This is a genomic window from Palaeococcus pacificus DY20341, from assembly GCF_000725425.1.
GTDB lineage: Archaea > Methanobacteriota_B > Thermococci > Thermococcales > Thermococcaceae > Palaeococcus > Palaeococcus pacificus.
The window spans coordinates 1,516,287-1,740,864 of the sequence record NZ_CP006019.1 but is presented as its reverse complement, the minus strand read 5'-3'; the positions used below and the strand labels follow the sequence as shown (position 1 = coordinate 1,740,864).

Below are 224,578 nucleotides of genomic sequence, written 5' to 3'. Positions count from 1 at the left end.
GCCCAGATATTGGTTGATGTCTCCAAAGTCCGCCCTGAGATCAGGAGCGTGATAAACATAAAGTTCGACGATGAGATCGAGAGAGCATTGAAAGAGGCGGGATTTTCATTTGAAGACATAGAAGAAGGGGAGAGGGACGAGGAAAAAACTGTAGAGCTCATAAGAATGCTGTTTGAAAATGCTAAAGAACCTCTGGATGCTGTTGTTGACAGGGGAGCTTTTGGAATTGAGCCTTGCGTCTATATTTTTGGCAGAAATCCCTTAGAAGTTGTGGAGAAGATTAAGAAGTTGGAGAGCTGTCTATGAAGCGTAGGTTCCTTTTCTTCTACGTTCTGCTTTTATTTGTTTTAAATCTCTCTCCAAAAGTCCCTACATCGCCAATACCCAATGGGGATAAACTTGTCCATTTCTTAGAGTTTGCCCTTTTGGGCGTTTTGGCTGATGGAAGTGCCAAGTATTTGCTCGGACTTCCTTTTCTCCTAGAGTTCCTCCAGTTATTCGTGCCGGGAAGGGTGTTTTCTACTGGAGACATGATGGCAAACTTAATAGGCTTCACCTGTGGTTATTTAGCTTGGAGGGTTTGGAATGAAGGTGGTAACTGAGGAGTTTCACTTCTCCACGAGGGGCGAGATTGACCTGGTCAACTTAACAGAAGAGATTGAGCGCTTCGTTGAGAGGGCTGGAGTTAAAAACGGCCAGCTCTTGGTTTTTGTTCCTGGTGCAACAGGTGCTGTTGTGGCGATAGAGGACGAAGATGGTCTCCTGGAAGACTTCAAACGAATCCTTGAGGAGCTTGTACCTAAAGGCGGGGGCTACAATCATGATATGATTGATAGCAACGCTCACTCTCACCTTAGGGCTACACTTTTAGGCCCGTCATTAGTGCTGCCCATTGCGAATGGAAAGCTCATTAGAGGAATCTGGCAGCAGATATTCTTCGTTGAGCTCGACGTAAGGCCTAGGAGGAGGAAAGTAATCCTCCAAGCGATTGGCTACGGGGATATTGTGGATGTTTAGATTTCGAGATGCATAAAGTCTCTCGCTATTAAGTACTCCTTTGCTTTTTCTTCCAGCTCTTCGTGCGTGTAGTTTGTGTGGCTTATGTGAACAAAAACTGTTTTCTTTGCCCTGACTTTTTGAGCGAGCTTTATTGCGTCTTCAACTCCGAGATGTGTCTTCGGAATTGAGTGTTTGTGTGTCATCTCAGCAACGAGCAGGTCGGCGTTGCTAATCTCTTCCAGAGTCTTTTTATCTTCAAGTATTTCTGGGCCAGTATCTCCGGTAATCACTATTTTTTTGTTTCCAATTTGAATTATAAATCCTCCTGCAACTTCTATTGGTTGATGGGCAACTTTAAAGTGATAAACCTTAAAACCAAAGTCGTACCACCTGTTGAATTCTAAAGGGAAATATTCCCAGTTCCATCTGCTCTCTCCTACAAACCGCTTTTGTAGGTATTCCGCCACTTCGAGAGTCTTAGCGTGCGCGTAAAGCTTGATGTGCTTAAAAATCTGGAGTTCGGGTAAACCGCCTATATGGTCGAAGTGAGCATGAGTGATAAAAACATGTTTAACGGGCATGTTGAGGCGCTCAAGGTGGTAGTGCAAATCTGGAGATGGATCTATAAGAGCTTTGATTTTAGGGATATACATTGAAAACCTTGTTCGCTTATATTGAGGATATTTTCTAGCTCTTGAGCAGTTCTCACAGTCGCATAGAGGTTTGGGAGTACCGCTATATATACCAGAGCCGAGAATTATAATCTTCACCTCTTTCCCTCCAAGAGATCCTTCCAAATTTGATTGTTGTGAACTATAAGCCACCAGTCCTTTAACTCTTTTCGCTTTTTCTTCCAGTCCGGGTGGAATCTTGATACTAAGCTCCAAAAGTCCTTTGAATGGTTCATTTTTCTCAGGTGGGCTACCTCATGAGTCACGACGTAGTCTATGAGGCTCTTTGGAAGCGCCATTAATGCTAGGTTGAAGCTGAGGTTGCCTTTGGCAGAACAGCTTCCCCATCTTGTCTTCTGCTTTCTCACGAAGAGTTTATTTGGCTCAACACCTAACACTTTTGCCCTCTCTTCTATAAGAGGTTCAATTGTGCTCTTAAGCTCTTTTCTAAGATTCCTTTCCAGCTGTTTTCTGGTGGGAATGAAAATTTTATCTTCAAGAATATTAAAACTTTCACCCTCTTCAACATCATAGAACCGCCCCAAATATGGAAATTTTGAGCTGAGCTCTTTTATTTTTTCTATCCTGTTAATTTTGTTTAAAATCCACGCTTTCTTTGCTTTTAAAATAGGTTCAACATTCCTTGTAGGAGAGACTACGATTAGCCTCCCATCCGGGGCGAGATAAACCCTAAGGTACTTAACCCTCTTTAGTATAAGCTCATAGTGGATTCTCTTTCCTCCCAGCTCTATCTCGGGCATAAAATAGTATTGGGCTTAAGTTTTTAAGATGTTTTCCCTACTTCATAGTGACCGATGATGAGTGTCATCCCAGCGGACTGGTGAAGACGTTTTATCCCCACCTGAGGTGATCATTATGTTTAGCTTTTTAAGGCGAAAAAAGGAGGAAGAGAAAGCAGGAATAACTGTTTACATGAGTGAGCCTACCCTCTTATACAACACGAAGACTGAGAAGGACTGCATTGGAATCATTGAAAAACATTTAGCTCCGGGTAAAATCATAGTTCCCTCTAAGTATGGGCTCAGGCCGACGGAGCACCTCATCGATGAGTCAGATGTGTTCGTTGCCATTGCCATAGTTGGAAAGCTTACTTCTGGCGTTGTTAGAGAAATTGAAAGGGCTCAGAGCTTAAAGAAGAAAATCTATACTCTTGAGATAGCTAGAAAAGGAGATCATCTCGAGTACGCTCTCATCGAAGATGTTCCGGATGAGCTTGAAAAACTAAGTCCTGAACAAACTAAAGAGTTTTACGACGAATTTAGAGTAGAAGACCTTCCAAAGCTTTCAGACTTATTCTTTGGGAGCAGAAAAAGCGGTTGGTAAACCTTATTTAGTTTGAGCGAGTAATATCTCTGGTGATGAGGATGAGATGGCTAGCCCTTTTGTTCATGCTAATTTTAGTGCCCTTTGCAAGTGCTTATGAAGTCGATTACACTTCTTGGGGAGGAGAGAGGTACGATGGTGCTGTAGCACTTTTCCCAATGGAAGATTTTACTATTTTAGTCGGCCCAACAGAGAGCTTTTCAGAATATAGGGGGCTATTTCTAACGCACTTAACCGGTGATGCTCAGGAATTCTCTAAGGTTATTTACGGTGATGTGATTATATGGCCCAAGGATGCCGCTCTCTACAATGGGTACATCTATGTGGTGGGCCAGATGGGAGATACGGTATTTGAAAAAGGAGATGCTTTCTTAGCAAAACTCTCGCTTGATGGGGATGTGATATACTTCAAATCGATAGGAAGAGCGTTCAACGATGGTGCAAACGCTATAAAAATTGCTGATGATGCCATTTACATAGCAGGATATACTAAGCCAACGGGCAACATCAAGAGAGCATTTTTGGCAAAGCTCGATTTGGAGGGCAATCTTATATGGATTAAAGAGTTTGGAGAGAACCTTTTTGAAGCTAAAGCTTTGGACGTGGGCGATTCTATCTATGTAGCATGCTCGGATGGAGATGACGTTTACATTGTAATGTTTGATAAGGCGGGGGAGTTTATCTCCGCTGAAAAGTGGGAAAACCCTGGAAGAGATGAAGTTGAGTACGTGACCATTAACAATGGCTTTGTTTATCTCTCTGGAAGCGTTGAGAACATAGGATTTGGGAATGCCTTTTTGATGAAGCTCGATAAAAACTTGACTCTAGAGTGGGCAGTATCATTTGGGCTTGGCTTTGGAGATAGCATAAACGCTGTTTTGTTCAACAACTCGAAAATTTTAGCGGTAGGAAAGTGGGGCAACTTTGAGATGAAGAGCTTCAACACGTTCATAGCTAGATTCAATGAGGATGAGTTCGAGTGGGTGGGCACTTTTGTGAGCAGTGGAGTTACCATACCAATGAGCGCTTTCTTGGAGGATGGAGTCCTTTACATAGCTGGCTACACAGAGACTTCCGCAGTGGAGTTCTCTATTCCGAACTTTTCGGATGTCACTAAAGAAACACTAACAAAGAAGCTTGACATAACCCTTTCCAAGGTCTCTCACAATGATATAGCTCCTATTTCACTGTCATTTACAGTGAAACCGGTTAAAGTATATGTTAAAAACGTTGAAGGGTACATCAATGCCCCAATAAAAGGTGACGCAATGCTCATAACTTTTGGAAAAAAGGAGGAAGCAACCGTAACTCCTACCACTACAACCACAACTCAAACGACTTCAACCACCACTACGACCACAACAACCACGACCTCGCCCTCAGAAACATCATCCACTACAACTACCTCAACTCCTTTGAGTACGACTACAACAACCACTACAACCGTTACAACAACTACAGTCTATACCTCTCAAGAGTCAACGACAACGCCAACAACTACTCCAAGTGAGGAAGGAGGAATATGTGGGCCCGCCCTAATTTTAACCCTCACTCTAATTCCAGCGACACTGAAGAAAAAGAGGTGGTAAAATGGCAGAGTTTAAAGTTCCAAAGTCCCATCCTCGCTATTGGAGCTTATACTACAGACATAAAATAGAGGAAGCTTTGGAGAAGGGTATTTTGGCAAAAGCAGGGACTATTGCCCACGGCCGTGGGGAGGCCTTTGACTACCTCATAGGTGAAAAAACCATAGAGCCTGCTGAAAGAGCGATGAGGACGGCTGTTGCAAAGCTCCTCTTAGCTGAACATCCCGTGGTTTCCGTCAACGGTAATGTGGCCGCTTTAGTCCCTAAAGAAACCATAGAGTTGGCCAAATCTCTTGGGGCTAAGCTTGAGATAAACCTCTTCTACCGCACGGAGGAGAGGGTTAAAGCTATTGAAAAGGCGCTGAGGGAGTTTGATCCTGATGTTGAAATTTTGGGAATAAACCCCACAAAGAGAATCCCAAACCTCGAGAGCGAGAGAGGCAAAGTTGATGAGGAGGGCATTTGGAAGGCCGACGTCATTGTCGTTCCTTTAGAGGACGGCGACAGGACGGAGGCATTAGTTGCAATGGGCAAGTTTGTGATAACTGTTGACCTCAATCCGCTTTCTAGGAGTGCTAGGATGGCCGACATCACTATAGTGGACAACATAGTCAGGGCATATCCAAAAATGATAGAGATAGCGGAGGAGCTCAAAGGAAAGCCGAAAGAAGAGCTTGAGGCAATAGTGAAAGGTTATGACAATGCCAAAACTTTGAGTGATGTTTTAATTCACATGAGAAACAGGCTGGATGCATTATCTAAAGAAGGAATTTGGAGAAGAAGGGAAATTTAAACCTCTTTTTCCTTCTTTTCTACAAGCCGCCTTAGGGAGCTTATGAGTGCGTCTTCGTTTTCAATATGAGAAACTATTAGGGGAACTCTTTCCCTTTCGGATATCTTTACGGCAAGCTCGTCGAGCTTTTTAACCCCGTGGAGCACTACAACGGCAGGCTTCATGCCTTGAACTCTAATCGCTATCATTGGACTCCTCCCGGTGGTGACTTTTGTGAAGATTAAAGCTCTCTCCGTTGTCCAGCCGTAGAGCTTTAGGAAGTCTTCGCTGCTCATCTCTAAAATGGCGTGGATGCTGTCCACAACTGTGTAGCCGTAGAGCTTTCTATCCATGAGGTCAAGATTAGCTACGATTTCCCCTTTTATGGCATCTACGAGCTCTTTAATAGTGACTGGAAGGGCAAATTCTCTCATATCCAAAATAGCATCTGTGGGCAGATCGCTTCCTATAGTCTTGCTAAATGCCCTAATTACATTTCCTCCCCTCTTTTCGTCTATGTGTATCAATGCTTCAACAAACTTCCTAATCGTAGAAGCACCTGGGCTCTTTCTTCTCCCACCTTCATAATCGCTGATAACTGAAGAAGAAACACCCAAATAATCGGCCAGTTCAGTTTGGCTAACCCCAAAAATCTCTCTCCATTTTCTCATGGTTTTCCCGGGGTCTGCTGAGAGGGTTATTTCTCCGGCAATCCTTTTTGCTAGGGCTTCCTTCTCCTTTTCCAACATGAATTAGTATTTGCAATAAATGCATATAAATCTTTCGGCAATTGCCTAACTTTTGTGTCTCCTTAAGAACTCCCCTACATCGGTTATGTTCCTAATGAAGGGTTTTTTGGTAGGCTGGATAAGCCCTAACCCTAATATGGTTCCATTTTCATCTAGAATCACGAGCTTTTTGCTTCCCTGCCAGTTATACTCTTTTACACCTTCTTTATGGATGCCTTTTCCAGTCGTAAATCTAAACGCAGAGCGGTGCTTTAAGATAGCATAGTTCTTCTCGATATCAACGAAGTAGAAGAACTCTATATTTGGGTAGAACTTCTCAACGAGGTTTTTATCCACTTTTATAGTCCCTACAAAAGTCCCAAAAGAGTGGGGCTTAATCTTCAATGATTCAATTTTCCTCCAAACTTCTTCATTCACGGCATAGACATCCCTAAACTTTCCCTCAACTATTCCAAAAAATTCGTGCCTAAGCTTTCCGTACTTCTCAGCTTCCTTTATTATGAGATCAAACTCCCATGATGAGGCCCTTCTATACCTTAGCTCCATTTAGGTCACCTATAGTAAACTATTAAACCCTTCTAAATCTGTTTTATCGAGCTCTTCCTTGAACTTAACTCCTAAAGCGGCTATCTCTTTCATGTTAATAATTTCTTCGCCTTCTCCAACGCCAGGACAGCTCTCATCGTAGTAGAGCCAGAGCTTTTCCCCTCTATACTCAAATGCCTCTTCACCTTCAATGCCTAAGGGTTTATGAGAGACCATGAACGGGTAAAGCTGGCATACTAGGGGATTGTAATCGTGGATTTTACATTTCCCGGTCTCCAAATCTTGGAAAATGCATCCTAGGTCCCATTCTCTATAGGAGAGCACGAACCGTATTTTTCCACTGTCCATGCTGAGCATAATAAAATCTTCTACATCGTGCCCGTTTTTGGCTATGCGCTTTATATCGTATAGAGTGAGATAGATAAAGCGCCCTCGGCAGCAGTCTAAACAAAATTTGCACTCAAAGTGAACATCTTTTTTTAGGGGTTTGGGTTTGAATCGCATATTTTAAACTTTCTTTTAGAGCTTAAAAAAGTAGAGGTGTAGCTATTCCTTGTATGTTAGTGTTAAAGAACCTTTTTTGGTTTCACCTTCAACCGTGGTGTTTATGTAAACACGCTCATATTTCGCAATAGGAGAGCTATCTTTCTTGTGGAGAACTAAATGGTAGCCGCGTTCCATGTACCAGTAATAGTGTTGTGTCACGTAAAAGGCATTCATGCTGAGCTTAACAGAGCTAGCACACTTTTCTTTGACTTCATACTTTTTTCCGTCCCAAACAACCAAGTCGACGCACCAGCCCTCCTGTACACCTATTTCGACTTCTTTTCCAAAGAGGGTGTTCCCCTTTAGAACTAGTATTCCTTGTAAATCCACGGCGTTTTCTTGAGTGTAATCCCCAAGGCTCACATTTCCTACAAAATATATTGCTCCCTTGGGAGCCACAAGGTCATAGGGAACGGTCTGATGTGAGAGTATCCTGTACCAGAGGCCGCCTATGATGGCAGCAGATAGGATGATGAGGGGGAGCACGATTTTTAAAAGCATTTCCTGTTCTTGAGTAAGCTTCATGTCTATCACCGGTTATTTTTAGGTATAGTGAAACCTTCTTTTAAACTTTTTGAGGTATGAATTTCTTTGCTAATTAGGAATTTTAATCTCAGTTAAAAAGTTAAAGTTGTTGCCGTTAACTCCAGCATTGAGCTAAGCTCTCTTTGTAGCCATTGCAATGAATAATGATGCCGCCAAAGCTAGGCATCCTGCAATGATATAGAGCGTTTTCAAGCTCATTGCATCTGCTATGGCACCTACGGCAATGTTAGCGATCATTGCAAAGAGGCTCGTTATGGTGCTTAGTGCTGACGTTATCGTGGAGCGCCCTTCTGAGGGTATTATCTCGTTTCTTAATGTGAGCATTGCGGGTCCTCTAACGCTCATTACAACTTCTATCGCAACTAGGAGGACTAAGAGCTGGTAAATACTATGGGTAAAACCCATTAGCGCCAAAACTATCCCAAAAGCAACAGTGCCAGCGACGGCCACTTTTTTGTAGTCTATCATCTTTGAAAGCTTCACTGATATTGCCCCGCCTAACGAAGTGGAAAGTATCAATAGGGTGTAGACATAACCGAGGTATTCTCCTTTTAAGCCAATGTTTTTAGCCAACAGCATCCAGAACATAAAGAATGTGCGAGCCGAAAAAGTCAGGAGCAGACTTGAAGCTAAGAGGAGGTGAAGGGTTCTATTCTCCAAAATGTGCTTTGCACCGCCTTTTAATATTGCCCAATAGCCCTTATCTCCATGATGACCATAGTTCTCTTCGAGAAGGAGAACAGCCAAGACTGCTGTTAGCAGTCCAAAAGCACCAGATAGGATTAATGGAAGGTTTAAATAATATCTAGAAAGCAAACTTGCTGTCGCTCCAGCTACAGCACCTAAAATGCCGTTTATAGTTTTCATCTTGCTGAAGACATTGTAGGCTTTCCTTTTGTCATCTAAGGAATCATAGAGCCAAGGCACTAAAGTACCGCTCATAAACGCCTGCCCAAGACCGCCAAGCGTCATGCCAAGCAAAACGAGAGTGAAGCTTTTGAAAAGCGCTATGATGAGCAACCCTATGCTAAATAGGAACAGTCCAAAGGCATAGTTGAGCCTTCTTCCATAGCGATCCGCCAGACCTCCGGTGGGAAAGTCCGTTATGAACGAGGTAAATGATGAGACTGATTGAGCAAGGCCTATTTGAGTATAAGAAAGCCCTATGTTCTTGAGCCAGAGTGTCAAGTATGGGCCCATTAGGTGTGTTACCCAGGAGCCTAAGCCTTTTATGGTGAGGTAACCCTTCTCTGGCTGGAGCTTCCTCATTTTACCCCCTCGCTTAAAGCTTATCCAAGAAATTAAAGCATTTTAACTTTTAAAACTTTTTGAAGTATTAATTCGATTGGCTGAACGAGTAGCGACATGGCGATAAGAAAGAATAGAAGGTCAAGTGTTCAAGTGTGCATCAAAGCTCCCGCTCTTTCCAAAATTGGCGTAACCCTTCTTATCAAGTCTTTTACTCACGTAGGGTCCGTCTTTTCTATATCCGAACTTCCTGTAATAGTTCCTAACACCGACACCGCTTATAATGAGCATCTTCTTGACATCAAATTCCTCTCTCGCTATCCTCTCTGCCTCAGCTAAAAGCTCCTTTCCGTAGCCGCGGTGCTGCCACTCATACTTGGGCTTCCCCCCTATAGGCACTAAGGGACCATAAACGTGGAGCTCCCTAACAATGGCGGAGGGAACGCGGTTAATTTCCTTCCTATGGGCTTTCTCACTCGGTATTCTAACCCTAATGAAACCTATCAAAATGTCGTTCTTAACGTCCTCGAAGCTTAAGAATATCTCATGACCCTCACTCGCCTCATAGTCCTCTCTTAAGAGTTTGATGTGCTCAATCTCTGGCTCCACTCCAAACTTCTGCATTATATGGCCAACTTCTCTAAAGCGTATCTCCTTTGGCCTAATACCGCGCTTCACGAGTTCATTAAACACGAGCTGGCCGAGGTTGGAGTGCTTAACACCATCAACGACTAAGCCAACGGGGATGTCCCTTTGAATCCTCATAACGCGAACCCATTTGGGAAGGAACTTGTAGACCTCGACAAGCAGTTCTATAGCCTCCTCCGTGTGATATGGGGCATATTCTCCTTGCTTCCACCATTTATAGAGCGTTGTGTCACTCGTTACCAGCGTAGGGTAAACTTTGAGCATATCCGGCCTAAACCTCGAATCCTCAAATATAATTCTAAATGACTCTAAATCTCTCTCAAAGTTGCTCCCCGGAAGACCGGGCATCATGTGGTAGTTTATCTTTAAGCCAGCGTCCTTTAAGAGCTGTGTAGCCTTAACGGTGTCTTCCACGGTGTGGCCCCTTTTGGTGCGCTCGTATATAAAGTTGAAAACCGTTTGGACACCGAGCTCGACCCTCGTTGTCCCGAGCTTAAGCATCCTGTCTATGTGCTTCTCAAATGCCCAGTCCGGCCTCGTCTCTATCGTTAGGCCGACCATCCTAACCGCTGCCCTCTCGTTTTTGCGCTGCTCTTCCTCTAGATAATAGTAGGGCTTTCTGTGGGTTTTTTCCCACGCCTCTTTGAATGCCTTGTTCTCAAAAACTCTCTCGTCTTTATGGATAATCCAGCGTCGGAGTTTTTCTTCGAGGCCCTCTATATCCCTGAAGTGCGGAAAGTCGTTCATGGCTTTGAAGGCCTCTTTTATGAACCACTCCTGATAGTCCAAGTCCACAGCCGGGAAAGTTCCTCCTTGAATGATTACCTCAACTTTGTCTATGTCGTGCCCTATATCGTAGAGCTGCTTTAGGCGGTTCATCATGATTAAATAAGGGTGATAAACATTTTGGACAGCTCTAAGGGCAGAGGGCTCTTTTCCAGTGTAGCTTTGGGGAGAGCCTTCGCTCGGTCCGCCAGGGCAGTAGATGCAACGTCCGTGGGGGCATGGGAAGGGCTTCGTCATCATTGCAACAACGGCTACACCGCTTATAGTACGGGTGGGCTTCTTCTTGAGGAAGTCTTTAAAGCGCTCTCTATCCTCCTTACTCATTACTCTAAGGATGTCCGAATTAGCGGGAATTTTGCTTAGATGATACTTTCTCGCTACCTTAATTTTAAGCGTGTTCAGTTTTTTCCTATCCTCAATCTCACCAGTGATTACGGCCTTTGCAATCTCCTCACAGGCTTTCCAATAATCTTCCATTTCTCTCACCTTTGGTTTAACAAAAGCCGGGATGTTTAAAAATGTTGCTTGCGGAGTATGTTCACTGAGTGGATAATTCAGTTGGCGAATACATCTTGAGGTGAGCACGATGACAGACCTTTATGAAATCGTAAGCTTTCTCGATGAGTACCTGAGGATTAACGAATTCCCAGATAAATCGAGGAACGGTCTCCAAGTTGAGGGAAAGAGCGAAGTGGAAAGGATAGCTTTTGCTGTAGATGCTTCAATGGAGACTTTTGAACGTGCTAACAAGTGGGGTGCGGACTTGCTCATAGTTCACCACGGCCTCATATGGGGCGGCATAGAGTACGTGAGAGGGCTTATCCAGAGGAGGTTAAAGTTCCTCCTTCAAAACGAACTTAATCTCTACGCGGCTCATCTTCCCTTGGACGCTCATCCTGAGGTAGGGAATAACGCTCAGCTTTTAAAGCTCCTCGGGCTTGAGCCAAAAGAGCCTTTTGGCAGCTATGGTGGCATTTCCGTAGGCTATGTGGCAGAATTTGAAGAGCCAAAGCACATGTCATTTATAGCCCAAACCCTTGCCGAAAAGCTGGACACAAATGTTAAGGCTTTTGAGTTCGGCAGAGAGGAAGTTAAAAGCGTAGCAGTTGTTAGCGGTGGGGGAGGGTTTGCTACTGTTGAAGCCATAGAAAAAGGCATTGATCTCTTCATAACGGGTGAGTTTCTGCACCAGAACTTCCACATGGCAAAAGAGGGGGGCTTAAACGTAATTGCTGCTGGACATTATGCCACTGAAACTTTGGGTGTCAAATCTTTGATGCCTCTCTTAAAAGAAAAGTTTGGAGTTGAAGTGCTCTTCATAGATGCCCCAACGGGTCTCTGAACAAATGAGACAATGACGGTTAAGTATAAGAAAAGGGAAGGGGGTTAAAGCCTCTTCTTTAATTCTTCAAGGGCTTCTCTTGCCTTCAGGACATTCTTTATTTTTCCTTGGGCCAAGTCCTTCTTTCCGCCACCGCCACCGCCGGCTATTGAGGTTATCACCCTTATGAGCTCGCCTGCCTTATGCTCTATCTCATCCCCAACGGCCACAACTACTGCTCCAGTATCTTCACTTATCACTGCTATTACCCTATTGGGCCTCTTTAGCTTGAGCGCTGCTTCTCTTAGGTGATCAATGTCTCCTTCAACGACGTCTCCTATGAACTCAATCTCTCCAATTTTCTCCACTTTGGCTTCGAGCTCGTAAATGAGGAGCTTTGCGAGCTCTTTCTTGAGCTTCTCAACCTCTTTTCTAGCTTTCTTCCACTCATCAAAGAACTTTTGCGCCGTCTCTGGGAGCTTCTCTGGGGGAACTCTAAAGATTTCGCTCGTCTTCTTTATTATTGCCTCACTCTCTTGCATCCATTTAATAGCTGCTTCACCAGCGGCGAAGATTATACGCTCAACACCGTCTTGTATCCTTTCTGTCCTCAGGATTTTAATTGGTCCTATTAAGCCTGTGTGTGGCAAGTGAGTTCCACCACATGCTTGGACGTCCCACTCTTCAATATTCAGCACTCTAATGACTTTACCTGGCACAACTCCACCTTGGTAGAGCCTAAAGCCATACCTTTGTTCTGCCTCTGTTCTTGGAAGCCACTCCCAAGTGACTTTGCGGTTCTCCATAACTATCTTATTGGCTAACTTTTCAATTTCCCTAAGCTCCTCTTGGCTTATGCGCTTGTAGTGAGCTATATCAAGCCTAGCCCAATCTGTGTTCAATTGAGAACCTGCCTGCCAAACGTGCTTTCCTAAAACCCTAACTAGGGCTCCCATGAGGACGTGAGTTCCCGTGTGGTGCCTCATGTGCTGGATTCTCCTCTCCCAGTCAATTCTACCGTGCACTTCTTGACCTTCCTTAAACCTGCTCGCATCTTTCACCTTATGGAGGATTACCTTTCCTATCTTCTGCACATCGAGGACTTCAACTCCTTCTAATTCGCCTAAGTCGCATGGCTGTCCTCCACCCTCAGGATAAAAGGCCGTTTGGTCTAAAATTACCCAATCCTCGATTACCTTCAGGACTTTAGCGTCAAATTCTTTCATGAATGGGTCTTCGTAGTAGAGCGTCCTCGTGTCGGGCAGGCCTTGGACAAGCTCAAAGTCTACTAAAGCTTTTTCTTTCTCCTCTTCTTCAGTCCTTTCAGCTTCCTTTGCCACTAATGTATAGAAATTGTCTGGGACATGGACTTTTATTCCTTCACTTTCAGCAACCTCTTTGACGATTTCGGGAGTTAGTCCGTGGCTCTCGTAGTAGAGTATGAGGTTCTCAAGGGGTATCTCCTTCTTACCCTGCTTCTTGAGCTTAGCAATCTCACGTTTAACGAGGCCGCTTCCTCTCTTGAGCGTCTCTTTATAGCGCTTCTCTTCGACGTTTACTATGTCTAAAATAACATCCTCCATCTCCTTGAACTCTGGGTACGTCCTGTGGAGCTCTTTTATGTGCATGGCCATTATCTCGCTGAGTGGAACCTCAATGCCGAGCTCCCTCATGTGTCTTATGCTCTTCCTAATGAGGAGTCTCGCCAAATAGCCGGCCTTCACGTTTGATGGAATAACACCATCCGCCAGCATGAAGGTTAGAGCCTTAGTGTGGTCCGCTATGGCATAGATAAGCTCATATGGCCTAACAGCTTTTTCGAGCTCCTCAACGCTTATTCCCACTTTGTTTGCCACTTCTCTCCTTAGAACCTTGAGGTCTCCCATATCCTCGATGTCGAACATTCCAGCTAAGCGGGAGTTTTCCATTAAAATTCTCTCGTCTATTTTCTCTACACCTGCCATTCTCTTTAAGGGATCTACAACGTAGCCTAAAACAGCATCATAAGCCGTTGGTGTTCCTTGGCTCATCCAAACTAATCTCTCTAAACCGTAGCCTGTATCAACAACCCTAGTTTCCATTGGAACGTACTTGTCGCCTTTGATCTCGACAATTTGCTCTTTTGGTGCGTTTTCAGGGGCTTTCTTGTACTGCATGAAAACGAGCGTAGCGACCTCCAACCCCTTGTAGAGCACTTCAAATGCAGGTCCAGCGTTTCCTCCGCCTGCCCATGGGTTCTCCTTGAAAGTTATATCTTCCCCTTTCATGCCCAAATCTTTTGTAAAGAACTCGTAGGCATACTCTACGGTTTCATCCATCCAGTATATTGGCTTTCCGGGATAGTTGAAAGCATGGTGTGCCATCATTTCAAATATGGTGAAGTGTCTTCCGGTTATTCCAACGTTGTCTATATCAGTGAACCTAATTGATGGTTGGGAGATGGTTAAGGGGTTCGCTGGAGGCTCAGCCTCTCCGCTAATAACCCATGGTTGGAAGTCCATTATTGAAGCTCCTACAAGTAAAACATCGTCTCTCCATCTTGGTAGGACAGGATAGCGTTTTACTCTACCGTGACCATTGCGCTCGAAGAAGCCTAAGAACGCCTCACGCATCTCTTCGAGTGTATACTTCTTCGGTATTCCCGGCTTTCCTATGAACTCGTACTCATCACAGGGAGGATCTCCACAGGTCTCTCTATTTGGGTCGAGCGTCCAAAACGGCTTCCCACACACCTTACAGGTCTTCCTTATCCATCCTTCCTCCTTGAACATTCTTGTGCCCATGTCCATTGACATTTTAATCACCTTTCTCTAAAACTCTGCCTACTAATTAAAAGGTCTTCTCTCTTAAAAGTTCTTTTGCTTTTTAGCTATGTGAAAAGTTGATAGAAAAAGGATTTTGAGAATTTGAAATTTTTATTTGGCTGCTATCCGTAATATAACTATGAATTAATGGTAGTAAGAGCAATATTATACGGTTTACGACTATTTGAGCCATATTTAGTGTGTTTCTCAATAACAAATCTACTACAGAATTTAGAACACGTAGAAAGCTTAACTATTTCTCGCTTTCGCTATCCTCGTCTAGCAGAATTATAGGGAACTTAATTTTTTTGAGTATCTCAACCATCTGGCTGTAAGTTTTTTGCAGTCGTTCTAACTTGTACCTTAAGTTTGCATTTTCTATTGCTAGGCTATTTACTTCCTCAGTCTTTGCTTTTAGCTGGGCTTTGAGTATAATTATCTCATCCTCTAATTCAATAATTGACTTTTCAAGCCGTTCAATTTCTTCATAGAGGTCTTTGCAAACTCTTTTCTTGAGCATCTTTAACACCGGTCAGCCCCGCGAAACCTCATCATCAATCAGGGGGCTCCAGACTCATCATTCCATAGGGTATAAGTTTTGCGCATTATATATACCTTCTCCTAAAATTTTTTCAGAGGCCTATAATGAAAATTCGAATTCTATCAAATACAGTCCACAAATTTTAAATAAGTGGAGGGGGTTTAGAATATATTTGTAAAGTACATTGATGTCAATAATATCGCTGTAATGACTTACAAAAATCTTCAAAGTACATAAAATGACTTGGAGGTGTTTTAGATGGGTGCCATAATGGACTTTATTAATTGGCTTGATGGCGTGGTTTGGGGTCCCCCTATGATGGTTTTGCTTGTTGGTACGGGACTATTCCTAACAATAGCTCTCGGGGGAATACAGTTCAGGAGGCTTGGATGGTCGATTAAATTTACCCTCTTTGAAGGTAGGAAAAAGACCGGTGAGGGAGATATTACTCCATTCCAGGCTTTAATGGCTACTATCGCAGGAACGGTTGGTATTGGAAATATCGCTGGTGTTGCAACGGCAATTCACCTCGGTGGTCCCGGAGCACTGTTCTGGATGTGGGTCACCGCTTTAGTTGGAATGGCAACGAGGTATTCAGAAGGATTGCTTGGTGTTGCATTCAGAGACAAACTACCCGATGGAACCATGATTGGTGGAACTTTCAACTTCCTCGAAAAGGGCGTAGGAGGTAGTTTAGGAAAGACCATGGGAATTCTCTTTGCAATATTTGCGGCAATTTCAGCATTTGGAATTGGAAACATGACACAAGCCAACTCCCTCGCTTTAGGAATGGATGTTGCGTTTGGCGTTCCTAACTGGGCTACAGGAGCACTATTTGCATTTTTGACATTCGTGGTTATTGTTGGAGGAATCAAAAGAATTGGTGAAGTCACAGAGGCACTGGTTCCATTTATGGCAATAATTTACTTTATATTCGCTGTTGGAGTATGGATAAAGTTTGCTGGACAGTTACCAAGTGCAATCTCATTGGTATTTAGGGATGCTTTTACTGGAAGTGCAGTAGCTGGTGGAGCAGTAGGAACGACGATAAGATGGGGTGTTGCTAGAGGTCTCTTCTCAAACGAAGCTGGTCTTGGAACTGCAACTTTAGCCCACGCCGCAGCAAGAACCGACCACCCATCAAGACAAGCTCACGTTGCAATGCTTGGCCCACTTATAGACACACTCATAATTTGTTCATTAACCGGAATCTCAATTGTTGCAACTGGAGCTTGGCAAACTGACAAAACGAGCACTGCATTAACACAAGAGGCATTTGCAAGAGCTTTTGGACACGCTGGAGAAGTGATGGTCATAATAGGTGTTATATTCTTTGCATATTCGACCGTCTTGGCGTGGTCATTCTATGGAAGGCAAAATGTGCTTTACTTGGCTAAATGGATTGAAAAAGACCCTGAAAAGTTCGCTAAGCTGTATCCAAAGCTTCACTTACTTTACAACTTGCTCTTCGTTATCTTCATCTACATTGGTGCAACAACAGTCTTGGAAAACGTTTGGACATTCTCAGATATGATGAATGGACTTATGGCAATACCCAACCTATTGGGACTATTAATACTGTACAAGGTAGTTAAGGAGTACACCAATGAATTTATTGCGGCAAATCCATGAACTCTCCTCTCTACTTTTTTATTAACTGTTGGAGGAAATAAACATGTCTTTTGATGAGTTTCCAAAGATAGTTGTTACTCCCCCAGGGCCAAAAGCAAAAGGATTAATTGAAAGAGAGAAAAAAGTAGTCTCTCAAGGACTTGGAGTTAAACTCTTTCCCGTCGTTCCGGAAAGAGGCTATGGAGCGTTAATAGAGGATGTTGATGGGAACGTTTTCATAGATTTCTTAGCCGGCGCTGCCGCGGCTTCAACGGGTTATGCCCACCCAAAGCTCGTAAAGGAGGTTCAAGAACAGGTCTCTAAGATACAGCACTCGATGATAGGCTACACCTACAGCAAGAGAGCTATAGAGGTTGCGGAGATTTTAGCGGAAAAATCTCCACTTGAAGGCCCCAAAATCCTCTTCGGCCTCAGCGGGAGCGATGCAATGGACTTACTCCTAAAGATAGCGCGTTTTTCAACGAGGAAGCCTTGGGTGATAGCGTTTATAGGAGCATATCACGGTCAGACCTATGGGGCAACATCGATAGCTGCCTTTCAAAGCTCCCAAAAAAGAGGCTTCTCCCCATTAGTGCCCAATGTCGTTTGGATTCCATATCCCAACCCTTACCGCAACCCTTGGCGGATAGACGGCTATGAAAACCCCGATGAGCTGATAAACGCTTTCTTAGACTATCTCGAGTACTACATCTTAGCCCACGTCGTTCCCCCTGATGAAGTGAGCGTTTTAATAGCTGAGCCAATCCAAGGCGATGCTGGAATAGTTGTTCCCCCAGAAGGCTTTTTCAAAGAGCTGAAGAAAGTTCTAGATGAGCATAGCATTCTTTTTGCCATGGATGAAGTGCAAACGGGAATCGGGAGGACAGGTAAGTGGTTTGCTAGCGAGCACTTTAAAGTTGAGCCTGACTTTTTGGCCTTTGGAAAAGGGGTTGCAAGTGGGATGGGGCTTAGCGGCGTCATAGGAAAAGCTGAACTGATGGATATGACAAGCGGGAGTGCTCTATTGACGCCAGCGGCTAACCCTGTGATTTCAGCGGCAGCTTATGCTACGCTTAAGATAATCGAGGAGGAAAAACTGCTCGAAAATGCTCAGAAAGTAGGCTCATTCATAATGAAGCGCCTCAAGGAGATGCAGGAGGAGTATGAGGTTATAGGCGATGTTAGAGGGAAAGGCTTAATGATAGGCGTTGAAATAGTAAAAGAGAACAAAAAACCTGATCCAGAGCTTACGGGCAAGATATGCTGGAGAGCGTTTGAGCTCGGCCTAATACTCCCAAGCTATGGTATGTTTGGGAACGTAGTGAGGATCACACCGCCTTTGGTCATAACGCAGGAAATTGCTGAGAAGGGCTTGGAAATAATGGAGCAGGCGTTAAAAGATGCTTTAGCTGGAAAGGTGATGCATAAGACGGTGACATGGCATTAATGAAAGTTTTTTCATAATTTTATTTATAAATCCTTTTTCTATAATTTATTTTGGTGATACTATGGGACTTCGAAGTTTATTTGAGGAGTGGCGTAGAAGGTGTCCCTTTGTAAGGGCTATAGAAAAGTGGCGCTTTGAGAGAAAAAAGAACAAATTTGAGGTAAAAAGCATAAGCAAAAAGGATTAAGCTTTTTCTTCACGTTCTTCCTTGTTTTCCTCAATTCCCTGCATTATCCTCTTCCTGTATTCCTCATATTTTGCCCAAGCTTCTTTAGCTTTCTCCTCTTCCCCTAGGAGTTCATATGTCTCTGCAACATGCTTCCACCAAGCCTCGTCTTCCTCCGCTTCCTTGAGGCAGTATTCGAGGAACTTCTCGTATGCTTCCGTTGCTTTCTCCTCATCGCCAAGGCGCTTGTAAATATTTCCAACGTCCTCCCAGAAGACACCTTCCTCTTGAGCCTCGCTAATGTAGTACTCCAAAGCTTTCTTCCAAGCCTCAACAGCTTTTTCCTCGTTCTTTAACTCCTCGTAGAGCTTTGCAACATCCTCCCAGAACCATGGTTCTTCTTTGGCATACTTTTCCAAAGCTTTAGCGGCTCTGTCCATGTTTCCAGCCTTTTTCCAATATTCATGAGCCTCCTTTAGATAGTAGGTGTCTTTCTCTTTCTCATAAAGCTGTTCGTAGATTTCCGCAGCTTTGTCATATTTCTCGGCTTTTTCATATGCCCACGCTGCACTTTCCATCCATCCGAGCTTTTCGTACATCTCGGCGGCCTTTAAATAGTTGCCCTTCTTTTCGTACTTCCTTGCGGCAGCTTTGTAATTCCCTGCTCGCTCCAAGCTCTCTGCGCTCTTAAAGCGATCCATTAAGCCAAGATCAGGCTCGCTGATGTACCAGATCCCAAAGGCCAAACCGAGAATGAAGAGCACTATTATCCCGCCGACGATGTTAAGCTTTTGCCATGTGACACTTAAGTATGTAGCATAGCCGCTCAGGGCTGTTGGCACCACTAGATAGAGGGCGTACTTCCAGCTTTCAGCGTAGAGCGTTAACGCCAAGAAAAATGCCATCGTTAAGGTTAATCCCAAAAAGCCAAGGCTCAAGACGATGCGCACGAGCATCCAAAAGCCCCACTTGTAAATTATTCCCACTGTTATTGCCACGATCGCTAAGATGAAACCAATTAGGTAAGCTTTCAGCTTGTCCACTTTTTCACCCCCTCTATTTCGAGCAAAAACTTTTTGTACTCGACTTTTGGTGTGTAAAAGCCGATTCCATTACTTGAAATTACACGGTGGCATGGAACGATTATTGGGTATGGATTCCTTTTCATCGCTCCTCCAATTGCCCTTGGTGAACTTCCCACAATATGGGCTAGCTCTTTGTAACTTATTACCTGTCCGCGTTTAACTTTTTTTGTTAATACCTCATAAACTTTCCGCTCAAATAGTGTTGTTCCTTCGAAACTCAGGATATTGAGAACTTCCTCGTTGTCTAATTTGCCTTTTAAAACATCAAAAACAAGTTGTGGATATGTGCTTTTTTCTTCCTCTAATCTAACATCAGCACCGCGCTTTCTTAGAAACCTTGTTAGCTCTTCTATCCTTTCTTTTAGAAAGCCTTCTCCTTCGAGAGAATAGACCACACCTTGGATCTTATCTCCGTAAATAACGCCTATCCAAATACTCCTGTTCTCAACCTTAAACTGCTCAACGCTAATCATATAAACATCCCTTCTCTTTGCACTTCTTTAAACTCCTTACTGCCCTTCTAAGGGGCCCGATAATTGCGTAAATTTCTTTTTCATAGATGAACGCCCGTCCCAAAACGCGGCGCATCATTATTTCGGTGTACTTCTTCCTATATGGGTCTTTCGGAGTGTTTAGGACATTCATGAGCTCGCGCCACTGTTGGATGAAGACCTCTCTTTCAAGCCTTCCTGCAGGTTTTGGGCGTTCTACTTCTTCGGTTTTTATCCTTTGTTTGTAGACTTCGTAAAGAATAACTGCTACAGCATGACTTAGGTTCATTATTGGATAAGCACCGCTTGTGGGTATCGTAACTGTGAAGTCGAGCTTCTCTAGCTCATCGTTATCTAAACCCCTACTCTCGCGTCCAAAGACAATTCCAACCTTTCCGCCTGTTAGAAAAATCCTTCTTGCAAACTCCTCGGGCGTTATGGGTGTTCTCTCAGGGATGTAATCCTTTCCCCCTACACCACTCGTCCCGACAGCAAAGTTGACCATTCCTAGCGCTTCATCTAGGCTTTTTGTAATTTTAGCGTTCTCTAAAATATCAACTGCATGAACCGCAAACTTTCTAGCGAGCTCATCCTCTGGCCTCGCTTTAGGGTTGACTAGGATAAGCTCATCAACACCAAAGTTCTTCATTACGCGTGCTATTGAGCCGAGGTTTATGGGGTACTCTGGTTCTACAAGTATTACCGCTACTTCCATTTCCATCGGAAAGGCTTTTAATCTCTGCTTTAAAAACTCTTTTGGTGAGAAAAGTGAAAATATACATCCTCGGCGCCGGCTCAATTGGCTCACTTTTTGGTGCTCTGCTGGCGAGAGTTGAGGAAGATGTAACGCTAATTGGGAGAGAAGAGCATGTTAACGCCATAAATGAGGAGGGACTCAAAGTTACGGGCGTTGAGGAATTCACGGTTTATCCTAACGCTATCACTCATGCACCTAACGAAAATCCTGACCTGCTGATATTGGCCACCAAGTCTTATTCTACAAAAGCTGCTTTGGAGTGTGTTAAAGGAATTATAGGAGATAAAACTTGGGTTTTAAGCATTCAAAACGGTCTCGGAAATGAGGATTTGGCTTTAAAATATACAAAGAATGTCCTCGGGGGTATAACCACAAATGGAGCAATGCTTGAAAAGTGGGGCGTCATCAGGTGGACTGGGAAGGGCATTACGCGCATTGGTGTTTATCCCAAAGGAAATAGCAGATTTGCCGAGGAAATTGCAATGCTCTTCAATGCTGCGGGGATAAAGACTAAAGTTAGCGACAATATAATTGGGTGGAAGTGGCTCAAGGCCATAGTTAACTCGGCTATAAACCCATTAGGTGCTCTCCTTGAAGTTAAGAACGGCTATCTCCTTGAGAACGATTATCTCCAAGACATTTTAGTAAGTATAGCTCGTGAAGGATGCATGGTGGCACAGCAGTGGGGTATTAGCTTTGAGGAACATCCAATAGAGGTTATTATAGATACGCTGAAGCGTACGAGTGATAACTACAACTCGATGCTTCAGGATTTGAAGAGGGGCAAGAAGACGGAGATAGACTACATAAACGGCAAAATTGTAGAGTATGCAGAAGCAATTGGACTTAAAGCTCCTATGAACGAGCTTTTAGTGGCTCTCATTAAGGCGAAAGAGGCTTTAGTAAGGTGAAGGTTTATATTCTTTCTTGCCCTATGCTTTATGGTGGTAAAAAGTGGGAGTGTACATATTCACACCAGATGACCTCTTAAGATACGGGAGCATTAGTAGAGAGCAGCTGGAGGTTTTAAGGGATGCCCTCTTGAAGAAAAGCGATATCTTAATTGTGGGGAAGAGCAGGAGCGGTAAAACGAAGCTCGTCGAGGCTTTGATTCACTTAATCCCCGATGATTGGAAAATAGCTGTTGTAACTGCCTACGGAGAGTTTAAGCCATTTAAAGAGAACATAAACGTGATTGATACTCAATTCGATTCTCAAAGCCTTAAAAGCAGGACTAATGATGTTATAGAACAGATAAGGAAAATAAACCCGGACTACGTTGTTATAGATACGCTCCACACTGTCAGCGTGCCTTTAATTCTTCAGGAACTCATAGATGACTATCCATTCATAATTACTTCCCTCGTGCTCTCAAATGATCTGGTGGGGGAGATAAAGCACTGGCTCAAAATAGATGACGAAACCCTAAAGCGCTTTGAGTTCATAGTTAAGCTCGCCTTTGACTTCAGGACGCATTCGAGAAGCGTCGACGTGATTTACAGGGTCAAAGAAGATGAAGGAAAAATAAAGCTTGAAAAAGCTGTTTAATCCTTTAATTCTTCTATTACTTCTCTTAAGTTGCTGAGCATCTCTTGGATGTCTTCGAAAGTCATGTAGCCCATGTTTCCAATTCTGAAGGTCTTCTCCTTTATGCCGGCTCCATAGCCCTTAGCGAGCTCAAAGCCCCTCTCACGCATCGTGTTGTATACGTCCTCGCCCTTCATGCCCTCTGGGACGACAACTGCTGTAATGGTTGGGCTCTCATATCCGGGCTCGGCCAACACACTAAGACCCATCTCCTTGACGCCTTCCCTAATCATTTGGGAGCGCTTTGCGTACATGCCGAGCCACTCTTCTTTGCCGCCCATCTTCTCTATGATGCGGAGCACGACGTTTAAGCCAAATATCTGGGGCATTGGAGGCGTTGAGGGTGTTCCCTTCTTCGTGGCGTTGAACTTCTTGTAGAGGGGTAAATCGAGGTACCAGCCTTTCTCCTCCATCTTCTCAGCTATCTCAAAAACACGCTCACTCACAGCAGCAACCGCTAACCCTGGAGGAACTCCAAAGGCCTTTTGGGAGCTTCCAAAGACTAAATCAATACCCCACTCATCGAACTTGATATCAGCTCCACCCATAGCACTAACAGCATCTACAAAGAGAAGCTTATCGTGCTCCTTAACAACCTTAGCTAACTCTGGGAGTGGGTTCAAAACACCTGTGGATGTCTCGTTGTATGTGATTGTAACAGCCTCAACGTCGGGGTTCTTCTTTAAAGCCTCGTCCAAGTCCTCGGGCTTAACGGCTTTCCCGGGTTCGTACTCCAAAGTTATGGCCTTCCTTCCGTTGGCCTCGACGACTTCCTTAAAGCGCTTTCCAAAAGCACCTATTATCGTTACGAGGACTTTCCCACCTCTCGGGATGGTGTTCCTAACGGCAGCTTCCATAAAAGCTGTTCCTGAGCTTGGGAAGAGAATTATTTCTCCATTTTTGGCCTCTAAAAAGTCGCTCAAGCGCTTGAGCGTATCAACGTGGATTTCCTTATACTCCTTTGCTCTGTGGCTAAACATTTGGACTTTCATTATCTCCAAAACCTCTGGAAAACAAGCTACTGGACCGGCTGTAAAGAGCTTGTACTTTGGCTTGACTATCTCATAAACCTCTTTATAAGCATCTTCAAACTGCATGAGACCACCCCAAGAGAAAGTTGCTTCATGGGTATAAAAGGATTAAGGAAAAGGGATAAGAAAAAAGTTCAGCTAATTACACATTTGCTCCATCCGCAGGCCTTACACACTTCACAACCGCTTTCAAAGACGGTTGGAGCACCGCACACTGGACAAACACCTTTCTTTGCTTCTTCTTTTGCTTTTTGGGGCACACTGAGGCTTATATTTAAAGTTAAGCTTTGTTTGTTATTTTTCTCCGCAGCGTTGCCGTTTTTACCGTTGGTGCCGTTTATTATTGCATTGACGTTGATGAAGCGCTCAAGCCAGGGCTCGTTTTCAACAACTTTCTTCAATATTTCAACCGCGTATTTGCTTGGTTTCGCCTTAACTCTCTGCTTCTTCTCTCCTTCGACGCTGTAAACTTGAACACTCAGCGAGCCGTCCCTATAAACGGTGACTCCCTTACAACCGAGCTTATACGCTAAGAGGTATGCCGCTTTAACATCCTCAACAGTGGCATCGTTTGGCATGTTTATGGTCTTACTTGCTGAATCAGTGAGCCAAAGTTGTATCTCAGCTTGGGCTAATATGTGGTCGAGCCAGTGGATATCCATTGAAGTGACGAAGACCCTTTGCATATCCTCGGGTATCTCCTCGAGACCTTGAACAGAGCCATAGTTGTCGCTGATTTTTTGGAGTATTTCATCGGTATAGAGGCCGCGCTTTTTAAGTTCAGCCTCAAAGACTGGGTCGACGTAATAAAATTCGCCAACGGTGACGCTCTTTTTGTACACCAGGGCGAATATTGGCTCTATGCCGCTCGAAGTGTCTGCAATCATTGAAACACTTCCCGTTGGTGGGCATGTCGTTACCATGGCGTTCCTAACTCCGTACTTCTTGATTTCCTCAACGAGCTCATCCCATGGGAGGTTCCATATTTCTTTGTGATAGAAGCCCTCTATTGGGAGCTCACCCTTTGGATAGGCACTCTTCTCATAGAGCGGGAACGTGCCGCGCTTTTTAGCAGCTTCAACTGAGTACTTGTAGGCGTAGAAAGTGAGATATTCGGTGGCTTTGCGCATGAAGTCGTAACCCTCTTTGCTGTTGTATGCTATTCCGAGCTTGAAGAGCGCATCCGCTAAACCCATCATTCCAACGCCTATTCTCCTCGTGAGCTTTGTGCTGTAGTCAATCTCCGGGAGCGGGAACTTATTGACATCTATTGCGTTGTCGAGGTACTTGGCAACCTTTTGGATAACTTCGGCGTACTCGTCCCAGTCGAAGTAAGCTCCATTTTCATTGTATTTCACAAACTTTGCAAGGTTTATGCTCGCTAAATTACAAGATTCGTAGTCGTAGAGAGGCTCTTCTCCGCAGGGGTTTGTTGCCCTAATCTTCCCGCCTTTAGCTTCTTCGAGAACGTTCCTCCTGTTTATGATGTCAAAGAATATAACACCTGGATCTGCCTTGGACCATGCCATGAATGCGAGCTCTTCAAAAAGGGTCTTTGGATTTATTTCCTTCTTCTTTTTACCTGTCCTTGGATTTACCAGAGGATATTTTTTCCCTTCTTTTATGGCCTCCCAAAAGTCCTCCCAAAGCCCAACACTAATGTTAAAGTTGCTTAAAACATTCGTTCCTGTGTTCTTCTCCTTAGCATGGATGAATTTCTCTATATCGGGGTGCCAGACCTCAAGAATTCCCATGTTTGCTCCTCTTCTCACGCCACCTTGCTTTATTACATCACTAACAGCATCTATGAGATGCATAAATGAGATAGGACCGCTAGCAGCACCAGTTGTCGTTCCAACTAAATCTCCCTCTGGCCGAAGCTTTGAGAAATTAAGGCCTGTACCACCACCCATTTTTTGAATAATTGCCACATCGTGTGCTGCTTTCATAATGCTCTCCATATCATCTTCGATAGGCACTACAAAGCACGCTGACAGCATTCCTAGTGGCCTACCGGAGTTTATGAGGGCCGGGCTGTTTGGCATAAAGACTTGGGAGGTCATTAGTCTGAAGTATTCCTCGACCTCATCTTCATAGTTGTCGAACTCTCCGCTCTCAATCATTTTCACGAACTCGTCTATACTTACTTTCATGTGACCTTTCTGTGCAAGTTCCTCATAAAGGTTCAAAAGTCTCTCAAAGTGATATTTATTAAGCTTAAACCTTCCTATGCTCAGCTTTTTGTCGTATTCATCCAAAAGCTCGCGGTAGTACACCAAATTGCTCAAATCCTGCTCGAAGCCACCTTCTTTGGAGAAGACTCTCTCATCATAGAGCAAATCTGGGATAACTGATAGAAGTGCAACCCTCTCAAAGAGCTCTTTTGGGCTCTCAATTATTTTCCCTTCTTCATTTTTTATTAGATACCTGCTCGCGAGGACTCTTAAGGCATTTATGGAGAAGCGCTTATCAATATCATCAAGCTTTTCTTTGTTAAGTATCTTCCTCTTCTCTTCTCTAATCTCTGCTTTCTTCTTTCTGTAAATTATGTATGCCTTTGCAACATCAAAAAGACCGTTGCGCATTAATTCGAGCTCAACTATATCCTGGATGTTTTCAATATTTGGGACTTGCCCATCATAGAGCTCATTAATCCTATCGACGACATCTTTGACAACTTTGTCAAGAAGCTCCTCATCCCTTACGCCCACTTCGAGCATTGCCCTTTTTATAGCCCACTTTATACGACCTTCATCGAAAGGTACTATTCTACCATCTCTTTTCATCACTTTTTCAACTACCATAGAGACACCTCGTCATTTTATCGGAACATATCTGCATAGTTGTTAGAATGATAGGTAGTATAATGAAGGCTCTCCAACGCTAAAAACTTATCTCTCAGAGAATTGGCATCATGTCAAAAATGCAAGAAGTTTGTAGACACCCAATTAAAAAGTGTAAAACTAAAGGTTGTCGGATAATTTATCCAACATCACTCCCTAGCGACCACAGGGAATTCTTCCCATGGGAAGACTATCCACTTGTCAGTTCTGAATACATAAAAATCTGGCACAACTGAAGTCCAAGGCTTGGTTGAGAGGCAGACTACCTTTACTTCCTCCGCTCCAAGTTTTTTGACCTCTTCAATGGCCACTTCTAACGTTTTTCCTGTATCACTGACATCATCCACTATTGCTACTTTCTTTCCCTTCAGGTCGCCGTGGATTGGGATTTTTATAACTGGCTTTTCGCCATGAGTACCTATATCAGTATAGAATTTTATATCCATCACTTTGAGTTCAATGTCCCCTAATATATGGCTGAGTCTAACAGCTGGAATCAGCCCTCCCCTTGCTATTCCCACTATAACATCCGGCATGAACTTTTGTCTGAGCTCTTCAGCGAGAGAGAACAAAGCTCTGTCTATTTGCCACCAAGTTAGATAAACCTTGTCCATATGACCCCCTCCTTTGACATGATTGTGATAACATAAACATAGCGTCAAAGGTTTAAAAATCTACTCCTCAAGGTTTTCCAGTATTCTAGCTCCTTTTCCAGTGAGTGTGTAGTAAATCCTCCTACCCCGTTTATAGGCCTCTTTGATGAGCCCTAAGCTCTCAAGCTCCTTTATGTGTTGGTAAACAGCTTGATATTTCATGGGTTTGGATATGTTCTCCCAGATCTCATAGCCATAGCTGGGCTTATCCCTAAGGAGCCTTAAAATCTCGAGTTTTGTTCCTGTCATGATTGAGCGCTCTTTTTCTTCATAAAAACTCTTTAACCCTGAGCCTGTAATTACTAAGGCTATTTTATCATCCTTTTCGAAGTAGTTCTCCTCCTTTAGCTTTAACAGGGCAGGAACAACAACTGCCGAGGCATACTCAGCAAAAACGCCCTCTTTAGTTAACAGCCTCTCTCCCATGTCTAGCTCCTCTTCCCTAACAAGGACAGCTGTTCCTCCGCTCTCTTTTACAGCTCTAACAGCCTTCTCTTTGTTGAGGGGGTCTTTGACATAGAGCGCCAGGGCCTTCGTAAACTCCTTCTTCCCTTTAATGTTTAGTATCTCACTTGCTATGGGGGAGCACTTTTCAGTTTGCACTGCTATCAGCTTTGGAATTTCTTCCACAGCACCAATCTCTAAGAGCTCCTTAAATCCCTTGTAAATACTGTATATATTGCTCCCGCTTCCGGTGGGGACTAAAATGTGTGTGGGCTTTAGCTCCTCCCAGAGTTCAAAAGCAAGCGTCTTCTGTCCTTCTATGCCTATTAAATTGCTTGCAGAGGTTACATCATAGAGCCCATTGAGCTTTGCAAGCTCTTTAGCGTAGGGAATAGCCTCGTCAACGCTCTCTCCATAACGGATTATCTTAGCTCCAAAGGCTATCATTTGGATCAGCTTTCCTTTATCCACCCTCCTAGGAATAACTACAAATGCCTCTTTGTTTGCTCTTGCTGCATAAGCTGCTAGCGAAGCAGCGCTGTTTCCATCACTTGCCACTATAAATCCATTTTCGGCAAAAGGCAGTCCATAAGAAACCGCAACGGTTGCAAATCTATCTTTAAAAGAGCCCGTTGGGTTTCTCGTCTCGTCCTTTATGAAGACTTCTAATCCCAACTCTTTACTAAGCTTGGCTTTAAAAAGAGGGCTTCCTCCTTCATTTAAGCTCACTATCTTCTTGACTTCCGGTAGAAGTTCTTTATAGCGCCAGACACCTCTGTTTCTCATTCTCCACTTTTTAACGTCCACTTTAGAATAGTCATATGTAATCTCAAGCCCCTCCCCACAGATGCAGCTGGGAGGAATGATTGATGAGTAGGCCCTACCGCATTTATGACATCTAACCTCCATGCTTTCACCATACAGGGATTAGTAATTAAAAGTTAAAATAGTTTGGGAAGCCTTCAGTCTTTTTCTAAAAGCTCCCTGACATACTTGGGCATTTGGAATAGTGTTTCGTGTTTTTCAGGATCATAGTAGATTAACTCGAGCTCTTTAGCCCTCTCTAAGTCGATCTTAGTGAAATCAATCTCGCCTTTGACGCCAACTAAAAAGCTCCAAGGTGATGCGTATCCTATAACCGGGAAGCTGAAGTAGTAAACGCGGTCAAAGACCTTCTTCATATTCTTGTAAGCATCCAAAAGCTCATTTGTAAAGAGGTAGACGCTTCCTGCTTGGGTTATATAGAGCCCTTTTTCGCCTAGTGCATCATATGCATTTCTATAGAATTCCTCGCTGAAGAGGAGCTTTGCGGGACCAACGGGATCTGTTGAGTCGACTATTATCACATCGAACTTCTCTCCTGAGTTCTTCATGTATTCAACGCCATCTCCAATAATGAGCTCTCCCCTAGGCTCTTCCTTTTTCATCAGCCGCTCTAAGAGTCCTCTATCTATCCCCAAATAAAGCATTGAAATCTCGACAACCATGTCGTCTATCTCTACTAGAGTTGCTTTCTTGACGGTTTTATGTTTAAGCACTTCCCTAAGAGTCCCACCATCTCCTCCGCCAATCACCAAAACTCTGCGCGGATTTGGATGTGCGAGCATCACGGGATGAACCAAAGGCTCATGATAGCTTTCTTCTCCATGTTCAACTAGTTGGACAGTCCCATCTAGGACGAGGAGCTTTCCAAATCCCTCAGTTTCGTAAAGCTCAATTCTCTGGAATTTGCTTTGAGTTTCCAAAAGCTTGCTTTTGATCTTAAACCCAACACCATAACCTCTCGGATACCATTCAATGAAATGCATCGCACTCACCTCTCTCGAAATAAATATCAAAGGAAGGATTTAAAAAGATGATTAAGAAGAATCAGTCCTTTCTGAAGAGAATCCCCCTATCGATTTTAACAACTGTGGGGTTTTTACATTTGAGTGCCTTTATGATGTATTCCCCCGCTTTCACAGGCATTGTGTGATCCCCACAGGTATAAACATCAACGCTTGCATAGCCATGCTCTGGCCAAGTGTGAATTGTGATATGACTCTCAGAAACAACAACAGCACCAGAAACGCCTTGAGGAGAGAACTTATGAAATCTCTTGTCAATAACAGTCGCGTTGGCTATTTCTGCTGCCTTAGTGAGGATTTCTTCTATTTTTTCGATATCGTCTAATATTTTGGGATCGCATTCGTATAAGTCCAAAATCACATGCATACCTAATGGGTTTTCGACACCCATCATCGCACTCACCCCCATCCATCTTGACCACCTCTTCCATTGTTCAAAATATTGAAAGTGTTAGTATGGGAGCATAACTACTGCGGCTAAAGCTGCCGCGGGTTTATCCTTAACAGTAATCTCTGAAACTACAACCTTAAACTCCTTAAGCTTCCATCCTCTAACTCTAAAGCCCTCTTCAACCATTTTCTTTACCATCTCTATGGCTTCTTCTTTTGTGCAGTATCCGCTGTATTCGTAAATTAGTCCTCCATTATTGTCTTCACTTATACCAACACCCAAAGCGGCGCTTATTGTTGAACCGGGCTCATCGCTCTCTATATGGGCGTAAACTGTTGGAAGGAGCATTCCTATTGGAACTTCGGGCATCTTCTCAATCCACTCTATGTGAGCAGGAATAACACTGCTCAGCTTAACTAAATTGACGTTCCCAATGCCCATTTTTAGGAGAGCGTTATCAAATGCATTTAACTTGGTTCCACCTTCTGCACTCGCAGCAACCATAATTGCTTTTTTTGGGGTTATCCAGCTCATATCTCTCCACCACCTTTTTTTTCGAATAATATTCGTTTGTTCGTGATTTGGATAATAATCCACTACTTATTTCACGCTCTACTAATTATGGCTCAACCGTTAGCTTATAAATATTTCGTTTTCGGCCCAAAAGCGAAACTGTCCGTAAATTTTTGAGAACTCTTAAAATGGCTAAATAAGAACCGATAGAACTAAAAACTAACGGATAAAAACTGCGTTTTAGATTAAATAAAAATACGGGGTAAAGATTGAAAAAGGATTTATTCAGGAATTTCATGTTGTAGAGCTCTCATCGTCATCGTAAAGCTCTTGACCGAGAGTTATTTCGTCTTCAAAGCCTTTTGAACCTTCTAGTGTCTGTATCCTGAACATGTAGCTCTTGTACCAGTTGTGCCCTGGCTTCACCTTTATTGGAACTAAGCGCCAAGCTCTTGTCTCCTCTTCGTAGCCCCAGTTCACGTACTCATTGAAGTTCCTAATGAGGTCTGTTATGACAACACCAAACTCGTTTAAGAGGAGCTTTTGAATCTCGCGCCACTTGTCTAATGAGCTTTCTCTTCTAGTTATTCCAAAGTAGCCTGCGCATCCAGGGCCCTTGAGTGTTGCAATTCCTCTTCCAACGAAGGCTCTAACTGCATCCACGGTCTCAGGTGGGTCGGTAATGAATGTATCAAACTTCTTAAGGGCGTAGTCTGGCAGAGGTTTCCTCAAATCGAAAGTGAATATATCTATGTTGCTGTAACCAATCTCATCCGCTGCCTTCTCGATGAACTTGATTAAGCGCTCATCAATGTCTAAAACAGCTATTCTCTTTGGAAGACCGGAGAGCATTAAAGCTATGCTCGTTAAGTCATCATCACCTAAGACAAAGACCTCTTTATTAGCTAAGTCTCCTCTCGTGTGCATGAGAGCTACTCTAGCCACTGTAGTCTCTGGTGTGACGTATGCCTGATCAAAGTCGTGCTTTGGTTGTGGCCTGTCCTTGACTATCTCTTTGAACTGCTCCAAGAGGTCGTTAAAGGCATTGAGTTCAACTGTTTTACCCTCACAGTGTTTGCAGGTGTAATCCTCTCTTTTGGCGATTCCATACTTTTCCACCAACTCCTTGCCTTTTTGTGTCAAAATTATCTCTTTGTTGAACTCAATATACCCAAGTTTGCTTAAAACGCCCAAAACTTCCGTTACCAATGGAAGGGGCTCTTCACTTAAATCAATAATTCTCCACAAATCACCGCTCGCAAGAACAGCGCTCAAAACATTCTCCACTGTTCTCTCGTAGACTGGAATTGGAGTTTTCTCCTTTACTTTGGTCACTATTTCCCTCATGCTCTCACCTCCAAAAGCTCACCACAAGAGGAAAAAGGCTGCAGTAAGATTTTAAAGGGCATCTATTTTAAGCTTTTTGGAGATAATAATGATATGGATAATTGAAAATGACTTCGTGAAAAAGTATCGCCTCAAAGGCTCTCTAAAAGCCCTTGAAAGAGTTAGGGAGCAAATAAGCGAGGAAGCTTATAGTAGGCTTAAGGAATTGGTTCGATACAGGCTCTACGGTGAAGAATTTAGGCGTACTAAGCTTAACGAGGAGATTGTAGTTGCCTTTTCGGGTGGAAGTGATAGTACAGCAACGGTTTTAGGCCTAAGGTGGGCAGGATTTAAAGTAACTCCTGTGACTGTAAAGCTCCCTCAAATGAAAGAGGCGAAAATAAAGCGTCTAAAGAAATTCGGAGCGGTGTTTATAGAAGTAGAGGATTACGGACAGATAATGCTTGATAGGGTTAAAAAGAGGGCGACGCTGTGTGGTGTTTGTCATTCATTAATCATGGAAAGCGTTGAGCGCTATGCACGTGAGAATGGTGTTAAAATCGTTGCGAGTGGGGATATGCTCAGTGTCGGGAACCTCTCGATATATCCAAAAAATGATGTTGTGATGCTGAACTTCCCGGCTTTTTTAGCTATGGATAAAGGAGAGCTCATCGACATCATAGGCGGCGTTTACACGTTCCATTTTGGGTGTCCCGTCTTGAGGAACGCGTATAAGTCAAACCGCTCGCTAAAGCTGTTCTCAATCCAGAGGGTTATGAGGGAGCTGAGAGCGGGTGTATTAACGGAAGACATGGCAAAGGAGCTTATTCTTGATATACTCTCGTAGTTTCCCAAGTTTGTTCCATAAGGTTTAAATTTGATAACTTAGACTCCCTTTCAGGTGAGGAAAAATGGCGGATGAAAAGACCAACGCTCAAACTTCAAAAGATGTTGAGCTTACGAAAGAGGCGATTTTGGAAAAGCTCAAGGAAGTTATTGACCCTGAAATTGGTGTTGATGTCGTTAATTTGGGTCTCATTTATGAGCTTGAGGTTAGGGAAGATAAGACCGTTTATGTTAAGATGACAATGACTACTCCTGGATGCCCCCTAACAATGTGGCTCTTAAAAGCAGTTGAGGAGAAGGTCTTGGAGATTCCTGGTGTTAAAGATGCAGAAATTGAGCTAACTTTTGACCCTCCGTGGACTCCAGAGAGAATTAGCGAGGACTTTAAGAGAAAACTCGGCTTAATGTAGCCTCTTTTCTCTACACAATTTTTACCCACACTTGCCCACTTCTGCAATTTTTTATTCACTAGGGAGGCTTTTTATGCGGTATAACGTCTCACAGCGTCTCGAGACGTGGAAAATCTTTTAAATAAAGAATACACAGATTATTTCGAAAACCTTGGAGGTGTTTAGGATGAAGGTTGTTGTTGATAAGGACGCATGCATTGGATGTGGAGTTTGTGCAAGCATCTGCCCAGACGTTTTTGAGATGGACGACGATGGAAAGGCTAAGGTCTTGACCCCAGAAACAGACCTCGAGTGCGCTCAAGAAGCCGCTGAGAGCTGCCCAACCTCAGCTATCACAGTTGAGTGAGGCCATTTTCTTTTCATTCCTTTTGTCCATTATCCTGTAAATTAAACAAAAAAATAAAAGGTCACTCTAAGTTTAGATTAAACTTCTCCGCCTGTTCTAAAACATATTCCCTAATTTCTCTAGCCTTTGGCAGCTCCGCAACGATTTCTCCATTTTCAATGAGCGGCTTTAATAGGGGCTCAACTTTTGCTCCGCAGACTGGGCACTTCTCAAGCTTTTTATTGGCAGGGACTCTATGGTAGTGCCCTTTTTCACACCTATAAATCTGCTTCCTTCCGCTCAGCTTTCCACGCTTGGTTATTGGCTTTCCTTCTATCTCGACTATATCGAGGGAGAAGTCTATTGGTTTAGCGCTCGCTATGCTCCCTCCAACGCCAAAAGCATCTGCGACGTCTACTAGCTCCTTGAGGCTCTCCTCATCCAGCCCTCCGCTTAGGAAGATTTTAACATGATCGTAACCTCTTAAATCAAGCTCCCAGCGTACTTCCTCTATTATGCGCTTAAAATTCCCTCTCCTTGAGCTTGGTGTGTCTAAACGAATTGCTGTCAGCCTCTCACCTAAAGCCTCGGCCGCCATTAGAGCTTCAAATTTCTCATCGCACAGCGTATCAACTAGGGCAGTTCTCGGGACTTTTTCATCCATGACTTCATCGAAATACTTCCAAGCTTTAACCTGATCTCCAATCACTAGAATTAGAGCGTGGGGCATAGTCCCAATAGGCTTTTCACCCATCATCTCTGCTCCTAAAACTCCGCTAACTCCATCGCAGCCGCCTATGAATGCTGAGCGGTCAACCATTGGGGCAATGGCAGGGTGCATGTGCCTTATTCCAAAGCTGTAAACTGGTTTGAACTTGGCGGCTATTTTTGTCCTCAGCGCAGCGGTTGCAATTCCGCTCGCTTGGCTCAACATTCCGATTAAAGCGGTCTCATAAATCCCAAATTCTTTGTAATACCCCTCAATCTGCATCACAGGCTCATAGGAGTGGAATATCGTCCCTTCGGGCATTGCGTAAACGTTAACTGGCATTCCTTCCAAGAGCTTTGCTACTTCCTCAACACCAGCTAAGACACCCCACTTCCACCCTTTAGGTAGGGATGTAGTTGAAACGTCAGCAAAAACCTTTTTATGAATCCCTTTTGCTTCAAGAATTGTTTTGGTCCTTACGAAGTAAACATCCGTGGTTTTACCGGATTTAATATCCTCTTCATGGGCTATATAGAAGTCCTTCATCACCACCACCTAACTATTAACTTGACTTTCCTTTGATTTAAGCTTTTCACATTGCGGCTTCTCTTTTACATGGTTAAGGTTAACACAAAGCTTAAAAGCCGCACAAACAAATTACAAACCGACCGGTCGGTAGGTAAGAGGTGGTTGAAATGCAGAAAATAGCTAAATGGGTTGCTTTTCATCCAAAGAGTGCCATAGCTCTGGTTCTCGTTATTACGCTCATCTTCACGTCTTTTACCGTTAATCTGCAGCAGGAGACGAGCCTTGAAGGTCTCTTCCCAAACTATCCGGAAGTCGGGATAATGGACGACATCCAGAAGGACTTTGGAAACACTGAGCCTGTTATGGTGCTCCTACAGGGTGATGACGTCCTAACACCACAATACTTCAAAAAAGCGGCGGATATCACGGAGAAGGTCTGGAATGATAATCTCGTCAGCTCCGCACTGAGGAAGCCCAAGGACGAAAGCATAACCTCGCTCCCCGAATTTTTGGCGATCTACCGGCTCTCCCTGAAGGGGAACTTTAATCCGTCCAAGGAGCAGATTCTGGAGGAGATGCGCTCCTTCACGTCAAAGGATGAGATTGTGGAGACTTTCAACGCCTTCATGGGAGATCCTAACGTCCCTCAGGTTATGAAGGACTACGCCCTCGTTTTCCTACCGAAGGACTTCGATAGGGGGGCCGTAAAAAGCAGCAAGATGGTTATCTATATCTCTCTGGACGGCACGATTCCCAGCGACGAGCTTGAGAGGGTCGAGCTGAGGATTGAGGGAATTGCCAAGGGGGTTGACCAAGAGACATTAACTTACGGCATTCAACTCCTGAACTACTACTATGTGAAAACGGAGGAGCGCTTAATTCCCGCATTTTTAATTGCGCTGGTTTTAATCCTCGCGTTGATGATGCTCAACTTTAGGCGCTTAAGCGACGTTGCGATTTCTCTAATAACGCTCTTTCTCGCGATGCTCTGGACTTTCGGCCTTGCCGGAATTCTAGGGTGGAAAGTGGACTTCATGGCGGGCATGGTGCCGGTGCTTATTCTCGGTCTTGGGATAGACTTCTCCTTCCACGTGCTCATGAATTACAGAGAGGAGCTTGAGGAAACATCTGACCCCAAGAAAGCCACATACCTCGTGCTCTCCACTGTCGGGATTGCCCTTCTCTTGGCGATGATTACGACCGTTGTTGGCTTTTCTTCAAACGGAATCTCCAAGATTCCAAGCATGAGGCATTTTGGCTTCCTGTCCGCCTTCTCGATTCTTGCAATTTTTATACTCAACTTAACATTCGTTCCCGCGGTGAGGGAGCTTCTAGACTTGAGAGGAGGTGTGGGGAAGGTTAAAACCGGCAAAGGAAAGAGAATGGCAAGGAACGGCATGATCAAAAGACTCCTCTGGCTCATCAACAGGCCCTCCATTGTACTCGTCCTCCTCCTCGTAATATTCGGCGTGGCCTTGCCCGGCTGGGTCATGGGGCTCGGGATGAAAGCTTCCTACGACCCAACGGGAGAGCTCGCCACCGACCTGGACATAACAAAGGCCTACGGAATCCTGAACGAGGAGTTCGACGTGGGCACCGAGACCGTTTTCATAAGGGTTGATGGGGACTTAACGAACCCTGAGCTGTGGGGGCAGCTTCAAAATGCGCTGGAAAACATGAACGATGATAGATATGTTGTCGTTTATGAGAAAAAGGCCCGTGCCGAGTGGATTTTAAGCCTGCTCCCACTCTTCGCAATGGAGGATCAAAAGGTCATTAGGGCATATCTTATGGTGGATAGGGACATGGACGGCAGGATTGATGACGATGCAGCCCCTGAGCAGCTGAAGGCTTTCTTAAACGCCCTCTATGAGACCCCTATGGGAGACCAATATATCCACAGGGACGAAAAGGGGAACTTTGATGGTTTGATAATCAGGGTCGCGACGAGGACAAAGCTCGGCTACCACGGTAAAAAGCTCATGGAGGAGCTTAGAGAGGACTTTGAGGGGGTTAACGCAGAGGTGAGCTTCACGGGGATGCCTATAGTCTGGGCCAAAGGTCTTGACGACATCAGAGACTCAATGACGAACTCCATCTTTCTGTGCCTAGCATTTGCCTTTATAGTGCTTCCTGTGGCTTTTGGCATCTCCCACCGCTCTCCGCTTCTAGGACTTTTAACTGCCATCCCACCCTTCATAACCCTCGGGTGGCTCTTTATGACAATGAAGCTCATTGGAATACCCCTCAACATGATGACCGCGATGGTGGGGGCGGTGATAGTTGGGATAGGCATAGACTACCCGATCCATATAGCGAACCGCTGGGCGCTTGAGAGAAAGGAAGGCAAAGGCCTTGAGGAGTGCTACGCAATCTCGCTGTCGAGCACTGGAAGAGAAGTGCTTTACTCTGCCATAACGACCTTAATTGCTTTTGGAGTCTTTGTGCTGATACCGATACCTGTGATTGCCCAGTTCGCCACCACAACACTTTTCGGGCTTATTTACAGCTTCATTGGGGCAGTGCTAACTTTGCCGCTCCTCTTGAGACTATTTTGGCACAGAGGTGATTGAATGTCAAATCGCATCTGCATAGTTTACGACACTAAGAGGGGCTCAACGGAGATGATAGTTAAGTGGATGGAGGAAGCCATAAAGGGAAAAGCTGAGGTTAAAGTAATGCGTGTGAGTGAAGTGGATAGCTTGAGGGGCTGTAACTTAGTTGTAATTGGAAGTCCCATCTACTACGAAAGGCCATTGAAGAGTGTCCTCAAGTTTTTGGAGGAACACAGGGATGAGTTGAGGGATAAGAAAGTGGCAGTTTTTGTCGTATGCCTTGCCGAGCTCTTTGGGCACTTCACTAAAGGCTACATTGAGAAGTACTACCTCGGGCCAATCTTAAAAAAGGTGCCGGCAAAAGTTGTGAAAGCTGGGATCATGAGGGGGTGGCTTGCAAAGCCAGATTTTAATCAAAAGGAAAATATCCAAAAATGGATTAATGACGTTCTATCCGCTAGCTTTTATTCGAACGGAGTGGGGTGCTAAAAAATGGGGAGGAAAGAAACCAGGGAGAGAATTTTAGAGGTTGCCCTTGAACTCTTCAGCGAGAGAGCTTACGATGACGTTTCAATGGAGGAGATTGCGAAGAAAGTTGGCATCTCAAAAGGAGGACTCTTCTATCACTTTTCCTCAAAGTATGAGCTTGCTAAAGAAGCGCTGTTTTACGGATTTGAGCAGTGGGCTAAGACGATATTTCCTAAAATTCTAAGTGCAGAGTCACCGGAGGATAAGTTTAAAGCGCTGATTGAGTACTCATTTGAGTTCATCTTAAACAACCCGAAGCTCTCTCGCTTCTTCTTGGAGGTTTATGAGGAGAGTATCAAGCATGGAAACGGCCTAGGACAGTGGGATGCATTTTATGAGGAATACTTGGAGCTTTTTGGTGGTATCTTTGAGGAGCTTGGTGTCCCCAATCCAAGGCTCAGGGCCATGCTCTTCGGTGCGCTCTTAGATGGTTTGGCGCTCCACTATTTAGTAGCGGGAGATGAGGGAAGGGGATACTTTGATATTGAGGCGTTGAAAAGGGAAATTTTTGAGATGTTCAGGTACAGAGAAAGAGAAATTAAAGGCTAAAAGGAATCTCTGCATTTTCTCCTTTTTCTATTTTGTGAAGCTCCTTTCTATAAGCTTCGAGGGGTTTATCCTCATTCTTGAGGAAGCGCGCAAATGTTAAGGGCTCTTTTTCAAGCTCCTCAAAGAACGTGGGATAGCGCTTGTCTCTAATCAAATGGTGGTCGAGAATTATTTGAGCATTGGTTTCTTTTATTATTTCGTTTAAATTCTTCACTCCTACCCTCCAAGCATCTTTAACCCTGTATTCCAAGTACGTCGGAGGGCCACCTGCTATCAAAATATCTGGTACTTCCTTTATGATCCACTCCTTCGCTCTATCATTCAATAGCTGGGTGTCGCTTGCGTGGATTAGCCTTTTAGTGCCGTCATCTACGAGCACCATCACAACGAAGCCGAGTTTTGAGCCTTCACTTCCATGGGGAACAGCGGGAGAGAACTCGACTATGAAATCGCCGAAATCAAAGAGCTTAGCATCAGCATATTTAATTTTCCGGGCAATCCTTTCGACCTCTTTCAAGAAGGCCCAAGAGCGTTTTCTCTGGCTGAAATTTATGTTCTCCTTTGGGTGTTTGATGAGGAGGGTTTTGCTTTCATAAATCTCCTTCGCCCTTTCGGGAGATGAGCTTTCATAAAGTCCTTCAAAGAAAGGTGTGTGATGGTCGTAGTGGTAATGAGAAATCGTTATTATGTCTGCTTTTTTAGCGTAAGCCTGGATTTTTTCCCTACCTTTGGCTAAGGCTTCAAGCTCTGCCTTTGCTGGGGGCAGCGAATAGCGTTTAGGCCCTAACGCTACACCAGGGTCTATGAGAATTCCCATCTTATCTATTTCAGCATAAATCGCTAAGCTCCTAACACCTAAGCTCTCCGATGCTAGGGGTATTACCTTCATAAGCTCACCAAAATAAGTTCTCTAAACTTGCTAAAAATATTGTGTGGAAAAGTTAGGCGAGAGGGCTATAGCCCGCCTTCTGTATTCAGGGGCATTCGACTAAGCGGCCTACCACGGGGCTCGCACCGGGACTTCATTGCCCCTTTCTCGGCCTTGCACCCCACGGGACGGCCGTTTCACCGATCCCCCACAAATCGTCTGCGGGTTAGCTCGGCCTTCGTTGCCGAAGGCCTTCGCCGCCTTCATTCACATTTTTGTGGGGACGTGTCGTTTCTGCTCCGTTGCCCTCCCTCTCGGGAGGTGCCTTGCGGCACCGCGGCCCCGGTGAGGTGGGCGGAACTTCCTCCTTGCGGAAAGCCCCAGCCCTCTCGCCAATTATAACTCAACCTTGGAGGTTAAAAACCTTAGCTCTTTTTCTTTGGAATGTTCTTAAACTCCCTAAATTTGGGTATCTTTGGCCTCTTAAACCTTCCTAAAGGTGATTTCCTCTTCGGTTTCGGCCTCTTCCTCTTCTTACTCTCTTTAGGGGAGTACATAATATATGCCGCAATTAAAACGATTGTGATGAGCAGCACCACAAGTACGGCTTTTCCGGTGTTATTTTCCTCATTATCTCCAATGTGTGTTGTTGTAGTGTTTGCTGCTGTGCTCGATGTAGTGGGCTCTACTGTGGTTGTGGTAGTCGTGCTCGGGGGGAGTTCAATCTTAAAGCTTCCGGTTTTTTGTGTTCTCTTCCCGAGTTCTTCAAGGTAAATCTCGTAGTTAATTACCTCACCCAGAGGCACTTTGAGAATTATTTCAATCTCATTTGTGCCTTTTTTTAACTGTAACTCCAGTTTTTCCCTCTTTAAAACGCTGTCCCCAACGTAGAACGAGTACATAACTTTTGATGCTATCTCAAAATTGTTCGGGTTAACTATTTCAAGCTTAGCTATAGCAACATCATCGTGGGTTACTATTGTGATATTTTCGATGCTTGGGAAGGCTATGGAGAGAAATTCATCCTCCGCTTCTCCTAAAACAACATCGCCATAACTTAAAGTTGCCTTAACTTTTATTTTTCCGGGGATTGGGGCGGGAACATTGAATGTGAACCTGTTGCTCCCCTGAGCTATTTTTACGTTGTTTTTAATAGATGTCAGCAGGCTTTCATTGCTGTCAAAGAGCTCCAATGCTATCTCCGCGTTGAGGTTTCTATCGGAGATTACGTCGATGTAAACTTCGTTATTCTCTCCTTCAAGAATGTTCTTAGCCTCTAGGGATATGGAAGAGATCTTAACTCCAAATGTTACGAAATAGTCCTTTGAAAAAGTGAATGTCTCTTCGGGGTATGAGAGAATATACCTGACCTTGTATTCTCCTTCGGGGAGATTATATGGGATTTTTAGCTCATTTTTCACCAGGTAGTTGTTTCCGCTTACGTTAAACGTTTTTTTGTTCTCCATTATAATTTTGTCTCCCTTTAGCAGCTGAGCTGTAGCGTTTATCATTACTGGGGAGCTCTTGAAGTTTTTGATGTGGGCATAGGCAACTATAGTTTCCCCGTTTAGGACGTAGCTTATATTTTGTGGCTTTCCTTCAACATAAGATCCTATGTCTAAAAGCTTCAGCGGCTTTTCTATAACTTCTACGGGAATTCTTGAGGTGATTATATAGAGGTCTCCCGTTTGGGTAAAGCCCCACAAAGTCAGTTCCAGCGTGTAGCTCCCGCCATTCACGCTTTCGTTCGTGGTTAATTTGTAGTAGAAGGTTTTGTTCTCTTTTCTTCTCCATTCACCCGTTTTGTCGGGTATGAGCTCAAAAGAAAATCCTTGGACTTCTTTGTTGTTATCATCGAGAGCTATGAACTTTATAAATGAAACAACTTTGAAATCGCTGTTTAATGCGTTTGTTAAGATTATGGAACCTTCGCTGGAATCTCCAGCTACAACGATTATCTTGTTTTCGGTTGTGAACTCTCCAAATTGGGCCGATGCTAGGGGCATCATTATCATAAATAGCACTATCAGCAATGCCTTCTTCAATTTCCCCCACCAATATTCTTTCTCGCTGATTAACTATAAATCGTTTGCTAAAAGCAAATTCAAATGTATGGAAGGAGCAAGAACAGACCCATAACAATGAGGGATATAAATGCAAAGAGGCTTAAGCGATAAAGGGTTAGCTTTCCAAACTGCTCCCGCACTATAATTCCAATTATCGTTAGAAAAATTCCGTAAAGGAGCGTAAAAATCCCCAGTGCAAGCTTTACCTCAATCCTCATTAGAAGGAGGAGGCCTAGGATAGCACCGGCTAAGACCGTAACATGGGGAATTGTCATCATGAAGTAGTTGAGTAGGATTTTCTCATCTTCCATTTCCATCACTCCATGATGAAGGCATAAGTGGTTGTGGTCGGGAGTTTGCGCCTAATCTTTGGGAGCATATACCTTGGAAGCGTGAGCTCGTTTTTCTCTTCCAAAATATCATACGTACCGAGGAGCTTTTCGATTACCTTAACAGCTAAAGCTCCCCTAACCTTGAAGTAACCATGCCAAGTTGTGGTTATCTCAAGCACTATAGGGATGTATAGCTTATCGACCTCCCACTCATCCAGCAGTGAGGCCAAAAATTCGAGCTCTTTTCTTTTGAAATAGTGCTCACTTCCATCTTTGAGCTTTACTTTTGGTTCTTCTTCCTTTAAAAGCTGAGCTAAGCTCTTGCGCTGCCTTGGAAGATGAAGATTTATCCTTGAGAGCTCTTTGTTCAGCACTTCGTCAGGTTTCATGAGCATCAAAATTAGTAGGCGTGAGGTTTCATAAAGTTTGCCCAGAATAATATTAAAACAAAAAGGCTAATCCTCTTGCCTTGCCTCCAAAAGGGCTTTAACCCTCTTGAGCCTGAAGAAGTTTTCCCTCTCCATCTCATCCAAGCGCTGCTCGATGAACTTAACAGTAGCTTCCATCCTTGGGATTATGATGTACTCTAAAGCGTTTACTCTGCGCTTAGTCTTCTCAATTTCCCTTGCGAGCCTTTGCAGAGTTTCTTCAACCTCAGCCAAGCGGACTGCTAACTCTAAAACTTCCTCAAACTTTTGAGCAACGATGTCAACTCTTGGAGAAGTGGACACGAAGGAATATCCTCTTTCCTCGGGGGTTCTCTTAAATGATTCGGCTTCTATTAGTGGAACAGGAACACCCATGATGTTTCTCCTTTTTATTTCGACTTCTTTATTTGGTCTAACACCCAAAGCAATCTCTTTGAGCTTTGTAACGCTCACTTCTATTTCAGCCATTCTGAGGGACTCGAAAGCTTCTTCCATCTTCTGGTTTAGCTCTCTCCTCAAGCTTAGGGCTTCATCGTAAATAGTGAAGAACTCCATGATCAGTGCATCCTGCTTTTCTTTGAGAAGCTTGTGTCCTTTGGCAGCTAACTTAATCCTCTTTTTGAGCTTCAGCAGCTCCATCCTCGTTGGCTTCACTTTGAGTATCTCTGGCATTTTAATCACCTCAAAATGTTAAAGGAGGGCTAAGCGCCCTTCTTGTACTTGGGGTGGTACTTCTGGATGTACTTTGGTTCAACTCTCTTGAGCTCGGCCTCTGGAAGCATTGCCAAGAGCTCCCAACCGAGGTCGAGCGTTTCGAAGATGCTTCTGTCTTCATCGTATCCTTGAGCTATAAACTCCCTCTCAAAGCGGTCGGCGAACTTGAGGTAGAGCCTATCTGTCTCTGAAAGTGCCTCCTCACCAACGACAGCAACTAAGTCTCTCAAGCTTCTACCTTCGGCGTAGGCTGCATATAACTGTTGGCTCCATTGTGGGTGATCGTCTCTAGTCATTCCCTTACCAATACCGTCCTTCATCAATCTTGAGAGTGAAGGCAACACATCAATTGGTGGGTAAATTCCTTTTCTGTGCAAATCTCTGCTCAAAACTATCTGTCCCTCTGTAATGTAACCTGTCAAGTCTGGAATTGGGTGAGTAATATCGTCGTCGGGCATCGTTAGGATGGGCATTTGGGTAATGCTTCCTTTCTTCCCCTTAACTCTACCTGCCCTCTCATAGATTGTGGCCAAGTCGGTGTAGAGGTAACCTGGATAACCTCTCCTACCGGGAACCTCTTCTCTAGCTGCTGAAATTTCACGCAAAGCCTCACAGTAGTTGGTCATATCCGTTAGGATAACTAAGACTTGCATGTCGTGATCAAAAGCCAAGTATTCAGCAACTGTGAGGGCCATTCTTGGAGTAATTATACGCTCGATAGCTGGGTCATCAGCTAAGTTGAGGAACAACACAGCTCTTTCAATAGCTCCTGTCTCTTCGAAGCTCTTTTTGAAGAAGTTTGCCTCTTCATATGTGATACCCATTGCTGCGAAGACGACAGCGAACTGCTCTTCCTCACCTAAAACTTTAGCCTGCCTAGCTATTTGAGCTGCGAGCATGTTGTGGGGCAAACCTGAACCGCTGAATATTGGGAGCTTTTGGCCTCTAATTAGAGTGTTCATTCCATCTATAGCTGAGACACCTGTTTGGATAAAGTCCCTTGGATAAGCCCTTGCAACTGGGTTTAATGGAGCACCGTGGATGTCTCTCCTATCCTCGGGGATAATCTCTGGGCCACCGTCTATTGGCTTTCCAATACCGTTGAATATCCTTCCAAGCATGTCCAAAGAGACTGGGACTTTAAGGGTCTCACCGGTGAACCTTACTCTTGTGGTCTTAACGTCCAAATCTCTTGTTCCTTCGAAAACCTGCACGATAGCGAGGTCTTCCCTTGCTTCGAGTACCTGTCCCTTTCTCTTTTCTCCACCTTCCACTTCTATCTCTACGACCTCACCATAAGCTACTCCTTTAACACCTTGGACGATCATAAGGGGACCGTAAATCTTGCTAATTGTGGAGTATTCCTTTCCGACCATCTTTCTCACGCTCCATACTTCTTAAAGAGCTCTTCAAACTGCTCTCTTGTTTCATCTATGAGCTTTGCAATGTTCTCTACTTTTGCCTCATACTTCATTCTACCTATCTTCTCCCTTACAGGAAGCTTTGCAATCTCTTCAACTGGGACTCCGCTATTAACAGCCTGCATTGTGTAGTCGTAGAAGTTCAAGAGTGTTCTAAGCATTGTCACTTGCTTTTGAGGTGAGCAGTATGTGTCAACTTCGTGGAAGGCATCTTGCTGTAGGTAGTCTTCCCTAATCATTCTTGCAACTAGGAGAACCGCCTTCTCCCTATCGGGCAGAGCATCTGGACCTACGATTCTAACAATTTCTTGTAGTTCGGATTCTTTTTGGAGCAACTCCATAGTCCTGTTCCTCATTTCCCTCCACTCTGGGTCAACGTTGTTGTGCCACCAATTTTTGACAGCATCTGCATAAAGGGAGTAGCTTGTAAGCCAGTTGATAGCTGGGAAGTGCCTCCTCCTTGCTAAGTCAGCATCAAGGGCCCAAAAGACTTTGACTACTCTAAGCGTGTTTTGGACAACTGGTTCTGAGAAATCTCCACCCGGTGGTGAGACTGCACCTATAACGCTTACACTTCCAATTCTATCGTCGCTTCCCAATGTCTTTACTCTTCCAGCTCTCTCATAGAACTCAGCGACTTTTGAGGCCAGATAGGCGGGATAACCTTCCTCACCAGGCATCTCCTCGAGACGACCGGAAATTTCTCTCAAAGCTTCGGCCCATCTTGAAGTTGAGTCGGCCATCAAAGCGACGTCGTATCCCATATCCCTAAAGTATTCGGCTATAGTAATTCCAGTGTAAATTGAAGCCTCTCTTGCAGCAACAGGCATGTTTGATGTGTTTGCTATAAGTACGGTTCTCTCCATCAAGGGCTTTCCACTTCTTGGATCCTTGAGTTTGGGGAACTCTTCAAGAACGTCGGTCATCTCGTTACCGCGCTCACCACAACCGATGTAAACGACAACTTGAGCGTCACTCCACTTAGCCAATTGGTGCTGTGTAACTGTCTTTCCACTTCCGAATGGTCCTGGAATTGCAGCTGTTCCACCTTTTGCTTGTGGGAAGAACGTGTCAACTATTCTCTGCCCTGTGATGAGTGGAACCTCTGGTGGAAGCTTTTCTTTGTATGGCCTCTTTTGCCTAACGGGCCACTTTTGATACATCTTGATTTCTTTTATTTCCCCGCTTGGAGTCTTTACCTTTGCAATGACCTCTTCGATGGTGTACTCTCCCTCTTCCACGATCTCGACTATTTCTCCCTCGACATGGGGAGGAACCATAATCTTGTGCTCTATTAAGCTCGTCTCTGGAACAACACCCAATATATCACCGCTAACAACTTTATCTCCAACTTTAGCTTTTGGAGTGAAATGCCACTTCTTATCTCTCGGCAAAGCTGGGGCGGTTAGACCTCTGGCTATGAAGTCTCCACTTTGCTCCCTAAGCGCCTCTAATGGCCTTTGGATACCATCGTAAATTGAAGTTAGCAGACCTGGGCCCAGCTCTACGCTGAGTGATGCTTGAGTTCCAATAACGGGCTCTCCTGGCCTAAGACCTGCAGTTTCCTCATAAACTTGAATAACTGCCTTATCTCCTTCTAAACGAATGATTTCTCCAATGAGCCCCATTTCACCTACTCTAACAACTTCATACATCCTTGAGCCTCTCATTTCGTCGGCAACTACCAGTGGACCGGTAACCCTAATTATCTTTCCCATTTCCTTCACCTCTTTATCTCAACACCTATTGCTCTTCTAACGATTTCCTTAAGTTGATCTTCACCAAATAAGGAGCCAAACTTGTCGGGAATTTGAAGGATGATTGGAAACGTGACTTCTGGGACACCAACTCTCTCAGCCAATCTCTCGGTTATCAATATAATCCCAACGTCACCCCTCTCGATGAGTTCTTTCAACTTATTTTTTGCCCTTTCCGTCTCTAATGAGGTCTCTTCAAAGGAGTAAGCTTCATGAACTCCTGCGAGCTTAAAGCCTAAAACCGTGTCGCTATCGCCCATTAGGACTATCTTCATAGCGCCTCACCCACGATAGCTTTTATCTTCTCTGGCTTGACTTTATCCTCAATTAGCTTTGCTATTGCTTTGAGCTTTCTGATTTCCCTCTCCTTTAGCAGTATGTAGTTCAAAGGAATTGCAACGCTCAGTGGATAGAAGCGTGTCATTTCGGCAGTCTTCTCTTGGATGAACTTATCAAAGGCTCTTTCTAAGCTGCTTAGGTCTCCTTTTTCTAAAGCCTCCCTTTGTTCCCTAATTACAGCTGAATACTTCGTAGAGTCGAGCTCCGCTAACGCCATGCTAACGTCTTCAACGTTTAGGAGTGTTTCGATAACCCTCTGGTTCAAGCTTCCTCCGGGAATTATCATTGGTCTAATCTTCTCCGCGCTCATCTTGTGGAGCTTAGCCCTTAGTATGGTGAGCAAGTTGAGCTTGTCTATCTTGAGCTTAAGGAACTCTTCTATGATTTTCTTCTCTTCTCCTTTTTTGCTCTTTGCGTAGTTTAGGAGCTTGGCATAGTAGATCTTGTAGAGTTCAGTTTCGAACTCCTCTAAGCTTATCTCATTTAAGAGAAGCCTTTGGTAGACCTCTTCATACTCGGTACCCTCAAGGATTACCAGTATTTCTTCCATTGTCTTTGCTTCGGCTATTGCTTTTACTTTTTCCACAATTGTTCCGATCTCGATTATATAGTCCCTAGCAACCTCTCCACTCAGCTTTGCCTTAACGACAGCGGATACATTTCTAACGTCCCACTCTTCTAATAGGAGCTTAAACAACCCGTTAACCCTTTTTGGGAGGATTTTGGTCATTAGCGTATAAATATCAGCTAAAGCTTCGTTGAGGGCTCTATCTATAGCTTCAGCGCTGTAATTTTCAATTTTGCCCAAGTAAGGCTTGTAATCGCTGTCTTCGAGGCTCATGACGAAGTTGTTTAAGGTTTTTGCTTCGGCAAGCTCTGAGAACTTCTGCTCATTAAAGAGCCTAGCTTCCATAGCTTGGATTCTTGCGTTTGGATAGGAATATGGAGTATACTTCCAGAGTATGGAGCCCGTTTTATAGCCTACCCAAGTGAATATAACAGCAAGGGTTGTGTCTAAGAGTGCTGTTATAGTGTTTACTTCCACTCCCATCACCCAAAGATGGCTTTTGCAATTTTAGCCCTAAGCTCACTTTTCATTCTCTCGATTCTTGCCTCAAAGGTGTTGTCAACTCTGACGCTTCCATCTTCGCTCTTCACCAGTACTCCACCGATGGTGTTTATTGGCTCGCCAAATTCAATGTTCACTTTCTTGCCCAGATTTTTGGTTATGAATGTCTTAACAGCTCTGCTCTTTGATTTTAGGAGCTCAAGTGTCTTTTCATTTGAGCTTATTTTTACACTCTCCACTTCGAGCTCTCTGAGGGAGTCTAAAATCAGCAGCTTCAGGGTCTCAAGGTATTCGTCCTCAGGCATTGAGGCAAGCTTTTCTTTTAGGCTCTCAAATACTTCGTTTATGAGTTTTTCTTGCTCTTGGAGCTTCTTTTTTCTTGCTTCGAGCTTGGCATTGGCTATTATTCTCTGCTTCTCGATTTCTGCTTGGGTTTGGGCCTTTCTTATGATCCACTCTGCTTTTGATTTGGCCCTCTCTTCGGCTTCTTTTTTTATCTGCTCTGCTTGAGCATTTGCTTCGTTTAATAGATACTTGATCTTTTGCTCTGCTTCTCTGTTAATCTCTTCAATGATTAGTTTTGCTCCTTCCATTGCCCTTCCTCCTAAAAATTAATTAAAGTCTAAGGAGTGGCTTCAGAAGCCTACTCCTGTGATTATCATAATCAATGCTCCAACGAGACCGAAGATAGCCATTGTCTCTGCCATAGCGGCGAAGATGATTCCTTGTGTGAATGTCTTGGGGTTCTTTGAAACTGCGCCAATACCTGCTGAGGCTATGATACCCTGTGGAATTGCCGAAAGGCCTGTTAAACCAACGGTTAAACCAGCGCCTAAAAGGATTGCAGACTTAATCATGTTGCTTTGGGTAGCTTCGGCAAACTTGAATCCTCCACCGAGTATTCCTGAGACTAGCAATATTAGGAATAGGGTGATCAAACCATAGATACTTTGGGTCATTGGGAGACCCTCTAATATCAAAGCGTTTCTAAAGTTCTTCTCATCCTCTGCAACTGCTCCAGCTGCGGCTGCACCTGCTACACCAACACCAAATGAGGATGCAGCTCCAGCAATACCGGCCGCAAGCGCGGCACCTAAAGACACGTAAACTATTGGGTCCATTTCCTAACACCTCCTCTTTTAAAGTTCTAACTCGAGTTTTGACACTTCCCTCTTAGATTTGAAAGGCTCAAACTTTTTGCCTTCTCCGGAGTAAAACGTTCCGAAAAATTCAACATAGTGTAAACGGAGAGCGTGAACGAAAGCACCTAATGCGTTTATTGCTGTTGAGAATATGTGCCCTCCTATGAAGAGCACGAGGCCTATGAGTATCCCTAGGGGTACTGGGCCAAGCTTAACTCCCCATATCATTCCGACGAGTATGTTAATGACCATGGCTATTCCTGAGGTTGCCAAAGCTAGGGCCATCAAACGAGCGTAGCTGAGCCAGTTTCCTATGAAGCCGAAGAAGTCTGAGATTATCATTAGAGCTGCTAGTCCTCCATTTGAGAGCTCTGCTATTATGAATAGTATGAATCCTACTCCAAACACCGCCTTGGCTGGGAGTGCTAATGCAGGATTGTTCAAGCTAATGGCGAAGAGAGATACACCGATTATGATGAGCATCCATGACAGCTGTTCCGTCAAAGCGGATTTTACTTCTCCGTTTCTCAGCTTGACTATGAAACCCATGGTGTATCCTATGAAAAGGTGGATTAAACCGATTACGAGAGCTATTATGAGGACTGTGAGTGCCCCTCTCATCGCGTCTATTGCCATTGGGACATTAAAGCCAAGCACGTTGCCAACTTTTTGGAGGGCATCTCCAAAGTAGCTCCCGAACACCACACCCATGATCATTGTGAACACTGCACTCCAAAGGAGGATTTTTGAGAATTGGTATGTACCATCTTCGAGATGCTTGTGGCCTTTAACCAGTAAGGCAGCTATTACACCTATTAGCAGTCCGTACATGAAGTCCGTTAGCATGAAGCCGAAGAAGAATGAGTATGTGAATGCTAATATTGGTGTAGGATCGAACTCGTTGTATTTGGGTACACCAAACATCTCTGTTAACAGCTCAAAGGGCTTTGCCCATCCCGGGTTTTTAAGCTTGATTGGAATATCATCGAGTTCTTTCTCTGTAGGCTCTTTGATGTTTATGTGGACTTTGCCTTCTGTGACCTCTTTAATGCCCTTAATCAGCTTATCCACGTTTTCCTTCGGTGTCCATCCAAACAGAGCGAAAGTCATGTTCGTTCTAGCTAAATTGCTTAGTGTGTTTGCTTTCTCCCTCTCGTTCTCCATCAGCTCTTGGTAAAAAACGAGCTTATCGTAGTATTTTTCAGAGATGGCCTGTGCTTCTTTCTTTATATCCTCAAGCTCTCTCTCCTTTTCGCTGAGCTTTGATTGATATTCCTTTATTAACTCTCTTGGTGTTCCTTTGCCCTCTGGGACTTCTATCCTTCCAAAGGAATACTTTGCCAAAATTGGATTAGCTTTATCATAATCTTGCTTTAAGACCACAACAACAACCAGATATTGTCCTTTTAGTTCTTTGGATACATAGGCTATCCTTTTTTCGAGGGTTTTGGTGAGCTCTTCGATCATTGGGGAGAACTTCTCCCTATCCACAGTTCCTGCAACAATCTCTAGAAACTTTGTTCCCCTCATATAGGCGACATCAATTTCGAGGGCTGAGAGGAGCTCTAAAATGTTTATGTCAGTCTTTATTCTCTCAATCTCGGTTGTGGTTGAGTTTAATTTCTGCTCGACTTTCTTTATCTCAGGTTCAGCTTTCTCTAAGAAGTTCTCCACTTCTTTTACGAGGTCTTCAATGCTTGTGTATTTGAATGGATTCTTTGGGAGTGGCTCCGGGAATATGAAGCTTTTTATGCCCCCTTTACCCTCTTTTTTAAACGCTCCCAAGAACTCTACGAGCCTTGATATGCCTATGCTGTATGATGCTGCCTTTCGATAGAACTCATTTGGAGTGTCTTTTTGAGCTATATCAACTTTAACTTCCCTTATTTCAACTACGCCCTCTTCATGGAGATACGTAAGAAGCTTGTCCTTATACCTGTTAAGGCTGATGACCTCGAGCTTGACCATCTCGTGGGGCTTAAACATCTCAAATCCCTCTGACGAGCTTTAACGCTTCATCAACGGCCTTCTCAAAATTCTCTATCGCTCTTGCCTTAAGCTCCTCAAGTTCTTTTTCATTCTCTTCTAAAATCTTTTCAGCTTCTTGCTCGCCTTCCTTCTTTTTTGCCTCAACAATCTTTTTGGACTCTTCCTGAGCCTTTTGTATTATGGAATTCTCAATGTTTTTTGCATCTTCTCTTGCTTTTTGAATAATAAGCTTTGCATCTTGCTTGGCTTTTTCAATCCTCTCCTCTGCTTCCTTTTCGGCCTCAACGATTTGCTTAATAACGTCCTCCATAAGCATCATCTCCTGTGAACGTGAAAATTAGGCACATTTTTGGCTACTCTGGTTGCTTTAAATACTTTATGCTTATGATATGTTATTTTTTACAATTTCATACGCATTCATGAAAAAATTTTCATCATAATGTCAATGATTTGAACCCTGAACCAGTTAAGGGCATTAGTGTTTTGGAGTTTTCTTTTAATAATTCTTTCTTTAGGAGTAGTTTAAATCCTGCGTAGCCCACTGCAGACGTTGCTTCTACAATAAAGCCCATTGATCTGAGTTCTTCCAGAGCTTTCTTTGTCTCTTCTTCACTTACGGAAATGTGCACTCCTTTAGATTCTTTGAGAGCACTTTTTATCTGCTCCTTTCTTGGCGGCTCTGGAATTGCTATTCCCTCTCCGAGCATGTTTTTTTCTTTGCTCCTCTTTCCCAAGCTTTCAAATCCCTTTGCTTGGACTGCGATTAGTTTGGGGATCTTCTTTATTTTTCCAAATCTTTCGAGCTCCTTGAACCCCTTGTATAGGCCTAAAAATAAACTACCGCTGCCTGTGGGTATTATTACATATTCAACTTCTCCAATCTGTTCAAAAGCTTCATAAGCTGTTAATTTAGTCCCTTCCAAAAAATAGGGGTTATACCAGTGGGAAACGTATGTGGCTCCTTTAAACTCTTGGGCCTTCTCATGAACTTCCATTCTTGAGCCGTCTATCTCATGAATCTCTGCCTTTAAAAGCCTTAAGAGCTTCTTTTTGCCTTCACTTGTATGTTTTGGAATAAAGACGTGAACTCTAATGTTTTCAGCCTTTCCAAAGAGAGCAAAGCTTATTGCAGCGTTTCCCGAAGAATCGAGGCTTATCTCTTTTATACCCTCCTCTTTAAGCTTTGCAACGGTGACGTAGGTTCCTCTATCTTTAAAGGAACCGCTCGGCATTAAGTATTCGAGCTTGAATAAAACTTTCATCCCTTCGATTTTTCTCTCGATAACTGGGGTTATTGGGGGAGTTAGTGAGGGGAGAGTTTTTTGGTTCACAGGTAAAAGGTTTAGATATCTTCTAATGTCTAAATAATCACTGTTTAAGAGGTCCTCGAGGGGTTTTTCAAACTCATTCACAACGTCTAAGAGGCCACCACAGTCACACTTTAAGCGAAAAACATCTGGATATGTGGCCTTACAAATTTGGCACTTCAACATAAGGCATCAAAGAAGGAATCGCTCTCAGAATATTTAAAATTAAAGGGGAGAAAGCTACTCTCTCTTTTTCTCGAATATCTTTTTTATCTCTTCGAGAGCTTTGTCCCTTGCGAATATTATGACTTGGCCCTTCTTTGGGAGTTTTGTCTCTCCAGAGGGTATTATTAGATTTCCTTTTTCGTCATAAACTGCCACTATTAAGGAATCTCTTGGCAATCCAAGTTCTTTTACGAGCTTTTCCGAAATATCGTTTTCGCTGTTTATGCTGAACTGAACTATCTCCGCGCCTTCCTTTGGCAGCATGACTCTATCAAAGCCGGGAGTTACGATAGTTCTAAATATGTAGTTAGCTGCCATTTCTTCTGGACTTACGACGTAGTCAAAGTACTTCTTTAAGTCCTCAACTTGCTCAAAGACTTGCTTGTTCTTAATGTTGCTGACCCTTAGGATGGTGGTTATGTTTGGGTTTAGGTGCTTTGCAAGTATGCATGCCAATAAGTTAGCATCGTCCTGTCCTGTCAGAGCAGCAAATGCATCTGCCTGCTTTATATTTGCCTCCTCGAGCACGCTTTGGTTTGTTGCATCTCCGTTTATCACTAAACCGTTTATCAAGTTGGCAAGCTCCTTTGCCTTCTCTTTATTGCTTTCTATTATGGTTACATCATGTCCCTCACTTTCGAGCATCTTCGAGACTAAAAATCCAACTCTGCCCGCACCCATTACTACAACAAACATTCCATCACCTCTTCTTCTCGCTCAAAAGCATCTTCGCTATCTCTGCATATGCTGGTCTCGTTATGCTTATACCTATCAGCACGCCCAATATTGTTGTGAATGCAAATCCTCTAAGACCTCCTACGAAGAACTTGAATAGGAAGCTCATTGCCACAACGGTTGTTGTTGCCGACGCTAAGATAACGAAGAAAGCCCTTCCCATTCTCTTTAGGACGCCGCTTCTCTTAGTTATTCTCTCCTTCCTTTGAGAGCCTAACAACTCGTCCGTGATGACTATTTGCTGGTCTACACCTGTTCCAATTGCCGCAATAATACCAGCTATACTTGGTAAGTCCAAGTTCCACTTAATCAGTGCCGCAACGCCTAGGATTATAATTACTTCGCTCAAGCTTGTGCTTACGACTGGTATTGCTATCCTAAGCTTCCTATAGTGAGCGTAAACCACTGCACCAACTACCAATAGAGCAGCTATACCTGCTATGAGCACTTGGTTCTTGAAGTCTCTTCCAAGCTCGGCGGAGATGTATTGTGTTCCCTCTACATAAACTTTAATGGGTAGTGAACCACTTGCAAGGACGACGGAGATTATGCTTGCCTCCTGTTGAGCTAGGTATGGATTTGAAGAAGAGCCTGTAATCTCTACGTTTGTCGCAGCTTGGCCGTGAGTTAATCCTTCACCAACGCTGTATGGACCGTATAGACCTAGGGCTTTTGTTATCAAATCGTATGTTGTCTCGTCCTTTCCTCTCTCTATAACCCTAACTCTAACCCCTCTGCTCTCAAGTTCATCCTTTAGGTTCCCGTTGACCCCGATCAGCACCACCAAGTCTTTATCTTTAGCTAAATCAACTATTTCATCAATGCTTTGGTTAGCGTATACCACAGTATCTATGTTGAATGCCTTCTTAATGCGCTCAGGAAGTGACATAGCTTGGGGAGCTTGGGCATTGAACTCATCCTTCATTACATTGTAAGTTTCTTGGGACACTAAAAGGAGGGAGTTAACGGGTGGGTCTAAAAACATATCAACAGGATACCCCGGCTTGTTTAAAGCTAGTTGAGCAAATCTCTCGGCTGCTTTTTGGGAGATTTGGAATGGAACGTGCCATCTATAAGTGCTTGGTTCAATTCTATACTCAAACACTTGGACTATATCCTCTCCAGTAGCAAAGATCTCTCCCTCAAATTCAGCGTAGAAGACACCTTGCTTTTCAATAGTCTCTTTAATTCCCCTCACAGTATCTTCACTAACGTTTGCTACTTTTACAATTATGTACTGGTCTCCCCAAGGCTCCACTTTGACATCTGCTATACCTAAACGGTTAATTCTGTTAGTAAGTGAAGTAACAACTTTATCCATAGTGTTCTGGTCGACTGGCTTTTCAAGTCTAACTGTTATTGCAGTACCCCCGCTTATGTCGAGACCAAATGTTAGTCCATACGCAATTATAGAAGCAAATGAGCCTATTACAAAGATGAGCAACAATAAAACGCGCCAATTTAGCAGGAGATTTTTCCACTTCATTGCTTTTCACCCCTTGAGAGATACCACTTTAAAACTCCAGCGTTGAGAACCCAAGTGTTCATGAAATCCGCTAGGAGACCGAATACCAAAACTACGGCAATTTGGTCGATTACTGGGGCTGTTGAGATGAGCCAAAGTGATGCTAAAGCGCCTAGAGTTGTAGTACTCATGGTGAAACCTGTAGACACAGCGGAAAAGTAGGCTTCCTTTATCGTGTCTTCTTTCTTCTTGAGGAGCTTTGTTGTCAAGAGGATGTTGCTGTCAACTGAATAACCTATCAACATCAGCAGAGCCGCTATTGTGGCTTGGCTCAGCTCTATTCCTACTAGACTCATTAAAGCTACCGCTATTATCATGTCTGATATTGCGGAGAATATGACCGTGAATGAAGGTACCAAAACCCTGAAGAAGAGGAATACCACTATAGCCATTCCTAGAAACGCATAGCTTATAGCTTTAATTCCCTGCTTTTGTGCCATTTCTCCAAACGTCGGTTGTACTTCACTTTGTGCGTATTTTGCGTCTGGGAACTTTTCCTTTAGAACGCTTATTATGTCCTCAGGAGAAGACCCCGCAGGCGCATAAACGTTTATACCTCCTCCGGCTAAGCTAGTAAAGCTCTCCACCCTAACTTCTATTCCTAACTTATCGCTAACGTATTTTGCAACTTCATCTGGATTTGTGCTTACCCCTTGGGCAGTTACAACAACACCACCAGCTAGGTCAATTCCTAGTGTGGGGGGTTTAACCGCCAAAATGAGTAGAGCTACAACAAAAACAATTAAGGGATACATAATCATCTTTTTATGCTCCATTTCAGCAAGTTTCTTTAGGAATTTGGGTCTCATATTTTCACCCCGGCAATTTGTTTTGATTTCTCAAGATAAAGTTTTTTATTTGCTGGGTTTTTATTTTGTATGTCAAATTTAAAGAAACGTCTATTTAAAGTATTAGGTGACAACCAAAGCTGTTCATTGGGTGAAGGAGAATGAAAATTAGCAAAGAGCAGAGGAAGAACCTTAAGAAAGATGCATTAGAGTATCACAGGAACAATTTTCCTGGTAATGGCAAAATAGAGGTTATTCCAAAGGTTAAGCTTGAGGACTTCTACGACTTAACCCTCGCTTACACCCCTGGAGTTGCTGAGCCGTGCAAAGCCATTCATGAGGGGGAAAGCTATGAGGACTATACGATAATCCCAAACACTGTGGCAGTTGCAACAGACGGGAGCGCTATTCTAGGTCTTGGTGACATTGGTGTTTTAGCGGGAATGCCTGTTATGGAAGGAAAATGTGTTCTTTTTAAGGCACTTGCGGGAATTGACGCTTTTCCGATCCTAATTGATAGCAGAGATGTCGATGAAATTGTTGATACACTAAAACTCATCTCAAAAGGATTCGGAGGCATTAATCTGGAAGACATAAGTGCTCCTCGCTGCTTTGAGATTGAAGAGAGATTAAAGATGGAATTGGACATTCCAGTTTTTCATGATGACCAGCATGGAACTGCTGTTGTTACCATTGCAGGCCTTATTAATGCCCTAAAACTTGTGGGAAAGAAATTTGGTGAGATTAAAGTCGCTATGAGCGGCGCGGGCGCTGCAGGCATTGCTATTGCCAGGCTTTTGCATTATATGGGTGTTAGGGACATTCTAATGGTAGATAGACATGGTATAATTTATGAGGGGAGAGAAAACTTAAATCCCTACAAGGAAGAGGTAGCTAAGTTCAATCGTGAGAACTTGAGCGGGAGCTTGGCAAATGCCATGGAAGGTGCGGATGTTTTCATTGGTGTGAGCGTTGGGGGATTGGTTAGTGGGGACATGGTCGCTAAAATGGCCGATGATGCAATAGTTTTTGCCATGGCAAATCCAATTCCCGAAATAATGCCGGAAGAGGCCAAAAAGGCCGGCGCTAGGATTGTGGCCACAGGTAGGAGTGACTATCCAAATCAAATTAACAATGTTCTTGGTTTTCCTGGAATTTTTAGAGGTGCTCTGGACGTTAAAGCGAGAGATATAACGCTTCAAATGAATATTGCGGCAGCTAAGGCTATAGCGAGCGTTGTGAGCGATGAAGAGCTTAGTGAAGATTACATTATACCCTCTCCTCTACATCCGGATGTGTATCCTAAGGAAGCTCGTGCCGTCGCAGAGCAGGCACTTAAGGATGGTGTTGCTAGGAGAAAGGTTAGCGGCGAATGGATTGAGATTCATACGAGGAGGCTTAGAGAGTTCTATAAAACCTACATCGCTCCGATAAACTTTGAGAGAAGGAAGTGGGATGGTTAAGTTTATTAGTTAGGTGATAGACTTTAGCTTATGAACCCATAGCATAAGTGAGGTGGTTGCGGTGAGTGATACAATTGGATATCACTACGTTGTTGAGGCTGCTGGGTGCGATGCAGAGATTTTGAGTGATGCAAACAAGATCAGAGAGATATTCCTAAAAGCTGCACAAGTAAGCAATATGGAGGTCAAATCGAGCTACTTCTTTAAGTTCTCCCCAACAGGAGTCAGCGGAGTGGTTATAGTTGCAGAATCCCACATCTCCATACACACATGGCCGGAGGAGAGATATGCTGCTTTGGATGTTTACACATGTGGTGACAAGGCTGACCCGGAAAAGGCTGTAGATTACATTTTGGAACAGTTCAAAGCCGAATATGCTCACGTCTCTGAAATTAAGAGGGGCATAAAGGAAGAAGAAGGGACTTTTACTCACATGATACTCACCTGGGAGGAATCTTTAGATAGAAAAAACGCTAAATAATAAGCTATTCCAAACTGCTTTTAATATCTTCTTTTATTTTGCTTTCAGCTTAACTATATCATCAACGCGTGTTTGATTTTAGACCTCTAAATCTTCCCTCATCAACGCTAATTTAGCTTATAAATAATAGTATACACCTTAATCTGGCAAAAACGTGCTTAAACTGGAATATTATGCTTATAGCCTCCTGTGGGCTTTTTATGTAGAGCTTGTTATTGAGTCCACATAATAGAGCAAAATTTATAAACCCTTCACCACATCTATCCAACGGGCACAGCCCCGTGGTGTAGCGGCCAAGCATGCGGGACTTTGGATCCCGCGACCGGGGTTCGAATCCCCGCGGGGCTACCATTAACATGGGCTCCAGAGAGTCGAACCCCATTTTTCATCTTACTTCTGCTATTCGAACCATGAAATATTGGCTCTGTTTATGTTAAGTCTTTCTGAGGTAACTTGACGGTTTTGGATGTCTATGGGTATAATTCATACGTTTGGCATACTCCCTCGGAACATATTTGGAGTTATTGGAAAATGATTGATTTTTTTCTAAATTTTCAAAATGCTGTCTAATGTCCTATATTTGAATCATGTTGCTTCAGAGGGTGTTAAATCTTTATTGCTGGTCTCGTGTTCAATAGAGCAGTGAGAACGGCTTTTTGTTGGAAATCGAACTTCTCAGGAACGTTTAAATAGTATGAGGCCCTAGTTATCTTTATAGTTAATGCTAATCATAATCGCCTCTTTTAATAATATTAGTGAGGATAAGCGGAAAGTTTAGACCCACTATACCGCTTACAATGATAAATAATTACATAGTGAAAGGTGAGTAAATGTTGGAAAAGACTAAAAGATCTATAGAAACTGAGATTTTAAGACTCCTTGAAAAGCAAGGTGAGCTTACTGTAGCATTTTTAACTCGGTTTTTAAATGAAATGGGTATAGAATGCACCCGACAGAAAGTAGAGAAAGTGCTGAGAAAGCTTGTGGAAAAAGGCCTTGTTGAGGTATTTTATACAAACGGAAATCGTAGAAGGCATTATAGGTTGGTGGTGTGATGACTACCACTTCTATGATACTTGGGAATGAAAGAAGGATGCTTTTGATAGAGTATCTCCAGAAGTCAAACGGCAAAGCAGAACTTAGGGATATAGTGGAGTTTATAGCCGAGGAAGAAGGGCAGACTGACAGAAGGCATAGGAAAAGCGTATATGTAAGTCTTGTGCAGACACACATTCCCAAGATGGAGAGAGCAGGAATAATAAGCTTTGAAAGGGGAATTGTAGAGCTTATCGCTGTCCCTGAGGACGTTGATATTTACATGGAAGTTGTAGAAAAACATGACATAAGTTGGAGCACTTTTTATGCAGGGGTTTCATTGATTTTTGCACTCACGGGATTGTGGCTTAGCAACATTCCATTAACAATAGCTGCTGGCATATACCTTCTTTTATCCATGATCCATCGTATGAAGGTCTATAGAGTTATACGGAGCATATAATGCTAAGTAACAACTCATTACCGGCTCAGTAAGCAGAAATTGTCTATATAGCATAACAATCAAGAAGTAAGTTGAGTGTTCCATCATGAGATGGGGCACCGCTTTAAAAACCCGGAGGGGAAAAAATGAAAAAAGTTTTAGCGCTTGGCATTTTAGGGATTCTAGTAGCCTTCGCTTTTGCGTTAGGCACCAGTGCTACTTTTAGGGACTACAGAGCCCAAAGAAGCAGTCACATTGCAGTAGTGGCTGACGATGTGGAACTCATTGATCTGCACCCAGGACAGCCATATGCATACATAAACTACAGAGGAAAGCTAGTTATAGACTTCTCAATGAACAACCCCAACTGGCCAGGATGGGAAGACCCTGATTGGTGGGACAACGAGACGCCAATTAGAGGCTTAGGATTAAGCCCGCAGTCAAGATATAACTTTGACCACGTCTTCTATGTAAGTAATGACCTGTGGGAGAATGTGACTATAGTTGTGGAGGTAATCTCCTCAGATCCAGGAACCTTCTCCTTCTATGACCCGACCAAAAATATGTACGTAACGGGTACCAACACTAAGCCGTACAACTCAGATACTGCAGCTGGAGATGTCTGTTTCGTTCTAGCTCCTGGTGAGGAACTTGGAGTTGGTATGGAGCTAGCAACAGGTGGTTTTGGACTTGGCGACTTCTATGGCAATGTAACTATTAAAGCATGGCCGCTAGGAGATCAACCCTTTGTATGTGGGGGGGTGAAGTGATATGAAAAAGATACTAGGAATCTTCATGCTAATAGCAGGGATCGTGATCGCTGTTACAGCCAGCAGTGCAAGCTTTGCATACTTCGAGGCTGATAGAGAGGTTCATATAGCTATTGTCCCAGACGACAATGAACTTATTGACCTTAGACCACTGCAACCTTATGCATACATAAACTACAATGGTATGCTCGTAATTGATTTGAGCACAAACAATGGAAACTGGCAAAAGGGCTTTGGAGAAGGAGTTAGTCCAGACTCACTCTATATCTTTGAGCACATTTTCGGAGTAAGCAATGATCTCTGGGAAAACGTAACCATTTGTATGAACATTGAGTACAGTGGAAGCGGCGCTGTTAGCTTCTTTGAGGGAGACTACGTGGGTCAACCAGGAACGGATGAGCTCCATGTTACTATTCTTCCAGGAGAAGTAGTCGAAATTGGAATGATAATTGACAGCGACGGATTAGACGATGGAGACTCAGTGGACGGAACCTTGAACCTTGATGCAACACTTGGGCCATGTGAAGACTAGATCTGAAGATTTAGTCATTTCATTTTTGGAGCCTTTGCTCCTTATTATTTAATTTTCAAGGGGGAAGAAAAGTGAGAAAAATAATAAAAATATCTTATATAGTTATTGTGTTAGTTGTGCTATTCTTTAGCAGTTTGGGATGGTACGTGGAAAGACCAATTCCTGTTGTTTATGCTGTTCCTGATAATGCTTCTAATTTTTCTATTGAAAACCCCCTTCCTCCCTATTCTTATCTCAGCAACGGAGTTTTAAAAGTTGAAATCAGCAACGAGAGCCCATTTTATCCGGGGTTTGGTGAAGGCCTATCCTCAAACAGTACTTACGTTTTTGAAGAGGTTTTTGAGATTAAGAACAATGAGAGCGAGACTGGTTTTAGTGAAATTTGTGTTAGGGTTAATTCTACTTCTTCAAACATTGCATTTTTTAAAGGTGATTACGCCGGCTTTTGGGCCCAAAGTATAGAGTTTACTGTTTTAGCAGACGAATCAGTCAAAGTTGGAATACGCTTTGACACACATGGCTTGCCTCTAGGTGATTACAATCAGGTGATAACTATAGAAGCCTTCGGAGGTAGCTGTGAATGAAGCGGCTCATTGAATACGGTGTTTTGTCCGTGGTGTTCATGCTTATTATGGGTTCAATTGTGGGTGTTCTCTTAGATAGACCTATTTTCATGTCTTATGCTTATTCCGACAGTATGACCCCAACTATAAGCAAGGGAGACCTTTTCTTCATAAATCCTTTCTCAAGGAATGCTGATGTTAAGGATATAATCGTCTTTAACATGTATGGTGCTTGGACTGTCCACAGGGTAGTTGCTATTGTAGATGATGGCTACATAACGAAGGGAGACAACAACGTTGCTACGGATCAGCAAGATGGAAAAGTACCGCCTATTTCAAAAGAACAGATAGCAGGAAAAGTGGTTATACTTGGTGAGACCCCCCTTAAGCTACCCAACTTAGGGAGCTATCTCCAGGGAAGAATATCAAACAACAATAAAATGTTTTTGGCATTTTTCCTTGTGCTTTTAGGGGCTGTTGTCTTCAGCACTGAAAAGAAAACAAGTAAGCGAAAAGGGAGGAAAAAATTCATTAAAGTAAAATTCAAAACACTCTATATATTAGCCTCCGCGTTATTGCTTGTGATGATAGCCACATCAATGTTCGTATCTTGGCAGGTTTTTTCAATTGAATATGTTGTAACTTCGGCAGGAGGACTAAGAGAAGGATGGTACTTACCGGGTTCGACTTTTGAGAGGGAGCTAACGATTAAAAATGGGAACTTTTATCCAATGATTTATCACATAACGGTCGAAACGCCTTTTATATCGGATATATCTGATACGCGTTTTGATTTGGGGGCCAACGAGGAGAAAACTATCAAAGTCATTGTAAACACTCCAGAAGAAACCTCGCTATATGCGGACAAAGTTAAAGTCAATGCATATATGCCTGTACTACCCGAATCAATTATAACCAGGCTTTATTCAATAAGCCCAATTCTCCCAATATTTGCTATCCTTCTGGAGACTTCGGTTTTCTTGGGGTTAGTTTACATTGTATCTGGAATTGGGGAGGGGGATATTCTCAAAATAAGAATTAAACGATCGGCGTTATGGAGGCAGGTCAAAGCGGAGGTGTTAGGAAGATGAGAAAGATTTTGCCAATTATCCTAGTGATGCTTCTGTCATCATTGATGGTTATCGGCTCGAGTGGGACTTTTATATACTTTGAAGCAGGAAGAGAGGTTAAAGTGGCAGTAGTTCCTCATGACAAGGAATATTTAAGCTTTATGTGTTATGAGGAGTATGCAGCAACTGTTGTTATGGAAAAGAATAGTAATCTAACTTTTGATGCTTTAACGGTTGGAAACTACTTAAACGAGCTTAAGAGTGTTTGGGTTCGCTTATATCCTAATTACTCAGGTCTTCCGGTAAATATGGATGTTTGGATAGAAACTGAAGATGGAGTAGAGAGGGAGATAGCTTCGGAAGATAAATACACTTTCATGGGGAATGTAAGTGTAGGTGACGTTCCTGCTGGGGAGTATATTATTCCTCTGGAGTTTTACGCTCACTGGGATGGCGGAGATGCTGAGATAACCACATGTCCTATTAGGATTATTGTGGTGGGTGATCCGACAATAGAAAAAATATTGCTTGAAGGAAACACAACAGTTCCCACTCATACGTACTTGGAGTGGAAGTTCCGCATACTAGTAACAAATCACGGTATTGAGAGAAACTTAACGATAAAGGACGTAATACCCGGTGAATTTGGGGTTGATGAGAACAGAACTAGTGCAAGCAAGGGAGTTTATGCATTCACTCCTCATGGAAAATCAACTCATTTGGAGTGGAATGTAACATTGGAAGCAGAAGAAAGTGCTTACATAGATATAACAATATACACACGGAAAAACCCGGCAGGAAAGCAAGAGTTTACATCATGTGGAGACTATCCGCTTAACGATGGTGCAACAATAAAAGAATACGACATAACGAGCAATTCTCTCGTAGTTACTGCTATATGTTCGTGTTGCAATGAATGCCATGATGACGACTGTGATTGCCATGACGATTGTGAGGAGTGTAATGAGGACGATGATAAGCATAAGAAGGGAGCATGTGACTGAGATGGATCATTTGGCACATGTTAATTTGTTGAAGGTGAGTTAAATGAAAATTGATAGGGATTTGATTGAAGAATATCTAAAAAAGTATTTAACTAAAAAGGCTGTCCTAGGAGTTCTAGTAGTCCTAGTACTTGTTTTTTCGTTTTATTCCGTAAAACTCATGGGAGCGCAGTCATATAGTGTTATCAACAAACGAGTGGCTACGTACACTCAGGAAGGAGTTCTTCTCCATACTGCTTTATTGAAAAATAATACTCTATACGGAGATACATTGAGCAGGGAGGAGTATCCCATACCGCTTGTAGAGAACTTTTTGTTTACCTACAGATACAGATTTAATCCAGGAGATGTTGTGAGGGGCAATTACAGCCTCACGGGAAAAGTCACATACAGTGTTAACAAAGGAAATCAAGAAGTCGTTCTTTGGGAAGAAGAGCTTTTTAGTGAACGCGGAAAGCTCGACAATGGGAAATTCCTTGTAAACTTTGGACTGAATTTGGAACAGCTGAACAATAGAACGAACGAAATCTCTGAAGAACTCGGACTAAAAAGACTCAATCGTAAGATCACTTTCGAAGCAAAAGTTGACCTCATAGGTGTAATAGCGGGTAAGGAAGTAAAAGAAAGCTTTACGCACACTATGAACTTCATGCAAGACAGCACAGCAGGTCTATATTACTTCACCAATGAAAAGCAGACAACTCAAGAAGTATTGACAAATACGATTACCAGGGAAACATCAGTCAGGATATTAGGAATAACAACAAGGGTATCAACTGCTAAAAAGGTTATCCCAGCTTTGCTGCTTTTGTTCTTGACACCACTTCTTGGAGGAGTATACACTATTAGAAGTCAGATGCCGCCTAGAGAGTTTAAGGGTTTGGAGGCTTTTATGATTGAAGGTGTGCCCCAGCATGTCAGTAAGAAGGTATTTTTAGCATCAAAAGAAGATCTAAAGAAAACTTTTGACTTAGTGGATAAGCCAATAATGCATTACAAAGACGGCGATGAGGATGTCTACGTTATAGTCGATGAAGGCATTGCTTACGAGTACAGAGAAATGAATCCTAAAGAGCAAGAAAACGCTTGATTTTTTTATTTTTTGCATAACATTTAAATTTCTCTTCTTTTCTATTTAAATGGGTGAGAAGATGTACGAAGAAAAAGTTCTGCTCAGTGAGATTAAGCAATTCATGAACAACGACGACCTCTATACGCTTTATGAGGAGACATACTTTAGATACAAGCATTACTTTGATACAACAAACTACATCGTTTTAAACGTCTACCAGTTTAATGATCATGGAGCAATTCACGTTTTGCTCACTACAAGGAATGCACTTGAGATTTTAAGGATTATTAAAAAGTTTGGTCTTCAGACAACCGCTGAAAAATTGGGCAAGTCCTTTGAGTGGAGCAAGTTTATCGTCGCCTTCGGAGCACTTTTCCATGATGTAGGCAACATGATTCATAGGGAAAACCACTATCTCTTCAGCACAATTCTAGCGGAGTCTATAATAGAAAGCCTCGCTAAAACGTTTGAGGAGGATGATTGGCTCCTCTTGAAGGCCTTAACCCTTAACGCCATCTATACTCATGATGAGGCCGTTCCTTGCACTACCATTGAGGGGAGCTGCGTGACAATAGCTGATGGCTGTGACATGGAGGAAGGGAGAAGCAGGCTGGCGCATAAGAAGGATAAAGTTGATATCCACGCAGTTTCCTCTTTAGCCATCAACAAGGTTGAGATCAAAGAAGGGGGCGAAGAACCTATATTGATAGAGATTTGGATGAAGCATTTAGCTGGAATATTCCAAGTAGATGAGATACTAACCAAGAAAATCAAAAGCTCCCTTTTGGGTGGAAAAGTCCGGATTAGGATACACGCAGGGGAAGAAGTCCTGGAGAAGGTGGTTTAATGTCCTCTCTCTTTTTAGCTTATCAGGACTTTAAATACCTCTTAAATCGAGGCTATCGGAAAAAATATGCCTTAGAATTCGTTGCAAACCACTACAAGCTCTCTCTAAAAGAAAGGCACTTCTTGGCGAGATGCGTTTTCAGCGATAATGCAATAGCGGAGCGCAAGAGAAAGCTCCTCTCTAAAGAAGAGCTGAAGGATAGAGTGCTTGGAGTTGACGGCTTCAATGTCCTCATAACCCTAGAGTCCCTTCTTGAGGGGAAAGCGGTGCTCTGTGAGGACGGCCTTCTAAGAGATTTGAAATATCAAAGGGGGTACAAACTGAGCCCCGGCACTTTAAAAACCCTTAACATGCTTGCCAATACTCTCGCCTCCCTCGAGTTAAAGGAAGTCGTTTTTCTGTATGACGCTCCGGTTAGCAAAAGCGGTGAAGTAGCAAAGCTCACGAGGAAGGCCCTTAATGAGCACGGTGTGGTGGGGGAGGTCAGGCTGTCCCAGGCGCCTGACTATGAGCTCAAATCTTTTGATGTAGTTGCCACCTCCGACATTGGTATTATTGATAAAGTTCCTTTCGTAGTGGATTTGCCGGTAATTGTGGGCAGTATTTTGGGTATCAAGCCCCTTCGCTTTTTTGAGGTTCTTACGACTGAGCATTAACCCATAGAAGTTTTGTCTTTTTGCGTTGGTTTTATTCTAACATCTCGGATGTAAACTTATATGTGGGGGACAGTTCACAGAATTGTATAAGGAACGGTTAAATATTATGAGAGCTAAAGTATTTAGAAAGGGGGCTTCTTTATGAAAGGGAAGTATGCTATTTTGGCTTTATTTATCGTTGGTTTAGTTTTTGTTAGTGGCTGCATTGGGGGTGGCGAGGAAATTAAAGAAAAGGTTAAGGAAGAAGCCGAAAGTGCAGTCCAAAGCTATACTGAGAGTTATACCTCAACGGAGGAGTATGAGGAGAGTGAGACTTATACAGAGACGGAAAGTGAGTCTGCAACTTGGGTCAGTCCATGGGATGCCTACCGTCCAATTGAGATAGACGGTCAGAAATACATGATAACCTACATCAAGTACCACCTCCGTGTCAGAACTGAGGAAGGAGGAGATATCTACGAGTATAAAGTCGAAAAGAAGCGTGAAAAGACAAAGATACACATTTACGGAAACAAGGTAAATATGGAAACCGGAGAGCAGGAGAAGGTAGATTTGGGTGAGTTTGAGGTCTATGAGTACTATGGGAAGATAACCCCTATCAACAGTGCAGATATGGAAGCTCCATTGGAATACACTGTATGGGTTAAAGAAAGGACAGAAAACACTGACACGTTTTTCCTCTTCCCCTCACTTGACTTCTTCGCCTTGTATGCTTCTCTTTACGGTGGTGGGGATGTCATTGGGATCTCCATAACCTACGGCGACCAGAGGTTCATCTTCTACAACCCCGGAGCAGTCGGAGATATGAGCACGATGCCATATCAGGAAGGGGATATGGATCTGATATCTAACATTCCAGACATAGGAAACATTTATACGAGCTGGTATGGCTTTTATACTTTTGGAATATGGACTGCAATTGAGGGGGAGGATCTTTACAAGGCGAAGAAAGGTTCTTGGGGCTTTATGGGCTACCAGTATAATTATGAAATAGATCCTGATGGTACAGTTAACCTTGGGGGGAAAGGCTTTAAAGTATCAACCGTCAGGTGGACCTACACGCTTGGCAACATTCAAGGACAAGGTGAGGCCACTTTATCTGCCAATCTCCCAATTCCTATAGAGGCTAAAGGAGTTTTCATCGAGCAGAACGGGGCAAATATTTTCACCCATGTAAAGATAGAAGACATCAGATTTGAGAAGGTCTGAGTGCATCCTTTGTTTTTAACTTTCTTATGTTGAGCTTTAGGCAAACTTTATATCTTTCGACTCCTATTTTTCTTTATGTTTGGAGATGTTGAGCTGAGGACGCAGATAATTAAGATTGGTGGCGAGAGAATACACATCCTCGAAGAAACTGATGAAATACTTCTTTACAAAAGAGACAATGTACAGAGGATCATCAAAAAAGGTAGTGATAATCTTAAAATACTCCCTTCTCCGGCTGTGGGATACGGTGTTAAGCTTTTAATGGTTAAATTTAAAGAGCCTTTGACAGTTCCTCCGGGAGATGCCATAACGGGCTTTGTTGAGGCACCTATAGAAGTTGAAGTTAAGGTGGGAAACTTAACTATTGACCACTTCTTCATTGGAAGGGAGAAGTATGCTCTATACGGCACGGTTGAAAATGGAGTTATAGTTAGATACCACGTCACAGATTTTTACTTCGAAGAGCCGAACTCAATTGGGGCTGCAAAGATAGTTGTAAGCAACCCCTCAAACGAGTGGAAGATGCTTGAGAGGATTGTTATCCCGATAAAGGGAAGCGTCATGTTCTACAACAAAGAGAAAGCTTACTATCCTTTGCTTATAACTACAGTTAAGAACCACACTCCAGAGGTAAACAACACCGGAAAACCGCCGAAAGAAGGTTTAAACGCCACAAAAGAAGCCTTATCCCTTCCGAATTTTCTAATGAGGTGGTGAGAATGAACGTGACTAACAATGTTACTGGCTTTTTTAATCAAGGCTTCTTTGCTGAGAATATGGTATTCGACATAACAATTGGCAGTATTGTGAAGGCGGCCATAGTTTTGGTGATTGGTCTATTTTTGGCGAGATTTGTTAAACACTACATAAGCGAGATTTCGAGAAGAACTGAGTATGTATGGATATTCAACGAAGAAACTGCCAGCATGGTTCACAGGCTCATATTGGTTGTGTCGGCGATCTATGCCTTTGACACGCTTGGCATTTTGGCCTATGAAGTTTTAGGGACAACACTCAGCAACCTAACAGCGGCATTCCTAGTTTTCTATTTCTCATATATGATTGCGAAAAAATCTAAGGACTACATGGTCATGAGTGGTGTAAAGAAGGGCAACTTGCCAGAAGCTCAGCTTAAGGGGAAGCTCTTCTACTATGCGGTAGTTATATTGGCGTTTTTCATAGCTCTCAACATAGCTGGATTTGCGGGTAAACTAACAACACTTATAGCGGCTGCTGGAATAACGGGTATCATTTTGGGATTTTCTGCTCAAACAGTTGTAGCTAACTTTATCTCGGGGATTTTCATGTATTTTGACAAACCCCTCAAGATAGGTGACCCCGTCAAAATTGGCGAATATGGGGGAGTCGTCCACGATATAAGGATCCTCTCTACGCGTATAAGAACTTGGGACGGCACTCTGGTGAGAATTCCAAATGAGAAGCTCTTCAACAGCGAGATAGTGAACCTCCAAAAGTATCCTGCTAGGAGGGTCGATATTGTTGTGAGCATTGCATACAAGGAAGACGCTCAAAAAGCAATAGATGTTATAAAAAGAACGCTTGATGAGATGGCCTACGTTTTAGCAGAGCCTGAGCCGATGATCTTTGTGGATAACCTTGAAGATAGCGGCGTCAGCATAGCGGTTAGAGCCTGGACGCCGAGCGAAAAATGGTTTGATGTCAGGAGTACAATAGTGCAGAGGGTTAAGGAAGCCCTTGATAGTGAGGGAATTGAAATTCCATTCCCACAGAGAGTAAACTGGTTTGCTGAAGAGCTCAGGGTTAAAGTTGAGAAGGAGTGAGTGCATGGAGTATCCTTGAAAATTTCATTCTTTTGTGTTTTTTCTTGAGGAAGGGTGACATCTATTTTCACTTTATAATGATGTCCTCTCGAACCTGTAAATATCTACCCTTATTCTCTCCAACCTTTTCTTGTGGAAGAAGAACTGAGCTGGAATTTCAAAGTCAATGTTTATGCGGTGTGTAATCTCAAAGCCGTTGTCCCTAACGAAAGCCTCAATAAACTTTCTAACCTCTGGTTTTGCTAAGTGAATGGAATAGACAACGTCGCTTATCTCAAAGGCCTTTAAGAGGAAAGGTCTATCCGCCTTTGGATTTTGAGAGCCGAAGGGAGGGTTCATTATCACGGCATCTACCCGTTGGGGAAAACTTCCCACATCGGCGTGAATTAGTTCAACGCACTCCTCTAGTTTTAGGGATTTAACGTTCTCTTCGGCTATTTTCAAAGCCTCTTCATCTTTTTCAACAGCGTAGACTTTTTTTGCTCCAAGAAGACAGGCCCCAACGCTTAAAACTCCAGTTCCGGCTCCTAAGTCCGCTATAACCCTATCCTCAATCTCATCCAGAGAATAGGCCAACCATAGAAGCTCGGCGGCAACGTTTCCCGGAGTTTTATACTGCTCAAGCCCAAATTTTGGGTTTTTAAACCCTTTAAGCTTTGAGAGGATCATTGCGAGGTGCTTTTTCTTCATGGCAATCCCTCACTGTTGCGAGAGGAACCTCATTATGTCTTCGAATGTCATCTCTACTTTGAGCGCTGGAATATCAAAGATAAAGCCCAATGAGATTAGGATTATCATGACAACAGCCATGCCCATCATAAAGCCGAACTGCGTAGAGAATGCCACCAACATTAGCTCCCTTGAGTTTAGGCGCTCCACTGCTAAGAAGCTTACTAGAGTTGCAAAGCCGAGGACGTAGCTCACCTTTAGGGAGATTAGCACTGCAAGAATTGATACAAGTGCTAGGTACACCCTTCTAGGCTTTTTGTATGTAAAGGTATCAAGAGAGGCTTTTAAAAAACTATAGTATATTCCTACCAGCGCGCTCAGGGTGCAGAGGATTATGAGGAGTTCAACCCAGCCCATGATAGACACTTTCCATTGAAGTTAATAAGCTTATCTGAGCTTTAGGCTTATTCCGAGGGGTTCATCTTCTTCCCTCTTGCCCCCGAGAATTTCATCGAACTCGTAGTCTTCTCTTAGGCCAAGTAGAAGTTCAACCTCTCTTGGCGTTAAAACCGCTTTGCGCCATCTTTCGACATCGTCTACTGGAACCCTAGGACAGGCAACCACAACGTAGGCATCGAAGTCAAAGCCTTCTAGAGCATCTGGATTTATGTAGTTCATAGCTATGAGCTTAGCTTCACGCCCGTGCTCTTTTAGGAGGGCAATAATGCGCTTAGCCTCTCTAAGTCTGAGCTGTCCTTTTTTGATGCTTATTATAACTCCAAACTTCTTTGCATCGTAGGCCTTGGCTATTTGCCCCCACCTCTTTCTAACTATGCGCTCCACTTCTTTATCCATCCATAGAGCATCGCCGCTGTAGGGGTTTACCGCTAGGGTTGGTTTTTTAGTCGCTAGAGCTACTCCTATGGGATGGAAGTAACCAGCGCCTAGGAATAAGACCCCATCAACTTCTTCGTTAACTTTTGCTGCTGTGAAGTTGCACCCCAAAACTTGACCTTTAAACGAGATTCTGTTGTCTCCTTCTCCAATGAAAACTTGGAACCCTTTTTCTTCCAAAAACTCCACAGCTTTTTTTAAATCCATTATGTGCTGAGCTGTTGTAACGAGGGCTATTTTTTTGCCGAGCTTTTTAATCTCGTTCAAATTCTTGTCTAATGCTTTAACCACATCAACCTTTGCAAAAGCGGGGATAAAAATAGTGGGAACCTCTAAATTTAGTTGCATATAGGAGTGCCCCAAATGTATGAGCACATCACACCCCAAAAGCTTCGCCTCTCTATCAGCCGGATCGCACGCTCCATAGTTTATGTCACCACTTATTATTGCCTCAATTTCTTCGCCTTCCAAAAAGTCTGCTAAATATTGTGCTTCTCTCTTTAAGCCTTCAGGCGTTTGAATTAAAACCCTTTTAGCGTTTAATTCTCTCAGCTTTTTCAAAACTTCTCTCTCATAGATTTCGTGCATTCTCTCACCGAGCGTTTTTTCTCATGACAATATTAAAACTCTTTTGATAATAAACGACGACAGTTGTATATCCCCTATTACGTTGGTAGTTCACTAATTTTTAGTTCTGCTTTTTTTAGTGCATTTAATGCTCTTTATTGCTGTCTCTGTGCAATTAGATGGCTTATGGTTGTGCATTGGAAATAATAGGAATTTTAAGACCTTTTTCACTTTTAGGGAATTACCCCATTTTGGTCAACTATCCAAAAAGTTTTTATTTACCTTTGCACTCTTCTAAGCTGAAGCTTAAATAAAGGCGATGGAAGGATGATCACCTGTTCTAAAAACAAGGAAGGGGTATGGACATGCAAGTGAAAGTAGATCCAGAGGAAATTAAGAGGATAAAGCAGGAGATAGAGGCTCTTGAAAATGAGAAGAAGGAGATCCAGATAAAGCTTGATGAGCTACAAAAGGAGCTCAACGTCTGGATCCAAAAGAGAGATGAGAAAAATAAGGAGGTTCAAGCCTTAAGGCAAAAAGCGAGAGAGTTTAAGGAGAAGAGAGATGAAGTAAACAAACAAATTCAAGAGCTTAAGAAGAACAGAGATGAAATAAATGCTCAGCTTGACTTGCTCTATCAGGAGATTTTGGAGTATAGGACAAAGAGAGATGAGTACAAGCAGTTGAGAAGGCTTAACATGCCAAGGGATCAAATCGAGAAGAAGATTGAGAAGCTCGAGTGGGAATTGCAAACAAAGCCAGTTTCCCCAGAAAGGGAGAGGCAAATCGTCGACCAAATCCAAGTGCTTGCAACCGAGCTTGAGATTCTCCAACAGGCGGATAGATTCCACAACAAGCTTGTTGAAGTAAGGAAGAAAATTGACAACCTCAAGAAGGCAAGAAGGGGCATTAACTTGGAGATCAAGCAACTCGCAAACCAGAGCCAGCAGTTCCACGAGCAAATGATAGAGAACTTTGAGAAGGCTAAGGAGATCAAGAAGGAAGCCGATGAGTACCACCAAAAGGTCGTTGAGCTCAGGGAGAGGATGAGGGAAGTCAGGAGAGAGCTTAGAGAAGTCGAGAGAAAGATAAGAGAGTACGAGGACAAGCACAAAGAGCTAATAGCTTACAAGATGGTTGCGAGAATGAGGGCCAAAAAGGACAGCAACTTCGAGAAGGCTGTTGCTGCTTTGGAGAAGTTCAAACGCGGTGAGAAGCTCACCATGGATGAGCTCCTGCTCTTACAGCGCTACAACTTAGTCTGAGGCTCAGAATATGGAAACGATAAAACACGAAGGCCCTGGAAGACTTGGGCTACTTAGGTTAGAGCAGAAATTGGTGAAGACTCCTGCTTTAGCGGGCTTAGATTTTACTCTGTCCCCTTTTAATTCCTACTTCTACCCCAAAGACTTTGAGGGCTATGACTTTAATTTAGCCCCTTCCATTCCGATCAGCTTTTATACCCCCCTTGAAATCGTGAAAAAGGCCTTTACTAGGCTCTATGAGGTAGATTATTCGAAGTTCAACACCCTCTACGTTCCAGCAATAAGGTTTTTGGACGTTCTTGAGGAGTTCTTAGATGTGGTGTTGAGTGAAAATGAGTTCGATGCGGTTTATCTGGGCAACTCTAAGATTTTAGTCAAGGATTATAGGAGATTTGTTGCCACTCTTGCATTAATAAGGGAGAAAAATCCCAACTTAATGATAATCACTGATTTGGAGCCATTCTTTTATCCATTAGCCGTCTACCTCGGCGTTGATGCCTTTGACACTAAGAGCTTAAAGCTCTACGACTTCCATAAGAAGGCATTTATCCCTTACTCTCCCTTGCTTTGGGAAGAAGGAGAAAACTCTCTTGAATTTGCCCAAAAAACTATTGCTCTCGTAAGAGAGGCTTTGAAAGAAGGCAAGCTCCGCTACCTTGTTGAAAACTTCTTCCCTACCCAGTATAACGCCGGCATATTGAGGATAGCGGATAAAGAATATGGGGATTATCTCGAAAAATACACCCCAATTCAAAAGGAAACGGTTTACTTCATAAGCGATGCCTCCCAAAATAGGCCTGAAGTTAAAAGGTGGCACCAGCGCGTTGAGGAGAGATTCGAACCACCTAAGAACGTTGAACTCCTCCTATTGTTCCCGTGCTCGGCTAAAAAGCCCTACTCCTACTCGAGGAGCCATATGCTCTATAGAAAAGCTGTAAAAGAGGCTTTGGGTAGCGGACGCTACAAAGTCCATGAGCTTATCTTAACTTCGCCTTTTGGCGTTGTTCCAAGGGAGTGGGAGTGGCTGGCTAAGTATGATATAGTCGTTACCGGCCACTGGAGCGAAGAGGAAATTAGCTCAGCTGCAAAGCTTTTAGCTAAGACTTTGGAGAAGTATCCTAATGTGCCAATCGTCGCACATGTGGATGAAGCCTACGTTGAGATTGCCAAGAGAGCGAGTGAAATGAGCGGGCGCGAAATAATCTTTGTTCCAGTGAAAGGAGGCACTACAAGCCATGAGAGCTTAAATGCTCTTAGGGATACTCTTAAGGAACTTAATTTAGACTTAACAGCTGGCAAAGAGGACAGGGCATATCGCTTCTACGACGGTATAAGGAAGGTCTTCGACTTCTACTTTGGCTTAGGTGCAGGAGAGGCCGTTCTTCCTGAAGGAGGCCAAATCAAAGGCTCAAAGATGCTCAGGCTCTTCGTTGAGGGCAAGCAGACAGCCACATATAAGGACGGCGTTATAAGCGTTACTCCATTTGGAATGCAGCGCATTTACGATGCAACAAACTCCTATTGGGTCAAGATTGACTTTGAGTTGAGAGGAGATGTCTTTGCCGTTGGTGTAAATGAAGCTGACTCAAAAATAAGGCCCGATGATATAGTGGGTGTCGTCAAAGAAGGGCAGGTAGTGGCAGTTGGAAAAGCCATCTTGAGCGGCGAGGAAATGGTTAAAGCAAGAAGGGGCATTGCAGTGAAGGTTAAAAAGAAGGCATAAAGTCTCACCTTTAGGTGGGCAGAGGTGTCAGGGTGACGTTCAGCACTTTTGTATCTCCTGGATGGAGAATTATCCTCTCTTTGTGTTCAAGAAATCCCGGGGCTCTGAATGTGATTACGTAATCTCCAGCCTTCAGAACTAACCGCTCAATTCCTTCTCCCCTACGAGCGCCGTTGACCAAAACAGTGGCATTTGCTGGGAATACATTGAGCTTCAGAACTGCTTGCTTTTGGGAGAGGTGGAGAGTAACGCTTTTTGATGTGTTTGATGCAACATATACTCTTGCCACGTTGGCTCCAGCGCGGTACTTGGAGGCGGTGATGGTGTACTCGCCGGGAGGAAGGCTAAGCCGCATCGGAGCATATCCTCTCGCAACGATTTCCCCTGAGGAGTCCTTTATCATCAGCGCGGCATTTTTGGGGTCTGTATAGATGTTTAAAGTCCCGTTCATGGGCACTACTTCAAAGGCCTTTCTCAGAGTTTCAAATTCCACGTTGAGGGTCATCGTTTCACCCGGTGCAGGTTTAATCATCGTTTCAAGAGCATAATTGCCGTAGGCAACCTTGATCCTATATGTATCAAAGGGGGATATGATGCTGATGTTTCTTGTGATTACCTTTTGCACCACCTTCCCATCCGCTCTGCGCTCAAAATCGGGGTAGTAGAGGGTCACATTGTTCACCGGCTCCTTAATCACAGGGACTCTAAGCGTCATTGGGGTGAACCATTCTGCAGAGATGTGATGGTCGAACACATATACTTTAGCGTCTTTTGGTGTGGAGTTTACCACTATCGTGGCCATTGGGGGGATATAACTCGAGAAGTATGGGAAGCTGCTCACGATTGAGTAGCCGTCCTCCCCATGGAAGTATATCCTCGTAAGCACAATGCATCCCGGTGTTTGGATGGGGGTGTTGTTTGGGATGAGGAGGAAGTAGCGGTCGCCGCTGCTCGGCTTCAGGACGTTCATGGGCGGCTCGCGAAGCGGTGAAAAGGACATGCCCCCGCATCCCACCCACGAGGAGGCATGTCCTCCTTTAATACTTTCATAGGGGGCTTCATTAAACTCCACCGTTGCATTCTCACCAAAAGCAGCACGCAGGCCTTCAAGGTCGACCTTTATGATCTTCACGTCTCTAGGAGTCAGATTGATAATGGCTATCGCCGTAGGATAGCCCTCTTTTGAGATTGTAATTTTATACTCCCCTCCCTTCACATCCGGGAACAGAGTTATATTAACGGGGGTGTACCATACTCCGCTTTGGTTTGATATGCTAACGGTAGCTCCCTCGGGCATGGAGATAATCACCAATGCGGCGGTTTGAGAATTTTTGCTAGGCGCCCCCGTTGCTGTGAGGGTCTGGGTCAAGAACATAATTGCAAGGAGTACTACCACCAGTGCCCTAAACTTCATAATTATCTCACCTAAAATTTTTACTACATCAAAAATATAAAAATCTTATTGCTGTTTGGATGAACCTATCATCAGTAAAAGATAAAAAGCCCGGCCCGTACTCTCATCCATGCCCAAGTACTTCAAGCGCGGCGTCAAGAGAGAGCATCATCTCCTGAAGGGCATCCTTCCTGTTCTTGAGGAGATATCCTCAATTGAAGGTGTTAAGAAGGTAATCCCTGGGCGCATTTACGCCAGCGATTCTCGAGGCTTTGAGATTAAAGTTGTTAGGGAGACATTAACGGGCTTCAAGCTTTTGGCAAAAAGCGACGGCAGCGTACAAGAGATTTTCCTCATCGTAGACAAAAAGGATAGGGCGAGGGTTTTGGAGAAGCTGAGGGGATTGAGGTGAGTTAGAGCTCTCCCTCCCCTGCGAAAAAAGCATCTAATTCCTCATCACTTATTTCATCATCGTCAAATCCAAGCTCCTCCTTTTGGAGCTCCAAAAGGCCGGGCGTGAGCAAAAGCTCCCCATTTATCTTCAGCACTGCGTAGTGAAGAGTCATCTCGCTGAACTCATCGAGCTTAATCGTTGGGTTTTCCTCGTACTCAATCTCCTCGAGCCTTTTGCCGTCAGCTATGAGCTTTGCCACTATTGACGCCCCGTCAATTGAGAACTGCGGCTTCCCTATGTGCCTTACCTTAACGCCCTCCATCTTTGAGGTTATGAACTCCTTTGTTCTTCCTGTAGGGATGGCGTTTCCCAAAATACCGCCCACTATGATTATTGTGTCCTCCTCAATGTCTTCTGGCTTAAGCTCTTCCTCTGCCTGCAGATCGAGGACTATTATCTTTGAGCGGTCGAATGGGAACTTCGTTACGCTTTCGCTCAGGACATTTCCAAGCTTTGCGAGTCTTTCTCTCTCATCTTCTCTAACATTTGTAAATATCAGATTATCTCCCCACCACTTAGCTACATGAGAATATTCAAGCCAGAGCCACTCGCTTATCTCCTCAAGGTGCTCTATCACCAAATACGGCATCATCACTCACCAAGTAAGGGTTTGAGAAGAGCTTTTAAAAACGTAACTGAGAAAAGAAAGAAAGCTTCATATAGCTATCATTGTTGATGTCATCTGTATCTCGGGCATCTTTCTTATCTTTTCTGTGATGAATTGATCCAAATCTTTTAGTGTTTCAGTCTCAACTTTTACAACGAGGTCGTATTCTCCATAAACGACGTAGGCCTCCTTAACATCTGGTATGGCCAAAAGTTTCTCCATAACTTCTCTTTCCTTTCCAGCAGCCGTAACCATCAAAATAAAAGCTGTCACCATAGCTTACCACCAAAATAATTTTATTCTTTGGGGTATTTAAGGTTATCGAAAAGCCATGATAAGTCACTTACTTGATGAAGACACCCTCAAAAGGTTTTATGGGCATTTGGGAGAGCGTGGAATAACTGATGTCATTCCATACTCGAAAGGTAACACTAGTTTAGTTTTTACTGGTCAGCTGAAAGGTGAAAAAGTTCTCATAAAACTGCAGCGCAGGGACTCTCCGAGAAAAACTCTAAAGCGTGAAGCGGAGATACTTGAATTTTTGAAAGGGCAGGGTATAACGTCTGAACTCATTTTCGCAGGAAGCTTTGAGGGTTTGGACTATTTAGTAAGGTGTTTTATGGATGGAGAGCCTATTCTTTATGCTGACGTTGAGAAGAGGCACATAATTGAAATAGCTCAAAAGACGCTTAAACTCGATCAGCTTGGCGTTGATCACGGCCAAATCCAAGGAGGAAAGCACATATTAATCGGAAAGGATGTGTGGATAATTGACTTCGAGAAAGCCAGCTTGAGGAGGAAGCCTAAAAACTTAACTTCGGCAATGGCAATGGTTTTTCTCAACGACAATACAATCTCAAAGAAAATTAGGGAAAAATTTGGAATTGAGGAGGAGTTTTTAGATGCACTTAAAGATGCGGTAGGTGTATACAAGAAAAGCGGTAATTCTGCGAAGGTTTTAGAGCTACTCTCTACCCTTTAGTCTGTCCCAAATTAAAAATGCCAGCGGTATTACAACGGCCATAGAAATGAGTCCAATTCTTGGATCTGAGAATTTCTTGAATGCTAGGATTATCACCAGAGTTATTCCCATCATTAAAAACAGATCTCTGTCGAAGAGCCTGGCCTTGACGAGTATGTTCTGTTCTCTAGCTAAATACGCCAGGTAGAGAGGAATTCCTAAGGCCGCGAATACTATTCCAATGTATGACTTTGTAATTAATGATAAGGCAAGTCCTGTGATTAGTATTACTGTGACGGCGTGTTCTTCTTTCATTAGTCCCACCTTTCTTTCTCCTTAATAGAGTTAAAGTTTAAATACTTTTAAGGCTCTTTATAACTTAGGTGATAGCGTTATGAATAATATCGAATGGGATGAAAACACTTTTGCAAAGTTTTCCTACTTGAGCGATGTAAGGATTTCCAAAGATGGAAAGAGGGTTGCCTACGTTTTGACCAAAGCAAACCTCAAAGACAACAAATACGAGAATACAATTGTCGTTGAGGAACTTGAGAGTGGAGAGAGAAAATACGTGGAGAATGCTTCAATGCCCCGCTTTTCTCCGAGCGGAGCAAAACTGACTTTCGTCAGAGGAAATGAAGAGAAAAAGACGAGCGAGCTCTGGCTGATTGATTTGAGGAGCATGAGCGCTAAAAAGCTCATGGAAGTTAAGAACATTTTAAACGTGAGCTGGAACGAAGATGATAGGCGCTTGTTAATCACTGGCTTCAAGAGGAGAGAAGATGAGGACTTTATCTTTGAGTACGACGTTCCAGTTTGGTTCGACAATAAGGGCTTTTTTGACGGTGAAAAGACAACATTTTGGATTTACGACAGCGAAGGCGAGGAAATTTTAGAGGAGTTCACGGCTGAAAAGTTCTCCTCTGGACTGTGGCACGGCGATGAGGTAATATATAACGTCCCCCACAGAGAGAACGGCAAGCTTCAGTTCTTCAAGTTCTACGACATCTTTAGGTATAAGGACGGTGAGAGCGAGAAGATATTTGAGAAGGTCTCATTTGCAGCAATTGACTCAAACGGAAAGGATCTTTTGCTCATAGGTAAGCCAAAGAAAGAAAAGCTCAGTGAGCATGATTATCTCTACATTTGGGACGGCGAGGAGGTCAAGCCTCTCACAGAGCGCTTTATCTACAATAACTGGGAAGGAAAGTTTGATGCCCAAGGGAATGTTTACTTCCTAAGCCCAAGAGAAGGGAGGGTTTCATTGTACAAGCTGAGCGGCGAGGAGCTAATCTCAATCGTTGAAGAAAATGCGTGGGTTATGGGCTTTGACGTGAGTGATGACGGAAAGGTTGTATTCCTCAAGCAAATTGACACCATGCCGAGCGAGGCCTTCATATGGGACGGCGAGCTCAAGCAGCTCACCGACTACAACGGGCCTATTTTGAGCAAGCTCAAGAGGAGACCAATAAAGCACTTCCGCTTTAAGAGCCTCGATTTAGAGCTTGACGGGTGGTATATAAAGCCAGACATAAAGGAGGGCGAGAAAGCTCCCGTTATAGTCTTTGTTCACGGCGGGCCCAAGGGTATGTATGGATATTACTTCAAGTACGAGATGCAGCTCTTGGCAGATAAGGGCTTTTACATAGTTTTTGTCAATCCAAGAGGAAGCAATGGCTATGATGAGGACTTTGCACTTAGAGTGCTTGAAAGAACGGGCTTAGAGGACTTCCAAGACATACTCAGGGGCATAGAGGAATTCTTCACGCTCGAGCCTCAAGCAGATAAGGAAAGGGTAGGAATCACGGGCATAAGCTATGGAGGGTATATGACTAACTGGGCACTAACGCAAAGTGACCTCTTCAAAGCTGGCGTTAGTGAGAATGGAATAAGCTACTGGCTGACGAGCTATGCCTTCTCGGACATTGGTCTTTGGTTCGATAAAGAGGTCATTGGTGAAAATCCACTCGAAAACGAGAACTACAAGAAGCTTAGCCCACTATTCTATGCGGACAGAGTAAAAGCACCCTTGCTGATAATTCACTCCCTCGAAGACTACCGCTGCCCCTTGGACCAATCTGTAATGTTCTATCACGTGCTTAAGGACTTAGGAAAAGAGACTTACATTGCAATATTTAAGAAAGGCGCCCACGGACACAGTATAAGGGGCTCCCCAAGGCACAGGGCAAAGCGTTACAAGCTCATAATGGAGTTCTTTGAGCGCAAGCTCGTTGAAGGAAAAGAAGGATTTAACGTTGAGGAGATTTTGGGGAAGAAGGAGTAAGGTTTTCTTTTTTCTAAACCTTCTTTGCTACTAGTCCCAGCGCTTCCTCAACCCGCTTAACGTTCTTAAATCCTACTTTTCTCAGCCTTTCCATAACTCCTCTTTGCAAATCTTTTCTTCTATACTTCTTCCCTGGATTTCCGACGTAGTGGAAGAGCCTTCCTCCCTTCTTCAGCACTCTAAATAGCTCCCTATAAAACTCCTCGCTGTACAAATGTCCCGCTAGGCTGAAGCGCGGCGGGTCATGGATTATGACATCAAATGTCTCATCTCTAAAGCGCTTTACAACATCAAATGCATCTCCATGGATTACTTGGATGTTCTGCGAGTGAAAGAGCTCCCAGCTCCAGGGGTTGAGCTTCGCTAGCTCTAAAACGTTTGGGTCTTTTTCAATTGTCATTACGTACGCCCCTCTTTTGGCGCTCTCTATTGCGGTATAGCCAAGCCCCATGCACGTGTCGAGGAGCATTTCTCCCTCCTTTGGCTTTACTGTGTTGATTTTGCTGAGGGTATCCTCTAAGGGAGTTACTTCCTTCGTGCGGTGCATTCTAATGCCGTTTATCTCTATTGTGGGTGGGATTGTCGGAACAAGCTTGTAAAAGCCTTCTTTAGCTATTGCTGCCTTGAATATTCCCCCATCTTTGACGAAGTATATGTTGTTTTCATCTTTAGCTATTTTTCCTAAAATCTTCTTCTCCACTTCACTCCCATCGGGGAAGATTACCCTATCCTCCTCCGCAATGACCGTGAGTGTTCTTTTAGTTTTTCCTAAATCCAAATTTATTCTAACTTCACCCCTACCGACGAGCAATCTATTAGCCTCTCTAAATGTTAAAAAATAAGCATCAAATCGGGGCTTCAAAGTCCTCACCTACTTTTCCGCTACATCGATAAGCTTGAACTAATGACATAAAAAGATTGGGGTGGTAGAAAAATAGCTTAAACTTCCCTAAACCTAACCTCAAATTCAAGCTCCTTTTCAATTGGGAATAATAACGTGTAGCTAACTCCCTGCTGCACGAAGTCCCATCCGCTCTCTGACTGTGAGAGTGTTTTTATCGGGAACTTCCAGACTCTGGCTTTCTTGTTGAGCTCTATTCTAACTTTGCCCATTCCATAGGGATCATTTATTTCAAAGCTCTGTGCTTCGAATTCTTCTGGCTTTTCCATTACACTGTGCACCGCCAAGTTGAGCTCAACACCAAAGAGGGCTTTATAGTGCTTTTCGAGCACCACTCTGTACCTCACTATAAATCCGTCCTCCGTGAGCTCAATCTCCTTCTCAACCTTTGCTGGGACTTTTTCCTCTCCGTAGAGTCCGCCATTGCGCCAGAGTTTTATCTTTCCTTCACTCAGCTCAAACTCATAGGGCTGGTTCACGAAATCGCCGAGTTCCCAGTACTTAACGAGGCGGTAGTTATCGAGCGTTTCACCCTCTTTGAGGAAGTGGTCTTGGAGTATGGCCCTAAGCTGCCAGTCGTAAGCTAATTCACGCTTAATCTCTTCTGGAATTTCTTTTCCAAGCTCATGAATGCTTGCAACACCTTCTTCAGTCTCTTCCTCGGGAGTTGCGGCCTCTGGGACATCATGATAGTGCTCCCATCTCCTTGCTAAGACATCGTTGTAGTTTACCGCTCTCTTTTTGGAGCTCAGCTCGAAGATGCTTCCGCCATAATGGGGCTTAATAGTTGCTATAAAGTGAGAATTTTCAAGCATGACTTCTTTTTTGCCGTCGAAGTCTACATCTAAGACTTTAGCCTCGCTTGGGAAGTAGCTCTGGGCTTTGATTATATTCTCCCAAATTGCCCTTCTCAAATGCGGCAGGTAAACACCTCCAAAGACGCCGTGCCAGTAGGCATCGTTGCACTGGGCCTTTAGAATGTAGTTCCTCGCTTCTTCATGCTCTCTTGCAAGTCTGCTCACGTAAAGCATTCTCTTGTGCATAAAATTGCTTTCTGGATACTTGAAGAAGAAGTTCTTCCAAATTCCTCCTCTAACAAAGACGCGGTACTTTTCAAACTTGCCCTCTTCTTTAAGCTGTTCGACGAACTCAACGAAGAGCTTTGCTTGCTTCGCTGGAAGGGACCACTCACTCATCTCAAAGTAGGAAGCAATTGGGAGGTAAACCAAGCCTTTTGGAGTAAACTTGGCCAGATATTCGGAGTAAGTCATTAAGTTAATCTTTTCGTTGCTTGTTACAGTATCAAAGAACTCTCTAAGCCATCCCTTTTTGTATACCCATTCGTGCGTCCCCGGCCAGACACCAAACTTCTCTCCATCATCGTGGAACACGGCAACTTTTGATGGGTCTTTATCGACAAGGCCTTCTAAGTACTCAATTGTCTTTTCCACAGGTCTAAATGGTATGAGATAGCGGAGCTTTTCGTCAATTGGAAAGACGCTTATTACCTCTCCACCGTCTTCAGTATAATACGGCCAATAAAGCTCTTCTTTGCTCAGCCCGGCGCTCATAAAGTGGTAGTCATCAACGACTACATACTCGATCCCTGCCTCCCTAAGCGATTTCACCAGCTCCGGCTGCCAAACTCTCTCGGTCAGCCACACTCCTTTGGCATCATAGCCGAGACTTTTAGCATAATTCTTTAGAAGATTAATTTGTAGAATTCTATCCTCTTTAGGGATCGCAGCTAAAACGGGTTCATAAAAACCAGCGACAACTATCTCCAGCTGCCCTTTTTTGATGAGCTTTTTCAAGAGATCGATATAATCGGGATGGTTTTCATCGAGCCACTCTAAGAGGGGCCCGCTGAAATGAACCGCAAGCTTCATGTTTGGGAATTCCTCGAGAATTTCCATGAACGGCCGGTATGAGTTGTTATATGCCTCCTCGAGCACCCAACCAAAGTTTCCAAGGGGCTGGTGATTATGAATGCCAAAGATGAAGTTGATCTTCTCCATTCCTGCACCTCCAAGTGAATTATCACTACTAGTGATATTCAAAAAGATATATAAATATTTTATGCTCATATATCAACTAGGGTGAACAATTATCACCCGGGGTGACTCAAAATGAGGTTGGGAGTAGTTAGTCTGGGCATTATTGTTTTGATTGTGTTGAGTGTAGTACCGACAGTGGGGTTTGTAAATGCGCTCTATGGCACTAAAATTATCGATGGAAACCTAAACGATTGGGGCACACTGGATTTAGTGTCTCGCGGCGTTGATAGCACTGTTCCTGGAGCAAATCTCGACAACCTCTACGTGGCTTGGGATGACGAATATCTCTACATCGCCATCAAAACTAATAATACGGCTAAATATTGGCCTGATTACGGGATTGCGATTGACATTAATCCGGGAAGTGCTAGTGGTGGAAGTAGCGATCCTTGGGCAAAGAAAATATACTTTAATGGGACATATCTACCGGAGTATATAGTATATGCAGAAGCTCAAGATGGTCAAATAACTTGGATGGAACTTCGTAAGTGGGATGGAAGCAGTTGGCAATTCGTTGGAAACATGAAAGATGTCGGGGATTATGAGTACATTGGTGGTGATAGTGGCATTCAAACAATAGAAATAAAGATTCCTTGGAGTACTTTAGGTGGAAAGCCCTCTAACTTGGCACTAATATCTTGGGTTGCTGGAAATAACGATGGGGATTCTGCAGTTGATACCCTTCCAGTTGACCCCGACGTTAATTATCCCTCTACAGGAAATTCGGAGTGGACTGACAGTGATACTTTAACGAATTTTATAACCCTTCCTCTAGCTCCAAAGACCATCGATGGAGACTTAAGCGATTGGGCGGGCTATGAGCTTGTAGCAAAAGACAATTTAGGATATGGTGTTGATGGTGGAAATCTAAGTTCTTTCTATGTCTCTTACGACGATCAGTATTTATACATAGCACTCGAAGCGAACAACAATGCCAATTGGGATATGGCGTATGGTATAGGTATTGATGTTGATCCCGGAAGCGGGAACGGATACACTGGAACGAGTGATGCCTGGGGAAGAAGCATAAACTTTGAAGGTGGCTATGCAATTGATTACGAACTCTATACGTGGTGGGATAAGTCACAAGCAAAGCCCACTGTGGATGGGCAGGAGAACGTTGCTTTTCTACCTTGGACAGGAAGCGGATGGGAGTATAAGAAAGTCGGCGATGTTGGGGGAAGCTTTGCATGGACAGGAAACAGTTCCATTGGTTTGAAAACTCTTGAAATTAAAATCCCATGGAGTGCTATAGGGGGAAGAACAAACAAAATCGCTGTTATTACATGGGTAACAGGAGGAGGTGGATCTGCGGTTGATGTACTTCCCGAAAGCTCCGTTGTAGCTGATAGTGGCAATGAGTGGGGAGATAGTGACACATTCTCAAACCTCACTGTAATCGAGATCCCAATTCCAAAACCCGAGCTGGCCGTTAGCATTTCCTCAAACGTTCTAAATGTTGAGCAATGGCAGCCTGCAAACCTCACAATCACTGTGGAGAACCTTGGTGAAGTGGACGCTCAAAACGTTACTGTGGAGCTTTTTGATGACGATAACCTCATAAAGAGCTGGATAGTGAATGTTTCTGCAAAGGGCAACATTTCATTGAGCTACACTTACGAATACTCGAAAGCATGGGGAACCCATGAATTAAAAGCTGTTGTTGATCCCAACAATGAAATAGAAGAGGTCAATGAGAACAACAACATTGCAACGCTTAAGATTGATGTTGGAAGAATCGCTAAGACTCAAAATGATCTCGTCAAAATGGGTGTCTATGTATGGCCGAAGCTCTATTGGCCGAAATACCAGCAAACCCTTGATATTATGGAAAACCTCTCTGCAATGAGGCTACCTGAGAAGTACATGCAACAAATTGAGGAATTTAAGCTTAAGCTCAATGAAAGCCAAGAGCTCTATAATGAAGGTCAAAACCTCATCTCCATGCCTCATTATGAGCTCAGAGGTGCTACAAAGATATTCTCTGCATATTCCAGGTTGTTGAGGCTTCAAAAAGAAATTGAAAGCTTTTTAGAAATTGCTGAGAAGGAGGACTTGGTATCGAAGCTCACTAAGACTGTGGATGGTAACTTAGATGATTGGAGTGCTGAAACGAAAGTAGCGGAAGATACGCAAGGATTTGGCCAGGATGGAGCAAACTTAAAAGCCCTCTATGTTGATTATGATGATACCTATCTCTACGTAGCCCTAACTACAGACAACAAAGCCTCATGGAGAGTGGCCTACGGAATTGGCTTGGACTACAAAGAAGGGGGATACACTGGAAATACTGATGCATGGGATAGGAAGATGGCATTTACAAGGGGTATTGATGCCCAAATGTACTTCTACTGGAAAGGAGAGTTCTTTGGAGAGAAAGGAACAGATTCAATTGAAGCAGCACAGCTAAGCATTTGGAATGGAACTAGCTGGGAGCGCTACGATATAGCGGAGATAGGCTTTATTGCATGGACAGGTAAAGTAAATGGCCTTCAAACATTGGAGGTAGCAATTCCATGGGAGGTCTTGGGAGGAAAAGCAAGCAAAGTCTACATAACCGCTTGGGTAACAGGCTCAAGCGCTGGGGATTCAGCCGTTGAAAGCTTGCCCGATGATCCAAGCATGCACGACAGCGACAACGAGTGGGGCGACCAAGATAACATAAGCACGTTTGCTGAAGTTCAAATTCAATGACTCTTCTTTTTTTGTTTTATTCTCTAAAATAGTGCTATTCTAAACACATAGAGCACTACAGCTATTGCCAGCTGGTTTGAAAAGTTATCATCCGGCGGTAGTTCATAGAATTCCGTTATAGCCCCTGCTAATGCCCCTATTATGCCGTGCGGTAAGTCTGTTAAGGGCACTAGAATTAAAAGGGCTGTTAGGAAGTAAGCTGAGCTTCCTTCTAAGCTTTTGCCGTTTTTGAAGCGATGTCTTCCAAAGCTCTTTCCAATTATAGCTGCCATTGCATCTCCCAATGTAGCAGCGGCAATAGCACCTATGGCTATGTCCTCTGGAAACAGATAAATGACGATGAGTGCGGCTAAGGTGAAGTATATATGCGCTCCAATCCAGTACCTTTCGTGTTCTCTCGCTATGCTATCCAGTTCATCCTCAAATTTTGCTATTATCTCTTCGTCCACATACAGATGGAGCCTCTTCTTCACGCCGTCTCGCAGGTGCTCAACTATTCTAAATGGCTCGAGAATCACGAAGAGAATCAAGAAAAATCCTGTAAATCTAAGTGTGAACTCCCTACCGAAAAGCAGGTATATCATGGGGATGCTCAGCCCTGTTAAGTGAAGTGCCTTTCTTTTAAGCTCGCTTTTCATGCTCACGCTTTATCACCTCCAAGGCTTCTCTAAGGTCTCCCACTATGTAGTCTGCATACTCCGGCCGTCTGGCTTGAAAGTAGCCTCTCTTTACAAGTATAGTTGTTGCTCCAATAGTCTTGCCTCCTTTCATGTCGGTCTCATCTCTATCCCCTACCATGTAAATTTCGTCTTCCCTTGGAAACATCTTCTTCGCCAAAAAGAAGTTGTGGGGATCAAGCTTGCTTATTCCAGTCTCGCCGCTTATTATTAGAGCATCGAAATAGTCTTTGATGTCCAAATACTCGAGCTTCTTTCTCTGCCAGTATGATGAAGAATCAGTTATGAGGACTATCTTCGCTCCCATCTCCCTTAAGCCTTCCAGAAAGTCTTTTGCATCCGGATAGAGCTTTAGATTTGAGAAAAATGTCCTATCGACCAAATCAAGCATTTCATCTAAGTCTTTCTCCGAAACTTTTCTATAAACCCTTTCCATGAACTGTTCCAATAGCTTATCCAAATCCAGAATGTGGAGCTCTTTTGACTGCTCTAACTCTTTATACCGCTGAGTTAGGATATATATGAGCGCTCTAATCTTCCTCTTTTTCAGTAAGTGAGGCAAGAGCCTTAAGACGCTATATTTTGCTGCCTCCCATGTGTTGCAAAGGGTATCGTCTAAATCCACCAGCACCAACATATTCCTCAAAATTTTAGCTATCTGATGTTTAATAATCCTTTGGGTTAAAGTTTTAAAAAGGAGTGCTTAAACCTTAAGTGATGAACCATGAGGGGAGAGCTTCTAGTAATAGCGGGAATAGTGCTGATATTCACGGGTTTCTTAATGGTCTTTATCGGCACAATGATGAGCGCACTTAGCGGCGAGTCTAATGTGGATGTTGAAACTGGAGGGGTTATAATGATAGGCCCCATTCCAATAGTCTTTGGAACTCAAAAGGGTGCTACGATAGCTATGCTCCTTGCAATAGTCCTGATGATTCTTTGGATAGCTGTAGCACTGTTGGGTAGGAGGGTGTGAGTTGAACTACATCTTAGACCTATCGATTCTCCTAGTTTTTGCAAAAAGCATTGAGTGGCTATTTGAAAAGAAAGAGATACACCCAATCATTGCTCACGTTTTAACGGGCATTATCTTGGGTCCCTTTGTACTCAACATCATTACACCAAGCAATGAACTCAAGGTTCTCTCGGAGTTTGGTTTAATCATGATGATGCTCTACACCGGATTGACGAGCAATTTTGCCACAATAGCCATCAATAAAGTAAAAGCAGTTGTTGTGGCTTCTTTTGGAGTGGCTTTTTCCTTCCTCTTCGGCTTTTTGACTGTTTACTACTTTGGAGGCTATGGCCTCGCGGCGGCAATTTTTGCAGGCGCTGTTTTAGGCAATACGGCAATAGAGGTTACTAGTGGGGTTATAATGCGTGAAAGGCCAGATAGAGACGTTTCATCAATTTTAATGGGGGCTGCATTCACCGATGATATCATAGCGGTTTATTTGATTGGTGTGATCACTGCTTTAGCTAGGGGAGAGTTTACTCCCTCTTCTCTAGTGATCTTGACGATTAAAATTGTCACATTCATTGTCACAGTTTTGATAGCGTCTGAGTTAATCTTCAAGCGTTCCAAGTGGATTAACAACATAATCAGGGATGTAAACACCTTCTTTACATTTACATTAATACTAACGTTCTTTTTAGCTCTGCTGGCAGAAGAAGTTGGGCTGAATCGTATAATTGGGGCGTATTTGGCAGGTCTCACTATAAGCCGCCTTAGAGAAAGAAAAGACCCCCTCATTATAAGCCGCATTAAGCTCAATGAGCTCATAGGCGAGCTGCAGGTGGTTCTAACTGAGTTCTTCATCCCACTGTTTTTCATTTACGTTGGCTTAATATTTAATCCAAAAATCAGCGACGTAAACCTAGCGCTGATTGTACTCTTGTACTTGGCGGCAGTTTTTGGCAAGCTCATAGGCTGTGGATTTGGAATGAGAGTTTTTGGCTTTGATTGGGGGAAGTCCCTCTTGGTGGGTATTGGAATGGGAGGTAGGGGAAGCTTGGAGCTTGCTATTTTGAAGTTTGGGCTCGAGAGCAAGTTAATAGATCAAACAATTTTTGCTGCCATAGTGGCGGTTTCGATGCTCACAGCACTAACTACGCCTCAATTCTTTAAGGCTTACCTAAAGAAAACTAAAGAGAAAATAAGTTAAGCACAAAGTTTAAACGTCCAATGAACAACCCTATGCAAGGTGGGAGAATGATTCCAGAGGATGGCCTAAGCGAGGAAGAAGTTATGGGGGAGCTTGAAAAGCGCCTAAGCTTGGATTTGACGTTTGATTCGGGCAAAATCTTGGGTTCAATGTGCACATATCCTCATCCGCTTGCTCAGAAGATAGTTCGCAAGTACATGGATAGAAACCTTGGAGATCCAGGACTCCACGTTGGAAGTCAAAAAATTGAGCGGGAAGCTATTCAAATGCTTGGTGAACTTCTGCACCTTAAAAAGGCTCACGGAAACATAGTTAGCGGTGGAACAGAGGCAAATATCCTAGCGGTGAGAGCATTTAGGAATGTCAGCGATGTTGAAGAGCCCGAGCTCATTCTTCCTAAGAGTGCTCACTTTTCCTTCCTCAAGGCGAGCGACTTGTTAAAAGTCAAGCTCGTTTGGGCTAAGCTCAATAAGGACTACTCTGTAAATGTGAACGATGTGGAGAGTAAAATCAGCGACAACACGATAGGTATCGTTGGAATAGCTGGAACAACGGGTTTAGGTGTGGTTGATGATATTCCTTCTCTCTCAGACCTAGCTCTTGACTATGGAATCCCCCTCCACGTCGATGCTGCTTTTGGTGGCTTTGTTATTCCCTTTGCAAAGGTCTTGGGTTATGAGCTGCCCGACTTTGACTTCAAGCTCAAAGGCGTGCAAAGCATTACAATTGACCCGCACAAGATGGGTATGGCTCCAATCCCAGCGGGAGGGATACTATTTAGGAAAAAGAAATTTGTGGATTCAATAAGTATTCCCGCACCTTATTTAGCAGGGGGCAAAGTTTCCCACCCGATGATTACGGGAACGAGGCCTGGTGCTAGTGCTATAGCAGTTTGGGCTCTTTTAAAGCATTTGGGTTTCAATGGTTATAAAGAAGTTGTGAGGGAAGCTATGGAAAACGCTCTTTGGTTTGCTGAACAGATCAGGGCTTTGAAAGGCATTTATCTCATAAGGGAGCCAATGCTTAACATAGTCTCATTTGGGGCAAAGAACCTCAAAACAATCGAGCGGGCCCTCAAAGATAGGGGATGGGGGATAAGCGCTCACAGAGGCTACATAAGAATAGTGATGATGCCCCACGTTAGAAGGGAGCATTTGGAGGCCTTTTTGGAAGATTTAAGGGAAATTTTGGCTACTTTGTAACCCCTTTTATATCGACATGCACAAAGGCCCTCTCCACTTCTTCAAGGCGTTCAATTCTTTCCCTAACCTCTTCACTTATGTCGTGTGCTTCTTTCAGCGTTAGAGTCATTGGAACTTCTATGTGGAGCTCAACGTGGAGCTTTGGCCCCACATAGTGTGCCCTAAGGTCGTGCACTCCTTCAACGCCTTTTACGCTAAGTGCTGTTTTCTTTATTTTCTCGCAGAGCTCAAAAGGAGGGGAAGTGCCCGTCAAATAGCTCACATTTTTAAGCACAACTTCAACTGCAACCTTTCCTATTAAAACAGCCACTATAAGGCCGGCTAAAGCATCTCCATAGATAAAGCCAAACTTTTGGAGCAAAAGTCCTATTAGAACAGCTACACTGCTCAAAGCATCACTCCTATGGTGGTAAGCATCAGCTATGAGTATCTGGTTGTTGAGCTTTCTTCCTACTCTAAGGGAATATTGAGTCATTGCTTCCTTTGAGATGATTGAAATCACGGTGACGCCTAACATTATGGCGTTTACTTCTAGTGAGTATCCCGAGAGCACCCGACTTATAGAGTCTCTCCCTATTTCATACGCCACTAGAAACAGTGCCATACCAATGAAAAATGCAAAGAGGGCCTCAAAACGCGAGTGTCCAAATGGATGACTCTCATCTGGAGGCTTTGAAGAGATCTTTATACCCAAGCTCCCTATTATGCTTGTTATGATGTCAGATAGTGAGTGGATTCCATCGGAGATTAATGCTAAGCTGGAGTATATAACACCCACAGTAACCTTTAGGACTGCCAGAATAATGTTCCCCACAATGCTAACGACCATGGGCTTGTATACATTGTCCATTTTTGACCCTCAGTCCGTCACTCCCTCATCACAACTCAGGTAAGGCTGAACTCTTCATTGGGTGTTAGAAAGTTTGAGGAGGAACTTTTAAATCTTTTCAAAAGCCTTTTATTTTGGATGCCCTAATTTAGGTAGGTGGTATTATGACGAACAGACCGAGATACACTATTAGGATTTATATGGGCTCAAAGGATAAGTACATTGCTCTAAGCCTTTGGGAAGCGCATATTGATAACTACGGCAACTTTAGGCCTGCAAACGTTAGCATGGTAATACACAACGAAGACGTTGAGGCTAAAGCTTCACTTAGAACTGAAACTGCTGCTAGATTGGCTGCTGTTCTCTTAAACATGGTTGCTGAGGCTGAAAAGCTTACAATGAAGGAGAGAAAGAAATTTGCCATGGAAGAGAAGCTTGAGGAGCAGTTCCTCTTGGAGGAAGAAGAGGAAGAGATTATGGATGAAGTGGAGGAGATAGAAGCAAGCGTTGAGAGGTAATGAATATGCGATTTATACCGATTATAGCAGCGCGTCCAGAGATTCAAATGGCGATAGATGAGGCTATAATGAGGGCTAGGATAGAGGGTAGAGTTGAGGATACTGTTAGGCTGTACATCTTTAAGCCGAGTTCTATAACAATAGGGCGGTTTCAGAGTGTTGAGCACGATGTTGACATGGACAAGTGCCGTGAACTTAACATCCCAGTTGTGAGGAGAATTACGGGTGGTGGGAGCGTCTTTCATGACGAATATGGTGAGATAACCTATGGAGTGATTATTGGCGAAAACGCTCACCCAGACTTAAAGGACATCAATGCGAGCTATCGCTTTTTGGCCTCTCCATTAGTGGCTGCGTTGAGAGAGCTTGGCCTAAACGCGGATTTTGCTGGGTTGAACGACATTATAGCAAACGGCAAGAAGATAAGCGGTTCTGCCCAAACCAGGAGAAAAGGTGTTATACTCCAGCACGGCACCTTTATGTATGCAACCAGGGTGGACATTCTAGCTTCCGTCCTCAAGGTCTCGAAAAAGAAGCTTGCCGATAAAGGTGTGAGCAGCATTTGGGAACGCGTAACGACGCTCGAGCGTGAAGGCGTGGAGATGGCAATGATGGAAGTGTATGAGCTCCTAAAGCAGAAGTTCTTTGAGGAGTTCCCACTTGAAGAAGGTGAGCTGACAGATTATGAGCTCGAATTAGTCGAAAAAATAATTGAAGAGCGCTATGGAAAGGATGAATGGAACTTTTCGAGATAGCTTTTTTCACTTTATTGAAAGCCTTTGAGAAAAGTTCAGTAAAGTGAAAGATTCACATGAACAAGCTCGAGACACTGGGGGTTAACTTATGAAAAAGCTTAAAATCTACATTCCAGGCATCAGTTTCCCTTCAATCTCGCTCACAGGGGATTACTGCTCTCTCAACTGTGCCCACTGTGGAAAGCACTACCTTGAGGGGATGCGCAAAGTTAATCGCTTAAACCTCGTTGACTACTGCAAGACCTTGGAGGAAGAAGGTTATGCCGGCTGTTTGCTCAGCGGAGGTCTGGACTCCCGTCTAAAGGTGCCCCTCGATAAGTATGCTCAGGAAATAAAGCGCATAAAAGCTGAGACAAAGCTCAAGCTAAACGCTCACGTTGGTTTTATAGACGAGAGTGATTTGGAATGGGTTAGATATGTTGATGCTGTTTCTCTCGATTTTGTAGCCAATGATGAAGTAATAAAGCGTGTTTATAGGATAGATAAGAGCGTTAAGGACTACCTTAGGATTTTAGACGTTCTCACTAAGGCAGGCGTTAAGGTAGCGCCTCACATAACCATAGGCCTCGACTTTGGAAGGGTTTGGTGGGAGTATAAAGCTATTGACATGCTTTTGGACTATCCTATAGATGTGCTCGTTTTAGACGTTTTGATTCCTACAAAGGGCACGGAGATGGAAAGTGTAGAGCGGCCAAGCGTTGAAGAGAGCTTAAAAGTTGTGGAATACGCTCGGGAGAAATTTGATGGTGAGCTGAGCATAGGGTGTATGCGGCCTCTCGGAAAATGGCGCTTGGAATTTGATAAGGGAGCGATTTTGGCAGGTGTGGATAGGCTTACAAACCCACCCAGAAAAGTTATTGAATGGGCAAAAAGCATTAGAGATGTGGAGATAATTTATGAGTGCTGTGTCATGTGAAAATGGTAGGGATGATGTGAAGGTAGGTTGCTGAGTGGTGATGAGCTAATCGGCCCCTGACCGCTAAGCTAATCCCAGCCTTTCCTTTATTACCATGGGGATGTATCCTATCTTTGGGAAGACTACCAAAGCCTTGGCCTCTATTGCACTACCGGGCACGCAGTCTATCTCGCCCTCGGACGTTGGGTAAAAGTCGTGGATAAAGTTGTTATCTCCTTGAATAACGAAGCACCTTTCTCCATTGTACTCCTCTATTCCTCTAACGCGGTGTATTATTGGATACTTTGTGAAGGGTCTCTTGTAAACGACAACGTCGCCTATTTTAATGTCTTCAGGGCTCACACCTTCGAGCAGTACAACATCTCCCCTATAAAAAACGGGCTCCATTGAGCCGCTTACCACTATAACGAGAGGAGAATCAGTATGCAAGGCTATTTTTAAACCGCTGTGGACTACAAAAACGACTATTACGGAAACTACAAGAAAGATTATTGTCTCTTTAATCTCTCTCACCATTTTTTCATCCATTTTAACGCCTCCATTAAAGTTCTAATTTTGGTAGGAATCGAGCCGATAGCAGTGCAGGTTTCAAAGCTCACTCTCTTTCCATCGGTTATATCTAGGTGATACTCGCTGAGCTTAAATATCTCCTTTGGTAGGCCGTGCCTTCCAAGGCCCACTATTAAGAAAAAGCTCTCTCCCCTTAAAGCTCTTTCTGCAATTTCTAAGGACTTAATAGCTTTCTTCTCATTGGGCTTTCTTGTAGTCGCAACTATGTGTCCGAATTGAGGAGGAAATCCCTTTTTTGGGAAGTCTAAGAGGTGAAGCTTATTCCTCTTTGCCAGCTCTATTAAGTACTTACCCCCTTCTCCAATTGTGGTGTTTTGAGCTATTTTTTCAGCTAGGTCTATGGCTTTCTTCTCCTCAAAGGGGAAGCCAATCAGTGCTAGGTGGAACTCAAAGGCATAGCATATAGGTGCAGCTCTAGCTATTGCTCTCAGGTGTGCTTCGTGAATTCTATTTGGGTCATATGAGTTGTAAAGTCCTAGAGTAATCATTTTTAACTCCTTCCTTAGCTTTTAGATTTCTTTACTAATTTTTAAGAAAAAGACTTAAAAGCTTTTAAGCTAAAAAATTTAGACGAGCTAAACTTTTTAAGTGTGTTGCCTATAACATTTGGCAATAGGTGGAGGTGAATCCATTGGAGATTATCATTGACAAGTTTAAACCAAAGGTAACCCGTCCCTTCAAGAGGAAGAATGAGTACTGGGTTAAGCTCATCGATGAAAAAGAGGGAGAGTTCATAATGAAGTTCAAGACTCCTCTGGAAGCTGAGGATGCCATCTACGGCCTATTAGACTTGCAGGTTTATGGTGGAAAGGTTAAGCTTAAGGTTAGAGAAGGGAATGTTATAGAGGATTTAGAAGTCCTCGAGCTTTACAAACCTTCTGCTAAAGAGCTTGTAGATGAATATTTTACCGATTAACTCTTTGTCTATTTTTGTTCATTAGGCCCCTTTTACCTACAAAAACCTATATATAGCTGTTTGTTCATAGTATATAAATAGGCGGCATGATACAATGCACAAATTGCGCAGTAAATGCCTTTTAAATGGTCTTTGATAAAATAAACTTCGTGGAGGTCACATTATGGCAAGAAGAAAAGGCAGAAAGGAATTGCTTGAGCTTGCAATGGATATGGGTGGCGAAGAAGCGGTAGCAGTCATAAAAGCCCTTGAAAAAAAGGGTGAAGCTACTGATGAAGAGTTAGCTGAAGCTACGGAGATTAGAGTGAATACTGTTCGTAAAATACTTTATATGCTCTATGACACTAAATTGGCAGACTTCAAGCGGATTAGGGACAAAGAAACGGGATGGTACTATTATTACTGGCGTTTAGAAACTAAGCGCTTACCTGAAATTCTCAGGGCTAGAAAGATGGAGGAGCTGAGACAGCTCAAAAAAATGCTTGAAGAGGAGACTCAAGAGGTTTATTACCACTGTGGGACTATAGGACATCCAAAGCTCACTTTTGATGAAGCTTTGGAGTATGAATTCCAATGCCCAATCTGCGGTGCAATGCTCCAAGAGTACGATAATTCTGCCATTGTTAAAGATCTTCAAAAAAGGATTCAGGAACTTGAAAAAGAACTCGGCTTGGCTTGATCCTCTTCTTCTATTGCAAACATTTATAAAGAGCATGTTCTAGTTAGCTTATCGAATGGAAGAGGTGTGCGGCCATGGAAATTGTTATTCTCGAAAAAGTTTATGGAGATAGGAGCGGTTTTAAGAAGCTCCACAAGAAATTAAATTCTCTCATCGGAGATTTGGAAGTTGAGTGGAAGCTTGCAGTCACCCAAAAGCAGTGGGTTAAGGTTACCCTTGAGGGGGAGGATGAGGAAATCTCTGCAAATCTGATCAGAGAAGAGTTTGGAGAAGCTCCTTACAAGCTCAGTAGTGTTAAAGAGGGCGAAATTTATCGGGGAAGGTTTACGGACTTGGGAAAAGTTGGATACGGTGTTTATGTTGATATTGGAGTTTTTACTCCGAGGCCAAAGGATGCGCTAATTCCTCTCTACTACCTAAAAGATACCTTTGGAGATAAGGCAGTTAGGAAGATGATAAGGGACTTTGGCTGGGTGGATAACCTGCCAGTCGAAGTTGAAGTAAAGAGGGTTGAATTCGGCGCGAGAGAGATAGAGGTTCACTTCTCTGACAAGCAGCTTAAGAGGTTTAAAACCTGGTTCAGTGACGGATTTGACAAGCTCTTTATTGCGGGGACAACTAGCGAGCGCATTGAAGAAGCACTAATTGCCACGGGACATTCGAGGGATGTGAGAAGGATAGAAGAGCTTGGACTAATGGAGACGATGCTCGTCTTGAAGAAAGACACCCAAGCTCCGGGCATAATTAAGGCTATCGGCCCTCACATAAAGCCAGCTCAGATAGGAGCGATTAAGTTTGATTAAGGGAGTCTTTGAGTGAGTCTAACTACAAAAGTTGATAAGAGCAGTACAAGCGGGAGAGGGCTTACATCAAAGGCAATAAATATCAGCAGGTATAAGAAGGCTGCCATTCCAACGAACCAAGTTTGCCCTACAACTCTTCTCTTATTTTTAAGTTCAATGCATGCGTATCCTAAAACAACAAACTGTACAATGCTCTCTTTTGCAAACGTGGCTAGAGCATTCCAGCTTTCTCTTTTGAGGAAGTAATCCATCATGCGGACTCCAAAGAATTTGAGTAAGACTAAATAGAGCACTAGGGTAGAAGCAATATAAAGGTAGTTTCTCTTATATCTCTTAGGATAGACCGTTACAAATGAAATGGGCACTACAAGAGATGTTGGTGTTAAAATAGCCGATAATGATGTTAGCGTGCTGAATATTGCGACCTCCAACATCGCAATCCCCTTGTTTGGAACAAAATAAAAGTTGGTTCCTACTGCGAGAATAACCTCAAACAGCAAGAGGGCAAATATTTCCGGTCCAAATGCTTTTATCTCTGCTCTAAAAAGGGGTATGACAAACATCAATCCAAAAATTAAAAAACCAAGCTCTCTTGAGGGCTTTGGGACTAAATAGAATGTGAAGGAGATTATGAGGAGGATTAGATATGTATGGAGGAGGAAAGCTGAAAATCTAGTGAATCCGAATACGTTTCCCCAAAGAAAGAGAGGATAGCTTAGAGGTTCTTTAGATATGTATCCAAAATTGAGCTTTAATGCCTCAAAAAAGTACCTTTTGAAGAATCCCTCACTAAAACTGAACTCCCGATAGCCGTTCAATACCCAGAGGAGCAGTATTAGCGATGAGAGGAAGTAGAGGGAGCGGGCATAAGGCGTTTTTCTCATAGCATAGAAAAAGAGCAGGAACGTGAACACAGCTAGTATTAAAAACATCGAAAATTCCGCGCTTTTCAGATAATAATTACCCACAAAGAGCTCTTCCACATTGGGGAGGCTCTCTGCATCTCCTGTTATCAAAATGTAGTTCCCCACAAAGAGCACATTGAATTCTTTTGATTTCTCTGGAGGAAGGCCTGTTTGCCTCCAAACCTTCTTTAGCTCATCGTTGTCGTAGACCGTGCCCACTAGGATTATTTTTCCTTTCCCGTGGCTTTTTAACTCTTTGAGCTCCTCGTCGATGTAGAATGCCCAAAGCTTGGATGAGGAGGAGTTTCCAGCTACGATTGTATAAGAAGAGCCATCTTTCAAAAATGTCTCAAAGTGGGAGTCAGCACTAACAAAATTAGCCATTAGAGCAGGCAGAACTAATAAAAGTAAAAATAATGAAACGAGCCTCTTCATACCTCCACCTAAATTAGTTGTGGGAAAGAAAATAAAACTCTTTCTATGCTTCAAGATCTTCAATCAATTTCTTCCAGTTTCCATGTTTTTTGAAGTCTTTGTCTGTATAGACTCCTTCTTTCTTTAAAATTCCTCTCGCCGCTAAGAGTCCCGTGGCAGCAGCGTTTGTTATGTCCCTTGAGAGGCCAGCTCCATCTCCCGCTGCGAAGATGTTTTCAATACTCGTCTCCAAGTCCATGTTAACTTCCGCTCTCATTGCATAATATTTTATCTCTGGGGCATACAGGAGCGTGTGGTCGCTTGCAACACCAGGTATCACTTTATCGAGCTTCTCAAGCCCCTCTATGATGTTTGTGACAACCCTGTGAGGGAGCGCCATTGCAACGTCTCCTGGGGTGACGTGCCTAAGCGTAGGCTCAACATCGCTTTTTCTTATCCTTGACCAAGTGCTTCTCCTTCCCCTTCTCAAGTCTCCGAGTCTTTGGATTATGGGCTTTCCTCCACCTATTGTGGTCGCTAATTGGGCTATGCTCTTTCCATAGGCGGTTGTGTCCTCTACTGGTTCAGTAAGCTCGATTCTAGTCAAGAAAGCAAAGTTAGTGTTATTGCTCTTCTTATCACGCATTGAGTGACCGTTGACGCCTATATAACTGTTGTACTTTTCCTCAACTACAAAGCCGTTTGGATTTGTACAAAACGTCCTAACAAAGTCATCGTAGGTGTCGGTGTATATGTGGAACTTTGGATCGTGGTTGATGCTGGTTATCTCTTCCATAACTATCGCAGGCACTTCTACCCTAACACCAACGTCAATTGGTCCATGACGGGATTTTAAGCCTATTTTTTGTGCAACATCGTGGAACCATCCTGCGCCTCCTCTTCCAGGAGCGACTATTATGTATTTTGCTTTTATCTTGAATGTTGAATCTCCCCTCTTTGCCACTACTTCTCCCTTTGAGAATTCCTCAACGCGCGTCCAGAGCATGAACTTAACGCCTTTTTCTGCGAGGTAGTCCTTTATGCTCTTTATGACGTCTTTTGTGTGGTCGGAGCCTATGTGCCTCTGGATTATTGGGATGAATTTAACCCCTGCCTGGGCAGCTCTCTTCTCCCATTCCTTAATTTGATCTTCGTTTCCTTTGAATATTCTCTGTGGAGCTCCGTGCTTCAGCAAGATTTGATCGACTTCCCATATCAGCTGCCAAGAATAGTTTTCATCGTGCGTCAGCTCCGTTAAATCTCCACCAATGTCTGGTCTTAGATTTACTGTGCCGTCGCTTAAACCGCCAGCCCCGCCAACTCCGCTCATGATATGGCAAGGCTTGCAGCCAACACAGTAGCCAAGCTCATCCATTGGGCACATTCTCTGCTCTATATCTCCACCTTCGTCAATAACTAAAACCTTAAAATCGCTTTTTTCGGCGAGCTCATAAGCAGCAAAGAGCCCTGCCGGTCCTGCTCCGATAATAACGACATCAAATTCCTTCTCGTTGTAGAATGCGTTCACTATTTCCCTTACCAAAATTAGCTGAAACCCCCTTATAAATCTTGCGGATTTTGTGAAAATTTTAAACATCTTTATGTTTATAATATCCAAAACATTGTAAAACTTTAGACATTTATATGTAAAAAATTCCGGAAGAGACAACTTTTTAAATTCTCTCCCATAGGGATTATTGAGTGTCTAGGGTTAGAAGGTGATGCCTATTCTTATACTTGGAGTGGATGTAATCAGTCAAAATCCAAAGCGCTTTGCAGTAGTTAGCTGGTTCAATGGAAAACTCGAGAAAAAAGGGGAATTTACCTACTACAGGCTAATCCGCTTTGTCAGAGCAAAGAGGCCCCATATTGTTGCAATGGATAACATCTATGAGCTTGGGAGTGATAGGGACGTTATGAGGTTTATAAAAGCTCTATCACGGGGAACTAAGCTTGTTCAGGTAACTGGACGGCCGGGAGAGCAGCGCTCTCTTTGGAATTTGGCTAGGGAGAATGGAATTAGAATTGGAGATAAGTTCGACCCATATGAAGAAGCTAAAGTCTGTGCTCTCTTAGCTTCTAAGGGTGTTGGGCAAGAGATAGTAGCTTTTGAGGATGAAGTCATTGTAAAAGTGGTTAGAGGGAGAAGCCAAGGAAAAGGTGGATGGAGCCAAGATAGGTATAGAAGGAGGGTTCACAACCTCCTTCAAAATAAGGTGAGAGAGATAGAGGAGAGCTTGAGGAGAGCAAATATTCCATTTGATTTGGAGGTAGAGGAGAGGGATTACGGCATTTCTAGAGGGGAGTTTAGGGTGTATGCTTCTCGTGAAGAGCTTGCAGGCCTAATTAAGCCCATGCGTGGAGGAGATGTTGAAGTCAGAGTAGAACCTGTAGAGAGGAAGAACATTGAATTCGTTCCTTTAAAGGGAGAGAGAGCCATAAGGAAAAGAAAGAATGTTATTGTTGGCGTTGACCCCGGGATAACCGTTGGTATTGGAGTGGTTGATCTAGATGGTAGAGTGGTTGCGGTTTACAGCGAGAGGAATATGGCAGTCAGCGATATTTTTAGGTTCATAAGTGATGTGGGCCACCCTATAATCATCGCCACCGATGTAACACCTGCACCGGGTTTGGTGGAGAAAATAGCACGTTCGTTTAAAGCCAGCCTCTTTACCCCCCGGGAAGACCTGCGCGTTGAGGAAAAAAACGAACTTCTGAGGAATTTGGGAATTGAAGTGGAGGATGACCACCAGAGGGATGCTCTGGCTGCGGCTTACAAAGCTTATTTAAGGCTAAAGCCTAAGTTGGAGCATATAGATGCCAAGCTGAGAGCATTGGGGCTCAGCAGACAGAGGAACGAGATAAAGGCACTGGTAATTCAAGGCTACAATCTCGGTGAGGCTATAACGAAGGTCACCGTGAAGGAGAGGCCCAAAGAAGAGCCTAAGCCCGAAGTTAGTGAGAGCGTTGATTTTACACCTTATGTAGAGAAAATTAAAGAGCTTGAAAAGACAATTGAAATGCTTGAAAAAGAAAATCAAGAGCTCAGAGCATTGATACACGAGCAGAGAAGTATTATAGAGCGCTTAGAACGGAAGATTGGGGAGTATGATGATAAAGTCAGGGAGCGCATATTGCGGAGCAAGGAGATTGAGAACAGAGATAAAAGAATAGCATACCTTGAAAAAGAGCTCAGAGAAGCGAAAGGAATAATTGAAAAACTGAGCAGAGACTTAGTTTTGACAAAAAGGATGCATCTTTTGGAGCTTAGAGGAAGTGCTATACCTTTGAAGGTCCTGGACAGCTTAACGTGGGATGAGCTTAAGCGCTTGGAGAGGAGCACCCCACTCAAGAAAGATGATGTGATTTATATTTTAAATCCTGCGGGTGCAGGGAGGAGTATAGCGGAATATCTGATTAAAAAGAACATAAGGGCAGTTGTAAGTGCGAGAGAGCTGCCAAATCTGGTTTATGATGCTCTAAAAGAGGAGAAAATCCCTGTCTTGTATGAGGATGACGTTGAAGTTAAGCGCGTTGACGAGTTTGCAATAGTTGATAGGGAGGAGCTCGAGAAAGCCATTGAAAAGCGCCTTCATGAGTGGGAGGAGGAAGAGAAGGAGCGCAAGGTTAAGGAGTTTCTGCAGATTGTTGAGGAGTACAAGATAGAGCGCTTGAAGGAACTCAGGGGAAAGGCGGAAAAAGAGTAGCTCCATGCAAATTTGCTCTGCAAAGTTGACCAAAATTCCCTGAATATAAAATGGGTCAGTTTTAGAAGGGCATTCACTCATTAACCCGGTAGTCACGTAGGGGATTCAAAACTAAAATCATTCATTTAATGTGAGTTCGCTTTTGTTTTAGACGCTCGGAGAGCGTCAGGTTTGAGAGAACCATTTCAAGTGCCAATTTGAGGAGAATCCCAAAGTAAACCAGAAAACTTAATCAAGAATGTCAACATCAAAACTAGCATTTCTACAATAGCTAAACAGTTTTGATCAAACTTTTCACCAGAAAAGTTTGGTTGGTGGGCCCGCGGGGATTCGAACCCCGGACCTCCGCCGTGTCAAGGCGACGTCATAACCAGTCTAGACCACGGGCCCGCCCAAATTGTGGTGGACCGGCCGGGATTTGAACCCGGGGCCTCCGCCTTGCCAAGGCGGCGCTCATCCCAGGCTGAGCTACCGGCCCACACCCAATCGCCATAAGCCTATCCCCAACGTAGCTTTATAAACTTTGCGGTTTTGGGTTGAGCATGAAAAGGGATAAGGTTTTTAAATAAGCCCTGCCAAAAAAAGTTAGCTTTTAGACTCACGGTTATTCTTGTGCAAAAATGGGAGGTGAGCAAAGTGAAAGCGCCAATCTGTGAGGTTTGTCTTAAGACCGACGACATTTTATGCCCTGGAGATGAGAAAAAACTTCAAGATGGTGTTATTTCTGAGTTGGATGTTAAGGTAGCAAGGTTCTTATATAAACTCCTTGGGGACGCGGATGTGGAGTTTAAGAAAGCTGTAGAAGCGGGAGATTTAATTGTTATCATTGTTGGTGAGGGTCAAGTAGCCCTCGTTATTGGTAAAGGCGGTAAGAATGTTAAGCTCTTGATGAGAGAGCTCGGGAAGAGGGTAAGGATAATTGAAGATACAAAGGACGTTAAAAAGTTAGCAACAGACCTCCTGATTCCCGCAAGACTCTTTGGAGTTAACATCGTCTACAAGCCCGATGGAGGGCAATACTATAAGATACTCGTCCCAAGGACTGATAAGCAGAGACTACCCGCATCCCCCGAGGTGTTAGAAAAAATAATCTCTCAAATCATTGGGAAAGAGGCTAAAATTGCGCTTGCGTGATGCCTATGTATAGAACCCATTATTCAAACCAGATAACTGAAGAACTCAACGGCCAGAAAGTTAAAGTGGCTGGTTGGGTTTATGAGGTTAAGGATCTCGGTGGAATCAAATTCCTTTGGATTCGAGATAGGGAGGGTATAATTCAAGTAACAGCTCCGAAGAAAAAAGTAGACCAAGAGCTCTTCAAGCTGATTCCAAAGCTCAATGCCGAGGATGTTGTGGCCGTTGAGGGTATTGTAAACTTCACCCCAAAGGCCAAGCTCGGCTTTGAGATACTTCCTGAGAAGCTCGAAGTCTTAAGCAGGGCTCAAACCCCCCTCCCTCTTGACCCAACAGGAAAGATTAAAGCAGAGCTCGACACTCGCTTGGACAACCGCTTCATGGATTTGAGAAGGCCCGAAGTAATGGCTATATTTAAGATACGCTCAAGCGTCTTTAAAGCGGTAAGGGACTTCTTCCACAGTGAGGGCTTTGTTGAGGTTCACACGCCTAAAATCATAGCCACCGCAACTGAAGGAGGAACTGAGCTCTTTCCAATGAAGTACTTTGAAGAGGATGCTTTCCTGGCACAGTCACCGCAGCTCTACAAGCAAATGATAATGGCCTCTGGTCTTGACAGGGTCTATGAAATCGCTCCAATCTTTAGAGCAGAGGAGCACAATACCACGAGGCACCTCAATGAAGCTTGGAGCATTGATGCGGAGATGGCCTTCATAGAGAGTGAGGAAGAAGTGATGAACCTCCTTGAAAGGCTCGTTGCCCACACAGTTAACTATATCCGTGAGCACAACGAGAGAGAGCTCAAGACACTCGACTTTGAGCTTGAGGAGCCAAAGCTTCCCTTTAGGCGCGTTACATACACTGAAGCTTTAGAAATCCTCAGCGACCTTGGAAAGGAGATTCCTTGGGGAGAGGATATAGACACTGAAGGAGAGAAGCTTCTAGGTCAGTATATCAAGGAAAACTACAACGAAGATCTATACTTCTTATACCAGTATCCAAGCGAAGCAAAGCCCTTCTACATAATGAAGTATGAGGACAAGCCTGAGATTTCAAAGTCCTTCGATTTGGAATACCGCGGAATTGAAATCACCTCTGGCGGCCAGAGGGAGCACAGATATGATGTCTTAAAAGCTCAAATAGCAGAGAAAGGACTAAACCCAGAGAGCTTTGAATTCTATTTAAAGCCCTTCCGTTATGGCATGCCTCCACATGGCGGTTTTGGTCTTGGTGCTGAGCGCTTAATCAAACAGATGCTGAACTTGGGGAACATTAGAGAAGTTATTCTTTTCCCGAGGGATAGAAAAAGGCTCACACCATAAGGCCTTTATACCTTTTTAACATTTACAATTTTTAGTTGACAATGCTGACACAATATTATGGGGGAGAAAAGAATGAAGAAGCTGGCTATAATGTTAATAGGATTGATTTTATTTGCAGTCCCATTTTTTCCGAGCGTTAAATCCGCCCAAAAACCAGATTATGCAACTTTGACTCTTGTGGAGCTAGGGTTAAAGGATTCGATAGTTTTTGGAAAGTATGAAATAAAATTCGCTGATGTCAGCCCTGATTGGACACAGGCGTTTATTGAGATCTATGAGGATGGTGTGAAGAAAGCCAACGCAGTGCTCTCAGCTGGTGGTGAATATCTCTATCCAAGCGATACTAATCCTTTGATTAGAGTTAGCCTCGAGTACCTAATGTCCTATAAAAAGACGGTTTATATTGAAGTGGGCTCACCTTTAGATAATAAGGTTGAGTCCGAGAAGCGGCTCGAGGAAGGAGCGACCTACACGCCTACATACCTCAACGGGAAGGTCTCCATAAAGCTTGTGGATGTTACCGATACGAGTGCCACATTTAAGGTAACAGTTAACGGAATAAGCTATACAAAAACTATTGATGAGAACGATGGTCAAGGATTTAGTTATAGAATTAACAGCGACATTTCTTATTATCCATTTGTTTTCATTAAGGTAACTAATGCTGTAAAAAACGATTACGCAGAATTTGATATGTATATCCCCAAATATCCCACAACAACTGCATCAATAAAAAGGGCATCCTCACAAACTCAAGAGGAAGAGACTCCAACTGCGAGCCCCGAAATTGTGGTGTACAATGACATAATGTATAAGGATGAGATATTGACTGTGAGCTACAACTCAACCACATACAAGCTTAGGCTCAACTCCGTTGGATTGTATTCAAGCTTCTCCCTCTTCAAAGGCAATACACCTTTAGAGACATTCCAAGTGAAAGCTGGGAAAAGTTACGAGAGCAAGAAGGCTCCCATTGAGGTTGAGGTTCCTAGGGATTCCTACGACACCGACTACAACAGGCTAACTGTTAAGGTGTGGGCTCCCAAAGAGGCTGAAGCTCAGCCAATCCGCAGAGAGGCCAAGCTTAAGCTCCTGCTTGATACGAGCTCTAAAGAGATAATGTTAGGAGATAAACTCCTTATAACCTTGAGGCTCGTCAACGAAGGGAAAGGAAAAGCTTTTGGATTAAAGCTAAACCCACCGAAGATAGAGGGGCTGAAGCAGGAGGTCTATCCAGAACAGATTAGTGTAAAAGAAGTAGATGCCTTCTCCGAGTATCCTCTCGTTACATATATCTTAACGCCATCACAAGTCGGCTTTTATCCAATTGACAAGTTTATATTGGAGTACTATGACGAGTTTGGGGGCCCGAATAATGTAACATCCGAGGAAATCGGACAGCTAAAAGTATATGCTCTCCCAGAGATTCAAATAGCTCCGATACAAGGCTACTTCAAAGTAAACCTTAGCAAGGAAGAGCAAATAAGTGTTGCTTTTAACATCTCAGCTAAAGGCGAAAACAGAGAGTTCATGTTCATTAGAAATGCCACACTCAAACTGGAGCTCCCTGAAGGCTTGGAGGGCCCAAATGAGATTTACATAGGGGACTTGAGGGCTGGAGAATCAATGCCAAAGAAAGCTGTCGTGAATGTCTTAAGCGAGGGAATATTTACAGTCTCTGCTGTCCTTGAGTACTACGATCCATTGGGCAACAAACATCAGGAAGAGTTCCCCAACTTAGTCCTCATAAACTCAATCCCACCACAAATTGTTGAGAAGCCTGTTAAAGTTTATCCAGAGCCGGATGAGCTTCCATCCTACATAAAAGACACTCTCTCAAGCTTGGACAATGAAGAGAGACTTGCCCTTGCAGAGGAAATTAAGAATATCACTCAAGAGTACATACCCCCAGAGCCAGCAAAGACCAACTGGTGGGCCGTGTTCGCAATAATCTTCCTCATAACTACAATTGGATTTGGAGTGGCTTACTACAACTACAAAGCTAAGTACGAGGAAGTAAGCAGAAAGCTTGAGAAGAGAAAGAGGAGAAAGGGCGGTCTGCCAAAGAAGGCTGAGGAAATTCAAAAGACCTCTCCAAAGAGCGAAGATGTTACCAACCTCTGACTTTTCTTAAACTTTTTAAGCTCTTTTTTCTTCCGCTATTTTTGGTGAGAGTCATGTTCAAATATAAGCAGATCATGGTCATTAGGAAGGACTTAAAGCTGAGCAAAGGCAAGTTGGCTGTTCAGGTAGCCCATGGGGCGGTTACAGCGGCTTTTAGAGCGTCTAAAGAGAAGCCCCAGTGGTTCAACGCTTGGTTCAATGAAGGACAAAAGAAAGCTGTTGTAAAAGTTGAGAGTGAGCGCGAGCTCTTTGAGTTGATGGAAAAAGCCAAAGCCTTGGGATTACCTTATGCTCTAATTAGAGATGCAGGCTTAACGGAAATTCCTCCCGGTACTGTAACTTGTTTGGCAGTAGGCCCAGCTCCCGAAGAACTCGTGGATAAAGTTACAGGGCATCTTAAGCTCTTGTAGGTGATTTTATGGACTATAAAGAATTTTTTGCTCAATTTAAACATTTAAGCAAAACCCCTGGCATTGGAGGGCGCATAAAGTCCAAGCCCGAGGACTTTATAGTCGAGGAGGTTATTTCGAAGAGCGTCTTTAAAAAGCAGAACTGCCTGATTTACAGGCTCACAAAGAAGAATTGGGACACTATGGCTGCTGTTAAGGAGATATCCAAGCGCATTGGGATTCACTACAAGGACATAGGCTTCGCTGGAACCAAGGACAGGCACGGGGTGACGAGCCAGTACATAAGCGTATGTGGTGGTAATTTGAAAGAGCTCAAGGAAAAAGTGGATAGCCTTCAAATTCAGGATATAGAGCTCGAGTTTGTAGGATATGGAAAGAAGCTTAAGCTTGGCTCCCTTTGGGGGAACAAGTTTACGATCATCGTGAGAGAGTTAAATGTTCCTATTGAAGAGGCTTTAGAGAGAACGAGGGCGGTTATCAAAGAGATTAAGGCTAAAGGTGGATTTCCTAACTACTTCGGCTATCAGAGGTTTGGAGAGAGGAGGGTTATTAACCACGAAGTGGGCCGCCTTTTGCTGGAGGGGAAGTTTGAAGATGCAGCCATGAAGTTTTTGGGCGAATACAGCGGTGATATGCTTGGGGATGATGCGAGAAAGGAGTTTTTAGAGAGCGGCGATGTTGATAAAGCCTTAGAGAGCTTTCCGAAGTTTCTACGCTATGAGAGGGCAATGCTTTACAGGTATAGAGAGACAAAAAGCTGGAAGAAGGCTTTTGCTACTCTCCCAAGGCCAATTGTGCGCCTGTTTATCCATTCATATCAGTCCTACCTCTTTAACAAAGCCCTATCGAGGCGCATTGAAGAAGGTTTACCCCTTAAAGAGGCTTTAGTTGGAGATGTGGTATGTCAGGTGAAGTACGGCATTCCCTTAAGGACGCGCACTTATAGGGTCACTAAGGGGACTCTCGATTTTGTGAATGAGAAGATAAGGAAGGGCGAGGCTATGGTTACGGGCCCGCTCTTTGGCTTCCAAACGCGCTTAGCTGATGGCGAAATGGGAAAAATTGAGAAGGAGATTTTGGAGGAGGAAGGTCTTACATTAGAGATGTTCAAAATGAAAGCTCTAAAAATTCTTTCTGAGCCTGGGGGGAGGAGGGAACTCCTAATAAAGCCGAAGGAATTCAAATACCGCGCCATAAAAGATGAAGAAGCAATGGCTTTCAAGTTCTTCCTGCCGAGGGGCGTTTACGCCACCAGCGTGCTCAGGGAAATAATGAAAGACTACTGAGGGCGGAGTATTATTAGGGGCTCAAAGCCTATCTCGAGCGTTCCTTTTTTGCTTTTCACTCTTTTGCCGCTCAGCAGGTCTTTTCCTTTCACCTCGAGCTTTATGTTCCCAACCTTTCCTTCCAAGTTGAAGATTCCCACAGCGTTGCTGCACTCTACGACAGCTACGCCCTCCTTTGCTAAATAGACCCTCTGCTTATCGCACTCTAAACGCTTCTTAACCGTTATTAACTGCTTTATGAATTTGCTGAATCTTTCATCGCCGCTCTCCCAGTCAACTGGGTCTCTCTCAAAGAGGCTCGGCTGTTTTTCTATCGCGTATTCCTGCCCGGCATAGATTAGCATAGCGCCTTTGAGCATGAATGTAAAGGCTGTCCAGTTCTTTAAGCGGAGTTCGTCTTTGAACAGTGAAGCCGCTCTTGGGATGTCGTGGTTCTCCAAAAAGCGGAGCTTTACATATTCAGCGGGATAGAGCGTATCTTGAATGTATAGGTAGTCTATGTAGTGGCTTAGGGACTTCTCTCCCCTTAGATACGCTTCGAGCCTTTCCCTACCGTCGTAATCATAGGTTATCTCAAAAGCTTGATGCATCTCTGGGTCGGAATGACACTTAAAGCCCCTGTCCCTGAGCCACTTCACAAAAGAGGGATGTACGGTCTCAGCGAGCCAGACTACATTTTTCTTAACCTTTGCTACCTCTTCCTTAGCCCTCTTCCAAAATTCGAGGGGTACTAATGGAGCTACATCGCACCTAAAGCCGTCCACATAGCGCGCCCAAAACTTTAGGGTCTCGATTTGGTACTCCCACAGCTCCTTCTTTGAGTAATCCAAGTCATAAATATCGCTCCACTCGGGCACTTTTCTTGAAGGCCTGCCCTTCTCGTGCAAAAACCACTCCGGATGTTCCTTTAGTAGGATGGAATCCCTTGAGGTGTGGTTGTATACGATGTCAATCATTACTTTGAGCCCCATGGAGTGGGCTTTATCAACGAATGCTTTGAAGTCATCAAAGCTTCCGAGCTCTGGGTTTATTGAGCGGTAGTCTTTAATCGCATAAGGGGAGCCGTAAGTCCCTTTTCTCCCTTCTTCACCTATTGGATAGATGGGCATTAGCCAGATATAGTCCACTCCTAAGTTTTTAATCCTCTCCAAATCATTACTTAGTGCCTTTAGCGTTCCTTCTTCCGTATGGTTCCGGGGAAAGACCTCATAAATGACGGTTTTCCTGAGCCCGGTTGGGTCCATGTATATCACCGTTAGTGAATATGACTTTGGATTTATAACCTCTTCTCCAACTCTTCTGAAAATACACTCCGCAAGCTTCCACTCTCCAAAAAGCCTTTTGAACTCATCGAAGAGCTTAAGGAGCTCATTAAGCCTCTCTTCATTGGGATAGTGCTCAGCAAGATAAGCGGCCTTTCTAAAGAGCCTCGCTACTTCACTCCCGCTTTCGTCGTTGTCCAGCTCATATTCAAGCTCCTTTAATGTAACATCCAGTCCAAACTCGGGATTTTTAAGGAAGAACTCGTCTACAACAGCCTGTGGGCTGAGTTCCGCCAAAGGGTTTAAAGTCTCGATGTAAAAACCATCTTCGAAGCGCCTTTAAAGTCGCGTGAACATGCTTGCAGTCTTCCCCTAATGGGCATGTACACCTTCCTTCTCTCTGTTCCAAATCTATTCTTACGTAGTAAGGATACGTCCCCAAAACTTTTGAGAACAGTATATTTTTGTACTTGAGCACCCACAGAACCCTGCCCTCCTTGTAATACTTCTCTCCCCTGACCTTTGCCTTCTTCACAGTTATCACCACATATTTGAGTAAAATTCAAATCTTTTTAAGTTTTATCCATTCACTGAGCGAAACGTATAAATCTCTTAAAAGAGAAAGACTATTGGAGGGATGGATATGGATGTGTTTGAGCTTGCAAGGAGATACCACGAGGAGTTAGGAATTAAAGAACCGGGTTTTGCAACCCTGTCAGCAGAAATATTCGGTGAACTTGGCTTAGATATCGTGGCTCATCTAAAAGAAACAGGTTACACACTCAAAGCTACACGATTTGTCGATTATGAAAAGAGCCTAATTTTAGAGGTTATAAAAGAAGATAAAGCTTTTGAGATCCTGCTAAGGAAACTTTAAGTTCATTAAGCTCTTTTTTTGTTTGAGTGTCCCTAAGAGGTAATGGCAAACTTTTTATTTGTTAATCAGGTCTATACCTTTTGGTGGGTGAATGTTTAAAGTCAGAAGGTTCATAGCCATCTCCAGCGACCTTTTTGTAGTTAAAAACCTAATTGGCTCACTGTTGCAGGGTATAGGTGTGGCCTATTTAATCCCAGCTCTAATAGCTTGGGCATACCCAAATGAGATTAATTACATCTTCTATTTTATCATCCCCGGTGTCTTAAGCATTTTAACAGGTGCTTGGCTTGGAAGGCACTCTAATCAAATAGAAGACATAAACTTAAGGCAGGCCATGATTTCTTCTGCATTCGTTTGGCTTATAGCTTCGCTTATAAGTGTCGTTCCGTTCATGGCGATAGCTAAAATGCCCTTTGTGGACTCTTGGTTTGAGGGAATGTCCGCTTGGACTGGTACTGGCTTAACCATGATGAGCAATCTTGAGAGCTATCCTCATATCCTGCTCTTTTGGAGAGCGTGGATGCAGTGGTTGGGGGGAATTGGTATAGTCTTGGTTGCATTAACGATCTTAATACACCCCGGTGTTGCAGCTGCTCGTCTTTATAGGGCTGAAGCAAGGAGCGAGAGGATCCTTCCCAACTTGGTCAACACTTCAAAGATTATCTTTGAGATCTACTTCGTGTTAACACTCCTTGGTGTTTATCTCTACTACATAAATGGAATGGGCCTCTTCGATGCTACCATACACTCAATGACGGGCCTTGGAACCGGTGGTATGAGCTCCCATGACTTAAGCATTGGATACTTCAACAGCTTGAGCATAGAAGCAATCACCATATTTTTGATGATAATGGGTGCTGTTAACTTTACGGTTCATTACAAGCTATTTAAGGAGCGCTCATTAAAGCCCTTCTTTGAGGATATTCAAGTAAGGTATATGTTCATGTTCCTCTTCATTGCAATATCCCTAATAGCATACACCCTATTTGGAGTGACCCGGTCAATTGGAGCTTCTTTTAGGCAGGCTATATTCCATGCTGTTTCAGCTGTAACGTGCACCGGGTTTGGAATAGCCGATTTGAGTAAGTATCCCGAGCTCGCCAAGTTCCTGATAGCCTTTTTAATGGCTATTGGTGGTGGAGCAGGTAGTACCGCCGGAGGAATAAAGCTTATTAGAATCACACTTATGTATGAGAGTTTAAAATGGACCATACAAGAGTCCATTCTCCCCAAAGGAGCAATTATAAAGAGAAAAGTCGGGGGCTACCTCTTCTCTGAAGCAGAAATCCAGGAAGTTTTAGGTTTCACAATGACTTACATTGCTCTCCTAATATTTGGGACAGTTGCACTCATGCTTAGGCTCAACGTGGGCTTGGCGGATGCGTTTTTTGAAGTTGCATCAGCTCAAGGAAACGTGGGTTTAAGCGTTGGCATAACCTCCCCTCTCTTGCCTATCGATGCTAAAATACTTTTAATACTCCACATGTGGATTGGAAGGCTTGAGATATTCTCCACACTGGTGTTTTTAGTCAGCATTGCAATGACATTTGCCTCAATATTTTCGAGGGATTAATCTTTTTATATGGGATGGATGAATAAAGGTTAGGTGTTAAAAGATGAGAGTAGGAGTAAGTATCTACCCACCATTTGTTAACAGGGACAAAACTTTAGCTTCAGTGCTGGCTGATATTAAGATAAAGGACTATGACTTCGTTGAGATATTTCCTCACAGTTTGGGCTTAATAAAGAATGGGGAAGTTGTTGAGAACAAGCTTAGAAATATAGAGACCACTCTGAAAGGAGTTGGCATAGAATACACTGTTAGAATGCCTATGTCCGTGAACTTGAGGGATCACATCTACTATTCGAGGCATTTTAAAGTTGCGAAGGCCATTGTGGATGTTGCAATAAAACTAGGCGCAAAAATAATCGTAATGCAGAGTGGAAAGACAGGAAGGCTCGACTTAGAGATAGAGGCTCTCCAAGAGCTTGCAAATATTGCTGGAAAGTTTGGAATTAAGCTAGCATTGGAGAACACTTTCAGCGTAAAGGATACGCTCTACGTTGTTGAAAATGTCAATAAAGACAATGTTGGCTTTGCTTTGGATGTGGGGCATGCTTTTCTAAGCGCTCAAGGGGACGATGATAAGTTTTTAGAGGACGTGAAAATAGGAGTTGACAAGACGATTCTCCTGCTGATCCACGACAACTTTGGAAAGCTTAGTCCTCAGGTTGAGCCTGTAGATGCATTGGCTTATGGTGTTGGCGATCTTCATTTGCTTCCAGGGGATGGCAAAGTACCCTTTGGAAAGCTCTTGAAGCTCTTTGGCGACGTTCCAATGCTCCTTAAAGTGAAAGACCCTGAGAAGTTCGCAAAGCTCCCGAACAAGCAGCTCCTCATCGAAACCTTAAGAAATCTCTGAGGGCTAAAGCTTCAGTCTTTCTTTTATCACTTTTAGGAGCTCGCCAAAAGCGATTCCTATAGCTTCTTTCTTCCTTGTAGCATGGAGTACATCTTCCGTAAAGCTGTTTCTGACTATTTCAACAGCTTCTTCTATGGTTATTGCCTTTTCCAGCCAGGCATAGGCGATTATGGCTTCAGCTATATCTCCTTTGCCGTGCTTATCCGTTCTGGGAGGTATGTACTTGTGGAGCTTTGCCCTGTCCATTGCCACAGTTAGGGAAGCGTTTGGGACTCTCCCTCCGCTGGGTTTGTCTAAATAGTCGCTTAGGGCTAAGGAGTAAATAAAGTTGGCCAAAGAATCTCCAAGCTTTGATAGGTTTTTATCTGTGAAGTCTTTTGAGTACCTCATAGCAACAACTCCAAGATTGTAGAATACATTAAAATTCATAAAAAATAGAGATCATTCCTTAACAGTTGCTTCCCACTTATCTAAGACCTTCTTGGTGGTATCGAAAATATCTTGAGCGGCTTTTTCTAAAGCCTCTTCAGGTGTCACTTTTCCGTCGGTTTTAACCCTAAACTTTGGTTTTCTCGCCATTAGGATTGGGTGCTCTATGGTGTAAGCGGCGAAGATGACGTGTTTGTTCTTGTGAAGTGTTTCAACGAGCAGATTAGCGAATGTGTGATCCTCACCCTCCAAGTAAAACTCTAACAAGTTTTCTTCCTTCTTTATGATCTCAATTTTCATCTTCTTCACCCTCCAGACTTTTAATGAGCTCTTCTAAAGCTTGCTCCTTATTCTTGATGAGTTCGTATTTAAACTTATCCTCTTTAAACTCGGCTAAACCAAGCTCAACCAACTTATCCAAAACTTCCTCGGCGTCTAGATTGTATGCAACAGCCACAGGAATCGCGACTTCTCTTATCTGCCTTGTAGTTTGGAGTGCAATTTGCGATAGAGCATCGCCGAGCTTTCTTGATAGCTGAACAATGTCCTCCCATGGGAGTGAGGTTTTAAGCTTTTCTCCATCGAAGCTCACTTTCTCACCTATAAGCTCGAGAGCTTTTAAGAGGATTGGGGCTGCCACCGTGATTTGAGAGCCCCTAAAAATATCTTCCAAAGTGTATTCGTAGAGGCCTTTTTTACCTGTATAGAGCCTTGCATGAACTCTCTTTTGGATGTCCCTGATCTTGTGCATGGCCTCCCTAATTTCATCTTTCGTCCCTTGAATATTTATTTTGAGTGAGTTTAGCTTTCCGTGGACGTAGATAAAAGCAGGTAAGTTTAGCCTTTGAATCTCCTTCATCAGTTCCTCTTTCTCAATATCGTCCTTAACATGAATAACTATTACTTTTTTTCCGGCTTTCATTTGCTACACCTTTATTTTCCTGTAGAATGTAGAGATCTTTCTTGTCTCAACACTTCCGCATCTTGGACATATCAGCTGGTTTCCTTTTCTGACCAGTGGACTCCTGCACTTGATGCACAGGGCGAATACCACCCCCAAGCTGGGCTCTCTTGTAGTTAACTGTATTGGGCTTTTTTCAGCGCTTATGACTTTTGCTCTTACGATGTCGCCTATCCTAAACTCATTACTCATATCCTCAACGTAGCCGTTTCTAACTTGAGATACATGAATTCCAGCGAGCTTTGATGTTGCTAAATCTCTATAATCTTCCCTACCTTCTATCCTCAGGATTTGGACTATAGCTGCTTGGGGCTTTACCTCTATAACTTTGACCAGCAAAACATCTCCAACTTTTGGAACTGGAGGTGTATCGGTGGCAGGTTCGATGCTTATTTCCATTTTCTCTAAGTTTATCCTAATATTTCCAGGTCTTATAGCGTAAAGCTCACCATTTTCTTCAATAACTCCCTCACCAGGCAGAAATTCTTCTATGACTCCGAGATAATCGCCGGGTAGAACAAACTCTCCTTCTTTTACGCGTTTTTTTTCTTCCACTACCTCCACCTCAGAAATGGTTTATGGATTTCACTTTTAAATTTATTTATGTTTAAGCATTATTTTTAAAACTCTTTAGGAATACCTTAGGGTGGTGAGCGAAGTGGAAGAGCAAATAAGATTAGCCGTTGAACTCATTAGAAAAGGGTGGGATGAAAGGAAGATTCGAGCGAGACTTCCAAAGGAGAACGCTGATGAGATAATTGAGATAGCGAGAGCTAGGATTAGGGCGAAGGACAAGTTTTCACGTGATGATCTTTGGATGGATTTAAACGGCTTACGATACGCTACTCATGAGGTTGTGGCTGATTATAGAGCTAAGCGGCTAAAACCAAAGAGCATAGCCGATGTGAGCTGCGGCATTGGAATTCAACTAATTTTCTATGCTAAATACGCTGAAGAGGCCTACGCAATAGATATAGATGAAAGAAAACTCTTCTACGCCATGAAAAACGCCGAGAAGTATGGAGTTAAGGATAGGATAACATTCATCCGCGGAGACAGCTTAAGTGAAGAGGTTGTTAATCAAGTGGATGCGGATATAATTTTTTCTGACCCTGCCCGTCCTCCGGAGATGCCTGAACGTCGCTTAGAGGATCTCTTGCCGAGCCCACTTGCTGTTTATGACGCTTACAAGCATAAGACTGATTCCTTCATCTTTGACCTGCCTCCTCAAATAAGGCGCGAGAGAATTCCTTGGAAGGGTGAGTTTGAGTATATCGACTTATACGGCAAGCTCAACCGTTTGACTTTCTACTTTGAGCCATTGGCAAAAGCAGAGAGAAGTGCTGTGCTACTCCCAAAGGGTGTGCGCCTAGAGAGTGACTCAAGCTTAGAAAATATCGTTGAGTGGAGCGAAAAACCAAAGCGCTATTTATACGAGGTTCCACAGAGCATAGACTACGCTGACATTATAAACGAGCTTTTCCACAAAGTTGATGGGAGTTTGGAGATGCTCATGCGCGAGAAGAGGAGGGTTTTGGCAACGAGCGATGAGGAGATTAGGAGCGAGTACTTCAAGAGATGTTATGTGGTTGTGGGGGTTATACCTTTCCATCCTCTGCGCATAAACGATTTCCTCAAGAAAGAAGGGTTTGGAAAGGTCACGCTTAGGATGAGCATACCCGATAGAGAATACTGGAGCTTTAAGCGCCGCGTTGAAAACGGCTTGATGGGTGAAAAGAGAGCTTACGTCTTCCAATTTAAGGATAGAGCAATAGTGGCCGAAGGGTTTTAATATTTCTTCTTCCTAATTCTTTCGGTGGTGCATGTGATTCTTAGGGGCAAAGTTGTGGGAAGCGAGCTTCCCCGATTTAAGCACCGATGGTTTGGTATTCTTGAAGTGGATATTAAGGGTGAGATTTACAAGCTCTACATGAGCGGCGTTGCCCAGTGGTTCGTTACGGGTGATGAAGTGGAGATATACCCTAAAACCGAACCAAAAGAAAAGAATGGTGAAAAAGTCTTTGACTTTGATGATTATGAGCTTTACAAGTTCTACGATGGGGAGAAGATAAAGGTATGGCCCCTATGGGAGACAGAGTACGAAGCAAAGCGCTTCTCACCCCTCACCGGCGAGCTGCTCTACACGTATAAGATTAAAGCGAGGGAGGCAACCTATGAAAGCGACTTTGAGGCTATAGCTGAGCTTGAACAGTACCACTATGCATCTCAAAAGGAAAAGGTGGCTTTGTGGCGCTGTGAAAGCTGTGGACATATTTTTGAGGCCAACACAAAGCAGAGCTGTCCAAAGTGTGGAAGTGAAACCCACATCCTTGAAATTAAAGGCTCTACTCCGGCTTCTCGATTCCTAATCTTGGAGCTTGAAAATAGGGAGGAGTATGAGCCGAGGGTTTTGGCTTATGTTAGAGTCGACCCGCCAATTCCGCTGATGCATAGGAGATTGCCTAATGGAGAAATCGAAAAGAACATACGTGAGAGAGTCTTCCCTGAGGATTGGTTTCATCCAGCTTTTTGGCCTGAACGCATTATGAGGGAGTTCTATGATGGGCTTAAGCAAAAGCACTCTAAGAAAGTTGCGAGGAGTTTATTGTGGGAGAAAGCTAAGTGGCAGGCTTTGAGGGAAAGCGACACCGCTGGGGCGAGAATTGCAAGAGTGGTCGTCCATCCTGACTACAGGAGCGATGGATTGGGTCAATTAAGTGTTAAATCTGCTTTGGAGTGGATTAAAGAGAGAAGAATTCCAGAAATGAGAAAAAGGAAGCACCTCGTAGAAACCATAGCCCAAATGGCTCGTTACAACCCATTTTTTGAAAAAGTTGGATTTAAGTTCCTCTGGGAGACTGCAAGCGGAAGGCCAGTGCTCTGCTATCCTCTAACAAAAGAGGCTCAAGAGTACATTGAGAGATTTTTGAGGGAAGATCCACACGCTCCTAAGGACGGCCGTCTGTGGAGGCCGAGCTATGGAAAGGTTGAGCCTTTAAACGGCCCGATAGTTTTCAAAAACGTTAGCAAGGTCTTTGAGAGTGAGCTAAATATTAATGGCCTCCCCGAGGAAATAAAGTCCCTTTTAGAGGCCTTTGGGGTTAGACACAGGATAATCCAGAGGCAGGTTTTGAGGGGCCTAAACTTTGAGATTAAACCTAAGGAGCTTGTAGTAGTTGTTGGGGCTAGTGGGGCTGGTAAAACCACTTTACTCAGGCTTATATTGGGGGCAGCGAGAGGATATTGGGAAGAAAAGTATAGGCCTACAAATGGGGAGATCGAAGTTCCAGAAAATGCCAAAGTGTCGGTTTTAATACCTTCGGAGTTTGAGCCGGACTTTGGAAGCGAGAGCATTTTGGAGAACGTCTACAGGAAGCTTGGGGACTTAAACGCCTCCGTGGAAATCTTAAACCGCTCTGGACTGAGCGACGCTGTTTTGTATAGGGCAAAGTTTAGTGAGCTTTCGACTGGCCAGAAGGAGAGAGCTAAAATAGCATCACTTTTAGCGGAGAAGCCCAATTTGTTGTTGATGGATGAGTTTGCCGCGCATCTTGACACGCTAACGGCAATGCGCGTTGCCAAGAAAGTGGGGGAAATAATAAGAGATGCGGGCATAACGGCTTTAATAATAACCCACAGACCAGAGGTAGTTAAGGCTTTAGACCCTGATAAAGTGCTCTTTGTGGGCTATGGGACGGCAAAAATAGAGGAGAAAGCTCAGCCGACCAAAAAGTCGGCCAAGTAGTTCATATACTCGTGGTCAAGGCCGCTTTCATAGAGCCCAACTTTCATTCCTGTTTCTGTTCTTCCCTGTCCGGCTATTACTATCACTATCTGTCCCTCTGCCCAAACATTCCTCTTTATGAATATGCTCTGCTCTCCCTTTATTACTCTCTCCTGCTCTTCCTCACTCAACACCTGCTTTACGTAGTCACCAACGCCGTCATAGGCCTTTGGTCCGCCTAAAATGAATATTAACCTCGAGCCTTTGTAGCTTTCGAACTCTCCTGCAGTGACTCTCTTAGCTATTGCACCCATTGATTCGAGTCTATTCTGTAACTCTTTGCCCTTTATGTTCCAATCGATGTCATTTGAGAGTATTGTGGCCTGCACTATTGGAGCGAATGTTTGAACTGGGTGGAACTGTGATGCCCACTCTACTAAATCTCCTAGGATATCAAACTCCTCTTTGCCTCCAGCTTCAATGTTGAATGAGATGTATACACTTCTTATGCCGTCGCCCCTTGCTTTTTCGTCTTTAGTTATTATAGAAAGCATGTAGTCACTTGAGAGTGCGCTTATATCAACCAAATCTCTGTTTATGGCTTTTAGGAGCCTCACTTTTTCGAGTGTCCCTTGATTTAGATTCAGCGTTATCTCATCTGTGGCAACAGTTAGTATTACCTTATCGTCTTCTACTTTCATTTTTTGAACTGCGTCTATTAACGGGAAGTCTAATGCGTAGAGAGCCTTTAAGTATGCTGAGCCTCCAAATTTAGCGTCTTGCAGAGCTGCCAGTTTTGATAAGCTCTTTTTCGTGTCTTCTTTTAGTGTTCTAATTTTGGGCTTTGCAAAGCTTAAACTCGTCTCTGGGAGTATGTACTGCCATCCAAATTCACTGTATGTCTCATTAGACGAATAGTCGAGTGAAGAGTGGCTTTTTATGATGTTTAAATTCCTCACGGTGAGCTTCCCTTTTGAGGTTAAAAATGATTGTACTGTGGGTATTTCAGTGATACCTCCTTTTCCTGTCTCTAATGCTTTAGACTTCATCTCCTCAAGAACAGGCAGCATGTAAAGTCCCAGAGCAAATGCTAGCCCTTCACTGGGGTTTTCAAGAGTTCCAATGTGGTTCGGCCCTAAAAACTCTAACGTGCCGTTTATATTTGCCACTCCATCGTAGAGCGTCCCATGGGTAACTATTAAACCCCCGTTGTTTTCTCTTAAGTAGTCAATCAGCTTTTTAATGTCTCCCTGAGAAATAGCCCACTCCTTCATCCACAGGTTTGATAAAATAACCACTTTTGGCTTGAACTCCTCCAATGCACTCCCAAACTCTTCTGGACTCACTATGACTATGTTATACCTTTCTCCTAAAAACTCCCAGTGATGCTCTGGGAAAAGGTCTTGATATTCTTTTACTGGCTTTAGATCTTTTATTATATCCTCAAAATCGCTCAGATCATAAGGATATCCCTTTTTAGTTGCGTTTACCATGGTTTCTATGTTCTCTAAGTTGTTCAATAGGAGCCTCGTCTTTACGCTGGGGTCGACTATTAAGACTTTAACCCCCTCCGGGTTTGAGACGAAATAAACACCTGTTTGGCTCTCAACTACATGGCCTTCCACATCTTCTACGACCACTTTAAACTCCACTTTTGAACCTGGGCTTTGTGGGGGTATTTCTATCTTTCCAAAGAAAGTCCGTAAAGTTATGTTTGTGGTTGTAAAGCGTCCAAAAAGAGAGTCATAAACCTTTCTATTCTCACTCACAGGGGCTTGGTTTGGATATCTGAAAATCCATTCGCCATTGTTCACCCTGTAATATGCTTTTACATCGGCTATATCTAGGTCTTCGACAATATAAAAGTACACTGTAAAGCTTTCATTGGGGGCGATAGAGAGGTATTTGGGATATGGTGTTCCCAAGAGGACTATCGGAGGCTGTGGATTCTCTATAAATACCGCTCCCGCAGCTAATCTCACACTCAATAACGAAAATAATAAGAGCACTGATAAAATTAGGCCTATTTTCTTCATACCGTTCACCTGATATTACTTTACGCTTAGGATATATTTAAGCCCTTTCAACTGTGCCCGCTTAACAAGGGAAAAAATTAAAGGCAAAACTTTGGTAGACTTTTTAAATACTCACCCATAGAAAAACCTATATCTCAACTGCCACAACTAAGGCAAGGAGAGGTGGTATTATGCAGAAAACATACAATCCAAAGGATATTGAGCCCAAGTGGCAAAAGTTCTGGTTGAATGAGAAGATATATAAGTATGAGCTCGATGAGAAGAGGCCCGCTTACGCTATAGACACTCCACCCCCGTTCACTTCTGGAACCCTTCACTTAGGCCACGTTTTGAGCCACACTTGGATTGACATCATAGCGAGATACAAGAGAATGAGGGGTTATAACGTTCTCTTTCCTCAAGGTTTTGACAATCATGGACTTCCAACGGAGCTTAAAGTAGAGAAAGAATTCGGTATAAGCAAGGACGAGCCAGAGAAGTTTCTCAAGAAATGTATAGAGTGGACTTGGGAAGCTATTGAAGCAATGAGGAATCAGTTCATTCAAATAGGTTATTCCGCTGATTGGGACTTGGAGTACCACACAATGGATGAGGAGTACAAGGCTTTAGTTCAAAAGTCCCTTTTGGAGTTCTACAAGAAGGGAATGCTATATCAAGATAAGCACCCCGTCTATTGGTGCCCAAGGTGTAGAACCTCACTAGCGAAGGCCGAAGTCGGCTACGTCGAAGAGGATGGCTACCTCTACTACATAAAGCTCCCCATAGCTGGTGAAGATGACTATATCCCAATAGCCACTACGAGACCAGAACTAATGCCTGCTTGTGTAGCTGTTTTCGTTCACCCTGATGATGAGCGCTACAAGGATAAGGTGGGTAAGAAAGTAAATCTCCCAATATTCGAACGTGAAGTTCCAATAATAGCGGATAAAGATGTTGATCCAAGCTTTGGAACTGGTGCCGTCTATAACTGTACTTACGGTGATGAGCAGGACGTAGTTTGGCAAAAGCGCTATAAGCTGCCCGTAATAATTACCATAAACGAGGACGGAACTCTTAATGAGAATGCGGGTAAATATAAAGGCCTGACATCCGAAGAAGCTAGAGATGCTATAGCAAAGGACTTGGAAGAACTGGGCTTGCTCTATCAAAAGAAGAAAGTTCACCACCGCGTGTTGAGGCACACAGAGAGGAGCTCATGTAAAGCCCCAATTGAACTATTGCCAAAGAAGCAGTGGTTTATCAAAGTAAAAGACTTTACTGAAGACATCGTAAAGGTAGCGGAGCAAATAAACTGGTATCCAGAGGACATGTTCCTCAGGCTCAAAGATTGGGCCGAATCAATGGACTGGGACTGGGTCATCAGCAGGCAGAGGGTATTTGGAACTCCAATTCCATTCTGGGTGTGTAAGGAGTGCGGCCACATAGTGCCCGCTAAAGAGGAAGATTTACCCGTTGACCCAAGATTTGACAAGCCGCCCGTTGAGAGATGTCCAAAGTGTGGCGGTGAGCTTGAAGGAGCTAAGGATGTCCTCGACTGCTGGGTTGACTCCTCAATTAGTCCTCTCGCTATCACAAAGTGGAAGAGGGACGAGGAGTGGTTTAAGATTAACTTCCCAACCGCACTCAGGCCGCAAGGACACGAGATCATAAGAACATGGGCATTCTACACCATATTCAGGAGCTACGTCCTCACTGGGCAAAAGCCATGGCACGATATAATGATAAATGGTATGGTAGCTGGCCCAGATGGAAGGAAGATGAGCAAAAGCTTAGGAAACGTCATAACTCCAGAAGAAGTTATTCCAAAGTATGGAGCCGATGCGGTAAGGATTTGGACTGCTTTGGCTCCTCCTGGAGAGGATCACCCATTCAAGTGGGAGACAGTTGACTACAATTATAGATTCCTCCAAAAGCTTTGGAACGTCTTTAGGTTTGCCGAGCGCCATATCAAAGACTTTGACTATGAAAAGCACAAGGAGATTGAGCTTGAGCCGCTCGATAGATGGATACTCTCCCGCCTGCACAGGCTAATCAAGTTCGCTACCGAGGAAATGGATAGCTACCGCTTCAACCTCTTCACGAGGGAGCTAATGACGTTCATATGGCACGAGGTTGCTGATGATTACATAGAGATGATCAAGTACCGCCTGTACGGAGATGACGAAGAGAGCAAGCTCAAAGCTAAGGTGGCGCTGCATGAGCTGTTATACAACATACTCCTCCTGTTGGCGCCATTAGCACCACACATCACGGAGGAGCTTTATCAAGAGGTCTTCAAGCACAAGGTTGGAGCTAAAAGTATACACCTCCTCGAGTGGCCCGCTTATAGGGAGGAGCGTGTTGACGAGGAAGCGGAGAGGCTTGGTGAATTTGCAAGCGAAGTCATCGGTGCAATGCGCCGCTACAAGAACTCTCACGGCCTCTCACTAAATGCTAAGCTCAAGCACGTTGCCATATACACTTTGGACTCCTATGAAGTGCTGAAACAAATTGAGAAAGATATAGCAGGAACAATGAACATAGAAAAATTAGAGGTCATCAAAGGTGAGCCAGATCTTGAGGAGCGCATACTTGAGATAAAGCCCAACTTCAAGCTCGTTGGACCGAAGTACGGAAAGCTGGTTCCAAAGATAAGCGCCTACCTCAAGGAGAACGCTGAGAGTGTTGCAAAAGCCCTCAAGGAAAGCGGAAAAGTTGAGTTTGAGGTTGAAGGAGGAAAAGTCGAGCTCGGCAAGGAAGAGATCGTCATAAGAAAAGCAGTCTTCAGTGAGGGTGAAGAAGTAAAAACAGCCGTCGTTGGCGATGCTGTGATTCTCTTCTTCTCTTAGGGGAGTGCTTTTTATTTCCCCTCCATCACATTCTACTGCCTCTTCACAAAACTTTATAAGATTATTACACTCAAGTCCACATGAAGAGAGATGAAGGTGTTTGAAATGAGCGAGCCCCTAAATGAAGAAAAAATTAATGCTAATGAGGAGGCTCTTCAGACTTATGGGGAGAGTCTAGATTTGGGGGTTGATTTAAAAACCACAGAAGATGTTGAAATCCCAGACAAGTTGATAGATCAAGTTATTGGGCAAGATCATGCTGTCGAGGTCATTAAAACTGCTGCAAAACAAAAGAGGCACGTCCTTTTAATAGGTGAACCCGGAACAGGTAAGTCTATGTTGGGTCAAGCGATGGCCGAACTTTTGCCTACGGAGGAGCTAGAGGACATTTTGGTGTTTCCAAATCCAGAAGACGAAAACATGCCAAAGATCAAGACAGTTCCAGCGTGCCAGGGAAAGAGGATTGTTGAGAAATACCGGCAGAAGGCAAAGGAACAGGAGAACATAAAGTCCTATCTCTTGCTCTTTGTGCTCTTTGTAATAGTAATTGCAGTAATAATGGAACCAGGACCGCAGACACTCCTCTTTGGTTTGTTCGTGCTGATAGTTTCACTAATGGCAATCTCAAACCTGAGGCTTAAAAACCAAGCTTTAGTTCCAAAGCTTTTGGTTGACAACTGTGGAAAAAGAAAGGCCCCCTTCGTTGATGCTACAGGTGCTCACGCTGGTGCCCTGCTTGGAGATGTTAGACACGACCCATTCCAAAGCGGTGGTCTTGGAACACCTGCACATGAGAGAGTAGAGCCCGGAATGATTCATAGGGCTAACAAAGGAGTGCTCTTTATAGATGAGATAGCTACACTTAACATAAAAATGCAGCAGAGCTTGCTCACGGCTATGCAGGAAAAGAAAATGTCAATTACCGGACAAAGCGAGCTTTCAAGTGGTGCCATGGTAAGGACGGAACCCGTGCCATGTGACTTCATCTTAATTGCTGCAGGTAACTTGGACACCGTTGATAAAATGCACCCCGCTTTAAGATCGAGGATTAGAGGTTATGGTTACGAGATTTACATGAGAACAACTATGCCTGACACATTAGAAAACAGGAAAAAGTTAGTCCAATTCGTGGCTCAAGAAGTCAAGAAGGACGGAAAGATACCCCACTTTACCAAAGAAGCTGTTGAGGAAATAGTAAGGGAGGCTCAAAAGAGAGCTGGAAGAAAAGGCCATTTAACGCTTCGCTTAAGGGATTTAGGTGGTGTTATCAGAGCAGCAGGAGACATTGCCATTAGAGAAGGTGCTAAGCATGTTACGAGAGAGCATGTATTAAAGGCTTTAAAAATGGCTAAGCCTCTAGAAAAACAGCTTGCAGATTGGTACATTGAAAACAAGAAGGAATACCAGGTTATCAAGAGTGAAGGCGGTGAGATTGGAAGGGTTAACGGCCTTGCAGTAATAGGTGAGCAGAGCGGTATCGTCTTGCCAATTGAAGCCGTTGTTGCACCAGCAGCGAGCAGAGAAGAGGGTAAAATTATAGTTACAGGTAAGCTCGGTGAGATAGCTAAAGAGGCAGTTCAAAACGTCTCGGCGATAATAAAGCGCTACAAAGGGGAAGACATAAGCAACTACGATATACACGTGCAGTTCCTTCAAACCTATGAGGGCGTAGAAGGTGACTCTGCAAGCATAAGCGTAGCTACAGCTGTGATCTCTGCCTTGGAGGAAATTCCAATAAAGCAGAGCGTTGCAATGACAGGTTCGTTGAGTGTTAGGGGCGAAGTTTTGCCAATTGGAGGCACAACACCAAAGATAGAAGCGGCAATAGAGGCGGGCATAAAGCAAGTGATCATTCCAAAGAGCAATGAGAAGGATGTCTTCCTAAGCCCAGACAAAGCTGAAAAAATAGAAATAATCCCCGTCGAGACTATAGATCAAGTGTTGGAGATAGCACTTGACGACAATGGAAAGAAAGGAGACCTCATAAAGAGGGTTAGAGAGGCCCTACCCTTAAGGAGTGCTTAACTGCTTTTTGCATTTTGTTTTTGTTATGCTTCCCTTTTGTTGGTTTTGATACCTATTGTGAAAACTTTTTCATGGATTAAAACAAATGTGTTTAACTTTTTGATTTCAGCAAATTGTTTTACTTTCGTCAAGTTTAAATGGATCAATTTCAAAACTATCTTGATATGTCTCTAGGAAGTGGTGGCTATGTATGGATACCAAGGGAAAATTTTGAGGGTAAATTTGACAACCGGAAAGATTAGTGAGGAAAAGATTGATGAGGAGTTTGCAAAGAAATGGCTTGGGACAAGGGGATTTGGCATACACTTCCTCTTAAAGGAAATTGACCCAAAAGTTGAACCCTTCAGCCCGGAGAATAAGCTTATATTTGCTACGGGGCCTTTAACAGGAACTACTGCCCCAACAGGCGGAAGGTATATGGTAATAACCAAGAGCCCACTGACGGGTTATATTGCTATGGCAAACTCAGGTGGCTTTTTTGGCGCAGAACTCAAGTTTGCCGGATGGGATGCAATAATATTCGAAGGTAAAGCAGAACATCCTGTTTACCTCTACATAAACGATGACCAAGTCGAGCTGAGAGATGCATCTCACATATGGGGTAAGGTCGTCAGCGAGACTGAAAAGATCCTCACAGAGGAAGTTGGAGACAAGAAAGTGCAGATTGCATCAATTGGTCCTGCGGGTGAGAATTTAGTACGGTTTGCTGCGGTGATGAACAACGGCCACAGGGCTGCAGGAAGAGGTGGCGTTGGTGCTGTAATGGGATCAAAGAATCTAAAAGCTGTGGTCGTTAGGGGCCACAAGAAAGTGGAGATAGCGGATAGGGCTAAGTTCATGAGCGTTGTAAAGGAGAAGATTGAGAAGCTTAAGAACGACCCAGTTGCTGGTGGAGGATTACCAAAATACGGAACAGCTGTTCTTGTGAACATTATAAACCAAAACGGCCTCTATCCAACGAGGAACTTCCAAGACAGCCAGTTTGAGTATGCCGAGGAGCAGAGCGGTGAGGCTTTAGCCTCAAAGTACCTAGTTAAAAACAAACCATGCTTTGCGTGCCCAATAGGATGTGGAAGGGTAACGAGGCACCCTGCCGTTGGTGTAACTGAAGGACCAGAGTATGAGAGTACATGGGCTCTCGGTGCACACCTCGGCATAAACGATTTGGCGAGCATAGTTATAGCGAATCACCTGTGTGATGAATACGGCCTTGACACTATATCGACGGGTGGAACATTGGCAACGGCTATGGAGCTCTATGAGAAGGGTTTAATTAAGCCGGAGGAGTTGGGAGACGCCCCACCGCTGAGGTTTGGCAACACCGAAGTTCTCCACTACTACATTGAGAAGCTGACCTTTAGAGAAGGCTTTGGAGATAAGCTCGCTGAGGGAGGCTACCGCTTAGCGGAGATGCATAACGGCGTTGAGTACTTCATGGGGGTTAAAAAACAGGAGCTGCCGGCTTATGACCCGAGGGGTGCAGAGGGTCATGGTCTTGGTTATGCCACAAACAACAGAGGAGGATGCCACATAAAGAATTATATGATAAGTCCGGAGATTTTAGGCTACCCCTACAAGATGGATCCCCACGATATAAGTGACGACAAAGTGAAGATGCTCATAGTGTTCCAAGACCTAACAGCGGTAATAGATGCTGCAGGTCTGTGTGTATTTACTACATTTGGTCTCGGTGCGGATGACTACAGAGATATGCTAAATGCTGCCCTTGGATGGGACTTAACAACTGAGGAATACCTTAAGATTGGAGAAAGGATATGGAATGCTGAGAGGCTCTTTAACCTCAAAGCAGGCTTAGAACCACTCAAAGAGGACAGCTTACCAAAGCGTCTGGTTGGAGAGCCTGTGAAGGACGGGCCAAACAAGGGACATGTTGTAAGGCTCAAAGAGATGCTACCGAGGTACTACTCTCTCAGAGGATGGGCAGGAGACGGAAAGATACCCGAGGAGAAGATTAAGGAGCTCGGCTTAGAGGAGTACGTTTAAATACCTTTTCTTCTAAATTTTTAATTTAAGGTGATCTATGATGGTGAGAGTTAAGTTCTTCGCAACCTTAAGAAGTATCGCAGGAAAGAGAGAAGTTGAAATAAAGGGGGTTAAAACGGTTGGAGAGCTTTTAGAAAAGCTGTATGCGGAATTTGGTGAAGAGTTTAAAAATGAAATTGAGGAAAGGAGGATGATACTCGTAAACGGTAAAAATATCGACCACTTAAATGGACTAGATACTGAACTTTCTGATGGGGACATTGTTAGCATATTTCCCCCTGCGGGAGGCGGTTGAATGTTTCATGAGTTCTATATTGATAATGTTAAGGTTTTAATTCCTGCAGAGCTGGATTTGAAGTACCTCTACATAGAGGTTACAAATAGATGTAATCTTAGATGTGAAATGTGCTTTAAGCAGTATTGGGAAGATGAAGAAGGGGATATGGATTATGCTCTCTTTCTGAAGATTTTAGATGATGCTGAGAAATTTCCAGACTTAAGGCTTATTTATTTTGGTGGGGTTGGTGAGCCCACCGTTCACCCAAAATTTATGGATATGGTGCGCGAAGTTAAAAAGCGCGGTTATGCTGTTGGGATTTCAACGAATGGCTTTCTCTTAACGGATGAGAGAATTAAAGAGCTTGTGGAGCTTGGAGTAGATTTGGTTTACATATCTCTCGATACTCTACCAGTCCAGCCAACAAAACTCGGACACGTAATGCCGAGTGTTACCGTTGATAGGTTGAAAAAGCTTATGAGGGCGAAAAAAGAGAAAAAAAGCGAAATACCCCATGTTGGTGTTGAGGTTGTGGTAACAAAGGAAAACTACATGCAGATGGTGGAGATAGCGGAATATTTGTCTCAGTTTGACATAAACTCTCTCCTTTTTTCTAATATAATTCCTGTCAATGAAGAGCACTCAAAGCTCATAGTTTACGATGGGAGTGTTAATTTGGAGCCGTACATAAATCAGATGCATGCGAGGGGATACAAAGGATTTCTCTTGAAGTTGCCTGAATTTGAGCTTAGGACAGAGAGGCATTGTGATTTCATAGAGAAAAAAGTTGCAGTGGTTAGATGGGATGGAGAAGTTGCTCCATGCTACCGCTTTTTGCACAACTATCCAGAATATATCTTTGGGAGAGAAAAGAAAGTGATGGCCTATTCCTTTGGTAATGTCAGAGACAAGTCTCTAATGGAAATCTGGACTAGCAGGGAATATTCTTGGTTCAGGTTTTTGGTTAAAAACGCTATCTATCCCTCATGTACTGATTGCTCTCTCGTGGATTCGTGTAGCTTTGCACAGGACACACAGTCAGATTGCTGGTCAAATTCTCCAAGCTGTGGAGATTGTCTTTGGGCTAGGCGCATAGTTCTCTGCCCCGTACCAATGGAGATGAATGGAAAGTTTTGGTAACAAAGTACATTGAAGGATAAATTTATATAATACAGTGCCAAAACATACACAGGTGAAGAGCATGAGAAAAGCTGCATTATTCATAGTGTTTTTATTTCTCGCATCGGCCGTTTCCTTAGTCTTAGCAGATACTCAAATAGACAAGAGCAAAGTGCACTTTTACATGTATGGCACAAAAACATGCCCTCACTGTAAAAAGATGAAAGAGGAAATTCCAAAGCAGTTTGGAGAACAAAGCTTAACTTACTATGAACTCATTGATAATGAGGAAAACGGGGCACTTTTTTCAGAAGTATACCAGCTCACGGGCATAAGCGGTGTTCCCGCTATTGGGATAGCTTATGATAACAAGCTTTACGCCATTATTGAAGGAGAGTTCAACGTTTCCGCCACAACAGAAATAATAAAAACCGCTCAAGAAAACAATGGTCTCATTCTTTTCGTTGGAGGAAAAGCGTACATACTTAAAAATGAAACCCATATAGAGATGCTCGAAAAACTCTTCATAGAGCATAAATCTGCTTTGAACGAGACTCAAACTTCTTCAACGCAATCTCCATCAAAAGAGGGAATCTGCGGCCCGGGATTGATATTTGCCTTTGCTTTAGTTCCCCTTCTCTTTAAGAGAAGGCGCTAACTTTTTGTTTTTCACTTTTGGTTCTGGAAAACTAAAAAAGAACTTTTGCATATTTGTTGGTAGGGGAGGAGTATGAAAGAAGATGTAAAAGCGCTGGCTACTATTATTTTGCTCTCTTTTGGACTAACTGTTGGAGTATTGAGCTTGCTAGGTTTAAAGTCGATGGTCGTTCCCCTCTTGGCGCTTGCAGTTTCTGACTCCGTAAATCCATGCACCTTCGTGATTTACACGATGCTCCTCATAGCTCTCTCTTTGAAAGAGAACATAACAAAGAAGAGAATCTACGCTGTTGGTTTAGCGTTTGTGAGTGCAATCTATGCATCTTACTATCTCCTAGGTTTGGGTTTAGTTGCCTTTACATCAAAAATACCGACTTGGATAGCTGGAGCTGTTGCCATTTTATTTGGGGCATACACTTTTGTCACGGGTTATATGGAAAAGTCAAGGGTAGTTGGCAAAAAAGAGGTTAGGAGGAGCATATTCCGCCAGGATGCCACTGTTTTAGGGGCCCTAACATTGGGGGTTATAGTCTCGTTTACCCTCCTCCCATGCTCTGCAGGGAGCTATTTAATCTACGCAATACTCATATCAAAGATTGGGAAGGCTTTCACGTATACCCTCCTCGCTTTGTACAACATAATCTTCGTGCTCCCCCTCTTGGTAATCCTGTTTGCTGTGGGGAGCATAAGTGAGAGCAAATCACTCTCCCAGAAAATTGTAAGGCACTCAAGGGAGCTCTCAATGGCCGCTGGGATAATGCTCATTGCCCTCGGCATATACGTGCTCTGGGCATACTAAAAACTCAAATTGAAGAGAGCACTTCGCAGAGGGCGTTAATCAAAAGCTCTGCGCTTTTCTTTATTTCCTCGCTCATTTCTACAAAGAGGCCTGTCTGCTTCGGCTGGCAGCCTATTAGCGTAAACTTTGCATCTAAGTTCTGCTTTAGATAGCCAACCAAAAGCTTCAGCGGCATCTTGTGCGTTGAGTAAGCTTCTCCTAGTGTCCCTTCCGGGTCAGCTATGACAATCTCACCCGGTTTTCCTTCGAAGTGCACGGCATCTATAAAAATCACATGAGTGGGATTTTCTCTTATTATTCTTCCAGTATAACTTTCGGGCATTTCACCGCAGTTTAGAACAGTTACTTTTGGGTTTTTAATCCTCTTTTTGAGCTCTTCAGCGATATAGACTCCTAGAGCGTCGTCCCCTCTCATGTCGTTCCCAATACCGCAGATGAGCACCTTTTTAGCTCCTTGAAGAAATTCCTCGAGTTCATGCATGACACTCACCTGTTTCAATATAAAAGGAGAAAATATCAAAGCTTTTCTGCAACTTCCCTAATCTTCTCAGCAAACTCGCTCTTCAAGAGCTCCTCTACGTCCCCGATCTTTGTGTCTAGGTTTCTGTAGAGAGGGATTCCCGCAAGATAGGGGATGTCAAACTCTTCTGCCAGCTTTTTGATATCTTCCTCATCGTCAAGCTTGAGGTTCTCAATGATGCCTATGGTCTTGAGCTTTTGCTCCTTTAGGAGTGTTAAAAGCTTTCTAACGACGTTCACTGCCAATTTAGATGGTGTTGCTACAACTAAGAACTCGCCGCGCTTGAGGAACCTAAGAACATCTAAGAATTGGTCGCCCATTCCGGGGGGCATATCAATCACGAGAAAGTCCAAATCTTCCCATCTCGTTATTGCAAGGAGTTCTATCAAGGCATCGCTTATTTCCATGCCTCTCAAAGGATTTGGCCTGTCCTCAGAGTAAAAGACTATGCTCATGAACTTTACTCCATTGACGTCCTTTGGAAGAACACCGTGCTCTTCCTCTGGAAACTCTTCAATCTCAGCGCCCAAAATCACGTGATCGCTCGCTCCATGGAAGTCTAAATCGAGGAGTCCAACTTTGTAGCCCTTCTTAGCTAGTATCAAAGCTAAAGTTGTGGAGACCATTGATTTTCCTACGCCACCTTTGCCGCTTACCACAGGGATAATGCGCCCAACTTTCTCCAGCCGTCCTTCAATAGCTTTTATTCTTGGATCAATCATTCTTCCTCCCCCTCAACCTTTATTGCAGCTAGATAAACGCCTCTTCCCTTAGTTACCTCGAAGTCTCTGCTTCCACACTCTGGACAGGCTAGGAATGCGTGCACAACTTCTGGAATGAAGTGTATGTCTTCCTTTATGCGCTCATCAAAGCTCTTCTTCACTTCCTTAAGCTTCCAAACGTTTCCACAATCGCGGCATTTGAACTCAGCATCTTCCATAACGAATTCAATCTCCGCATCCTCTGCAATAGTTCCCTTCTTAATCTCGTCTATTGCGAACTTGAGGATCTCAGGATCAACATCTTGGAGTTCCCCAAGGACGATTCTAAGCCCTAAAACTTTATCCTTCCCATTCTGCTGGGCAAATTCTATTGCTGTCCTCACGATACCATCAGCTAAAGCCCACTCATGCATTTTTCATCCCTCAAATAGGTGTTGTGGTCATTGCTTATAAATTGTGGTGTTTTCAACGTTTGGTTGAAGGTTATTTGGAGTTGGTAAATACTCTCTCCTAGCTGTTTAGGATTTCTCAATGTTGCTGTCTAAGATATGGTGAACAAAAAAATCCAGGGATGCAAGTTAGTGCTCAAGAAACGTTAAATACTTGGAGGAATTAAAGAAAAAAGTGGTGATAATATGGGCGACATTGAAAGAGCCCTCCAAACCTTTCATTCAATGAGAGTTAGCGCTATAATGCCCCCAATATTTTCGATGCCAATTGTCGCGGAAGACTCGCCTATTGTTGATGTTTTAAAGCTCTTAAAAACGAGGCATCACGTCTGGGTTGTCAATAATAAGGATGAGATGAGGCTTGAAGGTCTCATAAGGTATATGGACGTCATGAACGTTCTCCTTCCGCCCGAGCACACAAAGGCGAGGCTTGGCAACATAAGCTCTCTTTTCAAGTCTATACTCGGTGGGGCGGAGAAGGCCTCCGACGTCATGGAGCGCAATGTTTTGGTGATAGAAGAAGATGCGACCGTTTTGGACGCTCTCAAGAAGATGAAGCGCTATAAAGTCCAGATTTTGGCAATAGTTGATGAGAACGGCAGGCTTGTGGGTGAAGTAAGCCTTAGAATGCTCATCGACGAGTTCCTTAGACTAATGAAGCTGGGTGGTGCGCAATGGACGCAACATGGATCCTCCTCACGATCGGAGTCGCACTAATCGCGGGAAAGATAGGCGACCACTTGATGGAGCGCTTTGAGCTCCCAGGTGTTTTAGGCGAGATACTCATGGGTATGCTCCTTGGGAACTTGATTTACTTTGGCTTAATAAGCCCTGAGTACTTGACGCTTCACTCCAATGAGACTTTCGAGTTTTTAGCGAAGCTTGGAATAATCTTTCTTCTCTTCTTGGGCGGCCTTGATACTGAGGTCGAGATGCTAAAGAGGACAGGAAAAGTAGCCACGGTTTCTACGCTCATGGGCGTTTTCGTGCCTCTTCTCATGGGCTGGCTTGGGCTCAGACTGATGGGATATCCATCAAGGGAAGCTTTTGCAGGAGGAATTCTCCTCACGGCGACAAGCATTGGCATAACCGTTAGGGTAATGATGGACTTGGGTGTTTTGAGGAGCGAAGTTGGAGCGGCTTCGCTAAGCGCGAGTGTTATGGATGACTTCCTTGGCATTGCTTTGATAATCTTTGCCGTTGGGACTGGGAGTGTTTTAGGATTGATAAGCAAGATGGCCGTTTTCTTCATAATAACTGGCTTAGTTGCTTGGTACAGCATTGAAAAGTACGTTAAGTTTGCGGAGTGGCTCCATGTTGAGAGAGGAGTTTTGGGAATGGTCCTTGCACTAATGTTCCTGTTCTCAGCTTTGGCCCAGCACTGGTTTGATGCGGCAATCGAAGGTGCTTTTATGGCAGGATTAGTTCTCTCAAAGCTCCCTGAGGGTAAAAAGCTCTTGGAAGACATTAAAGCTATTGCCTACGGTCTTGTGGTGCCGATATTCTTTGTCTACACCGGTGCGATGCTCGACCTGAGGGTCTTTGCAAGTGGAGATGCCCTATCCCTCGCGGCTGTCTTAACCACGATAGCAGTCATAGGAAAAGTGCTTGGAAGGGGAGCAGGGGCAGTGATAATGGGATGGGACATCAAAAAGGCCCTTCAAATGGGAATCGGCTCAATTCCAAGGACTGAGGTAGCTTTGGTTGATTTAATGGTGGCCATTCATGGAGGTGCAATTCCCCAAAGCGATGCCCAAAAGTTCGTCGCTGCCACGCTGATATTCATAACAGTCTCTGTCCTTATCACGCCGCCTCTCTTGAAGTGGGTCTTTAGGGAAGATGTTGAGGCAATGAAGAAGGGCAAAGTTGAGGCAAGGAAGAGCACGATAGAGGAAACGAAGAAGAAGATTGCAAAAGTTAAGAAGGGAAAGGAATCCAAAAAGAGCTAAATGCCTAAATAGCCCTTTACTTTTCTTTCGAACTCTCCTGGATGAGGCACTCCAATAAACTCCACCTTGTTGTTGATTAAAATCGTCGGCACGCCCATTATGTTGTGCTCCATTGCTTTTCTCTGGCCTTCTGGTGTGGCAACGCTCAACTCTCTAACCTCAACCCCCTGATACCTCCTCCCAATCTCTTGAGCCATTTGAAGTGCTATTGGACAGTAGGGACATGTTGGAGAGGTCAGGACTTCAATGATTACCTTAGGCTTGGGCTTTTCTATACCATTCATTCGCTTCATGAGCTCAAGCATCTTTTTTCTCCTAATCATCTCAAGCTCGTCCATGGTCTCACCCGAAATATGGTTCATGTGAAAAGGGTTTAAAAAGAAATTTATGAAAGAATTTTCATCAAAAATAGAAAAATCAAGCAAATTCAATCTCTAAATCAACATCGAGGCCTTCAAAAGATTCTCTTATCTGTTCCTCAAATACTTCAGCCTCTGGATCATCTTTTGGAACGTTGAGCATTATCTTAACTTTCTTACCCTCAATCTCACATCCTTTGTATTTGTGGCCGTGGAGAACGCTTTCTCCGGTGAGGGGATCGATGACTGCTGCAAGAATCAATTTAACGAAGCGCTCATCAATTTCTCTTCTTCCCTGAATGACGTCCCACTTTGCCAAAGCCTGCTTAAGCCCTTCAGCAGCTAAAACAGCACAGTGGTGCTTTATTTGGGGCAATCCACCAAGTTCCGCTACAATGTCTTTAAACTTGATTTTCTTTGCGTCATCAATGCTCTTCCCTATTATCATTTCCGTGAGAACTGAAGCTGTTGCTATGTTTGCGGCACATCCATAGCTCCTAAACTTAGCATCCACTATCTTTTCATCCTCAATCTTGAGGTAGAGCTTTATCATGTCCCCACATGCTGGACTTCCAGCTTTAGCAGTAACGCTTGGGTTTTCAATTTCTCCAACGTTCTTTGGGTGCAAAAAGTATTGTAAGACCTTTCTTGAGTAGCCTATTCTCTTTTTCTCGTCCCAGTTTTTAGCGTCAAATCTTTCCATTTACCTCACCTTCCTGACAACAATTTTCCAAACTCCTTCCTTCTCATCAATCTCAAGAATCTCCTGCCCAGTCTCTTCAGCCGCTAGGGCTATCTCACCCTTGCTGAGCTCATGCGTCCCAACAATCTCAATAATCTCGCCAGTAGGAGCTTTTCTCAAAGCCTTTCTAAACTCATTGAGAGGAATTGGACAGTCCTTTCCAACGACGTCAATTTTTATCATTTCCTACCACCGTAGATGCTTATTTTCCTCAGCTTCTCAACAACGTCCTTCAAAATCTCATAAGCTGTGACTATCTCTTCCTCCGTTGTCCACTTGCTTAGGCTAAGCCTCACTGAACCGTGGGCATCTTCAAAAGAGCCTCCTATTCCCCTAATCACATGGCTTGGGAGCAAATCTTGTGAATAGCATGCAGAGCCCGTTGAGAACACCAAGCCCCTCATGTCGCAGTGGAGTAAAACACTCTCACCTTCCACATAGTTAAATGAGACGTTTACATTGTTTGGAAGTCTCATATCTCCTTTCGGCCCGTTTAACTTTGTGTCTGGGATGCTTAAGAGGAGGTCAATGAGCTTATCCCTAAGCTTTGCCATTCTTTTAGCATCTTCATAGTTTATGAGCTCAACAGCCTTTCCAAAGCCCACTATAGAAGGAACGTTTATCATTCCTGGTCTTATACCCCTTTCTCTCAAGTCTCCATCTAAAATGGGCTTGAGTTTAACTCCCTTCCTTATATAGAGTGCAGCGACACCTTTAGGTCCGTGGATTAAATGGGAGGATATGCTCATTAAATCAACATTAAGCTTTTGCACATCGATTTTGATCTTTCCAAATGCGTGATTGGCATCCAAGTAAAGAAGAGCTCCGTTTTCGTGAACGACTTCTGAGATTGCTCTAATATTTTGAATCGTCCCGATTTCAAAGTTTCCTAAGTGGGTCGCAAATAGGACTGCGCCATCTAAGCTGCTCTGAAGCTCTTCAATATTGATAAACCCTTTTCTATCAACACCCACTTCATAAGTTTTAAAGCCCCATTCCTTTAAGCGATTCACTGTGTTTAGGATGGCCTTCCTCTCGATTTTGCTCGCCAAAACTTTGCCCTTTCCCCTAGCCCACGCTACGCCTTTTATTGCTAAATTGTCCGCCTCAGTCTCATCGGAGACAAACACGATTTCCTCTGGTGAAGCGTTTATTTCTTTTGCGATCTTCTCTCTTGCTTCTTCAACGGCTTCTCTTGCATCTTCATCAAAAATATGTCCGAACTCTCCTCCGGGAGTACCGTATTTTTCTTCTAAATACTCAATCATTACCTTAATAACTTCGGGATCGGGTTTAGTTGTGTTTGCATTATCTAGATAGATGACCATTTTTTCACCCCTGAACTACTTATCTTATGTGCATTTTTAACTATTTCTGGACATATATGTGTACTTAGATGATTACCTGAAGGTATCTATGCATATGTTGCATTCTGCTGGATTAAGTTCAGGATCGATTTTTGCGTGGAGGGAGCATAGATATCCTTTTCCGAGCATTTCTAGGGCAATTTTAACTATCTCAGCGTGAATTTTGTACTCATTAGGCTTTTCTTTAATTATCCACTCTGCTGAGTTTCTAAGCTCCCTATCTATGTCCTCAAACTTTTCTACATCTATTAGCGCTCCCCTGTTCATTCTTAAGTACCTCGAAACAGCGGATTGAGTTATGTGCAAAAGCTCCGCTACTTGGACTTGAGTTAAGTTGTGCTCTTTATAAAGAATTTCAACTAGGCGCCTTCTCAATGATGGGTAAACATATTTGGCAGCAACTTCAAAGGCATTAGTCTTCATAGTCCCGCTTATGACATGTGGCATATATAAGGGTTTCGGAATTTGAAAATTGGTAACTTCACTAGACATTAATGAAGACTATCCTTTGCATTATTCATGAAAACATGCATGATTTTCATGCTATGACACTAGTCATAAACATTTAAACAATTGCTTTCCGTATTCTCTCAATTTTAATAATTAATTGGGTTTTTTGTTTCAATATTTGGAAAAAATTGTTACTTAATATTAAATTTGCTTCCATAAATTTTCTCTTTTCGGTTAAACAACCGCAAACCTTTTATGAAAGGAAATTCATAGATTAGACTGCATAATATGACGCATGTCATAAAATTGGAGGTGGTTGGAAATGACAATAAAAATGCCTGAAAATGTGGAAATGCTCTGCAATCAGTGTTCAATGAGCTTAGTCGGAGGATGTACAGTTCAAGGAGTATGTGGAAAAGATCCAGATTTAAACTCCCTCCAAGAGGCTTTATTGTATGGGATCAAGGGAACAGCTGCGTACTATCACCATGCCCTCGAAGTGGGCTACGACAACCCAGAAATCGGGCACTTTTTAGCTGAAGCTTTATACTCAACACTCACCAACGTTAACTTCGATAAGAACAGATTTTTGGAGTTAATCCTTGAAAATGGTAGGATTCATCTCGAAGCTATGAAGCTCTTAGATAAGGCGTATGTGGAAACATTTGGAAGACCAGAGCCAACAGGGGTTTCAACAGGAACTGAAGAAGGACATGGTGTTTTAGTGACGGGACACAGCTACAAAGCTCTCTATGAGCTTTTAAAGCAAACTGAGGGAACGGACATAAAAGTCTATACTCACGCAGAGATGTTCCCAGCTCATGCATATCCAGAGTTCAAGAAGTTCGATCACTTGGTGGCGAATTGGGGCGGGAGCTGGCTTCACCAAAAGAAAGAGTTTGCGGAGTTCCCAGGCGTTATTTTGGGCACAAGCAACTGTGTTCAGCAGCCAACAAAGGCTTATGCGGATAGAATTTTCACATCTGGAATAGCTGGTCTTGAGGGTGTTCCACACATCAGGGATTATAACTTTGAACCTTTGATAAAGAGGGCTTTAGAAACCCCAAGGATGGAAAAGCGCGAGGGAGAAAAGCTCCTTACAGGCTTCCACCACACCAACATCTTAGCGATGAAGGACAAGCTTATCGAGCTAATCCAAGAGGGCAAGATAAGGCATATATTTGTCGTTGGTGGATGTGATACGCCTCACAAGGGAATGGGCTACTACGAAAAGCTTACTGCAATGATTCCGGAGGATGCTATAATCCTCAGTGCTGCTTGTGGAAAGTTCCGCTACAACGCGAGAGACTACGGCACAATCGAAGGCATCCCAAGATTCCTCGACTTCGGTCAGTGCAACAACGTTTACTCAATAATTGAAATTGCTGTCGCTTTGGCGAACGAGCTTGGAACAGATGTGAACTCACTTCCAGTCTCAATAGTCCTCTCATGGATGGAGCAAAAAGCAATTGGAATACTCTACACGCTCCTCTACCTCGGAGTTAAGGGCATCTACATAGGTCCAAGACCTCCAGAGTTCCTAACTCCGGGAGTCTTCGAAATTTTGAGGAAGCAGTTTGACTTAAGGCTAACGACAGACCCAGAGAAGGATCTCAGAGACATGCTTAACAAAGGAGTTAAAATAGAAGAGGGCTCAAACTTGGCAGAAGAGCTCGATTGAGCCCTATTTAACTTTTATTTTCTTTAGTTCTTCTAAAAGCCTCTTAAATTCCCCATCTGAGAGATTGCCTAATTCTTTAGCTTCTTTCAGCGTTATTGTCCTAGCGAGAGTTTTCCTTAGTGCTTCGTCTTTGAGCGGAGTGAAGCCGTATTCAATGAGCACCTCAAGGGCTTTAGGATATTTCTCTATGAGCGCCCCAACGTTTGTGTCCTCATTTATCTCAAGCTCTCCTGCACATTCCACCTCGCCGAGCTCTGAAATCTCTTTAGCATTTCCCTCATTCCATATCCTCAAAATGTACGCATCTCCAACTTTTTTCAACTCATATTTATAGCCTGCCTCTTCGAGCTTTGGCAGGAGGTTCTTGAATGGCTTATCACCAATTGCCTCAATTCCTTCTCCTTTGGTCAGGTCTTTCAAGGCTTCAACTATCCTAACTGCAGGCTCCGGAGGTTTTAACCCTCTCAAATCCAAGACTGCTTTAATATTCATGTACATCACCAAAAGATTATAATGACAAGTGTCATATAAACTTTGTTGGGCAAAAATGAGTAGAAAGGTTTAAAAGTGATAGATATGACACTTGTCATGAAGGTGGTAGAGAATGACTGAAATCTTGAAGAACCGGGAATATAAAAAGGAAAAAATGAAGGAGCTTTTGAAGAAGATTCACAAAGGTGAAGACATTGAAAAGCTCAAAGAGGAATTTAAAGATCTTTTGAGGAGCATCTCACCACTAGAAATACCCCTTATTGAACAGGAGCTCGTTAAAGAGGGTATCTCAGCGAGAGAGATAGCTAAGATGTGTGACATTCACGTTGAGCTTTTCAGGGAGGCAGTTGCTGGCTCTGAAAAAGAGGAAATGAAGGACATTCCTTCGGGACATCCTCTCCATACGCTCTATGAAGAGAACAAGGAAATAATAAAAGACGCTGAAATGCTAAACCTTTATGCATCAACTCTAGTTAACACCAAAGACAAAAAGATGAGGAAGGAAATCCTCGGTGTCCTCAAAGGAATAGCCAACCAACTCAGAGCTGTTGGATTTACCCATTACAATAGAGAAGAGATGCTAATCTTTCCTTATCTTGAAAGGAGAGGCATTACGGCGGTTCCAACAGTTCTCTGGACAAAGCACGATGAAGCTAGAGGGATGATTAAGCAGCTCCTTGAGATTTTAAGCAAAGAGAATGAAATGGAATGGGAAGAATTCGTTAAAGCTCTCAAGGAAAAAGCTGCAGAACTATCGAACGCCCTTGTGGACATGGTGTTTAGGGAGAACAACATACTCTATCCAACACTAAAAGCTCTGCTCTCAGAGGGGGAGTGGGTTGCCATTAAGGGGCAAGAAGAGGCAATAGGATACTACAAAGTTAAGCCTGGAGATGAGTGGAAGCCCGAAGCCAAGCCTCTCCATCCCTACGAGATTGACACAACCTTAACGGCTGAACAACTCTTAAGTTTACCAAAAGAGGTTCAAATGGCGCTGAGGGGACAGAAGCTTGAAGGAGACAAAACAAAAGTAAAGAGAGAGGGGGACTTAGAACTTGAGACAGGATACCTATCTCCAAAGGAGATAAATGCGATTTTCAAGCATCTTCCAGTTGATGTAACTTTCATAGACAAAGATGATAGGGTAAGGTTTTTCTCAGGTGGAGACAGAATATTTACGAGGACACCCTCAATTATTGGAAGGCCTGTGCAGCTCTGCCATCCACCGAAGAGTGTCAACATAGTTAATAGAATCCTCAAAGCCTTCAAAGAGGGCAAAAAAGACGTTGCAGAGTTCTGGATTCAAATGGGTGGGAAGTTCATCTACATCAAATACGTTCCTGTTAGGGATGAAAACGGCGAGTATCTTGGAACACTTGAGATAACCCAAGAGGTAAGCAGAATTAAAGCCCTCGAAGGAGAGAAGAGGCTTTTGGATTGGAGGGATTGAGATGATTGTTGTGAAAGTTGAAGATGCTGAAAAATTTGAGAACCCCCACGGGGTTGATGTTAAAAAGCTGATTGGAACGGAAAATGCCCAAATATTCCATATAACACTAAAGCCTGGGGAAGAGCTTAAAAAGCACACAACACCTGTGGACGCCTTTTTGTACGTAATAAAAGGAAAAGGAATAGTTGAAGTTGGAGAAGAGAAAGAGGAAGTAAGAAAAGCAACCCTAGTTTACCTTCCTAAGGAAATTCCCCACAAAGTTTCAAACACCGGCAGCTTAGAGATGAAATTCCTAGTGATCAAGGTGAAGTGAGCATGAGAGGAAATGAAAGGATATTCAAAAAGAGAGTTGAGAGATTTCAAGAGCTCCTAAGGAAGAGCGAAATAGACGGAGCTGTTATAAGAACACTCTCAACTTTTATTTACTTCACCGGCACCAAGTGGCTTAGGCCTTCCCTTCTTATTCCAGCAGAAGGCGAGCCGGTGGCAATTGTGGCTAAAGGTGAGAAAGAGCTCTTTATGCAGAAGAGCTGGATTGAGAACGTTGAAGAGTTTCAAAAGACGGAAGATCTGATGGCAATGGTAACGATGTGGATTGGGAAAAACGGCTACAGCACCGTCGGCATGGAGTTCTCCATTGAGAGAGATGCCTACATTCTGTTCTACGAAATTTTCAAGAAGCTCAACCCTGGGGTACAGATCGAAGATATTAGGCCTCTCTCAATGCAATTGAGAATGATAAAGGACGATTGGGAGCTTGAGAACATAAAAAAAGCAGGAAAAGTTGCGATAAGGGGAATGGAAGTGGCGATGGAAGAGATAAAGCCAGGAAAAAGTGAGCTTGAAATCGCTGCCGAGATTTATCGCGAACTAATGCTCAATGGAAGCGAAGATCCAAAGGTCTATGTTTCAGCCACTCCGAGGGCACATGCCGAGCCTTTTAGAGATGTTAGAGTCGAGAAGGGTAAGTTTGTAACTGTGGTAATCGGCGCTGACTATAACTATTATTATGCAAACTTAACGAGAAGCTTTTTCATTGGAGAGCCAAGCGAAAGAGCGAAGGATGCTATCGAGGCGATGGAGAAGGTTCACCAAATTGCTTTGGAAAAGACTCAACTGGGAGTCACTTTTTCACAGGTAGAAAAAGAAATAGCTGAGGTATACAGAGAAAAAGGGCTTCAAGAGTACTATATAACCGGTTACACGCATGGAGTTGGTCTTTTAATTGAAGAAGACCCAATAACTACGATAGTGGTCCCACACAGGGCGATGAAAGCTCAGGAAGGAATGGCGCTGGCGATGGTGCATGCACCGCTCATGATTCCAGAAGGTGCAGTAAAGAAGGAAGATACGGTAATAGTTGGTAAAAAGCTCGAAAATGTTACTCTTTTTGATGCTCCTGTATTTCTTTAGTTTTCCATTTTTTAAAAATAAATCACGGAATTTTATCATCCTGGTAAAAATAAGAGTTATAATCTAATCGAAGATTTGTTAGATTGACCTAATAAATATTGGAGGTGCTAATCTATGAACGTTGGCGCTTTCCTCATTACCTTTAGGGAGGCTTTGGAAGCTGCTATAATTGTGGCAATTATCTTTGCCTATCTAAAAAGGACGGAAAGAAATGAACAAATCAAAAATGTCTGGACTGGTGTTGGACTTTCAGTATTGGCAAGTGTAATCTTGGGAGGACTTATCCTCAAAATATATGGCGGTTTAGAAGAGAAAGAGCTATTTGAAGGGCTGGCATCGTACTTAGCCGTTGTCGTTTTGACAAGCATGATATACTGGATGGCAACTAAGGGCAGAAACATAAAAGCTGAGATAGAGAGTAAAGTGTCTCAGGCAATAAATCCTTTGGCTTTGACAGCTTTCACGTTCATAGTGGTCTTTAGAGAAGGCTTAGAGACTGTACTCTTTTTAACACCGTTTGCAACTCAAGACTTAAGCGGCACTCTATTGGGCTTGATTTTAGGACTGGCTGGAGCTTTAGGCTTGGCTTACCTTATCTACGGCATTGGAATGAAGATAAACCTCAGGACTTTCTTTTACTACAGCTCAATACTCTTAATATTCGTTGCAGCGGGGCTTTTGGGCTATGGAACGCATGAGCTGATTGAGTTTGCCGAAGAAGAGGGACTAAGCTTAGGCTGGTTTGCTCAAACCGCTTATGACTTGGGAATTCCTAAAGACAGCATCTGGTCTCATAAAGGAGCTATAGGCTCAATATTCGCGGTGCTCTTTGGGTACTCCACAAAAATGGAGTGGGGAAGATTAATTCTGCAGCTGGGCTATTTGATATTCGGTCTCCGCTTAATGGTTAAAGCGTATGAAAAAGAGCCAAAACTGAGTGTAAAAATGCAAGGTATAAGGACTTTGAAGGATTAGTCCACAAAAACGAGGTGGAGTGCTAGGATTAAATACATGACGACGGTCCAAACGATGTGCAGTTCCCTCCACCTCCTAAACTTTTTTAGGGCTTCTTTTAGATAAGGACTGCTAACTTCTCTCCTCAGCCTTTCGACCTTTGCATGTAAGTAGCGCCCATAGAAGCCGCTTGCGTTCTCAATGAGCAATGCAAAACCCAGCAAAAGGCCGGTTAGACCAAATGGCGTACTGTAGTCTTGGCATGATATGAAGTGGGGTATGGTCAGGAGAGAGCCTAAGACCACTAAGAAGTGGTGTATATCGAGTGGATACAAAGGAGCTCTGACTTCTAAAAATGGCATTTCGTGGTTTAGGTTTATGGAAAAGCTGCCCTTTTTGTAGTCTATAAAAGGCGTCCTCTTGATTATGGAGTAGAAAAGTATTCCAGCAGTTATTATTATGAAGCCAGCCTCTGCCAACCCCGCAAATTGAGCTTCATCGTTTTCATATTCATCTTCAGCAGCAGCCATTGGCAAAATTAGGAGCACGAGAAAAATTATCCCAACTACTCTGCTCCTCCTCATTATTCTCACCAAAAACTAAGTCTTTTACAAGCGTTTATAAATTTTAGAGGGAAGAGAGTTAAAAAGTCCCGCTTCCAAGCCCGCAGGTCTTTGCGAACGGACATTTAGCGCAATCCTCAGTGTATGGTTTTAGGTATGGCTCGCCCTTGATTTGTTTAGTTATTTCCTTTGCTCTCTCCATGTCTTCATCTTCGCCCTCCAAAACGAGTGTTACGCTCCCTTCTGCTCCGCCAGCGCCACCAGCCGCTATGGGCACTGCATCAACGTTTGCTAAGATATCGTAAGCTTCGATTTCTGTTATTGGAATCGCGTGTGGGATTGGAACTAAGGCTGAGTAAAGCCCCGTTCCCCAGTCAAAGACTCTTGTTCCTGTTATCTTCGCACTGTACTCTACAGGTGTTGGTACGAACTTCTCAAGGCTTATGGGGGTTATTGTGAGCACGCCTTTTGCTATTGTCCACCCATAGGTCTTTCCTATTGTTCCACCATCTGGAGCTGCAGCAAAGACAGCCACGTTCCAATTTGGATCAATAGCGTTTGCTCCCTTGATGAAAACATCATCAGGACCCATCTCTTTCAACGCTTCTATTGGTTCACCTTCGAAAGGCTTCCCTTTGTAGAGAACAAGATGTTTAGGCCATGTTTCTTTTGGAGTTACACAAGTCCTCCCTTTGCTTATAATCCCGACAGTCCACTTTTCTTTCTCAATTTTCTCTCCTAAAATCTCCTCCGTGATGTAAGCGGCTGTTGTGCCTGTTGCTATATAAACGAAGCCATTCTTTAAGGCGTATTGGACTTCATCCAGAGCCACAACAGCTTTAGCAATTAAGCGCTTGCTCTCTGGAGAGGTAAGTGTAACTAAAGCTCTTTGCATGGGCATCACCACATTAAAATTTGCGTCGAAGTTATATTAAATTTGTGAAAAAAAGAGTTCAAAATCAAAAGACCATCGGGACATAGCCCTCGGTTATGAATTTTGAGATGATTGCCCCTACGTATTCCACCTTTGTGTATGGCTTTAAGCCCTCCACAATGCCTTCATCTTCCGCTATCTTTCTGCAGGCATACGGAGTTTTGTTGAGGTCGTTGAGCTTTTCTATCCATGGCATTAGCTTTTCATTTCCTCTTGCAATTTCTCGCTCTATTGGGCCAAAGAGCACAACTTCAACTTCTTCAAGCCAATTATACCTTACTGAGTTGACTGCATACATAAATCCCGTTAGAGCTTTCCCTATTTCAGCTGTAGAGATTATTATCAAAACCTTAGCCATTAGAGCGCCTCCACAGTTCTTTTGAACTCTTCCAAGCTCTCAACGGATATTTCTTTTTCTCCTATCTTAACGTTAATTCTCCCACAGCCGTATTTAGCGCATAGGCCAATGCATCCTGTAACTTCCACTTCATGTCCTTTTGATTCTAGAATGCTTTTTATTCTCTCTAAATTATCCCCAGCACAATATTCACAGACTTCAGCTTTCATAGATGTCACCAATTTACTAAAAATTCCATCATGCTTATAGGCTTCATTTTTAGCAAAATGAAAAGTTACTATTTCACAAAATTGGCAGAATTAAAAATTTTGCCTCCTTTTATAACTACCCAATTTTGTGAAGATAACTTCATAAATAGAAGAAACAAACAAGGTTTGGTGGTGAGAAAATGGAGGTATTTTCAAGACACTTCCCAATCATTGGTTTAGAGGGACAGAGAAAGCTTTCCAAAGCTAAAGTCGCTGTCGTTGGTGCAGGGGCATTAGGGAGCTGGGAGGTTTATTTTCTCAAAAAGCTTGGCGTTGGTGAGATTATAGTTATTGATAGAGACTTTGTGGACTACAATGATTTGCCTAGAACTATCTATGAAGAAGGGGATGTCGATAAGCCTAAAGTCGATGTTTTGAAGGAAAAGTTTGGGGTTAAAGGCTACTTTGAAGATCTTAACCCTTCGACGGTTCACCTTTTGGACGAAGCTGACCTTATAATAGACGGAACAGACAACATTTATACGAGACAAGTTATAAACGACTACTGCGTTAAGAACAATAAGCCGTGGATTTACGTTGGTGTTTTAAGCACTTATGGTAACGTGATGCCCATAATTCCAGGAAAGACAGCGTGCTTTAGGTGCTTCATGCCAAAATTGCCTTCAAGGCCTATGCCCACGTGTGCCGTTGCGGGTATAATGAGCTACGTCCCCTCCTTAGCTGCATCCATAGCAGTTGCTTTAGCGGCTAAAATCCTCCTTGGAGAAGAAGTTAAAAGCGAGATGATATTTTTCGATACCAAAACCTTTGACTTTGAGAAGATAGATATCCCAAGAAGAGATGATTGTGATGCTTGCGTCAGGTACAATTTTGTCTTTTTGGAGAAGCAGATGAAGATAGAGAGAATGTGTGACGGCTCAATTCAAATAACTCCTCCCGAGAAGATGAACATCAGCCTGGATGAGCTCGCTAAAAGGCTCGATTCTTTGGGCAAGGAGTACATCAAGACGTCGCAGTTCATCCAGTTTGAAGACGACTATGCTGAAATACTGATATTTAAGAGCGGAAGAATGATAGTTAGAGGAGCCGAGGATGAAAAAGAGGCTAAAAACTTCTTTGCACGCTATCTGGGTGGTTGAGATGATATTAGTTCGATACGGAGAGATAGCAGTAAAGAGGGGAAAAAGGAGAGAATTTGAGAGGAAGCTCATGGAGAACATTCTGGCGGCCTTGGAGAGAAAGGGGATTAAAGCGAAGGCAAAGCTGATTAGAGGAAGAATACTCGTTGATGCTCCGGATGAAGCAGCCAAAATTATTGCAAAAGTTCCAGGAGTAGTTTCCGTTTCACCTGCGAAAGAGATGAGCTATGATGAAGTGCCGGACTATTTAAGAGAAGCTTTGAAGGGCTTTGCTCCAAAAAGCTTTAGGGTTGAAACTCAACGCTTGGATAAAACCTTTCTCAAGACTTCTGTTGAGGTCAATAGGGAGATTGGTGCTTTCGTTGTAGGAGAATTTGGTTGGAAAGTTGATTTGGAAAATCCCGAGCTTGTGGTTGGAATTGAAATAATAAACAAGAGGGCGTATGTTTTCTTTGAGAAGATTAAAGGTGTCGGCGGCCTGCCCATAGGGACGCAAGGAAAAGTTGTTGTTCTTTTGAGCGGGGGCATTGATTCCCCGGTCGCTGCTTTCTTAATGATGAAGAGAGGCGCCGAGGTTATGGCGGTGCACTTTGACCAAGGAAAGAATGCAAGGAAAGTCGTAGAAAATACCGTTAAAATTCTCAACGACTACTCCCCAAAGGACATTGAGCTCATCATGGAGAACCATTTCGAAATCCTCAAACCCTATGTTGTGGTTTTAAACCGCTTGAAAATGAGGGAATGGACATGTGTCGTGTGTAAAATAGCAATGCTTAGGCGGGCGGCGGAAATAGCTAAGGAAAATGGTGCTTTGGGAATAGTTACAGGAGATTCCCTTGGCCAAGTAGCTTCACAAACACTGTCGAACCTTTTCATAGAGACTATGGGAGTTAGATTTCCAATTCACAGGCCACTTTTGGGAATGGACAAAGAGGAAATCGTTAAGATAGCAAGGGAAATTGGGACTTATCAGGCTTTCTTGGAGTATCCCTACTGCGATTGCCCGTTTAGGCCTGAAAGGGTAATAACACAAGGAAAATACGAAGAGTTCATCAAAATACTGGAAGAATTGGAAAAGGAAAACATTGTTTGAAAAAATTTGTCCTTTTTCTAATACTTTTTATCTCTTTTTATGCCTGAAGTATTAAATCAAAAGAAAAAAATAAATACTTTGTTACTCTATAGTTCTATGGGGGTGGTGGAATGTTGAGCGAAAAGATGCTGGAGGCGTTAAATGAACAGCTTAACAGGGAGCTTTATTCAGCATACTTGTACTTCTCAATGGCTGCGTATTTTGAGGACATTAACTTAGAGGGCTTTGCATCTTGGATGAAGGCTCAGGCCGAGGAAGAGCTTGGGCACGCATTGAGATTCTACAACTACATCTACGACCGCAACGGCAGAGTTGAACTTAAAGAGATCCAAAAACCACCAAAGGAGTGGAAGTCACCACTAGATGCATTTGAGGCAGCATACGAACACGAGCAGTTCATAAGCAAGTGTATAAATGAGCTTGCTGCTTTGGCGGAAGAAGAAAAGGACTACTCAACGAGGGCCTTTTTAGAGTGGTTCATAAACGAGCAGGTTGAGGAGGAAGCGAGTGTCAAAAGGATTGTAGACAGGCTCAAGTTTGTAAAGGGCAGCCCAGAGGCTATTTTTATGATAGATCAAGAGCTCAACCAGAGGCAACCCCAACTTCCGGGGCTTCTCCTCCAAGGAGGGTGATTTTCAACTTTTCTTTCTATTTCGTATTTGATTCGGCGAAAATTGGATTCTTTTGAAGAATTCGCACTTAAAAAAATGATTATTAGGGCTTTTAAGGAGTTCAAATCAAGTTTTTATATTTAGATCTTGTTATTGCAGTTTTTGATATTCATCTTAAAAGTTAGGCAACCCTAAAGTTTATAAATAAATATAACATAGTATGAAATACAAACCAAAAAATTGGGGTGGTCGAAATGATTAGGGTTGGAGAAAAAGTTCCAGATTTTGAAGCAGATGCCTACCACGAAGGAGAAATAAAGAAGATTAAGCTTTCAGACTATCTTAACGAAGGCAAGTGGGTTGTTTTAGCGTTTTATCCGGCGGACTTTACATTTGTGTGCCCAACGGAACTTGAGGAGCTCGCTGAGTACTATGAAGAGTTCCAAAAAGAAGGTGCAGAAATTTTAAGCGTCTCTACAGACACAGCTTACGTTCACAAAGCTTGGCACGACACTTCACCAGCAATTAAAAAGATAAGATACCCAATGCTCGCCGATCCGGCTGGAAAGATTTCAAGGCTCTTCGGGACATATATCGAGGAGGAAGGTCTCTCATGGAGGGCAACCTTCATAATAGACCCTGATGGGAAAGTTGTGCACATGGAGATGCACGATTTGAGCATAGGCAGGAGCGCGAAGGAGATACTCAGAAGACTTAGAGCCTCCAAGTACGTAAGGGAACACCCCGGACAGGTCTGTCCAGCGAGCTGGGAGCCGGGCAAGGAAACACTAAAAGTAAGTTTAGATTTGGTTGGAAAAATTTAGCCCTTTTTTATTCATTTTTGCCCAGCAAGGTATAAAAAGGGTGAACGTTTATTCAACTTTGGTGATATAAATGAATGTGGGAGATTTTAAGAAAATCGCTTTAGTAGGAGCAAGCCCTAATCCCGCTAAGTATGGAAACATTATTCTCAAGGACTTAAAGAAGAAGGGGTTTGAAGTCCTGCCTGTTAATCCAAATTATGATGAGATTGAGGGGTTAAAATGCTACAAGAGCGTTAAGGATCTGCCAAAGGATGTTGATGTAATCGTTTTTGTTGTTCCTCCGAAAGTAGGAGTTAAAGTGGCAAAAGAGGCTATTGAAGCTGGATTTAGAAAACTTTGGTTCCAGCCTGGAGCTGAGAGCGAGGAGATTAGAGAACTCGTAGAAAAGGAAAACATTGAATATAGCTTTATAAAATGCATAATGGTCGAGACGAGCGACAAAAGAATGTTCTTGGAGGTATGAGAATGGAGTTTTACTATGTTAAAAAATTTGAGAGGGACTTGGATGATCTCTGGGAGGAGCTTAAGGAGAGGGTTGAAGGGGAAGGATTCCTTATTGTTGGTGAACGAGTTCCAGTCAGCATAGTGGAGAGGGAAGATGGAATTATAGCGGATTATCATGTGCTTTTCATATGCGATAGAGATGTAATTGCGGAGTTAGTAAAAATCAACCCGAACATTGGCGCTCTAATTCCATGTACTGCTTTTGGCTATGTTAGAGAGGATGGGGTTTATTTGGGAATTGGGTTGCCAAGTGTCGCTTGGAAAGTAGCTGGGGATGAGATAGTTGAGCTCATGAGGCCTATGGAAGAAAGGCTCAAAGAGATAATCAACTCCTTGTAAATTTGTCAATTTTTAAAGTTTGGACCTTTTTCTATTCTCACTTTGGAAAGAATAAGAACAATAAGCTTTCAAACATAGTCTAGACTGGTGATTAGCATGGCAGAAGTTGTTTTGAATGTTAAAAATATGAGCTGTCAGCACTGTGTAATGACGATTAAAAGAGCTTTAGAGAAGATCGGGGCAAAGGCGGAAGTCAGCTTGAAAGAGAAGAAGGCTGTTGTTGAGTACGACGAGTCAAAGCTCACAGTTGAGGATCTAATTAGTGCTATTGCAAAGTTTGGCTATGAAGCGGAGGTGGCTTGAAATGCCTATTGATCCAGTCTGTGGAATGGAAGTTAGCGAAGAAACGGAGCTTAAGCTGGAGTATAATGGAAAAGTCTACTACTTCTGCTCTCCACACTGCAAAGCCCAATTTGAATCAAATCCTGAAAAATATGTTAAGGGAGAGGGGATGAAGCACGAGCATGGGCACAAACACGGTCACAAAAGGCATGGTTGCTGCTGCCACTGACTCTTCTTTTTATTTACTTGTAAATTAGTGAATTTCTTTTCATGAAATCTGCCTTCATAAACCTTTAGTTTTAAACTGCACTCTTTTTAAAGCTTATTTTTGCATATAAGTATGGGACAATCCTTGAATGGGGTGAAAAGCATGCACAAATACGTTAAACAGGTTAGTCTGGACTTTGAAGAAGCAGAGAGAAAGTTTAAAGATGCCATCGAAAAAGTCGGCTTAAAGGTCGTTGGCGAAGTCATGCCGAGCAAGAAGGTCAAGATGAAGCTCAATATCGATGTTCCACCTTATAAGATACTCTTCATCTGCCACCCGAAATACGTTTATGAGCTCATGAAGATGAACAAAGACATCGGGGCATTAGTTCCTTGTCACGCTTTCATATACTCCGATGGCGAAAAGGCCTGCTGTATTGGCGTTGAGCTTCCAACGAAAACGCTAAGCTTTGCCGGCGAAGAGGTTGTGGAGTACATAAAAACGGCTGAGGAGCAACTTAAGCAAGCCGTTGATATGGTGGCTAGCTGACTTTTTTTATTCTTCTTTGAAAATCCCATCCCTAAAGGCCAAAACTCCAAAAAGCAAAGTCCACAGCGTTAAGCTCGCTAAAGCGATTTTCCACTCACTTAAGGGCTCATAGAGTGAGCGAACTAGGTATGCACAGCTTGCCGTCGGCAAAAGGAGAATAATTTTGTGGGCAAAGCTTGGGAGAACTTCAATGGGGTAGTAAACTGGGGCAAAGATCGTTAAAGCTGTTAGAGTTATGTTCGAAACCCTCATTATAACTATCGGCTCCTTGAGCTTCACACCTATGTAGAGTCCAACGAAAACACCCCAAAGCCATAAAAACGCTAAGAGAAGGATTATTTGGGCTATTTTCAAGAGGGAAAGTCCCCTCACGTAGGTTAAAGTAACGATGAGAACGACTAAGTAAGGCAGCGCGGGAATGCTCATCCCTACTGAAATTCCAAGGCCGAGCTTCAGCGGATGCACTGGAAGAGTTGAGAGTATATCATAAAACTTTGAGCGCGTTTTCATTCCTGCTATCTCTATGGCCAAGTCTGCTATTCCAATGCCTGTGACAAAGCTGATCATTCCCCCAATGAGTGCTGTTGGGAAAAGCTTTCCACCGCTCACGACGGTCAGGAGGAATATGAAGGAGAGCGGTCTAATGGCGAAGCTTATCAGTGAGGCTCTACTCTTCGTGAGAGCTTTGGCGTAGTACTCGATTACGCTAATCATTCGCCCACCCCAGCAGAAACAGGTCTTCAATTGTAAGTTCCTCAATTTTAAAGGGCACTCCTCTGGAGATGAGCGATTTTGTGAGTTCTTCAAGCTCGCTCTCGTTTTGTGGGTAAACAAAAATGTATTTCCCGGCTTTTTTGACCGCATATTCTCCTACATCCGCGTACTCAAATAGCACAACTTTCTTCCTAAAGCGCGGCAAATAGTGCTTTACGATCTCTTCGGGCTTTCCTTGAAGTAATATCTGCTTGTTAAGCAGAATTACCTCATCACAAACCTTTGAGACCTCATCTATATAATGACTAGTTAGGAAAATCGTTGAGCTTTTGGCCTTTTCCCTTAAAATCTGCCAGAGTTCGAACCTCGCCGAGGGGTCTAAGCCAACTGTAGGCTCGTCCAAGAAGTACAGCTCAGCGTTGAAGGAAAGGATCATAGCAACCAGCGCTTTTCTAACCATCCCACCCGAGAGCTCTACCATTAGCTTGTCGGCATAGTTTATGTTGAATTCTCTCACAGCTTCGCGGGCTTTTTCTTTTGCCTCTCCCCTCTTCAGCCCGCGCATTCTAAGGTAGTGGTAGATGTACTCAAAAGGCGTGAGGGTGTAGAAATGAGCTTTGACTTCCTGGGGCAGAAGGGAAATCCTCTTCCTTATTTCAATGCTCTTCTCCAATTCATAGCCCAGAACGTAGGCTTCCCCTGATGTAGGCTTGAGCTGAGTAGTTAAAATTTTTATTAAAGTCGTCTTTCCAGCCCCATTTGGTCCTATTAGTCCAATTATTCTATTTCGCCCTACGCTGAAGCTTAAAGAGTCGAGTGCTAGCGTTGCTCCATAGCGTTTGGTCAAGCGGTGGGTCTTTATTGCGTGATTAGCCATGGGCGCTTCCCAATATTATTAGTAAAATAAAGATATTTTAATATTTTCGCGTACGAGAACACTGCAGCTAGTTAATGCTGAACACTCCATATTGCTTTACTCTCTCTTTTTTCTCTTGTCTAATTACATGGCGGTGTTTACGACGCTGGGGCGAAAATTTTATAAGATTTTAAAACAGTATATTGGACGGCGATATTATGATGGTTGATTACTTCATATCCTTCAGTTTTTTGTTAATCGTCTTCTGGGGGTTTAAGAGAGAATTTAACTCTTACCATTCGGCCTTAATTTCAACCATCTTAACATTAATCCTCCCGGGGTTAATTTTTAATGTGATTGACAGGTTATTCTTTCTTAATAACGTAGTCAGGCTGGGAGTGCTGGTTTCTTTAGTAAGCCTTGGCGCTTATATGTCCATCCTCCTATTCTCCACCAAACGACATATTGCCTCTTAGAAGGAGCTATGGACATAGTTGCCTGAATAATGCTATCTCGTGCTATCTCTTTCCGTTTTGTGTGAAATACGTTTATAACCTCCTCTTTTGTATTCCTCATCATGACACATCACTATGGCTATGTGAGTGCAGTTTTAGCTGCTCTGCTCTTTGGAATAAGCTCGACGCTGAATAAAATCGCCCTTAGAAATGTTCATCCAATGATAATAGCGGGAAGCATTTATCTAACGGCGGGGATAGTTTTAATGCTCCTTCGCTTTACACCACTTAAGGATAAAATCCTCGAAAGGCTTGAATTTAAAGTTAAAACCCAAGAATACTTCTCAAGGCGAGACCTCTTGCTATTGGCTTTTATAGTACTTTTTGGATCTTTCTTGGCACCTCTTTCGTTCATGTTTGGCTTGAATAAGACAACAGCTGTTAATGCATCCCTCTTACTCAACACCGAGACGCTGTTCACTGTTTTAATAGCCCTTTTAGTCTTTAAAGAAAAAGCCTCAAGAAGAAGCATTATCGGAATTCTCTTAATCTTAATTGGAGCCGTTGTGATCTCAACAGAAAACTTTAGGGAAGTAGAGCTGAGCAAAGGCATCCTTGGGAACATTTTAATAATTTTAGCAGGCCTTTCATGGGCGATAGACAATAATTTGAGCAAGTTGCTAAGCGTTAAGAGGGATCTGCTTTTGGTAACTTCACTAAAAGGGCTGTTTGGAGGGAGCGCGTTATTAATTCTGGCTTCTCTAATTGGAATTCCTTTCTACATCCCACTTCAAAGCCTTCCATATGTATTAACGGTCGGTGCCTTCAGCATAGGCTTTTCCATCGTGCTGTTCCTATTCGCCTTGAGGGAAATTGGGGCTATGAAAACGGGGGCAATTTTCTCAACTTCCTCACTAATCGGTGCTCTCTTTGCTTTTCTAATCCTTGGAGAGAGCTTCACAGCAGCTAAAGCATTTTTCGGCATTTTGATGTTCTTTGGGGTGTATTTGTTATCTTTAGAGTAAACCTTATGTGAAAAAACGCTCATTAATTTCTGGGTGATAATATGGAGATTAAACTACCAGAACCGAGAATTAAAGGGGAAATTAGTCTTGAGGAAGCGATATACAGGAGAAAGAGCATTAGAAGATATACCTCAGAACCATTAACCCTTGGTGAGCTCTCTCAAGTTCTCTGGGCGGCTTATGGAATAAATATCTGGGGAAAGAGAACCTCTCCAAGTGCGGGTGCAAGGTATCCTTTTGAAGTATACACCGTTGTGAGCAGTGTTGAGGGCCTTGATCCCGGGTTATACCATTATGATGGGAAGAAGCATGTTCTAAAGCTTATTCGAAAGGGAGATTTAAGAGAAGAGCTCGCTCGTGCATGTCTCGGACAGAAGTGTGTTGCTACCGCTCCAGTGAACATTGTGATAGTTGCCCACTATGAAAGAACCACGAGCAGGTATGGTGAAAGAGGAGTAAGGTATGTGCACATCGATGCCGGTCACATGGGACAAAATATTTACCTCCAAGCAACGGCTTTAGGCCTTGGAACTGTCGCAGTTGGGGCTTTTCGAGACGAGGAGGTCAAGAAGGTAATTGATGTTGAAGGAGATCCCCTATATATCTTCCCTCTTGGAAGGCCTGCGGAATAACTCTCAGGCCCTCTTTCTTATTCCCTATCCATTTTTGTCCAGTAACATTTATAAGAACATTTGCACAATTGCTCAAATGTAGAGGTGATAAAAATGACAGAGATATGTAAAGTTTACGAAGAGCATTTGGATAAAATCCTCGAAGCTAAGAAAAAGCTGCCTGAGGAGGAGACAATCCTTGAAGTTTCCGACTTCTTTGACGCCTTAGGCAACCCCACAAGGCTTAAGATACTCTTCGCTCTGCTGGAGGATGAGCTCTGCACATGTGACTTATCCAATATCACTGGGCTTTCGGTTTCCGCGATCTCTCACCAGCTTAGGATTTTGAAGGATAGAAAAATCGTCACGTATAGAAAAGACGGAAAGAACGTTTTCTACAGCTTAGATGACGAGCACATAAGGGAGATTTTGAAGGTTGCACTTAAGCACATGGAGGAGTGAGCATGCCAAAGAAGCTCAAATTAGAAGGCCTTGACTGTGCTAGCTGTGCCTATGAAATCGAGGAAGCGCTGAAAAAAGAAGGCTTTGAGTTTGCGCTGGTGAACTTCACAACAAGCGAGCTGGTTATTGAGGGCGACGTGGAGAAGGCCAAAGAGATAGTGAAAAAGGTCGAGCCGGGTGTTAAGATAATTGAGAAGGAAGAGCATCACCACGGCCATGACCATGGACACCACCACGATCACGACGAAGACCCAAGGAAGATGCTCTATTTCATAATACCTTCGCTCGTGCTCTTCACAGCAGGAATGCTCTTGAGATACTATTACAACTACGACAATGCCTTTGTGCTTGGAATATTCGTTGCGAGCTACCTTTTAGTAGGCTGGAAGGTGTTGAGGAACGCTTTTATCAACTCAGTCCATGGGAACGTCTTTGACGAGAACTTCCTCATAGCTATAGCCACATTAGGGGCATTTGCAATTCGGGAATATCCTGAAGCTGTGGGAGTTATGCTGTTCTACATCGTTGGTGAGTTCTTCCAAGACATAGCTGTCAACAGGTCGAGGCGCTCAATTAGAGCATTGCTATCTTTAAAAGCTGAGTATGCGAATTTGAAAGTTGGAGATAAAATAGTTAAAGTCAAGCCGGAGGAGCTCAAAGCTGGGGATGTTATAGTTATTAAGCCTGGAGAAAGAGTTCCTGTGGATGGAATTGTTTTGGAAGGAAGCTCAAATGTAGATACTTCAGCATTAACCGGTGAAAGCGTGCCAAGAACAGTAAAGGAAGGAGATGAGATCCTTTCGGGAATGGTCAACTTAAGCGGTCTTTTGACGGTCAAAGTTACGAAAGAGCTTAGAGAGTCAACTATTTCAAGGATTTTGGAGCTTGTTGAGAATGCAAGTGCAAGGAAAGCTAAAACAGAGAAGTTTATCACGAAGTTCGCTCACTACTACACCCCGGCGGTTGTGGGATTAGCTGCACTCGTTGCTTTAATTCCCCCGCTGGCCTTTGGAGAGCCTTTTTCTGAGTGGTTATATAGGGCTTTAGTCCTCTTGGTAATCTCATGCCCTTGTGCTCTAGTGCTTTCAATACCTCTCGGCTACTTTGGCGGGATTGGAAAGGCAGCCAGAGAAGGAATACTCGTCAAGGGGTCAAACTTCCTTGATGCGCTTAGCAAAGCCACAATCATTGCCTTTGACAAAACGGGGACGCTAACAAAGGGAGTCTTTAAAGTTACAAAAATAGAGACAAGAAACGGTTTCAGTGAAGAGGAGATTTTGAGGTTCGCAGCTTTAGCTGAGGCCCACTCAAATCACCCAATTGCAAAGGCGATAAAAGAGGCCTATGGGAAAGAAATCAACGAAGCTCAAATAAAGGAGCATGAGGAGATAGCAGGTCACGGCGTTAAGGCTAGAATAGATGGAACTGAAATAATGGTTGGAAATGATAGATTATTGCACAGATTCAATATAGAGCACGATACATGCCACGTAAAGGGAACCGTCGCTCATGTGGTCGTTAACGGAAAGTACGCAGGCTACATAATTATATCTGACGAGATAAAGGAAGATGCTCCAAAAGCCGTGAGAGAGCTAAAGCGCTTAGGCGTTAAAAAGGTTGTAATGGTAACTGGAGATAACAAAGATGTTGCAGAGGAGATAGCAAGACAAATAGGATTGGACGAGTTTTATGCCGAGTTGCTACCAGAAGACAAAGTAAGGGTTATTGAAGAGCTTGAAAAGAAAAAGGATCCAAAGGATACAATAGTTTTCGTAGGCGATGGAATAAACGATGCGCCGGTTTTAGCTAGGGCTGATGTAGGAGTTGCAATGGGTGCTTTAGGAAGTGATGCCGCTATAGAGACGGCTGACATAGTTATAATGGACGACAAGCCTTCAAAGCTACCAATGGGCATAAAGACCGCAAGAAAGACACAGAGGATAGTGTGGCAGAACATAATCTTTGCCCTTGGGGTTAAACTGGCTTTCATAAGCCTTGGAATTCTTGGAGAGGCTACAATGTGGGAGGCAGTGTTTGCAGATGTTGGAGTTGCGCTGATAGCGGTGTTCAACGCGATGAGGATTTTGAGGTAGCTTTTTTATTTTTGAAAATTTTGCCCTTTTCTGCTTTCAATTTTGATAATAATAAGCCTATTAGCTTTTCAAATCAGAAGTAAACATGAACAATAAAGTAGGTGATGTGAAATGTATGTCCACAAGAAAGAGACTAATCTGAGCTTTGAAAAAGCTGTTGATAAAGTCAAAGAAGAGCTCAAAAAGGAAGGCTTTGGGGTGCTCAGCGAGATTAGAGTTGATAAGCTGTTTAAAGAGAAGCTTGGTCTGGACATGGAGGAGTATGTCATCTTAGGTGTATGCAATCCAAAATTCTCAAGTCAGCTCATAGGAATCGACTATGACAGCGGGGCATTTTTACCATGCAATATTTTAGTTTACATTAAAGGCGGAAAAACTTACGTAAGTGCCATGCTACCAACGAAAGCTATGGAAGTGGCAGAAAATGAGAAGTTACTGAAAGTCGCCGAGCAGGTTGAGGAGATAGTAAAGAGGGTTGTTGATAGGGTTTAAACTCCTCTCCCCTCCCATCTTTTGAACTTACGAATGTTCCATTTATGATGAATTCATTATCCAAATGATCCAACTAATGTTGACTTCACTATATGGAGAAATTAGATTTTCTCCATTTTGCCGAAAACTTTATATGTTCCACAAATGCAGTAATATATGCAAAAGCAGAAACACCTTGGAAGAGAGCAAGTGTTCAAAAAACCAAACGAGGTGAAAATTCCGATGCCGCATCTCTTTATTATTAGCTATGGAAACGACGCTGAGAGAAAGCGTATCGAATACCTCCTTGAAAAGTGGTCGGAAAGGGCCGAGATTTCAAAGCTAAGGGGTATTACCTTCATAATCGATACAGAAAATGTTTCCGAATTTGCTGAAGAGCTTCTGTCAAAACTTGACCCTCCTTCGTCAGATAAAGTCGAAGTGTACCACGTTAAAAAAGAAGACCTAAAGTCAAAAGTGGCTCCTAACAAAGTAGAATTGGAGTATATAACGAACGAAAATCCTCAGATTGTGCGAAAGCTGCTTAGATACATCCTATCCAAATGCAATGCATATTACGTTTCTTCAGATGACCTCTCAATGACTTACGGAGCATACACAAAAAAGGGAAGGGTTGAGATTAGGATAGAAATAGATGAAAAAAGCACTAATGAGACCCAGATAGTCATTTCGCTTGTGGGGTATGGAGAAGTAGTTGAGTATATGGCTAAAAAGCTCCGGGAGGAGCTTTCATTACTGCTATGAGGTGATTCTATGGTGATCTTTGACGAAGGAGATATTTCATGCATTAAAGCTCTCCTAAGACCGGCAGAGAGAGTTCTGAGGCAGGGGAGGGATATATTGGTAGAAGAGTTTAATACAAGACAAAGGCTTTGGAACGAGATAACGGAAGCTTATGAAAAGTACCTAAATGGACACTGTGGAGATTTTTTGGAAGATTTAGATAATGCATTCAGGGCAAAATTTGAAGCTTCTTTGGCAATACTAGCGTGGAGTTTTAAGAAGAACAACGAAGACTTCCCGCCAGCACAAAAACGCTTCTCAGACTACGAATTGATGATAATAGATGAAATTCTAAAGTACAATGTATTTGAGATAACAACAAAGGAAGATTTCCTAACCAAGCTTTATAGAAGAGATCCTGAAGTTCTTCAACTACTAAAGACTTACTATCTTGGAATTGATAAGTGGATTGAAAAACAGCTAGAAAATCCCGAAATAAAGCTGCCCCTTAGGTATTATCTCAAAAGGACATGGGGAGGCTACAAAGAGAAGATCAAAGAAGCCATAAATGAAGCGAACAAGTACAATTGGTTTAGAACACTACTCGAGGATTGGGAAAAGGAGAAAGCAGATGAAGTTGAGGCGGTAAAGTTCGTATACGAGGAAAAAGTTCAGAAGCTTAAAAAACGCATAAAGGAATTGATAGAATTTTTTGAAGATGAAAAGAGAAGGATAGCGGAAGAAATATCGATGTCAAGCATAGGGGAGATACAAAGACTCGAACGGGAAAAACAAGAGCTTATAGAAAGATTTGAAAGGGAGAAAGAAGCTCTGACTAACAAACTTCTCGAGTTGAAAGATAAGGAACTCCAAGAAAGACTCAAACAAGAGCTCGAAAGAGCCAGAGAAAACATTATGAAAGAAGTAAAAACTCTAGAGGAGCAGATAAGAAGAAAGGGATTAGAATTGAAACAGAAAGAAATGGAGCTCAGGAAAAAAGAGATAGAACTCTCAGCCAAAGATGCAGAGCTCAAAAAGAAGATTGAAGAGGTGCTTAGAGCATCTAAAAACATAGAGAAAGGTTCTCGCTTGGTTGTAAGGGAAGATGCAAAAATCCAAGAGCTCAATTTCCTAGGCAGAACAAAAAGCAAATTCAATAAACAAATAAGGATTTTGGGTAAAAAATATGTCGTAGAGCGCATAGAGGAGAAGAAGGGTGAAGACACCTCGAAATTTATTGACAAGCTTGATGAAAGAAGCTTAAAGAATCTCCCCGAAAACAGGTACCTTGAAATATCATTAAAAGAGAAAAAACTCCTCGGAAGGAAGGAAAAGATTTTGGTAAATGCTCGTTATCTAACACGGGTTGATAAGCTGGCCGAATATGGGTTTGATACCGACCCATTAGAACTTGCCGATGTAAATATGTACTTGGTAGACGCGAGGGATTCCTCAAAGGACAGGAGAACAATCCTGTTAATAGCTTCACCTTTAGGGTTCGAAGAAAAAATCAGAAAGTACGTGAACTCAGACCAGTTCCACCAGAACTTCTATTCTGAGAATGTATCCTTAATCCTCCTTGATATGGAGAGCGGCGAGCTGATTTACAACCCCAACGACAGATACGCCAAAGAACTGCTCCCCCTGGTGCGTTTAGAGCTTGATGAAGAGCTTTATGCACAAGTAAAGAAATGTGTGGAAGAGAAAATCGCCGGCAAGGATTACTTGCCGCTTAACGAATGTTTGGATTGTGGAGATGAGAGCTACATTAAACGGGCCTTTTATGAAATGGCCAAGGACGGCAAGTATCTTGTGAAGTATATTGACGGGTTTGGTCTGGTATTGATGAGGAAGTGAGGTGTTGAACATGAGGATATTAGATAGGTTTAGGAAGAACCCAATCGAAAAGCTCTCCCTAAGAGAGCTTCAGGAAGAAGAAATTCGACTAAGAAACAGGTTGGAACGGACAAAGAAGGAAATAAACAGTATTGAAAAGAAAAAGAAACAGCTTTTCCAAGAAGGTATTGGGGCCGATGTGCTAAAGAAGAAGATGCTCGCACAGGAGATAAAAAGCCTTGATATGGAGCAGAAGCTTAAGCTAAGAGATTTTATGACAGCCCAGAGGCAGTACACTTTTGTCAAGAATCTAATAGTTGTCAAGAAGTACGAGAAGGAGCTCAGGAGAATTGGAATATGGGAAAAGCTCAGCAAAGTTGAGCCTGAACAGCTTGAGAATGTTCTCGTGAAGGTAAGCTTAGATGGGAAAGAGTTCGATGAAATGGTCAGCAGCTTGAACCGCGTTTTCGAAATGGAGATTGCCGAGTTTGAAGCGGCAGAAGACCAGACAGAGAAGGAGCTAATGGAAGCATGGGCCAAGGTAGAAACAGGAGAAGCCGACGTAAATGAGGTAGCGACTAAAATAGCTTCAAAAGAACTTCCAAAAGACTTGGAGGAGGAACTATAAATGGGCCTTATCTCCAGATTTTTCGGTCGAAAGAATCCTCTAGATATACCCATAGACAAGCTCAGGGAGAATCAGGTAAAGCTGGACATGCAGATTAAGAAGATTGAGGACGAAATTGCAGAGATGGATAGACAAATCGCACTGCTCTTTGAACAGGCCAAAAAAGCGAGGAGCAAGAGTGAAGAGCTGACGATAGCCACGAAGATCAAAACGTTGAACAAGAGAAAGCAGAGCTTGCAGAACACGCACGTCCAGCTGAACAAGCAGGCCATGCTCGTCAGCAACCTTCTGATAATCAAGGAGAATGAGGCCCTCCTAAAGGAAACCCCCACTTGGAAGATTCTGCAGAAAATGTCCCCAGAAGAACTTGAGAAGCACCTCGTGAGCATGCAGCTTGATGCTCAAAACATAAATGAGAACCTCAACAAGATGCTCGGGTACACTGACCAAGCATTGGGAGCGGGGGTCGAGCTTGTGGAAGATAAGGAGCTGCAAGAGATCTTAAGGACAATTCAAGCCGTTAAGGAAGGGGAGCTCGAACCCGAAATTGCAGCCGAGAGAGTCACGAAGGAGAAGGCCAGGGAGACCGAGGTGGAGTGACTTTCCATTTTGGTCAAAGTCTTGCCCTTTAAACTTTGCAGAACTAAAAAGTATTGCCCAAGAAAACTGCAGAGTGATACTAAAAAGAATTAACAGATGTGCGAAGTGGTAAGAATTAGAGGAAGTGGAGGGATAGGAGTTGCACATGGGTCACTGGTTCATGGACGATGACATAGTCGAAAGTCTGGTGAAGCTGTTCCTTGTAGTGCTGTTTGTATCGTTCATCTTTGGCAGGTCAAGCAGTTTCATAGTTTTTATAATAGTCTTAGCGTGGTTCGGGCACTTCATAAGGCATCTGCTCAAAGACGCGTTCAAGTCAACGTATAAGTACAAACGCAGGTATCCGCCAAGACAAATTCCGCCCCAGCCGCCACGGGCACCGAGAGAGGACATGAAAGACATCCTTAGAAAGTCCCTCATAGTTGATATACCCAAAAAGCTCCACGCCGGCGAAGAGAGTTACATGACTGTCGGGTTCAGGAACGGAACCCTTGGAATGATAAACGTCGAGGTTGACCTTGAAAACCTCGGGAAGTACTTTGACATCAGCCCGACGAGGCTCTACTTCCAGAACATCAGGCCCGGCGAATACGTTTCTCGAACTGTTAAAATCGTTCCGAGAAAGAGCGGAAAGGTCAATGCTAAGGTCATCGTCCGCTCCGGTCTCGTGAGTGCAAAGGTGAAAGTAACCACCAATGTGTTTGAAAGGCCTGAAAGGAAAGAAGCACCTGCGGAAGTCCCGACTCCAGCCCATCACGGATCATCTTCCCTGCTGGAGGCCCTCTTCTCCAGATACCGGAAGGCTGAGCCCATTGGAGAGGGAGGCTTTGCGAGAGTTTACAGGGCGGAGAAAATGGATGGGACCGTGGTCGCTATTAAGGTTCCCATCAGTCTGACGGAAGAAGGAGGAAAGGCATTTTTAAAGGAGGTCAGGAACTGGTCGCTCCTAACTCATCCAAACATCGTTGAGCTCTATGATTACAATATCTTCCCGGTTCCTTATTTGGAAATGGAGTACTGCGAGACGAGCTTGGCTAAAGTTGAGAAGCCCGTGAGCATTGAAAAAGCCACAAAGATAATTTTCGATGTTTGTGAAGGGCTTAAATATGCCCACTCTAAGGGCATAGTGCATAGGGATCTAAAACCATCCAACATCCTTCTCAAAAATGGAAAAGCAAAGATCAGCGACTGGGGACTGAGCAAGTTACTGAAGGACAGCAAGACTACCTTAGCGGTTAGCTTCACTCCTCTCTATGCTGCTCCGGAACAGATAAGCGGAAAATTCGGAACCACCGACGAAAGAACGGACGTTTGGCAGGTGGGGGCTGTTTTATATGAGCTGGTTACAGGAAGACCCCCATTTTTGGGAGAGGACTTCGTGGAGATTGCCTCGAAGATCACGTTGGAGGAAGTTATTCTCCCAAGCCAGATCAACCCCGATGCGAAGGTACTGGAGCCAATTATATTGAAGTGCCTCCAAAAGGAAAAAGACAAACGCTATCGGTCCATTGAAGAGCTTCAACAAGATTTGGCAAAGATTTTGGGCTTTAACTATAAGGAGAACCTTAACAAGAGTATCTCGGTTAGGGACTTCTCGAGAAGTGCATACTACGCTGGTGAGCTGTTCCTACTCTATCTAAAGCTCGGGGATTCAGTTAACAGTATCAAATATGCGGAAGACCTTACCCACTACGCTAAAGGGGACGTTAAAGAAGAACTCTCAAAGCTGAAAGAACAGCTCAAGCTCCGGTTGGAGAACAACTTGGACATTCCACCCGAGCTTATTGAAAAGGCCGAGATCATCGTTCACAAAATAAAGCTTGGCTTTAAGGAGGCTTGAAAATGCCCGTGGATTTATCAGGCCCATTATTAAATGAATTTGAAAAAACGAAAAAGGAATTCGATAGGGCTCTCTCTCAAAATGACTTAGAAACCGCAAGAAAAAAAGCGCTGAAGTGTGCTTCCCTGTTGAGGGAGCTTGCAAAGCACGTGCCCTATAACAGTGAATTTTACCTCAAGAAGGCAAAAAAGTGGGAGAAAGTGGCCGAACAAATTGAGAAAGGAGAGTATGGTAAGAAAGCTGTGGTAAGCGCTGAAGGAAAAAGAACCCAACAGGATGAAGATGAGGAGGATCAGTTTAAAGAGTACGCTAGGAATCTAATAGCAAAGTCTAACGTCACTTGGGGCGACATCGGTGGTTTAGATGAAGTAAAAGTCCTGATGATGGAGACGATAGTGATCTCGGCCTTACAAAGGCCCAAAGCAATCCAACCTTGGAAGGGTATCCTTCTCTTCGGTCCTCCTGGAACGGGCAAGACACTCTTAGCTTCAGCGGCGGCGGGAAGCTTAAACGCCACCTTCTTCAATGTTAAGGCATCTAACGTCCTGAGCAAATACTTCGGAGAGTCAAGCAAGATAATCACAGCCATTTATGATGTTGCTCGCAAAAACGCTCCAAGCATAGTCTTCATTGATGAGATTGATGCTTTAACCACAAAACGCTCCAACGATACAAGTGAGGCCTCGAGAAGAATGCTTTCAACGCTTTTAACTGAATTGGAGGGTTTTTACGACAAGGGAAGTGATGTGCTCGTGCTGACGTTGGCTGCAACAAACACTCCGTGGGACTTGGATGAGGCCGTTCTCTCGCGTTTTCCAAAGAGGATTTATGTTCCATTACCAGATAAGAAGGCCACGAGGGAGATTATAAAGATCAATACTAAGGGTTTGGATATTTCTAAGCTCGATTTGGATGCAATTGCTGAAGAGAGCGTTAGACGACTGTACTCGGGAAGGGATATTAGGAACTTATGCCAAGAGGCGATATGGAACATGATTAGAGAAGAGAACAGGGACCTGTACAAACTGGCTAATTTGCCGTTTCATGAGCTCAACAAAAGGTCTCTAAGGACGAGACCCTTGGAGATGAGGGATTTTGAGGAAGCGTTCAAGAAGATTAAGAGCCCTCTGACTAGGAGGGATATCGAGAGGTATGAGAAGTGGGCGGAGGAGTTCGGGGGATGAGTGTCCAATTTGTTCGAAAGCTGCTCAACGTCGTAAGCAGGGCGCGCGAATGGGAGACAGCTACCGAGATTGATGGGAAAGCCTGCGGTATCTCCCACGTTGGAGGGCGAGAGAACAATGAGGATAATATGCTCCTCCTCAAACTCCCCGATGCTTATCTCTTCGCGGTAGCCGACGGCCTCGGCGGTCATAACGCTGGCGAGATTGCTTCAAAAATCGCTGTTGAAACCCTAAAAAAGGTCCTTAAGGATGAATACAAAGAGAGAATGAGTAAGGAAGAAGTTAAAGCCCTCCTTGAGAAAGCTTACAAACTTGCTCATGACCACATAATGAAGAATGCCGTTGGAGAAAGGGAAGGTATGGGGACGACTCTTGTGGCCGCTTTTGTTAGGAGAAACAAAGCAATAATTGCAAATACTGGTGACAGCAGGGCTTACCTAATACGTGATGGAAGGATAATTGAAAGAACAAAGGATCACTCTCTTGTGCAAGAACTACTTGATAATGGAACAATTACGGAGGAAGAAGCCAAACATCACCCAATGAGGAACGTCATAACGAAGTCTCTTGGCATTGACTTTGGCGTTGATTTCTACGAATGGAAGCTTGAGAAAGGTGATGTTCTACTGTTAAGCTCGGATGGGCTGCATGACTATATTGAGGAGGATAGAATTGCAGAAATTGCATCAAATGGCGATCCGAAAGATATTGCAGAAAGGTTGATTGGAGAGGCGCTCAAAGCTACGAAGGACAATGTAACTGTTGTAGTGTTTCGAGAGGGTGGTTTAGATGGTTAGGTTTTGGAAGTCTAAAGAGGAGAAAGAGATTGAGCGGAAGGTTAGGATGAGGAAAGCCAAGATGGCTCTCAAGCAGTATATAAACAATCTCGAGAATTTAAAACAGAAAATTTTCCTCCAGGGAAAAGAAGCGGCAAAGCTTGGGGATGAAGCCCTTCTTAAGAGAAGCGCTGTAAAGTACCTCGCCTTAGAACAGAGAATAAGACAGGCAAAGCGTTTGCTCCTTTTGATGGAAGAGGCTGAGATCCAAAGGGAGCTTGTTAAAGTTTCAGCCAATTTCATCCAGTTCAGCAAGGATGTTGTTCGGAGCATAGCGGAAGGACCGGGTGCAGAGGATGTCGCGAAAATTCAGGTAGAGTTTGAGAAGGCGATGGGGAAGGTTGAGAACATTGAGGAAGCCCTTAACACCATGATAGACTTGACTAGTGAGAGTATTTTGACTGGAAACTTTGATGTTGAGACAATAGAAGCCGCAGAGGGTCTTATGATATCTTCGGCTGAAAGAGAACTCGAACCCGGAAAAAGATTGAAAGAAATAGAAAACATGATGAGAGAATAGGGGATCAGCTCAACTTTTCTCTTTATTTCTTGTGCATCTGTCCGGCTTGGATTTTCCATTTTGTATGAAAAATGGTTAAATATCTTTTGTTAGTTAGAAATTAATGATGGTGGTTGATATGGAAGATGAAAAAAAGGTGCACAATAAGCACACCCATGAAGAACATGAAGAGATGGAAATGCACAAACATGAAGAGCACAAAATGCATGAACATATGGAACATGAAGGGCATGAAATGGGAAAAGAGCATGAACACATGGAACATAAAGATCATGGCGAGCACAAGCATTCGCATGCAGAGCACCATAAAATGATGATGGAGGACTTTAAGAAGAGATTTATAGTTTCTGCTATACTTACAATTCCAATATTGCTCCTTTCTCCACTAATTCAAAAGTTCCTTGGTTTCACATTCACGTTCACAGGCGATAGATACGTTCTCTTTGCGCTATCGACAGTGGTCTACTTCTACGGCGGAAAGCCGTTCCTAACGGGGATGAAAGATGAACTTAAGAAAAGAACTCCGGGAATGATGACACTAATAGCTTTGGCAATCACAGTGGCGTTCTTCTACAGCGTTGCTGTGACCTTTGGGTTGCCCGGAAAGACCTTCTACTGGGAGCTTGCAACGCTTATTGACATCATGCTTTTAGGTCACTACATAGAGATGCGCTCTGTTCTCGGTGCTTCGAGGGCTTTGGAGGAGCTAATAAAGCTCATGCCAACTGATGCTCACCTAATAACTCCTGAGGGAATAAAAGACGTTCCAGTGAGCGAGCTCAAGAAGGGAGATATAGTTTTGGTCAAGCCCGGCGAGAAGATACCCTCTGACGGCATCATAATTGAGGGCGAAACGAGCGTAAACGAGGCAATGCTCACCGGTGAGTCAAAGCCCGTCTATAAGAAACCAGGTGACATTGTTATCGGCGGCTCAATAAACTTAGAAGGCTCGATTAAAGTAAGGATTGAGAAGACGGGTAAGGATACCTATCTCATGCAGGTCGTCGAGCTTGTAAGACAGGCTCAAGAGACGAGGTCGAGAACTCAAGACTTAGCCAACAGGGCAGCTTTTTGGCTCACACTCATTGCAATCACTGCTGGAAGCGCAACTTTAGGGACTTGGCTCTACTTAGGAAAGCCCTTTGTGTTCGCTCTCGAGAGAATGGTCACCGTGATGGTAATTACATGCCCCCACGCTTTGGGATTGGCTGTTCCTTTAGTGGTCTCAGTCTCAACATCAATATCAGCGAGAAAGGGAATACTAATTAGGAACAGAGAAGCCTTTGAGAGGGCAAAAGATGTTCAGGTGGTTGTCTTTGACAAGACTGGAACTTTGACCGAAGGAAAGTTTGAGGTAACGGATATAATTCCATTGGATGAACTTGAAGACAATGAGATTTTAAAATATGCAGCTGCCCTTGAGGGACATTCATCACATCCAATAGCACAGGGGATAGTGGAAAAAGCAAAGGAACTTGGACTTGAGCTCTATGAGGTTGAACAATCTAAAGTACTACCTGGCAAAGGTGTTCAGGGAGTTATTAACGGCAAAGAGGTTCTCGTCGTAAGTCCTGGCTTTCTTAAGGAAAACGGACTCTGGAAAGAGGATGAGCGTGTTAATAAGGTCTTGGAGCAAGGAAAGACAGTAGTATTTTTAGTTATCGATGGAAAGCTAGCTGGTGCTTTAGCTTTAGCTGATAAGATAAGACCAGAATCGAGAGAAGCTATAAAGAGGCTCCATGAGATGGGAATTAAAGCCTACATGCTCACAGGAGACAACGCTAAAGTTGCAAAGTGGGTTGCCGAGGAGCTTGGCTTAGATGGCTACTTTGCAGAAGTCTTGCCCCATCAAAAGTCGGAGAAAGTTAAGGAGCTTCAAGAAAAAGGCTTCATCGTGGCAATGGTTGGAGACGGAATAAACGATGCTCCTGCTTTGATTCAAGCGGACGTTGGGGTAGCAATTGGAGCAGGAACTGATGTGGCAATAGAGAGTGCCGATATAATCCTAGTAAAGAACGACCCGAGAGACGTCATAACGGCAATACATCTTGCAAGGGCAACCTATGGAAAAATGGTGCAGAATTTGGCATGGGCAACAGGCTACAACACATTTGCAATTCCTTTAGCTGCAGGGGCGCTTTACAACTATGGAATACTATTAAGCCCAGCAGTAGGTGCTTTGCTGATGAGCATGAGCACAGTTATAGTTGCTATAAACGCGAAGTTTTTGAAAGTTTGATCTTTTTTCTTTTTTTAAACTGTTAAAGCACTCAGATTTACGACGTCTCCAAGCATTTCCTTATGTTTTTCACACAACCCTTTCACTTTCTTTATCTCCTCTGTTGTATGGCAATTGTGGAGCATGCATTCCCTATTCTCACAAAAGATCTCTTCATGCTTAAAATAAGCATAGAACTGAAGAAGGAGCATTTTCAACACTTTGTCAACCTTTACATCGATTTTCTCATCAAATCCAAATGAATGCATCATATAATATTGAGGGAACTTTGCTGGAGCATAGAGTACTCCCTTAAGCGAAATTATCGCTGCAGGTCCCATTACAATCATTCTAAGATGATATCGCCCATCTTCTCCAAATGTGGCTATGAGCCTGTTCGTTATCAAAACTGTCGGCTCAGAGATATCAACATCTCGAGAGAAATATTTCAGCAGTTCCACGCCATCATAGATAACCCCTTTTATGAGACCCTTCTTTTCATTCTCGACTTCAACCGGAAAGGGTTCGTAAAATTCCTTCTTATTTGGATTTCTAACCCGTATGTAAGCTAGAAAATAGGGATCTCTAAATTTATAGGGACTAAATTCTACAGAGAACTTGAAAAACTTCCTAATCTCCTCAAAAAATGAAAAGGAGTCCCAAAGGGAATCTTCAATGTAAATCTTCATTAGGATCACTCCAGTTCTTTGAGCTTCTCTAAAGCCACTTCAGCAGCTCTCTTTCCGCTTAAGAGCATTCCTCCAAAGGTTGGTCCCATTCTTGGAAGCCCAAAAACTGTAGAAACTGCCATTCCCGTAACTATAAGTCCTGGATAAACTTCACTCGTGTGATTTATAACCGCGTCTTCGCTCTCCTCAACCCACATCGAGCCGTGTCCTCTCGTCTTCAGGAGCCCTTTCTCTTCGAGCTTCTTGGCAACAAAGGCATCATGTCCGGTAGCGTCTATTACAATCTTTGACTCAAGAGCTATCGGGTCAACACAGGTTATTTGTCTTGGCAAAGCTTGAACTGGAGTCCAGTTAACCACAACACCTGCAACTTTCCCATCTCTTATAACAACATCATCAAAGCTCGTCATGTTGAGGAACTTCACTCCCGCGTCACATGCTGCTCCAATGAGCTTTGAACATGCATGAGGACCATCTGCAACGTAAAGCCCTTCCGTATACTTCACATATGGAACACCAAGTTCTTCTAACACTTCTTGTGCTGGTGCTCTTACAGTTATCTTGTTCATTAAGAATCCTCCGATCCAAAAGCCTCCTCCAAGATAGTTGTTCCTTTCTATAACCAAGACCTTTTTACCTGCTTTTGCAAGCTCTTTAGCGGCGGTTAATCCACTAGGCCCTGCGCCTACGATTATAACATCTGACTCTGTGTATTCTTTAAGCATACCGTAGAAAGTATCGACTATAGCTGAGGTTACGTCTTTTTCACTAACCTTTGCCAATATCTTTGCAGTCATGCTATCACCAAGTTATTAATTTTAATAACTTAATTTTAAACATTGCCCCTGCAAAACATCATAATTAATGGAACGACTCTTTTGCGTTCTGAGAAAATCCTTCAAAGAAATTTTTGATCTTGGTAATAATAAACCCTATAATCTTTTACACATAAGAACTATGAGGAGAATAAAATGATGTTTGGAAATATTAACGCTGGGGGATTTTTAGTCCACAGTGGAGAATTTGAATGGGGGTGGCATGATATGATGGGATTTGGCTACTTTGGAATTTTCGGAGCAATATTCATGCTCTTATTCTGGGTTGCGATAATAGTTGGAGTAGTATGGTTCATTAAGTGGATAATCGAGCAGAGCTCAACTGGAACTACAAAGACATCAAAAAATCGAGCGCTTGAGATACTTGACGAGAAGTATGCAAGGGGAGAAATAGATGACGAAGAATACGAGAGAAGAAAGAGGAAGCTTCTAGAAGGTTAGTCCCTTCCATTTGTTTGCATATTTTTACATTTTTTAAGTTATTCCTCTAATTTTACAAGAATATAGACGAATCCGCTCGATGGATGAAGGCGGTGGGAAATGAACTCGAAAAGATACAACCAGCAGGAGATTCGTGCAATTGTTAAGAGACTTAAAAATATGCAGGTTGAGTTTTTAGAGTGTAAACCACCGCGGGGTTTCTCTCATTGTGTCAAGATAGCAGTGATTATTGACGCGAGAGTGGAGGAAGTTTTTTCTCTCGTATCCAACATCAACAATCACATGCTGTTCTGGCCGAAGTATGAGTTTAAATCTGAAAATGACGGGAAATTGAAGAAAGGGCTAATATACTACACCCGTGAAAAAGGGGCAGAAAAGTGGGTAAAATACCGGATTGTTGACTTTAAAGAAAACTACTTCTATTCCGGGGAGATGCTGGAAGAGGACACATTTTTAAAGAAATTGCGGTATGAACACTACTTCATTCCTGCAGATGGTATGACCTTAAGTATTGAGAGCGTATATTACTCCCTTCGCTATGGTTTTCTAGGGAGAATCTTGAACTTCTTCATAGCAGAGCGCATCATCAAAAAGAGGCTTTTAAAAGCTCACTTAAAGCTAAAAGAAGTGGCAGAAAAAAAGAGCTCTAGTTAAGCAAACACTGCCTTATAAAGGCCGACTATGATGTCGCCGACTTCACAGTACACATCCATATAGCTGGCTTTCACTTCCTTGAATATCTTTGAGCCCATCTCTTTTATTTCTTCCAGTGAAAACCCAAGGTGAGTGTCCTTCAAAGTTTCTTTGAGCTCCTCATGTTCGTGTTTGAGGACGTCAACTATTATCACCTTACCGCTTTCTTTTAAAACGCTCTTCATGCTTTTTAGTACTCTCTCAGGCTTCAGAAAGTGGTGGAACGCCAGAGTGGAGAGCACGACGTCGAATTCTTTTGGAACATTTATGCCGTAGTGTTTATTGGCAATCTCAATGGATTCCCTAATTTTCTCGGCAACTCCCCAAATGGGTGTTATTCCTTTTTCATTAAGCCTTTTCAGCATGCTTGGCGTTATATCCAAGGCATACACATCTGCTTTGACTCCTCTCTCCTCAAGCTTTCTCTTGACTTTCTCCGTGAAGAACCCTGAGCCAGCTGCGACGTCAAGAAGCTTAATGCTTTCCTTGTTTAGCTTTAGGATTTCTTCAACTATGTCGTCAACTATTGTCTCTATGCACTCCTCCCTAAGGTAGTCCCTCACAATGTCGTCCCTCTGGGGTGCTTCTCCTTCAAAGTATTCTATCTGCTCTATAAGCCCATTAGCTGAGCTCTCATCGAAGCCGAGCTTTTTCAAGAATTCTTTAACCTCACTGATGCTCGGTATCATTGCTTTATCCCCCTGAAGCCTTTTTCCAAGTCTTCAATCAAGTCCTCAACGTCTTCTATTCCAACTGAAACTCTGATAAGGGAGTCTTTTATGCCAACTTTCTCCCTCTCCTCCTTCGGAACCGATGCGTGGGTCATGATTGCCGGGAGCTCAATTAGTGATTCCACTCCTCCCAAGCTTTCAGCCAGTGCAAAAATCTCCAAGCTCTCTACGAACTTTACTGCCTCTTTCAACCCTCCTTTAAGCTCGAATGAGAGCATTCCTCCGAAGCCGTGCATCTGCCTCCTTGCGAGCTCGTGCTGTGGATGTGAAGGCAAGCCCGGATAGTAAACCCTCTCAACTAATGGATGTTCCTCTAAATACTTCGCAATCCTCATAGCGTTCTTCTCGTGCCTCTCCATCCTAACAGCAAGCGTTTTAATGCCTCTCATAACGAGCCAGGAGTCAAAGGGTGACAAAATTGCACCGACTGCGTTTTGATGGAACTTTAGCTTTTCATAGATATCATTGTCATTTACCATCACGGCTCCTCCGACAACGTCGGAGTGACCTCCTAGGTATTTAGTGACGCTGTGGAGAACTATGTCAGCACCTAAGTCAAGGGGATTTTGGAAGTAGGGACTCGCAAATGTGTTGTCCACAACCACGATTAAATTCCTCTCATGAGCAATCTCAGATATTGCCTTGATGTCAGCAAGCTTTAAGAGGGGATTTGTTGGTGTTTCGAGCCAAATCATCTTTGTGTTCTCTTTTATTGCACTTCCAACATTCTCAGGCTCTCTCGCATCCACGTAAGTAAACTCAATCCCAAAGCGCTCCATAACTTGATTGAACAGCCTCTTAGTGCCACCGTAGAGATCGTCGAAAGCTACGACATGATCTCCTTTCTTTAGTAAAGCCAGGAGTATTGTAGATTCAGCCGCTAACCCCGAAGAAAAAGCCAACCCATACTTAGCGTTTTCAAGTGCCGCTAATTTTTTCTCAAGGTTATCCCTCGTGGGGTTGCCGCTCCTTGAGTAAACATAGCCTTCCTCAACTTCCTTCATGCTTTTCTTTGCGAAAGTGGTTGAGAGGTGGATTGGGGAAACCACATCCCCATGCTGCATCTCCATTGGATCTTCACCAACGTGGATAGCTTTAGTTGAAAACCTCATCTCAATCCCTCCAGAACTTTTTCATCATCAGTCTCAAAACCGTTCTCAAGAAGCCATTTATTGTTGAATATCTTTGTTAGGTAGTTCCTTCCAGTGTCTGGGAATATTATAACGACTTTCTTTCCTTTTACTTCGTTCTCTTTGAGATATTTTATTGTTCCATATAACGCCGCTCCTGAAGAACCTCCAACTAAAATTCCTTCTTTTCTTGCCAAGAAGCGTGTCATTGCAAAAGCTTCCTGATCATTGACAACAACTATATCATCAACTAGGCTCAAATCAACGGTCTCTGGGAGCAAATCTTCTCCTATTCCTTCCACTAAATAAGGATGAGCTTTTTTCACAGCCTCCTCTAGACTCATTCCCTTCTTCACGAGATTGTATATTGAGCCAACTGGATCAACGCCTATTATCTTGACGTCTTTCCTTTCCTTTAAATAGCGTCCAATTCCAGTTATAGTTCCGCCAGTGCCTATTCCTGCGAAAAGATAGTCTATCTCTCCCTTAGTCTGCTCCCAAATTTCTTTAGCAGTTGTTTCATAGTGGGCTATTGGGTTGTACTTGTTAAAGTACTGATTTGGAATATACGCATAGGGTGTTTCCTCAACTTCTTCCTCAAGAATACTCCTAAGCTCATCAAGCCTCTCTTCATCAACAAGCCTTTGCACATAATTAACTATCTCTTTAAGCTCTTCCCTGCTCACTGGTCTCTTCTTTTTCCAGATGAGATTCCTCACAGCCTCAGCCACTTTGTAGTATGAGTTGGGATCACTTGGGGCAACAGCTGTGGGAGTTCTGATCACAAAAGCACCCAAAGCTTCAAGAAGAAGCTCCTTCTCAATGCTCATCTTGTCCGGCATCGTGAATACTGTCTTGTAGCCTTCATCTGCAGCAACTAAAGCTAAGCCAACTCCAGTGTTGCCTGAGGTGGGCTCAACTATAACAGCACCTTCAGTTATCTTCCCCTCTTTTTTGGCACCTTCAATCATGTACTTACCTATTCTGTCCTTTATGCTTCCCCCAGGGTTGAAAAACTCTATTTTGGCGTAGAGCTCACTTTCAATGCTAAAATATCGCTCTATTTTTTTGAGCCTCACTAACGGCGTCTTTCCAATGACTTTTACTATGTCTTCATAAATACCCAATTCTGTGTAATTTTCTACCATTTAGCCCTCACCTACTCAAAGATGAATAAAAATGCATATATATCTTTCGGTTGTGGCAAAGCTGCTTTTTGAAAAATCGAAAATAATTCGGCTTTGTTTTAACAAAAGGTTTAAAATAAAAGGTTTTTAACATTTTGTTGTTATTATGAACTTTTGTCTGATTAAAGTGCTATAACCTAAATTCAAAACTCAAACTCTCAAAAAATTAGAGAAAGAGAATGTTAGGCATTATCTTTTAATTATGTCTCCAATTCTCCCGATGTAGTATTGTTGTAATGTTTCATAAGCTCCTTGATCGTGTTTGCTGAAAAATACCTCGGTCGCATTTGTTCCACAGTAGGGAATTATGGCATCTTCCCCTCCAGGATGAATATTTAGAAAGCTTGTTACGTTGTAAATTTTGTTTTCTACAATGATCCAGCAGTCATTTGATTGGTTATGTTTTGACACCTCTTCGAGAGTTAAGATTATTCCCTCTTTTTCGGCATCTATGCTGGGAGAAGCTGCAGTCTGAGCTAAAATACTTCCGCTGTTATTTTCAGAGCTTATTGATTCAGGTTGAGCAAGGTAAAGTACTAGCAACCCCATAAATATGAGCGTCCAGATTACCACTATGGTTTTCCTTATTGTGCCCTTGTTCAAAGCTCTCACTCTCTCGATAGCTATCAAAATGCCGGCAAGGGAATGGACGTAAAGGAGGGGAATAAAGATTATTGGGAGTATAATTGTGTGAATTCTGTAGGCAGAGGAATAGCTTATCCATTTGCCCACTAAAAAGTTCTTGGTCGTGAAAAATCCTGACAAGAGAGTAAGTAGAGTAACAAAAATCAAAAGCTCCCCTGATATTACCAGTGCCCTGTGTTCCCTCTGCATAAACGCACCTCATTCCTTTGGCTTTTCCTTTGTGAACAGCAGCAGTTTCTTAGCCTGTGAGTTGTCCTTCTCGTATATCTTTCCATCCTCCATGTAGAGTATTCTGTCAGCAAAGTCAACTATCCTTGGATCATGTGTGGCTATTATGACCCCTTTGCCATCTCTCTTTGCCCTGTCGTGGATTAGTTCTATTACCTCCCTTCCGTTCGTGGAGTCTAGGTTTGCCGTCGGCTCGTCCGCTATTATGATGTCCGGATCTGTTATAAGTGCCCTCGCGATGGAAACTCTTTGTTGCTCCCCTCCCGAAAGCTTCTCCGGTTTGCTGTTCAATCTGTCCTCCAACCCAAGTTCAACGAGCAGACGCTTTGCCCTTTCCTTGGCTTCCTTCTTATTCACTCCCTTGATTAAGAGGGGCACCATGACGTTCTCCAGCGCCGTCAGTGAGGACAGCAAATTGAAGTGCTGGAATATGAAGCCCATCTTTTCCAGCCTGAGCTTTGCGAGCTCATCCTGGCTCAATTCGGTCAGCTCGAGCCATCCATGTGCCGAAATCGGGAACTGAAACACCTTACGTGATGCATGGAATGACGAATATATCCTTATGCTTCCGGAGGTGGGCCTTAAAAGTCCGCTCAGCAGAGTTAAGAGGGTCGTTTTTCCGGAACCCGAAGGACCCATGAGCAGAACGACTTCCCCTCTTCTTAGGGTTAATGAAACGTTGTCCACCGCTTTAACCGTTGTCCTCCCCGAGCCATAGATTTTCGTCAAATTGGCGGCTTTAATTAAAATTTCAGGCATTGAAGACCACCACCGGGTCAACTTTGTTGAGCCTCCTTATGGGAATTAGCGGTGCGAGAAGCCCCATACCAACGACGGCGGCGAAGGTTATTCCAACCGTGGCAGAGTTCATCTCCACAAAGAACTCTGGGGCAAACCTCGGGACGAAGGTAGTCGCAAGCAGGGAGAGCCCTATACCCACGGCAAATCCGAGGAAGGTTATCATAACCGCCTGCTGGAAGACGATCTTCCTCAAAAATTTATTCTGTGCCCCAATTGCCTTCAGTATCGCGTATTCCCTCATTTTCTCCATGGTCATCGTGTATAGTGTGAGCCCTATGACCGCCGCTCCAATTATAAAGCCTATGAACACCAGCGGGAAGAGTATGGAGTTGAAGCTCTCGTTTATCACATCTTTATGGTTCTGTATGAACTTCTCCTTCGTCAGTATCTCCACAGGTACTCCTTTCTTCTTCAGCCTATCCGTGATGTCCTTTACCACCTCGTCCGCTGCTCTGTCCCCCGAGAGCTCCACCAGATAGTAGTTCACATACTGGGACGTTCCAAATATCTCCGCGGCATCTTCGGTGGTAACAAAAATATATGGGTAAACAACCGCAAACGTCCCCTTTGAAACCCCGACTATCTTAAGCTCCTTGTCTCCCACCTTAATTGTGTCGCCGAGCTTTAAATTGTTCCTGACAAAGAAGACATGGTCAACGATGGCTTCTCCATTTTTTATCTCCCTGCTGCCCTTCATGATGTCCCAGGGACCACCGACCCCGCTCGCCGGGTCGAAGCCCACTATGTACACGGTCTTTTTACCTCCTGTCTCGGGGACTTCTATCTGAACTGCTCTCCCTATGAGTTCGTGGACACTCTTGACGCCATCCACACCTTTAAGTTCATCAGCAAGTCCTCTTGGGAGAAGGGAATAGGTATGCCAGAGGTCGTGGATCCCTTCCTGCCCTACCCAGAGGTCGGCGTTTGTGTGCACGATGTAGTTCGTGCCGAGGGTCGTCATTCCATAGTACACTCCAAGGAGTATTATAACCAGCGTTACGGAGAGGGCGACTCCGCCTACACTTATCACGACCCTCCCCTTATCATGAAATAGGTTTTTCCTCGCTATCATCGCAATCACCTGAAGGCTTTGTAGCAATTATGAGTCTCACAATATCAAAGAATAAATTCTCGACCTTCTCTATCCTAAAGCCAGCTTTTTCGATGTTCTTCTGGGTTTCTCTGAGCATTGAAGTGCCCACCAGTGTTCTCATTATCGGATCCATGATGTAAAGAGGAATGTTCAAAAGCCTTGATTCACTTTTCATATGCTCTAAAAATATCGCCTTCCCTCCAGGTTTTAAAACTCTATACGCTTCTTTCAACCCTTTAATAGGATCTGGGACTGTACAGAACACAAAAGTGCTCACAACAGTGTCAAAAGTGTTGTCCTCAAATTCCATATTTTGAGCATCCATAAGGAGAAGCTTAACATTTTTTAAACCGAGCTCTTTTCTCCTCTTTTCGGCTTTTTCGAGCATCCCTTTGCTGAAGTCTATGCCAACTACCTCAACATCCTTGGGATAGTAGGGCAAATTCTTCCCTGTCCCAATACCTATTTCAAGAACTTTGCCCTTAGCTAAGCTCAACGCTTTCTTTCTGTATTTTGAAAAAGCCCTCATTTCCATTGGGCTCTCGAAGAGGTCGTAAATTTTTGAAAACCTATCATATTTTTTAGCAGCACCAGCCATTTTCCTCACATTTTATAGTTATGCAAACTTTCAATTAGATTTATCCTTACACTTTGGTAAATTGCTTCACAATTAGTTCTCATGTTGCAAATAATAAGCCTATTAGCATTTGACTTATAGTGTACTATGAAAACAACAAAAAAGGTGATGTAAATGGAGTGGAAATCTCTGTTAATAGGGTTTATAATTGGAGCACTCATAGCAATTCCATACGGTCTAGCACATTCAGGATCATTTGGTAGTGATGAAAACGGGGGCTTTTGGAGAGGCTTTGGCCCAATGATGGGTACAGGGCATGGAATGGGTATGATGGGCTACGGCATGATGGATGAAGACATGCACGAGGAAATGGAGAAGTACATGGAGAGCGGGGACTTTGCTGAAATGCATGAGGAAATGGAAGAAGAGATGGAGCCTATAATGGAGAAGTACATGGGCGAAGACTGGAAAGAGATGCACGAATACTGCGAGAGGGCTATGGGAATTGAAGAAGAGGAAGAGAATGAATGAATTCCATAATCCTTTTCATTTATGTTTTTAAGGGGCTGATATTATGAGGAAGTCCCTCTTTTTTGGAGTTTTACTTCTGTTTTTGCTATTTTTATCATACTATTTTTCTTTAACTCCTAAGGAAGGAGATGTTTTTACTGGTTATTTAGTAGAAGGTAAAGTCCTTAATGTCCAAAAAGCGCTGGTTTTGGCAGATACAGACTGCATACCAAATAATGATTATACAAAGCTCACCTGTACTGCAATAATCAATGCTAATGGGGAGATTTTGAAGGTGCGCTACACACATCCCATAGAGGTACCATGCCTTTCCAAAGGGGATAACGTTAATATATCTATGAAAAACAATTCAACAGTGAAAATCATCCGTACAAGCAGGCCTTCAATGGAGCATTGATTGCTCATCACAAAATTAGGTGATAATAATGAAAAAGGCCTTTACTCCACTCTTGTTCAGTCTGATGGCTAAAAATGCTCTCGCTGAGCCTATCTCTGAGTTCACGGAGTTTACAGGTTTGACGGCACTTTCAGTGATAGCTCTTGGAATCTTAAATGCATTGAGACCATCCATCTTCCTGATGATAGTATTCCTTCTCTCAATGATAGCCCTAGTTGATGAAAATAGAGTTCTCAAAGTTGGATTTTCATTTACAGCAGGTGCTTTTCTTGGATACAGTGTTATAGCCTCTGCTTTGATGAACCTCCACGGAAGATTTTTGTTCTTAAGATATTTTGTTGTGGCTTTTGGAATTGCGGTAGGACTGTATAAGATACTCTCTTCCCTCGGATACGTAAAGATATCTACAAGCAATCCACTAAGAGAAAAAAGCAACAGGATTCTTGAAAAGGCTACTTCACCAGCAAGTGCTTTCTTAGTTGGAGGTGTAATGTCATTTCTCTCCCTCTCATGTGTTCTACCTTCATATCTCTTAGTGACATCCCTGTTATCTGATGGGTTCTCCTTTAGTATTAGAGCTGCCCTTTTAGGCATATTTGTTGGGATATCCGTCCTTCCTCTGGCTTTAGTGACTTTAGGCTTTCACTATGGGAATAAATATGCTAAGCTTGGCGGAGCAGTCAATAAGCTTTCAAAAATGAGTGGACGGGGAGAGCTGGCAATGGGTGTTGTTTTAGTGCTCGTGAGCGTGCTCTACCTCTTGCTTCTCTGACAGTTTGAACTTCTCTATGTTTTCCCTCGTTTTTTTGAACTCTCTGAAGCAAGTTTCACAGCAGAAGAAATAAACCCTGTTGCGGTATTTGTAAACTATTGGCTCTTCAACGATTTCCTTTCCGCAGTAGTCGCATTTAAATGGAACCCTTATTTTAATAGGTCTTTCCTTTTCTCTCATTTCGAGTACGGGCATTATCTCAATTACCTCGAATCCAGCTCCTTCAATAACTTGTCTTAGCTGCTCCATATCCTTAACGGCAACTTTTATGACATATTTTTTGCTCGTGAACTTGTTAATCTCAATAATCTCATTAAACTCTTCGAGGTTCTCAGGAGTTTCGGTTTTTATAATCATTATCACTACATTTTCTGCTCTCTCAAGCTCTGGGGAGATTTTTATGGTGTATCCTCTAATTATTCTTTCTTTCTCCAACTTCTCTATCCTTGATTTTACAGTTGGCCTGCTTATTCCCAAAAGCTCTGCTAGCTCTGAGATGCTGAGCCGTGAGTTATCTCTCAATAAGTAGATTAGCTTTAGGTCGATATCATCGAGCTTTACCATTTGAATCCCTCCATATGTCCATTGGATTTTCAAACTATAAAAATTTTCCTGTACAGCTTTACATTTTGTCAAAAAATAACTTCAATAATCCTCCTTAACAGAATACATAACAGAGGTGAGTCCTCATGGAAGTGAATATTAAAATTACCGGAATGAGCTGCGCTTCATGTGCTAAAACCATAGAAGTCGCTCTCAAAGAGTTGAATGGCGTAAAGGATGCTAAAGTGAATTTGGCGACAGAAAGTGCTTACATTAAATTTGATGAGTCAAAAATTAGCATAACCCAGATCATTAAGGCGATAGAAAGCGTTGGCTACGGCGTCGTTAGAGAAAAAAGGGATGCAATAATTAAAATCGGCGGCATGACCTGTGCATCATGTGTAAAAACGATAGAAGTTGCATTAAAGGAGCTGCCAGGAGTACTGGATGTTAAAGTAAACCTTGCCACTGAGAAGGCAACCGTCAGCTACGACCCAACCCTAGTTGATATGGAAGACATTCAAAGGACTATAGAGGAGTTTGGCTATAAATTCTTGGGCGTCGAAGGCGAGGAGAGCATTGACATAGAAAAAGAAGCAAGAGAAAGGCACCTAAAGGACATGAAAAGGAAGCTTATCGTCGCTTGGACGTTCGGGGGAATAATAACTCTAATGACTTACAGATGGCTTTTGGGCTTTGACTTTGAGATTCCGTACATGCTCTGGATACAGTTTGCCTTAGCGACGCCAGTCATAGCGTACTCGGGAAAAGAAATGTTCCTAAAAGCCGTTAGGTCTTTGAGACATAAGACGCTCAACATGGACGTGATGTACTCAATGGGTGTAGGCTCAGCGTACATTGCTAGCGTGCTTGCAACAGTTGGTATTTTGCCCAGAGAGTACAATTTCTATGAAGCGAGTGTGCTCTTATTGGCATTCTTGCTTTTGGGCAGGTATTTGGAGCACGTAGCAAAGGGAAGGACGAGCGAGGCAATTAAGAAGCTTATGGGTCTGCAGGCCAAGAAAGCAACTGTAATCAGGGATGGAAAGGAAATTGAGATACCTGTAAGCCAGGTTAAAGTTGGAGACATTGTGATTGTCAAGCCTGGAGAAAAGATACCCGTTGATGGTATAGTGCTTGAAGGGGAGAGCTACGTTGACGAGTCAATGATTACAGGAGAGCCGATTCCAAACTTAAAGAGGGAAGGCGATGAGGTAATCGGCGGAACCATAAACAAGAACTCCGTCTTAAAGATTGAGGCAAAAAGAGTTGGAGGAGATACGGTTTTAGCCCAAATAATTAAGCTCGTTGAGGAAGCCCAGAACACAAGACCACCGATACAGAGGATAGCCGATAAGGTAGTAACGTACTTCATTCCAGTAGTCTTAACAATCGCCCTAATCTCCTTTGCGTATTGGGGATTCATAGCAAAGCAGCCGCTTATCTTTGCATTCACCACGCTGATCAGCGTCTTAGTGATAGCATGCCCATGTGCCTTCGGACTGGCAACTCCAACGGCCCTAACCGTGGGAATGGGCAAAGGGGCTGAGATGGGAATTTTAATTAAGAACGGTGAAGTGCTTGAGATAGCGAGAAAGGCTACAGTAGTGCTCTTTGACAAGACAGGAACCCTAACGAAAGGAAAGCCAGAGGTTACGGATGTAGTGACTTTTGGCATAGACGAGAAGGAGCTATTAGAATTGGTAGCATCTGCTGAAAAGCGCTCAGAGCACCCCTTGGGAGAAGCAATCGTTAGAAAAGCCCAAGAGCTTGGCTTGGAGTTGGAAGAGCCTGAACAGTTTGAGGCAATTACTGGAAAAGGTGTTAAGGCTAAGGTGCGTGGAAGGGAAGTCCTAGCGGGGAATAGAAAGCTGTTAAGAGAGAACGGATACTCAATAGAGCGCATTGAAAAGACGCTCCACAAGCTCGAAGATGAGGCGAAAACGGCTATAATAATAGCTATAGACGGCGAGATAGTCGGCGTCATCGGAATTGCGGACACAATAAAGGAGCATGCAAAGGAAGCTATTGAGGAACTGCACAAAATGGGCAAGAAAGTAGGCATGATTACTGGAGACAATAAGAGGACTGCGAATGCAATAGCAAAGCAATTAGGAGTTGACTATGTCTTAGCTGAAGTCCTGCCTCAAGATAAGGCTAATGAGGTTAGAAAGCTCCAAGAAAAGGGAGAAGTGGTCATCTTCGTTGGAGATGGAATTAACGACGCCCCTGCTTTAGCTCAAGCAGACATAGGTATAGCGGTAAGCTCTGGAACCGACATAGCTATGGAGAGCGGAGAAATAGTCCTCATGAGGAACGACATAAGAGACGTCGTTAAAGCAATAAAGCTCAGCCAAAAGACGCTCTCAAAGATTAAGCAGAACTTCTTCTGGGCGATGATTTATAACATAATCCTAATTCCAATAGCTGCAGGATTAGCGTACATCCTCCTTGGGATTCAGTTCAGGCCCGAGTGGGCAGCTGGGGCAATGTCATTGAGCAGTGTAAGCGTCGTAACGAACTCGCTGCTCTTGAAGAAAGCCAAGATTTGAGGCGGTCAAGATGATTAGAGAGTTTGATGGAGACTTTGAAAAAGTTGAGAGGGCAAAATATGCCCTCCTTTGGTTTTCCTCTCCTGGCTGTCCTCCATGCAGAATGATTGAGCCCTTCATGCATGAGCTGAGCGAGGAGTATGAAAACGTGGAGTTCTGGGAAGTCGATATAAATAAGCACTTAGCACTCATCCAGAAGTTTGACATCCTAAATGTTCCAACATTGGTTTATCTAAAGGAAGGCAGAGAAGTTGACAGGCAGAACTTAATTAGGAGAAAGGAGGAAGTAGAGGAGAGGATAAAACAGCTATTGAAAGGCTAAAGCTTTGGTTCTCCCCCTGTAGTGCTCTTTTCCATTTCAATTTTTGTTGTGAAAAGACTTCTTGTTTTGTTCGCTATCCACACTAAGCTCAGCATTATTGGAACTTCTTCTAGAACACCAACTACCGTTGCTAACGCGGCTCCGCTCTCAAGACCAAAGAGAGCTATTGCTACTGCTACTGCAAGCTCAAAGAAGTTGCTCGCGCCGATAAATGAAGCCGGTGCAGCAATTTTGTGCGGAAGCTTCCAAAACCATGACCATCCGTAGGCTATGGCAAATATAAAGTATGTTTGGATTGTTAGGGGAATTGCAATTAAAAGAATGTGAAGCGGGTTCCTGAGGATTATCTCTCCCTGGAAGGAGAACAATAGAATTAAAGTCAGTAGCAATCCAATTATTGAAATTGCGCTTAGCTTTGGAAGAAACTCTTTCTCAAACCATTCGTAACCCCTAGCCCTCAAGATATAGCGCCTTGAGAGATAGCCAGCAGTAAGTGGGATGACTACAAATAAAAAGACTGAAAGCAAGAGCGTGTCGTAAGGAACTGGAATATTATTTAAGCCCATTAAAACACCCACAATTGGAGTAAATGCGAAGAGAATTATTAAATCATTCGTTGCAACTTGGATGAGTGTGTAGAGAGGATCTCCATCGGCCAAGTAGCTCCAAACGAAGACCATTGCCGTACAGGGTGCCGCGCCAAGCAATATGGCTCCAGCGATGTACTCCTTCGCTAAGCTTGGCTCTATTAAGCCGAGCTTTTGGGAGAAAACCATGCCTATAAACAATGACGCAAATAGAAACATAGTGAACGGTTTGATTAACCAGTTAACGACCCAAGTAACTACCAATCCTTTAAAAAGATGGTTCTTGGGTGCTCTCTTAATCGCCGAGAAGTCTATCTTAACCATCATTGGATATATCATGAACCAAATTAAGATCGCTATTGGGATGTTCACTTGAGCAATCGTGAACTTTGAGAGTACTAGAGGGATAGTTGGTGCAAGCTTTCCGAGGAGTATTCCACCGAGTATGCACAGCGCAACCCAAAGTGAGAGATACTTTTCAAAGAAGCTTAATCCCTTCTTCATTTTCATCACTGTTCATATGAAAACGTGTTACAACTAATAAGATTTTCTTAAACCAAAAGTGAAAAGAAAGATGAAAATTTTCATCTGTATTCTCAATTTTCTATGTGAGAAACTTCTTTAAACATCATCTTTAACCCTTTGTGGGTGGTAAAATGAGAGAAAAGCTAATCCTCTTCGTTTGCGTTAAAAACTCCGCGAGGAGCCAAATGGCGGAGGCATTCTTTAACTACTTTAATAAGAATCCCGAGTTCAAAGCTATGAGTGCAGGGACTGAACCCGCTGAACACATAGATCCATTAGCCGAGCAAGTTATGGAAGAGGTTGGAATACTTTTAAATGAACAGTATCCAAAGCTTTACACTGAAGAAATGGCCGATAAAGCCTACATTGTCATAACTATGGGCTGCCTAGACAAGTGTCCCTATGCTCCGCCGGAGAAGACATGGGACTGGGGCTTAGAGGATCCCTATGGGAAACCAATAGAGAAATACAGAGAAGTCAGAGACGAAATAAAGAGAAAAGTTTTGAAGTTGATAGAGGATTTGGAGGCTGGAAAGAGCAGAGAAGATATAATCACGAGAGGGTTCTTTTCTTTAGCTTAGGCTTTTCATTCTTCGGTACTTCCAGAGAAGCACTATAAAAGTTCCTACTCCTACTGCAGACATTCCAAATATATTATTGAGCTCGAGGATCATATCGTAGAAAAGCAGGAAAGGGCTTAGAATACCGATAACTAGGGCAAATCTGCCGAGAGCGGGTAGTTTTTCCATTTGGGAATATAAATGAACTGTAAACAGTGGACCTAAAGTTACTGGGATCACAAAGGGGACTGATGTATTTGGAATGAACATGTAGAGTATGAAAAGCGAGAGTGTGAAAAGAGTGCCGTAACTCATAGGGTGCTTCAGCGTAAAGGCTGACATTAACTTGGGAGGAGCAGTCCTTAGAGTCTTTGTTTTAAGGACTAAAAGAACTGTAATCAAAAAAGCAATGGAGTATTGGACTGGTGGGGGAGGATAGCGATTTAATAAAAAGAATGTGATCAGCAGAGCTGATATAAATGCCACAAGCGTTATTTTTAATCCCTTCTTTCCTAATAGGGGCATTTCTTTGAGCTCTGAATAGAATATATCAATTAGCAATATTGGAACGGATATGCTGAAAATAGCGTGAAAAATAGATAGCCAGACTGCCCAGACCAAGTTGACTCCAAAAACTCTGCCGTAAGTTGCTAGAACCCCTAAGTCCGCCCATTGGGGGTCAAAGAAAGACTTAACCGCTAGCCCCTCCTCAATTATGCCATAACTCAAACCAAGAAGCATTAAGCGTAAATAACCCCTTCCCCATCTCACCCAAAGCTCCCTCACTAAAAGGACGCCTCCTCCATAAAAAGCCCATAAAAAGAGGAAGCTGAATGGATTTATGATTTCCAGAGGTGGAGTTGATCCACTCATAACTTCACCGAAGAAGGGCGACAACAGCGAAAGGGTTAACGCGGACTTAATTTTCCTATCCATACACTAAAATGCCGGGCAAGATATTTATACATTATTGCCGCGAAATTAAAGGAAGGTGAAAAAATGAGGAGAATTTTACCTGCCTTTATTATGGTCATGATATTTTTAATTCCTCTTTCTGGCTGTGTTAATAAAACCCCACCCGCAGAGCAAATAATAACGCCTGCAGACTCTCCGGAACTTCCCGAGAGAGGATTTTTCATGGGAGTTCTCCCAACTCCTGCAAAAGGACAAACTTTTGAGGAAGCATACTCACAGGCAGCTGAGTATGTCGAGTTTTCCCCTGTATGGGGGAGGCCCACTCCATTTTATTTCCTTGCAAGTGAACTCTCTGGAGAGTGGGGGCAAACGTTTGTGGAGGGCTACATAAGAAAAAACGGCATGTTTCCGGTTATCCATGTTTCATTTATAGGACCAAACATAACGCTCATAACACCTCCAAATATGAAAAATGCAACTCTCAGCGACCCCAAGTGGAGGGAGGCATATAAAAAGGCCGTCCTCGATGTAGTAAAAATCTCAAGGCCGCTTTATCTCTCTTTGGGCAATGAAGTTAATAGATGGTATGAAAAATATGGAGCTAAAGAGGGAGATCCTAATGGCTTTCAGCACTATGTTAGCCTTTATGAGGAGATATACGATGCTGTAAAAGAGCTATCACCTGAGACCAAAGTTTTCTGTACATTTGCTCGAGAGATTGTATCTGAAAATCGAGAAGCGAATCTTGAAGTTCTTTCACTTTTTAATCCTGATAAGATGGATCTCCTCGTCTTTACGAGCTATCCTTATGCTGTCAGGGGCATAAACCGCCCCCGCGATATCCCGGATGACTACTACTCCCGCGCGCTCAAATACATGCCGGGAAAACCCGTTGGTTTGATTGAGATTGGATGGCCATCAATTGAGGCATTTGGAGGTGAACAGGGGCAAACTGATTTTATACTCGAAGTGACGGGTCGCCTCACCAAAGAGCAGGGTGTCAATCTGCACCTCCTCGGCTGGGCATGGCTCCATGATTTGAATGAAAATGACCATCTTGGCCTTATAACCAGAGACGGTAAAGAAAAGCTAGCTTATAATGTTTGGGTGAGCATATCACGGCTAGGAAAGAGGGCGATGCCGACAATTCGGGAAGATACTATTCCTAAAAATGCCATTAAAATAATGCCAGAAATGGATGTATTCCCACCCATCCTCCATTCTGACGAGTGGAGCAAACCTGTGCCTTTAGAGGGGCCAATAAACACAGCCGGAGCGGAGGATTCTCCATTTGTGACACCAGATGGAAAGAATCTCTACTTTTTCTTCACTCCGGATGTCAATGTACCTCCACAAAAACAGCTCATTGATGGTGTTACTGGCATATGGTGGTCAAAGAAAATCAATGGAAAATGGAGCAAACCCATGAGGATTGTATTGGGGAGCAGTGAATCCCTCGATGGGGCAGTTTTTATTTTAAACGACACCATGTGGTTCGCCTCTGTTAGGCGCGGAAATTATGGAGAAGTTGACATATATACAGCAAAATTTAGAAATGGAAGATGGACGGATGTTAAGAATGCAGGAGAGCTTTTGAATGCCGTCTATGATGTGGGGGAGCTGTGTATCAGTCCAGACGGGAAGACGATGTATTATGGATGTGGTGGGGACATATGCATGATGGATTATGTAAACGGGTCATGGGTGAATCCGAGGAAGGTCCCGAATATAAATAGTGAACTTAATGAGGATCAGCCTTTCATAACTCCAGATGGCAATGAATTATGGTTCACCGGGCAAAGTCGGCTTGGATATCCCGGCCCTGCAATATTTAGATCTTTGAAAACAAAAGATGGGTGGAGTGAGCCAGAAGAAATAGTCTCTAACTTTGCTGGGGAGCCGGTGCTGGATGCGCAGGGGAACTTATATTTTGTGCATCATTATGTCACAAAAGATATGAAAATCATAGAGGCAGATATCTATGTAGCTTATAAAAAGTAGTTCTTAAGTGGAAAAAAGCAGCAAAGAAATTTTGAAGAAACTTTAATGCTCGTGCTTTCCAAAGTCCCCTTTTTCTCTCCAATTTTCATCAACTTCGAGCACTTGATGAATAAAAGCCTCGACGATGTCTTTAACTCTTCCATATGCACCTGTGACGACTTCTATTCCGAGGGAGTTGAAGTATTGAACGGCTCTATGTCCCATGCCGTAGGCTAAAACCACCTGCCCACCGTGTTCTTTTATGAAGTTTGGTAAATCTCCTGGCTGGTGTTCATCAAAGGGCACTTCAACAACTTTCGCACCTTTGATTTCATTCCCCTCGATATCTACGAAGGTGAAGTACTTTGCCCTTCCAAAGTGCTCACTAACTTCGCTTTCTAAGCCCTTATTATCCTTTGATGGAATCGCAATTCTCACAGCTATCACCAGTATAACATGAACACCACTTCATATAAATCTTGTGCATATGCACATTTTTCTAAACCTTTGGTTAATAACACTAGATTGAAAAAATTATTATAAAATGTGCTACGGTTTTTTAAAGTGGTGATACAAATGGAAGATCCAAAGTCATTGCTAGAGTTTGCTAAGAAGCTTCACGGGCATGTTTGTCCATATCTTGCTTTAGGAGTTAAAGCTTCGCTTATAGCTATGGAAGAACTTGGTGTTGGGAAGGCTGGCCTAAAAGAGAGCGTTGACGAGGGACTTTTGGCTATCGTGGAGACAAACAACTGTTTTACAGATGGTGTCCAAGCTGCTACTGGATGCACTTTAGGGAACAATTCGCTGATTTATGTTGACCTAGGCAAGAACGCATTTACCCTCGTTAAGCGTGGCACGTGGGAGGGAGTCAGGATTTACGTCGACTCTGAAAAAATCCGCACTAAGTACTTCCCCAAGGAAGCGCACGAGCTCTTTGACAAGGTGATTAAGAGGAGAGAAGGGACTGAGGAAGATAGAAAAAGAATGGCTGAGCTATGGGAAGAGTTGGCATATAAAATGCTCGAATTGCCGAAGGAGGCATTTAAAATTGAGAGAGTTGAGGTGGAGCCAATCGAACAGGCCCCAATATTTGAGAGTATTCGCTGTTCTAGGTGCGGCGAACTCGCTATGGCCACGCGTGTTGTGTATATTAATGAAAAGCCCTACTGCCTCAAATGTGCGGGTGAAAAGTACTATGCAGTTGTAGGCAGGGGTATAGTGGAGGGTGGTCAAGGTGGAGCTTAAAAAGCTCTTTGCCCTGCTCAGCGTCTTCCTCGTAGTGGCTTCTTTAAGCGGGTGCATCAACGAAAGTACACAGGTTAACACTTCGCTGAGCGTCGTAGATGCGTTGGGGAGGAGCGTTGAACTCCCTAAGAGCGTTGAAAAAGTAGTGTGTGCTGGGCCCGGTGCCTTAAGGCTAATTGTGTATCTCAACGCGAGCGGTATGGTGGTTGGAGTTGAGGACTTTGAAAAGAACTATCCTTATGGTAGGCCTTACGCAATAGCTCACCCCGAACTTAGAAATTTACCCTCAATAGGGCCTGGCGGTCCCGGAAAGCTCCCCAATTTAGAGGCATTGATAGAGCTCAAGCCCGATGTTATCTTTATGACTTATGTTGACGCAAAGACTGCAGACGAAATCCAAGAGAAAACGGGTATTCCAGTTGTGGTCTTGAGCTACGGTCAATTGGCTACTTTTGACGATGAAGAGCTCTTTAACTCGCTCAGACTCGCAGGTAAAATACTTAAAAAGGAAGAGAGGGCTGAGGAAGTAATAGCGTTCATTAAAAATGCTCAAGAGGACTTGATAAAGAGGACGGAGGGTGTAGAGAGCCCAACCGTTTACGTCGGCGGAATAGGCTATAAAGGGGCTCATGGCATCGAGAGCACTGAGGCAAAGTACCCGCCATTTGTTGTTGTTCATGCTAAGAACGTTGCCGACAAGCTTGGAGATGGGCACAAGTTCATAGACAAGGAGAAGCTCTTAGAGTGGGATCCAGAGGTAATTTTCATTGATGATGGAGGACTTTCGCTGGTAAAGGATGACTACTCGAAGAACAAGGAGTTCTACAACTCACTTAGGGCCTTTAAAAATGGCAATGTCTACGGTATACTGCCCTACAACTTTTACACCACCAACATAGGCACTGCCCTCGCTGATGCGTACTTTATAGGTAAAGTGCTCTATCCAGAGCGCTTTGAAGACGTGGATCCAGCTGAAAAGGCCGATGAGATATACACATTCCTCGTCGGAAAGCCTGTTTATAATGAGCTGATCAAACAGTTCGGAGGCTTTGGAAAGATTGACCTTGAGAATGGCAGTGTTGAGTATTCCTTGCCCACTTCACCTTAGGGTGGTAGCATGAACATAACCCACAGCTACTCTAGCTATGTAAAGAGGAAAGCAGTCTTTGGGACTATTTTACTTTTTCTTCTATTCTTGTCATTTGTTTTTTCTCTAAGTGTGGGCTCATATAAAATTCCCTTTGGCTCTGTCGTTAGAGCTATGTTGGGCATGGATTCCTCGAAAGCGAGTGTAGTTGTCTGGAATGTGCGCCTCCCGAGAGCTATCGCAGCTTTACTCGTTGGTGCTGGTTTGGCCATCTCGGGCGCTGTTATGCAAGTTTTGCTTAGGAATCCCCTGGCGAGCCCATTCACTATGGGCATCTCTCACGGTGCAATGTTTGGTGCTTCGTTAGCTATCCTTCTTGGTGCTGGAAGTGCCGAGAGCAGTGGCAGAATTGTTATAGTTGACCCTAATGTGGTTGTTGTTTTTGCATTTTTAGGCTCTCTATTAGCTGTTGCGGTTGTCCTAACGCTCGCCAAGCTTAAAGGGCTAAGTCCAGAGGCGATGATTTTGGCTGGTGTAGCTATGAGCTCGCTCTTTATTGCATCGACAACCCTCGTCCAGTACTTTGCTGATGAGCTTCAACTAGCGGCAATGGTCTACTGGAGTTTTGGCGACTTGGGAAGAGCCGTTTGGGAGGAACTCCTTCTTATAGCCCTAACACTCGTCCCCTCACTGCTCTACTTCTTCTTCAAGGGATGGGACTACAACGCCCTCGAGGCTGGAGATGAAGTTGCTAAGTCCCTTGGAGTTAGTGTGGAGAGAGTTAGGCTCTTTGGGACGCTGCTAGCTTCGCTTATAACAGCTGTGAGTGTAGCCTTTGTTGGAATAATAGGCTTCGTTGGCCTCATATGCCCTCATCTCGTTAGGCTTATAATTGGGAGTGACTACAGGTTTTTACTGCCGAGCTCAGCTCTTTTGGGAGCGCTTTTGCTCTTGCTGTCAGATACTTTGGCTAGGACGATAATTGCTCCCATGATACTCCCCGTTGGTGTGATAACCTCTTTCCTAGGAGCTCCACTCTTTGTTTACCTCCTCGTGAAGATGGAGGGGAGAGCATGAAGCTAAGAGTCGATGGCGTGGAGTTTTCATACAACGGCTCGGCCGTGCTGAAGGGCATAACCTTTGAGGCAGAGGCTGGAGATGTTGTCGCTGTTCTCGGTCCTAATGGTGCTGGGAAGTCCACGCTCTTGAGGTGTATAAACGCCATTTTAAAGCCTAAAAGAGGAGTTGTTCTTGTCGATGGGAAGACAGTTGGGGGAGACGTTGCCAAAGTTTTTGGTTACGTGCCCCAAAAGAGCGGTGGGAACTTTATGACAGTCTTCGATGCTGTGCTCTTAGGAAGAAAACCCCATATGGGACTAAGGCCCAATGAGAGGGACTTACAGATAGTTGAGGAAGTACTCGGCCTTATGGGGCTTAAGCGGATTGCCCTAAAGATGACCAACAAGATAAGTGGTGGGGAGCTTCAAAAAGTTGTGATAGCGAGAGCCCTCGCTCAGGAACCTAAAGTCCTGCTCTTGGATGAGCCCACAAATAACCTTGACTTGAAGAGCCAGCACGAGGTAATGAGGCTGGTCAGGCAAATCTCAAAGGAGAAAGGAGTTATATCAATAGTGGTAATGCACGACGTTAACCTAGCTTTGAGGTATGCGGACAAGTTCTTGGTGATGAAAAACGGTGAAATAATAGCCAGCGGCGGGAGGGAAGTGATAACACCTGGGCTCATAAAAGAGGTTTATGGGGTAGATGCCCACATAGAACACGTTAGGGGTATTCCCGTCGTCGTCCCAATTTAACCTCCGCTCAAGACAGGCATCACCTTTACTTCATCGTCGTCCTTTAAGACATAATTCCCTTTGGCCGACACGCCGTTGACGAGGATTATCTTATCGTGTAGCTCGTCGTAGCGCGGTATAACCTCCCTCAAAAGCTCATCAACTGTTTTTGGCCCATCGAGCTTGACTTCCAGCTCGCGTGCCTTAGCCAGGTGTGCCATGAGCCCCATAAGCTTGATTTTGACCATTTCCACCACCCCATTAGTGATTTAGTCTTATACTAAAAATTTATTGGGTTTCCTTTGAGTTCAAATACGGCAATGAAAAGGAGAAACAAAAGGGCAAAAAGCTCATTCGAGCTTCGTAACTTTCTCAAGCTCCGGGACAACGTCCTCTAAGCTGAGCTCCTTAAGTGTCTCCTTCTTTGGAATACCTCTCTCATCCCAGCCCCTGAGCTTATAATACTCGCTGAGCAAAGCGTCGTATTTGTCCTCTTCGAGGTGCATTCCCTTGTACTTTCCGCTCTTAAGACCCTCGATGAACCACCTCTTCGGTGGATAGTCCTTCTTCCTGTCCCATTCGCCGTTGAACTCCCTAATCCAGTAAGCCCTTATGAGGGCGTAAACTCTATCAGCTGCTTTATAGAGGTCGTCCCATGTGTATTTGACGCCTGTTATTGCCTCTAGGAGCTTTGGATAGTAGTCAAGGCTTAATCCCACTTCAACCCATGGTAGCCTACAAGCGGTGAGCATCTCGAAGAGACCACCCCTGAGGCGCTGGAGCTCTATGACCTTTGCTGCTTTCTCTGGGTCGTAGGTAATCTTGTACTCAACCTTCTTGGTCTGCTCACCCTCAATCGGCGCGCTTCCAATTTCCCATGCTATAACCCATGCCTCCTTGTGGTGGGCACCGATGGAGCTGGTGGCAAATGCCAAGGCCATAGCTGGATATATGTAGCTGTTGTAACCGCTGACCTCAAGTCCCTTGGCGTGCATGGCGAAGCTGTCATCGCCGAGTTTTTGGGCCATTCTCATGACACCTTCAGCGGCAAAATTGCCAAGCTCTCCCCTCCTGTGAGCAATATCCTCGACGAGCTGTCTCGCTCCTTTGAAGTCTCCGAAGGTTGGGCCTTCTTTGAGGAGTCCCCTCTCAACAGCTTCCATCACGAAGCTTATGGAGACACCGAGAGAGATTGTGTCGAGGCCGTACATGTCGGCGAGCCTGTTGAGGACGGAAACTTCATTGAGCTTTCCAATTCCGAGGTTTGAGCCGAGAAGTGCAACGTTCTCGTAGTCGAGCTCGCTCTCTCCACCTTCAGCGTCGAGGACGACGTTTCCACAGGGCATGTTACAATAGGGACATCCCCTCTGCTTTACCTTCATTCCCTCCATGGTGTATCCATCTATGCTCCTTGCGAACTCAAATGTTCCATCTTTAAAGTTGCACGTTGGTAAAGCACTGTTCTCGTTTGTCCACTCAACAGCAGCCATTGTCCCTTGTCTGTGCCAGAAGCCGTATGCTGGGGAGGATTGAATCTTATCATAAGCCTCCTTTGAGAGCTCCATAAGCTTCTTCTTATCTGCAACTGGGATTTCCTTCGTTCCTCTAATTACGACGGCTTTGAGCTTTTTACTTCCCATTACCGCACCCATACCGGGCCTTCCCGCAGCTCTTCCCTCTTGAGACATAACAACGGCGTATCTAACTAGATTCTCTCCACCCGGTCCTATGCTTAAAATACCGACGTTTTTACCGTGTATTTCCTTTAATTTGCGCTCGGTTTCAAAGGTATCGAGGCCCCAAAGACCATCGGCGCTCAAAATGCTAACGTTATCATTCTCGATATAAAGATAGACGGGCTTCTTAGCTTGACCCTCAACAACGATGGCATCGTAACCGGCTTTCCTTAAGTGAACAGTAGCCATTGTACCAAGGTTACCATCACCATAACCGCCGGTGAGTGGGCTCTTAGCGGCAACAACTAATTTACCACCGCTTGGGGTTGGAAGTCCGTTGAATGGACCAGCAGCAAATATGAGCTTGTTATCTGGGCCTAATGGATCAACACCCTTTGCTTCATCCCATAGAATCTTCGCAGCTAAACCCCTACCACCGATGAAGAGCTGTGCTACATCGGGAGAATACTCCTGCACCCAAACTTTGTTGTTAGTTAAGTCGACTCTTAAAATTCTTCCCCACCAGCCTTTCATAGAAACCACCGTATTTCATAGAGATGAAATTCTATAAAAGCTTTGAGTTCACAAAACGTTTTAACCCTCCTAATTTGCGAAAACACTATCATTTAACGAGATTTGCCCAAATAAGTTTTTCTGTTTATCAAAAATTTTCGAAGGATTTAATGATTTAAAATGGGCATGGCGAATAGTTTACAGTCCCTAATGCTCAAAATCGAACAATATCTGAACGGTCCGTTGCAATGATGCCAAGCCAAAAACGATTTTTAGGAGATAACCTAATTTCTATTGATGCCTATGTGGTTCAAGCGTGTTGATATTGAAGAGATTAAAAAAGCCAAACAGGCTTTGCCCCACTACTTCTCAATCATCAAGGGAGATGAAAAGCCGAACTTCTTTTATGCACGAAAAGTTGAAGTCAACTTTGATGAGAATGCTTCTCTTGAGGAGCTTTGGGAGGCCCATGAAGAGGGCATGGAGAAGCTTAGAAATGATGACTTCAGCGAAGCTCCCAAAAAGAGCCTCCTTGACTTGAAAGCACTAATAGCGGATAGAATCCTCGAGAAGTGTGAGCTCTGTGAGGTTAAATGTCATGTAAATAGAAAAGAGAGCATTGGCTACTGTCGTGTTAAAGAGAGCTTAATTGCAAGCGATTTCTTGCACTTAGGTGAAGAACCTGAACTAGTCCCTTCTTATACGATTTTCTTCAGCGGGTGCAACTTCCGCTGTGTTTTCTGCCAGAACTGGGACATAAGCCAGCACCGCGTTGGAGTTCACCATACCCCTAAAGAGCTGGCAAATAAGATAATGGTTGCCTATGCAAGGGGAGCTAAAAATGTGAACTTCGTTGGAGGCGAACCTACTCCAAACCTGCCCTTCATCCTTCAGGCACTCCGCCATGTCAAAGTGCCAATTCCCGTAGTGTGGAATTCCAACATGTATATGAGCGAGAAAGCAATGAAACTTTTGGATGGAGTGGTTGACGTTTATCTCGGGGATTTTAAGTGGGGAAATAACGATTGTGCATTGAGGTATTCAAAAGCTCCAAAATATTGGGAAATTATAACGAGGAACTTTCTCTTAGCGAAGAACCACTATAATGCAGAGTTTTTGATAAGACACCTTATTATTCCAGACCATTTAGAATGCTGCACAAGGCCTATCTTGGAGTGGATAAGCAAGAATCTGGGAAAAGAAGTTAGGGTAAACGTCATGTTTCAGTACCACCCAGATTATAAAGCGAGAGAGTACAAAGAATTAAACAGAGCTTTGACTTATGAGGAAATGCTCAAAGCTGCCGAGCTTGTGAGGGAGTTCGAATTGAAAAACACCATGGTGGGATGACATGGTAGCCCCGATACCAGTCCCTGGAGGAGTTTCGTATAGAAATGTGCTAATGTTAGTACTTCTATTTTTGCTCCTCTTTACAGTTAAAGCTTTGCTTGAGCGATACTTGGAGAGAAGGATGTTGAGAGAAAAATAACCATCAACCCCCGGCTCTTGCCAGTCTAAGGACTTCCATGAACTTTTCAATTTCTTCCTCACTGCCCTCTAAGGTTACTTTCCACCTGGGCATGCCGTGGAAGGGCTCACTTTCCTCAATTAGAGCATTCAAATTGACATTTGCTTTCTTCAAGATCTCCATGAGCTCATTAGGTGGAATCGCAGTTAAAATCTCCTTTATCATGCTCCCACACCTTATTTTTGAACAACGAAGAATACCCTACGGGTGTCTGGTTGAGGCTCACTCATGTCTTTTATACTTCCCCAACAGGCGAGCTCTTTAAAGCCTGCCTTTCTTAAGCATTCTCTAATCTCCCTTATGGTGTAACCCCGTTCTTTATGTTCTTCATCGATTCTGATCCATCTTTCCCCTTCTTTAATAAATCCAGTAATTTTTAGGGTGGCTATATCTTTTTCAAAATCGTAACTTGCACAGTGGATTTCAAAAAGATCTGGAGTATCCTGTTCGATATAACACGGATAACGTGTCCATCCAACTGCTAAGCCATATTTTGTATTCATGTCAAAAATGAAAAGTCCTCCTTTCTTGAGTGCTCTGTATACTCCAGCAAAGGCTTTTTCCAAATCTTCTAAAGTCAGCAAGTAGTTTAGGCTGTCAAACCAACAGGTAACTAAGTCAAATTCCTCATCAAAATTCAGAGAGCGCATATCTTGACAAATAAACTTCACATTCACATTTTCTTTTTTGGCTTTTTCTTTAGCAAACTTTAACATTTCTCTGGAAATGTCCACACCAACAATTTGAAAACCTCTTTTGGCCATTTCAACTGCAAATGTGCCTTCTCCACAGGCTATATCTAAAATCTTCTGCGGTTTTGCATCAAACTTTTCAAGTATTGTGGGGAGTATTTCGGCCATTTTTTCGCTAAATCGAGAATAACGACCCTTTACATAGAAATATGCAAAGTTTTTGTAGATTCTCATAAGCATCCCTCCTCTTGTTATGCGTTTCTCCTTTTAGCTTTTTTGAACCGAAAAGCTTATAAACTATTGATGCATATGTAATATTGAACTTACATATGGAGAGGTGAAGGAACATGAGAAAGAAAATATTAGGAATTGGGTTGTTAATGTTGGGCCTCTTTGGCCTAGTGTTTGGGGTAGTGGCAGCGTATCAAGGAGAGCCAGGGCCAAACCCTGATGCAATGCTTTATGCCCAAGAGGATATGCAAGCTGGAGCTCAGGCTATGGCTATGAAGGGCCATGGTCATGGAATGAGAGCTGAGGAGAGGGGCCAATACATGGGACTTGGAGTAAACGGTCAGTACTTGGAAGAAGTTGACGTTGACAGCGGTGAAGTGCAAGAGTACTTGAGCCAGCTCAGCGTTGAAGAGTTTACAAACCCAAGGGGAATTACAGTTCAAAAACTCGTCTACGATGGCGACTACGTCGGCAAGATAGTCGGTGACTATGACCTAAGCGAGCTCAGCATCTACAAGGCCTACGAGACAGTCAACGGCATTAAAGTATTCCTAAGCTACGGTGATCAAATAGTAGGCTTTTTCAGGATGGCCTGAACCTTCCACTTTTTTCTTTTTTGAGGTGGTGAAAGTGAAAATTTGGAATAAAATTAAAATGTTGCTTTTACTAATTGTAGATAATGGGGATAGTGTGAAAAATGTCGCTTCGGCAGTTCCTGTAGACTGGAGGGATAAGGAATGATGGAAGGATTTGTAAGACCAGAGTTCGTGCTCATAGGAGGATTTACTTTAGTGGTATTGTTCTTTGTGGTTATGTTTTTTATAGTTGGGGCATATTTCAAGGAATATTACAAAAACGAGGAAGCAGAATGTTTGAAAGCTGATTGTGGGTGATGGCCATGAAGTTGCCGAGGTGGGTTAGACCCACAATCGATGTTTTGCTGACGATTGACTTTATTGTAGCAGCACTTTCGGGAATTGCATTATACTTCGCTCCAAGCGGTAGGATTGCGGAAGTGACAGGATGGACGTTCTTAGGAATCAGCAGAGCATTATGGGACGCTTTGCACATATACTTTGGAATTGCAATGGTTCCTTTAGTAGGGATTCACATAGTGGTAAACTTAGCTCCCCTTGTAAATCAAGTTAAAGCCATGATCAGGGATAGGAAGACCAAGTCGATAAATGTGAAGGCCACATTAGGGCTAATCCTCGTCGTGATGGTGCTCATTGGAGGAGCGGTGGCTTACACATGGAACTCAATAGAGGGAGAAGAGGACACCTCCGAGATTACTTATGAGGATACCAACACCACGGTGAGCTACGACAACACCACCATTGAAATTACCGGGAGCATGTTGAAGAGCTACACTTTAGAGCAGATTGCCCAGCTCTACGATGTCCCTGTGGATGAGCTCATACGGGTTCTTAATGAGGACTATGGTATTGAGGCCCAAGCAGATGAGCTATTGGAGAGCATAGAGATTAAGAATGAACTTGATAGAGAGGTGTTTAAGGACATGCTGGCTGAAGCAATAATTAAAGTAAAGGAGGGCGGCTGAGGTGCCCGGCCCTTACTTCCCAACTTTTTATGGTGAGATGACAAGGACTGACTATTTAATCGTGGCTTTTTGGGCAGTGCTGCTCGTAATAATGACGGTATCAGTATACCTCATGAAGAAGAATTTGGATGCTATAGCTGATGAAATGAAAGAGATAAGCGCTGTGGCTCAGGAGCTCAGGAATGAGAGTGAAGAAATAAACAAAATACTAGAAGAGGTGTAGGATCATGAAAAGGCTTAGCGGCTTTATCATGTGCTCCCTTACTTCCATTTGCTTAGCTTTGAATGGCTGTCCCAGCGAAATTGTGAGCAACACACACTCGGAGCAGTTCTAATCTGCTGTTAAGCCCTAGTAGGTGCCCATTTAATATTTAAAGCAAAGAAAAGTATAATTAAACAAAGATAAACCCTCACGAACGTGATTAAACATAAGGAGTCAAGATCTCCTGCGTATTTTCCCTAATTTGAACAAACGTGAATTTTTGTTGACGATTTCGTGAAAAAAACTTAAATAAGAGTTTTTCATAAGAATAAAGTGAGGTGATTAGATATGGTGTGGAAAAAAGCCCTGGCAATAATGTTCGGGCTTTTAGTTTTAGCGAGTGGAGTGCCTCTCATCAAAGCCGAGAGCACCAACGTTGATATAAACGTGATAATATTAGTAAGCGACAACGAAGCGGATTGTGCCTTAGCTGACTACATTTCAAACTTAACCGATGTTGTCGTTGTAAAAACACCGTGGGGAGTTTACGACCCAAACATAACTGCTGATATAATAAGCCACGCGCCAGATGAAGTGATAATCCTAGGTGGACCTGTCGCCGTACCCGAGGAATACGTTGAAGACTTGCAAAACATAGGCATAACAGTCGAGAGATGGTGGGGAGAGAACAGGTACGAGACGAATATAGCAGTTATAAACAACGTCACACTAAAGTTCAACCTTCAACTGCAGAACAAGGTGATCTTAGCCGTTGGCAACGACACAATGGGAATACAAAAAGCTCTGGAGCTGGCGATTCAAGGGAGGGCTATGATGGTCTTTGTAAATCAAAACACGAACATTACAAGGACTATTAAGCAGTTAAAAGTTAAGGTGCAGGAGTTCACTATGATAGAGACACCTTACATGAACAAGACAATGCTTAGAGTTAGAGAGCAGCTTGAAGAAAAGCCTGAGTGCAACTGCACGAGAGTTCAAGTTAACATGACTGCGGAGAGAGCGCTTGAGGCAATAAACTTGGCGGAGGAGAAAATAGCCCTAGCCAAAGAACTCGCCCAAAATACTACAAATCCTGCAGTGGAGACCCTTTTGGCAATAGCAGAGAAGCAGCTTGAGGATGCAAAGGAGGCATACGGCAATGAAAAGTATGGCTCAGCATATGGTTTGGCAATAGCCGCAAAATCAAAGACAGATGTTATAATCAAGCTCGCTGGAGAAGATATGAGGAAGCAATTAATGGATAACACAAAGATGAAACTTGAAAGAGAGCTCGTTAGAGTTGAAGCACAGATAAGGGTAATGGAGAGAGTTGGTGTAAACGTAACAGTCGCTATTCAAATAATGGAACAAGTTAGGGCAGCGATTAAAAACGGCGACTACGACTTGGCCCAGGAGCTAATGGTAAAGCTAAGGAATGAGGTCAAGACGTGCTACATGAACGGAAAGGAAATGATGAGAGAGAATAAGCCAGCCCCTATAGGCAAAAAAGGAAAGCCTTGATCTTTTTTCTAGCTTATTTTTAGCATTCCTAAGGCTAAAATAAGCAGATGATATAATCAACTCACTAAATTCAAACATAATGTTTATTAATCCTTTTGAAAATATTCTCTTGGGGAATGGTGCCATGAAAACGGCACTTGTTTTTGCCATTATTGGGGTAGTATTGGTGGGTATTGCCGCGGGGTGTATAAGTCAGACTCAAGAAACATCAACGACTTCTACAACTCAGGGACAAAGAGGTCCCCCCGAAGGAAAAGGGCCAATAGCAATATCCGTTGGAGCAAATGGTAGCACTTCCATAGATGTGCAGACGCTCAAAGATTACATTGACTCAGTTCCCATGTCTCCATTAACGGATGAAGAAAAGCAAGGGATCCTTTGGATGCGTGAAGAAGAGAAATTAGCGAGGGATGTTTACTTAACACTCTACGAGAAATGGGATTTGCCGATATTCAATAACATAGCTAAGAGTGAGCAAACACATATGGATACAGTGAAGCTTTTAATTGATAAATACGGCCTTGAAGACCCAGTTATTGATGAGGTGGGGAAGTTCAGCAATCCAGAACTCCAAGAGCTCTACAACCAGCTCGTTGAGAAAGGGAGCAAAAGCGTTGAAGATGCGCTCACAGTGGGGGCAATGATTGAAGAGCTCGACATAGTGGACCTACAAAAATGGATTTCAAAGACCGATAAGCAGGACATAATAACGGTCTATGAAAACTTGATGAAGGGATCAAGGAACCACTTAAGGTCATTTGTATCAAATCTCAAGAACTACGGTATTACCTATGAGCCTCAATATTTAAGCAAAGAGGAGTATGAGGAGATAATAAACAGCCCAATCGAGACTGGGGATTCTGGCTGATGCTTTTCTCTTTTTATTTGCATGCTAAACAGTTGCCGAATAGGAACCATGTGATAATCCCAACTATAAATGCCAAAACATTGTAAATGTGGAACCTAACTAAATACTCTTTTGAGTTTCCATATTTCGCTTTGTAGAGCCTGTAGGAGATTAAGCTTGCTAAAGACCCTATGAGTGTGCCATACCCGCCAACACTTACGCCCCAGAGCAGAGCTCTCCAATTTTCAGTGAAGTCCGCTAGGAGGAGAGTAGAGGGAACATTGCTTATAACTTGGCTTAGAAGCGCTGATGTAAGAAAAACTTTTTGAGGTGAGTCGAGTGAGAGACTGATTATATGCATCATGTTGTCAGTGAATCCAAAGAACGCTAAGAACGTTCCGAGGAGGAAGTAATCTACCTTCAAAGCTTCTCTGTCTTTAATAAAAGCGTAGACTATGGGGATTATGCCAATCAACAGCGGAACGATTCTCAAAACTGCCATTATAAAAAGTAAGAAAAAGGTTAGATAGAGATACGCCTTTTCTTGGAGTTTAGCCACATTGGCATTGAAATGCTGAATGTTTGTGTTTTTCCACGAGAGAAGGAGCACAAATGCAATGGACATGAATGTGAATGGAGCAATTGTTTTGACAAATTCGGCTGGATGAACGTGGTAATGGTAATAGATGAAAATGTTTTGGGGGTTTCCAAAAGGAGTGAGCGCTGAGGCTCCATTTGCTGCTATTGTTTCCAATATGATCAGCATCTCCACGTTTTCAATCTCCAGCGCAAGCGTTAGTGGAACAACTGTTAAGAGGGCCACATCGTTGGTTATGAACATTGAAAGCACAGCCGTTAGAAGTATAAGCCTTGTTCCAATGTGATTTCCTTCAAATCTTGATGCTAAAGCCTTTAGAAAGCCGCTCTTTTCTAAACCTTTTATTATGACTAAAAACACAAACAGCGTGAAGACAACTTTAAAGTCGTTTAGAGGATACGAGGGTATTCTTTTTGCATACAAAGAAGTTATAAATAGTGCAATTAATGATAGGGAGAATAACCATTCTTCGATGAGCATCCTTGTGAGCGTTTTTTCGCTTCTCATGGCGCGAGGTGAGTACTGCTCGCTTTTTAATCCTTGTGCTTTAACCGAAAACTTTATAAACTATTGATGCATATGTAATATTAGACTTACATATGGAGAGGTGGAAGAACATGAGGAAAAAATTGTTGGGAATTGGATTGTTGGGGATCCTCTTTGGAGTGATCCTTGGTAGCGTAGCTGCGATGCCGTGGTGGGCAGAGACATGGGATAAGGGTCAAGCGGTTGAAGATAGGCCATATATTGGAATCTACGAGACAAGCAGTTTAAGCCAAGAGGAGATTGATGGCTTACTCTACATGCGTGAGGAGGAGAAGTTGGCGAGGGACGTTTACCTAACGCTCTACGAGATGTACGGTCTTCCAGTATTCCAAAACATTGCCCAAAGCGAGCAAACGCACACCGATGCAATACTCTCACTCATTGAGAAGTACAACCTCACCGATCCGGCAGTTGACGAGGTTGGAGTCTTCACAAACCCAGAGCTCCAAGAGCTTTACGACCAGTTAATCGTTCAGGGAAGCCAGTCATTAGAGGACGCTTTGAAGGTTGGTGCACTGATAGAGGAAGTTGACATTAAGGATCTGGAGGAGTGGATAGCTAAGACCGACAACGCGGATATAATCCAAGTCTACGAGAGCCTCATAAGCGGCTCAGAGAGCCACTTAAGGGCATTCACAAGGACGTTGAGCACTTATGGTGTGAGCTATGAGCCTCAAGTTATCAGCGAGGAGCAATATCAAGAGATAGTTTCAAGCTCAATGAGCAGAGGCCAAATGGGAAGAGGCATGAAAGGGTTTGGAGGTAGAAGATGAGCTTTCGTTTTTTCTCTAACCTTTAAAGAAGGAGGAGGTAAATATGGAAGCTGTTAAAGTTTGGCACTTCGTTGAATATGGCGAATTCCCAATTGAGGAGATTGATGTTGAGGAAATTAAGGAAGATGCTCTAAAAGTCCTCAAAAAGGTAAAAATTGAGAAGTTTAAAACATCTAAAGGAATTGTTCAAAAGCTCAGCGACAGTTATGGACACTACATTGGGAAAATTGCTGGTGATTACTCCATTGATGAGCTGAGCATTGGAAGTGCGTATCAAACACCTTTTGGGGTTAAAGTGACGCTTGACTATGGAGAAACAATCGTGGGATGGCTTTATCTGCCTGAGTGAGGTGAGAAATATGAGAGGATTTGGAGGGCCAATGATGGGAAGGAGGAGATGGGGTTTTGGCTGGGCCTTTTGGGGCTTTGGATTCCTTTGGATATTTATTTTGTTTTTTAGGCTGGCCTTCCTGTTGCTGCCGTTCCTCCTAATAGCTGGCCTGATATATGCACTCTTTAAGAGATAGCGTGGGGTCAGAATAATCGTTTTAACATCACCCGGAGCTCCCCAAGTTTCCCCCTCACCCCAGCGTTCCCATCAGAACAACAGAAAACAATTCAAATGCGTATTCGGATACCCTCTTAACCTTTAACGGTCCCACTGAAAGAACGCTGAATAAGGGGGTAACTTAGGGGGCATGAAGGATGTCAGAATACCGCCAGAACCGGTGCCCCCAGATGGAAAGGTTTTTATCTTTCTTCAACATTTATTCATGTAACCAAAAGATGTCTTATGTAACAAATTTCTACGTGATGACTATGGTCGAGACAATAGGCGAACTGGCACTAATAGGAGAAGCATTGAGCTCACCAATAAGGATTAGAATACTTAAGATGCTCAGCGAAAAGGAATGGTATGTCTACGAACTCGCCAAGGAACTCAATATATCACGCCAGCTGCTCTATCTCCATTTAAAAAAGCTTGAGAAGGCCAGTTTGGTTGAAAGCGAACTTCGCTTAGAGCCTGGAGATCCGAGGGCTAAGAAGTACTACAAGGCAAAAGCTTTTAGGATTTTGATTGATAATGATGTTATAAAAAATCTGAAGGAGGAGTGAGAAATGCCGTATAGCGGAACGCCAAGCGGATGGATTTCAATTGTCTTGGGGCTTATATTGATAGTGATAATGGTCTTCGCATTTTACCAGATGAACAAAACTTTAAGTGAGCTTAAAGTAGAGCTCAACAACTTAAGGAACTCTCTTGAAGAGACAAAGAAAAACACCGAAGAGGTCAAGAAAAAGCTTGAAGAAGTTTGATCTTTAATTGTCGTTTTTCTTCTCATGATTGCTTTTTAACATCAATCAACTTAGACATACGTAAATGTTATAACTCTTTTGCTACATAACATAATCTTGCATTAATGCATATTTGTATTCTGGGGTGATACATTTGCCGCTTGAAGAAGTCATGAAAAGGGGCCACGGGAATTTTGAGGTTGTGATAAGCAAAATCTCATCTCTTCTTGGAAATGAGAAGGTATCCACAAAGGAAGTTGACTTGTTATCATACAGCCACGATTATTGGCCTATAACTTTACACTGGATGCTTGAGGGAAAAGTTCCCGCGCTTCCTAACGCAGTAGTCTGGCCTGAAAGTACAGAGGATGTTGTAAAAGTTGTAAAGATTGCTTATGAAGAGAAAGTCCCAATTTATCCCTATGGTGGGGGTTCAGGAGTTTTAGGTGCTGCGGTTCCTGAGTATGGTGGAATAGTGCTCGATTTGAAGAGGATGCGCTCTCTTGAGCTTTATGAGGACGACCTGCTTTTAGAAGCACATGCTGGAGTGAATGGCTACTATCTCGAAAAATACCTCAATAAAAAGGGCTATACTCTAGGACACTTTCCGCAGTCGCTCTATCCATCGACTGTAGGAGGATGGATAGCAACGAAAGCGACGGGACAGTTTTCTACTAAATACGGTGGAATAGAGGATATGGTGCTTGGACTTGAGGCTGTTCTTCCTTGGGGAGATGTGATAACATTGAAGCCTCATGCGAGGAGTGCAACGGGCCCTGACTTGAAAAAGCTTTTTATAGGGAGTGAAGGGACGTTAGGGGTTGTCACAAAAGCGTGGCTCAAAGTTTGGCCCTATCCTGAAGAGAGAATCATGCTCTCATTTGCATCGGAAGGTTTAGAGGATGCGCTACTCTCAGTGCGTCGTATTCTACGGAGAGGAGCAAAACCTGCAGTAATCAGGATTTACGATAAAATCGAGACTAAAAGGCACTTTTACAAGTTTGACGAGGCCTATGGAAAAGTTGCCACAGTAATGATTATCGAAGGGGACTCAAACATAGCGAGCGCAGAGAGGAAAATTGTGGAAGAGGAGTTCAAAGGCAAGCCATTGGGGGAAGAGCTCGTAAAACGCTGGCTCAAAACGCGCTTCAACGTTAAAGAAGCTTCCGAATTTGCTCCACTGGGCGTTGTTTTTGACACAATTGAGGTTTCTGTCCACTGGAGCAATGCATTAAAGCTTTATAATAATGTTATCAATGCGATGCGCTCTGTTAAAGGCGTTCTCTTTGCATCTGCGCACGCTTCGCACTTTTATCCGCAAGGAGTATGTTTCTACTTCACTTTCGCAAGCACTCCAAGGGGGAAGAGTCCAACTGAGTTCTATAACGACGTTTGGAACGCGGCCATGAAAGCTACCCTCGAAAGTGGAGGGGCTATAAGCCATCATCATGGGATTGGACGGCAAAGGAGGAAGTGGCTCAAGGAAGAACTGGGGAGCGCTTTCGAGCTTCTTAGGAGAGTAAAGAGAGCCCTTGATGAGCGAGAGGTTATGAATCCAAGGGACATGGGGGTGTGAGGATGCACGGTAAATGGGACTGGCTCCGTGATGAAGTTAAAGGCTTTGGGCTCATTAGAAATGCTCCAACGATTTTTAAGTTCATAAGCGGCAAGCTCTCAGGTCCAGATGACTTAGTAAAGTGTGCTCTCTGCCCAAACATGTGCCGCCATGCTTGTCCAATAAGCATAGTGGATGGAAAGGAAACGACTTCTCCTGCAGGAAAATCAAGGGTGGCATTTTTAATAAGGGAAGGGAAAGTTGAGCTTAACCTAAAGAACCTGGAACCTCTTTACATGTGTCTCTCATGTGATGCCTGTTCCCAGTGGTGCCCCTTTGAGTTCTCGGTAGCTGATTTGATAAGGCCCATTAAAGAAGAGGCTGTTGAGAAGGGAGTGACTTTTGAGGAGTTCAAAGAGGTGTTTGAGAACTTAGAAAAGCATGGCTACGTTTATGGTGAGCCAAGGGAAGAAAAAGTGTGGAAAGCGAGAGGTGAGGTTCTCTACCTGAGGGGCTGTGCAATAAGGGAAAATTATCCTACGTTGACAGATAAAGCGCTCTACGTTCTCGATAAGCTCGGCCATAAAGCTTTCACTATCGAAGAGAAGTGCTGTGGAGTTCCAGCTTATAACCTTGGCAATAAGGAGCTTTTCAAAAAGCTTGCTAAAGAGCAGGCGGAAAGGATAAATTCGAGCGGAGCTTCTCTCGTAGTTGTCTCGTGTCCCTCCTGTGCCTACGCTTATAGAGTTCTCTATCCAAGGTATGGTGTAAAGATCGAGCCAAAAGTCGTACACATTGCCGAGTTGTTGGAGGAGAACCTTGAGAACATTAGAGCAGAGGGTGTTGTGACGTTTCACGACCCGTGCAAGCTTGCCATAGGTCTTGAGAAGCCAGACACATTGAAGAACGTGCTCTCTAAAGTGGAGGGACTTGAGGTCGCGGCTCCAAGGAGGAGCGGAAAAGAGACATTCTGCTGTGGCCATGGTGGAAGTGCAGTATCGCGCCTAAATCCAAAACTTGCTGATGAAATAGCTAGGGAAAGGGCGAATGAGCTTGGAGAGGAAGCTAAACTGGTTATAACTGCCTGTCCAACATGTAAAATGGCGCTTGAAGGTGTGGGTGATTTAAAAGTCCTAGATTTGGTGGAGTTTATTCACGACCTCCTGAGGGATGAGGATGCTCGAATCGAAGGTGGCTAAGACTTTGAAGAAATTCCCCTACGAAATTTCTTTTGAGATTAAGGATGGTATAGTATTCCTTTACGGCAAAGTGGGGAGCTACGAAGAGTGGGTTGAAATAGGGCTTGCTGTAGGAAAGATTAAAGGTGTCGAGGGGGTGGTGAATGAGATTAAGTGGAAGGGCTATCCGGAAGATAGAGTTAAAGAGAGATGGGAGAGGAGAAAAAGGATTTTTGAAGAGAACAAGAGGAAGATTGTTGGAGAATACGAGGTTGTAATAATTGGAGGAGGAGTGATAGGGACTGCAATTGCGAGGGAGCTTTCTAAGTACAAAGTTAGCGTTGCCCTACTCGAGAAGGGGCCTGATGTTGCTTTAGGTGCCTCGAGAGCGAACAATGGTATGATACACCCAGGAGTTGCTCCTCCAAAGAATACGCTCAAAAGAGAGCTGAACATCAAAGGAAACGCCATGTACGACGAGCTTTGTAGAGAGCTGGGGGTTCGCTTCAAGCGCGTTGGAAGTCTCTGGCTTATAACACCGAGAACGCTCGAAGCTTACAAAAAATATCTCCCTGGACCGCTCTACATGTTCGTCTTAAAATACATTGCTCCATGGGCTGTTAAGTTCAAGGGTATGAGAAATGGCGTTAAGGGAATTAAAATTCTTAGGGGGAGGAAAATTTTTGAGATGGAGCCCAATGCAACTCGAGAGGCTGTGGCAGCGGTTTATGTTCCTTCAACTGGGATTTTGGATCCTTATGAATTAACCATTGCGCTGGCGGAGAACGCCAAAGAGAACGGCGTTGATATTCACTTAAACACAGAGGTTGTTGGTTTTCTTAAAGAGGGAAGTGAAATTAAAGGTGTTGTGACGAACAGGGGCACGTTTTTATGCCGCTATGTAGTTAATGCTGCTGGAGTCTATGCGGATGAAATAGCGGAGCTTGCAGGAGCGAGGGAGTACACAATTCACCCGAGGAAGGGGGTGGAATTACTCTTCCACAAGGATCTTGGCGAGTTAGTTAATCACTGTCTCTCTGAACTTAGGTTTCCTTCGCATTCTCGGAGCAAGGGTGGGGGAATAAACCCCACGGTTCACGGCAACGTGATTTGGGGGCCTACGGCTGTTGAGGTGCCGGATAAGGAGGACACAACCGTTAAGCGTGAGGAAATAGATTTCATTCTCAAGCGCTACTCTCCGATAATGTCTGATTTTCCGAGGGATAAAATCATAAGGTACTTTGCGGGTATTAGAGCACCTACGTTTACTGAAGACTTTATAATACGGCCAGCCAAGTGGGTTGGGAATTTTCTTCATGTTGCGGGAATTCAGTCGCCGGGGTTAGCTTCAGCACCAGCGATAGCAGAGTATGCTGTTGAGAAGCTTAAGGAGATGGGCCTTAAACTTGAGAGTAATCCAAATTTCAATCCCAAGAGAGAGCCCATGCCTTCTGCAGCGGAGATGAGCTTAGAGGAGCTTAATATTAAAATAAAGGAAGATCCACGGTGGGGCAATATAGTGTGTACATGTGAGATGGTCTCTGAGGCGGAGATTGTGGAGGCAATAAAACGAGGAGCTAAGAGTATAGATGCGATAAAAAGGCGTACGAGAGCGGGAATGGGCACGTGTCAAGGGAGTTACTGTACTCTTAAAATAGCTGCCATTCTATCGAAGGAGCTTGGAGTTCCAATTAATGAGGTCGTAAAGGAGAGCAATGAGGCAAAGCTCTTCAATGGGCCTGTTAGAGGTGAGGCCCTATGAAGGACGTCGTTGTAATTGGTGGCGGCCCTTCTGGGCTTGCAGCGGCATCAAAATTGGCGGAGAAGGGATATGATGTTGCACTAATTGAGAGAAAGGAAGAGTTGGGAGGTGTGCTTGACCAGTGCATCCACGACGGCTTTGGAACAAAGCTCTTTAGAAAAGCTCTCTCAGGCCCTGAATTTGCAGGATTTTTCATCGATAGGGTCAAAGCCCTTAGTGTTGAAGTCCAATTCCAGTCTTATGTGAAGTCCGTCAGCGTTAGAAATGGGATTAAGGAGATCGTGAGTGTAAGTCCGAGAGGAGTTGAGCGCATCGAGACGAAGACGATAGTCTATGCGTTAGGGTGCAGGGAAAGGCATCAATTCGAGATAAAAATTGGGGGTACGAGACCAGCGGGAGTTTATACCGCGGGAATGGTGCAAAGATTAGTGAACCTTTACGGCGTTCTTCCGGGAAAGAACGTCGTTATAGTAGGCGGCGGAGACGTGGGGATGATAGTGGCTAGGCACCTCTATTTAGAAGGCGTTGAAAAAATCTTAATTGTCTTCCCCGAAGAGTTCTTCGCGGGCCTCCCAAGGAACGTGCAGCAGTGTGTTTTGGACTTTGGGATTCCATTTAAGCCGCGCACTATCGTTAAGGAAATTGTTGGAAAGAATCGGGTCGAAGGTGTTGTTTTGGTAAGGGTTGATGAGAGATGGAATCCAATTCCAGGAAGCGAGGAGTTTTACCCATGCGACACGGTGATACTCTCAGTTGGTCTTATTCCATATTCGGCGAAGCTTCAAAAGCTCGGAGCAAGGATAGACCCTAGGACGCGCGGCCCAGAGGTAAACGAATTCTTTGAGACGAGCGTGAGCGGAGTTTTCGCCGTTGGAAACTTGGTGCAGATATTTGACTATGTCGATGACGCGGTGGAGAGCGCTCAAATAGCTGCTAATGGCGTGGAAAAGTACCTCAATGGGGAGCCTAAGCGTAAGGAGCCGATATTATTGAAGCCGGGTGAGAACATTAGAACGCTGACTCCTCATAGGATTGAGTGGAATGATGAGAGGAACGTCGTGGCTTTCTTTAGACCTGCTGTAGAGATGGGAAACGCCATTGTAGAGCTAAGAGATGGTGAGGGGAACCTGCTGAAAAAATACTTTAAACGATATATCAGACCTTCGACGCTTGAGCGATTGGAAATTCCTAGAGAAGTTTTAAATGGCTCTAGGGAGGTGTTCTTAAGTGTCTCAAGACGCTCGTGAGTTTCTATGCATCCGCTGCCCTAAAGGTTGCCGCTTAAAGGTTGTTCGTAAGGATGATGAAATTAAAGTAGAGGGAAATGAATGCCCCCTTGGAGAGAAATACGGGCGGGAAGAGCTTCTCAATCCGAGGAGAATAGTAACCTCGACAGTTAAAATTTTGAATGCGATGTATCCTCGTTTGCCTGTAAGAACTGCCGAACCAGTGCCTAAGGATAAGATAATGGATGTAATTAAAGCTCTAAAGGGCGTTGTTATTGAAGCGCCTGTTAAGAGAGGGCAAGTTGTTTTAGATGATGTTGCAAACACTGGAATTCCTGTGATTGCGGAAAGGGATATGGAGCGTGTTGGGGAATGAGCTATTTTTTGGTCTTGGATGTTGGCACAACAAATGTTAAAGCTTTGGCGTTTTCAAAGGAAGGAAACCTCTTGGAGAGCCTTGAGGAAAAGCCTAAGATGCTCTACCCTCAGCATGGCTGGGTAGAGGAAGATCCCATAGAAGTAATTGAGATAATCTACAGGCTTATAGGAAAGGTTGAAGGAAAGTATGGAAAGCCTTTGGGATTGGTTTTGACGAATCAAAGGAGCTCTACTATTCTCTGGGATAGAGGGAGTGGAGAACCCCTTTATAATATGATAACCTGGCAGGACACGAGAACGAACGAGCTCGTTGAGCAGTTTTCTTCTCAGTTCATGGTAAGATTGGGAAACGCTCTTGGAAAAACCCTTAGACTCCTCTCAAAGCCTCTCCCCTTCATAAAACGCACAAAGAAAGGTGCCTACCTCGTCACATTGGCTTATATAAGCTTTGGGACAACGCACTCTTCAATGCATATTCGCTGGCTCATGGACAACGTTGAGGGCGTTAAAAGTGCCGTTCAAAGAAAAGAGGCATTCTTCGGCACGCTTGATTCATGGATAGTTTGGAATTTAACAGGAAAACACGTGACTGATTACACTAATGCAAGTGCTACGGGTATTTTTGATCCCTTCTACCTAAAGTGGAGCGACAATATAATGAAAATCGTTGGAATTCCAAGGAGCATTCTTCCACGCTTTGTCCCTAATGACTCCCCTATCGGAGAAGTAAAGGACTATGATGTGCCCCTTCTAACTACGATAGCTGACCAGCAGGCTTCTCTTTATATGGCGGGCGTCTCCAAAGGGACTGCGAAAATGACGAACGGTACGGGGACATTCATAGATCTAAACGTTGGTGAGAGACCCTATCCTGGGAATAGAGGTCTATATCCTATGGTGGCTTTAGGAACTAGGAATAAAACTCTCTACCTCCTCGAGGGCTCCGTCTTCACTTCGGGTTCGGCTGTGGACTGGCTCATTAGTGTTGGCTTAATGGGGGATTATTCAGAAATTTCAAAAGCCTTTGATCACAAAGGCGAAGAAGTAATTTTCATTCCTGCTCTCTCTGGGTTGGGGACGCCCCACATCAAACCTGAAGTGAAGGGAGCTATTTTTGGAATAACGAGAGGAACGAAAAGGGAAGATATAATTAGGGGGCTGATAACGGGAATAGCAATGCGCTGTGGGGAAATAATAGAGTTCATAGAAAATATTTCCGGAATACGATTGAGTACAATTGTGGCCGATGGAGGTCTCTCAAAGAGTGATGAGCTCCTTCAGCTGATTGCGGATTTTTCCGGGAAGGAAATATTGAGGCCAATATATCTCAATGGCTCCGCTTATGGGGCGTACATGCTTGCAAAAGCGGTTTATGAAAAGAAAGATGTTATAACTGCCTGGGAGCAGCCCATGTTCGATGGAAAATTCGCTCCAAGGAGAGAAAATAAAAATCTCAAAGAAGAATGGAAAAGGAGGATAACAAAGCTTATTGAAATGAGCTAGCCTGCAGGTCTGCTCTTCATCGAAAACAGCAAAGCATTTTTAAGTCGAGTGTTTGAAGAAAGTAAAGGTGGAGTGCGTGGGTCTGTTTGATGTGTTTTTGCTTTCACTGGTTCCAACGTTTGAGGGTCGCTATGCGATAGTTTACGGGATTGGGAAAGGATATTCCGTTCGGGAAACGTTATTAGCGGCGGCTCTTGGGGTTTTGCTCTTATCTATAGTGCTCCCTATTGTTCTGCCTCTCATCGATTGGGTTATGCTGAAGCTGGAGGACACTTTTTTAAGGAAGCTCGCTGAGATGTACTTGAGGTACGTTGAGCGCGTTAGAAAAAAGGCCCATCCTTATGTTGAAAAGTGGGGCTTCTTGGGTTTGATACTCTTCGTTGCGGTTCCTCTACCGGGAACTGGGGTTTGGACGGGAAGTTTAGCTGCTTATATATTTGGGATGAACAAAAAGAAGACGATACCGGCCTTAATAATCGGTGGTTTATTGAGTATGGCAATAACGTTGCTCCCAAGTTTGGGTATTCGTATAGCCAGCTGACGGCTTTGTGGTAATGGTTATAAGTTTTGAATTGTTCATTTTAAAAGAGGTGAGAGCATGAAACTTCCATCCCAAATGACGAAGATAGTAGGAACAATAGGGCCTTCTTCGGACTCCAAGGAAGTTCTGGAGGAGCTTATAAAATATGGCCTCAACATTGCGAGGATAAATTTTGCCCATGGGAGCTTTGAGGAGCATGAGAGAAAAATTAAGCTTGTGCGTGAGATATCTGAGAAGCTGAATAGGAGAGTAGCTATTTTAGGTGATTTGCCTGGGCCGAAACTTAGGATAGGTGAGCTTGAAAAAGAGCCTATAACTCTGGAGAAGGGAAAAGATATAGTTTTAACCACGAGTGATATTAGAGGAAATGAAGAAGTTATTCCCGTTGAGTTTAAGCGCCTTCCAGAGGCCCTTTCCAAAGGGGATGAGCTCTACCTGAACGACGGTTTCATTAAGCTTAAGGTTGAGGACGTTCAAGGAAGCGACATAAAGTGTAGGGTTATTGTCGGAGGAGTTCTGTCGTCACATAAGGGTATAAACATTCCAAAGGCGGACATTCCAATAGAAACCCCAACAAAGAGAGACTTCGAAATTTTGGAGTTCCTTTTAGATCACGATGTTGATGCAGTCGGTATTTCGTTCGTTAGAAGCGCTAGAGATGTTTTAAAGGTCAAGGAGTTTGTTAAAGAAAGAGGAAAGGATATATTTGTAATAGCTAAGATAGAAAGGCCTGAAGCTGTCAGGAACATTAACGAAATTTTAGAAGTAGCGGATGGAATAATGGTTGCTAGAGGAGACTTGGGGGTTGAGATGCCTATAGAGGAGCTCCCGATAATACAGAAGAAGCTCATATTTAAGGCCAATCTAGTGGGAAAACCCGTTATTACTGCCACGCAAATGTTAGAGTCAATGACCTCAGATATAAGACCCACTAGGGCAGAAGCGACGGATGTGGCAAACGCGATTTTAGATGGAACTGATGCAGTTATGCTCTCAGAAGAGACAGCGGTTGGAGCGTATCCTGTGGAGGCTGTAAAGACTATGGCAAGGATTGCAAAAGTGGTGGAGTTCTATAGGAATTCACTAGGAGAGAACAAAGTTTTGAGCTATTTAAGGCAGCATCCACATAAGATGAAAGTTGTCGATGCTATCTCATTGAGCATAATGGAAGCTATAAGGACGCTCAGGATCAAATATATTTTAGCTCAAACGAGGAGCGGTGCAACGGCTAGAAGGATTTCGCGCTTTAAACCGAAGCAGTGGATATTGGCATTTACAGACAACAAGAGGGTATGCAATACACTAATGTTCTCCTATGGAGTTTATCCATTCTACATGGAAGAAAGGAACGACAGAAATATCCTGAGATTCGTGAAGGAGCACAACTTGGCCAAAAGTGGAGACACGGTTTTGCTAACTGAAGAGATAAAGCTTGAAAAGCAAGTTGGAACAAACTCTATGAAGATATTCACTTTGGCCTGAGCTTTTATTCTTTTTTGTTTTCGTTATGCGGCTCTTTTAATCTTCTACACGAAAAATAAAAGAATAAAAGCTCTTTAGTCCATCAATCTTCCGCCGTTTACATCGATTAGTTCTCCCGTTATATGGTCGTTTTCTAGGAGGAAGATGACAGCATGGGCGATTTCCTCTGGTTTAGCTATTTTCTCAGTTAGAGATAGTTTTCTAAGCTTCTCCTTAATTTTTGGACTTATTAAGTCCGTATCAACTGGCCCAGGTGCTACTGCATTTACGAGAATGTCTGGCGCTAAATGTCTAGCTAAGTTGAACGTCAGCGCAATTAGCCCTCCTTTTGAGGCAGCGTAGTGTGCCCCAACTGTCCCGCCGTCTTTGCCTGCTATTGAGGCTATGTTGACGATTTTGCCCTTTTTCATGTGTTTGAGCACTTCTTGGGTTACTATAAACGCACCTTTTAAATTAACGCTTAAAACTCTGTCCCAGTCTTCATCCGTTATTTCTAGGGGGTTTATGTTTTTTCCTAGGATTCCCGCATTGTTAACTAGAATGTCTATTCTACCGAACTTTTCGAGTATGTTGCTTACCATTCCCCTCACTTCCTCCCTCTTGCTGACATCGGCCTTAACTAAGAGCACCTCAACTCCATAGGCTTTACATAGCTCTCCTGTCATCTTTGCACCTTCTTCATCATGAGCATAGTTTATAGCAACGTTTGCTCCTTTTTGGGCTAATGCAACTGCTATTGCCCTCCCAATTCCTCTTGAGGCTCCCGTCACAAGAGCTACTTTTCCCTTAAGCTCCATGAAAACCACCACACAATTATAAAACTTGAGCGTTAAAAAATTTGCCTAACGCAATATATGAACCAAAATATTTTTACGTTTTAAAAGCTAAAGCTTAACCATGAAAGGGGTTTTGGTTTTAATTTTGTTAATCTTGGTTGTCTTTGCAGTGGGGTGTACACAAAAGGAGGTGGATGTTATGGAGCTGAAGGTTAGCTCTGTGTTTAAAGAGGGCGACGTTATTCCCGTAAAGTATACATGCGAAGGGGCCGATGTAAGTCCTCCGCTAAAGCTTGAAGGTTTAAGCAAAGATGCTGTGAGTATAGCAATAATCGTCGATGACCCAGACGCACCTATTGGGACTTTTGTTCACTGGGTGGCTTGGAATATACCTCCAATGGAAGAAATTCCAGAAGGAATTCCTAAGCTGAGGGAATTAAGCTCTCCCATTGAGGTTGTGCAGGGAAGAAACGACTTTGGAAGAATAGGCTACAATGGGCCTTGTCCTCCTAGGGGGCATGGTATTCACCACTACCACTTCAAAGTTTATGTATTAGACACAAAGCTTGATTTAAGCTCTGGAGCCACTAAAAGCGAATTGGAAAAAGCCATGGAAGGTCATGTTATCCAAAAAGGGGAACTCATTGGGCTTTATGAGAGAAAATGAACTTTTTTATCTTTTTATTATTTGGAATTCCGAATAAAAGTCACAATAATGTTTATAAAATTTAAACTACGTACTAATATGTATATTTTTGTTATAAACGGGGGGAGTTAAATGAGTTACGTCACATTATCCACACTGAGGGACCATTTAATGAAAGTTGTGCCTGGAGAAACAATTTTGGTGGAATATTCTCCCTCTACATGGCCGCATATTGCGTTTTATTTTATAAGTAAAATCGCGCTTGAAAATGGTAACTACATAATAATCGATGACATATTAGACACACTATATTTTTATAAGGTCCAACTGGAGATGGGAGGTTTTAATACGGATTTTCTGGATGATGAAAAAGTTTCTGTCATCAAAATTGGGGGGCATAGAAAGATAGGTAATGTTGTCTCGAGTATCGAATTCGCTAGTGATTTCTATGTGCATCGAGAGATGTACAGGAAGAGTTTTAGTAAAGTGTTAGAAGGAGGAGAATTCTTTGTAGATATTGTTTTGGGATTTGAAAGGAGACTTTTAATGACCAAAACTCCATATGATAGATTTCTTTTTTTGGCACATAGAGCACACTATTTAGGAAACAAGAAAAGAATCGCTGTGTACTTAGTTAATGTGGAACTTTTGAAGGAGTGTTCAATGGCCTTATCAATTCTGGAGGAAACCTCAACAAGCGTTGTTAGGCTTGAGGAGAAAAATGGATGGGAAACTATCAATTTCATAAAGAGTCCTGTTCCCCAGCTAGACGGAAGGAGGTTTAAAGTCGATATGAATAATATAATTAACTACCTACGGGGTGGAAAGTCATGAGAAAGCTTTTTGAGATTTTCAAGCAACTTGAACCTGGAGAGACTGTTGTGGTATTCTATCCCCCTATATCTGCTGTTTACAATACATTTGAAGCATTGTTAAGATATTCTAAAGAAATGAACTTTCCAATAGTAATTGAGGATATTCTTGACATGCTCCATGTATACAAAACCAACATGGACTACTTTGGGATTGATGCATCCCCTCTTGAAGATGCCCTCGTTTTAAAAATTGGAGGTTTCTCAAGTGCCGGAAAAGTCTTTTTGAGAATTCCTCTAGATATAGATGTAAACATTCATCTGCGCCATCATAATGAGGCGTTTAATAAAGTTATGGAAAATATTGATTTTGCGTTTAACATAATTTTAGGCTTCGATAAACTCTTAGCATTTTATTCTGCTGTTCCTGAGGATGTGGATAGAGTTTTGTTGACATTGCGGGAGTTTATAGGTAACAAAAAACGTACTGCTATTTATTTTCTAAATAGAGATTTAATAAAGGAAATACCCGTAGCAATGCCTACTATAAAAGATCTAGCGAGCACAGTTTTAGAAGTTGAAAAGAGTGAGGAAGGGTGGATTCTAAAAGTTACGAAGTCCCCAAAAATAGAAATGTGCGGGAGAGACATTCGGGTGGATTAATTACTCATAGCGAAGCTTTACATAAAGATTTACAGCACTTTGTAAAGCAGCTAGGCCATTGAGGGTTAAAAACACCCAATCTCCTATGAAGTAGGAGTATATCGTCAATAGGGAGGATGCTGTAACGTAGATTAAGACGAACCTAAAATTTAGGGGGCACTTTTTTTGTTTTATTGTCTCGATGGTCTGTGGAACCCAAGAGCTCACGAGGAGTATCATGCCCAAGAGCCCTATCCATGTACCGTTCATTGCTATCACCTCATCATTTTTTTTGGAACACCTAAGAGTTTAAGTAGGCTTAAAAGAGTTTTTTGAACGAATTTACAGCAAGACTTGTGCTAATATATACATATTTTGCGTTTTTAGTGTTAATATTGGATATTGACATGAGATGCTGAGGGCATATTGAACGCCCATTCTTTGAGTTTGGGGCTCCAATTTATCTTGCTGTTTTTATGTTAAAAATTGATATTTTGTTTATGGATTTTGAGTGATTTTTGCAATTATGTTTTCTTTTTGCAATTATTTTGTATTGTGGGGGTTGGGGGTTATTGGGTGGAGCCCCCGAACAGGGGGCCCAAAGCCCTGGTGCCAAGACGGCGGCGTCGAGGGGAGCGAGGGCAAAGCCCTCACAATGAACCCCGCCCTCCAACCAAGGGCACAACACAATGCGCTCTCGAGGAAAACCCCAACCGGGGGAACCCTCGGGAGTAAGACAGGCCCAACACCCCAACCAAACCCCGGACGGAATGCGATTTTCACATCGCGGCCGACTCCCAATTCCGGTTGATCCTGCCGGAGGCCACTGCTATCGGGGTCCGACTAAGCCATGCGAGTCAAGGGGCGCTTGCGCGCACCGGCGTACGGCTCAGTAACACGTCGGTAACCTACCCTCGGGAGGGGGACAACCCCGGGAAACTGGGGCTAATCCCCCATAGGCTTGGGGTACTGGAAAGTCCCCAAGCCGAAAGCTCCGGCGCCCGAGGATGGGCCGGCGGCCGATTAGGTAGTTGGTGGGGTAACGGCCCACCAAGCCGACAATCGGTACGGGCAGTGAGAGCTGGAGCCCGGAGATGGACACTGAGACACGGGTCCAGGCCCTACGGGGCGCAGCAGGCGCGAAACCTCCGCAATGCGGGAAACCGCGACGGGGGGACCCCGAGTGCCGTGGCACAGCCACGGCTTTTCCGGAGTGCAAGGAGCTCCGGGAATAAGGGCTGGGCAAGGCCGGTGGCAGCCGCCGCGGTAATACCGGCGGCCCAAGTGGTGGCCACTATTATTGGGCCTAAAGCGTCCGTAGCCGGGCCTGTAAGTCCCTGGCGAAATCCCACGGCTCAACCGTGGGGCTTGCTGGGGATACTGCAGGCCTTGGGACCGGGAGAGGCCGGGGGTACCCCTGGGGTAGGGGTGAAATCCTATAATCCCAGGGGGACCGCCAGTGGCGAAGGCGCCCGGCTGGAACGGGTCCGACGGTGAGGGACGAAGGCCAGGGGAGCAAACCGGATTAGATACCCGGGTAGTCCTGGCTGTAAAGGATGCGGGCTAGGTGTCGGGCGAGCCTCGAGCTCACCCGGTGCCGCAGGGAAGCCGTTAAGCCCGCCGCCTGGGGAGTACGGCCGCAAGGCTGAAACTTAAAGGAATTGGCGGGGGAGCACTACAAGGGGTGGAGCGTGCGGTTTAATTGGATTCAACGCCGGGAACCTCACCGGGGGCGACGGCAGGATGAAGGCCAGGCTGAAGGTCTTGCCGGACACGCCGAGAGGAGGTGCATGGCCGCCGTCAGCTCGTACCGTGAGGCGTCCACTTAAGTGTGGTAACGAGCGAGACCCGCGCCCCCAGTTGCCAGCCCCTCCCGTTGGGAGGGAGGCACTCTGGGGGGACTGCCGGCGATAAGCCGGAGGAAGGAGCGGGCGACGGTAGGTCAGTATGCCCCGAAACCCCCGGGCTACACGCGCGCTACAATGGGCGGGACAATGGGAACCGACCCCGAAAGGGGAAGGAAATCCCCTAAACCCGCCCCCAGTTCGGATTGCGGGCTGCAACTCGCCCGCATGAAGCTGGAATCCCTAGTACCCGCGTGTCATCATCGCGCGGCGAATACGTCCCTGCTCCTTGCACACACCGCCCGTCACTCCACCCGAGCGGGGTCTGGATGAGGCCTCGTCCTCTGGGCGGGGTCGAGTCCGGGCTCCGTGAGGGGGGAGAAGTCGTAACAAGGTAGCCGTAGGGGAACCTACGGCTCGATCACCTCCTAACGCAGGAAATCCGTCCGGGGGGTTATAGGGGTGTTGGGCCTGTCAATCGTGGGCCGGTAGCTCAGCCTGGGAGAGCGCCGGCTTTGCAAGCCGGAGGCCCCGGGTTCAAATCCCGGCCGGTCCACCACGAAGAGTGCAACTCCCGAGCAGAGCTCGGGGGTGAAGGGTCTGAGGGAGTGAATAACTCCCGCGATGAGGGCCGTGCACAGGCAGACTAACCCAAAAAACTGCCCAGCCTCCATAGTAGGGGCAAGTACACTAAACCGCCTGGTGGATGGCTCGGCTCGGGGCGCCGACGAAGGGCGTGGCAAGCTGCGATAAGCCTCGGTGAGGCGCAGGCAGCCGTCGAGCCGAGGATTCCCGAATGGGACTTCCCGCCCTTATGGGCACTCCGTAAGGAGGGGGAACGCGGGGAATTGAAACATCTTAGTACCCGCAGGAAAAGAAAGCAAAAGCGATGCCGTGAGTAGGGGCGACCGAAAACGGCACAGGGCAAACTGAACCCCAAGTGGAAACACTTGGGGGATGTGGTGTGGTGGGTCCTGCCTAGGATCCTCCTCGGTGAAGCTGAAGTCCGCTGGAATGCGGCGCCGGAGAGGGTGATAGCCCCGTAAGCGTAAGCCGAGTGGATCCGGCAGGATTCCTGAGTACCGTCGGTCGGATATCCGGCGGGAATCTGGGAGGCATCGGCTCCCAACCCTAAATACGTCCCGAGACCGATAGCGAACTAGTACCGTGAGGGAAAGCTGAAAAGTACCCCTGGCAGGGGGTGAAAAGAGCCTGAAACCAGGCGGTGATAGTTGGGTGCGGCTCTTAAGGAGTGAGTCTCCCTGAAGGAAAGCCTCGCGAGGGGTGAGTACGAGGGGAGAGGACCGGGGTCGCACCGTCCGTCTTGAAACACGGGGCAGGGAGTTCATCCGAGCGGCGAGGTTAAGGGGTGGAACCCCGAAGCCGTAGGGAAACCGACAGGTCCGCAGGCGTTTGCTGAGGGACGGGGTGTGAAAGCGCCTGGAGTCGCTCGGATGAGACCCGAAACCGGTCGATCTAGCCCGGGGTAGGGTGAAGTCCCTCACCAGAGGGATGGAGGCCCGTTAGGGATGCTGACGTGCAATTCGCTCCCGTGACCTCGGGCTAGGGGTGAAAGGCCAATCGAGGCCGGAGATAGCTGGTTCCCCCCGAATTATCCCGTAGGATAGCCCGGGGCGAGGTTGGTGGTGGGGTAGAGCACTGATTGGGTGTTTAGGGGGCGAAAGCCTCCGGCATCCTGTCAAACTCCGAACCCACTACCGCCGTAGACCCCCGGAGTAGGGCAACGGTGTAAGCCGTCTGCCGAAAGGGAAAGAACCCAACCTGGGGTTAAGGTCCCTAAGTGCCGGCTAAGTATGACCTAAAGGGTGTCCCTGGCCTTAGACAGCGGGGAGGTAGGCTTAGAAGCAGCCATCCTTTAAAGAGTGCGTAACAGCTCACCCGTCGAGGTCAGGGGCCCCGAAAATGGACGGGGTTCAAGCCGGCCACCGATACCCCAGCGGGCGGAGTGTTTGCTCCGTCATCGGGTAGGGGGGCGTTCCGGTGGGGTAGAAGGTGGGCCGTGAGGTCCACTGGACCCGTCGGAATTGCGGATCCTGCCGGGAGTAGCAGCATAGCCGGGTGAGAATCCCGGCCGCCGTAGGGGCAAGGGTTCCACGGCAATGTTCGTCAGCCGTGGGTTAGTCGGTCCTAACCTGGCCCGTAATTCGGTGCCGGGGAAAGGGAAACGGGTTTATAATCCCGTACCGCGGGGGTAGGTGCGGTAACGCAAGCCCGGAGGGTGACGCCTCGGGGTAGGCGGACCGGTCTTGCATGGCCGGCTAAGCGTATAAGCCCGGGGAGTACCGTAATGGTGAGAACCGGGTGAAGGCGTGATGGGCCTCCCGTTAGGGGGGTTCCGCTGATCCCTGGGGCCCGTGAAAAGCCTTCCGGGAGCGATCCTCCGCGACCGTACCAAGAACCGACACCGGTGCCCCTGGGTGAGAAGCCTAAGGCGTGTCGGGGGAAACCCAGCCGAGGGAAATCGGCAAATTGGCCCTGTAACTTCGGGAGAAGGGGTGCCTGCGGTTGTGTAAACCGCAGGTCGCAGTGACTAGGGGGGCCCGACTGTTTAGTAAAAACACAGGTCCCAGCTAGCCCGAAAGGGTTTGTACTGGGGCCGACGCCTGCCCAGTGCCGGTACGTGAAGCCCGGGTTCAACCGGGTGAAGCGCCGGTAAACGGCGGGGGTAACTATAACCCTCTTAAGGTAGCGAAATTCCTTGTCGGTTAAATGCCGACCTGCATGAATGGCGTAACGAGGTCCCCACTGTCCCCGGCTGGGGCCCGGCGAAACCACTGCCTGGCCGCGTATGCCAGGGACCTCCGGACGGAAGCGAAGACCCCATGGAGCTTTACTGCAGCCTGCCGTTGCTGTACGGCTGGGGGTGCGCAGCGTAGGCGGGAGGCGTCGAAGCCCGTCCTCTGGGGCGGGTGGAGCCGTCCATGAGACACCGCCCACCTTTAGCCGTACAGCTAACCTCCTGTTGGGGGGACAGCGGTAGGTGGGCAGTTTGGCTGGGGCGGCACACTCCCGAAAAGGTATCGGGAGTGCCCTAAGGTCGGCTCAGGCGGGTCAGGAATCCGCCGTAGAGTGTAAGGGCAAAAGCCGGCCTGACTGGACTCGTAACAGAGGCGGGTCCAGCCGCGAAAGCGTGGCCTAACGAACCCCAGAGCCTCCCCGGTGGGGGCCTGGGATGACAGAAAAGCTACCCTGGGGATAACAGAGTCGTCTCGGGCGAGAGCCCATATCGACCCCGAGGCTTGCTACCTCGCTGTCGGCTCTTCCCATCCTGGTCCTGCAGCAGGGGCCAAGGGTGGGGGTGTTCACCCATTAAAGGGGAACGTGAGCTGGGTTTAGACCGTCGTGAGACAGGTCGGATGCTATCCTCCGGAGGTGTTGGCCGCTTGAGGGGAAGGTGCCCTTAGTACGAGAGGAACAGGGTGCCGCGGCCTCTGGTCTGCCGGTTGTCTTGCAAGGCATAGCCGGGCAGCTACGCCGTGTCCGATAAGGCCTGAAGGCATCTAAGGCCGAAGCGGTCCCCGAAAATAAGCGGCCGTTCCCTGGGTTGGGGTTTGGGTGACCGGCCCGTTTCCAGGGACGAGGGCGCCCGTAGAAGACGGGTTTGTTGGGGCGGGGGTGTAAGCGGGAAGGGTTTCCGACCCGTTTAGCCTGCCGTTCCCAATTGCCCGAGGTCTTGCCCTGAATTGGGGGCTGGGCGTTTGAAAGGTTAGTCTGCCTGTGCACGACCCACTAAAACCCTTCCCAAAACTTCTTGCGCAATCTTAAACAACCATAAAGCTTAATTGTTCTCACGCATTATTCGTTTCTTGGTGATATCATGGCTATTTGGGAGAAACTCTATCGTTTTCCCCCTCGTTATGGTCCAGAATGGGGAAGTGGAGGAATATTTGGACTAAAATACTACAAAGACGTCCTTTACTATACAGTAGCCTTTGAAGGAGAAGCCCACTTTGTTAGAGACGAGCATGAGAAGATTTACGAATTTGATTTAGTCGGTGAAAAGCCAACCTCTGGTGGGGATACCTATAATGCTGTCGATGTCGTTGATGAGTTCATATACTTCGGCGGATGGATTCATGCCCCCGCTATTTACAACGGAAAGGGCCATGCTTCTACCATAAACTTTGTCAACAAGTACTCCCACATTCACGAGTATGATATTGAGAACGACGAGATAAGGCTAGTTTGGAAGGATTCTATACATCATCCAACGGATTGGGCAGGAGAAGTTAGCGATATTCTTTATGACCCATATAACGATAGACTTTTGATAGCCAGAGAAGATGGCCATAAAAATTTAGGAATCTATGCTGTTGATAGGAAGAGCGGAAAAAGCGAGCTTTTAAATCCAAAGAGAAGCTTAAAAGGAGCCATAATCCACGATAACGCATGCTTTGGTGTTGGCCACAACTTTACCAACGGCCTCGAGGGAATTCACTGCCTCGATTTGATAACCGGTAAGTGGGAGACCTTTCCGGTTGGAGACTCAGTTGACGGGGCTCCTTTCATAAGGCCCCTCTTGGGAGATATGGCAAGTGCCTACAACAGAGTTTTTGCTTTCGTTAGAGGTGGCCTCTTTGTGGGTAATCCCCTAAATGGCGAAGCCATGAGCTTCTTCCGTTTGTTTGAGTTCTACACGTTCTATGCCCCCATGAGAACTAATGCGCTGCCAATAGGCGGCGGTTTATTAATAGCCTACAATTCAATGCACGATGCCATATATCAGCCAAGAAAAGAGGATGAAAAAGAATTTGCAAGGTTTACAAATACAATAGTAGGGCCAAGTGTTCTGGTTTATATTGCACCACCAATGGTTAAAATTGTAGGGGCTTTTGGAGCGAGGATTACGAGCATAGAGAAGGCTGGAGGAAAAATACTCCTTGGAACCAATACCACACCCAATACTGGCGCTTTAGAGGCCACACCTTTTGATACCGGAAGCAAGGATATACTTGTTTTAGACGAGAAGATTCTTCAAGAGAATCCACCCGCACTCAGTTTTTCCTTGCCCCTAATCTTCCCATCAATAGCCATGACTCAATACAGCGTTGGGAATTTTGGAGGAATACCCTTAGAAGGATACAAAGAGCCTAGATTAATAATCTATGCGGATAAAGACAACGAGCTGAGCGTTTATGAGTATGATTTACTGCTCCCACCAACTCAGGCATATGAGGAACGCTTCGACATCAAAAAGGGCAGGAATGTGATAGATCTAAGCTCATTTAGCGGCATTGTTTCCTTTAGTCTTAAGGAACCCGACTTTGAAGGGAAAGTGCGGATTGAACTTAGATAGCTTTATAAGGTTCTCTTTTACTTTCTCTTTTGGTGATTGAATGAGGCTCTTAGTTCTGGATTTAGACGGCACCCTTTGGGATCACGAAGACGCATCACGCATGGTTCCTCCATTTGAAGTATATGGAAACAGGGTAGTTGATGCCTATGGAAGAAAGCTCGAACTTTTTGAAGGTGTTAAAGAGTTTTTGGACTGGGCAAGTGAGCACTTCATTCTCTCAATAGCGAGCTGGAATGTTGAAGACGTCGTAAAACTAATTTTAGAAAGTCTTGGGCTTTGGGAGTACTTTCTCTTCCCGAAGATTGAAAATCATCCCAACAAAGCAGATATGATAGAGCGAACTTTAGAGCAGCTAACAAATGCAGGATATAAAATCGATGAGGTCATATATGTGGACGACAGAACTCTTCACATTGAGGATATAAAGAGACGTATGCCAAACGTTAAATTCATTCATATGTGGGTTGATGTTAAGAGCTTTGAAGAGTTGAAAAGTGTTTTGGAGGGACTGTAATGGAGTTAAAGGTGATTAAGGATAAGAGGATTGACTACGATGGGAGCGCAATAAAGAGCCACTGGGCATACAGAAATTTTGGAATGTTGGGAAACTCAATAGTCGTGTTTAGAGGGAAATGCGATGTAAAGGTCGAAGAAATGATTGATATCGAAGACTTGAGAGCGAGCAAAGAAATCAAAAGTGATGACATGGTTCACTACATCATTGAGGTTTTTGACTTTCCCAACGTACTCCTCGCTTCAGCGCTTCAAAAGCTCTTCATAGCGAAGCTCTGCGAAGTTTTGAACGATTATGGTGTTGGCACTTTGAGGAAAGGTGATGATATCTATGTAGATGGCAAAAAGCTCAGTATATCCATAGCTACAGTATCCCCTGTGAGCATAAAAATTCACATAGGAATTAATGTCGAAACTAAGGGGATTCCAAAAGGTGTTGATGCTGTTGGACTGAGGGAATTGGGAATTGAAGACATTGAGGAGTTTATGGATGTAACTGGCAATGCCATTCAAAAGGAGTTTTTAAAAGTAAGGAAAGATAGCTTAAAAGTGAGATGGGCAGAGTAGAAAAAATTTAAAACCCTTCCCACCTTTACATTCTTGTGCATGCGGGGGTTGCCGAGCCTGGCCAAAGGCGCGGGATTCAGGGTCCCGTCCCGTAGGGGTTCGCGGGTTCAAATCCCGTCCCCCGCACCATTCTTGTAAACTTTGTCTCCGCATGTTGAAGTTTGAGAATTTTTCAAAATCACAAAGATAATAAAAAAGTAAAGAACTCAGACCCTGCTCAAGCTTGGGAACCAGTACTTCTTGCCCTTCTTCTCCTTCTCCTCATCCCACTCATGGAGGATTTTAACAGCTTCATTAGCAACCATTGCTGCTTCTCTCTCGCCTTTTGTGCCAAATTCATTCGTTACCCTATTGGCAAAGACCGCACAAACACAGCCTGCTCTTAGTCCATAAATATTAGCTAGTGTATAGAGCGTAGCCGCTTCCATTTCGAAGTTTGTAACATTTGCTTGCCTTAAATCGTCGATCAAATGTTTTGCAAAGCTTGGGAAGTAGCCTTTCAGTCCTGGCCTAGCTTGGCCTATGTAGAAGCTATCCGTAGATGCAGCAATTCCTACGTGATAGCGAAGTCCCAAGCTTTCCGCAGCTTCAATTAAAGCTAGAGTAACCTCATAATCAGCACTCGCTGGGTATTCAACCCTAACATATTGCTTTGAAGTACCCTCTAATCTCACAGCTGCCTTTGCGATAATCAAATCCCCTATCTCCATGCCGGGTTGGATTGCCCCTGTTGAGCCGACTCTTATGAAAGTATCCGCCCCAATAGCAGCTAGCTCTTCTATTGCAATCGCCGTAGAGGGAGCTCCTATCCCTGTTGAGACAACGCTTATAGGAACACCTTTGTAAGTTCCTGTATGAGTTCTATACTCGCGGTGATAAGCGATTTCTTTAGCCTCATCCCAGAGAGAGCTTATCTTTGGGACTCTCTCAGGATCTCCGGGTAGCAAGACATATCTTGAAACATCTCCTGGCCTGCAGGCTATATGATATTGATATCCTTCCTCTGTTTGAGGTCTATCTGCAGATACAAACTTTTTCATGTCTCCACCTCCAAGGTTTATTGAGACTCAAGCGGATATAAAAGTATTCCTAAGGCGAAATTTTTTATATTGTGCTTTCAATTTCTTTGTGGTGGTTGGATGTTAATTAGAGTATCCTATGGAACCGCAATCACAATGGGGCTGATAAAAGCCAAGATGCTTGCAAGACCCACAACAGCCTATCTGATGATTCATCATGAGAATAGATGCATAAACAACTGTGCATTTTGTCCACAAGCTAGAGAGAGCCGGGCAGACTTGAAGAAGCTTTCGAGGATTACTTGGCCAACTTTTGAGCTTAGAGATGTTGTGAAAAAATTAAAAGAGGGCAAATTTGCAAGAATATGTCTCCAAACAGTAGATTATGAGGGTCTGGAAGAAGATGTTTTAGCGCTCCTAGGTGCGCTCTACACTCTTGAAATCCCAATATCGCTTTCCATAACGCCTGTAGATAAGAGATATTTGAAGAAGTTTAAAGCGCTTGGGGTTGATTATATCGGTGTTGGGATAGATGCTGCTAGCGAGAGGATATATCCTGAGATAAAAGAGTCACTTTACTCTTGGGGGGAGATGTGGAGATTTGCAGAAGAAACTTTAGAAGTTTTTGGAAGAGGAAATGCGTTTATACACTTAATAGCTGGGCTCGGAGAGACAGACAGGGAGTTTTTAGACACTGTTGAAAGGGCATATAAAATTGGGGCTGAAGTTTCCCTGTTTGCATTTACACCTATTAGGGGCACACGATTGGAAAAGTATAAACCTCCAAGCTTGAAGAGGTATAGAAAACTGCAAATTGGCCACTATTTAATTAAAAGCGGAATTAAGAGGGTAGAAGACTTTGAGTTCGATGAAAATGAGAACTTAGTTGGTTTTGGTATGAAACAAGAAGATCTGGAGAAGATTTTGAAAGAGAGTGCCTTCATGACCCACGGATGCCCAGGATGCAACAGGCCGTACTATAACGAAAAGCCAAGCAAAGAGCCTTACAATTTCCCAACCAAGCCAGAAAAAGAGTATGTAGGCAAAAGCATAATGATGTTACAATAGAGACTCTACAATTTCTTTGAGCTCTTTTGTCTTTATATCTCTTGTAAGTTCTGCTACGGTTTTGTTGTGCCCTTTTGCGAGTTCTATTAATGCACGGGTGAATGCGTATAGCTCTTTATTTTCTTTCAGTAGTGACAGTGTACTATCCATGTCATTGGCAAGCACGTTGAGAACTTCCTGTTGCTTCAGTATGTAAAGTATATCCCTAAGCCTGCTTATTCCCACTAGATAGAGTTCTTGAGTAGGAGCATGTTTTATTGCCATTAGCGCACACTTTACACAGCCTCTATAGTTATCCTGCTCAAAGAAAATATCTCCCAACCTAAAGCACGCTTCAAAATAAATCTCTGGAAATTCTTCTTTTGAGAGTTCCAGTACTTCATCAAACTTTTTCTTTGCCAAATCCAGCTCTTTCATGTTGACAGCTTCATAAGCCTCTTTGAAAAGTTGAGAGATGTACTTCCGTTTTTCGTTGGCGTCCATTTTTCATCACTCCTACGAGTAAATCACTTTTGAAGTATATTAGCCTTACTCTTTGAGGCTTTCTTTAAAAGCACTTTTAAACTCTTTCCAAACGTCTTCCCAGTTTTTCTTTACTCTCCACTTTCTCTCGAAAGCGTTCAAAATGACTCTTAAATCCCTCTCGAGATAGTACTCTGCCTGTGGGAATGTGGTTGTTACGTATTGAGGCCAATCGATTATCAAGATGTCCCCGTTATCTTTTAGGACAATGTTATAGAGACTTAAATCTGAGTGAATTATTCCAAACTCAACTATCTTCTTGTACTCTTCAAGAACCGCATCCAATATATTCCCTGCTTCTTCCTTTGTCAGGTCTGTATCTCTAAGCTCAACTAGCTCAACGCCATCAATAAACTCCATTGCAATTGCATGCCTGTTCCACGCTATGGGCTTTGGAACTTTTGCTATCGGCGAGAGCAACCTTAGAGCTTCATACTCCCTCTCCGCAACTAATCTAGAAACGTAGAGCCAAGAAATATGCCTCTTATCAACAAACTCTCTCCTATAAAGCTTAATCCTTGTAAAGCTTGTCCTCAATCCAATGCGATTGAACTTAACTGCTATTTTATCGTCTTGAGGCGTTAGTGCCACGTAGACGTCAGCTTCTTTGCCAACCCCTATCTGTGTTGAGCTCAAAGCCTTGATCACACCTTTTCTTGCAAAAGTCCTTATGGCTAGAGTGTCGTAGCCGTGGATGGTAAGCTGATAACCGATATATCCAATGTCGCTCCTCCTAATAACCAGCTTCCAGTTATCGAGCTTTCCCAAGCGATGGGATGCGCTATCCACATCCATCCTTGCGAACTTAGCGATGACCTCAAGGGGAACCCACTCATGATAGCGCATATTAAGTTCTACTCCTCTCAACACTCTGAAATCAACGTCCTTGAGGTTTGGATAAACATCCAAAGCAAGCATTTTACTTACCATTTTCCTCCCTCTCCAGCTTTAAGTTACCCTTCAACTTTTAAATTCTATGGTGGGAGATATGTTTTTAAACGCTTAGCTGATTATCTCAAAACATGAAGAAAAATCACTTCCTGCTGGGACTGCTTTCATTGGGCTGGATATTTAACTACGCACATAGAATGGCAATTCCTCCGCTTATACCTATTATAAAGAGTGAGCTGGGTATAAGCAACGCCCAAGCGGGCCTTTTAATGACATCTCTACTTTTGCCCTACGCCTTAATTCAAGTCCCCGCTGGTTATATGGGCGATAGGATAGGAAGGAAACGGCTTGTGGTTATAAGTATTTTCGGATATTCCATAGCGAGCGCATTTATGATCTTTACGAGGCATTACTGGCATTTATTGGCCGTTAGAGCGCTATATGGTTTCTTTGCAGGTCTTTATTATGCTCCGGCGACGGCGTTAATTAGCGAAATTTATGGGAGAAAGAAAGGCTCGGCTTTAGGTATTTTTATGGTTGGACCGCCTATAGGGAGCGGGATAGCCCCATTGATAGTTGTTCCGATAGCATTGGCGTTAGAATGGCGCTATGCTTTCTTAGTCCTCTCAATAATGAGTGCTTTAATAGGCTTGGCACTGATTATAGCTGTGAAGGGAGAAGTTCATGAGGTGGATAATCCGAAGTTGCTAATTCCAAAGCACGTTTTTTGGCTAAGTCTCATGAATTTCATTGTTTTGGCAGCTTTCTTTGGAATACTAACGTTCTTGCCGGATTTCTTTGTTAATAATGGCAGGAGCTTGGAGGAATCTTCATTGTACTTTTCAATACTTTCTATAGTCGGCATCTTTGGATCCTTAATTGGTGGAGCACTCTATGATAGGTTCAAAAAAGTTAGCATGATGGTTGCTTTAATGTTTAATGCTCTTTTATCACTGGCATTGGCCAAAACAGCCCTACCTGTCATTGTTCCAATTTTGGGGATTTTCTTTTATGCCGTTGGTCCGATTGTAACTGCATATACCTCAGAGCTTGCGTCGGATGAAAACAGAGGCTCGGTTATGGGGTTTGTTAACATGATGGGCTTTTTTGGTGCAACTGTTGGCCCCTACTTTTTGGGGCTCTTAATTGATAGATTGGGCTATGAAAAAGCATTCTATACAATCCCACTAATGTACACCATTTCAATTGGCTTAATATGGCTGGAGAAAAACAAAAAATAAAAGATCAGCCGTATATAACTTCATGTGCTGCTATCTGTTGGGCAAGCTTTTGCTCTCCACCAATGACTTTTTCTACTGCTTTAATGAAGTCTTCGTGTTTGATATAACCTCTTCTCGCCCTAATTGCAAACATTCCTGCCTCCGTGACTATTGCCTTTAGGTCAGCACCACTTGCTCCATCTGTCATCTCAGCTATTGCTTTCAAGTCAACATCTTTGAGATTCATCTTTCTTGTGTGGACTTTTAGTATCTCAAGCCTTCCAACGAAATCGGGCAGTGGAACCTCTATTAGCCTATCAAATCTTCCAGGCCTTAAGAGGGCCGGGTCAAGAATATCGGGCCTATTTGTAGCAGCAATGACTTTAACATTGC

239 protein-coding genes, 5 tRNA genes, 2 rRNA genes, 1 other RNA gene and 1 pseudogene (2 of these 248 only partly in view) are annotated in these 224,578 nt (G+C 43.8%); 143 read left to right on the top strand and 105 right to left on the bottom strand.

Annotation, left to right across the window (positions count from 1 at the left end; all coding sequences use genetic code 11):
* The 3 genes in view from PAP_RS09465 to PAP_RS09455 are tightly spaced (each overlapping or abutting the next) and all read left to right on the top strand, a layout consistent with a single transcriptional unit that may run on beyond the window.
* On the top strand, nt 1-306 hold the 3' portion of the coding sequence (locus PAP_RS09465) for a thiamine-phosphate synthase family protein (protein WP_048165773.1). Its footprint begins 591 nt before the window's first position; only the last 306 of its 897 coding nucleotides appear in the window; the start codon falls outside the window, past its left edge; its stop codon occupies nt 304-306.
* Nucleotides 303-602 (top strand): VanZ family protein, encoded by a 300-nt coding sequence (locus PAP_RS09460; RefSeq protein ID WP_048165772.1) that lies wholly within the window; start codon nt 303-305, stop codon nt 600-602. The genes PAP_RS09465 and PAP_RS09460 overlap by 4 nt, the downstream gene beginning before the upstream one ends.
* Complete coding sequence (locus PAP_RS09455; protein WP_048165771.1) at nt 586-1,017, top strand: secondary thiamine-phosphate synthase enzyme YjbQ; 432 nt, start codon at nt 586-588, stop codon at nt 1,015-1,017. The genes PAP_RS09460 and PAP_RS09455 overlap by 17 nt, the downstream gene beginning before the upstream one ends.
* Here PAP_RS09455 and PAP_RS09450 read toward each other — a convergent pair.
* Both PAP_RS09450 and PAP_RS09445 read right to left on the bottom strand, forming a co-directional pair.
* Entirely contained in the window at nt 1,014-1,769 is a 756-nt protein-coding gene (locus PAP_RS09450) for an MBL fold metallo-hydrolase (protein ID WP_048165770.1), read from the bottom strand. The two genes, PAP_RS09455 and PAP_RS09450, sit on opposite strands and share 4 nt — an antisense overlap.
* Complete coding sequence (locus PAP_RS09445; RefSeq protein WP_048165769.1) at nt 1,766-2,431, bottom strand: M48 family metallopeptidase; 666 nt, start codon at nt 2,429-2,431, stop codon at nt 1,766-1,768. Before PAP_RS09445 ends, PAP_RS09450 begins: the two co-directional genes overlap by 4 nt.
* Before the next feature lie 115 nt (nt 2,432-2,546).
* On the opposite strand from PAP_RS09445, the gene PAP_RS09440 reads away from it, so the two are divergent.
* The 3 genes from PAP_RS09440 to PAP_RS09430 are packed head-to-tail and all read left to right on the top strand — an operon-like array spanning nt 2,547 to nt 5,393.
* On the top strand, nt 2,547-3,014 hold the full coding sequence (locus PAP_RS09440; protein ID WP_048165768.1) for a hypothetical protein: 468 nt from the start codon (nt 2,547-2,549) through the stop codon (nt 3,012-3,014).
* A 35-nt stretch (nt 3,015-3,049) separates the two neighbouring features.
* Nucleotides 3,050-4,603 (top strand): CGP-CTERM sorting domain-containing protein, encoded by a 1,554-nt coding sequence (locus PAP_RS10140; RefSeq protein WP_144368040.1) that lies wholly within the window; start codon nt 3,050-3,052, stop codon nt 4,601-4,603.
* Nucleotide 4,604: 1 nt separating this feature from the next.
* Entirely contained in the window at nt 4,605-5,393 is a 789-nt protein-coding gene (locus tag PAP_RS09430; protein WP_048165767.1) for a 4-phosphopantoate--beta-alanine ligase, read from the top strand.
* On the opposite strand, the gene PAP_RS09425 is transcribed toward PAP_RS09430, so the two are convergent.
* The 6 genes from PAP_RS09425 to PAP_RS09400 form a co-directional block, all read right to left on the bottom strand.
* Nucleotides 5,390-6,121 (bottom strand): helix-turn-helix domain-containing protein, encoded by a 732-nt coding sequence (locus PAP_RS09425; protein WP_048165766.1) that lies wholly within the window; start codon nt 6,119-6,121, stop codon nt 5,390-5,392. The genes PAP_RS09430 and PAP_RS09425 overlap by 4 nt on opposite strands.
* A 45-nt stretch (nt 6,122-6,166) precedes the next feature.
* A complete protein-coding gene (locus PAP_RS09420) occupies nt 6,167-6,667 on the bottom strand; it encodes a PUA domain-containing protein (protein WP_048165765.1) in 501 nt (166 codons plus the stop codon).
* A 9-nt stretch (nt 6,668-6,676) separates the two neighbouring features.
* Nucleotides 6,677-7,171, bottom strand: a complete 495-nt coding sequence (locus tag PAP_RS09415; RefSeq protein ID WP_048165764.1) for a YkgJ family cysteine cluster protein — start codon at nt 7,169-7,171, stop codon at nt 6,677-6,679.
* A gap of 42 nt (nt 7,172-7,213) precedes the next feature.
* The gene (locus PAP_RS09410) at nt 7,214-7,738 is read right to left on the bottom strand and encodes a hypothetical protein (protein WP_048165763.1); all 525 of its coding nucleotides are present in this window, start codon (nt 7,736-7,738) and stop codon (nt 7,214-7,216) included.
* 132 nt (nt 7,739-7,870) lie between these two features.
* Complete coding sequence (locus tag PAP_RS09405) at nt 7,871-9,028, bottom strand: MFS transporter (protein WP_048165762.1); 1,158 nt, start codon at nt 9,026-9,028, stop codon at nt 7,871-7,873.
* 120 nt (nt 9,029-9,148) lie between these two features.
* On the bottom strand, nt 9,149-10,918 hold the full coding sequence (locus tag PAP_RS09400; RefSeq protein WP_048165761.1) for a tRNA uridine(34) 5-carboxymethylaminomethyl modification radical SAM/GNAT enzyme Elp3: 1,770 nt from the start codon (nt 10,916-10,918) through the stop codon (nt 9,149-9,151).
* 109 nt (nt 10,919-11,027) lie between these two features.
* On the opposite strand from PAP_RS09400, the gene PAP_RS09395 reads away from it, so the two are divergent.
* Nucleotides 11,028-11,783, top strand: a complete 756-nt coding sequence (locus PAP_RS09395; protein WP_048165760.1) for a Nif3-like dinuclear metal center hexameric protein — start codon at nt 11,028-11,030, stop codon at nt 11,781-11,783.
* Between the two features lie 44 nt (nt 11,784-11,827).
* Here PAP_RS09395 and alaS read toward each other — a convergent pair whose 3' ends face one another.
* Both alaS and PAP_RS09385 read right to left on the bottom strand, forming a co-directional pair.
* The gene (alaS, locus tag PAP_RS09390; protein WP_048165759.1) at nt 11,828-14,557 is read right to left on the bottom strand and encodes an alanine--tRNA ligase; all 2,730 of its coding nucleotides are present in this window, start codon (nt 14,555-14,557) and stop codon (nt 11,828-11,830) included.
* 262 nt (nt 14,558-14,819) lie between these two features.
* Nucleotides 14,820-15,086, bottom strand: coding sequence for a hypothetical protein (locus tag PAP_RS09385; protein ID WP_048165758.1), 267 nt, complete (start codon nt 15,084-15,086; stop codon nt 14,820-14,822).
* 279 nt (nt 15,087-15,365) lie between these two features.
* On the opposite strand from PAP_RS09385, the gene PAP_RS09380 reads away from it, so the two are divergent.
* The 3 genes from PAP_RS09380 to PAP_RS10400 all read left to right on the top strand — a co-directional run bounded on the left by PAP_RS09380 (nt 15,366) and on the right by PAP_RS10400 (nt 18,352).
* Nucleotides 15,366-16,739, top strand: coding sequence for an alanine/glycine:cation symporter family protein (locus PAP_RS09380; RefSeq protein ID WP_048165757.1), 1,374 nt, complete (start codon nt 15,366-15,368; stop codon nt 16,737-16,739).
* Nucleotides 16,740-16,782: 43 nt separating this feature from the next.
* On the top strand, nt 16,783-18,165 hold the full coding sequence (locus tag PAP_RS09375; RefSeq protein WP_048165756.1) for an acetyl ornithine aminotransferase family protein: 1,383 nt from the start codon (nt 16,783-16,785) through the stop codon (nt 18,163-18,165).
* 61 nt (nt 18,166-18,226) lie between these two features.
* Entirely contained in the window at nt 18,227-18,352 is a 126-nt protein-coding gene (locus PAP_RS10400; protein ID WP_269077256.1) for a hypothetical protein, read from the top strand.
* Here the strand turns inward: PAP_RS10400 and PAP_RS09370 are convergent.
* Genes PAP_RS09370 through PAP_RS09360 form a run of 3 tightly spaced genes read right to left on the bottom strand, consistent with a single transcriptional unit; the run spans nt 18,349 to nt 20,628 of the window.
* The gene (locus PAP_RS09370; RefSeq protein WP_048165755.1) at nt 18,349-19,374 is read right to left on the bottom strand and encodes a tetratricopeptide repeat protein; all 1,026 of its coding nucleotides are present in this window, start codon (nt 19,372-19,374) and stop codon (nt 18,349-18,351) included. The genes PAP_RS10400 and PAP_RS09370 overlap by 4 nt on opposite strands.
* The gene (otg, locus tag PAP_RS09365; RefSeq protein ID WP_048165754.1) at nt 19,362-19,889 is read right to left on the bottom strand and encodes a methylated-DNA--protein-cysteine methyltransferase; all 528 of its coding nucleotides are present in this window, start codon (nt 19,887-19,889) and stop codon (nt 19,362-19,364) included. Before otg ends, PAP_RS09370 begins: the two co-directional genes overlap by 13 nt.
* A complete protein-coding gene (locus PAP_RS09360; protein WP_236626989.1) occupies nt 19,882-20,628 on the bottom strand; it encodes an RNA methyltransferase in 747 nt (248 codons plus the stop codon). Before PAP_RS09360 ends, otg begins: the two co-directional genes overlap by 8 nt.
* 47 nt (nt 20,629-20,675) lie before the next feature.
* Here PAP_RS09360 and PAP_RS09355 point away from each other — a divergent pair, with 47 nt between their 5' ends.
* Together PAP_RS09355 and PAP_RS09350 are read left to right on the top strand one after the other, a co-directional pair.
* Nucleotides 20,676-21,575 (top strand): 2-dehydropantoate 2-reductase, encoded by a 900-nt coding sequence (locus PAP_RS09355; protein ID WP_048165753.1) that lies wholly within the window; start codon nt 20,676-20,678, stop codon nt 21,573-21,575.
* Nucleotides 21,576-21,618: 43 nt separating this feature from the next.
* Nucleotides 21,619-22,212, top strand: a complete 594-nt coding sequence (locus tag PAP_RS09350; protein WP_048165752.1) for an ATP-binding protein — start codon at nt 21,619-21,621, stop codon at nt 22,210-22,212.
* On the opposite strand, the gene PAP_RS09345 is transcribed toward PAP_RS09350, so the two are convergent.
* The 8 genes from PAP_RS09345 to bpsA all read right to left on the bottom strand — a co-directional run bounded on the left by PAP_RS09345 (nt 22,209) and on the right by bpsA (nt 31,320).
* On the bottom strand, nt 22,209-23,348 hold the full coding sequence (locus PAP_RS09345) for a pyridoxal-phosphate-dependent aminotransferase family protein (protein ID WP_048165751.1): 1,140 nt from the start codon (nt 23,346-23,348) through the stop codon (nt 22,209-22,211). The genes PAP_RS09350 and PAP_RS09345 overlap by 4 nt on opposite strands.
* Nucleotides 23,349-23,416: 68 nt before the next feature.
* A complete protein-coding gene (locus PAP_RS09340) occupies nt 23,417-26,086 on the bottom strand; it encodes an adenosylcobalamin-dependent ribonucleoside-diphosphate reductase (protein WP_048165750.1) in 2,670 nt (889 codons plus the stop codon).
* 188 nt (nt 26,087-26,274) lie between these two features.
* Nucleotides 26,275-26,739: a phosphoribosyltransferase gene (locus PAP_RS09335; protein WP_048165749.1), complete on the bottom strand. Its 465-nt coding sequence runs from the start codon at nt 26,737-26,739 to the stop codon at nt 26,275-26,277.
* A gap of 60 nt (nt 26,740-26,799) precedes the next feature.
* Nucleotides 26,800-28,131: a threonine synthase gene (gene thrC / locus PAP_RS09330; RefSeq protein WP_048165748.1), complete on the bottom strand. Its 1,332-nt coding sequence runs from the start codon at nt 28,129-28,131 to the stop codon at nt 26,800-26,802.
* A 53-nt stretch (nt 28,132-28,184) separates the two neighbouring features.
* A complete protein-coding gene (gene speE, locus PAP_RS09325) occupies nt 28,185-29,030 on the bottom strand; it encodes a polyamine aminopropyltransferase (protein ID WP_048165747.1) in 846 nt (281 codons plus the stop codon).
* Between the two features lie 61 nt (nt 29,031-29,091).
* Nucleotides 29,092-29,463 (bottom strand): adenosylmethionine decarboxylase, encoded by a 372-nt coding sequence (speD, locus tag PAP_RS09320; protein ID WP_201769535.1) that lies wholly within the window; start codon nt 29,461-29,463, stop codon nt 29,092-29,094.
* A 57-nt stretch (nt 29,464-29,520) separates the two neighbouring features.
* The gene (locus PAP_RS09315) at nt 29,521-29,994 is read right to left on the bottom strand and encodes a pyruvoyl-dependent arginine decarboxylase (RefSeq protein ID WP_048165746.1); all 474 of its coding nucleotides are present in this window, start codon (nt 29,992-29,994) and stop codon (nt 29,521-29,523) included.
* Nucleotides 29,995-30,267: 273 nt separating this feature from the next.
* On the bottom strand, nt 30,268-31,320 hold the full coding sequence (gene bpsA / locus PAP_RS09310) for a N(4)-bis(aminopropyl)spermidine synthase (RefSeq protein ID WP_048165745.1): 1,053 nt from the start codon (nt 31,318-31,320) through the stop codon (nt 30,268-30,270).
* Between the two features lie 76 nt (nt 31,321-31,396).
* Between bpsA and PAP_RS09305 the strand changes: the two genes are divergently transcribed.
* The 3 genes and pseudogenes from PAP_RS09305 to PAP_RS09295 all read left to right on the top strand — a co-directional run bounded on the left by PAP_RS09305 (nt 31,397) and on the right by PAP_RS09295 (nt 32,901).
* Nucleotides 31,397-32,146 (top strand): ATPase, encoded by a 750-nt coding sequence (locus tag PAP_RS09305; RefSeq protein WP_330217306.1) that lies wholly within the window; start codon nt 31,397-31,399, stop codon nt 32,144-32,146.
* A 100-nt stretch (nt 32,147-32,246) separates the two neighbouring features.
* A pseudogene (locus PAP_RS09300) lies at nt 32,247-32,555 on the top strand (metal-sulfur cluster assembly factor); the annotation flags it as partial.
* A gap of 166 nt (nt 32,556-32,721) precedes the next feature.
* On the top strand, nt 32,722-32,901 hold the full coding sequence (locus tag PAP_RS09295) for a ferredoxin (RefSeq protein ID WP_048165742.1): 180 nt from the start codon (nt 32,722-32,724) through the stop codon (nt 32,899-32,901).
* Between the two features lie 61 nt (nt 32,902-32,962).
* Here the strand turns inward: PAP_RS09295 and PAP_RS09290 are convergent, their stop codons facing one another.
* A complete protein-coding gene (locus PAP_RS09290; RefSeq protein ID WP_048165741.1) occupies nt 32,963-34,135 on the bottom strand; it encodes a nicotinate phosphoribosyltransferase in 1,173 nt (390 codons plus the stop codon).
* 149 nt (nt 34,136-34,284) lie between these two features.
* On the opposite strand from PAP_RS09290, the gene PAP_RS09285 reads away from it, so the two are divergent.
* The 3 genes from PAP_RS09285 to PAP_RS09275 are packed head-to-tail and all read left to right on the top strand — an operon-like array spanning nt 34,285 to nt 37,749.
* Complete coding sequence (locus PAP_RS09285) at nt 34,285-36,690, top strand: efflux RND transporter permease subunit (RefSeq protein WP_048165740.1); 2,406 nt, start codon at nt 34,285-34,287, stop codon at nt 36,688-36,690.
* Nucleotides 36,691-37,161, top strand: coding sequence for a flavodoxin domain-containing protein (locus PAP_RS09280; protein ID WP_048165739.1), 471 nt, complete (start codon nt 36,691-36,693; stop codon nt 37,159-37,161).
* A gap of 3 nt (nt 37,162-37,164) precedes the next feature.
* On the top strand, nt 37,165-37,749 hold the full coding sequence (locus PAP_RS09275; protein ID WP_048165738.1) for a TetR/AcrR family transcriptional regulator: 585 nt from the start codon (nt 37,165-37,167) through the stop codon (nt 37,747-37,749).
* Here the strand turns inward: PAP_RS09275 and PAP_RS09270 are convergent.
* The 18 genes from PAP_RS09270 to PAP_RS09190 form a co-directional block, all read right to left on the bottom strand.
* Nucleotides 37,739-38,638, bottom strand: a complete 900-nt coding sequence (locus tag PAP_RS09270; RefSeq protein WP_048165737.1) for an MBL fold metallo-hydrolase — start codon at nt 38,636-38,638, stop codon at nt 37,739-37,741. The two genes, PAP_RS09275 and PAP_RS09270, sit on opposite strands and share 11 nt — an antisense overlap.
* A 56-nt stretch (nt 38,639-38,694) precedes the next feature.
* An RNA gene (gene rnpB, locus PAP_RS10160) (RNase P RNA component) lies at nt 38,695-39,010 on the bottom strand.
* A gap of 32 nt (nt 39,011-39,042) precedes the next feature.
* Nucleotides 39,043-40,662 (bottom strand): COG1361 family protein, encoded by a 1,620-nt coding sequence (locus tag PAP_RS09265; RefSeq protein WP_048165736.1) that lies wholly within the window; start codon nt 40,660-40,662, stop codon nt 39,043-39,045.
* Between the two features lie 59 nt (nt 40,663-40,721).
* Nucleotides 40,722-40,994 (bottom strand): hypothetical protein, encoded by a 273-nt coding sequence (locus PAP_RS09260; protein ID WP_048165735.1) that lies wholly within the window; start codon nt 40,992-40,994, stop codon nt 40,722-40,724.
* A gap of 5 nt (nt 40,995-40,999) precedes the next feature.
* Nucleotides 41,000-41,410, bottom strand: a complete 411-nt coding sequence (locus tag PAP_RS09255) for a DUF61 family protein (protein WP_144368020.1) — start codon at nt 41,408-41,410, stop codon at nt 41,000-41,002.
* 60 nt (nt 41,411-41,470) lie between these two features.
* Nucleotides 41,471-42,115: a V-type ATP synthase subunit D gene (locus tag PAP_RS09250; RefSeq protein WP_048165733.1), complete on the bottom strand. Its 645-nt coding sequence runs from the start codon at nt 42,113-42,115 to the stop codon at nt 41,471-41,473.
* 29 nt (nt 42,116-42,144) lie between these two features.
* Complete coding sequence (locus PAP_RS09245) at nt 42,145-43,533, bottom strand: ATP synthase subunit B (RefSeq protein WP_048165732.1); 1,389 nt, start codon at nt 43,531-43,533, stop codon at nt 42,145-42,147.
* A 5-nt stretch (nt 43,534-43,538) separates the two neighbouring features.
* A complete protein-coding gene (locus PAP_RS09240; protein ID WP_048165731.1) occupies nt 43,539-45,296 on the bottom strand; it encodes an ATP synthase subunit A in 1,758 nt (585 codons plus the stop codon).
* Between the two features lie 5 nt (nt 45,297-45,301).
* Nucleotides 45,302-45,610: a V-type ATP synthase subunit F gene (locus PAP_RS09235; protein ID WP_048165730.1), complete on the bottom strand. Its 309-nt coding sequence runs from the start codon at nt 45,608-45,610 to the stop codon at nt 45,302-45,304.
* A complete protein-coding gene (locus PAP_RS09230) occupies nt 45,607-46,725 on the bottom strand; it encodes a V-type ATP synthase subunit C (RefSeq protein WP_201769534.1) in 1,119 nt (372 codons plus the stop codon). The genes PAP_RS09235 and PAP_RS09230 overlap by 4 nt, the downstream gene beginning before the upstream one ends.
* Nucleotides 46,725-47,336: a V-type ATP synthase subunit E gene (locus tag PAP_RS09225; protein ID WP_048165728.1), complete on the bottom strand. Its 612-nt coding sequence runs from the start codon at nt 47,334-47,336 to the stop codon at nt 46,725-46,727. The genes PAP_RS09230 and PAP_RS09225 overlap by 1 nt, the downstream gene beginning before the upstream one ends.
* A gap of 42 nt (nt 47,337-47,378) precedes the next feature.
* On the bottom strand, nt 47,379-47,864 hold the full coding sequence (locus PAP_RS09220) for an ATP synthase subunit K (protein ID WP_048165727.1): 486 nt from the start codon (nt 47,862-47,864) through the stop codon (nt 47,379-47,381).
* Nucleotides 47,865-47,882: 18 nt separating this feature from the next.
* Nucleotides 47,883-49,871, bottom strand: a complete 1,989-nt coding sequence (locus tag PAP_RS09215; protein WP_048165726.1) for a V-type ATP synthase subunit I — start codon at nt 49,869-49,871, stop codon at nt 47,883-47,885.
* 1 nt (nt 49,872) lies between these two features.
* Nucleotides 49,873-50,184, bottom strand: coding sequence for a V-type ATP synthase subunit H (locus PAP_RS09210; RefSeq protein ID WP_048165725.1), 312 nt, complete (start codon nt 50,182-50,184; stop codon nt 49,873-49,875).
* A gap of 124 nt (nt 50,185-50,308) precedes the next feature.
* Nucleotides 50,309-51,367, bottom strand: a complete 1,059-nt coding sequence (locus PAP_RS09205; RefSeq protein ID WP_048165724.1) for a pyridoxal-phosphate dependent enzyme — start codon at nt 51,365-51,367, stop codon at nt 50,309-50,311.
* 54 nt (nt 51,368-51,421) lie between these two features.
* Nucleotides 51,422-52,102 carry a potassium channel family protein gene (locus PAP_RS09200; protein WP_048165723.1) on the bottom strand — a complete coding sequence of 227 codons (681 nt, stop codon included), beginning with the start codon at nt 52,100-52,102 and terminating at the stop codon, nt 51,422-51,424.
* Nucleotides 52,103-52,106: 4 nt separating this feature from the next.
* Nucleotides 52,107-53,627 carry a preprotein translocase subunit SecD gene (locus PAP_RS09195; protein WP_048165722.1) on the bottom strand — a complete coding sequence of 507 codons (1,521 nt, stop codon included), beginning with the start codon at nt 53,625-53,627 and terminating at the stop codon, nt 52,107-52,109.
* A complete protein-coding gene (locus tag PAP_RS09190; RefSeq protein WP_048165721.1) occupies nt 53,624-54,475 on the bottom strand; it encodes a protein translocase subunit SecF in 852 nt (283 codons plus the stop codon). Before PAP_RS09190 ends, PAP_RS09195 begins: the two co-directional genes overlap by 4 nt.
* Before the next feature lie 140 nt (nt 54,476-54,615).
* Here PAP_RS09190 and PAP_RS09185 point away from each other — a divergent pair, with 140 nt between their 5' ends.
* The 16 genes from PAP_RS09185 (at nt 54,616) to PAP_RS09110 (ending at nt 67,400) form a co-directional block, all read left to right on the top strand.
* Nucleotides 54,616-55,917 (top strand): NAD(P)-dependent malic enzyme, encoded by a 1,302-nt coding sequence (locus tag PAP_RS09185; RefSeq protein ID WP_048165720.1) that lies wholly within the window; start codon nt 54,616-54,618, stop codon nt 55,915-55,917.
* Between the two features lie 61 nt (nt 55,918-55,978).
* Nucleotides 55,979-56,398 (top strand): adenosylmethionine decarboxylase, encoded by a 420-nt coding sequence (gene speD / locus PAP_RS09180; RefSeq protein WP_048165719.1) that lies wholly within the window; start codon nt 55,979-55,981, stop codon nt 56,396-56,398.
* A gap of 275 nt (nt 56,399-56,673) precedes the next feature.
* Nucleotides 56,674-56,749: transfer RNA gene (locus PAP_RS09175), tRNA-Gln, on the top strand.
* 479 nt (nt 56,750-57,228) lie between these two features.
* On the top strand, nt 57,229-57,453 hold the full coding sequence (locus PAP_RS09170) for a BlaI/MecI/CopY family transcriptional regulator (RefSeq protein WP_048165718.1): 225 nt from the start codon (nt 57,229-57,231) through the stop codon (nt 57,451-57,453).
* A complete protein-coding gene (locus PAP_RS09165) occupies nt 57,453-57,896 on the top strand; it encodes a DUF7344 domain-containing protein (protein ID WP_048165717.1) in 444 nt (147 codons plus the stop codon). Before PAP_RS09170 ends, PAP_RS09165 begins: the two co-directional genes overlap by 1 nt.
* A gap of 125 nt (nt 57,897-58,021) precedes the next feature.
* On the top strand, nt 58,022-58,645 hold the full coding sequence (locus PAP_RS09160; protein WP_048165716.1) for a DUF1102 domain-containing protein: 624 nt from the start codon (nt 58,022-58,024) through the stop codon (nt 58,643-58,645).
* A gap of 1 nt (nt 58,646) precedes the next feature.
* Nucleotides 58,647-59,177, top strand: coding sequence for a DUF1102 domain-containing protein (locus tag PAP_RS09155; RefSeq protein ID WP_048165715.1), 531 nt, complete (start codon nt 58,647-58,649; stop codon nt 59,175-59,177).
* Nucleotides 59,178-59,248: 71 nt separating this feature from the next.
* Nucleotides 59,249-59,761: a DUF1102 domain-containing protein gene (locus PAP_RS09150; protein ID WP_048165714.1), complete on the top strand. Its 513-nt coding sequence runs from the start codon at nt 59,249-59,251 to the stop codon at nt 59,759-59,761.
* Nucleotides 59,758-60,831 carry a signal peptidase I gene (locus PAP_RS09145; RefSeq protein WP_048165713.1) on the top strand — a complete coding sequence of 358 codons (1,074 nt, stop codon included), beginning with the start codon at nt 59,758-59,760 and terminating at the stop codon, nt 60,829-60,831. The genes PAP_RS09150 and PAP_RS09145 overlap by 4 nt, the downstream gene beginning before the upstream one ends.
* The gene (locus PAP_RS09140; RefSeq protein WP_201769533.1) at nt 60,828-61,814 is read left to right on the top strand and encodes a hypothetical protein; all 987 of its coding nucleotides are present in this window, start codon (nt 60,828-60,830) and stop codon (nt 61,812-61,814) included. The genes PAP_RS09145 and PAP_RS09140 overlap by 4 nt, the downstream gene beginning before the upstream one ends.
* Before the next feature lie 43 nt (nt 61,815-61,857).
* A complete protein-coding gene (locus PAP_RS09135) occupies nt 61,858-62,904 on the top strand; it encodes a DUF5305 family protein (RefSeq protein ID WP_048165712.1) in 1,047 nt (348 codons plus the stop codon).
* Nucleotides 62,905-62,965: 61 nt separating this feature from the next.
* Nucleotides 62,966-63,733 (top strand): HD domain-containing protein, encoded by a 768-nt coding sequence (locus PAP_RS09130; RefSeq protein WP_048165711.1) that lies wholly within the window; start codon nt 62,966-62,968, stop codon nt 63,731-63,733.
* Nucleotides 63,733-64,389 carry a DUF434 domain-containing protein gene (locus PAP_RS09125; RefSeq protein ID WP_048165710.1) on the top strand — a complete coding sequence of 219 codons (657 nt, stop codon included), beginning with the start codon at nt 63,733-63,735 and terminating at the stop codon, nt 64,387-64,389. The genes PAP_RS09130 and PAP_RS09125 overlap by 1 nt, the downstream gene beginning before the upstream one ends.
* Nucleotides 64,390-64,530: 141 nt before the next feature.
* A complete protein-coding gene (locus PAP_RS09120) occupies nt 64,531-65,598 on the top strand; it encodes a hypothetical protein (protein WP_048165709.1) in 1,068 nt (355 codons plus the stop codon).
* 75 nt (nt 65,599-65,673) lie between these two features.
* Nucleotides 65,674-66,315, top strand: a complete 642-nt coding sequence (locus tag PAP_RS09115) for a DUF432 domain-containing protein (protein ID WP_048165708.1) — start codon at nt 65,674-65,676, stop codon at nt 66,313-66,315.
* A gap of 2 nt (nt 66,316-66,317) precedes the next feature.
* Nucleotides 66,318-67,400 carry a mechanosensitive ion channel family protein gene (locus PAP_RS09110; protein ID WP_084177556.1) on the top strand — a complete coding sequence of 361 codons (1,083 nt, stop codon included), beginning with the start codon at nt 66,318-66,320 and terminating at the stop codon, nt 67,398-67,400.
* Nucleotides 67,401-67,472: 72 nt separating this feature from the next.
* On the opposite strand, the gene PAP_RS09105 is transcribed toward PAP_RS09110, so the two are convergent.
* Genes PAP_RS09105 through dph2 form a run of 3 tightly spaced genes read right to left on the bottom strand, consistent with a single transcriptional unit; the run spans nt 67,473 to nt 69,551 of the window.
* Nucleotides 67,473-68,090: an METTL5 family protein gene (locus tag PAP_RS09105; RefSeq protein ID WP_048165707.1), complete on the bottom strand. Its 618-nt coding sequence runs from the start codon at nt 68,088-68,090 to the stop codon at nt 67,473-67,475.
* A gap of 9 nt (nt 68,091-68,099) precedes the next feature.
* Nucleotides 68,100-68,486, bottom strand: coding sequence for a hypothetical protein (locus PAP_RS09100; protein ID WP_048165706.1), 387 nt, complete (start codon nt 68,484-68,486; stop codon nt 68,100-68,102).
* 30 nt (nt 68,487-68,516) lie between these two features.
* Nucleotides 68,517-69,551, bottom strand: a complete 1,035-nt coding sequence (gene dph2 / locus PAP_RS09095) for a diphthamide biosynthesis enzyme Dph2 (protein WP_048165705.1) — start codon at nt 69,549-69,551, stop codon at nt 68,517-68,519.
* 344 nt (nt 69,552-69,895) lie between these two features.
* Here dph2 and PAP_RS09090 point away from each other — a divergent pair, with 344 nt between their 5' ends.
* Both PAP_RS09090 and arcS read left to right on the top strand, forming a co-directional pair.
* A complete protein-coding gene (locus PAP_RS09090; RefSeq protein ID WP_048165704.1) occupies nt 69,896-70,795 on the top strand; it encodes a coiled-coil protein in 900 nt (299 codons plus the stop codon).
* Between the two features lie 10 nt (nt 70,796-70,805).
* Complete coding sequence (gene arcS, locus PAP_RS09085) at nt 70,806-72,518, top strand: archaeosine synthase subunit alpha (RefSeq protein ID WP_048165703.1); 1,713 nt, start codon at nt 70,806-70,808, stop codon at nt 72,516-72,518.
* Nucleotides 72,519-72,528: 10 nt separating this feature from the next.
* Here arcS and PAP_RS09080 read toward each other — a convergent pair whose 3' ends face one another.
* Nucleotides 72,529-73,893, bottom strand: a complete 1,365-nt coding sequence (locus PAP_RS09080) for a PEGA domain-containing protein (protein ID WP_269077255.1) — start codon at nt 73,891-73,893, stop codon at nt 72,529-72,531.
* Nucleotides 73,894-74,041: 148 nt separating this feature from the next.
* Between PAP_RS09080 and PAP_RS09075 the strand changes: the two genes are divergently transcribed.
* Nucleotides 74,042-74,323 (top strand): DUF2103 domain-containing protein, encoded by a 282-nt coding sequence (locus PAP_RS09075; RefSeq protein ID WP_048165701.1) that lies wholly within the window; start codon nt 74,042-74,044, stop codon nt 74,321-74,323.
* A 1-nt stretch (nt 74,324) separates the two neighbouring features.
* On the opposite strand, the gene PAP_RS09070 is transcribed toward PAP_RS09075, so the two are convergent.
* Nucleotides 74,325-74,954: a hypothetical protein gene (locus tag PAP_RS09070; protein WP_048165700.1), complete on the bottom strand. Its 630-nt coding sequence runs from the start codon at nt 74,952-74,954 to the stop codon at nt 74,325-74,327.
* A 66-nt stretch (nt 74,955-75,020) separates the two neighbouring features.
* On the bottom strand, nt 75,021-75,248 hold the full coding sequence (locus tag PAP_RS09065) for an Lrp/AsnC family transcriptional regulator (RefSeq protein WP_048165699.1): 228 nt from the start codon (nt 75,246-75,248) through the stop codon (nt 75,021-75,023).
* Nucleotides 75,249-75,303: 55 nt separating this feature from the next.
* On the opposite strand from PAP_RS09065, the gene PAP_RS09060 reads away from it, so the two are divergent.
* Nucleotides 75,304-75,954, top strand: a complete 651-nt coding sequence (locus tag PAP_RS09060) for a serine/threonine protein kinase (RefSeq protein ID WP_048165698.1) — start codon at nt 75,304-75,306, stop codon at nt 75,952-75,954.
* On the opposite strand, the gene PAP_RS09055 is transcribed toward PAP_RS09060, so the two are convergent.
* Nucleotides 75,937-76,248 (bottom strand): hypothetical protein, encoded by a 312-nt coding sequence (locus PAP_RS09055; protein WP_048165697.1) that lies wholly within the window; start codon nt 76,246-76,248, stop codon nt 75,937-75,939. The two genes, PAP_RS09060 and PAP_RS09055, sit on opposite strands and share 18 nt — an antisense overlap.
* 79 nt (nt 76,249-76,327) lie before the next feature.
* On the opposite strand from PAP_RS09055, the gene PAP_RS09050 reads away from it, so the two are divergent.
* On the top strand, nt 76,328-78,217 hold the full coding sequence (locus tag PAP_RS09050) for a S9 family peptidase (protein WP_048165696.1): 1,890 nt from the start codon (nt 76,328-76,330) through the stop codon (nt 78,215-78,217).
* A gap of 13 nt (nt 78,218-78,230) precedes the next feature.
* On the opposite strand, the gene PAP_RS09045 is transcribed toward PAP_RS09050, so the two are convergent.
* Nucleotides 78,231-79,079, bottom strand: a complete 849-nt coding sequence (locus PAP_RS09045) for a class I SAM-dependent methyltransferase (RefSeq protein WP_048165695.1) — start codon at nt 79,077-79,079, stop codon at nt 78,231-78,233.
* A gap of 77 nt (nt 79,080-79,156) precedes the next feature.
* Nucleotides 79,157-81,136 carry a 4-alpha-glucanotransferase gene (jtg, locus tag PAP_RS09040; RefSeq protein ID WP_048165694.1) on the bottom strand — a complete coding sequence of 660 codons (1,980 nt, stop codon included), beginning with the start codon at nt 81,134-81,136 and terminating at the stop codon, nt 79,157-79,159.
* A 111-nt stretch (nt 81,137-81,247) separates the two neighbouring features.
* On the opposite strand from jtg, the gene PAP_RS10135 reads away from it, so the two are divergent.
* Nucleotides 81,248-83,869: a CARDB domain-containing protein gene (locus tag PAP_RS10135; RefSeq protein ID WP_052649135.1), complete on the top strand. Its 2,622-nt coding sequence runs from the start codon at nt 81,248-81,250 to the stop codon at nt 83,867-83,869.
* Nucleotides 83,870-83,892: 23 nt separating this feature from the next.
* Here the strand turns inward: PAP_RS10135 and PAP_RS09030 are convergent, their stop codons facing one another.
* Nucleotides 83,893-84,513, bottom strand: a complete 621-nt coding sequence (locus tag PAP_RS09030; protein ID WP_048165693.1) for a diacylglycerol/polyprenol kinase family protein — start codon at nt 84,511-84,513, stop codon at nt 83,893-83,895.
* Nucleotides 84,491-85,183, bottom strand: a complete 693-nt coding sequence (locus PAP_RS09025) for an HAD family hydrolase (protein WP_048165692.1) — start codon at nt 85,181-85,183, stop codon at nt 84,491-84,493. Before PAP_RS09025 ends, PAP_RS09030 begins: the two co-directional genes overlap by 23 nt.
* A gap of 87 nt (nt 85,184-85,270) precedes the next feature.
* Between PAP_RS09025 and PAP_RS09020 the strand changes: the two genes are divergently transcribed.
* Genes PAP_RS09020 through mfnA form a run of 3 tightly spaced genes read left to right on the top strand, consistent with a single transcriptional unit; the run spans nt 85,271 to nt 87,913 of the window.
* Nucleotides 85,271-85,522 carry a TIGR00304 family membrane protein gene (locus tag PAP_RS09020; protein WP_048165691.1) on the top strand — a complete coding sequence of 84 codons (252 nt, stop codon included), beginning with the start codon at nt 85,271-85,273 and terminating at the stop codon, nt 85,520-85,522.
* Nucleotide 85,523: 1 nt separating this feature from the next.
* On the top strand, nt 85,524-86,711 hold the full coding sequence (locus PAP_RS09015; protein ID WP_048165690.1) for a cation:proton antiporter: 1,188 nt from the start codon (nt 85,524-85,526) through the stop codon (nt 86,709-86,711).
* A 47-nt stretch (nt 86,712-86,758) separates the two neighbouring features.
* Nucleotides 86,759-87,913 (top strand): tyrosine decarboxylase MfnA, encoded by a 1,155-nt coding sequence (gene mfnA / locus PAP_RS09010; RefSeq protein WP_048165689.1) that lies wholly within the window; start codon nt 86,759-86,761, stop codon nt 87,911-87,913.
* On the opposite strand, the gene PAP_RS09005 is transcribed toward mfnA, so the two are convergent.
* Nucleotides 87,903-88,763, bottom strand: a complete 861-nt coding sequence (locus PAP_RS09005; RefSeq protein WP_048165688.1) for a cation diffusion facilitator family transporter — start codon at nt 88,761-88,763, stop codon at nt 87,903-87,905. The two genes, mfnA and PAP_RS09005, sit on opposite strands and share 11 nt — an antisense overlap.
* Before the next feature lie 143 nt (nt 88,764-88,906).
* On the opposite strand from PAP_RS09005, the gene PAP_RS09000 reads away from it, so the two are divergent.
* The 3 genes from PAP_RS09000 (at nt 88,907) to PAP_RS08990 (ending at nt 90,931) form a co-directional block, all read left to right on the top strand.
* Entirely contained in the window at nt 88,907-89,260 is a 354-nt protein-coding gene (locus tag PAP_RS09000) for a hypothetical protein (protein WP_048165687.1), read from the top strand.
* A gap of 5 nt (nt 89,261-89,265) precedes the next feature.
* Nucleotides 89,266-90,015 (top strand): lipoate--protein ligase family protein, encoded by a 750-nt coding sequence (locus PAP_RS08995; RefSeq protein WP_048166019.1) that lies wholly within the window; start codon nt 89,266-89,268, stop codon nt 90,013-90,015.
* Between the two features lie 88 nt (nt 90,016-90,103).
* A complete protein-coding gene (locus PAP_RS08990) occupies nt 90,104-90,931 on the top strand; it encodes a radical SAM protein (protein WP_048165686.1) in 828 nt (275 codons plus the stop codon).
* A gap of 63 nt (nt 90,932-90,994) precedes the next feature.
* On the opposite strand, the gene PAP_RS08985 is transcribed toward PAP_RS08990, so the two are convergent.
* Both PAP_RS08985 and PAP_RS08980 read right to left on the bottom strand, forming a co-directional pair.
* Nucleotides 90,995-91,459: a signal peptidase I gene (locus tag PAP_RS08985; protein WP_048165685.1), complete on the bottom strand. Its 465-nt coding sequence runs from the start codon at nt 91,457-91,459 to the stop codon at nt 90,995-90,997.
* Nucleotides 91,441-91,989, bottom strand: coding sequence for a DUF531 domain-containing protein (locus PAP_RS08980; RefSeq protein ID WP_048165684.1), 549 nt, complete (start codon nt 91,987-91,989; stop codon nt 91,441-91,443). The genes PAP_RS08985 and PAP_RS08980 overlap by 19 nt, the downstream gene beginning before the upstream one ends.
* Nucleotides 91,990-92,132: 143 nt before the next feature.
* Between PAP_RS08980 and PAP_RS08975 the strand changes: the two genes are divergently transcribed.
* From PAP_RS08975 to PAP_RS08965, 3 genes are all read left to right on the top strand, one after another.
* Complete coding sequence (locus PAP_RS08975; protein ID WP_048165683.1) at nt 92,133-92,417, top strand: hypothetical protein; 285 nt, start codon at nt 92,133-92,135, stop codon at nt 92,415-92,417.
* Between the two features lie 163 nt (nt 92,418-92,580).
* Nucleotides 92,581-93,096 (top strand): transcription factor E, encoded by a 516-nt coding sequence (tfe, locus tag PAP_RS08970; protein ID WP_048165682.1) that lies wholly within the window; start codon nt 92,581-92,583, stop codon nt 93,094-93,096.
* A 74-nt stretch (nt 93,097-93,170) separates the two neighbouring features.
* On the top strand, nt 93,171-93,899 hold the full coding sequence (locus PAP_RS08965) for a DUF2110 family protein (RefSeq protein WP_048165681.1): 729 nt from the start codon (nt 93,171-93,173) through the stop codon (nt 93,897-93,899).
* On the opposite strand, the gene PAP_RS08960 is transcribed toward PAP_RS08965, so the two are convergent.
* Nucleotides 93,896-95,239 (bottom strand): hypothetical protein, encoded by a 1,344-nt coding sequence (locus PAP_RS08960; protein ID WP_048165680.1) that lies wholly within the window; start codon nt 95,237-95,239, stop codon nt 93,896-93,898. The genes PAP_RS08965 and PAP_RS08960 overlap by 4 nt on opposite strands.
* 43 nt (nt 95,240-95,282) lie before the next feature.
* The gene (locus PAP_RS08955) at nt 95,283-96,761 is read right to left on the bottom strand and encodes an NAD(P)/FAD-dependent oxidoreductase (RefSeq protein ID WP_236626988.1); all 1,479 of its coding nucleotides are present in this window, start codon (nt 96,759-96,761) and stop codon (nt 95,283-95,285) included.
* A gap of 178 nt (nt 96,762-96,939) precedes the next feature.
* Between PAP_RS08955 and PAP_RS08950 the strand changes: the two genes are divergently transcribed.
* Nucleotides 96,940-98,925 carry a DUF460 domain-containing protein gene (locus PAP_RS08950; protein WP_048165679.1) on the top strand — a complete coding sequence of 662 codons (1,986 nt, stop codon included), beginning with the start codon at nt 96,940-96,942 and terminating at the stop codon, nt 98,923-98,925.
* A gap of 312 nt (nt 98,926-99,237) precedes the next feature.
* On the opposite strand, the gene PAP_RS08945 is transcribed toward PAP_RS08950, so the two are convergent.
* Together PAP_RS08945 and PAP_RS08940 are read right to left on the bottom strand one after the other, a co-directional pair.
* Nucleotides 99,238-99,315 (bottom strand) — tRNA-Val (locus PAP_RS08945).
* 10 nt (nt 99,316-99,325) lie between these two features.
* Nucleotides 99,326-99,403: transfer RNA gene (locus tag PAP_RS08940), tRNA-Ala, on the bottom strand.
* Nucleotides 99,404-99,561: 158 nt separating this feature from the next.
* Between PAP_RS08940 and PAP_RS08935 the strand changes: the two genes are divergently transcribed.
* The 5 genes from PAP_RS08935 (at nt 99,562) to truD (ending at nt 105,201) form a co-directional block, all read left to right on the top strand.
* A complete protein-coding gene (locus PAP_RS08935) occupies nt 99,562-100,059 on the top strand; it encodes a KH domain-containing protein (protein WP_048165678.1) in 498 nt (165 codons plus the stop codon).
* A 5-nt stretch (nt 100,060-100,064) separates the two neighbouring features.
* Nucleotides 100,065-101,381 carry an aspartate--tRNA(Asn) ligase gene (gene aspS, locus PAP_RS08930; protein ID WP_048165677.1) on the top strand — a complete coding sequence of 439 codons (1,317 nt, stop codon included), beginning with the start codon at nt 100,065-100,067 and terminating at the stop codon, nt 101,379-101,381.
* Between the two features lie 72 nt (nt 101,382-101,453).
* A complete protein-coding gene (locus PAP_RS08925; protein WP_048165676.1) occupies nt 101,454-103,505 on the top strand; it encodes a COG1361 family protein in 2,052 nt (683 codons plus the stop codon).
* A 53-nt stretch (nt 103,506-103,558) separates the two neighbouring features.
* A complete protein-coding gene (pth2, locus tag PAP_RS08920) occupies nt 103,559-103,915 on the top strand; it encodes a peptidyl-tRNA hydrolase Pth2 (RefSeq protein WP_048165675.1) in 357 nt (118 codons plus the stop codon).
* 8 nt (nt 103,916-103,923) lie between these two features.
* Nucleotides 103,924-105,201, top strand: a complete 1,278-nt coding sequence (gene truD, locus PAP_RS08915) for a tRNA pseudouridine(13) synthase TruD (RefSeq protein WP_048165674.1) — start codon at nt 103,924-103,926, stop codon at nt 105,199-105,201.
* On the opposite strand, the gene PAP_RS08910 is transcribed toward truD, so the two are convergent.
* Together PAP_RS08910 and PAP_RS10365 are read right to left on the bottom strand one after the other, a co-directional pair.
* Nucleotides 105,195-106,760, bottom strand: coding sequence for an alpha-amylase family glycosyl hydrolase (locus tag PAP_RS08910; RefSeq protein WP_236626987.1), 1,566 nt, complete (start codon nt 106,758-106,760; stop codon nt 105,195-105,197). The genes truD and PAP_RS08910 overlap by 7 nt on opposite strands.
* Nucleotides 106,714-106,998 (bottom strand): SWIM zinc finger family protein, encoded by a 285-nt coding sequence (locus PAP_RS10365; RefSeq protein WP_201769532.1) that lies wholly within the window; start codon nt 106,996-106,998, stop codon nt 106,714-106,716. Before PAP_RS10365 ends, PAP_RS08910 begins: the two co-directional genes overlap by 47 nt.
* 108 nt (nt 106,999-107,106) lie before the next feature.
* Here PAP_RS10365 and PAP_RS08905 point away from each other — a divergent pair, with 108 nt between their 5' ends.
* The 3 genes from PAP_RS08905 (at nt 107,107) to PAP_RS08895 (ending at nt 109,763) form a co-directional block, all read left to right on the top strand.
* Nucleotides 107,107-107,340 (top strand): hypothetical protein, encoded by a 234-nt coding sequence (locus PAP_RS08905; protein WP_048165673.1) that lies wholly within the window; start codon nt 107,107-107,109, stop codon nt 107,338-107,340.
* Between the two features lie 91 nt (nt 107,341-107,431).
* On the top strand, nt 107,432-108,913 hold the full coding sequence (locus PAP_RS08900) for a TrkH family potassium uptake protein (RefSeq protein ID WP_048165672.1): 1,482 nt from the start codon (nt 107,432-107,434) through the stop codon (nt 108,911-108,913).
* 43 nt (nt 108,914-108,956) lie between these two features.
* Nucleotides 108,957-109,763, top strand: coding sequence for a sugar phosphate isomerase/epimerase family protein (locus tag PAP_RS08895; RefSeq protein WP_048165671.1), 807 nt, complete (start codon nt 108,957-108,959; stop codon nt 109,761-109,763).
* A gap of 3 nt (nt 109,764-109,766) precedes the next feature.
* On the opposite strand, the gene PAP_RS08890 is transcribed toward PAP_RS08895, so the two are convergent.
* From PAP_RS08890 to PAP_RS08875, 4 genes are read right to left on the bottom strand one after another with little or no spacing between them, the layout of a single operon-like run.
* Nucleotides 109,767-110,153 carry a ribonuclease III family protein gene (locus PAP_RS08890; protein ID WP_048166016.1) on the bottom strand — a complete coding sequence of 129 codons (387 nt, stop codon included), beginning with the start codon at nt 110,151-110,153 and terminating at the stop codon, nt 109,767-109,769.
* Nucleotides 110,154-110,204: 51 nt separating this feature from the next.
* Nucleotides 110,205-110,492 carry a DNA-directed RNA polymerase subunit L gene (locus PAP_RS08885; protein ID WP_048165670.1) on the bottom strand — a complete coding sequence of 96 codons (288 nt, stop codon included), beginning with the start codon at nt 110,490-110,492 and terminating at the stop codon, nt 110,205-110,207.
* Nucleotides 110,482-111,114: a DUF2067 family protein gene (locus PAP_RS08880; protein ID WP_048165669.1), complete on the bottom strand. Its 633-nt coding sequence runs from the start codon at nt 111,112-111,114 to the stop codon at nt 110,482-110,484. The genes PAP_RS08885 and PAP_RS08880 overlap by 11 nt, the downstream gene beginning before the upstream one ends.
* A 3-nt stretch (nt 111,115-111,117) precedes the next feature.
* Nucleotides 111,118-111,708 (bottom strand): exosome complex RNA-binding protein Csl4, encoded by a 591-nt coding sequence (locus PAP_RS08875; protein WP_048165668.1) that lies wholly within the window; start codon nt 111,706-111,708, stop codon nt 111,118-111,120.
* 103 nt (nt 111,709-111,811) lie between these two features.
* Here PAP_RS08875 and PAP_RS08870 point away from each other — a divergent pair, with 103 nt between their 5' ends.
* Together PAP_RS08870 and PAP_RS08865 are read left to right on the top strand one after the other, a co-directional pair.
* A complete protein-coding gene (locus PAP_RS08870; RefSeq protein ID WP_084177555.1) occupies nt 111,812-112,945 on the top strand; it encodes a 50S ribosomal protein L11 methyltransferase in 1,134 nt (377 codons plus the stop codon).
* A gap of 33 nt (nt 112,946-112,978) precedes the next feature.
* On the top strand, nt 112,979-114,898 hold the full coding sequence (locus PAP_RS08865) for a GNAT family N-acetyltransferase (RefSeq protein WP_048165666.1): 1,920 nt from the start codon (nt 112,979-112,981) through the stop codon (nt 114,896-114,898).
* Here PAP_RS08865 and PAP_RS08860 read toward each other — a convergent pair.
* Entirely contained in the window at nt 114,871-116,913 is a 2,043-nt protein-coding gene (locus tag PAP_RS08860) for a hypothetical protein (protein WP_048165665.1), read from the bottom strand. The genes PAP_RS08865 and PAP_RS08860 overlap by 28 nt on opposite strands.
* A 170-nt stretch (nt 116,914-117,083) precedes the next feature.
* On the opposite strand from PAP_RS08860, the gene PAP_RS08855 reads away from it, so the two are divergent.
* The 7 genes from PAP_RS08855 to PAP_RS08825 all read left to right on the top strand — a co-directional run bounded on the left by PAP_RS08855 (nt 117,084) and on the right by PAP_RS08825 (nt 126,622).
* Nucleotides 117,084-119,741: a valine--tRNA ligase gene (locus PAP_RS08855; protein WP_394296781.1), complete on the top strand. Its 2,658-nt coding sequence runs from the start codon at nt 117,084-117,086 to the stop codon at nt 119,739-119,741.
* A 105-nt stretch (nt 119,742-119,846) separates the two neighbouring features.
* Nucleotides 119,847-121,766, top strand: a complete 1,920-nt coding sequence (lonB, locus tag PAP_RS08850; RefSeq protein ID WP_048165663.1) for an ATP-dependent protease LonB — start codon at nt 119,847-119,849, stop codon at nt 121,764-121,766.
* Nucleotides 121,767-121,952: 186 nt separating this feature from the next.
* Nucleotides 121,953-123,770 carry an aldehyde ferredoxin oxidoreductase family protein gene (locus PAP_RS08845; RefSeq protein WP_048165662.1) on the top strand — a complete coding sequence of 606 codons (1,818 nt, stop codon included), beginning with the start codon at nt 121,953-121,955 and terminating at the stop codon, nt 123,768-123,770.
* A 40-nt stretch (nt 123,771-123,810) separates the two neighbouring features.
* Nucleotides 123,811-124,065 (top strand): ubiquitin-like small modifier protein 1, encoded by a 255-nt coding sequence (locus tag PAP_RS08840; protein ID WP_201769531.1) that lies wholly within the window; start codon nt 123,811-123,813, stop codon nt 124,063-124,065.
* The gene (locus PAP_RS08835) at nt 124,066-125,187 is read left to right on the top strand and encodes a tungsten cofactor oxidoreductase radical SAM maturase (RefSeq protein WP_048165661.1); all 1,122 of its coding nucleotides are present in this window, start codon (nt 124,066-124,068) and stop codon (nt 125,185-125,187) included.
* Nucleotides 125,188-125,248: 61 nt separating this feature from the next.
* Complete coding sequence (locus tag PAP_RS08830; protein WP_048165660.1) at nt 125,249-125,824, top strand: glutaredoxin domain-containing protein; 576 nt, start codon at nt 125,249-125,251, stop codon at nt 125,822-125,824.
* Between the two features lie 72 nt (nt 125,825-125,896).
* Complete coding sequence (locus tag PAP_RS08825) at nt 125,897-126,622, top strand: cytochrome c biogenesis CcdA family protein (RefSeq protein ID WP_048165659.1); 726 nt, start codon at nt 125,897-125,899, stop codon at nt 126,620-126,622.
* A gap of 4 nt (nt 126,623-126,626) precedes the next feature.
* On the opposite strand, the gene PAP_RS08820 is transcribed toward PAP_RS08825, so the two are convergent.
* Genes PAP_RS08820 through hypA form a run of 3 tightly spaced genes read right to left on the bottom strand, consistent with a single transcriptional unit; the run spans nt 126,627 to nt 128,277 of the window.
* Nucleotides 126,627-127,103 (bottom strand): hydrogenase 3 maturation endopeptidase HyCI, encoded by a 477-nt coding sequence (locus PAP_RS08820; RefSeq protein WP_048165658.1) that lies wholly within the window; start codon nt 127,101-127,103, stop codon nt 126,627-126,629.
* Between the two features lie 35 nt (nt 127,104-127,138).
* Entirely contained in the window at nt 127,139-127,864 is a 726-nt protein-coding gene (locus PAP_RS08815; RefSeq protein WP_048165657.1) for an Mrp/NBP35 family ATP-binding protein, read from the bottom strand.
* Nucleotides 127,861-128,277 carry a hydrogenase nickel incorporation protein HypA gene (gene hypA, locus PAP_RS08810; protein WP_048165656.1) on the bottom strand — a complete coding sequence of 139 codons (417 nt, stop codon included), beginning with the start codon at nt 128,275-128,277 and terminating at the stop codon, nt 127,861-127,863. Before hypA ends, PAP_RS08815 begins: the two co-directional genes overlap by 4 nt.
* 222 nt (nt 128,278-128,499) lie before the next feature.
* Here hypA and PAP_RS08805 point away from each other — a divergent pair, with 222 nt between their 5' ends.
* Both PAP_RS08805 and PAP_RS08800 read left to right on the top strand, forming a co-directional pair.
* A complete protein-coding gene (locus PAP_RS08805; protein ID WP_048165655.1) occupies nt 128,500-129,030 on the top strand; it encodes a CBS domain-containing protein in 531 nt (176 codons plus the stop codon).
* Complete coding sequence (locus tag PAP_RS08800) at nt 128,988-130,262, top strand: cation:proton antiporter (RefSeq protein WP_048165654.1); 1,275 nt, start codon at nt 128,988-128,990, stop codon at nt 130,260-130,262. The genes PAP_RS08805 and PAP_RS08800 overlap by 43 nt, the downstream gene beginning before the upstream one ends.
* On the opposite strand, the gene PAP_RS08795 is transcribed toward PAP_RS08800, so the two are convergent.
* The 5 genes from PAP_RS08795 to PAP_RS08775 all read right to left on the bottom strand — a co-directional run bounded on the left by PAP_RS08795 (nt 130,259) and on the right by PAP_RS08775 (nt 133,153).
* Nucleotides 130,259-130,600, bottom strand: a complete 342-nt coding sequence (locus PAP_RS08795) for a thioredoxin family protein (protein ID WP_048165653.1) — start codon at nt 130,598-130,600, stop codon at nt 130,259-130,261. The two genes, PAP_RS08800 and PAP_RS08795, sit on opposite strands and share 4 nt — an antisense overlap.
* A 79-nt stretch (nt 130,601-130,679) precedes the next feature.
* Nucleotides 130,680-131,324, bottom strand: coding sequence for an iron-sulfur cluster assembly scaffold protein (locus PAP_RS08790; RefSeq protein WP_052649134.1), 645 nt, complete (start codon nt 131,322-131,324; stop codon nt 130,680-130,682).
* A complete protein-coding gene (locus tag PAP_RS08785; protein ID WP_048165652.1) occupies nt 131,325-131,546 on the bottom strand; it encodes a sulfurtransferase TusA family protein in 222 nt (73 codons plus the stop codon).
* Nucleotides 131,543-132,691, bottom strand: a complete 1,149-nt coding sequence (locus PAP_RS08780; protein WP_048165651.1) for a cysteine desulfurase family protein — start codon at nt 132,689-132,691, stop codon at nt 131,543-131,545. Before PAP_RS08780 ends, PAP_RS08785 begins: the two co-directional genes overlap by 4 nt.
* Before the next feature lie 72 nt (nt 132,692-132,763).
* On the bottom strand, nt 132,764-133,153 hold the full coding sequence (locus PAP_RS08775) for a transcriptional regulator (RefSeq protein WP_048165650.1): 390 nt from the start codon (nt 133,151-133,153) through the stop codon (nt 132,764-132,766).
* A gap of 349 nt (nt 133,154-133,502) precedes the next feature.
* On the opposite strand from PAP_RS08775, the gene hcp reads away from it, so the two are divergent.
* Entirely contained in the window at nt 133,503-134,861 is a 1,359-nt protein-coding gene (gene hcp / locus PAP_RS08770; RefSeq protein ID WP_048165649.1) for a hydroxylamine reductase, read from the top strand.
* Nucleotides 134,862-134,864: 3 nt separating this feature from the next.
* Here hcp and PAP_RS08765 read toward each other — a convergent pair whose 3' ends face one another.
* Nucleotides 134,865-135,359 (bottom strand): DUF1858 domain-containing protein, encoded by a 495-nt coding sequence (locus PAP_RS08765; protein ID WP_236627018.1) that lies wholly within the window; start codon nt 135,357-135,359, stop codon nt 134,865-134,867.
* 106 nt (nt 135,360-135,465) lie between these two features.
* Here PAP_RS08765 and PAP_RS08760 point away from each other — a divergent pair, with 106 nt between their 5' ends.
* The 4 genes from PAP_RS08760 to PAP_RS08745 all read left to right on the top strand — a co-directional run bounded on the left by PAP_RS08760 (nt 135,466) and on the right by PAP_RS08745 (nt 139,191).
* On the top strand, nt 135,466-136,803 hold the full coding sequence (locus PAP_RS08760) for a DUF438 domain-containing protein (protein WP_048165647.1): 1,338 nt from the start codon (nt 135,466-135,468) through the stop codon (nt 136,801-136,803).
* 1 nt (nt 136,804) lies between these two features.
* Nucleotides 136,805-137,116, top strand: a complete 312-nt coding sequence (locus PAP_RS08755; protein ID WP_048165646.1) for a cupin domain-containing protein — start codon at nt 136,805-136,807, stop codon at nt 137,114-137,116.
* Nucleotides 137,117-137,118: 2 nt separating this feature from the next.
* On the top strand, nt 137,119-138,216 hold the full coding sequence (locus tag PAP_RS08750) for a M24 family metallopeptidase (RefSeq protein ID WP_048165645.1): 1,098 nt from the start codon (nt 137,119-137,121) through the stop codon (nt 138,214-138,216).
* A gap of 114 nt (nt 138,217-138,330) precedes the next feature.
* Nucleotides 138,331-139,191 (top strand): FTR1 family iron permease, encoded by an 861-nt coding sequence (locus PAP_RS08745; protein WP_048165644.1) that lies wholly within the window; start codon nt 138,331-138,333, stop codon nt 139,189-139,191.
* On the opposite strand, the gene PAP_RS08740 is transcribed toward PAP_RS08745, so the two are convergent.
* From PAP_RS08740 to PAP_RS08725, 4 genes are all read right to left on the bottom strand, one after another.
* Nucleotides 139,188-139,754 carry a hypothetical protein gene (locus PAP_RS08740; RefSeq protein WP_048165643.1) on the bottom strand — a complete coding sequence of 189 codons (567 nt, stop codon included), beginning with the start codon at nt 139,752-139,754 and terminating at the stop codon, nt 139,188-139,190. The genes PAP_RS08745 and PAP_RS08740 overlap by 4 nt on opposite strands.
* 58 nt (nt 139,755-139,812) lie before the next feature.
* Complete coding sequence (locus PAP_RS08735) at nt 139,813-140,628, bottom strand: hypothetical protein (protein ID WP_048165642.1); 816 nt, start codon at nt 140,626-140,628, stop codon at nt 139,813-139,815.
* A gap of 64 nt (nt 140,629-140,692) precedes the next feature.
* The gene (locus tag PAP_RS08730; RefSeq protein WP_048165641.1) at nt 140,693-141,025 is read right to left on the bottom strand and encodes a hypothetical protein; all 333 of its coding nucleotides are present in this window, start codon (nt 141,023-141,025) and stop codon (nt 140,693-140,695) included.
* The gene (locus PAP_RS08725; RefSeq protein ID WP_048165640.1) at nt 141,025-141,234 is read right to left on the bottom strand and encodes a hypothetical protein; all 210 of its coding nucleotides are present in this window, start codon (nt 141,232-141,234) and stop codon (nt 141,025-141,027) included. The genes PAP_RS08730 and PAP_RS08725 overlap by 1 nt, the downstream gene beginning before the upstream one ends.
* Before the next feature lie 179 nt (nt 141,235-141,413).
* On the opposite strand from PAP_RS08725, the gene PAP_RS08720 reads away from it, so the two are divergent.
* From PAP_RS08720 to PAP_RS10130, 9 genes are all read left to right on the top strand, one after another.
* Complete coding sequence (locus PAP_RS08720) at nt 141,414-142,373, top strand: ThiF family adenylyltransferase (RefSeq protein ID WP_048165639.1); 960 nt, start codon at nt 141,414-141,416, stop codon at nt 142,371-142,373.
* A gap of 1 nt (nt 142,374) precedes the next feature.
* On the top strand, nt 142,375-143,466 hold the full coding sequence (gene thiI / locus PAP_RS08715; protein ID WP_048165638.1) for a tRNA uracil 4-sulfurtransferase ThiI: 1,092 nt from the start codon (nt 142,375-142,377) through the stop codon (nt 143,464-143,466).
* 110 nt (nt 143,467-143,576) lie between these two features.
* A complete protein-coding gene (locus tag PAP_RS08710) occupies nt 143,577-144,098 on the top strand; it encodes a ferritin (RefSeq protein ID WP_048165637.1) in 522 nt (173 codons plus the stop codon).
* A gap of 233 nt (nt 144,099-144,331) precedes the next feature.
* The gene (locus PAP_RS08705; RefSeq protein WP_048165636.1) at nt 144,332-144,901 is read left to right on the top strand and encodes a peroxiredoxin; all 570 of its coding nucleotides are present in this window, start codon (nt 144,332-144,334) and stop codon (nt 144,899-144,901) included.
* A gap of 70 nt (nt 144,902-144,971) precedes the next feature.
* A complete protein-coding gene (locus PAP_RS08700) occupies nt 144,972-145,364 on the top strand; it encodes a CoA-binding protein (RefSeq protein WP_048165635.1) in 393 nt (130 codons plus the stop codon).
* 2 nt (nt 145,365-145,366) lie between these two features.
* Nucleotides 145,367-145,744 (top strand): DUF302 domain-containing protein, encoded by a 378-nt coding sequence (locus PAP_RS08695; protein WP_048165634.1) that lies wholly within the window; start codon nt 145,367-145,369, stop codon nt 145,742-145,744.
* 96 nt (nt 145,745-145,840) lie between these two features.
* Complete coding sequence (locus PAP_RS08690; RefSeq protein WP_048165633.1) at nt 145,841-146,047, top strand: heavy-metal-associated domain-containing protein; 207 nt, start codon at nt 145,841-145,843, stop codon at nt 146,045-146,047.
* Nucleotide 146,048: 1 nt separating this feature from the next.
* Complete coding sequence (locus tag PAP_RS08685; RefSeq protein WP_048165632.1) at nt 146,049-146,255, top strand: YHS domain-containing protein; 207 nt, start codon at nt 146,049-146,051, stop codon at nt 146,253-146,255.
* 141 nt (nt 146,256-146,396) lie between these two features.
* Entirely contained in the window at nt 146,397-146,783 is a 387-nt protein-coding gene (locus PAP_RS10130) for a DUF302 domain-containing protein (RefSeq protein ID WP_052649133.1), read from the top strand.
* A 6-nt stretch (nt 146,784-146,789) separates the two neighbouring features.
* On the opposite strand, the gene PAP_RS08675 is transcribed toward PAP_RS10130, so the two are convergent.
* The 3 genes from PAP_RS08675 to PAP_RS08665 form a co-directional block, all read right to left on the bottom strand.
* Nucleotides 146,790-147,497 (bottom strand): hypothetical protein, encoded by a 708-nt coding sequence (locus PAP_RS08675; protein ID WP_048165631.1) that lies wholly within the window; start codon nt 147,495-147,497, stop codon nt 146,790-146,792.
* A complete protein-coding gene (locus PAP_RS08670) occupies nt 147,490-148,374 on the bottom strand; it encodes an ABC transporter ATP-binding protein (RefSeq protein WP_048165630.1) in 885 nt (294 codons plus the stop codon). Before PAP_RS08670 ends, PAP_RS08675 begins: the two co-directional genes overlap by 8 nt.
* Before the next feature lie 366 nt (nt 148,375-148,740).
* A complete protein-coding gene (locus PAP_RS08665; protein WP_144368019.1) occupies nt 148,741-148,929 on the bottom strand; it encodes a hypothetical protein in 189 nt (62 codons plus the stop codon).
* 1 nt (nt 148,930) lies between these two features.
* Here PAP_RS08665 and PAP_RS08660 point away from each other — a divergent pair, with 1 nt between their 5' ends.
* The 14 genes from PAP_RS08660 to PAP_RS08595 all read left to right on the top strand — a co-directional run bounded on the left by PAP_RS08660 (nt 148,931) and on the right by PAP_RS08595 (nt 163,897).
* Nucleotides 148,931-149,833, top strand: a complete 903-nt coding sequence (locus PAP_RS08660; RefSeq protein WP_048165628.1) for a DMT family transporter — start codon at nt 148,931-148,933, stop codon at nt 149,831-149,833.
* A 41-nt stretch (nt 149,834-149,874) separates the two neighbouring features.
* Nucleotides 149,875-150,465 (top strand): SagB/ThcOx family dehydrogenase, encoded by a 591-nt coding sequence (locus tag PAP_RS08655; RefSeq protein WP_048165627.1) that lies wholly within the window; start codon nt 149,875-149,877, stop codon nt 150,463-150,465.
* 93 nt (nt 150,466-150,558) lie between these two features.
* Nucleotides 150,559-150,906 carry an ArsR/SmtB family transcription factor gene (locus tag PAP_RS08650; RefSeq protein WP_048165626.1) on the top strand — a complete coding sequence of 116 codons (348 nt, stop codon included), beginning with the start codon at nt 150,559-150,561 and terminating at the stop codon, nt 150,904-150,906.
* 2 nt (nt 150,907-150,908) lie between these two features.
* Entirely contained in the window at nt 150,909-152,999 is a 2,091-nt protein-coding gene (locus tag PAP_RS08645) for a heavy metal translocating P-type ATPase (RefSeq protein WP_048165625.1), read from the top strand.
* 111 nt (nt 153,000-153,110) lie between these two features.
* Nucleotides 153,111-153,491 carry a DUF302 domain-containing protein gene (locus PAP_RS08640; protein WP_048165624.1) on the top strand — a complete coding sequence of 127 codons (381 nt, stop codon included), beginning with the start codon at nt 153,111-153,113 and terminating at the stop codon, nt 153,489-153,491.
* A 156-nt stretch (nt 153,492-153,647) separates the two neighbouring features.
* Nucleotides 153,648-154,235 carry a hypothetical protein gene (locus tag PAP_RS08635; RefSeq protein ID WP_144368018.1) on the top strand — a complete coding sequence of 196 codons (588 nt, stop codon included), beginning with the start codon at nt 153,648-153,650 and terminating at the stop codon, nt 154,233-154,235.
* A gap of 9 nt (nt 154,236-154,244) precedes the next feature.
* Nucleotides 154,245-156,071, top strand: a complete 1,827-nt coding sequence (locus tag PAP_RS08630; RefSeq protein WP_048165622.1) for a hypothetical protein — start codon at nt 154,245-154,247, stop codon at nt 156,069-156,071.
* A gap of 10 nt (nt 156,072-156,081) precedes the next feature.
* Nucleotides 156,082-156,678 (top strand): hypothetical protein, encoded by a 597-nt coding sequence (locus PAP_RS08625; protein ID WP_048165621.1) that lies wholly within the window; start codon nt 156,082-156,084, stop codon nt 156,676-156,678.
* Complete coding sequence (locus PAP_RS08620) at nt 156,679-157,278, top strand: hypothetical protein (RefSeq protein ID WP_048165620.1); 600 nt, start codon at nt 156,679-156,681, stop codon at nt 157,276-157,278.
* A 145-nt stretch (nt 157,279-157,423) separates the two neighbouring features.
* Nucleotides 157,424-159,118 (top strand): serine/threonine-protein kinase, encoded by a 1,695-nt coding sequence (locus PAP_RS08615; protein ID WP_236626986.1) that lies wholly within the window; start codon nt 157,424-157,426, stop codon nt 159,116-159,118.
* 2 nt (nt 159,119-159,120) lie between these two features.
* Nucleotides 159,121-160,302, top strand: a complete 1,182-nt coding sequence (locus PAP_RS08610; protein WP_048165619.1) for an ATP-binding protein — start codon at nt 159,121-159,123, stop codon at nt 160,300-160,302.
* Nucleotides 160,278-161,099, top strand: a complete 822-nt coding sequence (locus PAP_RS08605; RefSeq protein WP_236626985.1) for a Stp1/IreP family PP2C-type Ser/Thr phosphatase — start codon at nt 160,278-160,280, stop codon at nt 161,097-161,099. The genes PAP_RS08610 and PAP_RS08605 overlap by 25 nt, the downstream gene beginning before the upstream one ends.
* Entirely contained in the window at nt 161,092-161,658 is a 567-nt protein-coding gene (locus PAP_RS08600; protein WP_048165618.1) for a hypothetical protein, read from the top strand. Before PAP_RS08605 ends, PAP_RS08600 begins: the two co-directional genes overlap by 8 nt.
* A gap of 103 nt (nt 161,659-161,761) precedes the next feature.
* Complete coding sequence (locus PAP_RS08595; protein ID WP_236626984.1) at nt 161,762-163,897, top strand: heavy metal translocating P-type ATPase; 2,136 nt, start codon at nt 161,762-161,764, stop codon at nt 163,895-163,897.
* Between the two features lie 14 nt (nt 163,898-163,911).
* Here PAP_RS08595 and PAP_RS08590 read toward each other — a convergent pair whose 3' ends face one another.
* Together PAP_RS08590 and PAP_RS08585 are read right to left on the bottom strand one after the other, a co-directional pair.
* The gene (locus PAP_RS08590) at nt 163,912-164,565 is read right to left on the bottom strand and encodes a DUF6775 family putative metallopeptidase (protein WP_048165617.1); all 654 of its coding nucleotides are present in this window, start codon (nt 164,563-164,565) and stop codon (nt 163,912-163,914) included.
* 5 nt (nt 164,566-164,570) lie between these two features.
* Nucleotides 164,571-165,362 (bottom strand): sulfide-dependent adenosine diphosphate thiazole synthase, encoded by a 792-nt coding sequence (locus tag PAP_RS08585; RefSeq protein ID WP_048165616.1) that lies wholly within the window; start codon nt 165,360-165,362, stop codon nt 164,571-164,573.
* Nucleotides 165,363-165,536: 174 nt separating this feature from the next.
* Here PAP_RS08585 and PAP_RS08580 point away from each other — a divergent pair, with 174 nt between their 5' ends.
* Together PAP_RS08580 and PAP_RS08575 are read left to right on the top strand one after the other, a co-directional pair.
* On the top strand, nt 165,537-165,842 hold the full coding sequence (locus tag PAP_RS08580) for an SHOCT domain-containing protein (protein WP_084177552.1): 306 nt from the start codon (nt 165,537-165,539) through the stop codon (nt 165,840-165,842).
* A 99-nt stretch (nt 165,843-165,941) separates the two neighbouring features.
* On the top strand, nt 165,942-166,496 hold the full coding sequence (locus PAP_RS08575) for an SRPBCC family protein (protein ID WP_048165615.1): 555 nt from the start codon (nt 165,942-165,944) through the stop codon (nt 166,494-166,496).
* Here the strand turns inward: PAP_RS08575 and PAP_RS08570 are convergent.
* The 7 genes from PAP_RS08570 to PAP_RS08540 all read right to left on the bottom strand — a co-directional run bounded on the left by PAP_RS08570 (nt 166,493) and on the right by PAP_RS08540 (nt 172,948).
* The gene (locus PAP_RS08570; protein WP_048165614.1) at nt 166,493-167,224 is read right to left on the bottom strand and encodes a class I SAM-dependent methyltransferase; all 732 of its coding nucleotides are present in this window, start codon (nt 167,222-167,224) and stop codon (nt 166,493-166,495) included. The genes PAP_RS08575 and PAP_RS08570 overlap by 4 nt on opposite strands.
* A complete protein-coding gene (locus PAP_RS08565) occupies nt 167,221-168,378 on the bottom strand; it encodes a cystathionine gamma-synthase (protein WP_048165613.1) in 1,158 nt (385 codons plus the stop codon). The genes PAP_RS08570 and PAP_RS08565 overlap by 4 nt, the downstream gene beginning before the upstream one ends.
* Nucleotides 168,375-169,544, bottom strand: coding sequence for a PLP-dependent cysteine synthase family protein (locus PAP_RS08560; protein ID WP_048165612.1), 1,170 nt, complete (start codon nt 169,542-169,544; stop codon nt 168,375-168,377). Before PAP_RS08560 ends, PAP_RS08565 begins: the two co-directional genes overlap by 4 nt.
* A gap of 228 nt (nt 169,545-169,772) precedes the next feature.
* A complete protein-coding gene (locus tag PAP_RS10125; protein WP_052649132.1) occupies nt 169,773-170,417 on the bottom strand; it encodes a cytochrome b5-like heme/steroid binding domain-containing protein in 645 nt (214 codons plus the stop codon).
* 9 nt (nt 170,418-170,426) lie between these two features.
* Nucleotides 170,427-171,215: an ABC transporter ATP-binding protein gene (locus PAP_RS08550; RefSeq protein WP_048165611.1), complete on the bottom strand. Its 789-nt coding sequence runs from the start codon at nt 171,213-171,215 to the stop codon at nt 170,427-170,429.
* Nucleotides 171,208-172,329: an ABC transporter permease gene (locus PAP_RS08545; protein ID WP_048165610.1), complete on the bottom strand. Its 1,122-nt coding sequence runs from the start codon at nt 172,327-172,329 to the stop codon at nt 171,208-171,210. Before PAP_RS08545 ends, PAP_RS08550 begins: the two co-directional genes overlap by 8 nt.
* A complete protein-coding gene (locus PAP_RS08540) occupies nt 172,301-172,948 on the bottom strand; it encodes a class I SAM-dependent methyltransferase (protein ID WP_048165609.1) in 648 nt (215 codons plus the stop codon). Before PAP_RS08540 ends, PAP_RS08545 begins: the two co-directional genes overlap by 29 nt.
* A gap of 153 nt (nt 172,949-173,101) precedes the next feature.
* On the opposite strand from PAP_RS08540, the gene PAP_RS08535 reads away from it, so the two are divergent.
* Genes PAP_RS08535 through PAP_RS08525 form a run of 3 tightly spaced genes read left to right on the top strand, consistent with a single transcriptional unit; the run spans nt 173,102 to nt 174,627 of the window.
* Nucleotides 173,102-173,458: a hypothetical protein gene (locus PAP_RS08535; protein ID WP_048165608.1), complete on the top strand. Its 357-nt coding sequence runs from the start codon at nt 173,102-173,104 to the stop codon at nt 173,456-173,458.
* A gap of 43 nt (nt 173,459-173,501) precedes the next feature.
* Entirely contained in the window at nt 173,502-173,855 is a 354-nt protein-coding gene (locus tag PAP_RS08530) for a hypothetical protein (protein WP_015849974.1), read from the top strand.
* A 28-nt stretch (nt 173,856-173,883) separates the two neighbouring features.
* Complete coding sequence (locus PAP_RS08525; protein WP_236626983.1) at nt 173,884-174,627, top strand: cytochrome C biogenesis protein; 744 nt, start codon at nt 173,884-173,886, stop codon at nt 174,625-174,627.
* On the opposite strand, the gene PAP_RS08520 is transcribed toward PAP_RS08525, so the two are convergent.
* Nucleotides 174,589-175,191 carry a TRASH domain-containing protein gene (locus PAP_RS08520; RefSeq protein ID WP_048165607.1) on the bottom strand — a complete coding sequence of 201 codons (603 nt, stop codon included), beginning with the start codon at nt 175,189-175,191 and terminating at the stop codon, nt 174,589-174,591. The two genes, PAP_RS08525 and PAP_RS08520, sit on opposite strands and share 39 nt — an antisense overlap.
* 125 nt (nt 175,192-175,316) lie before the next feature.
* Here PAP_RS08520 and PAP_RS08515 point away from each other — a divergent pair, with 125 nt between their 5' ends.
* On the top strand, nt 175,317-177,722 hold the full coding sequence (locus PAP_RS08515) for a heavy metal translocating P-type ATPase (protein WP_048165606.1): 2,406 nt from the start codon (nt 175,317-175,319) through the stop codon (nt 177,720-177,722).
* A 10-nt stretch (nt 177,723-177,732) separates the two neighbouring features.
* Complete coding sequence (locus tag PAP_RS08510; protein WP_048165605.1) at nt 177,733-178,044, top strand: thioredoxin family protein; 312 nt, start codon at nt 177,733-177,735, stop codon at nt 178,042-178,044.
* On the opposite strand, the gene arsB is transcribed toward PAP_RS08510, so the two are convergent.
* Entirely contained in the window at nt 178,041-179,141 is a 1,101-nt protein-coding gene (gene arsB / locus PAP_RS08505; RefSeq protein WP_048165604.1) for an ACR3 family arsenite efflux transporter, read from the bottom strand. The two genes, PAP_RS08510 and arsB, sit on opposite strands and share 4 nt — an antisense overlap.
* A 146-nt stretch (nt 179,142-179,287) precedes the next feature.
* Here arsB and PAP_RS08500 point away from each other — a divergent pair, with 146 nt between their 5' ends.
* Nucleotides 179,288-179,737: an arsenate reductase ArsC gene (locus tag PAP_RS08500; RefSeq protein WP_048165603.1), complete on the top strand. Its 450-nt coding sequence runs from the start codon at nt 179,288-179,290 to the stop codon at nt 179,735-179,737.
* On the opposite strand, the gene PAP_RS08495 is transcribed toward PAP_RS08500, so the two are convergent.
* Complete coding sequence (locus tag PAP_RS08495; RefSeq protein WP_048165602.1) at nt 179,729-180,652, bottom strand: hypothetical protein; 924 nt, start codon at nt 180,650-180,652, stop codon at nt 179,729-179,731. The two genes, PAP_RS08500 and PAP_RS08495, sit on opposite strands and share 9 nt — an antisense overlap.
* A gap of 63 nt (nt 180,653-180,715) precedes the next feature.
* Here PAP_RS08495 and PAP_RS08490 point away from each other — a divergent pair, with 63 nt between their 5' ends.
* On the top strand, nt 180,716-182,632 hold the full coding sequence (locus PAP_RS08490; RefSeq protein WP_048165601.1) for a PD40 domain-containing protein: 1,917 nt from the start codon (nt 180,716-180,718) through the stop codon (nt 182,630-182,632).
* 42 nt (nt 182,633-182,674) lie between these two features.
* Here the strand turns inward: PAP_RS08490 and PAP_RS08485 are convergent, their stop codons facing one another.
* A complete protein-coding gene (locus PAP_RS08485) occupies nt 182,675-183,049 on the bottom strand; it encodes a NifB/NifX family molybdenum-iron cluster-binding protein (protein ID WP_048165600.1) in 375 nt (124 codons plus the stop codon).
* 138 nt (nt 183,050-183,187) lie between these two features.
* On the opposite strand from PAP_RS08485, the gene PAP_RS08480 reads away from it, so the two are divergent.
* The 4 genes from PAP_RS08480 to PAP_RS08465 are packed head-to-tail and all read left to right on the top strand — an operon-like array spanning nt 183,188 to nt 186,760.
* Nucleotides 183,188-183,859 (top strand): FmdE family protein, encoded by a 672-nt coding sequence (locus PAP_RS08480; RefSeq protein WP_048165599.1) that lies wholly within the window; start codon nt 183,188-183,190, stop codon nt 183,857-183,859.
* Nucleotides 183,849-184,967 (top strand): iron ABC transporter substrate-binding protein, encoded by a 1,119-nt coding sequence (locus tag PAP_RS08475; RefSeq protein WP_144368017.1) that lies wholly within the window; start codon nt 183,849-183,851, stop codon nt 184,965-184,967. The genes PAP_RS08480 and PAP_RS08475 overlap by 11 nt, the downstream gene beginning before the upstream one ends.
* 9 nt (nt 184,968-184,976) lie before the next feature.
* Nucleotides 184,977-186,023 (top strand): FecCD family ABC transporter permease, encoded by a 1,047-nt coding sequence (locus PAP_RS08470; protein WP_048165598.1) that lies wholly within the window; start codon nt 184,977-184,979, stop codon nt 186,021-186,023.
* A complete protein-coding gene (locus PAP_RS08465; protein WP_048165597.1) occupies nt 186,020-186,760 on the top strand; it encodes an ABC transporter ATP-binding protein in 741 nt (246 codons plus the stop codon). The genes PAP_RS08470 and PAP_RS08465 overlap by 4 nt, the downstream gene beginning before the upstream one ends.
* Here PAP_RS08465 and PAP_RS08460 read toward each other — a convergent pair.
* On the bottom strand, nt 186,757-186,987 hold the full coding sequence (locus tag PAP_RS08460; RefSeq protein ID WP_048165596.1) for a MoaD/ThiS family protein: 231 nt from the start codon (nt 186,985-186,987) through the stop codon (nt 186,757-186,759). The two genes, PAP_RS08465 and PAP_RS08460, sit on opposite strands and share 4 nt — an antisense overlap.
* A gap of 102 nt (nt 186,988-187,089) precedes the next feature.
* Nucleotides 187,090-188,949 carry a tungsten-containing formaldehyde ferredoxin oxidoreductase gene (gene for, locus PAP_RS08455; protein ID WP_048165595.1) on the bottom strand — a complete coding sequence of 620 codons (1,860 nt, stop codon included), beginning with the start codon at nt 188,947-188,949 and terminating at the stop codon, nt 187,090-187,092.
* Between the two features lie 276 nt (nt 188,950-189,225).
* On the opposite strand from for, the gene PAP_RS08450 reads away from it, so the two are divergent.
* Nucleotides 189,226-190,278 (top strand): radical SAM protein, encoded by a 1,053-nt coding sequence (locus PAP_RS08450; RefSeq protein WP_144368016.1) that lies wholly within the window; start codon nt 189,226-189,228, stop codon nt 190,276-190,278.
* A 1-nt stretch (nt 190,279) separates the two neighbouring features.
* A complete protein-coding gene (locus PAP_RS10300) occupies nt 190,280-190,417 on the top strand; it encodes a hypothetical protein (protein WP_158442511.1) in 138 nt (45 codons plus the stop codon).
* Nucleotides 190,418-190,420: 3 nt separating this feature from the next.
* Here the strand turns inward: PAP_RS10300 and PAP_RS08445 are convergent, their stop codons facing one another.
* Complete coding sequence (locus PAP_RS08445; RefSeq protein WP_048165593.1) at nt 190,421-190,621, bottom strand: TIGR04140 family protein; 201 nt, start codon at nt 190,619-190,621, stop codon at nt 190,421-190,423.
* An 11-nt stretch (nt 190,622-190,632) separates the two neighbouring features.
* Entirely contained in the window at nt 190,633-191,382 is a 750-nt protein-coding gene (locus PAP_RS08440) for a class I SAM-dependent DNA methyltransferase (protein WP_048165592.1), read from the bottom strand.
* A gap of 113 nt (nt 191,383-191,495) precedes the next feature.
* Between PAP_RS08440 and PAP_RS08435 the strand changes: the two genes are divergently transcribed.
* The 6 genes from PAP_RS08435 to PAP_RS08415 all read left to right on the top strand — a co-directional run bounded on the left by PAP_RS08435 (nt 191,496) and on the right by PAP_RS08415 (nt 195,531).
* The gene (locus PAP_RS08435) at nt 191,496-191,975 is read left to right on the top strand and encodes a hypothetical protein (RefSeq protein ID WP_048165591.1); all 480 of its coding nucleotides are present in this window, start codon (nt 191,496-191,498) and stop codon (nt 191,973-191,975) included.
* A 141-nt stretch (nt 191,976-192,116) separates the two neighbouring features.
* Nucleotides 192,117-192,272 (top strand): hypothetical protein, encoded by a 156-nt coding sequence (locus PAP_RS10295; RefSeq protein ID WP_158442510.1) that lies wholly within the window; start codon nt 192,117-192,119, stop codon nt 192,270-192,272.
* Nucleotides 192,272-192,940 carry a DUF4405 domain-containing protein gene (locus tag PAP_RS08430; protein WP_236626982.1) on the top strand — a complete coding sequence of 223 codons (669 nt, stop codon included), beginning with the start codon at nt 192,272-192,274 and terminating at the stop codon, nt 192,938-192,940. Before PAP_RS10295 ends, PAP_RS08430 begins: the two co-directional genes overlap by 1 nt.
* Nucleotides 192,941-192,977: 37 nt before the next feature.
* On the top strand, nt 192,978-193,163 hold the full coding sequence (locus PAP_RS08425) for a hypothetical protein (protein WP_144368014.1): 186 nt from the start codon (nt 192,978-192,980) through the stop codon (nt 193,161-193,163).
* Nucleotides 193,164-193,490: 327 nt separating this feature from the next.
* Entirely contained in the window at nt 193,491-194,663 is a 1,173-nt protein-coding gene (locus PAP_RS08420) for a cell wall-binding repeat-containing protein (RefSeq protein ID WP_048165588.1), read from the top strand.
* A gap of 79 nt (nt 194,664-194,742) precedes the next feature.
* Complete coding sequence (locus PAP_RS08415) at nt 194,743-195,531, top strand: DUF2202 domain-containing protein (protein ID WP_330217305.1); 789 nt, start codon at nt 194,743-194,745, stop codon at nt 195,529-195,531.
* Between the two features lie 13 nt (nt 195,532-195,544).
* On the opposite strand, the gene PAP_RS08410 is transcribed toward PAP_RS08415, so the two are convergent.
* Nucleotides 195,545-196,615, bottom strand: a complete 1,071-nt coding sequence (locus tag PAP_RS08410) for an SLC13 family permease (RefSeq protein ID WP_048165586.1) — start codon at nt 196,613-196,615, stop codon at nt 195,545-195,547.
* Between the two features lie 110 nt (nt 196,616-196,725).
* Here PAP_RS08410 and PAP_RS08405 point away from each other — a divergent pair, with 110 nt between their 5' ends.
* The 13 genes from PAP_RS08405 to pyk all read left to right on the top strand — a co-directional run bounded on the left by PAP_RS08405 (nt 196,726) and on the right by pyk (nt 208,348).
* Nucleotides 196,726-197,427, top strand: a complete 702-nt coding sequence (locus PAP_RS08405) for a DUF2202 domain-containing protein (RefSeq protein ID WP_048165585.1) — start codon at nt 196,726-196,728, stop codon at nt 197,425-197,427.
* A gap of 43 nt (nt 197,428-197,470) precedes the next feature.
* Nucleotides 197,471-197,776: a hypothetical protein gene (locus tag PAP_RS08400; RefSeq protein ID WP_048165584.1), complete on the top strand. Its 306-nt coding sequence runs from the start codon at nt 197,471-197,473 to the stop codon at nt 197,774-197,776.
* A gap of 10 nt (nt 197,777-197,786) precedes the next feature.
* The gene (locus PAP_RS10340; protein WP_169738673.1) at nt 197,787-197,954 is read left to right on the top strand and encodes a hypothetical protein; all 168 of its coding nucleotides are present in this window, start codon (nt 197,787-197,789) and stop codon (nt 197,952-197,954) included.
* Between the two features lie 292 nt (nt 197,955-198,246).
* Nucleotides 198,247-198,543: an ArsR/SmtB family transcription factor gene (locus tag PAP_RS08395; protein WP_048165583.1), complete on the top strand. Its 297-nt coding sequence runs from the start codon at nt 198,247-198,249 to the stop codon at nt 198,541-198,543.
* A 3-nt stretch (nt 198,544-198,546) separates the two neighbouring features.
* Nucleotides 198,547-198,744 carry a hypothetical protein gene (locus PAP_RS08390; protein ID WP_048165582.1) on the top strand — a complete coding sequence of 66 codons (198 nt, stop codon included), beginning with the start codon at nt 198,547-198,549 and terminating at the stop codon, nt 198,742-198,744.
* A gap of 133 nt (nt 198,745-198,877) precedes the next feature.
* Nucleotides 198,878-200,299, top strand: coding sequence for an FAD-binding oxidoreductase (locus tag PAP_RS08385; protein ID WP_394296780.1), 1,422 nt, complete (start codon nt 198,878-198,880; stop codon nt 200,297-200,299).
* A gap of 2 nt (nt 200,300-200,301) precedes the next feature.
* Nucleotides 200,302-201,477, top strand: coding sequence for a (Fe-S)-binding protein (locus PAP_RS08380; protein WP_048165581.1), 1,176 nt, complete (start codon nt 200,302-200,304; stop codon nt 201,475-201,477).
* Entirely contained in the window at nt 201,449-203,218 is a 1,770-nt protein-coding gene (locus tag PAP_RS08375; protein ID WP_236626980.1) for an FAD-dependent oxidoreductase, read from the top strand. The genes PAP_RS08380 and PAP_RS08375 overlap by 29 nt, the downstream gene beginning before the upstream one ends.
* A complete protein-coding gene (locus tag PAP_RS08370) occupies nt 203,215-204,465 on the top strand; it encodes an NAD(P)/FAD-dependent oxidoreductase (RefSeq protein ID WP_048165580.1) in 1,251 nt (416 codons plus the stop codon). Before PAP_RS08375 ends, PAP_RS08370 begins: the two co-directional genes overlap by 4 nt.
* Nucleotides 204,446-204,820: a DUF1667 domain-containing protein gene (locus PAP_RS08365; RefSeq protein ID WP_048165579.1), complete on the top strand. Its 375-nt coding sequence runs from the start codon at nt 204,446-204,448 to the stop codon at nt 204,818-204,820. Before PAP_RS08370 ends, PAP_RS08365 begins: the two co-directional genes overlap by 20 nt.
* Nucleotides 204,817-206,325 carry an FGGY family carbohydrate kinase gene (locus PAP_RS08360; protein ID WP_048165578.1) on the top strand — a complete coding sequence of 503 codons (1,509 nt, stop codon included), beginning with the start codon at nt 204,817-204,819 and terminating at the stop codon, nt 206,323-206,325. Before PAP_RS08365 ends, PAP_RS08360 begins: the two co-directional genes overlap by 4 nt.
* 76 nt (nt 206,326-206,401) lie before the next feature.
* Nucleotides 206,402-206,866 (top strand): COG2426 family protein, encoded by a 465-nt coding sequence (locus tag PAP_RS08355; protein ID WP_048165577.1) that lies wholly within the window; start codon nt 206,402-206,404, stop codon nt 206,864-206,866.
* A gap of 57 nt (nt 206,867-206,923) precedes the next feature.
* Nucleotides 206,924-208,348, top strand: coding sequence for a pyruvate kinase (pyk, locus tag PAP_RS08350; protein WP_048165576.1), 1,425 nt, complete (start codon nt 206,924-206,926; stop codon nt 208,346-208,348).
* 74 nt (nt 208,349-208,422) lie between these two features.
* Here pyk and PAP_RS08345 read toward each other — a convergent pair whose 3' ends face one another.
* Complete coding sequence (locus tag PAP_RS08345; protein ID WP_048165575.1) at nt 208,423-209,145, bottom strand: SDR family NAD(P)-dependent oxidoreductase; 723 nt, start codon at nt 209,143-209,145, stop codon at nt 208,423-208,425.
* A gap of 100 nt (nt 209,146-209,245) precedes the next feature.
* Here PAP_RS08345 and PAP_RS08340 point away from each other — a divergent pair, with 100 nt between their 5' ends.
* From PAP_RS08340 to PAP_RS08330, 3 genes are all read left to right on the top strand, one after another.
* Nucleotides 209,246-209,791, top strand: a complete 546-nt coding sequence (locus PAP_RS08340) for a YbhB/YbcL family Raf kinase inhibitor-like protein (RefSeq protein WP_048165574.1) — start codon at nt 209,246-209,248, stop codon at nt 209,789-209,791.
* A gap of 111 nt (nt 209,792-209,902) precedes the next feature.
* Nucleotides 209,903-210,604, top strand: a complete 702-nt coding sequence (locus PAP_RS08335) for a DUF257 family protein (protein WP_048165573.1) — start codon at nt 209,903-209,905, stop codon at nt 210,602-210,604.
* Complete coding sequence (locus PAP_RS08330) at nt 210,601-211,245, top strand: DUF257 family protein (protein ID WP_048165572.1); 645 nt, start codon at nt 210,601-210,603, stop codon at nt 211,243-211,245. The genes PAP_RS08335 and PAP_RS08330 overlap by 4 nt, the downstream gene beginning before the upstream one ends.
* Here the strand turns inward: PAP_RS08330 and PAP_RS08325 are convergent, their stop codons facing one another.
* Nucleotides 211,246-211,494, bottom strand: a complete 249-nt coding sequence (locus PAP_RS08325) for a PQ-loop repeat-containing protein (protein ID WP_048165571.1) — start codon at nt 211,492-211,494, stop codon at nt 211,246-211,248.
* A 530-nt stretch (nt 211,495-212,024) separates the two neighbouring features.
* Here PAP_RS08325 and PAP_RS08320 point away from each other — a divergent pair.
* The 7 genes from PAP_RS08320 to PAP_RS08290 all read left to right on the top strand — a co-directional run bounded on the left by PAP_RS08320 (nt 212,025) and on the right by PAP_RS08290 (nt 219,594).
* Nucleotides 212,025-213,498 (top strand): 16S ribosomal RNA (locus tag PAP_RS08320).
* A 52-nt stretch (nt 213,499-213,550) separates the two neighbouring features.
* A tRNA-Ala gene (locus PAP_RS08315) sits at nt 213,551-213,627 on the top strand.
* 118 nt (nt 213,628-213,745) lie between these two features.
* Nucleotides 213,746-216,770, top strand: a 23S ribosomal RNA gene (locus tag PAP_RS08310).
* The 16S and 23S rRNA genes sit together here with 1 tRNA gene alongside, the layout of an rRNA operon.
* 136 nt (nt 216,771-216,906) lie before the next feature.
* Nucleotides 216,907-218,385 carry a DUF2139 domain-containing protein gene (locus PAP_RS08305; protein ID WP_048165570.1) on the top strand — a complete coding sequence of 493 codons (1,479 nt, stop codon included), beginning with the start codon at nt 216,907-216,909 and terminating at the stop codon, nt 218,383-218,385.
* Between the two features lie 40 nt (nt 218,386-218,425).
* A complete protein-coding gene (locus tag PAP_RS08300) occupies nt 218,426-218,899 on the top strand; it encodes a magnesium-dependent phosphatase-1 (protein ID WP_048165569.1) in 474 nt (157 codons plus the stop codon).
* Nucleotides 218,899-219,465 (top strand): DUF366 family protein, encoded by a 567-nt coding sequence (locus PAP_RS08295; RefSeq protein WP_048165568.1) that lies wholly within the window; start codon nt 218,899-218,901, stop codon nt 219,463-219,465. Before PAP_RS08300 ends, PAP_RS08295 begins: the two co-directional genes overlap by 1 nt.
* Before the next feature lie 41 nt (nt 219,466-219,506).
* Nucleotides 219,507-219,594 (top strand) — tRNA-Leu (locus PAP_RS08290).
* Nucleotides 219,595-219,671: 77 nt separating this feature from the next.
* Here the strand turns inward: PAP_RS08290 and udp are convergent.
* Nucleotides 219,672-220,505 carry a uridine phosphorylase gene (gene udp / locus PAP_RS08285; protein WP_048165567.1) on the bottom strand — a complete coding sequence of 278 codons (834 nt, stop codon included), beginning with the start codon at nt 220,503-220,505 and terminating at the stop codon, nt 219,672-219,674.
* A gap of 99 nt (nt 220,506-220,604) precedes the next feature.
* Here udp and PAP_RS08280 point away from each other — a divergent pair, with 99 nt between their 5' ends.
* A complete protein-coding gene (locus PAP_RS08280; RefSeq protein ID WP_048165566.1) occupies nt 220,605-221,552 on the top strand; it encodes a radical SAM protein in 948 nt (315 codons plus the stop codon).
* Here PAP_RS08280 and PAP_RS08275 read toward each other — a convergent pair.
* Both PAP_RS08275 and PAP_RS08270 read right to left on the bottom strand, forming a co-directional pair.
* On the bottom strand, nt 221,544-222,035 hold the full coding sequence (locus PAP_RS08275; RefSeq protein ID WP_048165565.1) for a hypothetical protein: 492 nt from the start codon (nt 222,033-222,035) through the stop codon (nt 221,544-221,546). The two genes, PAP_RS08280 and PAP_RS08275, sit on opposite strands and share 9 nt — an antisense overlap.
* A 45-nt stretch (nt 222,036-222,080) precedes the next feature.
* Nucleotides 222,081-223,004 carry a serine/threonine-protein kinase RIO2 gene (locus PAP_RS08270; RefSeq protein WP_048165564.1) on the bottom strand — a complete coding sequence of 308 codons (924 nt, stop codon included), beginning with the start codon at nt 223,002-223,004 and terminating at the stop codon, nt 222,081-222,083.
* A 92-nt stretch (nt 223,005-223,096) separates the two neighbouring features.
* Between PAP_RS08270 and PAP_RS08265 the strand changes: the two genes are divergently transcribed.
* The gene (locus tag PAP_RS08265; protein ID WP_048165563.1) at nt 223,097-224,206 is read left to right on the top strand and encodes an MFS transporter; all 1,110 of its coding nucleotides are present in this window, start codon (nt 223,097-223,099) and stop codon (nt 224,204-224,206) included.
* A 4-nt stretch (nt 224,207-224,210) separates the two neighbouring features.
* On the opposite strand, the gene PAP_RS08260 is transcribed toward PAP_RS08265, so the two are convergent.
* A protein-coding gene (locus tag PAP_RS08260; RefSeq protein ID WP_048165562.1) for a proteasome-activating nucleotidase crosses the window boundary here: on the bottom strand, nt 224,211-224,578 show its 3' portion. 832 nt of this gene lie beyond the right edge of the window; only the last 368 of its 1,200 coding nucleotides appear in the window; its start codon lies beyond the right edge, outside the window; its stop codon occupies nt 224,211-224,213.

Coding starts and splice junctions, on each gene's coding strand:
- PAP_RS09460 (WP_048165772.1), top strand. CDS start 303: ATGAAGCGTAGGTTCCTTTTCTTCTACGTTCTGCTTTTATTTGTTTTA.
- PAP_RS09455 (WP_048165771.1), top strand. CDS start 586: ATGAAGGTGGTAACTGAGGAGTTTCACTTCTCCACGAGGGGCGAGATT.
- PAP_RS09445 (WP_048165769.1), bottom strand. CDS start 2,431: ATGCCCGAGATAGAGCTGGGAGGAAAGAGAATCCACTATGAGCTTATA.
- PAP_RS09440 (WP_048165768.1), top strand. CDS start 2,547: ATGTTTAGCTTTTTAAGGCGAAAAAAGGAGGAAGAGAAAGCAGGAATA.
- PAP_RS10140 (WP_144368040.1), top strand. CDS start 3,050: ATGAGGATGAGATGGCTAGCCCTTTTGTTCATGCTAATTTTAGTGCCC.
- PAP_RS09430 (WP_048165767.1), top strand. CDS start 4,605: ATGGCAGAGTTTAAAGTTCCAAAGTCCCATCCTCGCTATTGGAGCTTA.
- PAP_RS09425 (WP_048165766.1), bottom strand. CDS start 6,121: ATGTTGGAAAAGGAGAAGGAAGCCCTAGCAAAAAGGATTGCCGGAGAA.
- PAP_RS09420 (WP_048165765.1), bottom strand. CDS start 6,667: ATGGAGCTAAGGTATAGAAGGGCCTCATCATGGGAGTTTGATCTCATA.
- PAP_RS09415 (WP_048165764.1), bottom strand. CDS start 7,171: ATGCGATTCAAACCCAAACCCCTAAAAAAAGATGTTCACTTTGAGTGC.
- PAP_RS09410 (WP_048165763.1), bottom strand. CDS start 7,738: ATGAAGCTTACTCAAGAACAGGAAATGCTTTTAAAAATCGTGCTCCCC.
- PAP_RS09405 (WP_048165762.1), bottom strand. CDS start 9,028: ATGAGGAAGCTCCAGCCAGAGAAGGGTTACCTCACCATAAAAGGCTTA.
- PAP_RS09400 (WP_048165761.1), bottom strand. CDS start 10,918: ATGGAAGATTATTGGAAAGCCTGTGAGGAGATTGCAAAGGCCGTAATC.
- PAP_RS09395 (WP_048165760.1), top strand. CDS start 11,028: ATGACAGACCTTTATGAAATCGTAAGCTTTCTCGATGAGTACCTGAGG.
- alaS (WP_048165759.1), bottom strand. CDS start 14,557: ATGTCAATGGACATGGGCACAAGAATGTTCAAGGAGGAAGGATGGATA.
- PAP_RS09385 (WP_048165758.1), bottom strand. CDS start 15,086: ATGCTCAAGAAAAGAGTTTGCAAAGACCTCTATGAAGAAATTGAACGG.
- PAP_RS09380 (WP_048165757.1), top strand. CDS start 15,366: ATGGGTGCCATAATGGACTTTATTAATTGGCTTGATGGCGTGGTTTGG.
- PAP_RS09375 (WP_048165756.1), top strand. CDS start 16,783: ATGTCTTTTGATGAGTTTCCAAAGATAGTTGTTACTCCCCCAGGGCCA.
- PAP_RS10400 (WP_269077256.1), top strand. CDS start 18,227: ATGGGACTTCGAAGTTTATTTGAGGAGTGGCGTAGAAGGTGTCCCTTT.
- otg (WP_048165754.1), bottom strand. CDS start 19,889: ATGATTAGCGTTGAGCAGTTTAAGGTTGAGAACAGGAGTATTTGGATA.
- PAP_RS09360 (WP_236626989.1), bottom strand. CDS start 20,628: ATGGAAATGGAAGTAGCGGTAATACTTGTAGAACCAGAGTACCCCATA.
- PAP_RS09345 (WP_048165751.1), bottom strand. CDS start 23,348: ATGCAGTTTGAAGATGCTTATAAAGAGGTTTATGAGATAGTCAAGCCA.
- PAP_RS09340 (WP_048165750.1), bottom strand. CDS start 26,086: ATGGTAGTTGAAAAAGTGATGAAAAGAGATGGTAGAATAGTACCTTTC.
- PAP_RS09335 (WP_048165749.1), bottom strand. CDS start 26,739: ATGGACAAGGTTTATCTAACTTGGTGGCAAATAGACAGAGCTTTGTTC.
- thrC (WP_048165748.1), bottom strand. CDS start 28,131: ATGGAGGTTAGATGTCATAAATGCGGTAGGGCCTACTCATCAATCATT.
- speE (WP_048165747.1), bottom strand. CDS start 29,030: ATGCATTTCATTGAATGGTATCCGAGAGGTTATGGTGTTGGGTTTAAG.
- speD (WP_201769535.1), bottom strand. CDS start 29,463: ATGATGGGTGTCGAAAACCCATTAGGTATGCATGTGATTTTGGACTTA.
- PAP_RS09315 (WP_048165746.1), bottom strand. CDS start 29,994: ATGAGCTGGATAACCCCAAAAAAAGCAATTATGGTTGCTGCGAGTGCA.
- bpsA (WP_048165745.1), bottom strand. CDS start 31,320: ATGAGGGAAATAGTGACCAAAGTAAAGGAGAAAACTCCAATTCCAGTC.
- PAP_RS09295 (WP_048165742.1), top strand. CDS start 32,722: ATGAAGGTTGTTGTTGATAAGGACGCATGCATTGGATGTGGAGTTTGT.
- PAP_RS09290 (WP_048165741.1), bottom strand. CDS start 34,135: ATGAAGGACTTCTATATAGCCCATGAAGAGGATATTAAATCCGGTAAA.
- PAP_RS09285 (WP_048165740.1), top strand. CDS start 34,285: ATGCAGAAAATAGCTAAATGGGTTGCTTTTCATCCAAAGAGTGCCATA.
- PAP_RS09280 (WP_048165739.1), top strand. CDS start 36,691: ATGTCAAATCGCATCTGCATAGTTTACGACACTAAGAGGGGCTCAACG.
- PAP_RS09275 (WP_048165738.1), top strand. CDS start 37,165: ATGGGGAGGAAAGAAACCAGGGAGAGAATTTTAGAGGTTGCCCTTGAA.
- PAP_RS09270 (WP_048165737.1), bottom strand. CDS start 38,638: ATGAAGGTAATACCCCTAGCATCGGAGAGCTTAGGTGTTAGGAGCTTA.
- PAP_RS09260 (WP_048165735.1), bottom strand. CDS start 40,994: ATGGAAGATGAGAAAATCCTACTCAACTACTTCATGATGACAATTCCC.
- PAP_RS09255 (WP_144368020.1), bottom strand. CDS start 41,410: ATGCTCATGAAACCTGACGAAGTGCTGAACAAAGAGCTCTCAAGGATA.
- PAP_RS09250 (WP_048165733.1), bottom strand. CDS start 42,115: ATGCCAGAGATACTCAAAGTGAAGCCAACGAGGATGGAGCTGCTGAAG.
- PAP_RS09245 (WP_048165732.1), bottom strand. CDS start 43,533: ATGGTCGGAAAGGAATACTCCACAATTAGCAAGATTTACGGTCCCCTT.
- PAP_RS09240 (WP_048165731.1), bottom strand. CDS start 45,296: ATGGGAAAGATAATTAGGGTTACCGGTCCACTGGTAGTTGCCGACGAA.
- PAP_RS09235 (WP_048165730.1), bottom strand. CDS start 45,610: ATGAAGATAGTCCTAATGGGCGATAGCGACACGGTTTTAGGCTTTAAG.
- PAP_RS09230 (WP_201769534.1), bottom strand. CDS start 46,725: ATGGGAGTGGAAGTAAACACTATAACAGCACTCTTAGACACAACCCTT.
- PAP_RS09225 (WP_048165728.1), bottom strand. CDS start 47,336: ATGGAAGGAGCAAAACTAATCATTGAAGAGATTAACAGAGAAGCAGAG.
- PAP_RS09220 (WP_048165727.1), bottom strand. CDS start 47,864: ATGGACCCAATAGTTTACGTGTCTTTAGGTGCCGCGCTTGCGGCCGGT.
- PAP_RS09215 (WP_048165726.1), bottom strand. CDS start 49,871: ATGTTTAAGCCCCACGAGATGGTCAAGCTCGAGGTCATCAGCCTTAAC.
- PAP_RS09210 (WP_048165725.1), bottom strand. CDS start 50,184: ATGGAGGACGTTATTAAGCAAATCGTTGAGGCCGAAAAGGAAGCAGAG.
- PAP_RS09205 (WP_048165724.1), bottom strand. CDS start 51,367: ATGTTGAAGTGCCAAATTTGTAAGGCCACATATCCAGATGTTTTTCGC.
- PAP_RS09200 (WP_048165723.1), bottom strand. CDS start 52,102: ATGTTTGTTGTAGTAATGGGTGCGGGCAGAGTTGGATTTTTAGTCTCG.
- PAP_RS09195 (WP_048165722.1), bottom strand. CDS start 53,627: ATGAAGTGGAAAAATCTCCTGCTAAATTGGCGCGTTTTATTGTTGCTC.
- PAP_RS09190 (WP_048165721.1), bottom strand. CDS start 54,475: ATGAGACCCAAATTCCTAAAGAAACTTGCTGAAATGGAGCATAAAAAG.
- PAP_RS09185 (WP_048165720.1), top strand. CDS start 54,616: ATGAAAATTAGCAAAGAGCAGAGGAAGAACCTTAAGAAAGATGCATTA.
- PAP_RS09170 (WP_048165718.1), top strand. CDS start 57,229: ATGTTGGAAAAGACTAAAAGATCTATAGAAACTGAGATTTTAAGACTC.
- PAP_RS09165 (WP_048165717.1), top strand. CDS start 57,453: ATGACTACCACTTCTATGATACTTGGGAATGAAAGAAGGATGCTTTTG.
- PAP_RS09160 (WP_048165716.1), top strand. CDS start 58,022: ATGAAAAAAGTTTTAGCGCTTGGCATTTTAGGGATTCTAGTAGCCTTC.
- PAP_RS09155 (WP_048165715.1), top strand. CDS start 58,647: ATGAAAAAGATACTAGGAATCTTCATGCTAATAGCAGGGATCGTGATC.
- PAP_RS09145 (WP_048165713.1), top strand. CDS start 59,758: ATGAAGCGGCTCATTGAATACGGTGTTTTGTCCGTGGTGTTCATGCTT.
- PAP_RS09140 (WP_201769533.1), top strand. CDS start 60,828: ATGAGAAAGATTTTGCCAATTATCCTAGTGATGCTTCTGTCATCATTG.
- PAP_RS09135 (WP_048165712.1), top strand. CDS start 61,858: ATGAAAATTGATAGGGATTTGATTGAAGAATATCTAAAAAAGTATTTA.
- PAP_RS09130 (WP_048165711.1), top strand. CDS start 62,966: ATGTACGAAGAAAAAGTTCTGCTCAGTGAGATTAAGCAATTCATGAAC.
- PAP_RS09125 (WP_048165710.1), top strand. CDS start 63,733: ATGTCCTCTCTCTTTTTAGCTTATCAGGACTTTAAATACCTCTTAAAT.
- PAP_RS09120 (WP_048165709.1), top strand. CDS start 64,531: ATGAAAGGGAAGTATGCTATTTTGGCTTTATTTATCGTTGGTTTAGTT.
- PAP_RS09115 (WP_048165708.1), top strand. CDS start 65,674: ATGTTTGGAGATGTTGAGCTGAGGACGCAGATAATTAAGATTGGTGGC.
- PAP_RS09110 (WP_084177556.1), top strand. CDS start 66,318: ATGAACGTGACTAACAATGTTACTGGCTTTTTTAATCAAGGCTTCTTT.
- PAP_RS09105 (WP_048165707.1), bottom strand. CDS start 68,090: ATGAAGAAAAAGCACCTCGCAATGATCCTCTCAAAGCTTAAAGGGTTT.
- PAP_RS09100 (WP_048165706.1), bottom strand. CDS start 68,486: ATGGGCTGGGTTGAACTCCTCATAATCCTCTGCACCCTGAGCGCGCTG.
- dph2 (WP_048165705.1), bottom strand. CDS start 69,551: ATGCACGAAATCTATGAGAGAGAAGTTTTGAAAAAGCTGAGAGAATTA.
- PAP_RS09090 (WP_048165704.1), top strand. CDS start 69,896: ATGCAAGTGAAAGTAGATCCAGAGGAAATTAAGAGGATAAAGCAGGAG.
- arcS (WP_048165703.1), top strand. CDS start 70,806: ATGGAAACGATAAAACACGAAGGCCCTGGAAGACTTGGGCTACTTAGG.
- PAP_RS09080 (WP_269077255.1), bottom strand. CDS start 73,893: ATGTTCTTGACCCAGACCCTCACAGCAACGGGGGCGCCTAGCAAAAAT.
- PAP_RS09075 (WP_048165701.1), top strand. CDS start 74,042: ATGCCCAAGTACTTCAAGCGCGGCGTCAAGAGAGAGCATCATCTCCTG.
- PAP_RS09070 (WP_048165700.1), bottom strand. CDS start 74,954: ATGCCGTATTTGGTGATAGAGCACCTTGAGGAGATAAGCGAGTGGCTC.
- PAP_RS09065 (WP_048165699.1), bottom strand. CDS start 75,248: ATGGTGACAGCTTTTATTTTGATGGTTACGGCTGCTGGAAAGGAAAGA.
- PAP_RS09060 (WP_048165698.1), top strand. CDS start 75,304: ATGATAAGTCACTTACTTGATGAAGACACCCTCAAAAGGTTTTATGGG.
- PAP_RS09055 (WP_048165697.1), bottom strand. CDS start 76,248: ATGAAAGAAGAACACGCCGTCACAGTAATACTAATCACAGGACTTGCC.
- PAP_RS09050 (WP_048165696.1), top strand. CDS start 76,328: ATGAATAATATCGAATGGGATGAAAACACTTTTGCAAAGTTTTCCTAC.
- jtg (WP_048165694.1), bottom strand. CDS start 81,136: ATGGAGAAGATCAACTTCATCTTTGGCATTCATAATCACCAGCCCCTT.
- PAP_RS10135 (WP_052649135.1), top strand. CDS start 81,248: ATGAGGTTGGGAGTAGTTAGTCTGGGCATTATTGTTTTGATTGTGTTG.
- PAP_RS09025 (WP_048165692.1), bottom strand. CDS start 85,183: ATGTTGGTGCTGGTGGATTTAGACGATACCCTTTGCAACACATGGGAG.
- PAP_RS09020 (WP_048165691.1), top strand. CDS start 85,271: ATGAGGGGAGAGCTTCTAGTAATAGCGGGAATAGTGCTGATATTCACG.
- mfnA (WP_048165689.1), top strand. CDS start 86,759: ATGATTCCAGAGGATGGCCTAAGCGAGGAAGAAGTTATGGGGGAGCTT.
- PAP_RS09005 (WP_048165688.1), bottom strand. CDS start 88,763: ATGGACAATGTATACAAGCCCATGGTCGTTAGCATTGTGGGGAACATT.
- PAP_RS09000 (WP_048165687.1), top strand. CDS start 88,907: ATGACGAACAGACCGAGATACACTATTAGGATTTATATGGGCTCAAAG.
- PAP_RS08995 (WP_048166019.1), top strand. CDS start 89,266: ATGCGATTTATACCGATTATAGCAGCGCGTCCAGAGATTCAAATGGCG.
- PAP_RS08990 (WP_048165686.1), top strand. CDS start 90,104: ATGAAAAAGCTTAAAATCTACATTCCAGGCATCAGTTTCCCTTCAATC.
- PAP_RS08985 (WP_048165685.1), bottom strand. CDS start 91,459: ATGGATGAAAAAATGGTGAGAGAGATTAAAGAGACAATAATCTTTCTT.
- PAP_RS08980 (WP_048165684.1), bottom strand. CDS start 91,989: ATGATTACTCTAGGACTTTACAACTCATATGACCCAAATAGAATTCAC.
- tfe (WP_048165682.1), top strand. CDS start 92,581: ATGGCAAGAAGAAAAGGCAGAAAGGAATTGCTTGAGCTTGCAATGGAT.
- PAP_RS08965 (WP_048165681.1), top strand. CDS start 93,171: ATGGAAATTGTTATTCTCGAAAAAGTTTATGGAGATAGGAGCGGTTTT.
- PAP_RS08960 (WP_048165680.1), bottom strand. CDS start 95,239: ATGAAGAGGCTCGTTTCATTATTTTTACTTTTATTAGTTCTGCCTGCT.
- PAP_RS08950 (WP_048165679.1), top strand. CDS start 96,940: ATGCCTATTCTTATACTTGGAGTGGATGTAATCAGTCAAAATCCAAAG.
- aspS (WP_048165677.1), top strand. CDS start 100,065: ATGTATAGAACCCATTATTCAAACCAGATAACTGAAGAACTCAACGGC.
- PAP_RS08925 (WP_048165676.1), top strand. CDS start 101,454: ATGAAGAAGCTGGCTATAATGTTAATAGGATTGATTTTATTTGCAGTC.
- pth2 (WP_048165675.1), top strand. CDS start 103,559: ATGTTCAAATATAAGCAGATCATGGTCATTAGGAAGGACTTAAAGCTG.
- truD (WP_048165674.1), top strand. CDS start 103,924: ATGGACTATAAAGAATTTTTTGCTCAATTTAAACATTTAAGCAAAACC.
- PAP_RS08905 (WP_048165673.1), top strand. CDS start 107,107: ATGGATGTGTTTGAGCTTGCAAGGAGATACCACGAGGAGTTAGGAATT.
- PAP_RS08900 (WP_048165672.1), top strand. CDS start 107,432: ATGTTTAAAGTCAGAAGGTTCATAGCCATCTCCAGCGACCTTTTTGTA.
- PAP_RS08895 (WP_048165671.1), top strand. CDS start 108,957: ATGAGAGTAGGAGTAAGTATCTACCCACCATTTGTTAACAGGGACAAA.
- PAP_RS08890 (WP_048166016.1), bottom strand. CDS start 110,153: ATGAGGTACTCAAAAGACTTCACAGATAAAAACCTATCAAAGCTTGGA.
- PAP_RS08885 (WP_048165670.1), bottom strand. CDS start 110,492: ATGAAAATTGAGATCATAAAGAAGGAAGAAAACTTGTTAGAGTTTTAC.
- PAP_RS08880 (WP_048165669.1), bottom strand. CDS start 111,114: ATGAAAGCCGGAAAAAAAGTAATAGTTATTCATGTTAAGGACGATATT.
- PAP_RS08860 (WP_048165665.1), bottom strand. CDS start 116,913: ATGAAGAAAATAGGCCTAATTTTATCAGTGCTCTTATTATTTTCGTTA.
- PAP_RS08855 (WP_394296781.1), top strand. CDS start 117,084: ATGCAGAAAACATACAATCCAAAGGATATTGAGCCCAAGTGGCAAAAG.
- lonB (WP_048165663.1), top strand. CDS start 119,847: ATGAGCGAGCCCCTAAATGAAGAAAAAATTAATGCTAATGAGGAGGCT.
- PAP_RS08845 (WP_048165662.1), top strand. CDS start 121,953: ATGTATGGATACCAAGGGAAAATTTTGAGGGTAAATTTGACAACCGGA.
- PAP_RS08840 (WP_201769531.1), top strand. CDS start 123,811: ATGGTGAGAGTTAAGTTCTTCGCAACCTTAAGAAGTATCGCAGGAAAG.
- PAP_RS08835 (WP_048165661.1), top strand. CDS start 124,066: ATGTTTCATGAGTTCTATATTGATAATGTTAAGGTTTTAATTCCTGCA.
- PAP_RS08830 (WP_048165660.1), top strand. CDS start 125,249: ATGAGAAAAGCTGCATTATTCATAGTGTTTTTATTTCTCGCATCGGCC.
- PAP_RS08825 (WP_048165659.1), top strand. CDS start 125,897: ATGAAAGAAGATGTAAAAGCGCTGGCTACTATTATTTTGCTCTCTTTT.
- PAP_RS08820 (WP_048165658.1), bottom strand. CDS start 127,103: ATGCATGAACTCGAGGAATTTCTTCAAGGAGCTAAAAAGGTGCTCATC.
- PAP_RS08815 (WP_048165657.1), bottom strand. CDS start 127,864: ATGATTGATCCAAGAATAAAAGCTATTGAAGGACGGCTGGAGAAAGTT.
- hypA (WP_048165656.1), bottom strand. CDS start 128,277: ATGCATGAGTGGGCTTTAGCTGATGGTATCGTGAGGACAGCAATAGAA.
- PAP_RS08805 (WP_048165655.1), top strand. CDS start 128,500: ATGGGCGACATTGAAAGAGCCCTCCAAACCTTTCATTCAATGAGAGTT.
- PAP_RS08800 (WP_048165654.1), top strand. CDS start 128,988: ATGGACGCAACATGGATCCTCCTCACGATCGGAGTCGCACTAATCGCG.
- PAP_RS08795 (WP_048165653.1), bottom strand. CDS start 130,600: ATGGACGAGCTTGAGATGATTAGGAGAAAAAAGATGCTTGAGCTCATG.
- PAP_RS08790 (WP_052649134.1), bottom strand. CDS start 131,324: ATGGAAAGATTTGACGCTAAAAACTGGGACGAGAAAAAGAGAATAGGC.
- PAP_RS08785 (WP_048165652.1), bottom strand. CDS start 131,546: ATGATAAAAATTGACGTCGTTGGAAAGGACTGTCCAATTCCTCTCAAT.
- PAP_RS08780 (WP_048165651.1), bottom strand. CDS start 132,691: ATGGTCATCTATCTAGATAATGCAAACACAACTAAACCCGATCCCGAA.
- PAP_RS08775 (WP_048165650.1), bottom strand. CDS start 133,153: ATGAAGACTAATGCCTTTGAAGTTGCTGCCAAATATGTTTACCCATCA.
- hcp (WP_048165649.1), top strand. CDS start 133,503: ATGACAATAAAAATGCCTGAAAATGTGGAAATGCTCTGCAATCAGTGT.
- PAP_RS08765 (WP_236627018.1), bottom strand. CDS start 135,359: ATGTACATGAATATTAAAGCAGTCTTGGATTTGAGAGGGTTAAAACCT.
- PAP_RS08760 (WP_048165647.1), top strand. CDS start 135,466: ATGACTGAAATCTTGAAGAACCGGGAATATAAAAAGGAAAAAATGAAG.
- PAP_RS08755 (WP_048165646.1), top strand. CDS start 136,805: ATGATTGTTGTGAAAGTTGAAGATGCTGAAAAATTTGAGAACCCCCAC.
- PAP_RS08750 (WP_048165645.1), top strand. CDS start 137,119: ATGAGAGGAAATGAAAGGATATTCAAAAAGAGAGTTGAGAGATTTCAA.
- PAP_RS08745 (WP_048165644.1), top strand. CDS start 138,331: ATGAACGTTGGCGCTTTCCTCATTACCTTTAGGGAGGCTTTGGAAGCT.
- PAP_RS08740 (WP_048165643.1), bottom strand. CDS start 139,754: ATGAGGAGGAGCAGAGTAGTTGGGATAATTTTTCTCGTGCTCCTAATT.
- PAP_RS08735 (WP_048165642.1), bottom strand. CDS start 140,628: ATGCAAAGAGCTTTAGTTACACTTACCTCTCCAGAGAGCAAGCGCTTA.
- PAP_RS08730 (WP_048165641.1), bottom strand. CDS start 141,025: ATGGCTAAGGTTTTGATAATAATCTCTACAGCTGAAATAGGGAAAGCT.
- PAP_RS08725 (WP_048165640.1), bottom strand. CDS start 141,234: ATGAAAGCTGAAGTCTGTGAATATTGTGCTGGGGATAATTTAGAGAGA.
- PAP_RS08720 (WP_048165639.1), top strand. CDS start 141,414: ATGGAGGTATTTTCAAGACACTTCCCAATCATTGGTTTAGAGGGACAG.
- thiI (WP_048165638.1), top strand. CDS start 142,375: ATGATATTAGTTCGATACGGAGAGATAGCAGTAAAGAGGGGAAAAAGG.
- PAP_RS08710 (WP_048165637.1), top strand. CDS start 143,577: ATGTTGAGCGAAAAGATGCTGGAGGCGTTAAATGAACAGCTTAACAGG.
- PAP_RS08705 (WP_048165636.1), top strand. CDS start 144,332: ATGATTAGGGTTGGAGAAAAAGTTCCAGATTTTGAAGCAGATGCCTAC.
- PAP_RS08700 (WP_048165635.1), top strand. CDS start 144,972: ATGAATGTGGGAGATTTTAAGAAAATCGCTTTAGTAGGAGCAAGCCCT.
- PAP_RS08695 (WP_048165634.1), top strand. CDS start 145,367: ATGGAGTTTTACTATGTTAAAAAATTTGAGAGGGACTTGGATGATCTC.
- PAP_RS08690 (WP_048165633.1), top strand. CDS start 145,841: ATGGCAGAAGTTGTTTTGAATGTTAAAAATATGAGCTGTCAGCACTGT.
- PAP_RS08685 (WP_048165632.1), top strand. CDS start 146,049: ATGCCTATTGATCCAGTCTGTGGAATGGAAGTTAGCGAAGAAACGGAG.
- PAP_RS10130 (WP_052649133.1), top strand. CDS start 146,397: ATGCACAAATACGTTAAACAGGTTAGTCTGGACTTTGAAGAAGCAGAG.
- PAP_RS08675 (WP_048165631.1), bottom strand. CDS start 147,497: ATGATTAGCGTAATCGAGTACTACGCCAAAGCTCTCACGAAGAGTAGA.
- PAP_RS08670 (WP_048165630.1), bottom strand. CDS start 148,374: ATGGCTAATCACGCAATAAAGACCCACCGCTTGACCAAACGCTATGGA.
- PAP_RS08665 (WP_144368019.1), bottom strand. CDS start 148,929: ATGAGGAATACAAAAGAGGAGGTTATAAACGTATTTCACACAAAACGG.
- PAP_RS08660 (WP_048165628.1), top strand. CDS start 148,931: ATGACACATCACTATGGCTATGTGAGTGCAGTTTTAGCTGCTCTGCTC.
- PAP_RS08655 (WP_048165627.1), top strand. CDS start 149,875: ATGGAGATTAAACTACCAGAACCGAGAATTAAAGGGGAAATTAGTCTT.
- PAP_RS08650 (WP_048165626.1), top strand. CDS start 150,559: ATGACAGAGATATGTAAAGTTTACGAAGAGCATTTGGATAAAATCCTC.
- PAP_RS08645 (WP_048165625.1), top strand. CDS start 150,909: ATGCCAAAGAAGCTCAAATTAGAAGGCCTTGACTGTGCTAGCTGTGCC.
- PAP_RS08640 (WP_048165624.1), top strand. CDS start 153,111: ATGTATGTCCACAAGAAAGAGACTAATCTGAGCTTTGAAAAAGCTGTT.
- PAP_RS08635 (WP_144368018.1), top strand. CDS start 153,648: ATGCAAAAGCAGAAACACCTTGGAAGAGAGCAAGTGTTCAAAAAACCA.
- PAP_RS08630 (WP_048165622.1), top strand. CDS start 154,245: ATGGTGATCTTTGACGAAGGAGATATTTCATGCATTAAAGCTCTCCTA.
- PAP_RS08625 (WP_048165621.1), top strand. CDS start 156,082: ATGAGGATATTAGATAGGTTTAGGAAGAACCCAATCGAAAAGCTCTCC.
- PAP_RS08620 (WP_048165620.1), top strand. CDS start 156,679: ATGGGCCTTATCTCCAGATTTTTCGGTCGAAAGAATCCTCTAGATATA.
- PAP_RS08615 (WP_236626986.1), top strand. CDS start 157,424: ATGGGTCACTGGTTCATGGACGATGACATAGTCGAAAGTCTGGTGAAG.
- PAP_RS08610 (WP_048165619.1), top strand. CDS start 159,121: ATGCCCGTGGATTTATCAGGCCCATTATTAAATGAATTTGAAAAAACG.
- PAP_RS08600 (WP_048165618.1), top strand. CDS start 161,092: ATGGTTAGGTTTTGGAAGTCTAAAGAGGAGAAAGAGATTGAGCGGAAG.
- PAP_RS08595 (WP_236626984.1), top strand. CDS start 161,762: ATGATGGTGGTTGATATGGAAGATGAAAAAAAGGTGCACAATAAGCAC.
- PAP_RS08590 (WP_048165617.1), bottom strand. CDS start 164,565: ATGAAGATTTACATTGAAGATTCCCTTTGGGACTCCTTTTCATTTTTT.
- PAP_RS08585 (WP_048165616.1), bottom strand. CDS start 165,362: ATGACTGCAAAGATATTGGCAAAGGTTAGTGAAAAAGACGTAACCTCA.
- PAP_RS08580 (WP_084177552.1), top strand. CDS start 165,537: ATGATGTTTGGAAATATTAACGCTGGGGGATTTTTAGTCCACAGTGGA.
- PAP_RS08575 (WP_048165615.1), top strand. CDS start 165,942: ATGAACTCGAAAAGATACAACCAGCAGGAGATTCGTGCAATTGTTAAG.
- PAP_RS08570 (WP_048165614.1), bottom strand. CDS start 167,224: ATGATACCGAGCATCAGTGAGGTTAAAGAATTCTTGAAAAAGCTCGGC.
- PAP_RS08565 (WP_048165613.1), bottom strand. CDS start 168,378: ATGAGGTTTTCAACTAAAGCTATCCACGTTGGTGAAGATCCAATGGAG.
- PAP_RS08560 (WP_048165612.1), bottom strand. CDS start 169,544: ATGGTAGAAAATTACACAGAATTGGGTATTTATGAAGACATAGTAAAA.
- PAP_RS10125 (WP_052649132.1), bottom strand. CDS start 170,417: ATGCAGAGGGAACACAGGGCACTGGTAATATCAGGGGAGCTTTTGATT.
- PAP_RS08550 (WP_048165611.1), bottom strand. CDS start 171,215: ATGCCTGAAATTTTAATTAAAGCCGCCAATTTGACGAAAATCTATGGC.
- PAP_RS08545 (WP_048165610.1), bottom strand. CDS start 172,329: ATGATAGCGAGGAAAAACCTATTTCATGATAAGGGGAGGGTCGTGATA.
- PAP_RS08540 (WP_048165609.1), bottom strand. CDS start 172,948: ATGGCTGGTGCTGCTAAAAAATATGATAGGTTTTCAAAAATTTACGAC.
- PAP_RS08535 (WP_048165608.1), top strand. CDS start 173,102: ATGGAGTGGAAATCTCTGTTAATAGGGTTTATAATTGGAGCACTCATA.
- PAP_RS08530 (WP_015849974.1), top strand. CDS start 173,502: ATGAGGAAGTCCCTCTTTTTTGGAGTTTTACTTCTGTTTTTGCTATTT.
- PAP_RS08525 (WP_236626983.1), top strand. CDS start 173,884: ATGAAAAAGGCCTTTACTCCACTCTTGTTCAGTCTGATGGCTAAAAAT.
- PAP_RS08520 (WP_048165607.1), bottom strand. CDS start 175,191: ATGGTAAAGCTCGATGATATCGACCTAAAGCTAATCTACTTATTGAGA.
- PAP_RS08515 (WP_048165606.1), top strand. CDS start 175,317: ATGGAAGTGAATATTAAAATTACCGGAATGAGCTGCGCTTCATGTGCT.
- PAP_RS08510 (WP_048165605.1), top strand. CDS start 177,733: ATGATTAGAGAGTTTGATGGAGACTTTGAAAAAGTTGAGAGGGCAAAA.
- arsB (WP_048165604.1), bottom strand. CDS start 179,141: ATGAAAATGAAGAAGGGATTAAGCTTCTTTGAAAAGTATCTCTCACTT.
- PAP_RS08500 (WP_048165603.1), top strand. CDS start 179,288: ATGAGAGAAAAGCTAATCCTCTTCGTTTGCGTTAAAAACTCCGCGAGG.
- PAP_RS08495 (WP_048165602.1), bottom strand. CDS start 180,652: ATGGATAGGAAAATTAAGTCCGCGTTAACCCTTTCGCTGTTGTCGCCC.
- PAP_RS08490 (WP_048165601.1), top strand. CDS start 180,716: ATGAGGAGAATTTTACCTGCCTTTATTATGGTCATGATATTTTTAATT.
- PAP_RS08480 (WP_048165599.1), top strand. CDS start 183,188: ATGGAAGATCCAAAGTCATTGCTAGAGTTTGCTAAGAAGCTTCACGGG.
- PAP_RS08470 (WP_048165598.1), top strand. CDS start 184,977: ATGAACATAACCCACAGCTACTCTAGCTATGTAAAGAGGAAAGCAGTC.
- PAP_RS08465 (WP_048165597.1), top strand. CDS start 186,020: ATGAAGCTAAGAGTCGATGGCGTGGAGTTTTCATACAACGGCTCGGCC.
- PAP_RS08460 (WP_048165596.1), bottom strand. CDS start 186,987: ATGGTCAAAATCAAGCTTATGGGGCTCATGGCACACCTGGCTAAGGCA.
- for (WP_048165595.1), bottom strand. CDS start 188,949: ATGAAAGGCTGGTGGGGAAGAATTTTAAGAGTCGACTTAACTAACAAC.
- PAP_RS08450 (WP_144368016.1), top strand. CDS start 189,226: ATGCCTATGTGGTTCAAGCGTGTTGATATTGAAGAGATTAAAAAAGCC.
- PAP_RS10300 (WP_158442511.1), top strand. CDS start 190,280: ATGGTAGCCCCGATACCAGTCCCTGGAGGAGTTTCGTATAGAAATGTG.
- PAP_RS08445 (WP_048165593.1), bottom strand. CDS start 190,621: ATGATAAAGGAGATTTTAACTGCGATTCCACCTAATGAGCTCATGGAG.
- PAP_RS08440 (WP_048165592.1), bottom strand. CDS start 191,382: ATGAGAATCTACAAAAACTTTGCATATTTCTATGTAAAGGGTCGTTAT.
- PAP_RS08435 (WP_048165591.1), top strand. CDS start 191,496: ATGAGAAAGAAAATATTAGGAATTGGGTTGTTAATGTTGGGCCTCTTT.
- PAP_RS10295 (WP_158442510.1), top strand. CDS start 192,117: ATGATGGAAGGATTTGTAAGACCAGAGTTCGTGCTCATAGGAGGATTT.
- PAP_RS08430 (WP_236626982.1), top strand. CDS start 192,272: ATGGCCATGAAGTTGCCGAGGTGGGTTAGACCCACAATCGATGTTTTG.
- PAP_RS08425 (WP_144368014.1), top strand. CDS start 192,978: ATGACAAGGACTGACTATTTAATCGTGGCTTTTTGGGCAGTGCTGCTC.
- PAP_RS08420 (WP_048165588.1), top strand. CDS start 193,491: ATGGTGTGGAAAAAAGCCCTGGCAATAATGTTCGGGCTTTTAGTTTTA.
- PAP_RS08415 (WP_330217305.1), top strand. CDS start 194,743: ATGTTTATTAATCCTTTTGAAAATATTCTCTTGGGGAATGGTGCCATG.
- PAP_RS08410 (WP_048165586.1), bottom strand. CDS start 196,615: ATGAGAAGCGAAAAAACGCTCACAAGGATGCTCATCGAAGAATGGTTA.
- PAP_RS08405 (WP_048165585.1), top strand. CDS start 196,726: ATGAGGAAAAAATTGTTGGGAATTGGATTGTTGGGGATCCTCTTTGGA.
- PAP_RS08400 (WP_048165584.1), top strand. CDS start 197,471: ATGGAAGCTGTTAAAGTTTGGCACTTCGTTGAATATGGCGAATTCCCA.
- PAP_RS10340 (WP_169738673.1), top strand. CDS start 197,787: ATGAGAGGATTTGGAGGGCCAATGATGGGAAGGAGGAGATGGGGTTTT.
- PAP_RS08395 (WP_048165583.1), top strand. CDS start 198,247: ATGGTCGAGACAATAGGCGAACTGGCACTAATAGGAGAAGCATTGAGC.
- PAP_RS08390 (WP_048165582.1), top strand. CDS start 198,547: ATGCCGTATAGCGGAACGCCAAGCGGATGGATTTCAATTGTCTTGGGG.
- PAP_RS08380 (WP_048165581.1), top strand. CDS start 200,302: ATGCACGGTAAATGGGACTGGCTCCGTGATGAAGTTAAAGGCTTTGGG.
- PAP_RS08375 (WP_236626980.1), top strand. CDS start 201,449: ATGAGGATGCTCGAATCGAAGGTGGCTAAGACTTTGAAGAAATTCCCC.
- PAP_RS08370 (WP_048165580.1), top strand. CDS start 203,215: ATGAAGGACGTCGTTGTAATTGGTGGCGGCCCTTCTGGGCTTGCAGCG.
- PAP_RS08360 (WP_048165578.1), top strand. CDS start 204,817: ATGAGCTATTTTTTGGTCTTGGATGTTGGCACAACAAATGTTAAAGCT.
- pyk (WP_048165576.1), top strand. CDS start 206,924: ATGAAACTTCCATCCCAAATGACGAAGATAGTAGGAACAATAGGGCCT.
- PAP_RS08345 (WP_048165575.1), bottom strand. CDS start 209,145: ATGGAGCTTAAGGGAAAAGTAGCTCTTGTGACGGGAGCCTCAAGAGGA.
- PAP_RS08340 (WP_048165574.1), top strand. CDS start 209,246: ATGAAAGGGGTTTTGGTTTTAATTTTGTTAATCTTGGTTGTCTTTGCA.
- PAP_RS08335 (WP_048165573.1), top strand. CDS start 209,903: ATGAGTTACGTCACATTATCCACACTGAGGGACCATTTAATGAAAGTT.
- PAP_RS08330 (WP_048165572.1), top strand. CDS start 210,601: ATGAGAAAGCTTTTTGAGATTTTCAAGCAACTTGAACCTGGAGAGACT.
- PAP_RS08325 (WP_048165571.1), bottom strand. CDS start 211,494: ATGAACGGTACATGGATAGGGCTCTTGGGCATGATACTCCTCGTGAGC.
- PAP_RS08305 (WP_048165570.1), top strand. CDS start 216,907: ATGGCTATTTGGGAGAAACTCTATCGTTTTCCCCCTCGTTATGGTCCA.
- PAP_RS08300 (WP_048165569.1), top strand. CDS start 218,426: ATGAGGCTCTTAGTTCTGGATTTAGACGGCACCCTTTGGGATCACGAA.
- PAP_RS08295 (WP_048165568.1), top strand. CDS start 218,899: ATGGAGTTAAAGGTGATTAAGGATAAGAGGATTGACTACGATGGGAGC.
- udp (WP_048165567.1), bottom strand. CDS start 220,505: ATGAAAAAGTTTGTATCTGCAGATAGACCTCAAACAGAGGAAGGATAT.
- PAP_RS08280 (WP_048165566.1), top strand. CDS start 220,605: ATGTTAATTAGAGTATCCTATGGAACCGCAATCACAATGGGGCTGATA.
- PAP_RS08275 (WP_048165565.1), bottom strand. CDS start 222,035: ATGGACGCCAACGAAAAACGGAAGTACATCTCTCAACTTTTCAAAGAG.
- PAP_RS08270 (WP_048165564.1), bottom strand. CDS start 223,004: ATGGTAAGTAAAATGCTTGCTTTGGATGTTTATCCAAACCTCAAGGAC.
- PAP_RS08265 (WP_048165563.1), top strand. CDS start 223,097: ATGAAGAAAAATCACTTCCTGCTGGGACTGCTTTCATTGGGCTGGATA.